Source organism: Kribbella polygonati, from assembly GCF_050320105.1.
Lineage (GTDB): Bacteria > Actinomycetota > Actinomycetes > Propionibacteriales > Kribbellaceae > Kribbella.
On record NZ_CP190129.1, the window covers coordinates 4,505,959 to 4,732,756 of the forward strand.

Annotated in this window: 211 protein-coding genes and 1 other RNA gene (2 of these 212 running past the window's edge); 80 read left to right on the forward strand and 132 right to left on the reverse strand. The window is 69.3% G+C overall.

The window, feature by feature from the left end:
- Positions 1-852, reverse strand: the 5' portion of a protein-coding gene (locus tag ACQHIV_RS21350; RefSeq protein WP_427884738.1) for a chitobiase/beta-hexosaminidase C-terminal domain-containing protein. Its footprint begins 1,380 nt before the window's first position; only the first 852 of its 2,232 coding nucleotides appear in the window; the start codon lies at positions 850-852; the stop codon falls past the left edge of the window.
- Between the two features lie 253 nt (positions 853-1,105).
- Between ACQHIV_RS21350 and ACQHIV_RS21355 the strand changes: the two genes are divergently transcribed.
- Positions 1,106-2,407: a hypothetical protein gene (locus tag ACQHIV_RS21355; protein ID WP_427884739.1), complete on the forward strand. Its 1,302-nt coding sequence runs from the start codon at positions 1,106-1,108 to the stop codon at positions 2,405-2,407.
- Here ACQHIV_RS21355 and ACQHIV_RS21360 read toward each other — a convergent pair.
- The gene (locus tag ACQHIV_RS21360; protein WP_427884740.1) at positions 2,404-2,895 is read right to left on the reverse strand and encodes a DUF1269 domain-containing protein; all 492 of its coding nucleotides are present in this window, start codon (positions 2,893-2,895) and stop codon (positions 2,404-2,406) included. The two genes, ACQHIV_RS21355 and ACQHIV_RS21360, sit on opposite strands and share 4 nt — an antisense overlap.
- A 144-nt stretch (positions 2,896-3,039) precedes the next feature.
- On the opposite strand from ACQHIV_RS21360, the gene ACQHIV_RS21365 reads away from it, so the two are divergent.
- A complete protein-coding gene (locus ACQHIV_RS21365; RefSeq protein ID WP_427884741.1) occupies positions 3,040-4,656 on the forward strand; it encodes a hypothetical protein in 1,617 nt (538 codons plus the stop codon).
- An 18-nt stretch (positions 4,657-4,674) separates the two neighbouring features.
- A complete protein-coding gene (locus ACQHIV_RS21370; protein ID WP_427884742.1) occupies positions 4,675-6,381 on the forward strand; it encodes a hypothetical protein in 1,707 nt (568 codons plus the stop codon).
- Positions 6,382-6,396: 15 nt separating this feature from the next.
- Here ACQHIV_RS21370 and ACQHIV_RS21375 read toward each other — a convergent pair whose 3' ends face one another.
- From ACQHIV_RS21375 to ACQHIV_RS21395, 5 genes are all read right to left on the reverse strand, one after another.
- Entirely contained in the window at positions 6,397-6,681 is a 285-nt protein-coding gene (locus ACQHIV_RS21375) for a hypothetical protein (RefSeq protein ID WP_427884743.1), read from the reverse strand.
- Between the two features lie 135 nt (positions 6,682-6,816).
- Positions 6,817-7,782, reverse strand: a complete 966-nt coding sequence (locus ACQHIV_RS21380) for a nucleotidyl transferase AbiEii/AbiGii toxin family protein (protein WP_427884744.1) — start codon at positions 7,780-7,782, stop codon at positions 6,817-6,819.
- Positions 7,775-8,431: a type IV toxin-antitoxin system AbiEi family antitoxin domain-containing protein gene (locus ACQHIV_RS21385; RefSeq protein WP_427884745.1), complete on the reverse strand. Its 657-nt coding sequence runs from the start codon at positions 8,429-8,431 to the stop codon at positions 7,775-7,777. The genes ACQHIV_RS21380 and ACQHIV_RS21385 overlap by 8 nt, the downstream gene beginning before the upstream one ends.
- 696 nt (positions 8,432-9,127) lie before the next feature.
- Positions 9,128-9,718 (reverse strand): dihydrofolate reductase family protein, encoded by a 591-nt coding sequence (locus ACQHIV_RS21390; RefSeq protein ID WP_427884746.1) that lies wholly within the window; start codon positions 9,716-9,718, stop codon positions 9,128-9,130.
- 1 nt (position 9,719) lies between these two features.
- The gene (locus ACQHIV_RS21395; RefSeq protein ID WP_427884747.1) at positions 9,720-10,013 is read right to left on the reverse strand and encodes a hypothetical protein; all 294 of its coding nucleotides are present in this window, start codon (positions 10,011-10,013) and stop codon (positions 9,720-9,722) included.
- A 139-nt stretch (positions 10,014-10,152) separates the two neighbouring features.
- Between ACQHIV_RS21395 and ACQHIV_RS21400 the strand changes: the two genes are divergently transcribed.
- From ACQHIV_RS21400 to ACQHIV_RS21430, 7 genes are all read left to right on the forward strand, one after another.
- Entirely contained in the window at positions 10,153-11,088 is a 936-nt protein-coding gene (locus ACQHIV_RS21400) for an RNA polymerase subunit sigma-70 (RefSeq protein ID WP_427884748.1), read from the forward strand.
- A gap of 92 nt (positions 11,089-11,180) precedes the next feature.
- Entirely contained in the window at positions 11,181-12,080 is a 900-nt protein-coding gene (locus tag ACQHIV_RS21405) for an ABC transporter ATP-binding protein (RefSeq protein ID WP_427884749.1), read from the forward strand.
- Positions 12,077-12,811, forward strand: coding sequence for an ABC transporter permease (locus tag ACQHIV_RS21410; protein WP_427884750.1), 735 nt, complete (start codon positions 12,077-12,079; stop codon positions 12,809-12,811). Before ACQHIV_RS21405 ends, ACQHIV_RS21410 begins: the two co-directional genes overlap by 4 nt.
- A 35-nt stretch (positions 12,812-12,846) precedes the next feature.
- Positions 12,847-13,977 carry a sensor histidine kinase gene (locus ACQHIV_RS21415; RefSeq protein WP_427884751.1) on the forward strand — a complete coding sequence of 377 codons (1,131 nt, stop codon included), beginning with the start codon at positions 12,847-12,849 and terminating at the stop codon, positions 13,975-13,977.
- 10 nt (positions 13,978-13,987) lie between these two features.
- Positions 13,988-14,596, forward strand: a complete 609-nt coding sequence (locus ACQHIV_RS21420) for a response regulator transcription factor (protein WP_325042149.1) — start codon at positions 13,988-13,990, stop codon at positions 14,594-14,596.
- Positions 14,597-14,641: 45 nt separating this feature from the next.
- Positions 14,642-15,739: a sulfite oxidase gene (locus tag ACQHIV_RS21425; protein WP_427884752.1), complete on the forward strand. Its 1,098-nt coding sequence runs from the start codon at positions 14,642-14,644 to the stop codon at positions 15,737-15,739.
- A gap of 85 nt (positions 15,740-15,824) precedes the next feature.
- A complete protein-coding gene (locus tag ACQHIV_RS21430) occupies positions 15,825-16,004 on the forward strand; it encodes a hypothetical protein (RefSeq protein WP_427884753.1) in 180 nt (59 codons plus the stop codon).
- Here ACQHIV_RS21430 and ACQHIV_RS21435 read toward each other — a convergent pair whose 3' ends face one another.
- From ACQHIV_RS21435 to ACQHIV_RS21475, 9 genes are all read right to left on the reverse strand, one after another.
- On the reverse strand, positions 16,005-17,465 hold the full coding sequence (locus ACQHIV_RS21435) for a multicopper oxidase family protein (protein WP_427884754.1): 1,461 nt from the start codon (positions 17,463-17,465) through the stop codon (positions 16,005-16,007). It abuts the gene before it with no gap.
- Positions 17,458-17,871 (reverse strand): hypothetical protein, encoded by a 414-nt coding sequence (locus tag ACQHIV_RS21440; RefSeq protein ID WP_427884755.1) that lies wholly within the window; start codon positions 17,869-17,871, stop codon positions 17,458-17,460. The genes ACQHIV_RS21435 and ACQHIV_RS21440 overlap by 8 nt, the downstream gene beginning before the upstream one ends.
- Complete coding sequence (locus ACQHIV_RS21445; RefSeq protein WP_427884756.1) at positions 17,868-18,479, reverse strand: DUF1707 SHOCT-like domain-containing protein; 612 nt, start codon at positions 18,477-18,479, stop codon at positions 17,868-17,870. Before ACQHIV_RS21445 ends, ACQHIV_RS21440 begins: the two co-directional genes overlap by 4 nt.
- 180 nt (positions 18,480-18,659) lie before the next feature.
- Complete coding sequence (locus ACQHIV_RS21450) at positions 18,660-20,015, reverse strand: ABC transporter substrate-binding protein (RefSeq protein ID WP_427884757.1); 1,356 nt, start codon at positions 20,013-20,015, stop codon at positions 18,660-18,662.
- The gene (locus tag ACQHIV_RS21455) at positions 20,012-20,890 is read right to left on the reverse strand and encodes a carbohydrate ABC transporter permease (RefSeq protein WP_427884758.1); all 879 of its coding nucleotides are present in this window, start codon (positions 20,888-20,890) and stop codon (positions 20,012-20,014) included. The genes ACQHIV_RS21450 and ACQHIV_RS21455 overlap by 4 nt, the downstream gene beginning before the upstream one ends.
- Positions 20,887-21,828, reverse strand: a complete 942-nt coding sequence (locus ACQHIV_RS21460; protein WP_427884759.1) for a carbohydrate ABC transporter permease — start codon at positions 21,826-21,828, stop codon at positions 20,887-20,889. The genes ACQHIV_RS21455 and ACQHIV_RS21460 overlap by 4 nt, the downstream gene beginning before the upstream one ends.
- A 37-nt stretch (positions 21,829-21,865) precedes the next feature.
- Positions 21,866-23,983 (reverse strand): alpha-galactosidase, encoded by a 2,118-nt coding sequence (locus tag ACQHIV_RS21465; RefSeq protein WP_427884760.1) that lies wholly within the window; start codon positions 23,981-23,983, stop codon positions 21,866-21,868.
- Positions 23,984-24,110: 127 nt separating this feature from the next.
- The gene (locus ACQHIV_RS21470) at positions 24,111-24,866 is read right to left on the reverse strand and encodes a nucleotidyltransferase domain-containing protein (protein ID WP_427884761.1); all 756 of its coding nucleotides are present in this window, start codon (positions 24,864-24,866) and stop codon (positions 24,111-24,113) included.
- Entirely contained in the window at positions 24,856-25,773 is a 918-nt protein-coding gene (locus ACQHIV_RS21475; protein ID WP_427884762.1) for a nucleotidyltransferase domain-containing protein, read from the reverse strand. The genes ACQHIV_RS21470 and ACQHIV_RS21475 overlap by 11 nt, the downstream gene beginning before the upstream one ends.
- 169 nt (positions 25,774-25,942) lie before the next feature.
- Between ACQHIV_RS21475 and ACQHIV_RS21480 the strand changes: the two genes are divergently transcribed.
- From ACQHIV_RS21480 to ACQHIV_RS21490, 3 genes are all read left to right on the forward strand, one after another.
- Positions 25,943-26,512 carry a helix-turn-helix domain-containing protein gene (locus ACQHIV_RS21480; protein WP_427884763.1) on the forward strand — a complete coding sequence of 190 codons (570 nt, stop codon included), beginning with the start codon at positions 25,943-25,945 and terminating at the stop codon, positions 26,510-26,512.
- Positions 26,509-27,120 (forward strand): SRPBCC family protein, encoded by a 612-nt coding sequence (locus ACQHIV_RS21485; protein ID WP_427884764.1) that lies wholly within the window; start codon positions 26,509-26,511, stop codon positions 27,118-27,120. Before ACQHIV_RS21480 ends, ACQHIV_RS21485 begins: the two co-directional genes overlap by 4 nt.
- A gap of 77 nt (positions 27,121-27,197) precedes the next feature.
- Positions 27,198-28,376 carry a hypothetical protein gene (locus ACQHIV_RS21490; protein WP_427884765.1) on the forward strand — a complete coding sequence of 393 codons (1,179 nt, stop codon included), beginning with the start codon at positions 27,198-27,200 and terminating at the stop codon, positions 28,374-28,376.
- 60 nt (positions 28,377-28,436) lie between these two features.
- On the opposite strand, the gene ACQHIV_RS21495 is transcribed toward ACQHIV_RS21490, so the two are convergent.
- A complete protein-coding gene (locus ACQHIV_RS21495; RefSeq protein ID WP_427884766.1) occupies positions 28,437-30,737 on the reverse strand; it encodes a M4 family metallopeptidase in 2,301 nt (766 codons plus the stop codon).
- A gap of 448 nt (positions 30,738-31,185) precedes the next feature.
- Between ACQHIV_RS21495 and ACQHIV_RS21500 the strand changes: the two genes are divergently transcribed.
- The 3 genes from ACQHIV_RS21500 to ACQHIV_RS21510 are packed head-to-tail and all read left to right on the forward strand — an operon-like array spanning position 31,186 to position 35,158.
- The gene (locus ACQHIV_RS21500) at positions 31,186-33,510 is read left to right on the forward strand and encodes an FHA domain-containing protein (RefSeq protein WP_427884767.1); all 2,325 of its coding nucleotides are present in this window, start codon (positions 31,186-31,188) and stop codon (positions 33,508-33,510) included.
- Between the two features lie 29 nt (positions 33,511-33,539).
- Positions 33,540-33,971, forward strand: coding sequence for a MarR family winged helix-turn-helix transcriptional regulator (locus ACQHIV_RS21505; protein WP_427884768.1), 432 nt, complete (start codon positions 33,540-33,542; stop codon positions 33,969-33,971).
- Positions 33,968-35,158: an epoxide hydrolase family protein gene (locus ACQHIV_RS21510; protein ID WP_427884769.1), complete on the forward strand. Its 1,191-nt coding sequence runs from the start codon at positions 33,968-33,970 to the stop codon at positions 35,156-35,158. Before ACQHIV_RS21505 ends, ACQHIV_RS21510 begins: the two co-directional genes overlap by 4 nt.
- Here ACQHIV_RS21510 and ACQHIV_RS21515 read toward each other — a convergent pair.
- From ACQHIV_RS21515 to ACQHIV_RS21525, 3 genes are read right to left on the reverse strand one after another with little or no spacing between them, the layout of a single operon-like run.
- Positions 35,129-35,908, reverse strand: a complete 780-nt coding sequence (locus ACQHIV_RS21515) for a helix-turn-helix domain-containing protein (RefSeq protein ID WP_427884770.1) — start codon at positions 35,906-35,908, stop codon at positions 35,129-35,131. The genes ACQHIV_RS21510 and ACQHIV_RS21515 overlap by 30 nt on opposite strands.
- A 9-nt stretch (positions 35,909-35,917) precedes the next feature.
- On the reverse strand, positions 35,918-36,712 hold the full coding sequence (locus tag ACQHIV_RS21520) for an alpha/beta fold hydrolase (RefSeq protein ID WP_427884771.1): 795 nt from the start codon (positions 36,710-36,712) through the stop codon (positions 35,918-35,920).
- A gap of 54 nt (positions 36,713-36,766) precedes the next feature.
- Positions 36,767-39,517, reverse strand: a complete 2,751-nt coding sequence (locus ACQHIV_RS21525; protein WP_427884772.1) for an AAA domain-containing protein — start codon at positions 39,515-39,517, stop codon at positions 36,767-36,769.
- Positions 39,518-39,704: 187 nt separating this feature from the next.
- Between ACQHIV_RS21525 and ACQHIV_RS21530 the strand changes: the two genes are divergently transcribed.
- Together ACQHIV_RS21530 and ACQHIV_RS21535 are read left to right on the forward strand one after the other, a co-directional pair.
- A complete protein-coding gene (locus ACQHIV_RS21530; RefSeq protein WP_427884773.1) occupies positions 39,705-40,370 on the forward strand; it encodes a response regulator transcription factor in 666 nt (221 codons plus the stop codon).
- Complete coding sequence (locus ACQHIV_RS21535; protein ID WP_427884774.1) at positions 40,363-41,391, forward strand: sensor histidine kinase; 1,029 nt, start codon at positions 40,363-40,365, stop codon at positions 41,389-41,391. Before ACQHIV_RS21530 ends, ACQHIV_RS21535 begins: the two co-directional genes overlap by 8 nt.
- Before the next feature lie 210 nt (positions 41,392-41,601).
- Here the strand turns inward: ACQHIV_RS21535 and ACQHIV_RS21540 are convergent, their stop codons facing one another.
- The 3 genes from ACQHIV_RS21540 to ACQHIV_RS21550 are packed head-to-tail and all read right to left on the reverse strand — an operon-like array spanning position 41,602 to position 43,475.
- Entirely contained in the window at positions 41,602-42,417 is an 816-nt protein-coding gene (locus ACQHIV_RS21540) for an alpha/beta fold hydrolase (RefSeq protein WP_427884775.1), read from the reverse strand.
- A gap of 52 nt (positions 42,418-42,469) precedes the next feature.
- The gene (locus tag ACQHIV_RS21545; protein WP_427884776.1) at positions 42,470-43,108 is read right to left on the reverse strand and encodes a VOC family protein; all 639 of its coding nucleotides are present in this window, start codon (positions 43,106-43,108) and stop codon (positions 42,470-42,472) included.
- 22 nt (positions 43,109-43,130) lie between these two features.
- A complete protein-coding gene (locus tag ACQHIV_RS21550; RefSeq protein WP_427884777.1) occupies positions 43,131-43,475 on the reverse strand; it encodes a helix-turn-helix domain-containing protein in 345 nt (114 codons plus the stop codon).
- A gap of 156 nt (positions 43,476-43,631) precedes the next feature.
- On the opposite strand from ACQHIV_RS21550, the gene ACQHIV_RS21555 reads away from it, so the two are divergent.
- Positions 43,632-44,210 (forward strand): Uma2 family endonuclease, encoded by a 579-nt coding sequence (locus ACQHIV_RS21555; RefSeq protein ID WP_427884778.1) that lies wholly within the window; start codon positions 43,632-43,634, stop codon positions 44,208-44,210.
- Positions 44,211-44,257: 47 nt separating this feature from the next.
- Here ACQHIV_RS21555 and ssrA read toward each other — a convergent pair.
- The 8 genes from ssrA to ACQHIV_RS21595 all read right to left on the reverse strand — a co-directional run bounded on the left by ssrA (position 44,258) and on the right by ACQHIV_RS21595 (position 50,908).
- Positions 44,258-44,635, reverse strand: a transfer-messenger RNA (tmRNA) gene (ssrA, locus tag ACQHIV_RS21560).
- A gap of 84 nt (positions 44,636-44,719) precedes the next feature.
- Positions 44,720-45,388, reverse strand: a complete 669-nt coding sequence (locus ACQHIV_RS21565; protein WP_427884779.1) for a DUF1275 family protein — start codon at positions 45,386-45,388, stop codon at positions 44,720-44,722.
- A 16-nt stretch (positions 45,389-45,404) separates the two neighbouring features.
- Entirely contained in the window at positions 45,405-45,965 is a 561-nt protein-coding gene (locus ACQHIV_RS21570) for a DUF1707 and DUF4870 domain-containing protein (RefSeq protein ID WP_380191568.1), read from the reverse strand.
- Positions 45,966-46,039: 74 nt separating this feature from the next.
- Entirely contained in the window at positions 46,040-46,513 is a 474-nt protein-coding gene (gene smpB, locus ACQHIV_RS21575; RefSeq protein WP_344198611.1) for an SsrA-binding protein SmpB, read from the reverse strand.
- A gap of 21 nt (positions 46,514-46,534) precedes the next feature.
- Positions 46,535-47,854 carry a peptidoglycan DD-metalloendopeptidase family protein gene (locus ACQHIV_RS21580; protein WP_427884780.1) on the reverse strand — a complete coding sequence of 440 codons (1,320 nt, stop codon included), beginning with the start codon at positions 47,852-47,854 and terminating at the stop codon, positions 46,535-46,537.
- 210 nt (positions 47,855-48,064) lie between these two features.
- Positions 48,065-48,976, reverse strand: a complete 912-nt coding sequence (gene ftsX / locus ACQHIV_RS21585) for a permease-like cell division protein FtsX (RefSeq protein ID WP_427884781.1) — start codon at positions 48,974-48,976, stop codon at positions 48,065-48,067.
- 19 nt (positions 48,977-48,995) lie between these two features.
- Positions 48,996-49,685: a cell division ATP-binding protein FtsE gene (ftsE, locus tag ACQHIV_RS21590; RefSeq protein ID WP_077013482.1), complete on the reverse strand. Its 690-nt coding sequence runs from the start codon at positions 49,683-49,685 to the stop codon at positions 48,996-48,998.
- Between the two features lie 173 nt (positions 49,686-49,858).
- A complete protein-coding gene (locus ACQHIV_RS21595) occupies positions 49,859-50,908 on the reverse strand; it encodes a carbohydrate kinase family protein (protein WP_427884782.1) in 1,050 nt (349 codons plus the stop codon).
- 116 nt (positions 50,909-51,024) lie between these two features.
- Between ACQHIV_RS21595 and ACQHIV_RS21600 the strand changes: the two genes are divergently transcribed.
- Positions 51,025-51,405 carry a hypothetical protein gene (locus tag ACQHIV_RS21600; RefSeq protein WP_325037698.1) on the forward strand — a complete coding sequence of 127 codons (381 nt, stop codon included), beginning with the start codon at positions 51,025-51,027 and terminating at the stop codon, positions 51,403-51,405.
- Positions 51,398-51,565: a hypothetical protein gene (locus ACQHIV_RS21605; protein WP_427884783.1), complete on the forward strand. Its 168-nt coding sequence runs from the start codon at positions 51,398-51,400 to the stop codon at positions 51,563-51,565. The genes ACQHIV_RS21600 and ACQHIV_RS21605 overlap by 8 nt, the downstream gene beginning before the upstream one ends.
- Here the strand turns inward: ACQHIV_RS21605 and ACQHIV_RS21610 are convergent.
- Positions 51,546-52,706 carry an MFS transporter gene (locus ACQHIV_RS21610; protein WP_427884784.1) on the reverse strand — a complete coding sequence of 387 codons (1,161 nt, stop codon included), beginning with the start codon at positions 52,704-52,706 and terminating at the stop codon, positions 51,546-51,548. The two genes, ACQHIV_RS21605 and ACQHIV_RS21610, sit on opposite strands and share 20 nt — an antisense overlap.
- A 179-nt stretch (positions 52,707-52,885) precedes the next feature.
- Between ACQHIV_RS21610 and ACQHIV_RS21615 the strand changes: the two genes are divergently transcribed.
- Entirely contained in the window at positions 52,886-54,151 is a 1,266-nt protein-coding gene (locus ACQHIV_RS21615; protein ID WP_427884785.1) for an ABC transporter substrate-binding protein, read from the forward strand.
- Positions 54,148-54,558, forward strand: a complete 411-nt coding sequence (locus ACQHIV_RS21620; protein ID WP_427884786.1) for a cytidine deaminase family protein — start codon at positions 54,148-54,150, stop codon at positions 54,556-54,558. Before ACQHIV_RS21615 ends, ACQHIV_RS21620 begins: the two co-directional genes overlap by 4 nt.
- On the opposite strand, the gene ACQHIV_RS21625 is transcribed toward ACQHIV_RS21620, so the two are convergent.
- The 6 genes from ACQHIV_RS21625 to ACQHIV_RS21650 form a co-directional block, all read right to left on the reverse strand.
- A complete protein-coding gene (locus ACQHIV_RS21625; protein ID WP_427884787.1) occupies positions 54,555-55,547 on the reverse strand; it encodes a TIGR03842 family LLM class F420-dependent oxidoreductase in 993 nt (330 codons plus the stop codon). The genes ACQHIV_RS21620 and ACQHIV_RS21625 overlap by 4 nt on opposite strands.
- 9 nt (positions 55,548-55,556) lie before the next feature.
- Complete coding sequence (gene hydA, locus ACQHIV_RS21630; RefSeq protein ID WP_427884788.1) at positions 55,557-56,963, reverse strand: dihydropyrimidinase; 1,407 nt, start codon at positions 56,961-56,963, stop codon at positions 55,557-55,559.
- 22 nt (positions 56,964-56,985) lie between these two features.
- Entirely contained in the window at positions 56,986-57,858 is an 873-nt protein-coding gene (locus tag ACQHIV_RS21635) for a nitrilase-related carbon-nitrogen hydrolase (protein WP_427884789.1), read from the reverse strand.
- A 24-nt stretch (positions 57,859-57,882) separates the two neighbouring features.
- Positions 57,883-58,203, reverse strand: coding sequence for an immunity protein TriTu family protein (locus tag ACQHIV_RS21640; RefSeq protein WP_427884790.1), 321 nt, complete (start codon positions 58,201-58,203; stop codon positions 57,883-57,885).
- Positions 58,204-58,527: 324 nt separating this feature from the next.
- On the reverse strand, positions 58,528-59,205 hold the full coding sequence (locus tag ACQHIV_RS21645) for a PhzF family phenazine biosynthesis protein (RefSeq protein WP_427884791.1): 678 nt from the start codon (positions 59,203-59,205) through the stop codon (positions 58,528-58,530).
- Between the two features lie 11 nt (positions 59,206-59,216).
- The gene (locus ACQHIV_RS21650; RefSeq protein ID WP_380191590.1) at positions 59,217-59,411 is read right to left on the reverse strand and encodes a hypothetical protein; all 195 of its coding nucleotides are present in this window, start codon (positions 59,409-59,411) and stop codon (positions 59,217-59,219) included.
- An 84-nt stretch (positions 59,412-59,495) separates the two neighbouring features.
- Here ACQHIV_RS21650 and ACQHIV_RS21655 point away from each other — a divergent pair, with 84 nt between their 5' ends.
- Both ACQHIV_RS21655 and ACQHIV_RS21660 read left to right on the forward strand, forming a co-directional pair.
- On the forward strand, positions 59,496-59,927 hold the full coding sequence (locus ACQHIV_RS21655) for an SRPBCC family protein (RefSeq protein WP_427884792.1): 432 nt from the start codon (positions 59,496-59,498) through the stop codon (positions 59,925-59,927).
- Positions 59,902-60,444 (forward strand): TetR/AcrR family transcriptional regulator, encoded by a 543-nt coding sequence (locus tag ACQHIV_RS21660; protein ID WP_427884793.1) that lies wholly within the window; start codon positions 59,902-59,904, stop codon positions 60,442-60,444. Before ACQHIV_RS21655 ends, ACQHIV_RS21660 begins: the two co-directional genes overlap by 26 nt.
- Here ACQHIV_RS21660 and ACQHIV_RS21665 read toward each other — a convergent pair.
- The 3 genes from ACQHIV_RS21665 to ACQHIV_RS21675 all read right to left on the reverse strand — a co-directional run bounded on the left by ACQHIV_RS21665 (position 60,425) and on the right by ACQHIV_RS21675 (position 63,690).
- Entirely contained in the window at positions 60,425-61,609 is a 1,185-nt protein-coding gene (locus ACQHIV_RS21665; protein WP_427884794.1) for a serpin family protein, read from the reverse strand. The genes ACQHIV_RS21660 and ACQHIV_RS21665 overlap by 20 nt on opposite strands.
- A 111-nt stretch (positions 61,610-61,720) precedes the next feature.
- Positions 61,721-62,770, reverse strand: coding sequence for a serpin family protein (locus ACQHIV_RS21670; protein WP_427884795.1), 1,050 nt, complete (start codon positions 62,768-62,770; stop codon positions 61,721-61,723).
- Between the two features lie 17 nt (positions 62,771-62,787).
- Positions 62,788-63,690, reverse strand: a complete 903-nt coding sequence (locus ACQHIV_RS21675) for an EamA family transporter (protein WP_427884796.1) — start codon at positions 63,688-63,690, stop codon at positions 62,788-62,790.
- Between the two features lie 73 nt (positions 63,691-63,763).
- On the opposite strand from ACQHIV_RS21675, the gene ACQHIV_RS21680 reads away from it, so the two are divergent.
- Positions 63,764-64,672, forward strand: a complete 909-nt coding sequence (locus tag ACQHIV_RS21680) for a LysR substrate-binding domain-containing protein (protein WP_427884797.1) — start codon at positions 63,764-63,766, stop codon at positions 64,670-64,672.
- 95 nt (positions 64,673-64,767) lie between these two features.
- A complete protein-coding gene (locus ACQHIV_RS21685; RefSeq protein ID WP_427884798.1) occupies positions 64,768-65,700 on the forward strand; it encodes a right-handed parallel beta-helix repeat-containing protein in 933 nt (310 codons plus the stop codon).
- Here the strand turns inward: ACQHIV_RS21685 and ACQHIV_RS21690 are convergent.
- Positions 65,693-66,643, reverse strand: coding sequence for a helix-turn-helix transcriptional regulator (locus ACQHIV_RS21690; RefSeq protein WP_427884799.1), 951 nt, complete (start codon positions 66,641-66,643; stop codon positions 65,693-65,695). The two genes, ACQHIV_RS21685 and ACQHIV_RS21690, sit on opposite strands and share 8 nt — an antisense overlap.
- Before the next feature lie 101 nt (positions 66,644-66,744).
- Here ACQHIV_RS21690 and ACQHIV_RS21695 point away from each other — a divergent pair, with 101 nt between their 5' ends.
- A complete protein-coding gene (locus ACQHIV_RS21695) occupies positions 66,745-68,190 on the forward strand; it encodes an MFS transporter (protein ID WP_427884800.1) in 1,446 nt (481 codons plus the stop codon).
- Here the strand turns inward: ACQHIV_RS21695 and ACQHIV_RS21700 are convergent.
- Genes ACQHIV_RS21700 through ACQHIV_RS21710 form a run of 3 tightly spaced genes read right to left on the reverse strand, consistent with a single transcriptional unit; the run spans position 68,153 to position 70,638 of the window.
- On the reverse strand, positions 68,153-68,905 hold the full coding sequence (locus ACQHIV_RS21700; protein WP_427884801.1) for a pentapeptide repeat-containing protein: 753 nt from the start codon (positions 68,903-68,905) through the stop codon (positions 68,153-68,155). The two genes, ACQHIV_RS21695 and ACQHIV_RS21700, sit on opposite strands and share 38 nt — an antisense overlap.
- A complete protein-coding gene (prfB, locus tag ACQHIV_RS21705; protein ID WP_427884802.1) occupies positions 68,889-70,010 on the reverse strand; it encodes a peptide chain release factor 2 in 1,122 nt (373 codons plus the stop codon). Before prfB ends, ACQHIV_RS21700 begins: the two co-directional genes overlap by 17 nt.
- 16 nt (positions 70,011-70,026) lie before the next feature.
- Positions 70,027-70,638, reverse strand: a complete 612-nt coding sequence (locus tag ACQHIV_RS21710; protein WP_427884803.1) for a TetR/AcrR family transcriptional regulator — start codon at positions 70,636-70,638, stop codon at positions 70,027-70,029.
- Positions 70,639-70,708: 70 nt separating this feature from the next.
- On the opposite strand from ACQHIV_RS21710, the gene ACQHIV_RS21715 reads away from it, so the two are divergent.
- Complete coding sequence (locus tag ACQHIV_RS21715; protein ID WP_427884804.1) at positions 70,709-71,512, forward strand: hypothetical protein; 804 nt, start codon at positions 70,709-70,711, stop codon at positions 71,510-71,512.
- On the opposite strand, the gene ACQHIV_RS21720 is transcribed toward ACQHIV_RS21715, so the two are convergent.
- From ACQHIV_RS21720 to ACQHIV_RS21750, 7 genes are read right to left on the reverse strand one after another with little or no spacing between them, the layout of a single operon-like run.
- Positions 71,502-71,933, reverse strand: a complete 432-nt coding sequence (locus ACQHIV_RS21720; RefSeq protein ID WP_427884805.1) for a pilus assembly protein TadG-related protein — start codon at positions 71,931-71,933, stop codon at positions 71,502-71,504. The two genes, ACQHIV_RS21715 and ACQHIV_RS21720, sit on opposite strands and share 11 nt — an antisense overlap.
- Complete coding sequence (locus ACQHIV_RS21725; protein WP_427884806.1) at positions 71,930-72,382, reverse strand: TadE/TadG family type IV pilus assembly protein; 453 nt, start codon at positions 72,380-72,382, stop codon at positions 71,930-71,932. Before ACQHIV_RS21725 ends, ACQHIV_RS21720 begins: the two co-directional genes overlap by 4 nt.
- Entirely contained in the window at positions 72,379-72,765 is a 387-nt protein-coding gene (locus ACQHIV_RS21730) for a TadE/TadG family type IV pilus assembly protein (protein ID WP_427884807.1), read from the reverse strand. The genes ACQHIV_RS21725 and ACQHIV_RS21730 overlap by 4 nt, the downstream gene beginning before the upstream one ends.
- 7 nt (positions 72,766-72,772) lie before the next feature.
- Positions 72,773-72,973, reverse strand: a complete 201-nt coding sequence (locus tag ACQHIV_RS21735; protein WP_427884808.1) for a hypothetical protein — start codon at positions 72,971-72,973, stop codon at positions 72,773-72,775.
- Positions 72,974-72,987: 14 nt separating this feature from the next.
- Positions 72,988-73,926 carry a type II secretion system F family protein gene (locus ACQHIV_RS21740; RefSeq protein ID WP_427884809.1) on the reverse strand — a complete coding sequence of 313 codons (939 nt, stop codon included), beginning with the start codon at positions 73,924-73,926 and terminating at the stop codon, positions 72,988-72,990.
- Positions 73,923-74,783, reverse strand: coding sequence for a type II secretion system F family protein (locus tag ACQHIV_RS21745; RefSeq protein WP_427884810.1), 861 nt, complete (start codon positions 74,781-74,783; stop codon positions 73,923-73,925). The genes ACQHIV_RS21740 and ACQHIV_RS21745 overlap by 4 nt, the downstream gene beginning before the upstream one ends.
- Positions 74,783-76,060: a CpaF family protein gene (locus tag ACQHIV_RS21750; protein WP_427884811.1), complete on the reverse strand. Its 1,278-nt coding sequence runs from the start codon at positions 76,058-76,060 to the stop codon at positions 74,783-74,785. Before ACQHIV_RS21750 ends, ACQHIV_RS21745 begins: the two co-directional genes overlap by 1 nt.
- Before the next feature lie 252 nt (positions 76,061-76,312).
- Here ACQHIV_RS21750 and ACQHIV_RS21755 point away from each other — a divergent pair, with 252 nt between their 5' ends.
- Together ACQHIV_RS21755 and ACQHIV_RS21760 are read left to right on the forward strand one after the other, a co-directional pair.
- Complete coding sequence (locus tag ACQHIV_RS21755; protein ID WP_427884812.1) at positions 76,313-76,822, forward strand: SigE family RNA polymerase sigma factor; 510 nt, start codon at positions 76,313-76,315, stop codon at positions 76,820-76,822.
- A complete protein-coding gene (locus tag ACQHIV_RS21760) occupies positions 76,819-77,556 on the forward strand; it encodes a hypothetical protein (RefSeq protein WP_427884813.1) in 738 nt (245 codons plus the stop codon). The genes ACQHIV_RS21755 and ACQHIV_RS21760 overlap by 4 nt, the downstream gene beginning before the upstream one ends.
- A gap of 1 nt (position 77,557) precedes the next feature.
- Here ACQHIV_RS21760 and ACQHIV_RS21765 read toward each other — a convergent pair whose 3' ends face one another.
- On the reverse strand, positions 77,558-78,301 hold the full coding sequence (locus ACQHIV_RS21765; protein WP_380191635.1) for a GntR family transcriptional regulator: 744 nt from the start codon (positions 78,299-78,301) through the stop codon (positions 77,558-77,560).
- 247 nt (positions 78,302-78,548) lie between these two features.
- Between ACQHIV_RS21765 and ACQHIV_RS21770 the strand changes: the two genes are divergently transcribed.
- Positions 78,549-79,550, forward strand: a complete 1,002-nt coding sequence (locus ACQHIV_RS21770; protein WP_427884814.1) for a Gfo/Idh/MocA family protein — start codon at positions 78,549-78,551, stop codon at positions 79,548-79,550.
- On the opposite strand, the gene ACQHIV_RS21775 is transcribed toward ACQHIV_RS21770, so the two are convergent.
- The gene (locus tag ACQHIV_RS21775) at positions 79,505-80,239 is read right to left on the reverse strand and encodes a CTP synthase C-terminal region-related (seleno)protein (protein ID WP_427884815.1); all 735 of its coding nucleotides are present in this window, start codon (positions 80,237-80,239) and stop codon (positions 79,505-79,507) included. The two genes, ACQHIV_RS21770 and ACQHIV_RS21775, sit on opposite strands and share 46 nt — an antisense overlap.
- Before the next feature lie 76 nt (positions 80,240-80,315).
- Here ACQHIV_RS21775 and ACQHIV_RS21780 point away from each other — a divergent pair, with 76 nt between their 5' ends.
- Positions 80,316-81,188, forward strand: a complete 873-nt coding sequence (locus ACQHIV_RS21780; protein WP_427884816.1) for a LysR family transcriptional regulator — start codon at positions 80,316-80,318, stop codon at positions 81,186-81,188.
- On the opposite strand, the gene ACQHIV_RS21785 is transcribed toward ACQHIV_RS21780, so the two are convergent.
- From ACQHIV_RS21785 to ACQHIV_RS21850, 14 genes are all read right to left on the reverse strand, one after another.
- Positions 81,177-82,322, reverse strand: coding sequence for a hypothetical protein (locus ACQHIV_RS21785; RefSeq protein ID WP_427884817.1), 1,146 nt, complete (start codon positions 82,320-82,322; stop codon positions 81,177-81,179). The two genes, ACQHIV_RS21780 and ACQHIV_RS21785, sit on opposite strands and share 12 nt — an antisense overlap.
- A 155-nt stretch (positions 82,323-82,477) precedes the next feature.
- On the reverse strand, positions 82,478-83,980 hold the full coding sequence (locus ACQHIV_RS21790; protein WP_427884818.1) for a CoA-acylating methylmalonate-semialdehyde dehydrogenase: 1,503 nt from the start codon (positions 83,978-83,980) through the stop codon (positions 82,478-82,480).
- Between the two features lie 23 nt (positions 83,981-84,003).
- The gene (locus ACQHIV_RS21795; protein WP_427884819.1) at positions 84,004-85,077 is read right to left on the reverse strand and encodes a Gfo/Idh/MocA family protein; all 1,074 of its coding nucleotides are present in this window, start codon (positions 85,075-85,077) and stop codon (positions 84,004-84,006) included.
- Positions 85,070-85,927: an ATP-binding cassette domain-containing protein gene (locus tag ACQHIV_RS21800; RefSeq protein ID WP_427884820.1), complete on the reverse strand. Its 858-nt coding sequence runs from the start codon at positions 85,925-85,927 to the stop codon at positions 85,070-85,072. The genes ACQHIV_RS21795 and ACQHIV_RS21800 overlap by 8 nt, the downstream gene beginning before the upstream one ends.
- Positions 85,924-86,970, reverse strand: a complete 1,047-nt coding sequence (locus ACQHIV_RS21805; protein ID WP_427884821.1) for an ABC transporter permease — start codon at positions 86,968-86,970, stop codon at positions 85,924-85,926. Before ACQHIV_RS21805 ends, ACQHIV_RS21800 begins: the two co-directional genes overlap by 4 nt.
- A gap of 9 nt (positions 86,971-86,979) precedes the next feature.
- The gene (locus tag ACQHIV_RS21810; RefSeq protein ID WP_427884822.1) at positions 86,980-87,975 is read right to left on the reverse strand and encodes a sugar ABC transporter substrate-binding protein; all 996 of its coding nucleotides are present in this window, start codon (positions 87,973-87,975) and stop codon (positions 86,980-86,982) included.
- A 70-nt stretch (positions 87,976-88,045) separates the two neighbouring features.
- Complete coding sequence (locus ACQHIV_RS21815) at positions 88,046-88,933, reverse strand: TIM barrel protein (RefSeq protein ID WP_427884823.1); 888 nt, start codon at positions 88,931-88,933, stop codon at positions 88,046-88,048.
- Complete coding sequence (gene iolD, locus ACQHIV_RS21820) at positions 88,933-90,840, reverse strand: 3D-(3,5/4)-trihydroxycyclohexane-1,2-dione acylhydrolase (decyclizing) (protein ID WP_427884824.1); 1,908 nt, start codon at positions 90,838-90,840, stop codon at positions 88,933-88,935. The genes ACQHIV_RS21815 and iolD overlap by 1 nt, the downstream gene beginning before the upstream one ends.
- On the reverse strand, positions 90,837-91,730 hold the full coding sequence (gene iolB, locus ACQHIV_RS21825) for a 5-deoxy-glucuronate isomerase (protein ID WP_427884825.1): 894 nt from the start codon (positions 91,728-91,730) through the stop codon (positions 90,837-90,839). The genes iolD and iolB overlap by 4 nt, the downstream gene beginning before the upstream one ends.
- A 43-nt stretch (positions 91,731-91,773) precedes the next feature.
- Entirely contained in the window at positions 91,774-92,652 is an 879-nt protein-coding gene (locus tag ACQHIV_RS21830) for a Cgl0159 family (beta/alpha)8-fold protein (protein WP_427884826.1), read from the reverse strand.
- A 680-nt stretch (positions 92,653-93,332) separates the two neighbouring features.
- Positions 93,333-93,497, reverse strand: a complete 165-nt coding sequence (locus ACQHIV_RS21835) for a hypothetical protein (protein ID WP_427884827.1) — start codon at positions 93,495-93,497, stop codon at positions 93,333-93,335.
- Positions 93,498-96,074: 2,577 nt separating this feature from the next.
- Positions 96,075-97,169 (reverse strand): 5-dehydro-2-deoxygluconokinase, encoded by a 1,095-nt coding sequence (locus ACQHIV_RS21840; RefSeq protein ID WP_427884828.1) that lies wholly within the window; start codon positions 97,167-97,169, stop codon positions 96,075-96,077.
- A 58-nt stretch (positions 97,170-97,227) separates the two neighbouring features.
- Positions 97,228-98,106: a sugar phosphate isomerase/epimerase family protein gene (locus ACQHIV_RS21845; RefSeq protein WP_427884829.1), complete on the reverse strand. Its 879-nt coding sequence runs from the start codon at positions 98,104-98,106 to the stop codon at positions 97,228-97,230.
- Between the two features lie 12 nt (positions 98,107-98,118).
- Positions 98,119-99,105 carry a Gfo/Idh/MocA family protein gene (locus tag ACQHIV_RS21850; protein WP_427884830.1) on the reverse strand — a complete coding sequence of 329 codons (987 nt, stop codon included), beginning with the start codon at positions 99,103-99,105 and terminating at the stop codon, positions 98,119-98,121.
- A gap of 132 nt (positions 99,106-99,237) precedes the next feature.
- On the opposite strand from ACQHIV_RS21850, the gene ACQHIV_RS21855 reads away from it, so the two are divergent.
- The gene (locus tag ACQHIV_RS21855; protein ID WP_427884831.1) at positions 99,238-99,975 is read left to right on the forward strand and encodes a GntR family transcriptional regulator; all 738 of its coding nucleotides are present in this window, start codon (positions 99,238-99,240) and stop codon (positions 99,973-99,975) included.
- On the opposite strand, the gene ACQHIV_RS21860 is transcribed toward ACQHIV_RS21855, so the two are convergent.
- From ACQHIV_RS21860 to ACQHIV_RS21880, 5 genes are all read right to left on the reverse strand, one after another.
- Positions 99,972-104,834, reverse strand: coding sequence for an NAD-glutamate dehydrogenase (locus tag ACQHIV_RS21860; protein ID WP_427884832.1), 4,863 nt, complete (start codon positions 104,832-104,834; stop codon positions 99,972-99,974). The two genes, ACQHIV_RS21855 and ACQHIV_RS21860, sit on opposite strands and share 4 nt — an antisense overlap.
- A 116-nt stretch (positions 104,835-104,950) precedes the next feature.
- Positions 104,951-105,148 (reverse strand): ferredoxin, encoded by a 198-nt coding sequence (locus tag ACQHIV_RS21865; RefSeq protein WP_427884833.1) that lies wholly within the window; start codon positions 105,146-105,148, stop codon positions 104,951-104,953.
- On the reverse strand, positions 105,145-106,440 hold the full coding sequence (locus ACQHIV_RS21870) for an NADH-ubiquinone oxidoreductase-F iron-sulfur binding region domain-containing protein (RefSeq protein ID WP_427884834.1): 1,296 nt from the start codon (positions 106,438-106,440) through the stop codon (positions 105,145-105,147). Before ACQHIV_RS21870 ends, ACQHIV_RS21865 begins: the two co-directional genes overlap by 4 nt.
- Positions 106,341-106,886, reverse strand: coding sequence for a hypothetical protein (locus ACQHIV_RS21875; protein WP_427884835.1), 546 nt, complete (start codon positions 106,884-106,886; stop codon positions 106,341-106,343). Before ACQHIV_RS21875 ends, ACQHIV_RS21870 begins: the two co-directional genes overlap by 100 nt.
- The gene (locus tag ACQHIV_RS21880; protein WP_427884836.1) at positions 106,886-107,794 is read right to left on the reverse strand and encodes an FAD:protein FMN transferase; all 909 of its coding nucleotides are present in this window, start codon (positions 107,792-107,794) and stop codon (positions 106,886-106,888) included. The genes ACQHIV_RS21875 and ACQHIV_RS21880 overlap by 1 nt, the downstream gene beginning before the upstream one ends.
- Before the next feature lie 30 nt (positions 107,795-107,824).
- On the opposite strand from ACQHIV_RS21880, the gene ACQHIV_RS21885 reads away from it, so the two are divergent.
- Positions 107,825-108,190, forward strand: coding sequence for a hypothetical protein (locus ACQHIV_RS21885; RefSeq protein ID WP_427884837.1), 366 nt, complete (start codon positions 107,825-107,827; stop codon positions 108,188-108,190).
- Between the two features lie 9 nt (positions 108,191-108,199).
- Here ACQHIV_RS21885 and ACQHIV_RS21890 read toward each other — a convergent pair whose 3' ends face one another.
- The 5 genes from ACQHIV_RS21890 to ACQHIV_RS21910 all read right to left on the reverse strand — a co-directional run bounded on the left by ACQHIV_RS21890 (position 108,200) and on the right by ACQHIV_RS21910 (position 112,113).
- Positions 108,200-108,679, reverse strand: coding sequence for a MarR family winged helix-turn-helix transcriptional regulator (locus ACQHIV_RS21890; protein ID WP_427884838.1), 480 nt, complete (start codon positions 108,677-108,679; stop codon positions 108,200-108,202).
- 74 nt (positions 108,680-108,753) lie between these two features.
- Entirely contained in the window at positions 108,754-110,346 is a 1,593-nt protein-coding gene (locus ACQHIV_RS21895) for an amidase (RefSeq protein WP_427884839.1), read from the reverse strand.
- Positions 110,343-110,606, reverse strand: coding sequence for a hypothetical protein (locus tag ACQHIV_RS21900; protein WP_427884840.1), 264 nt, complete (start codon positions 110,604-110,606; stop codon positions 110,343-110,345). Before ACQHIV_RS21900 ends, ACQHIV_RS21895 begins: the two co-directional genes overlap by 4 nt.
- 131 nt (positions 110,607-110,737) lie before the next feature.
- The gene (locus ACQHIV_RS21905) at positions 110,738-111,367 is read right to left on the reverse strand and encodes an NADPH-dependent F420 reductase (protein WP_427884841.1); all 630 of its coding nucleotides are present in this window, start codon (positions 111,365-111,367) and stop codon (positions 110,738-110,740) included.
- Between the two features lie 11 nt (positions 111,368-111,378).
- Positions 111,379-112,113 (reverse strand): SDR family NAD(P)-dependent oxidoreductase, encoded by a 735-nt coding sequence (locus tag ACQHIV_RS21910; RefSeq protein WP_427884842.1) that lies wholly within the window; start codon positions 112,111-112,113, stop codon positions 111,379-111,381.
- Positions 112,114-112,230: 117 nt separating this feature from the next.
- Here ACQHIV_RS21910 and ACQHIV_RS21915 point away from each other — a divergent pair, with 117 nt between their 5' ends.
- Both ACQHIV_RS21915 and ACQHIV_RS21920 read left to right on the forward strand, forming a co-directional pair.
- Complete coding sequence (locus tag ACQHIV_RS21915) at positions 112,231-112,830, forward strand: TetR/AcrR family transcriptional regulator (RefSeq protein ID WP_427884843.1); 600 nt, start codon at positions 112,231-112,233, stop codon at positions 112,828-112,830.
- Positions 112,831-112,976: 146 nt separating this feature from the next.
- Positions 112,977-113,504: a hypothetical protein gene (locus ACQHIV_RS21920; protein WP_427884844.1), complete on the forward strand. Its 528-nt coding sequence runs from the start codon at positions 112,977-112,979 to the stop codon at positions 113,502-113,504.
- Between the two features lie 6 nt (positions 113,505-113,510).
- On the opposite strand, the gene ACQHIV_RS21925 is transcribed toward ACQHIV_RS21920, so the two are convergent.
- Entirely contained in the window at positions 113,511-113,834 is a 324-nt protein-coding gene (locus tag ACQHIV_RS21925) for an NIPSNAP family protein (RefSeq protein ID WP_427884845.1), read from the reverse strand.
- Positions 113,835-113,859: 25 nt separating this feature from the next.
- Positions 113,860-114,390 (reverse strand): GNAT family N-acetyltransferase, encoded by a 531-nt coding sequence (locus ACQHIV_RS21930; RefSeq protein WP_427884846.1) that lies wholly within the window; start codon positions 114,388-114,390, stop codon positions 113,860-113,862.
- 50 nt (positions 114,391-114,440) lie between these two features.
- Here ACQHIV_RS21930 and ACQHIV_RS21935 point away from each other — a divergent pair, with 50 nt between their 5' ends.
- Positions 114,441-115,142 carry a class I SAM-dependent methyltransferase gene (locus tag ACQHIV_RS21935; protein WP_427884847.1) on the forward strand — a complete coding sequence of 234 codons (702 nt, stop codon included), beginning with the start codon at positions 114,441-114,443 and terminating at the stop codon, positions 115,140-115,142.
- On the opposite strand, the gene ACQHIV_RS21940 is transcribed toward ACQHIV_RS21935, so the two are convergent.
- Complete coding sequence (locus tag ACQHIV_RS21940; protein ID WP_427884848.1) at positions 115,127-115,684, reverse strand: dihydrofolate reductase family protein; 558 nt, start codon at positions 115,682-115,684, stop codon at positions 115,127-115,129. The two genes, ACQHIV_RS21935 and ACQHIV_RS21940, sit on opposite strands and share 16 nt — an antisense overlap.
- 107 nt (positions 115,685-115,791) lie before the next feature.
- On the opposite strand from ACQHIV_RS21940, the gene ACQHIV_RS21945 reads away from it, so the two are divergent.
- A complete protein-coding gene (locus tag ACQHIV_RS21945; protein WP_427884849.1) occupies positions 115,792-116,394 on the forward strand; it encodes a TetR/AcrR family transcriptional regulator in 603 nt (200 codons plus the stop codon).
- Between the two features lie 3 nt (positions 116,395-116,397).
- On the opposite strand, the gene ACQHIV_RS21950 is transcribed toward ACQHIV_RS21945, so the two are convergent.
- Positions 116,398-119,646, reverse strand: a complete 3,249-nt coding sequence (locus tag ACQHIV_RS21950; RefSeq protein WP_427884850.1) for a discoidin domain-containing protein — start codon at positions 119,644-119,646, stop codon at positions 116,398-116,400.
- Between the two features lie 125 nt (positions 119,647-119,771).
- Positions 119,772-121,910: an endo-beta-N-acetylglucosaminidase gene (locus ACQHIV_RS21955; protein WP_427884851.1), complete on the reverse strand. Its 2,139-nt coding sequence runs from the start codon at positions 121,908-121,910 to the stop codon at positions 119,772-119,774.
- 222 nt (positions 121,911-122,132) lie between these two features.
- On the opposite strand from ACQHIV_RS21955, the gene ACQHIV_RS21960 reads away from it, so the two are divergent.
- Positions 122,133-123,827 (forward strand): hypothetical protein, encoded by a 1,695-nt coding sequence (locus ACQHIV_RS21960; RefSeq protein WP_427884852.1) that lies wholly within the window; start codon positions 122,133-122,135, stop codon positions 123,825-123,827.
- Here the strand turns inward: ACQHIV_RS21960 and ACQHIV_RS21965 are convergent.
- From ACQHIV_RS21965 to ACQHIV_RS21975, 3 genes are all read right to left on the reverse strand, one after another.
- The gene (locus ACQHIV_RS21965) at positions 123,790-124,707 is read right to left on the reverse strand and encodes a family 43 glycosylhydrolase (RefSeq protein WP_427884853.1); all 918 of its coding nucleotides are present in this window, start codon (positions 124,705-124,707) and stop codon (positions 123,790-123,792) included. The genes ACQHIV_RS21960 and ACQHIV_RS21965 overlap by 38 nt on opposite strands.
- A 90-nt stretch (positions 124,708-124,797) precedes the next feature.
- Positions 124,798-126,216 (reverse strand): glycoside hydrolase, encoded by a 1,419-nt coding sequence (locus ACQHIV_RS21970; protein WP_427884854.1) that lies wholly within the window; start codon positions 126,214-126,216, stop codon positions 124,798-124,800.
- A complete protein-coding gene (locus tag ACQHIV_RS21975) occupies positions 126,216-127,265 on the reverse strand; it encodes a LacI family DNA-binding transcriptional regulator (protein WP_427884855.1) in 1,050 nt (349 codons plus the stop codon). Before ACQHIV_RS21975 ends, ACQHIV_RS21970 begins: the two co-directional genes overlap by 1 nt.
- 138 nt (positions 127,266-127,403) lie before the next feature.
- Here ACQHIV_RS21975 and ACQHIV_RS21980 point away from each other — a divergent pair, with 138 nt between their 5' ends.
- Genes ACQHIV_RS21980 through ACQHIV_RS22000 form a run of 5 tightly spaced genes read left to right on the forward strand, consistent with a single transcriptional unit; the run spans position 127,404 to position 134,296 of the window.
- On the forward strand, positions 127,404-128,807 hold the full coding sequence (locus ACQHIV_RS21980; protein ID WP_427884856.1) for an ABC transporter substrate-binding protein: 1,404 nt from the start codon (positions 127,404-127,406) through the stop codon (positions 128,805-128,807).
- Positions 128,807-129,739 carry a carbohydrate ABC transporter permease gene (locus ACQHIV_RS21985; protein WP_427884857.1) on the forward strand — a complete coding sequence of 311 codons (933 nt, stop codon included), beginning with the start codon at positions 128,807-128,809 and terminating at the stop codon, positions 129,737-129,739. Before ACQHIV_RS21980 ends, ACQHIV_RS21985 begins: the two co-directional genes overlap by 1 nt.
- Positions 129,736-130,560, forward strand: a complete 825-nt coding sequence (locus ACQHIV_RS21990; RefSeq protein WP_380191712.1) for a carbohydrate ABC transporter permease — start codon at positions 129,736-129,738, stop codon at positions 130,558-130,560. The genes ACQHIV_RS21985 and ACQHIV_RS21990 overlap by 4 nt, the downstream gene beginning before the upstream one ends.
- Positions 130,557-131,879, forward strand: a complete 1,323-nt coding sequence (locus ACQHIV_RS21995; RefSeq protein WP_427884858.1) for a glycoside hydrolase family 32 protein — start codon at positions 130,557-130,559, stop codon at positions 131,877-131,879. Before ACQHIV_RS21990 ends, ACQHIV_RS21995 begins: the two co-directional genes overlap by 4 nt.
- Before the next feature lie 11 nt (positions 131,880-131,890).
- On the forward strand, positions 131,891-134,296 hold the full coding sequence (locus tag ACQHIV_RS22000) for a GH32 C-terminal domain-containing protein (protein ID WP_427884859.1): 2,406 nt from the start codon (positions 131,891-131,893) through the stop codon (positions 134,294-134,296).
- Here ACQHIV_RS22000 and ACQHIV_RS22005 read toward each other — a convergent pair.
- Both ACQHIV_RS22005 and ACQHIV_RS22010 read right to left on the reverse strand, forming a co-directional pair.
- On the reverse strand, positions 134,293-135,312 hold the full coding sequence (locus ACQHIV_RS22005) for a hypothetical protein (RefSeq protein ID WP_427884860.1): 1,020 nt from the start codon (positions 135,310-135,312) through the stop codon (positions 134,293-134,295). The two genes, ACQHIV_RS22000 and ACQHIV_RS22005, sit on opposite strands and share 4 nt — an antisense overlap.
- On the reverse strand, positions 135,309-138,488 hold the full coding sequence (locus tag ACQHIV_RS22010) for a hypothetical protein (RefSeq protein WP_427884861.1): 3,180 nt from the start codon (positions 138,486-138,488) through the stop codon (positions 135,309-135,311). The genes ACQHIV_RS22005 and ACQHIV_RS22010 overlap by 4 nt, the downstream gene beginning before the upstream one ends.
- 194 nt (positions 138,489-138,682) lie before the next feature.
- Here ACQHIV_RS22010 and ACQHIV_RS22015 point away from each other — a divergent pair, with 194 nt between their 5' ends.
- From ACQHIV_RS22015 to ACQHIV_RS22040, 6 genes are all read left to right on the forward strand, one after another.
- Complete coding sequence (locus ACQHIV_RS22015; protein WP_427884862.1) at positions 138,683-139,723, forward strand: LacI family DNA-binding transcriptional regulator; 1,041 nt, start codon at positions 138,683-138,685, stop codon at positions 139,721-139,723.
- Between the two features lie 200 nt (positions 139,724-139,923).
- Complete coding sequence (locus tag ACQHIV_RS22020) at positions 139,924-140,910, forward strand: ABC transporter permease (protein WP_427884863.1); 987 nt, start codon at positions 139,924-139,926, stop codon at positions 140,908-140,910.
- Positions 140,907-141,782: a carbohydrate ABC transporter permease gene (locus tag ACQHIV_RS22025; protein WP_427884864.1), complete on the forward strand. Its 876-nt coding sequence runs from the start codon at positions 140,907-140,909 to the stop codon at positions 141,780-141,782. Before ACQHIV_RS22020 ends, ACQHIV_RS22025 begins: the two co-directional genes overlap by 4 nt.
- Before the next feature lie 25 nt (positions 141,783-141,807).
- The gene (locus ACQHIV_RS22030) at positions 141,808-143,427 is read left to right on the forward strand and encodes a substrate-binding domain-containing protein (protein ID WP_427884865.1); all 1,620 of its coding nucleotides are present in this window, start codon (positions 141,808-141,810) and stop codon (positions 143,425-143,427) included.
- 30 nt (positions 143,428-143,457) lie between these two features.
- Positions 143,458-145,221, forward strand: coding sequence for a hypothetical protein (locus tag ACQHIV_RS22035; protein ID WP_427884866.1), 1,764 nt, complete (start codon positions 143,458-143,460; stop codon positions 145,219-145,221).
- Positions 145,218-145,916 (forward strand): polysaccharide deacetylase family protein, encoded by a 699-nt coding sequence (locus tag ACQHIV_RS22040; RefSeq protein ID WP_427884867.1) that lies wholly within the window; start codon positions 145,218-145,220, stop codon positions 145,914-145,916. The genes ACQHIV_RS22035 and ACQHIV_RS22040 overlap by 4 nt, the downstream gene beginning before the upstream one ends.
- Here ACQHIV_RS22040 and ACQHIV_RS22045 read toward each other — a convergent pair.
- From ACQHIV_RS22045 to ACQHIV_RS22080, 8 genes are all read right to left on the reverse strand, one after another.
- Positions 145,892-146,839, reverse strand: a complete 948-nt coding sequence (locus ACQHIV_RS22045) for a hypothetical protein (protein WP_427884868.1) — start codon at positions 146,837-146,839, stop codon at positions 145,892-145,894. The two genes, ACQHIV_RS22040 and ACQHIV_RS22045, sit on opposite strands and share 25 nt — an antisense overlap.
- 725 nt (positions 146,840-147,564) lie before the next feature.
- Positions 147,565-153,273, reverse strand: a complete 5,709-nt coding sequence (locus ACQHIV_RS22050) for a DUF7507 domain-containing protein (RefSeq protein ID WP_427884869.1) — start codon at positions 153,271-153,273, stop codon at positions 147,565-147,567.
- A gap of 491 nt (positions 153,274-153,764) precedes the next feature.
- On the reverse strand, positions 153,765-154,403 hold the full coding sequence (locus ACQHIV_RS22055; protein ID WP_427884870.1) for a hypothetical protein: 639 nt from the start codon (positions 154,401-154,403) through the stop codon (positions 153,765-153,767).
- Positions 154,404-155,180: 777 nt separating this feature from the next.
- The gene (locus ACQHIV_RS22060; protein ID WP_427884871.1) at positions 155,181-156,482 is read right to left on the reverse strand and encodes a sensor histidine kinase; all 1,302 of its coding nucleotides are present in this window, start codon (positions 156,480-156,482) and stop codon (positions 155,181-155,183) included.
- 2 nt (positions 156,483-156,484) lie between these two features.
- Positions 156,485-157,168 carry a response regulator transcription factor gene (locus ACQHIV_RS22065; RefSeq protein ID WP_427884872.1) on the reverse strand — a complete coding sequence of 228 codons (684 nt, stop codon included), beginning with the start codon at positions 157,166-157,168 and terminating at the stop codon, positions 156,485-156,487.
- Positions 157,169-157,215: 47 nt separating this feature from the next.
- Complete coding sequence (locus ACQHIV_RS22070) at positions 157,216-157,872, reverse strand: hypothetical protein (RefSeq protein WP_427884873.1); 657 nt, start codon at positions 157,870-157,872, stop codon at positions 157,216-157,218.
- Positions 157,873-157,953: 81 nt separating this feature from the next.
- The gene (locus ACQHIV_RS22075) at positions 157,954-159,687 is read right to left on the reverse strand and encodes a hypothetical protein (protein WP_427884874.1); all 1,734 of its coding nucleotides are present in this window, start codon (positions 159,685-159,687) and stop codon (positions 157,954-157,956) included.
- Between the two features lie 78 nt (positions 159,688-159,765).
- Positions 159,766-160,587: a tryptophan 2,3-dioxygenase gene (locus ACQHIV_RS22080; RefSeq protein ID WP_427884875.1), complete on the reverse strand. Its 822-nt coding sequence runs from the start codon at positions 160,585-160,587 to the stop codon at positions 159,766-159,768.
- An 80-nt stretch (positions 160,588-160,667) separates the two neighbouring features.
- Between ACQHIV_RS22080 and ACQHIV_RS22085 the strand changes: the two genes are divergently transcribed.
- The 4 genes from ACQHIV_RS22085 (at position 160,668) to ACQHIV_RS22100 (ending at position 163,511) form a co-directional block, all read left to right on the forward strand.
- Complete coding sequence (locus ACQHIV_RS22085) at positions 160,668-161,183, forward strand: hypothetical protein (protein WP_427884876.1); 516 nt, start codon at positions 160,668-160,670, stop codon at positions 161,181-161,183.
- Positions 161,184-161,258: 75 nt separating this feature from the next.
- Complete coding sequence (locus ACQHIV_RS22090) at positions 161,259-162,716, forward strand: glycoside hydrolase family 76 protein (protein ID WP_427884877.1); 1,458 nt, start codon at positions 161,259-161,261, stop codon at positions 162,714-162,716.
- Between the two features lie 20 nt (positions 162,717-162,736).
- Positions 162,737-163,228, forward strand: a complete 492-nt coding sequence (locus tag ACQHIV_RS22095; RefSeq protein WP_427884878.1) for a DUF2505 domain-containing protein — start codon at positions 162,737-162,739, stop codon at positions 163,226-163,228.
- 79 nt (positions 163,229-163,307) lie between these two features.
- Positions 163,308-163,511: a hypothetical protein gene (locus tag ACQHIV_RS22100; protein WP_427884879.1), complete on the forward strand. Its 204-nt coding sequence runs from the start codon at positions 163,308-163,310 to the stop codon at positions 163,509-163,511.
- On the opposite strand, the gene ACQHIV_RS22105 is transcribed toward ACQHIV_RS22100, so the two are convergent.
- The 6 genes from ACQHIV_RS22105 to ACQHIV_RS22130 form a co-directional block, all read right to left on the reverse strand.
- A complete protein-coding gene (locus ACQHIV_RS22105) occupies positions 163,508-164,140 on the reverse strand; it encodes a hypothetical protein (protein WP_427884880.1) in 633 nt (210 codons plus the stop codon). The genes ACQHIV_RS22100 and ACQHIV_RS22105 overlap by 4 nt on opposite strands.
- A 13-nt stretch (positions 164,141-164,153) precedes the next feature.
- Positions 164,154-165,782: an L-glutamate gamma-semialdehyde dehydrogenase gene (gene pruA / locus ACQHIV_RS22110; RefSeq protein WP_427884881.1), complete on the reverse strand. Its 1,629-nt coding sequence runs from the start codon at positions 165,780-165,782 to the stop codon at positions 164,154-164,156.
- Between the two features lie 115 nt (positions 165,783-165,897).
- Positions 165,898-166,350, reverse strand: coding sequence for a VOC family protein (locus ACQHIV_RS22115; protein ID WP_427884882.1), 453 nt, complete (start codon positions 166,348-166,350; stop codon positions 165,898-165,900).
- A gap of 9 nt (positions 166,351-166,359) precedes the next feature.
- On the reverse strand, positions 166,360-167,274 hold the full coding sequence (locus ACQHIV_RS22120) for a Ku protein (RefSeq protein WP_427884883.1): 915 nt from the start codon (positions 167,272-167,274) through the stop codon (positions 166,360-166,362).
- Between the two features lie 21 nt (positions 167,275-167,295).
- Positions 167,296-167,817, reverse strand: coding sequence for a DUF6912 family protein (locus ACQHIV_RS22125; RefSeq protein WP_427884884.1), 522 nt, complete (start codon positions 167,815-167,817; stop codon positions 167,296-167,298).
- The gene (locus tag ACQHIV_RS22130) at positions 167,814-169,280 is read right to left on the reverse strand and encodes a WS/DGAT/MGAT family O-acyltransferase (RefSeq protein ID WP_427884885.1); all 1,467 of its coding nucleotides are present in this window, start codon (positions 169,278-169,280) and stop codon (positions 167,814-167,816) included. Before ACQHIV_RS22130 ends, ACQHIV_RS22125 begins: the two co-directional genes overlap by 4 nt.
- 167 nt (positions 169,281-169,447) lie before the next feature.
- Here ACQHIV_RS22130 and ACQHIV_RS22135 point away from each other — a divergent pair, with 167 nt between their 5' ends.
- Complete coding sequence (locus ACQHIV_RS22135; protein WP_427884886.1) at positions 169,448-169,930, forward strand: cupredoxin domain-containing protein; 483 nt, start codon at positions 169,448-169,450, stop codon at positions 169,928-169,930.
- On the forward strand, positions 169,927-171,246 hold the full coding sequence (locus tag ACQHIV_RS22140) for a hypothetical protein (protein ID WP_427884887.1): 1,320 nt from the start codon (positions 169,927-169,929) through the stop codon (positions 171,244-171,246). The genes ACQHIV_RS22135 and ACQHIV_RS22140 overlap by 4 nt, the downstream gene beginning before the upstream one ends.
- Here the strand turns inward: ACQHIV_RS22140 and ACQHIV_RS22145 are convergent.
- From ACQHIV_RS22145 to ACQHIV_RS22165, 5 genes are all read right to left on the reverse strand, one after another.
- Positions 171,229-172,452: a glycosyltransferase 87 family protein gene (locus tag ACQHIV_RS22145; protein ID WP_427884888.1), complete on the reverse strand. Its 1,224-nt coding sequence runs from the start codon at positions 172,450-172,452 to the stop codon at positions 171,229-171,231. The genes ACQHIV_RS22140 and ACQHIV_RS22145 overlap by 18 nt on opposite strands.
- Positions 172,449-173,093 carry an HAD family hydrolase gene (locus tag ACQHIV_RS22150; RefSeq protein WP_427884889.1) on the reverse strand — a complete coding sequence of 215 codons (645 nt, stop codon included), beginning with the start codon at positions 173,091-173,093 and terminating at the stop codon, positions 172,449-172,451. The genes ACQHIV_RS22145 and ACQHIV_RS22150 overlap by 4 nt, the downstream gene beginning before the upstream one ends.
- Before the next feature lie 65 nt (positions 173,094-173,158).
- Positions 173,159-173,947, reverse strand: coding sequence for a DUF4097 family beta strand repeat-containing protein (locus tag ACQHIV_RS22155; RefSeq protein ID WP_427884890.1), 789 nt, complete (start codon positions 173,945-173,947; stop codon positions 173,159-173,161).
- Positions 173,948-174,012: 65 nt separating this feature from the next.
- Positions 174,013-175,290 (reverse strand): AAA family ATPase, encoded by a 1,278-nt coding sequence (locus ACQHIV_RS22160; RefSeq protein WP_427884891.1) that lies wholly within the window; start codon positions 175,288-175,290, stop codon positions 174,013-174,015.
- Positions 175,290-175,988, reverse strand: a complete 699-nt coding sequence (locus ACQHIV_RS22165) for an SAF domain-containing protein (protein ID WP_427884892.1) — start codon at positions 175,986-175,988, stop codon at positions 175,290-175,292. The genes ACQHIV_RS22160 and ACQHIV_RS22165 overlap by 1 nt, the downstream gene beginning before the upstream one ends.
- Before the next feature lie 129 nt (positions 175,989-176,117).
- Between ACQHIV_RS22165 and ACQHIV_RS22170 the strand changes: the two genes are divergently transcribed.
- Positions 176,118-176,366 (forward strand): helix-turn-helix domain-containing protein, encoded by a 249-nt coding sequence (locus tag ACQHIV_RS22170; RefSeq protein ID WP_209698105.1) that lies wholly within the window; start codon positions 176,118-176,120, stop codon positions 176,364-176,366.
- A 120-nt stretch (positions 176,367-176,486) separates the two neighbouring features.
- Here ACQHIV_RS22170 and ACQHIV_RS22175 read toward each other — a convergent pair whose 3' ends face one another.
- Positions 176,487-177,035, reverse strand: a complete 549-nt coding sequence (locus ACQHIV_RS22175; protein ID WP_427884893.1) for a hypothetical protein — start codon at positions 177,033-177,035, stop codon at positions 176,487-176,489.
- A 156-nt stretch (positions 177,036-177,191) separates the two neighbouring features.
- On the opposite strand from ACQHIV_RS22175, the gene ACQHIV_RS22180 reads away from it, so the two are divergent.
- From ACQHIV_RS22180 to ACQHIV_RS22190, 3 genes are all read left to right on the forward strand, one after another.
- Positions 177,192-179,015 (forward strand): hypothetical protein, encoded by a 1,824-nt coding sequence (locus ACQHIV_RS22180; protein ID WP_427884894.1) that lies wholly within the window; start codon positions 177,192-177,194, stop codon positions 179,013-179,015.
- 430 nt (positions 179,016-179,445) lie between these two features.
- Entirely contained in the window at positions 179,446-180,777 is a 1,332-nt protein-coding gene (locus ACQHIV_RS22185; protein ID WP_427884895.1) for an Rv3235 family protein, read from the forward strand.
- Positions 180,778-181,256: 479 nt separating this feature from the next.
- Positions 181,257-182,186 carry a VanW family protein gene (locus ACQHIV_RS22190; protein WP_427884896.1) on the forward strand — a complete coding sequence of 310 codons (930 nt, stop codon included), beginning with the start codon at positions 181,257-181,259 and terminating at the stop codon, positions 182,184-182,186.
- Here ACQHIV_RS22190 and ACQHIV_RS22195 read toward each other — a convergent pair.
- Complete coding sequence (locus ACQHIV_RS22195; protein ID WP_427884897.1) at positions 182,183-182,587, reverse strand: cupin domain-containing protein; 405 nt, start codon at positions 182,585-182,587, stop codon at positions 182,183-182,185. The two genes, ACQHIV_RS22190 and ACQHIV_RS22195, sit on opposite strands and share 4 nt — an antisense overlap.
- A 63-nt stretch (positions 182,588-182,650) precedes the next feature.
- Here ACQHIV_RS22195 and ACQHIV_RS22200 point away from each other — a divergent pair, with 63 nt between their 5' ends.
- Together ACQHIV_RS22200 and ACQHIV_RS22205 are read left to right on the forward strand one after the other, a co-directional pair.
- The gene (locus tag ACQHIV_RS22200; RefSeq protein ID WP_427884898.1) at positions 182,651-183,379 is read left to right on the forward strand and encodes a helix-turn-helix domain-containing protein; all 729 of its coding nucleotides are present in this window, start codon (positions 182,651-182,653) and stop codon (positions 183,377-183,379) included.
- A 13-nt stretch (positions 183,380-183,392) separates the two neighbouring features.
- Complete coding sequence (locus ACQHIV_RS22205) at positions 183,393-184,415, forward strand: aminoglycoside phosphotransferase (protein WP_427884899.1); 1,023 nt, start codon at positions 183,393-183,395, stop codon at positions 184,413-184,415.
- Between the two features lie 9 nt (positions 184,416-184,424).
- Here the strand turns inward: ACQHIV_RS22205 and ACQHIV_RS22210 are convergent, their stop codons facing one another.
- From ACQHIV_RS22210 to ACQHIV_RS22230, 5 genes are read right to left on the reverse strand one after another with little or no spacing between them, the layout of a single operon-like run.
- Complete coding sequence (locus ACQHIV_RS22210) at positions 184,425-185,483, reverse strand: glycoside hydrolase family 130 protein (protein WP_427884900.1); 1,059 nt, start codon at positions 185,481-185,483, stop codon at positions 184,425-184,427.
- A 17-nt stretch (positions 185,484-185,500) separates the two neighbouring features.
- Positions 185,501-186,319, reverse strand: a complete 819-nt coding sequence (locus ACQHIV_RS22215) for a carbohydrate ABC transporter permease (protein WP_427884901.1) — start codon at positions 186,317-186,319, stop codon at positions 185,501-185,503.
- Positions 186,316-187,212, reverse strand: coding sequence for a carbohydrate ABC transporter permease (locus ACQHIV_RS22220; RefSeq protein ID WP_427884902.1), 897 nt, complete (start codon positions 187,210-187,212; stop codon positions 186,316-186,318). The genes ACQHIV_RS22215 and ACQHIV_RS22220 overlap by 4 nt, the downstream gene beginning before the upstream one ends.
- The gene (locus ACQHIV_RS22225) at positions 187,209-188,477 is read right to left on the reverse strand and encodes an extracellular solute-binding protein (protein WP_427884903.1); all 1,269 of its coding nucleotides are present in this window, start codon (positions 188,475-188,477) and stop codon (positions 187,209-187,211) included. The genes ACQHIV_RS22220 and ACQHIV_RS22225 overlap by 4 nt, the downstream gene beginning before the upstream one ends.
- A gap of 8 nt (positions 188,478-188,485) precedes the next feature.
- Positions 188,486-189,505 (reverse strand): LacI family DNA-binding transcriptional regulator, encoded by a 1,020-nt coding sequence (locus tag ACQHIV_RS22230; RefSeq protein ID WP_427884904.1) that lies wholly within the window; start codon positions 189,503-189,505, stop codon positions 188,486-188,488.
- A gap of 279 nt (positions 189,506-189,784) precedes the next feature.
- Between ACQHIV_RS22230 and ACQHIV_RS22235 the strand changes: the two genes are divergently transcribed.
- The 6 genes from ACQHIV_RS22235 to melA are packed head-to-tail and all read left to right on the forward strand — an operon-like array spanning position 189,785 to position 195,941.
- Positions 189,785-190,597 (forward strand): endo alpha-1,4 polygalactosaminidase, encoded by an 813-nt coding sequence (locus tag ACQHIV_RS22235; RefSeq protein WP_427884905.1) that lies wholly within the window; start codon positions 189,785-189,787, stop codon positions 190,595-190,597.
- A 34-nt stretch (positions 190,598-190,631) separates the two neighbouring features.
- Positions 190,632-191,927: an ABC transporter substrate-binding protein gene (locus tag ACQHIV_RS22240; RefSeq protein WP_427884906.1), complete on the forward strand. Its 1,296-nt coding sequence runs from the start codon at positions 190,632-190,634 to the stop codon at positions 191,925-191,927.
- Positions 191,927-192,850, forward strand: a complete 924-nt coding sequence (locus ACQHIV_RS22245; protein WP_427884907.1) for a carbohydrate ABC transporter permease — start codon at positions 191,927-191,929, stop codon at positions 192,848-192,850. The genes ACQHIV_RS22240 and ACQHIV_RS22245 overlap by 1 nt, the downstream gene beginning before the upstream one ends.
- Positions 192,847-193,674, forward strand: coding sequence for a carbohydrate ABC transporter permease (locus ACQHIV_RS22250; RefSeq protein WP_427884908.1), 828 nt, complete (start codon positions 192,847-192,849; stop codon positions 193,672-193,674). The genes ACQHIV_RS22245 and ACQHIV_RS22250 overlap by 4 nt, the downstream gene beginning before the upstream one ends.
- A 3-nt stretch (positions 193,675-193,677) precedes the next feature.
- Positions 193,678-194,601, forward strand: a complete 924-nt coding sequence (locus ACQHIV_RS22255; protein ID WP_427884909.1) for a carbohydrate kinase family protein — start codon at positions 193,678-193,680, stop codon at positions 194,599-194,601.
- Positions 194,598-195,941 carry an alpha-galactosidase gene (gene melA, locus ACQHIV_RS22260; RefSeq protein WP_427884910.1) on the forward strand — a complete coding sequence of 448 codons (1,344 nt, stop codon included), beginning with the start codon at positions 194,598-194,600 and terminating at the stop codon, positions 195,939-195,941. Before ACQHIV_RS22255 ends, melA begins: the two co-directional genes overlap by 4 nt.
- Here melA and ACQHIV_RS22265 read toward each other — a convergent pair.
- The 4 genes from ACQHIV_RS22265 to ACQHIV_RS22280 all read right to left on the reverse strand — a co-directional run bounded on the left by ACQHIV_RS22265 (position 195,905) and on the right by ACQHIV_RS22280 (position 201,989).
- Positions 195,905-196,861 carry an NAD(P)H-dependent flavin oxidoreductase gene (locus ACQHIV_RS22265; RefSeq protein ID WP_427884911.1) on the reverse strand — a complete coding sequence of 319 codons (957 nt, stop codon included), beginning with the start codon at positions 196,859-196,861 and terminating at the stop codon, positions 195,905-195,907. The genes melA and ACQHIV_RS22265 overlap by 37 nt on opposite strands.
- A 185-nt stretch (positions 196,862-197,046) precedes the next feature.
- Positions 197,047-200,040: a preprotein translocase subunit SecA gene (gene secA, locus ACQHIV_RS22270; RefSeq protein WP_427884912.1), complete on the reverse strand. Its 2,994-nt coding sequence runs from the start codon at positions 200,038-200,040 to the stop codon at positions 197,047-197,049.
- 187 nt (positions 200,041-200,227) lie between these two features.
- Positions 200,228-201,439 (reverse strand): winged helix-turn-helix domain-containing protein, encoded by a 1,212-nt coding sequence (locus ACQHIV_RS22275; protein WP_427884913.1) that lies wholly within the window; start codon positions 201,437-201,439, stop codon positions 200,228-200,230.
- 40 nt (positions 201,440-201,479) lie between these two features.
- The gene (locus ACQHIV_RS22280) at positions 201,480-201,989 is read right to left on the reverse strand and encodes a ComEA family DNA-binding protein (RefSeq protein WP_427884914.1); all 510 of its coding nucleotides are present in this window, start codon (positions 201,987-201,989) and stop codon (positions 201,480-201,482) included.
- A 133-nt stretch (positions 201,990-202,122) separates the two neighbouring features.
- On the opposite strand from ACQHIV_RS22280, the gene ACQHIV_RS22285 reads away from it, so the two are divergent.
- Positions 202,123-202,938 carry a S1 family peptidase gene (locus tag ACQHIV_RS22285; protein WP_427884915.1) on the forward strand — a complete coding sequence of 272 codons (816 nt, stop codon included), beginning with the start codon at positions 202,123-202,125 and terminating at the stop codon, positions 202,936-202,938.
- 67 nt (positions 202,939-203,005) lie between these two features.
- Here ACQHIV_RS22285 and hpf read toward each other — a convergent pair whose 3' ends face one another.
- From hpf to mtrA, 5 genes are all read right to left on the reverse strand, one after another.
- Positions 203,006-203,626: a ribosome hibernation-promoting factor, HPF/YfiA family gene (gene hpf / locus ACQHIV_RS22290; protein ID WP_344198878.1), complete on the reverse strand. Its 621-nt coding sequence runs from the start codon at positions 203,624-203,626 to the stop codon at positions 203,006-203,008.
- Between the two features lie 216 nt (positions 203,627-203,842).
- The gene (locus ACQHIV_RS22295; protein ID WP_427884916.1) at positions 203,843-204,424 is read right to left on the reverse strand and encodes a ComF family protein; all 582 of its coding nucleotides are present in this window, start codon (positions 204,422-204,424) and stop codon (positions 203,843-203,845) included.
- 180 nt (positions 204,425-204,604) lie between these two features.
- Complete coding sequence (locus ACQHIV_RS22300; protein ID WP_427884917.1) at positions 204,605-206,365, reverse strand: LpqB family beta-propeller domain-containing protein; 1,761 nt, start codon at positions 206,363-206,365, stop codon at positions 204,605-204,607.
- Positions 206,362-208,101 carry an MtrAB system histidine kinase MtrB gene (mtrB, locus tag ACQHIV_RS22305; RefSeq protein WP_427884918.1) on the reverse strand — a complete coding sequence of 580 codons (1,740 nt, stop codon included), beginning with the start codon at positions 208,099-208,101 and terminating at the stop codon, positions 206,362-206,364. The genes ACQHIV_RS22300 and mtrB overlap by 4 nt, the downstream gene beginning before the upstream one ends.
- A 59-nt stretch (positions 208,102-208,160) precedes the next feature.
- On the reverse strand, positions 208,161-208,838 hold the full coding sequence (mtrA, locus tag ACQHIV_RS22310) for an MtrAB system response regulator MtrA (RefSeq protein WP_380192308.1): 678 nt from the start codon (positions 208,836-208,838) through the stop codon (positions 208,161-208,163).
- A 228-nt stretch (positions 208,839-209,066) separates the two neighbouring features.
- On the opposite strand from mtrA, the gene ACQHIV_RS22315 reads away from it, so the two are divergent.
- From ACQHIV_RS22315 to ACQHIV_RS22335, 5 genes are read left to right on the forward strand one after another with little or no spacing between them, the layout of a single operon-like run.
- Entirely contained in the window at positions 209,067-210,086 is a 1,020-nt protein-coding gene (locus tag ACQHIV_RS22315) for a hypothetical protein (RefSeq protein ID WP_427884919.1), read from the forward strand.
- Entirely contained in the window at positions 210,083-210,712 is a 630-nt protein-coding gene (locus tag ACQHIV_RS22320) for a DUF4129 domain-containing protein (RefSeq protein ID WP_427884920.1), read from the forward strand. The genes ACQHIV_RS22315 and ACQHIV_RS22320 overlap by 4 nt, the downstream gene beginning before the upstream one ends.
- The gene (locus tag ACQHIV_RS22325; protein ID WP_427884921.1) at positions 210,709-211,848 is read left to right on the forward strand and encodes a DUF4350 domain-containing protein; all 1,140 of its coding nucleotides are present in this window, start codon (positions 210,709-210,711) and stop codon (positions 211,846-211,848) included. The genes ACQHIV_RS22320 and ACQHIV_RS22325 overlap by 4 nt, the downstream gene beginning before the upstream one ends.
- Entirely contained in the window at positions 211,845-212,816 is a 972-nt protein-coding gene (locus tag ACQHIV_RS22330) for an AAA family ATPase (protein ID WP_427884922.1), read from the forward strand. Before ACQHIV_RS22325 ends, ACQHIV_RS22330 begins: the two co-directional genes overlap by 4 nt.
- Before the next feature lie 41 nt (positions 212,817-212,857).
- Positions 212,858-214,108 carry a DUF58 domain-containing protein gene (locus ACQHIV_RS22335; RefSeq protein ID WP_427884923.1) on the forward strand — a complete coding sequence of 417 codons (1,251 nt, stop codon included), beginning with the start codon at positions 212,858-212,860 and terminating at the stop codon, positions 214,106-214,108.
- Here ACQHIV_RS22335 and ACQHIV_RS22340 read toward each other — a convergent pair.
- The 8 genes from ACQHIV_RS22340 to ACQHIV_RS22375 all read right to left on the reverse strand — a co-directional run bounded on the left by ACQHIV_RS22340 (position 214,086) and on the right by ACQHIV_RS22375 (position 221,559).
- Positions 214,086-214,784 (reverse strand): phosphotransferase, encoded by a 699-nt coding sequence (locus tag ACQHIV_RS22340; RefSeq protein ID WP_427884924.1) that lies wholly within the window; start codon positions 214,782-214,784, stop codon positions 214,086-214,088. The two genes, ACQHIV_RS22335 and ACQHIV_RS22340, sit on opposite strands and share 23 nt — an antisense overlap.
- Positions 214,781-215,584 (reverse strand): VOC family protein, encoded by an 804-nt coding sequence (locus ACQHIV_RS22345; protein WP_427884925.1) that lies wholly within the window; start codon positions 215,582-215,584, stop codon positions 214,781-214,783. Before ACQHIV_RS22345 ends, ACQHIV_RS22340 begins: the two co-directional genes overlap by 4 nt.
- Positions 215,577-215,918 (reverse strand): ArsR/SmtB family transcription factor, encoded by a 342-nt coding sequence (locus ACQHIV_RS22350; protein WP_427884926.1) that lies wholly within the window; start codon positions 215,916-215,918, stop codon positions 215,577-215,579. Before ACQHIV_RS22350 ends, ACQHIV_RS22345 begins: the two co-directional genes overlap by 8 nt.
- A gap of 22 nt (positions 215,919-215,940) precedes the next feature.
- Positions 215,941-216,888 carry an ABC transporter ATP-binding protein gene (locus ACQHIV_RS22355; protein ID WP_427884927.1) on the reverse strand — a complete coding sequence of 316 codons (948 nt, stop codon included), beginning with the start codon at positions 216,886-216,888 and terminating at the stop codon, positions 215,941-215,943.
- Between the two features lie 3 nt (positions 216,889-216,891).
- Positions 216,892-217,773 carry an ABC transporter ATP-binding protein gene (locus ACQHIV_RS22360; protein ID WP_427884928.1) on the reverse strand — a complete coding sequence of 294 codons (882 nt, stop codon included), beginning with the start codon at positions 217,771-217,773 and terminating at the stop codon, positions 216,892-216,894.
- 95 nt (positions 217,774-217,868) lie between these two features.
- Entirely contained in the window at positions 217,869-218,753 is an 885-nt protein-coding gene (locus ACQHIV_RS22365; RefSeq protein ID WP_427884929.1) for an ABC transporter permease, read from the reverse strand.
- Complete coding sequence (locus ACQHIV_RS22370; RefSeq protein ID WP_427884930.1) at positions 218,750-219,772, reverse strand: ABC transporter permease; 1,023 nt, start codon at positions 219,770-219,772, stop codon at positions 218,750-218,752. The genes ACQHIV_RS22365 and ACQHIV_RS22370 overlap by 4 nt, the downstream gene beginning before the upstream one ends.
- Positions 219,769-221,559 carry an ABC transporter substrate-binding protein gene (locus ACQHIV_RS22375; protein WP_427884931.1) on the reverse strand — a complete coding sequence of 597 codons (1,791 nt, stop codon included), beginning with the start codon at positions 221,557-221,559 and terminating at the stop codon, positions 219,769-219,771. The genes ACQHIV_RS22370 and ACQHIV_RS22375 overlap by 4 nt, the downstream gene beginning before the upstream one ends.
- Positions 221,560-221,730: 171 nt before the next feature.
- Here ACQHIV_RS22375 and ACQHIV_RS22380 point away from each other — a divergent pair, with 171 nt between their 5' ends.
- The 4 genes from ACQHIV_RS22380 to ACQHIV_RS22395 are packed head-to-tail and all read left to right on the forward strand — an operon-like array spanning position 221,731 to position 225,598.
- On the forward strand, positions 221,731-222,333 hold the full coding sequence (locus ACQHIV_RS22380; protein WP_427884932.1) for a TetR/AcrR family transcriptional regulator: 603 nt from the start codon (positions 221,731-221,733) through the stop codon (positions 222,331-222,333).
- A gap of 2 nt (positions 222,334-222,335) precedes the next feature.
- Positions 222,336-223,232, forward strand: a complete 897-nt coding sequence (locus tag ACQHIV_RS22385; protein WP_427884933.1) for an ATP-binding cassette domain-containing protein — start codon at positions 222,336-222,338, stop codon at positions 223,230-223,232.
- Positions 223,229-224,815, forward strand: coding sequence for an ABC transporter permease (locus ACQHIV_RS22390; RefSeq protein WP_427884934.1), 1,587 nt, complete (start codon positions 223,229-223,231; stop codon positions 224,813-224,815). The genes ACQHIV_RS22385 and ACQHIV_RS22390 overlap by 4 nt, the downstream gene beginning before the upstream one ends.
- Positions 224,816-224,854: 39 nt before the next feature.
- Positions 224,855-225,598: a DUF899 family protein gene (locus ACQHIV_RS22395; RefSeq protein WP_427884935.1), complete on the forward strand. Its 744-nt coding sequence runs from the start codon at positions 224,855-224,857 to the stop codon at positions 225,596-225,598.
- A gap of 1 nt (position 225,599) precedes the next feature.
- On the opposite strand, the gene ACQHIV_RS22400 is transcribed toward ACQHIV_RS22395, so the two are convergent.
- Entirely contained in the window at positions 225,600-226,595 is a 996-nt protein-coding gene (locus ACQHIV_RS22400) for a stage II sporulation protein M (protein ID WP_427884936.1), read from the reverse strand.
- Between the two features lie 71 nt (positions 226,596-226,666).
- Here ACQHIV_RS22400 and ACQHIV_RS22405 point away from each other — a divergent pair, with 71 nt between their 5' ends.
- Positions 226,667-226,798, forward strand: the beginning of a protein-coding gene (locus tag ACQHIV_RS22405) for an RDD family protein (protein ID WP_427884937.1). 807 nt of this gene lie beyond the right edge of the window; 132 of the gene's 939 nt are visible here — the first part of the coding sequence; the start codon lies at positions 226,667-226,669; its stop codon lies off the right edge, out of view.

The following is a 226,798-nucleotide window of genomic DNA, read 5'->3' on the forward strand; positions in this document are numbered from 1 at the left end:
GAACGCGCGGAACGGCTCGTTGAGGACGAACGGGAGGTCGGCGACCACGCTCGGTGCGTCGCCGGTCGCCCCGGCGACGGCCTTGACGTCGGTGTCGGCGGTGATCGCGATCGGAGCGGCGTACGGCTTGGCCGTCGTCGACGTGGCCGGGTCGCTGCCGTCGGTCGTGTAGGTGATGCAGGCGTTCGGGGTGGGGCTCGCGAGCTGGACGGTGGTACCGGAGGTGACGGCGCCGGGGCCCGGCGTCGCGGTGACGGGGGCCGTCTCCGGGGCGAGCTCGGTGGTGATCGCGGCCTTCAGCTTCCCGGGCACCCACCAGGTGCTGACCTGGTCGCTGACGAACAGGATGTCGTCGCCCTTCGCCGCGACCAGATTCAGGTCGAACGAGGCGGCCTTGCCTGAATACGTATACAACTCGGTGAACGGGCCGGCGACCGTGCTGGAGTCACCGTCGTGCGCGAGCAGCACGCGGAACCGGCCGCCCGGCGAGCTGAACGAGCCGCGGACGTGCACGGTCTTGCCATCGGCCTGATCGGCGACGGTGTAGGTCTCCGAGATCGACCGGTAGTCGGTACCGATCGAGCCGTCGGCCTTGACGAACCAGGCGTGCTCCGGCTTCTTCACGTCGGCGGCCCACTCGTCGGTCGCGAACGCGCCGGAACCGCCCTTGTTCAGCAGGCTGGTGGTGTCGCCGGCGATCGACTGGTACGACCAGCGGCCGGGCGCGACCACGTTCGTGTCCAGCCGGTAGTCGGTGACGTTGTCGGTGGCCGGGTTGGACGGTGCCGGCGTGCAGTCCACCGGCGGCGCGGCCTCCGCCGGGGCTGCGGGTGCGAGCGAAAACGCTTGCACGGTTGGTGGGGTAGCGATTGCGCAGAGGACGACAAGGGCGAGCCCTGCCGAGAGCGGACGAATCTTCACGAGGACTCCGTCGTTCGAGGATGATTCACGCGTGAATGGGTGATGATCGGGGACGGTAGGGCCGCCGGGACAACCTTGTCAACGGGGTAGCTCCGAGCTCTTGACGCCGCCGTACCGGCAGCGCAACCTGGTTGCGCACACGCTTGCGCAATCTCACCTCGTCCGCACCCCGAGGAGTTCTCGCATGCCCGAACCCACACCGTTGTCCCGCCGGCTCCTGCTCGGCGCCGCCGGCGCCACGTCGATCGCACTGACCACCGCCCTGACCACCGCCCTGCCGGCCGCGGCCGCCGACTCGCCCAACGCCTCCCCGAACGGCACCTCGATCTCGTCCGCGACGTCGTTCACCGACAACGCCGGCAACGTCTGGACGCTGTCCGGCGGTGTCATCTACCGCAACGGCGGCACCGTCGGGAACACGTACAACGTCACGGTCCTGCTCTGGTACGGCGGGATGGTCTACCACTGCGGCACCGGCGGCCAGTGGTACGTCGTACTCAACGACACCTGGCGCCCGTGCAACGACCCCCGCCTGTCGCTCTACGCCCCACCAGGCCTGATGTACGGCGTGAACGGGCACCACGACACGTCCCTGTCCCCCGCCACCATCGCGGACCGGATGTCCGGGCTCGGGGCGACCGTCTTCCGGGTGAACACCGGCAACAGCGCGGCCACGATCGGCGCGGTGGCGACCATCGCGAGCTACCTGAACGGCGCCGGCAAGAAGACGTTCCCGGTGATCGACGCCGGCCTCCGCGACGGCGCCGGCAACCTTGCCTACGGCAACGAGTCCGACGCGTACACCGCGGCGCACGCGATCGGCGCGCAGGTGGCTCAGGCCTGCGCGCCGCACGGCGTCACGATATACGAGTGCGGCAACGAGCTCACTCGCGACCCGTACATCATCCTGCCCGAGCACCAGGCCGACGCCGGCACCAAGGCGATCGACTTCAACAACACCAACTGGCCGATCATGCGCGGCTTCATGCGCGGTTTGATCGACGGCGTGAAAAGCGGCCAGCCCGGTGCACTGTGCGGGATCAACTTCTGCAACTCCGACGTCGCGGCGGCGGACGCGCTGTGGGACGGGCTGCAGCCGGACGGGAGTGGCGGACATCCCCAGGTTCGCTGGGACCTGACGACGTGGCACAACTACGAGGGCGACGGCGACATCTTCCACATCGGCACCGACGGCGCGGGACCGTCGTTCAACCTGCCGGTGTACGTGAAGGCCCGCTTCGGCAAGCCGTTCCTACTGACCGAATGGAACTCAGACCCCAATCAGGGCACGACGCACCGGGCGTCGTACATCCAGACCCAGCTGGCCGAGTTCCAGGCAGCACGCACCACCGAAGGCTTCCTGTCCTCGATGTTCTACGAACTCGACGGCGGTACCCAGTGGGGCCTCACCGAGGCGGACGGCACCCCACTGAACCCGCCGTACACCGCGTTCCAGGCCTTCGTGTCCTCGCATCCGGACGTCTAGTCCGCGAACAGTTCGTGGATCGCTTCTTCCTGCTCGTCCGACAGATTCGAACGAATGAGCCGAGCCCGCAGGCCCGTGGCCCGGAACGTGGCCCGTATCTTCTCCGTCGCCTCATCACTGGACAGGAGGAACAACGCCGAAGTCCCGGGCGTCACCTCGTCCCGCGCGCTCTTGATGAAGTCGTCGTCGATCCCCACCTCCCCCAACGACCCCGCCAACGCCCCCGTGGCCGCACCGATCGCGACCCCCGCCACCGGTCCCAGAAAGATCGTCCCGAACAACAAGCCCCAGAACATGCCACCCACCGCCCCGGGCCCGCTCATGCTCCGCAACTGCCGGGTCCGGGGCCGGCGCTTCTCCGGCTGCCACGACACCGACGCTGCGTCGTGCATCCGGATCACGCCGTCCTTCGCCAGTCCCTCCAACGTTCCGATCGCTTGATTGGCCCCGTCCCAACTACCGAACTTCCACACCGTCAACGTCCCCATAGCCCACTCCTCTCCCACACCAGCCCGGGCGGGGGCCACGAATGTCCGACTATCGCTCAACCTGAGGCTTATCCGGTCGCCGCCGCCCGTGGCTAGGGTCCGTACCAGTTTCACCGAGGCTCACGGGGTTTCTGGAGGTCACTGATGTCTGTTGAGAAGCCGGATCCAGCCGTGCCCAGCCGGCGGGACGTGCTCAAGGTGGCGGCCGCCGTGACAGGTGGGGCCGCGCTCGGACTGACGGGCGCCACCACCGCCACCGCCGCCACGGCCGCCACGCGGCCAGGTCCGCGGTCCCCGCGAACGCTGGTCGGCGCGATCCGCTGGGATGCGTACACGGGCGGCACCACGCGCTTCGGGATGGGCGCGAACCGCATGCTGTCTCCCGAGGAGTACCGGTTCCGGATGCCGTTCTACTCCGACATCACCGTCCCCGATCCCGTGCTCCTGCACGACGCTTCCACTGAGGGTGGTTCGGCGACGCTGAGCCACCGGTTCGCCGGCCAGAACCGGGCCATCACCGTCAAGTGGGACTGGAAGGAGTCCACCGCCGGAGGTTGGCCCCGGGTACTGGTGACCGGCGGATCGACCGTTGTCCTCGACATCGCCACCCGTGAGGTTGCCGATGGCAAGCAGTTGGTCTGCCGTACGCCGACCGGAGACGTGCAGGTCGTTCAGACCGTCGCGGACAACACCTGGTACTCGATGAAGGTCGTCATCGATCCGGCTCCGCCCGAGGCGGCGACTCCGTGGGCGGACATCTTCGTCGACGGCGTCCGCGGCGCGTACCACGTGCCGTTGCTGGGCGCTCCCGCCGTACTCGACACACTCCACTTCCAGACCGACCCGGCTCTGGCGACCGACGTCTCCGTCGACAACGTCAGCGTCGAGGTGACCGAGTCGGTGAACGCCGACGGGACCAGCCAGGCGATCATGGACCAGGAGATCCAGTTCGCCAGCGACGCGGGAATCGACTACTGGGCCTTCGACTACTACCCGCAGCAGCCCCTCGGCCGCGCCCGGGAACTGTATCTGTCCAGCACCAAGAAACACCTGATCAACTGGTGCGCGATCCTGGACGGAAACTTCGGGTACGGCGCCGACTTCGACGCCAACCTGGCCGTCCTGGTCGCACGGATGGCCGAATCCAACTACCAGAAGGTCCTCGGCACTCGCCCGCTGGTCTACATCATCGCCGGCGCCACGGCGGGCCGGGTGACGGCGATCCGGACGAAGGCGGCGCAAGCGGGGTTGGGCGATCCGTACGTCGTGGTCACCGGCTGGACCGCACAGAGCGCATCCGGCCTGAAGACCACGGTCGGCGCCGACGCGGTGAGCCGTTACGCGACAGGTCCGGCGACACCGGGGGCGCCGTACTCCTCGATCACCGAGGCGGAGAGTGCGTTGTGGTCCGAGTACGCCGCGGCGGGCGGGCAGGTCGTCCCGACCGTGTCCACCGGGTGGGATCCGCGGCCGCGGCACGACTACCCGGCGCCCTGGGGAGCGCAGCCGGACACGTCGTACCTGACCGACGACGACTTCTGGTCCGAGCAGGGCACACCGGAGCAGATCGCCGTACACCTGAAGAACGCCGTGCACTGGACCAAGACGCACTCGCCGGTCACCGCGGCGAACAGCGTGCTCATCTATGCCTGGAACGAGAACCTCGAGGGCGGCTGGATCTGCCCGACGCTGTACGAGCTGCGCTACTCCGGCCGGCCCCTGCGCCTCGACGCGATCGCCAACGCACTCCGCACCGCCTGACAACGACGGAGGTCAGTCATGCCAACTTCAGCTTCGGCCGGTGGGCCGAGTCGTAGGGACATCCTCAAGGTCGCGGCGGCGGTGGCCGGTGGGGTCGCGTTGGGCCCCGCCTCACCGGCGGCGGCCGTGCAGTCCGCCCGTACGCTCGTCGGGGCGATCCGTTGGGATGCCTACACGGGCAAGGACTGGCGGATCGGTATGGGCGCGAACCGCATGTTGTCGCCCGCGGAGTACCGCTTCCGGCTGCCGTTCTACTCCACGATCACCGTGGCCGCACCGGTTCTCCTGGACCAGAACTTCGACACCGGTACGACCGGTTCCGCCCCGGCGGGCTGGACCGTGTCGGCTGGAACCGGAAGTTCGGTGTCGGTCGTGGACGGACCGGACCGGCCGGGTAAGACGGTGCTTCTGCACGACGCTTCGACAGCAGGCGGCATGGCGACGATGAGCCGTACGTTCGCCGCCCAGACGCGGGCCGTCACCGTCGAGTGGGACTGGAAGGAAACGACCGCGGGCGGCTGGGCCCGGATGCTGGTGACCGGCGGATCCACCACCATCGTGGACATCGCCACCCAGCAGGTTGCCGGAGGCAAGCAACTGGCGTACCGGACGACGTCCGGGGCGTGGCAGCCGATCCAGACCGTCGCCGACAACACGTGGTACTCGATCAAGGTCATCGTCGATCCGGCGCCGCCCGAAGGAGCCACTCCGTGGGTGGACATCTTCGTCGACGGGGTCCGCGGCGCGTACCACGTGCCGTTCCTCGCCGCGGCGACGGTGCTCGACCAGGTCACATTCCAGACCAACCCGACGCTGACCACCGACGTGTACGTCGACAACGTCAACGTCGAGGTGACCGAGTCGGTCGACGTCGACGCCACCAGCCAGGCGATCATGGACCAGGAGATCCAGTACGCCAAGGCGGCCGGGATCGACTACTGGGCGTTCGACTACTACCCGACCCAACCCATGACGCAGAGCCGGGACCTGTACCTGTCGAGCACGTACAAGAGCCTCGTCAACTGGTGCGCGATCCTGGACGGAAACTTCGGGTACGGCGCCGACTTCGACGCCAACCTGACCGTCCTGGTCGCACGCATGGCCGAATCCAACTACCAGAAGGTCCTCGGCACTCGCCCACTCGTCTACATCATCGCCGGCGCCACGGCCGACCGCGTCACCGCCATCCGGACCAAGGCCGCGCAAGCAGGCCTGGGCGATCCGTACGTCGTGGTCACCGGCTGGACCGCACAGACCGCCACCGACCTGATGACCTCCGTCGGCGCCGACGCCGTCAGCCGCTACGCGGCGGTGCCGTCGTCCACCGCGGTCCCGTACTCCACGCTCACCGCCGGCGAAAGCGCCTTGTGGCCCGCGTACGCGACCGCCGCCGGCCAGGTCGTCCCGACAGTCACAACAGGCTGGGACCCCCGCGACCGCCACGACTACCCGGCCCCCTGGGGCCCGCAGCCCGACACCACCTACCTCCAGGACGACGACTACTGGGCCCAGCAGGCAACACCCACCCAAATCGCCACACACCTCGCCGACGCCATCACCTGGACCAAAACCAACCTCCCGAACGCCCCGGCGAACACCGTCCTCATCTACGCCTGGAACGAAAACCTCGAAGGCGGCTGGATCTGCCCAACCCTCGACGAAACCAACAACCCCGACACCGTCTGGCGCCTCGACGCAATCGCCACCGTAAACCGCACCGCCTGACCGCGCGCGCCCGAATCAGTCGATCAGCCCGCTGACCCGCGCCCGCCACAACTCCTCCCGCGCCGGCTTACTGTCAAGCAACTCCAGCCCACGAACCGCCCACCCCCGCAACACTTCGTCATCGCTCCGAAGCTCCTCAACGAACAACGGCAACGCCTCCGCCGACCGCGCCTCCCCGATCAACTCAAGCAACCAACCCCGCAAACCCTGGTCCGCCTGCTCCACCCGGAACGCCGCCATCAGCTCATCCACATGTTCAGTAGCATGCGGCAGCAACAGCTGAAACCCGCTCTCCCGCACTTGCGGATCCCGCCGACGCATAAGCCCCAAACCCCGCCCAAACCGCCCCGTCACACCGCGACCCTAACCACCAACCCCAAGTCCTGCGAGGTGGGTGTCGAGGAGTCGGGTTCTCGCCTGGTTGCGAATCGCGCGTCAATTGGTCTTGGAGTCGGTGCGGGTGGTCACCCAGGTCTGGTTCCGTGGATCCCATGTCCCGGTGTCCGCGTGCTCGTCGAGTGCCGGGTCGATGAACGTAGCAACGAGTTGTGCTGCGGTCATGGCGGTGAAGGATTCGGCTGCTGGTACACCTTTCGCGGTCTTGGGGTAGGTCCTGGTCCAGTCGGCGGGGATGTCGAAGTGCTTGAACGGGTCGATGTTGCCGAGGTGCTGTTTGGCCGTGATCGCGGTTCGCAGCTCATGCAGGTCCACTGTCTGGGTGTGCGCCAGCACAACGAGGTCGACCAGGTCCTTGACGCGGCTGCTGGGCTTGCCGCCCGGATAGTTGGTGTCCATGGTCGCGCAGACCTTGTCGGCGATCTGGTCGGCGACCGGGTAGAGCCGATACGGGTGCGTGACAAGAGGTCGGCGCAGATGGAGCCGGTTGGCGGGCTCGACCACCTCGGGTCGTCCGATCGGCGGTGGCCCGACAACGATGTCGACCACGACTGCGTCGATCTGGGTGTCGTGGTCGACATCGAGGCAGGCGAAGACGTGCCGCCGGGTCGCTACGCCGGGCTGGTTCTCGCCGAGGCCGGTGGGGGTGGAGCGGATCAGCCGGAACGTGAGATGGTCGCCGAGGTCGACGTCGACCAGTTCGGTCAGTGCTTTCTCAGCCTCGGCGAGACTGGTCGCGTGCTGTGCTGCGAGGTCCATGTCCTTGGTGGTGCGTGAGCGGGGCACGCGCGCGAGCATGCTCATCCCGCCCTTGAGCAGCCACTCGGACTGCTCACCCTGGGCGAAGACGCGGGTGAGGAACCGGTCGAAGCGTGCCTGCCGGATCTGGGCATCGACACTGGCGGCACTGACACCAGGCCCCGCTTGCTGGGCTGCCCTTTTCGCGGCGTCCTTGATCGCCAACTCCAGGGATCGCCAGTCGGCGTAGCCGCCATGCTCAGTCATGGTCCCATCCTTCCGGGCTCACGCCCGCCAGGTCGAACAGGTCGTTCACCATCGACCTGCCGTCGCTCCTGCGTCGTGCTGCGACGGAGTCGAGGTAGGACGCGAGCCGGTCGGGGGCCACGAGCTTGTCGGCGCGTACGGCGTCACGCACGGCGCCGGCGACCAGGGACAGGTCGGTTCCGAGCTCGACCAGATCCGCGATCGTGCGTTCGACGGTCAGGGTAGGGAGTCCGTCGACGGGCATCACCTCGTCACGGGTCAGTTGCCGGATGCGCAGACGCACACCGGGAAGCCTGGTGCCCTTGCGTGCTGGCAGCACGAAATCGAGGCCGTCGAGGAAGAAGTCACCGACGTCATGAACGATCGCCGCCGTGATGCCGGCCGCCACGACCGACGCGACACCAGTGCTGGTGCGAGGTGCGGTCGCTCCACCAAGAGCCAGCCAGGTGGCGTAGATCGCCTCGTGATTCTGTCGTGGCGCTCCTGCCATGCGATAGACGCCCTGCGCCACACGCTCGACCGCACCGACTGACGCCATCCGCGACAGCTGCTTACGCGAGACGCCGACGTCCTCGGCCTGCGCAGTAGTGACCAGGCCCCACCGACGTTCCGCGATGGCGCCGAGCCGTACCAGCGTTGAATCAGCCACAGCAACGATTGTACCCATTTCTGGTCACAAATGTTGTAACAGGAGATAGCTTCCGTATCCAAGGCGTGCCGTGGCGCCGGTTGCTCGGCTAGCGCGGCTCCGTCGCGGGAGCCGCACCCCTGCCCCGCGCCAGAACCCCGCGCGGCACCACCCCACGCGCCCCCGCCGAAGGCGGCTAAAGACAGTCAGCGCGCAGCGCTGTCCTCTCATGCACCCCGCACGGCCACCGCCGGGAGGCGGCGGTTGGCCGGTTGGAACGGCGGCACCCTCGCGGGAGTAGCACCCCTGCCCGCGCCGGGTCCCGCCGCGGGCACCACCCCACGCGCCCCGCCGAAGGCCTTAGGAGACAGCCGGCGCGCAGCGCTGTCCTCTCATGCACGCCGCACGCCGACTTCACGCCCCGCCAGGCGGTGGCGGTTGGCCGGCTGGCGGGGCGGGACCCTCGCGGGAGTAGCACCCCTGCCCGCGCCAGGACCTTACGCGGGTGCCACTCCACGCGCCCCGCCGTAGGCGGCACAAGGCAGCCGGCGCGCAGCGCTGTCCATTCATGTAGGCGGCGTCGTGGGGGTAGCACCCCTGCCCGCGCCAGTACCTTGCGCGGCACCACCTTCACGCGCCCCCGCCGAAGGCGGTCAGAGACAGTCAGCGCGCAGCGCTGTCCTTTCCGGCACAAGGCAGCCGGCGCTTTCTTGGGTGTTAGTTGTGGGTGAGTTTGTAGGTGGTGAAGACCAGGTTGGTGCCGAGCTTTTGGGTGGTGAGTAGGTGTGGGGTGGTGGGGGTGGTGAAGAGGCGGTGGCCGGTTCCGGCGACGGCTGGGAAGACGACCAGGCGGAGTTCGTCGAGGAGGTTGTGGGTGAGGAGGGTTTGGATCAGGTGGTAGCTGCCGTAGATGAGGATTTCGCCGTCCACCGTCTGCTTGAGGGTTGCGATCTGCTGGGCAGCGTCGCCGGTGAGGAGGGTGGCGTTGGGCCAGTGGGGGTCGGCGAGGGTCGAGGTGACGACGTACTTCGGGATCGTGGTCATTCGGGTCGCCCATTCGGGGCTTACTCGGGTCTCGGCGCCGTCGTTCGGGCGCATGCGGGCGGCGAACCATTCGCTGGTGCGGCGGCCGAGGAGTACGGCGTCGGCGGCGAGGAGTTCGGCTGTTTCGCGGGTGGACCAGGCGTCCAGGTCCTCGGGGTCCACGGAGCGGTGGAACCAGCCTCCGAAGTCGGAGCCCTCCTCGCCGTCCGGGTCTTGGACTACTCCGTCGAGGGTGGCGCTCGAGCTGATGACGAGCTTTCCCATGTCAGGCGGCGTCCATGACGGGGCCGACCTCGACGCCGCCGCCGACCCGGAGCGCGGGGCACTCTTTGGCGAGGGCGACCGCGGAGTCCAGGTCGGCGGCGGACACGACCGAGTAGCCGACCATGCGGGAGCCGCTGCCGCCGACCTCGCCGAGTGCGGCGTAGTCGGTCACCGCGTGGCCGATGTCGACCAGCGCCGTACCGAGGCCGCCGAGCCAGGCCTGCCATTCGGTGCCGGTGTCGGCGTCGGGGGTGTAGTCGGAGGGCACGCGGTAGGAGAAGACGTAGTTGGCCATGATCGTCCTTGTCTGTACGGGGCGCCCAAGGGTTGGGATCGCCTCCAATCAGGTAGACGGCGGCCTGCCGGTGAATTGGGCGAGCTGACACCGCCCAATTCGCGGCCCCGCCGGCGTCAGTACCGGTATGCACACCGACATGACGGACCTGAGGTTCCGGGATCTGGTCCAGGAGCATTCGTACGAGTTGCAGGTGCACTGCTACCGGATCCTCGGATCGCTGCAGGACGCCGAGGACGCCGTACAGGAGACGCTCGTGTCCGCCTGGCGGAACCTCGGCGAGTTCCGCGAACGGTCGTCGCTGCGGACCTGGCTCTACAAGATCGCGACCAATCGCTGCCTGAGCATGTTGCGCGCCGAGAGCCGGCGCCCGCGGATCGCCCCGGCGCTCCCTGACCTGCCCGAGCCCTCCGGAGCCGGCGATCCGCCGTGGTTGGAGCCGTACCCGGACGTCCTGCTCGACCAACGCCCCGGACCACACGCCCGGTACGAGACCAGCGAGGCCGTCTCGCTGGCGTTCATCACGGCCCTGCAGCTGCTGCCGCCGCGCCAACGCGCCGTACTCGTGCTGCGCGACGTCCTCGGCTACCACGCGACCGAGGTTGCCGGGATGCTCGACACCACCCAGGAGTCGGTGCAAAGCGCCCTCAAACGCGCCCGGGCCACGGTCGACAACCACATACCCGCGCGCAAACCCGACACCGACGCCGAACGCCGGCTCGTCGCCAAGCTGACCGACGCCCTGGAACGCGCCGACCTGGACGCGCTCATCGACCTGCTCGTCGCCGACGTACGGCTCAGCATGCCGCCGGTGATGCTGGAGTACCGCGGTGTCGATGCGGCCCGCCACGTCCTGGCCGCCGTCACCTTCCGCCCCAGACTCACGTACCGCGTCACGGCCACCCGCGCCAACGGCCAGCCCGCCTTCGCCATGTACCTGGCAGACCCCCACGCCGACGTCTACCGCGCGTACAGCCTCCTGGTCGTCACCACGGACGGCGACCGGGTCACCGCGATCACCTGTTTCAGCACCGAGGTCATGGCCCGCTTCGGCCTACCCCGAACGCACCCCTGAGGAAGGACCCTGGGATCGGGCTGACGGATGTCATGGATGGGTTGTGACGACTGGTCCAGGAACTGCCGCGGAGGTTTCGGGATGCTCTTGGTATGACGACAACGACTGCGGTCAGCCTGCGGGGTGTGACCAAGAAGTACGCGGACGTGCAGGCCGTCGCCGGGGTGGATCTGGACATCCGGGCCGGTGAGGTGGTGGCGCTGCTGGGACCGAACGGGGCCGGGAAGTCGACCACGATCGAGATGCTGCTCGGACTGGTGCGGCCCGATCAGGGCACGGTGCAGGTGTACGGCGGTACGCCGACCGACGCGATCGCGCAGGGGCAGGTCGGGGTGATGCTGCAGAGCGGCGGCATCATCGAGGACGCCAAGGTGGGCGAACTGCTGAACCTCGTGGCCGGCCTGCACCGCAACCCGATGCCGGTCGAACAAGCCCTGGAACGCGCCGGGATCGCGGACCTCACCAAGCGGACGATGAAGGGGCTGTCCGGCGGGCAGAAGCAGCGGGTGCGGTTCGCGATGGCGATCATCCCGCAGCCGGACCTGATCGTGCTGGACGAGCCGACGACCGGGATGGACGTCGAGGCCCGCCGGGACTTCTGGGCGTCGATGCACGCGGAGACCGCCCGCGGGCGGACCGTGCTGTTCGCCACCCACTACCTGGAGGAGGCGGACTCGTACGCCGACCGCGTCGTGCTGATGCGGAACGGCAAGATCGTTGCCGACGGCACCTCCGCGCAGATCAAGGCGAGCGTCTCCGGCCGTACCATCCGCGCCACCGTCCCGGGCGCCGACCTGGCCGCCCTCGCGGCGCTGCCCGGCGTACGGAACGTCGAGACCCGCGGCGAGGTGGTCCTGCTGCAGTGCGCGGACTCCGACCAGACACTGCGGTACCTGCTCGACAACACGAGCGCCCACGACATCGAAGTGACGTCCGCCGACCTCGAGGACGCCGTCCTCGCGATCAGCGCAGAGCAGGAGAGCCTCGCATGAACAAGGACTATCTGATCTTCGACATCCGCCGCACGCTGCGGAACCGGCGGGTGATGATCTTCTCGATCCTGATGCCGGTGGTGCTGTTCCTGATCTTCGGGCTGACGATCCCGAAGGAGGCCACCGAGGGCGGGATCTCCGCGATCGCGTACGTGATGGTGAGTATGGCGATGTTCGGCTCGATGTCGGCCGCGATGAGCAGCGGCGGCGTGATCGCGGCCGAGCGCGACGGCGGCTGGAACCGGACGCTCCGGCTGACCCCGCTGAAGCCGCAGGCGTACGTCGTGAACAAGGTGATCCTGAGCCTGCTGCTGGCCGTCCCGCCGCTGCTCGTGGTGTTCCTGTTCGGGATGACGATGGGCCACGTGCACCTGAGCGCGACGCAATGGGTGACGGTCGCGCTGGTGTCCTGGCTCGGCGCGCTGCCGTTCGCGGCGATCGGCCTGGTCATCGGGTACATCGCGAAGCCGGACAGCGTCCAGCCGATCACCGGCCTGAGCACGATGCTGATCGCGGCGTTCGGCGGCCTCTGGCTGCCGGTCGACCAGATGCCGAAGGCGATGAAGTACGTCGCTGAACTGACGCCGGCGTACTGGACCGGGCAGACGTCCCGCAGCGCGCTCGCGCAGACCGGCCTGGACACCCACGCGCTGCTCGTGGTGATCGGCTGGACCGTGGTGCTCGGCTTCATCGGCCTCCGCCGGTTCCGGGCCGACACCGCCCGCGCCTGAGCCGGAGTACGTCCCGAAGGATTACCGTGACCACCGTGAAGACGAATCCGACGATCATGGACGGCCTGGCCGACCGGGTCGGCAAAGGTCCGGGCCGCTGGGCGTGGGTGGCGGGCGGCATCTGGCTGTTCTACCTGTCGCAGCCGCTGCAGAGTGTCGCCGACCGCCAGCACGGCATCGTCCGGATCCTCGGATTCCTCACGGTGGTCCTGTTCGCGGCGAGCTACCTGGCGTTCTTCGGGCTGATCCGCGTGAGCGCCCGCCGCGGGCAACTGGCGCCTTGGCAGCGGCTCGGCTACCTGGGTCTGATGCTCGCGCTGTGTCTGCTGATGATCCCGACCGCCGGGCAGACCGCGCTGACCGGCCTGGTCTACATCGCCGCTTGTGGCGTGATGCTGCTGGAGCTGCCGGTCGGGATCGCGTTCGTGCTGATCCTGCTCGGCGGGGCCGAGATCTCGATGCGGGTGGTGCCCGGCTGGACGGACGACGGCAGCTACGGGTTCGCGATCTTCCTCGGCGCGCTCGCGGTGTACGGGATGCGGCGGGCGATCCAGCGCACCATCGAGCTGGACGCGACCCGCCGGGACATGGCCGAGCTGGCCGTCCAGGAGGAGCGGAACCGGTTCGCCCGCGACCTGCACGACATCCTCGGCCACTCGCTCACCGTGATCACGGTGAAGGCCGAGCTGGCCGGCAAGTTGATCGCGGCGAACCCGGACCGCGCGGCCTCCGAGGTCGCCGACGTCGAGAGCCTGGCCCGCGCGGCGCTGGCCGACGTACGGGCGGCGGTCGCCGGGTACCGGGAGCTCAGCCTGGCCGGTGAGCTGGTGTCCGCGCGGGCCGCGCTGCAGGCCGCCGAGATCAAGGCGGACCTGCCGACCACGGTGGACGAGGTGCCGGAGGACAACCGGGAGCTGTTCGCCTGGGTGGTCCGGGAGGGTGTCACGAACGTCGTACGGCACTCGGGCGCGAAGCGTTGCACGATCAAGATCAGCGCCGCGGAGATCGAAGTACTCGACGACGGCAAGGGTCCGACGCCGGACGGCGGGGCATCGGGGCACGGGCTGGTCGGGTTGCGGGAGCGGGCCGACCAGGTGGCGGCCGCCGTACAGGTCGGTCAGGCGTCCGGTGGCGGCTTCCGGCTGGCCGTCAAAGTGGGAGTGTGAGGATAGGGCCGTGAGCATCCGACTGCTGATCGCCGACGACCAGGCGCTGGTCCGCGGCGCCCTCGCCGCCCTCCTCGACCTCGAGCCCGACCTGGATGTGGTCGCCGAGGTCGGCCGCGGCGACGAGGTGCTCGACGCCGCGAAGAACTCGCAGCCCGACGTCGCGCTGCTCGACGTGGAGATGCCCGGCCTGGACGGGATCGAGGCGGCCGCCGCGCTGCGGACCGCCGTACCGGGGGTCCGGGTGCTGATGGTGACCACGTTCGGCCGGCCCGGGTACCTGCGCCGGGCGATGGAGGCGGGCGCCGCCGGGTTCGTCGTGAAGGACACCCCCGCGACCCAGCTGGCGGACGCCGTACGGCGGGTGCACCAGGGGCTGCGCGTGGTCGACCCGTCACTCGCGGCCGAGACGCTGGTGGCCGGGACGAGTCCGCTGACCGGCCGCGAGTCCGACGTACTGCGGGCCGCCCGGGACGGTGGGACCGTCGCCGACATCGCGAAGGAGCTTCATCTTTCCGAAGGAACCGTCCGCAACCACCTGTCCGCGGCGATCGGGAAGACCGGCGCCCGGACCCGCGCCGAGGCCGCGCGGATCGCGCTCGACAACGGGTGGTTGTAGCCGGGTCCCTGCCTCTACGCTTGGCCTCGGGGAGGGGGGATCTGTATGTCCATTGGCGACTTCAGTGTCCGCGGGAGGCTCGCGGACACCGGTGAAGGGATCACGCCGGACGAGCTCCAGCTCGCCGCGCGGAACCACGCGATGCCGCTGGAGAGCCTGCGGTACGACGTGACGCCACCGGGGCTGCACTACGTCCTGGTGCACTACGACATCCCCGCGACGGACGCGGGCGACTGGCGGCTCAGCTTGGACGGGTGCGTCGAGGAGCCGTTGTCGTTCGGGCTGACCGAGCTGCGGGCGATGGGGCGCCGCACGATCCGGGTCACGCTCGAGTGCGCCGGGAACGGGCGGGCGACGCTGCAGCCGCGGCCGATCAGCCAGCCGTGGCTGTCGGAGGCGGTCGGTACGGCGGAGTGGACCGGCGTGCTGCTGGCGGATCTGCTGCGGACGGCCGGGCTGCGCGAGGACGCGGTCGACGTGGTGTTCACCGGGGCGGACCACGGGGTGGAGCGTGGCGTCGAGCAGGACTACCAGCGGGCGCTGACGGTGGCGGAGGCGGTCGAGTCCGGGGCGATCGTCGCGTGGGAGATGAACGGTACGCCGTTGCCGCCGCAGCACGGGTATCCGCTGCGGCTCGTCGTACCGGGGTGGTACGGGATGGCGAGTGTGAAGTGGCTGCGGTCGATCGAGGTGATCGACCATCCGTTCGACGGGTTCCAGCACGCGGTCGCGTACCGGTTCCGGACCGGGGCGGACGAGCCCGGGCTGCCGGTGACGCGGATCGAGCCGCGGGCGCTGCTGGTGCCGCCGGGGTTCCCGGACTTCATGAGCCGCCACCGGTTCGTTGCCGCGGGCCCCGTTCCGCTGTTCGGCCGGGCGTGGTCGGGCTGGGCGCCGATCGAACGGGTCGAGGTCAGCACGGACGCCGGCGTCAACTGGCACGAAGCGCGGTTGGATGCCCCCGGCAACGACGAGTACGCCTGGCGGGCGTTCGCGTACGACTGGGAGGCGACACCGGGCGAGCACGTGCTGACGGTCCGCGCGTACGACACCAGCGGCCGCGAACAACCGATCGAGGCCGAATGGAACCGCGGCGGCTTCGCGAACAACACCGCGCAGCGCATCACCGTCCTGGTCACGTGACACACCGCGTGTCGCTGGCGGGTTCCGCCGTACCGCCGTCACATCCTGGAGTTGGGTACACGGTCCTCACTCCAGGAGTGTGACGGTGAACGACAACCAGCTGCACGCCCGCATCTTCCGCACCACGGACGAGTGGTACGCCGACGTCGACAACGAACTCGACCCCCAACCCGACAACCCCCTCTGGCACGGCACCTACACCACCCAACCAGCCGCCCTAGAAGCCGCCTGCGCCCATCTGGCCGCCGCCGACCAGGCGTCCTGATCACTCGGGTTCGTTGTGGGAGGTTCCGCCTACTCGGTAGGGGGTGGTGATGCCTTCGTACATGAGGTGGGTCATGAGGCCTTGGGAGGCGTGGGGGAGGTTGTGGCAGTGGTCCATCCAGAGGCCTGGGTTGTTGGCTACGAAGGCTATTTCGTAGGTTTCCTTGTTGCCTACCTCCAGCGTGTCGGTCCACCAGGGTGAGCCGGTGGCGGTGACGCCGTTGCGGGAGAGGACTACGGCGTGGTGGCCGTGGAGGTGCATGGGGTGGGCTTGGCCGCTGGTGTTGGAGATCTTCATCCGTACGACGTCCCCCTCGGCCACCGTGAACATCGGTACGTCGGGGAACTTGTGGCCGTTGATCGTCCACCACAGACCCGGTTTGCCGTCCAGGAAGCCCGCCGTGCGGCCGATCTTGTACTCGAAGTTGCGGTTCGCCTTCGACGGGTCGAACCCCAGCGGCGCGGGCGTTCCGTACTTCAGCAGGTCGACCGTGTCACCAGGCAGGTCGCCGCTCGGCGGATCGGTGCCCGCGGGGGCGATCCCGAGCGACAACGACGACGCGCCGGCCACCAACCGCAGGCCGCCCGCGGGAACAGCAGCCTCAAGATCCACCCGACCGCCCGCGGGTAGTGCATAGGCGGCGGTCGTCGGGGTCGGCCCATGGACATCCTGACCGTCGACTGCGACCACCTTGTACGGCGTGCCGAGCAGCCCGACGCGGAGGATGGCGTTGTCGGTGTTGATCACCCGTACGCGTGCCGTCGTACCCGCCGGAAGATCCACCCGTGCCGTCCCGGTCCGCCCGTTGATCGTGCGTTTCCCGTCGTACGTGTGGATGGTCGCAACGACCTCACCCGGTGTGGCCGGCGCGATCACGATCGGGCCGAACAGCCCGCCCTTCACCTCGTCGCTGGACACCTGGTGCGAGTGGTACCAGTACGTCCCGGCCTGCTCCGCCTTGAAGCGGTACACGAACTTCCCGCCCACCGGCACCGCGTCCTGGGTCACCCCGGCGACGCCGTCCTCGGCGTTCGGTACGTCGATCCCGTGCCAGTGCAGCGTGGCGCCGTCCTTCACGGACTCGTTCACGAACGTGACCTGCACCAGGTCGCCGACCTTCGCCCGGATCAGCGGACCCGGCGACGTGCCGTTCACCGTGTACCCGTCGACGGTTTCCCCGGACGCGAGCTTGTACTTCTGCTTCCGCGCGACCAGCGTCACGTTCACGTCCGGCGTACCCGTCTTCGGCCCGGTCAGGTCCGCGACGCTCATCCCGCCCATATGGTCCATGTGCCCCATCGAGGCGGGGCCGCCGCCGTAGTCGGCGTACCCCATCTCGGCGGGGTTGTACTCCCCCGGGACCAGGCTGGTCGCCCAGAGGTAGCCCAGCGGTACGAGTACCGCCAGGACCACCCCGAGTGCGACCAGCCGGCCCCATTTCCGTTTCCTGACCTCAGGCACTGGTCACGGATTCCTTCGGTACGACGGCCCGCCGGGCGCCGGCGCTCGCGATGCCCGCGATCACCAGGCCGTTGATCCCGTGCAGCACGCCCAGCGCCGGGACGCCGAACGACACCACCGCGAGCAGGAACTGCACGACCACGAGGCCGACGACGATCCCGGCCAGTACCCGGCCGCGCGGTACGTCGGTCAGGAACGACACGATCAGGAACACCAGCGCCAGCAGGCCGATCACCGACCCGGCGATACTGTGGTACGCCTCGCCGAAGTTGCTGTAGTCGGCGCCGATCGAGGCGCCGTCGTTCGCGTCCTTGGCGATCGTGAAGCCGGACAGGGCGATCGACGCGACCTGCAGGACGACCGCGATCGCGATCGTCATGCCGACGATCCGGTACACGTTTCTCATGCCCGGCGCTCCATCCGGCGCTTCCGGATGACGAACACCGCGGCGACGATCAGCGCGATCGGCAGGATCGGCGGGTGGCCGCCGCCGAACACGCAGCCAATGGAGGCGAGTACGCCGAGCACGCCCAGCACGATCAGCAACGGAAGCGGCACCCGGCTGATGAACCCACGCGCGGCCCACGGCGGACGGCCACCGAATCCACCGCTGCCGGAGCCGGGCCCCGCAGGCCCAGAACTGCTGGTGGGGTTGTCCGGTGCTGTCCATGGTGGCTTGCGCCAGCCCCAGGGGCCGGACCAGCCGTCGCCGCCCTCAGCCCCAGGGCCGCCGTGCGGGCCGGGTGCGCCGTGCGGGCCGGGTGCGCCGTGGGGACTGCCGGGGCCTGCGGTGCTGTACGCGCTCGCGCTGCCTGTCTGGTGCGGTCCGGGCAGGTCGGCGAACTGTGCCTGCAGGTCGGCCTCGGTCTTGGCTTTGAGGGCCTGCTCGACGCGGTCGGAGTGTTCCTCCGCGGTCAGCCGGCCGGCTTCGTAATGTTCGCCGAGGCGCCGGACGGCGTCCTCGCGTTCACGGTCGCCGATGCGGATCGGTCCGCCCGGCCTCTCCTCGTTCATGACTCTCCCTGGTGTTCGAAGGGTTTCGAAGGTTCTCCGATGCCACCAAGGTTGTCGTTCCGGACCCCTGTCCCGCGTCGCCTCAGCGGCGGCACCTCCGCTACCCCCGGAGGAGCACGCTGCACCGCTGGACGCAGTACGGCGTACTCCCCCGGGCGTAGTACGACCCAGGGTTTACCCTCAGCTGTTCACCGAGAGGATCTGGTTCACGTCGTTGTTCGCCTTCGCCAGCGACGCCGGTTCGGCCTCGAACGACATCACCGCGTCCATCGCCGGGGTCATCACCGCGGTGACGTCCGCGGCGTTCGGGTTGGCCGGGTACGGGAACACGTCACCGGCCTCGACCGGCTCCAGGAACGGTGTGACGTCCCACCCGTTCTTGGCGAACGCCGCCTTCGCCGCCGGCATGCTCGCCGCGACCGCCGGGAACACCACGCCCGCCTTGGCGACGATGTCCTGCGCGGTCTGCGAGCCGAGGAACTTCACCCAGGCCCAGGACGCGTCCCGCCGGGTCGTCCCGGCCCAGATGGTGTCGGCCAGCCCGTTCATCATCGACATCCGCTTGCCGATCGGCCCGATCGGCAGCCGCGCGAGCTTCGTCTTCACCTGTTTCAGGGTGCCGTACGTCCCGAGCATCCACGACCCGTTCGGCGTGATGGCGTACTTCCCCGCGCCGAAGCTCGTGGTCACATCCACCCCGGACTTCGCCTGCGCGTACGTCGGCATCAGGCCCTTGGTGATCAGCCCACGCCACCACCCGATCGTGTCGGTGAACTTCGGGTCGCCGTAGAAGAACTTCGTCCCCCACGGTTCCCCCTCGGAGTACTTCCAGCCGTTGCTGGCGGCGTACCAGCTCCAACTGGTCTGCCCGTCGCCACCGCCGGCATCGGAATACCCGAGCCCGTAGACCTTGACGTGGTCCTTGTCGAACCCGGGCTGATCACCGCGCCGCCCCTTGGAGTCGACGGTCAGCCGGCGGACGATCTGCTCGAACGTGCCGCCGTCCTGCGGGTTCCAGGTCATCGAGTTGAGCTGCTCGGTACTGATTCCCGCGGCCTCGGTGAACGCGCTGTTGTAGAAGTAGACCTCGGTGTCCCAGTCCTTCGGCAACCCGTACCGCTTGCCGTCGGCACCGATCCACCGATCCGCGAGGCCCTTCTGGTAGATGCCGAGATCAACGTTGTCGCGGGCGACGTAAGAGTCGATCGGCAGCACCTGCCCCTTGGCCGCGAACAGCGGATACTTCGACGAGTGCCCGGTGAACACGTCCGGCGCGGTGTCGGAGATGAACCCGGTGACGAGCTTCGACCAGTAGTCGTTCCACCCGTACTGCTCGATCTTCACCGAGTACTGGGGATTCTGCTCGTGGAACACCTTCGCGCACTCGGTGTACATCGGCAGCTGCGCCGAGTCCCACAGCCAGTAGATGATCTCGCCGTCCCCGCGCGCGGTCGCACCGTTGTTGCAGGCGGCAACGGCCGGTACGGCGAGCGAGGCGAGTCCTGCCTTCAGCAGGGTCCTGCGTGTGAGATTCATTTGATCCCCGAGAAGCCGATGGAGTTCGTGATCCGCTTGGCGAACGCCAGGAACAGGATGATCATCGGCAGCGCCGCGACCAGCGTCGCCGCCATCAGCCCGGCCCAGTCCGGGCCACCCTGCGGCGTCTGCGACCGGAACACGCCGAGCGCGACCGTCAGCACCCGGACGTTCTCCTGCTGCCCGACCAGCAGCGGCCAGAAGTAGTCGTTCCAGGAGTTGATGTAGGTCAGGATCGCCAGCGTCGCGATCGGCGCACCGCTCATCGGGATGATCAGCCCGAAGAAGATCCGCCGGTGCCCGGCGCCGTCGATCATCGCCGCCTCCTCCAGTTCCCGGTTGATACCGAGGAAGAACTGCCGGAGGAAGAAGATCGCGAACGGCGTCATGAACGCACCCGGCAGGATGATGCCGGCGAAGCTGTTCAGCAGCCCGAGGTTCTTGATCAGGACGAAGTTCGGCAGCGTGGTGAAGATCGGCGGCACCATCAGCGCGGCCAGGAACAACGCGAACACCTTGTCCCGGCCGGGCCAGCGCAGCCGGGCGAACGCGTACGCCGCCATCGCACTGAAGAACACCTGGCACACGGTCGTGACCGTTGCCACCACCAACGAGTTCCGCAGGTACAGCCAGAAGTTCACGGCCGCACCGGAACCACCCTGCGCCTGCGCCTCCTCGATCGACGCCAGCCCGAGCACCCGCTTGAACGCGCCGAGCGTGGTCTCCACCGGGAGCAGCGAGTTCGGGTGGCCCGGGAGCTGCGTGTTGTCGGAGAACGCCGTCCGCAGCATCCAGTAGAAGGGAAACAGCGTCACGATCAGGAGGATGAACAGCATCACCCAGGCAACGGTTCTGCCTACGCCGAGCCTTCTCATGCGAGATCACTCTCCTTCGCCCGCAGCAGCCGGAGCTGCACCAGCGACACCACGGCGAGGATCGCGAACAGCACCAGGGCCATCGCCGACGCGTACCCGAAGTCGAAGCGGGTGAACGCCCGCTCGTAGATGTAGTAGTAGATGACCCGGGTCGCGTTGATCGGACCGCCCTGCGTGGTCACGGCGACCGTGTCGAAGATCTGGAACGACCCGATCATGGTGACCACCAGGACCATCACCAGAACGGGCCGCAGCAGCGGCAGCGTGATCCGCCAGAACGTCTTCCACTCGGTCGATCCGTCCACCTCGGCGGCCTCGTAGACGTACGCCGGGATCGTCTGCAGCCCGGCGAACACCAGCAGCGCCGTGTACCCCATGTGCCGCCAGACGTTGATCCCGGCAACGGTCGGGATCGCCCAGTGCGAGTCGCCGAAGAACGCCACCGGGTCGACCCCGAACCAGCCGAGGAACGTGTTCACGACCCCGACCTGGACGTCGAGCATCCAGTACCAGACCAGCGCGACGACGACGTTCGCGACCAGGTACGGCGCCAGGATGATCGCGCGCACCGTGATCGACTTGGTCAGCCGGTACATCAGCATCGCGATCCCGACCGCCAGGACCGTCTGCAGGCCGATGTTGATCACGACGTACTCGACCGTGACGCCGAGCGCGTTCCAGAAGAAGCTGTCGTGGATCATCCGGTCGTAGTTGGCCAGACCGTTGAACTTCGGCGCGGTCAGCAGGCTGTACTCGGTGAAGCTCAGGTACGCGCCGCGCAGCGTCGGCCAGATGTAGAACACCACGAAGCCGAGCGTGGCCGGGGCGAGGAAGATCAGCGCGACCTTGAGGTCTCCCAGGCTGCGCCGCTTCCCCGGCGGCGCGGCCTGTCCCCCGTGACTTCGTTCGGTTTCCGGTGGTGCGTTGGTGGTGGTCACGGGGGATCTCCTTCTGTTGTCCGGCGATCGAGCGGGCTTACCCGATCGCTGTCACGTCCAGCAAGATCGCGCTCTCGGGCCATTGCGCGGGCATGAGCACTCCGACCGAGGCGAGGGCGGCGCCGTTCAGCTCCACGCTTCCACCGTCGGCCGACCACCCCGCGGACCGCGACTCGGCACCGGGTGTCGTGACCTTGCTGATGCGGTACGTCGTCCGCGGGTCAAGGCCGGGCAGCCGTACCCGTCCGACGGCCGACGTCACCGACTGAGCAACCTGTACGACGCCGAACACACCGCGGGAGCCGTCCTGCGCCACGACGCCGTGGACGAGTACGTCCTCGGGGCCGCGGTCCGCGCGGACCACCCGGCCGGTGTGCAGCAGCGGCCGCAGTTCCTTGTGCAGCGCGACCCAGCCCTTGAGTTCCGCACGTTCCTCAGGGGTGGCCGATGCGATGTCCCACTCGATGCCGAAGTGCCCGAACAGCGCGGTGATCGCGCGGAACGACAGCGTCTGTGTCCGGCCGGTGGTGTGCGCGCGGGGCGGGCCGACATGGCAGCCGATCAGCTCCGGCGGCAGCAGCAACTGCGTGTACCGCTGGATCGTCTGCCGCTCGAGTGCGTCGTTGCTGTCGCTGCCCCAGACCCGGTCCGTACGCTCCAGGATGCCGAGGTCGACGCGGGCGCCGCCGGACGAGCAGGACTCGATCTCCAGGCCCGGGTGCCGGCGCTTCAGCTCGTCGATCAGCCGGTACACGGCAGCCGTCTGCGCATGGATGCCCGCCGTACCGGTGTGCTGGTCGCCGCCGTCGACGAAGTCGCGGTTGTGGTCCCACTTGAGGTACGCGATGTCGTACTCGCCGAGGATGCTGTCGAGACGCTCGAGGATGTAGTCGTACGCCTCCGGGATGCCGAGGTTCAGCCCTTGCTGGTTGCGCGCGGTCGGCGGCGTGCGGTCGCCGGCGGCGAGGATCCAGTCCGGATGCTTGCGGGCCAGATCCGAGTCCGGGTTCACCATCTCGGGCTCCACCCACAGCCCGAACTGCAGGCCGAGAGTCTTCACATGGTCGACCAGCGGGTGCAGGCCGTTCGGCCAGATGCCCTCGTCGACGTACCAGTCGCCGAGCCCGGCGCGGTCGTCGCGGCGGCCGCGGAACCAGCCGTCGTCCAGCACGAACCGCTCGGCCCCGACCTCGGCGGCCGCGTCCGCGAGCGCCTTCAGCTTCGCCAGGTCGAGGTCGAAGTACACGGCCTCCCAGGTGTTCAGTACGACGGGACGCTCGGTCTTCGGGTGCTGCGGACGGGCGCGCAGGTAGTCGTGGAAGCGGTGCGAGAGCTGGTCGAGGCCGACGCCGTACGAGCCGTAGATCCACGGGGTGCTGTACGTCGCGCCGGACTGCAGCCGACCCTCGCCCGGGAGGAGCAGCTCGCCGCCGCCGAGCACGCCGTACCCGGTCATGCCGCGCTCGGCGTACGAACGGTGGTTGCCGCTCCAGGCGGTGTGCACGCCCCAGACCTCGCCGGTGCGGAAGCCGAAGCTCTCGGTGCCGGCCAGCAGCAGGAGCGTGGCGTCGGCGCCGGTGCGGCCGCGGCGGTTGTCGCGGATGTGCGCGCCCTGCGTGAACGCGTGCCGCTGCGGGTGCCGCTCGCCGATGTGCCGGCCGGTCATGTCGAGCAGCTCGGTCGCCTCGGTCGGCACCGGCAGCGCGAGGAACAACCCGTCGACGGTGTACGGCGTCGTACCAGTGTTGGTCAGATCGGCCTTGGCCTTCACCAGACCGGAGTCGGTGAGCTCGATCGTGAGGTCGAGCTCGAGCCCGGCGTCGGCGGCCTTCACCCGCACGGAGTTGCCGGTCTGCGCGACGCTCGTCAGGCGGAAGCTCGCGGAGAAGTCCTGGCCGTCGCGGTGCCCGTTCAGACCGGGCAGGCCGAACCAGCCGGCCGAGTACTCCGGCACGATCGCGACCGGGAGGTCCTCGTTCAGGCCGCTTCCGGTCTGCACCGCGCCGGCACCGCGCCGCAGTTCCAGCAGAGCGTTCCCGGTCAGCTCGCCCAGGTCCGCACCCCAGTGCAGGACGGACGGCAGCGCCGGACCGGAGCAGTCGAGCACCAGGCTGACGCCCGCGGCCCGGAGCTGCAGAATCTCGATGTTCGCCACTGTTGATTCACTCTGCTTTCTGATTGATTTCAGGACGGAACTATTTACCCCGCCGAGCCCGTTGTCAATGCTTCACGAAGTTAAGTAAATAGCCTAAGGGTGTCTACAACGAAGGAAAAGCCCCTGCTCAGCCGCGAAGGCGGACCTTGATCAACAGGTCGTTCAACCCCGCCTCGGCCGAGGGCCGATCCGGCAGGCCGGTCACTGCCTCCGCCTCGTCGAGCACGTTCTGCAGTCGCACGACGTCCGCGGCTAGCAACTCGTCCGGCGGTCCGTCCAGCGGCGCATGCTCCGCCTCGGCCTTCGCGGCCATCAACTCGGGTAGGTACGACGGTCCGCCGGTGAGTTCGCGCAGGTCCGCCTGGATGACGCCCGTACGCATCAGGTTGATGCCCGTGAGCAGCACCCGGAACGTGTAGAGCAGTGGCTTCAGTTCGCGCTTCTTCTGGAAGAACTCCCACTGCGTCTTCGCGAAACCGCGGTAGTGGTGCGCGTGCCACTTCGTGATGCATCCATGGGCGAGCTCGACCAGCTCGGCGTGTTCCGGCGTACTGAGAACGACCAGCGGCGAGAGGACCTGTTCGAGGACGTAGCCGTTGCGGCGGAACATCAGGCGGGCGAACTTCGCCAGGTCGTGGGTGACCAGGTCGACCTCGGCCCCGTTCTCGAACCAGGTGCGGTCGCGGGTCTCGGGGCCGTGCCGGAGGCCGACGACCTCGGCGGCCGGCAGGACGTGGACGCCGCGCAGGTCGACATCGGAGTCGCGGGACGGGAAGCCGTACAGGTGCGCGCCGGAGACCGTTGCGAAGAGCAACGGGCAGGGCTGTTCGCCGATGATGCCGCGCAGCTCGGTGTAGTCGAGGTGCCGCAGGTCACGCGTCATCGATGCTCCTCCGCCGAACCGAACGCAGCCAGCTGTCAACAGTCGCCACGTCCGGCGTCGCCGGCAGCACCGTCCGCCGCAAGGCCTCGTCGAGCTCCTGGTGCAGGGCCAGCCGCCAGCGCTCCACCTCGTTCCAGGGCAACTCACCACGTTTGACCATAAGTAGACGTTCGCGATCCCGGCCGACGTCGACCTTCAGCGTTGCTTCGAGCAACAGTTCGCGAGCGGACAGCAGCAGCCGGATCAGGTGCATGACGTGTTTCCACTTCGGCGTACCGTCGCGGCGGAAGTCGGTCTCGAGCTTCTTGAACTGGCTGAGCACGTAGCCGGAATACGTCTGATAGGCGAGCTGGGAGAGAAAGGATCTCCGCAGCTCCAGCAGTTCCTCACCCAGCGGCGTCTGGCGGACGACGAGGGGTGAGTGCAGGACCTCGAGAAGGTTCGGGTTCGACTTGAGGGCGAGTTCGCAGAAGCGTTCGACCTCCCACGAGAACCACTCCGGCTCCGGGCCGTCCACGTGCGTCGGCGGCTTCGCGAGCGACCAGAACGCCTCGGTCGGCGCGACGTACACCCCGCGGGTGTCGGTGTCGGACTCCTCGGTGTCCAGCCCGAACGCCCGCGACCCGACCACGGCCGCGTAGATCGTGTGCTCCCGCACCAGCCGGTCCCCGTCCGGCTGCTCGAGCCCGAGCGCCTCGTCCTGGTACGCCGTCCGCAGGCTGAGCTGATCCCGCCGCGCCACGGTCTCCCGCCCGTCGACCAGCCGCACCGCATACCGCCCGTCCGCGGTGATCCCCGCCACCCGCCCGGTCGCCCCGCGCTGCGCCGTACCACCCCGGTCGTCCGGCGCAGCCACCCGCACCACCACCTGCGTGCCGACCGGCAACTGCGGACCAAGCGTGGACATGAGCCCCATCCTGCCCGACCGCCGGACCTCCACCACTCAGTAAGCGACCCGCTCCACCCCCGCGGCCGTCCCGACGAGCGCGCCCAGGCGGCCACAGCCTCGCTTGATGAGTGTCTGGCGTCCGCCCGATGCTATTGACAAATTTTCCTGTCAATTGGACGCTGATCCCATGCTGAGGTACGTCGAGGAGCCGGAGAAGGTGCGGTTGGCGTTGTCGCCGATCCGGCGGCGGCTGCTCGAGCTGCTCCGGGAGCCGGCGTCGGCGACCGGGCTCGCGGCCGCGCTGGACCTGCCGCGGCAGCGGGTGAACTACCACCTCCGCGAACTGGAGAAGGCCGGCCTGGTCGAGCTCGTCGAGGAGCGGCAGCGGCGCGGGTTCACCGAGCGGATCCTGCGCGCGTCCGGGGGCCTGGTGGTCGACCCGGCCGTGATGGGACCCGCATTCACGCAGCTCCAGGACCAGTACGCCGCGGAGCACCTGGTCGAGGTCGCCGCCGGGACCGTCCGAGACGTGGCGCGGATGCAGAGCGCCGCCGACGCGGACGGGACGCGGCTGCTGACGTTCACGGTGGAGGCCGAGGTGCGGTTCGCGGAGCCGGGTGACGTACACCGGTTCACGGACGCGCTGACCGCGGCGATGCAGCGGGTGATCGAGGAGTTCGACAGCGCCGGCGGACGGCCGTACCGCGTGGTCGCGGGCGGCCACCCGGCGCCCCGACGTACCGAAGGAGACTCATGAAGATCGAGGTGACCGTCGCCGCCCCGGTGGAGACGGTGTGGAGCGCGCTGCGGGACCGGGACACGATCCGGCACTGGCACGGCTGGGAGTACGAGGGCGGCCTGGACGAGGAGATCGAGCAGATCTACTTCACCCGCGCCGTCGAGGACGGTACGACGCTGCGCCTCGGCAACGGTGACGTGTTCGCGGTCGAGCCGGCCGCGGGCGGCTCCCGGGTCACGCTGACCCGCGCGCCGCTCGGCGCGGACCCCGACTGGGACGCGTATTACGACGACGTCACCGAGGGCTGGATCACCTTCCTCCACCAGCTCCGCTTCGCCGTCGAACGGCACCCCGGCGAGCCCCGCCACACACTGTTCTACACGGGCACCGGCGGCCGCTCCCCCATCGACGAGCTCGACGGCCTGGTCCCCGCCGACAGTGAGGTCTGGTACCGCTCGGACCACCAGCTCGGCCTGGTGGTCGATGCCTGGGGCAACGGCCTGCTGGTCCTCAGCCACCGGCCGAACGGCGCGTCGACGGCGATCCTGTCGGCGTACGGCGACACCGACCGCGACCAGCTCGACGCCGAGTCGTCGAAGTGGTGGGCCAACCTCGCGGAGCGATGACAGAGAGCGTACGCACCAGTACGCTCGGTCTATCGAACTCCCGGCGTGAGAGGCCTTCCATGAGAAGTCGTCGACGAGTGTCCGCAGCAGTCCTCCTACTGTCCCTGACCGGCTTCGGCCTGGTCGCTCCCCCGGCACACGCCGACGGCCCCGGATCCGGGACGCCGTACGTCGTGACCGTCGGGGACTCCTACATCTCGGGCGAGGCCGGCCGCTGGGCCGGCAGCTCGAACGACTCCGAGACACCGGCCGACGCGCTCGGTGGCACCGCGTACTACGACAACGCCGGCCACACCGCCGAGGTGATCCCGCGCTGTCATCGCAGCCAGTCCGACGAGGCGTACATCGGCGGCGGTGTCGGCGGGCTGAACCTGGCCTGTTCCGGAGCCCGCACCACGACCGGAACCGGCGAGTACTTCAAGCCGGGCCTGGACTTCTACGACGACGGCGCCGGGCATCTCGGGCAGGCGAAGATGCTGCAGCAGTTCGCGGCCGGCCACAACGTCAAGCAGGTCGTCGTCTCGATCGGCGGCAACGACTTCAACTTCGCGTCGATCGTGTCCCAGTGCGTGCAGGACTTCCTGCTGTCGCCGTCGTGGAACCCGGACTACTGCAAGGACGACTCGTCGGTCGTCACGAACTTCACGTCGACGAACATCGCCGCGGTCCGGGCGAAGATCGTCACCGGGTTCCAGAACCTGCGCACCGCGATGCGGAACGCCGGGTACGGCGACACCTCGTGGAACCTCGTCGTACAGACGTATCCGTCGCCGATCCCGGCCGCCACCGGGTTCCGGTACAGCCAGAGCGGCTACACCCGGCAGAGCACCGGCGGCTGCGGGTTCTGGAACGCTGACGCCGACTGGGCGAACAGCACCGCGCTGGTCACGATCAACAACACCGTCCGGGACGCGATCGGCCAGTCCGGGCTGAGCAACACCAGGCTGCTCGAACTGCAGTCCGCGTTCAACGGCCGCCGGCTGTGCGAGAAGGGCGTCGGCCTGTACGAGGAGGTCGGCCTCAGCTCCTGGAAGCAGCCGACCGCCGTCGACAAGACCGAGTGGATCAACCAGATCCGCACCGTCACGACCGTCGGCTCGGACTACTACATCCAGGAGTCCCTGCACCCGAACTACTGGGCCCAGCTGGCGCTCCGCAACTGCGTCCGCCAGACCTACACCCAGAACCGCGGCGGCACCTGCACGATCGCCGGCACCGGCCTCGTCAACGGTGAGCCCCGGATGACGCTCGGCTGAGCAACGAGTCGGCCGCCGTACCCCGATCGCAGGGGTACGGCGGCCGATTCATGGATTACGTCAGCTCAGGTTGAGGCCCGTGTCGTCGACCACGAACGAGGTCTGCAGCGAGCTGTCCTCGGTGCCACTGAAGCTGATGGTCACCGTCTGACCGGCCAGCGACGAGACGTTGAACGACTTGAGCGAGTAGCCGCTCGCGGCGTTCAGGTTCGAGTACGTCGCCAGCGTCGTCGAGCCCGCCTTCACCGTCAGCTTGTCGTACGCGGTCGAAGTGGTGGTCTCCGCCGTGTCGACGTGCAGGTAGAAGGAGAACGTCGCCGAGCACCCGGCCGGGATCGTCACCGACTGGCTGAGCGTGTCGGTGTGGGTCGATCCGTAGCCGTCCATCCACGCCTTCCAGGTGCCGCTGTGCGCGGGCTGGGAGGTGCTGTTGTCGACCACGCCGGACGACGCCGTCCACGGGGCCGCCGTACCGGTCTCGAAGCCCGGGTTGCCGAGCTTCTGGCCGGAGCAGCTGCCGGTGCCGCCGCCCACGGTGATCGTGAACTGCGCCGAACCCGAACCGCCCGCGCTCGCGGTCGCCGTCGCGGTGACGTTGAACGTGCCGCTCGCGGTCGGCGTACCGGACACGGTGCCGGTCGACGAGCCGATCGTGACACCGGCCGGCAGGCCGGTCGCGGACCAGGTGTACGGCGAGGTGCCACCGGACGCGGTCAGCGTGAACGGCGTCAGCGCCACGTTGACCGTACCGGTCTGGTTGCCCGGGTTGCTGACCGTGACGCCACCGGAAGCGGAGCACGTCGGGTCACCGGACTGCGCCGGTACGCTCACCGCGTCCCACGCCGCCTTGACCGAGTTGAACTCGGCGCAGCTGCCCGGGTACAGGTTCTTCGCGGCGGTCAGCGTCCAGGTGCGGTACTTCAGGTACGAGGCGCTGCTGGTCTTCATCAGCATCGCGTTGTACATGATCTTGATGGCCTTCTGGATGCCCAGACCGGTCACCGTCGAGCTGTTGCAGGTCGGTACGTTCGGGTTGCCGCCGCTGCCCTGCGAGAGCAGCACGAACCAGTGGTTGCCCGGACCGGCGGCAGCATGCACCTCGGTGGTCGGGATCGAGCTCGAGTAGCAGTTCGGGTCGCCGAGCGCCGACGGGTCGTACATGTTGCGGATCGGGCCGCTGCCGACCAGGTTGATCTGCTCGCCGACCAGGAAGTCCGGCGTGTCGTACGGCGAGGGCTCGTTGGCGTACCACTCGGTGGCCGCGCCGAACGTGTCCGCGACGAACTCCTGGGTGCCGTTGCCGGAGATGCCGCCCGGCGTGTGGTCGTCGATGCCGTGACCCATCTCGTGCGCCACGACGTCGATCGAGCCGATCCACTGGTTCTGCGAGTTGTGGCCGATCTGGACCTGCGAGCCGTCGTAGTACGCGTTCTCGTCGGCCAGGCCGACGCGGATCGGCCAGGCGCCGCCGTTGCCGTCCATGCCGTTGCGGCCGAGCCAGCTGCTCAGCATCTTCTTCTCGGTCTGCGCGGCGAACAGCGCGTCGACGCAGCCCGTCTCCTTGACCGTGGCGGTGCCGTTGCCCCAGTTGTCGTCCGGACCGGTGAACGTCGTGTTGTTCGCCGCGTCCTGGCAGGACAGGTTGGTGATGCTCGGGTCCGTCATCGAGTACGTGCTGCCGGAGAGCGTGGTGTCCAGGTGCACCGGGTTCGGCCCGTTCCAGGCCGACGTACCGTTGCCGAACATCACGTGCTCCTTGGTACCGAGCACCTTGCCGCTCTGCGCGTCGACGTACACCGACAGGCTCGACGGCTCCTTGCCGTTGCTGCCGCTCACCCGCGACTGCCAGGCGAGCTTCGGGGTGCCGTTCAGCGCGTAGACCGCGAGCGTCGGCGTGGTCGAGGACTTGACCACCTTCAGCTGCTTGTTCGCGGCCTTCTGCGCGGCCGCGGCGGTCACCTTCGCCGCCGTCGACAGGTCCGGTACGGCGGTGGTCTGCGCGACCGAGGTGGACTTCACGGCTCCCCTGCTGTCGGTCACGACGACGAAGTCGCCGCCGACCACGGGAAGACCCTTGTACGAGCGCTCGTATGGGACGTACTGCAGACCGGACTGGTCCGAGATCACCGGCTTCGCGGTGAACTCGTCGTCCTTCGAGGCGTGCAGGGCGCTCGGCCGGCCGGCCACCAGCGAGGACGCGGAGCCGGCGGCGAACGCCTTCGACTGCGCAGCTGACGGACGGGGCGGCGGGGCCGCACTCGGGGCGGCGCCTGCGGCCGACGTACCGAGTCCGGCGAGTGCTGCCGCGGCGAGGCTGGTGACCCCGAGCACGACGGCAGGCTTGCGGGAACGCTGGAACATGGTGGTCCCTTCGCGAAAGGTGCTGGGCGGGTTGCGCATTGAGCCGGTCTGCAGGCGGTGCACCACGCCGCCTGGAACCTCCGGCCGCTTCAGTTCGGGACGCTGCCTCGGAAAGCCCCTTTCCATTCCATCCCGATGAATCGCGCGGCGTGACACTATGTCCGGCGCCCGGGGTGGGCAAGGCGCTTTCGTGCCGTTGGCACGCCGATGACAACTGACCGCGTTGTCAGCGCTACTTAGCGCTGACATGAGGTCGGGGAAGCTGAGAATCATCACGGCGCGCGGGGGTGCCGACGCGGACAGTCGTCAACTTGCGCGGTCAGCGAACTGCTGGTGGTCTGGGGCAGGTGTGAATGGCAGAATCGCGCAGACGGGTCGGCTGCCGCGGGGTGCGACGCCTCGCGCGGCGCGACGGATCGCGATCAGGACGACGCCGGCTGGGGTGTGAGTGGAAACCGAATTCGTGCTGTCGCTGGACGACCAGCGCTGGCCGCTACCCTCCGGCGCCACCACGATCACCATCGGGCGTGCCTCGAACGCCGACATCCGGCTCCAGGCCGACGACCAGATCTCCCGCATCCACGCCCGCCTGACCCGCGACGCCACCACCTGGACCGTCCACGACGAGTCCCGCAACGGCACCGGCCTCAACGGCCACCGCCTCACCACCCCCACCCCCCTCACCAACGGCGACCGCATCCACATCGGCCGCTCCATCCTCACCTTCCACGCCGACACCCCCGAACACCCCCACCCGGCGGCCACCCCCACCCACCCACCCGCAACACCCGCCACCCCTCCAGCAGCAGGTCCACACCCCGACCCCACGTACCCCAACCCCCCAGCCGCGGCGCCATACCCCGAACCCGTCGACGCCGCCTCGCACGCCAACCCCGCCGACGCACCGCCATACCCCGCACCCGCGGACCCCGCGTACGCCGACCCTCCAGCCGCGGCGTACGCCGAACCCGCCGGCGCGCCCTCGCACCCCGAACCCGCCGACGCACCGCCATACCCCGCACCCACGGACCCCGCGTACACCGACCCGCCAGCCGCGGCGTACGCCGAACCCGCCGGCGCACCCTCGCACCCCGAACCCGCCGACGCACCGCCATACCCCGCACCCACGGACCCCGCGTACGCCGACCCTCCAGCGGCCGCATACGCCGAACCCGCCGGCGCACCCTCGCACGCCGAGCCCGCCGACGCACCGCCATATCCCGAACCTGCGAACCCGGCGTACCCGGACCCCCGAGCCGCGGCGGCATACGCCGAGCCCGCCGCCGACCCCTCGCACCCGGACCCCGCGGACGCACCGCCATACCCCGCACCCGTGGACCCTGCCTACACCGACCCTCCAGCCGACCCGGCGTACGCCGACCCGCCAGGCGCGGGATACGCCGACCCCGCCAGCGCACCCTCACACCCCGACCCCGCCGACGCACCGCCATACCCCCAGCCCGCCGACCCGGCGTACCCCGACCCTGCAGCCGCGGCATACGCCGAACCCGGCGACGCGCGGGGTTCGGTGGGTGGGTTCGGTGAGGACGGGTATGCCGTGCCTGGGATCCACCCGTCCGCGGACGCCGCACCGGCGGGTGATCGGGAGCGGGAGGCGGGGCCTGTTGGGTTGGTGCCTGGGTTCGACGGGCGGGACGGGGGGATGTGGGCGGCCTATCCGTCGGCGGACAACCCGGAGCCGGTGCGGTCGCCGTGGGAGGTTTCCGGGCAGATCGACCAGTCCCAGCCGAACTGGAACGAGTCCGACAGTTGGCCCGCCCCCACGGACCGCCGCGCCGACGGCCGACCGGACCAGCAACCCGGAGCCGCCCGGCCCACCGACCGCCGATCCGCTCAGCACCCGGGCGACACCCGAGGCGGCGACCAGCCCGGCGACGCGCGCCCCGGACAACAGCCGGGCGACGGACACCCCGGACAGGCGGGCGACGGACACCCCGGACAGCAGGCGGGTGAAGGGCAGCAGCCCGGTCGGCTTCCTGGGCGACAGGCGGGCGATCGATCCGGGCGACAGGCGGGCGATCGATCTGGGCGACAGACAGGCGATCGTTCAGCTGAGTACGGCGACCCCCAGGCGGTCGGCACCGTGCGCCTTCCGCGGGTGCTGATCGTTTCCGGCGGTACCGTCGTACTCGGGCTGCTCGTGAACCTGATCGCCAGCTTCTTCAGCACCGGCCCGGGCGGCATGCTCCGCTGGCTGATCGCGCCGAGCATCGCGCTCGTCGCCGGCATGGTCCTCGCCCTGATCGATGCGGCCGCCCCCAAGCCGCACCGCCCGGGCAGGTTCGACGTCTCGGTCCTGATCGCGATCGCGATCGTCCTCGTCGGCATCGGCGTCGGCGGGTTCGCCCTGACCGCCGGCACGGAGTACGTCGCCGGCTACCTGACCGGCAACGAATCCGGCGCCGACCGCCTGGTGAAACCGGTCGCGAAGGCCGGCTCCGGCATCACCGTCACGGTCGAGAACGTCACGTACACGAGCCACTTCACCCGCATCGAGGTCCAGGTCGCGAACAGCGGCAAGCAGGCGTTCACGATCCCGATCGACGGTACGACGTTCACGGCCGCCGACGGCACCGCGCTGCACGCGGACCCGGGCAAGAGCTCCTGGCCGAGCCGGATCGACGCGGGTGCCGCCGAGCACGGGACGATCACGTTCAACGGCCACCTGCCGGACAGCGCGACCCAAGCGGTGCTCGCGTTCAAGTCGGGCAGCACCACGTTCACGGTCCCGAAGGTGATCCTCAGCAAGTAAACATCGAAAATCGATGTATAGTCGCGTCCGTGAGCGCTCTGGACGTCGACCGGCTGACCACGGTCATCGAGGACTTCAACACGATCTTCATCCGGCTGCCGTCCGTCCGCCGGCTGAACTTCTCGGCGCTGTCCGTCCTGCACACCCTGGACCGCAACGGCCCGCTGCGACTCACCGCCCTGCTGGCGACCGAGCAGCTCAAGCAACCCGCACTCACCAGCCTCGTCGCGAAGCTCGAGCAGGACGGCCTGCTGCAACGCGACCCGGACCCGACCGACGGCCGCGCCAGCCTGCTCTCGCTGACCGCCGACGGCCGGCAACTCGTGCACTCCCGGCACGCGAACCGCGTCGCCGAACTGACCGCGCTGGTGGACCGCCTGACGCCGGCCGAACGCGCCGTACTCGCCGGCTCGATCGACGTGCTCCACCGCCTGACCGAACTCGCGGAGGACCCCCGATGATCCCGACCCCGATCGCTGTGCCGGACGACGTCCTGGACGACCTCCGCCGCCGGCTGCGCGCGACCAAGTGGCCGCGCGACGCGGGCAACGACGACGGCTTCTACGGTGTACGCCGTACCCGCCTGCAGCCGCTCGTCGAGTACTGGGCCGACGGCTACGACTGGCGTGCGGCCGAGAAGGCGATCAACCGGTACGACCACTTCCGCGTCGAGGTGGGCGACGTACCCGTGCACTTCCTCCGCCGGCCGGGCGTCGGCCCGGACCCGGTGCCGCTGATCCTCAGTCACGGCTGGCCGTGGACGTTCTGGCACTGGTCGAAGGTGATCGACCGGCTCGCGGACCCGGCGGCGTACGGCGGGGACCCGGCCGACGCGTTCGAGGTGATCGTGCCGTCACTGCCGGGGTTCGGGTACTCGACGCCGACGCCACCGGACATGAACTACTGGAAGATCGCCGACGTCTGGCACGAGCTGATGACCGGGGTCCTCGGGTTCCCGAAGTACGCCGCCGCCGGCTGCGACGTCGGCGCGCTGATCAGCGGGCAGCTCGGGCACAAGTACGCCGGCGAGCTGTACGGGATCCACATCGGGTCGGCGCTCAAGCTGACGCTGTTCAACGGCGACCGCGGCTGGGACCTGAGCGGCGGCAACCCGATCCCGGCGGGCCTGCCTCCGGAGATCCACCAGCGGATCGTGGACCTCGAGCGCCGGTTCGCGGCCCATCTCGCGGCGCACGTGCTGCATCCGAGCAGCCTCGGCTTCGGGCTCGCGGACTCGCCCGCCGGGATGCTCGCGTGGATCATGGAGCGCTGGCTGAGCTGGGCGGCGAGCGAGGACGCGTTCACCGACGACGAGTTGCTCACGCACGCGACGATCTTCTGGACCGGGAACGCCATCGACACCTCGATCCGGACGTACGCGAACAACAACCGGTACCCGTGGACGCCGTCGCACGACCGCACGCCGGTCGTCGAGGCGCCGACCGGGATCACGTTCGTCGGCCACGAGGACCCGCCCGGCGTACACACGCCCGAGGAGCGCGTCCAGCACTTCCTCGCCAGTGATCGCGCGGCCTGGTACAACCACACCGACATCACCGCGCATCCGTCCGGCGGGCACTTCATTCCGTGGGAGCTGCCAACGGAATGGACCGACGACCTACGACGCACGTTCCGCCCACTGCGTTAGGTACGCCGCCGTGACCGCGTCCGCCGGGAGGTAGGTCTCGACCGCGATCTCCTCGAGCGTGATGTCGAACGCCGTACCGAACGTGGTGACCGCGGTCAGGAAGGTCAGCTCGACGCCGCGGTGCCGGAGATGGATCGGGAGCGCGATCTCGGCCGGGTCCGGCAGCGCGGGTACGACGGGGCCGTGGGCAACGAGTTCGTCGTACAGCTGGTGCAGCACGGGATCGCCGGTGGCCGCGGCCTGGCGGGCGAGGCGGGGCAGGAGGTACCCGCGGACCTGTTCGAGGTTGGCGATCCGCGGCGCCAGTCCGTCCGGGTGCAGGCCGAGCCGCATCAGGTTGACCGGTGCCTCGAGCAACTTTTTGTCGACGGTGGCGAGGAACGCGTTGAACGAGTCGTTGGCCAGCAGCAGGTTCCACCGTCGGTCGACGGCCACGGCCGGGTACGGCGCGTGCGCCTGGAGGAACGGCTCGAGCGCCGCGCGGACCCGGGTCAGGTCTGGGTCGTCGAGCGCCGTCTGCCGGTACACCGGCGCATGCCCGGCCGCGACGAGTAGCCGATTACGCTCCCGCAGCGGCACGCCGAGCTGCTCGGCGAGACGCACCACCATCGCACTGCTCGGGACCGTCCGCCCGGTCTCCACGAAGCTCACGTGCCGCGCCGACACGTCCGCCTGGTTCGCCAGCTCCAGCTGGCTCAGCTTGCGCCGCCGACGCCATTCCCGCAACAACTCCCCAACCGGCCTGTCCACCTGCCGAGGCTAGCGGCTCTGGCGGACCAGGTACTGGCGGAGTTGGCGGGCGACCTCGTCCGGGGCGGTTTCGTCGGGGGCGTTGTGGTCGAGCCCGGGGAGGATCGAGTATTCGGCGTTCGGGAGGATCTTCGCGAGCTGCGGGAGTACGCCGGTCAGGTACGCCGGGGTCTTCGTACCACCGAGCAGCAGTGTCGGGGCGGCGATCCGGGCGTACCGGCTGCCGTCGGAGTCGAGCCGCGCGATCTCGCCGAGCTCGGCCGGCGTCAGCGGCATCAGGTCCCGTTCCTCGCGCCCGTACAGCAGCAGCACGGAGATTGCCCACAGCAACGGAGTCGCCCGGAACGGCAACAGCCGCGCGCCTTTCAGGAACGTCGTCATCGCGGACACGAACCGCCCGTCGGCGACCTTCCGGTTGAACGCGTCCATCCAGCTCAGGTCGAACGACCCGTCCAGGCTGACCCCCGGCTCGTACACGACCAACGCGTCCAGCGCCTGCCGCAACCCCACGTGCAACGCGATCAGCCCACCGTAACTGTGCCCGAACACCACCCGCGCCCCGGTCCGCTCCAGCACCCCGAGCACGTCGTCGACCTCAGCCTCGACGCTGTACGACGTACCCCGCGCCGCGCTCTCCCCCCGCCCACGCCGCTCGACCACATGCACCGTGTGCGCCCCAGCCAACTCCCGCGCCAGTGCCGCGTAGTGATGCGCCCGCCGATTGGTCCCCGGCACCACAACCACCCCCGGCCCGGCCCCAAAACTCTCGACCGCGACCCCACCCACCACCTCGATCTCACCCACACCACCAGCATGCCAAACCCCACTGACACAGCACTGACACGCGCCTGGCACGCCTCAGGTCTGCAGCCGGTCCAGCTCCGCCCGGATCCGCGCCGCCTCACCACTCCCCGTGGTCGGCAGCCGCAGCAACGGCATCCCGTACGCCGCGAAGATCGCGTTCTTGTGCCCGTCCCGGACCAGCTGCTCCGGGTTGTTCTCGTGATACTTGAACCCGTCGACCTCGATCCCGAGCTCCGGCCGGTTGCTGATCCGGTTGTAGACGACGAAGTCGACCGAGGACATGTGCTCCAGGAACGACGCCTGTTCCTCGGTGAGCTCGGCATGCCGCGGCATGCCGCTCATCAGGTTGCTCAGCATCAGCTGCGCGACCACGGTCAGATGCCGGTACGGCGGCTCGGCCACGATCTCGTGCAGCAGCGTCCAGATGATGTTCTCGGACTTCCATCGCAGGTCGTCCCGCAGCCGGTCCGCGAAGGGACGCAGGCGCTCGCTGTACTCGCGGTACAGCAGGTCGAACACCGAGACGATCTCGCTGTCGACCACGCCGTCGTCCAGCGCCTGGTAGTCGATGTAGCCGATCAGGTCCCGGATGTTCCGGGTCCTCGGCAACTCGGACTGGTTGGTCACCAGCACGAACTTGCGGACCGCCCGCGACACCGCGACGTTGACCAGGTTCCGGCCGTCGACGAACTTGACGCCGACGTGGCCGTACTTCGTCTCGTCCAGCACCGTACTCATGATCATCGCGTCCCGCTGCCGGCCCTGGTACTTGTGCACGGTGTCGGCGTCGATCGGGTCGCGGAGCTGGGTGGTGAGCTTGTCCACCTGCAGGCGGTACGGCGACGTGATCCCGATCTGCTCCGGCGCCAGCCCGGCGCACTCCCCGGCCTTCACCTGATCGAGAACGACGTCGATCTCGCGCTGGTTGAAGTTGCCCCGGCCGGTGAGCGTTCGCATGTGGTTGCCCGCGGCCGTCCGTACGACGAGCATCGGCCGCTCCCCGTGGCTCCGGGTGAACGGCACGAGTCGGCCGTCGTAGAACGCCTTGTTGCAGAAGCCGATGATCGCCGGATCGCAGCGGTAGTGCTCGCGGAGCAGGGTCCGCGGTACGTCGGCGTACACCTTCCGGATCGAGGCGAGGATGCTCTGCTCGTACGCGTAGTTCGGGTACGGCGCCGCGACTCCGAGCGCGCGCTCGTTGAAGACGGGCTCCAGCTGGTTCAGGTCGCCGACCACGATCAGGTTGCGGCAGGACGCCAGTACGGCACCCGCGGCCAGCAGATCCACCATCGACGCCTCGTCGATGATCAGGTAGTCCAGCAGGTACCCCTCCGGAAGGTTCCGGCGCAGGGAGTGGCAGGTGCTCAGCACCACCGGGTAGTCGGCCGCGAAGTCCTCGAACCCGGTCCGGTACTTGCTCGCCTCGTAGGTCTTCCGCTGCCCGGCGTACCGCTCGCCCAGCGCCGCGTGCAGCGCCTGGACCGACAGTTGCCGGTGCTCCTCCACCAGACCGTCGAAGTTGGCCTTGCTGAGCTCGGCGTCCGCGCGGGCCAGTTGTGCGGCGAGTTCCGCGAGGCGGCGTTCGTAGAAGGTCCGCTGCAGCCGCAGTACGACGTCGGCGTCGTCCGGGTCGAGCCCGCGCAGCGATCCGTACCGCAGGTACTGCCGCACCCGGCCGACGAGGCCGACCCGTCGCCCCTGCTGGACTGTGGACTCGGCCAGGTAGTCGAGGATGCGGTCGGACGAACGGCGCAGCAGCGGAAGCCGGTCGAGCTGCGCGAGGTCGCCGGGTTCGACATGCTTCTCGAAGTGCTGGAGTTCCAGCCGGTACGCATCGATCTCCTGGCGGAGGCGCGCCCGTTCGCGCTCGGCCCGCTGGAGCCGACGCAGGCGGGTGTCGACGTCCTTCAGCCGGTCTTGCGGCGGAGGCTGGGGCACCCGATCCTGGAGGTCGGCGACCCGGGCGTTGCGCTGTTGCTGTTCGGCAAAGAACGTGTCCATCAACTCCTTGCGGCCCAGCCGCGCGACGACGTGCCCGAAGCCGAGCTCGTCGAGCTTCTCGCGGACGTTGTCGACCGCCGAGTTCCCGAACGAGACGACCCCGACGGTGCCCGCACCGGTTGCGACGATGTTCGCGATGATGTTCAGGATCGTCTCGGTCTTGCCCGTCCCCGGCGGGCCTTCGATCACCGAGATCGAGCTGGTCAGCGCGTGCTCGACCGCCTCGCGCTGGCTCAGGTTGCTCCGGAACGGGTAGATCACCGGCACCGGAAGCTCCCGCGTCAGGATCGGTGCAGCGACCAGGTACCGCGTCAGCACGCTCTCGTCATGCACGAAGCTCAACGACTGGTACACCCGGCGGAGCGGATCGTCCTGCGCGAGCCGGCCGACCAGCCCTTGCCAGTACGCGAGAACGCTGCCGACCCGTGGATCGGACGTCGAGCTGCCGATAACGCGGACCTCCTGCACGGGCCGGGTGGTCCAGCGCTCGCCGCCGCTGTGGCGATACAGGATGTGCGCGACGAGGCCTTCCGCGGTGGCGAACGTGCTGGCCTCGAGGCCGTTCGCCCAGACCTCACCGTCGACCTCGAGCAGGTCCCCGACGCTCGGCACGAACCGTTCGGAGGCCGTCAGCAGCCGCACATTGTCCGGCTTGTACGGATACGTCCTCGAACCGCGGTAGGTGACCTCGACCTGCCCGTCCGCCGGCCGCAGCGCGCTGATCTCCAGCGTCTTGTCGACGAACTCGGCGCCCCTCCGCACCAGCACCGCCTCGTTGCGTGGATCGACCACGGCACCCCCCATCGGCGCCAAGCCTAGGGAGGTTGGCTACGGAGCGCGACCGGACGAGTGTCGACCGTCGGTGCCGGTCAGGCGGCCGAGGTAATCGCCAGGGAGTGGGACGAAAGTGTGGTGGGGGCTTCCGTGGGTGGGTGGGAGATTCGAGAATGGCGGCAGCGGTGCGGGTGGTCATCATCCTGAGGGGGGCCGGGTGACCAAGATTCTGGTGATTGACGACGAGCCGGACCTGATCCGGTTCGTGCGGCGGGCGCTCGAGGCGGAGGGGTATCAGGTGCTGGGGGCGACCGACGGGTTGGGGGGTCTGCGGCTGGCGCTGGAGCAGCGGCCGGCGTTGATCGTGCTGGACCTGGTGATGCCGGGGATGCACGGGGAGGCGGTGCTGTCGGCGTTGCTGGCGCAGGATCCGGGGTTCCGGGTGCTGATCCTGTCCGCGACCGCCGACGTCCATCTGCGGATCGGGTGCCTGGAGCAGGGGGCGGTGGACTTCCTGGCGAAGCCGTTCGCGATCCGGGAGCTGATCGCCCGGGTTCGCGGCCGGCTCGGCGAGGACGCGTCGCACCGGCGGAAGAACCAGTTGCGGGTCGGCGACCTGATCCTCGACCTGGAGGCCCGGCAGCTGCTTGTCGACGGGCGGCCGACGGCGCTGCCGAAGCGGGAGTTCCTGCTGCTGCGGTACCTGATGCGCAACCCGGACGTCGTCTGCTCGCGGCAGGAGCTGCTGTCCGAGGTGTGGGGCTACGACTTCGACCCTTCGACGAACGTCGTCGACGTCTGCGTCGGCCGGTTGCGGTCGAAGATCCGGCCGGAGCTGATCGTGACGGTGCGCAATGTCGGTTACCAGCTCCAGAGTGCGTGAGGCGGCGCCGCCGGTCAGCGCGCTGATCGACGTGGCGGTCGCGGCGGTCGTGGTCGGCATGCTCGGGCTGATGATCGCGCTGCCCGGTCACGAGGCCGGGCCGTTCCACCTGATGTTCCTGGCGGTCGCGATCGCGTACGCGTACCGGAGCTGGCCGGTCGTCCCGACTCTCGCGGCGACCGCGGTGATCACGCTGCTGAGCGGCTGGCTGATGGCGTCGCACGCGTCGGAGGGCCGGCTGGCGAGCGCGGAACTCGCCGAGATCCCGCTGATGCCGCTGGTCCTGCTGGTGATGATCTGGCACGTACGCCGACGCGCCGCCGCGGTCGCGGAACTGGCCGGGATGGCGGACCGGCAACTGCGGGCGGTCGAGCGGGAACGCGAGTTCTTCCGGGACGCCTCGCACGCGATCCGTACGCCGGTGACGATCGCCCGCGGGCACCTCGAACTGGCGGCCGCGGCCGACCTGGACGCCGAGGTCCGCTCGGACCTGTCGGTCGCGATGCTGCAGCTCGAACGGATGTCCGCGCTGTCCAACCGCTTGCTCGCGGTCGCCCGCCTGGACGCGGGCGACGGGCTGTCCACCCAGCCGCTCGACCTGTGCCACCTGGTCCGCGAGCTGACGGCCAACTGGTCCGCGAACCAGGACCACGTCTGGCAGGTCGACTGTGCGTTCACCGGCACGATCACCGCCGACCCGGAGTGGATCGAGATGGCCCTCGACGCGGTGGTCGAGAACGCGGTCAACTTCACCCCCGCCGGCGGCCGGATCAGCCTGCGCTGCACCCGCGAAGGCCCGTGGTGCGTCGTGGAGGTCGCCGACTCCGGACCCGGAATCGACCCGCTCGATCTGCCGCACGTGTTCGACCGGTTCTGGCACCGGATCGCACCGAACGGCCGGATGGGCACCGGTCTCGGCCTCGCGATGGCGCGGTCCGCCGCGATCGCCCACGGCGGCACCCTGACCGCGCGCAACGACCCGGCCGGCGGCGCCGTCTTCGCTCTCAGGTTGCCTGCCTAGGTGGTGTCCACTCGATGACGGCCCGGTCATCTTCCTTGCCCCGGGGCGAGGTCCGCCGTCACGCTGTCACCAGGGGAACATGCTGCGTACGTCACCGTTGCGCCGGACGCACCCCACAAGATCCGGACGCCGTACCGGTCCGGTCCACGACACCCCCTCGTCGCGGCCGGTCCCCGGGCGGCCGGTCCGACGTACGCAGCCCGCGACCCGCTACGCCGTGTGGCTGAGCAGCGCCGGTACGACGGTCGGCCAGGTGGCGCGTGGGAGACCTTGGCCGATGCCGGCGAGGGTGAGGAGCCTGGCGTTCGGGATCTCGGCGGCCAGGACCTCGCCGTTCTGGTGCGGGAAGAACGGGTCCTCGTCGCCGTGGATCACCAGGGTCTTGGCCGTGATGCCAGGCAGCCGTTCGCGCCAGCGCGGTCCGCAGTCGATGGCGGCGAACGTCGTGCCGAGATGGCTCGCGCGCTGTGCCGCCGCGGATTTGCCGGACCGGTCGAACACGCGGCCCGCCCACGTCCTCACGTCCTGCTCGTCGAAACCTTCCGAACCGGCGAGCAGCCGCGCCGAGCCGGTCATGTAGTCCACCACGCTGTCCCGGTCGGTCCAGTCCGGCGCGGCCCGACCGAACAGCTGCCCCATCACCGTCGCATCGTGGTCCTCCAGGTCGGCGTTGATCGGCCCGGGCGCGACGGCGCGGGTGGAGACCAGCGTCAGCGAGGCCACCTCATGATCGAGGGCGAGCAACTGCGCGACGAACCCTCCGACGCCCAGTCCGACGACGTGCGCCGGGCCGTCGAGCAGCCCCGCCGCGTCGGCGACCAGGTCCCGCAGGTCGTACGTCGGCGCGTCCGGGTCGACGTACGTCGAACGGCCCGTGTCGCGCAGGTCGTACCGCACGACGTACCGCCCGGTGAGCCGGGCACAAAACTCGTCGGGCCAGCTCAGCCCGATCAGCAGCACCGGCGGATCCGACGGCTCCCCGAACGTGTCCACCCACAACGCGACCCCGTTGACCTCATGCAGCATGTCCGAATCCTTTCGTCGATCCACCGACGAACGGGTCAGGCCGAAACAGACGTCAACGCAGGAGATAAGTCCCCGCGGGCCCGGCAACGGTGGCTTCCAGCCCCGACGGTCCTGTTGTAACGATCAAGCTGATCCCCAGCGCGTCCATCACGGTCGCGACGTCGGCCGGCTTCGGATGGGTCGCCTGGAAGCTCAGCAGCTCCACGGTCGGCGCCCCGGTCGTCGCCGGATGCCGGGTCGTCCCCCAGTCGATCAGGAACGGCACGATCCCGTCGTACGGCGGTGGATCGACCGCCGCGACCTGCCAGCTCAACGCCGTACCCGCCGGAGTGACCCGCCCGACGGTCCGCACCGCCCCGAAGTCCACCCCCGCCGGCCGTGCCGCCCACACCGCCTCCTCGATCGCCGCCGGCCGCACACACCACGTCACCAGCCGCGGCCGGACCAGCCGATCCACCCCGAACGGCGCCGACCCCAACGGCCGCGGATTCTCGACGTCCGGCCCCACGATCTCCAGGTACGACGCCGGCCCCAGCGCGACCAGCTGGTTCCGCGTGCCCAGCTCCACATGCCGCCCACCGTCCACCGGCCGGATCCCGGTCGCCGCCGCGAACTCCTCGACCGTCTCCCGCAGATCCGGAGTCCCGAACACCAGATGATCCAACCTCGGCTCCACCGCGGGATTCAGCACCCTTCGACCCTACCAACGGACGTCACCCGCGTGGTCCGGTCCGGTAGCCGGTCGGCGACACCCCGTACCGGCCGCGGAACCGCCGGGACAGGTGGAACTCGTCGGCGAACCCGATCCGCCGGGCGATCTCCCGGCAGGTCAGATTGGTGGCCCGTAGCAACGTCGCCGCGACCTCGAGCCGCCGATCGTTGCGGTAGGCAAGCGGTGACCTGCCGAACCGCTCCCGGAACACCCGCCGGAACCGGTCGTAGTCGAGCTCGAGCTCCGCCGCCACGGCACGCATCTCCAGCCGGCGCGCCAGGTCGTCACCGAGCAGCCGCGCCGCCCGGTCCCAGCGCGCCGTCTCGTCGTCGACAGGTGACGCCAACGCGGCCGACAGCCAAGCAGCCAGCGCAGATCTGCTGCTCGGCCCCCGCGGGCGGCGGCGGGTTGCGGAGCAACAGCGCGAGCTCGCCCGGAGTTCGGATACGCAGCCGATCCGCGGACGCATGGAACAATGGTCGCTGGAGATGAGGAGGAGACCATGACAGCAGTTCCGCTGCCGCCCGCCCATCTGCTCACCGTTGCCGAGTATGCGTCGCTCGGCGAGGACGACATCGGCCGGTCTGAGCTCATGGAGGGCAATCTTGTGATGTCGCCGGGCCCCAGCCCGGACCACAACATGGCCGCGCTGCGGATCGCACTGCAGCTGATGCCGCAACTGCCGCAGGATCTAGAGGTCATCACCGATGTGGACGTCGATCTCGAACTCGTCCCGGCCGATCAGCCAGGATTCTCCCGGCGGCCCGATGTCATCGTCGTACGGCGCTCCGCGCGCCCACGGGTCCGCGCCGAAGGCGGGCTGATCCGGGCGTCGGAGATCCTCGTCGTGATGGAGATCGTCTCCCCCGGCTCGCGCCGTACGGACAATGTGGTCAAGCGAGCCGAGTACGCCGACGCCGGCATCCCCCACTACTGGATCGTCGACCTCCAGGACCCCGTCTCCCTGCTCGCCTGCCATCTCACCGACAAGTTCGGCTACCTCGACGCCGAAGTCAGCGGCGGCACCTTCGCGGCCAGTGACCCGTTCTCCGTCAGGCTCGACCTCGAAGACCTTCGCTAGACAGCAGAACGCGCAGGTCAGCCGGAGCTGACCTGCGCGTTCTCAAGGGGTGGAGGTGGCGGGAATCGAACCCGCGTCCTTCGGCGTTGCTCCAAGACTTCTCCGGGCGCAGTCTGAATGGCGCTTTTCTCGGCCCCAGCGTTTGTACAGACATCTCGCTGACAGGCTCAGTCACTGTAAATGTCCCGTGTTAGCCCCGTGACCGGGCTAACAAAGCAAGCTCTCTAAATGAGGCCAGTGACCGGGGCGAGAGCATCCCCGGGCTGACCACCTCTTTAGGTGCTCAGGCCGTCAGGCGGCGAGAGCGAGGTCAGTGCGCTTAACGTTGGCACTTATTGGTTTCCAGAGATCGTTAACGAGATAACCCTGGATCCTCGGCCCGCTTCGCTTCGAACATACGTCCAAAGTCGAAACCGTTCACCCCCTGTTGAGTTGTCAAACTCCCACCCGTACCGCGGTGGAAGGACCACACTACCAAGTCCAACCAGCCGCCCGCACCTGACATTCCCTCAGTCGGCGGGTGCCAGGAGGAAGATCGTTGCCGCGCTCGCGACCACCACGCCGGCGAGCACGATCACCCAGGCCATGGTCACCTGGAGTAACAACGCTCCGGCGGCGGCGCCGGCGAGCATTGCGAAGATCGAGCCGAGGCGGCGGTACGGCGGGGCCGCGCGGCCGTTGCCGAGGACGCTGTCCGCGGCGAGGCCCGTGAGGGTCAGTGTGAGGACGGTCGTGGTCATGTCCTTCGGGGCCACGTGCCGTACGGTCGCGTTCTGCAGGCCGAAGCAGCCCGCCAGCGCGAGGATCAGCAGGTACGACGTCCCGCCGGAATCCCGCAGTACGCCGACCCCGACCAGCAGCCCGCACAACAGCAGTACCCCGGCCTGCGCGCCGAACGCGATCCCGAGCCAGCGCCGGGGCCGTGCCTCCAGGAACCGCGCCGCCCGGCCGCCGAGCAGCGAGCCGAGGACGAACCCCAGTACGGCGACCACCGGCGGCCCGAGCCGGAAGCCCGACCCGGGCGCCACCGCGAAGCCGAGGAACACCACGTTCCCGGTCATGTTCGCGACGAAGGTATGTCCGAGCTTCAGGTAGCTGACGGCGTCGATCAGCCCGGTCGCCGCGGTCAGGCCGAGGAACGCGCCGACCTCCCACCGCACCCCGACCGGAACGCCCATTCCAGCAGGGTAGGGCCTACTTGATCAGCCGCAGCGTGAACGGGTACCGGAACTTGCCGCCGGCCGCGGTCGCGAGGCCGCCGATGCCGGTGAGCAGGAACCAGAGGATCCCGAGGATCGGGAACAGGAACCCGAGGAACCCGTGCGTGAACCCGGTCATCACCCCGAGCAGCGCGAACGCCCCGGCCGCGGTCAGCTGGAAGTTCAGCGCCTCGACGGCGTGCCGGCGTACGGCGGGGTTCTTCTGGCCGGCCGTCGCGACGACGAGCGCCGGGCCGACGAAGAACGTCGGGTACCCGAGCCAGTGCGCGATCGTGCCCATCCCGCGGCCGTCGCCCTGGTACGTCTGCAGCGGCGCGGGCCGGGTGAAGGCGGCCGGGGCGAACGTCGGCACCGGGCGGGACACGAGGCCGTCGAACGTGCTGTTCAGCTCGGCCCGGGTCCGCGCCTTCAGGGCCTTGTCCAGCCGGAGATCGAACTCCATGTGGTCGAGGCGGCCGTCGGCGTACATCTCTTTGAGGATCTCGACGGCCCGATCCCGCTGCGCCGACGTCACCAGCAACTCTGAAGTGGACATGCCTCCACTGTGCGCGCCCGGACACCCCCACCCCATCGGGTTCAGCCCGGACCAACCCCTGACCGGACCCCAGGTCAGCCGCGGCGGCGGTCCGAGAGAGCGCGCTGGGCCTCTCGGTTGGCCTGGCGTTCGGCGAGGGCGTGGCGCTTGTCGTAGTCCTTCTTGCCGCGCCCGGTGGCCAGCTCGACCTTGGCGTAGCCGTCCTTGAAGTAGAGCGACAGCGGGATCAGCGACACCCCTTGCTGCTCGACGGCGCGGATCAGTTTCTGGACCTCGTCCTTGTGCAGCAGCAGCTTGCGCGTACGGCGGGGTTCGTGGTTCGTCCAGGTGCCGTGTTTGTACTCCGGGATGTGCATCCCCTGCAGCCACAGCTCGTTCCCGCGGACGGCGGCGAACGCGTCGACGAGGGAGGCCCGGCCCTGCCGGAGGGACTTGACCTCGGTCCCGGTCAGCACCAGCCCGGCCTCCACCACGTCATCGATGTGGTAGTCGTGTCGCGCCTTGCGGTTCTGCGCGATCGGCTTCTCCCGGCCGGACTGTTTCACCATCCGGCCAGTATCCCAGATACCTCAGAGCCACCCCATCGGATTAACCACGGTGCCGTCCTTGTAGACCATGAAGTGCAGGTGGCACCCGGTGGAGTACCCGGTGGTCCCGGACCAGGCGATGATCTCGCCACGCTTGACCCGTTCGCCGACGTGCGCCTTGTACTTCGACAGGTGGTTGTAGACCGTCGTGATCGAGTGCCCGCCGATCACCCCGTGGGAGATGAACAGCCGGTTCCCGTACCCGCCGTTGAAGTACTTGTCGGTCACCACCCCGTCGGCCGCGGCGCGGACCGGCGTACCGCAGGGTGCGCGGAAGTCGGTGCCGTCGTGCAGCTTCCAGATGTGCAGCACCGGGTGGAACCGCATGCCGTACGGCGACGTGATGTAGCTGCTGACCGGATACCCGAGACGCCCGTCGCCGGTCGGCACCGGGTCCGGCACGTTCCGCGGCTTCCGGTGCTCCTTGCGCGCCTTGGCCCGCTCGGCCGCCTCGGCGGCCGCCTTCCGGCGGGCGGCGGCGGCCTTCTCGGCCTTCGCCTGCGCGATCAGCATCTGCTGGACGCGGTTCCGCTCCTTCAGCAGCGAGTTGTACTGCGCGAGCTCGGAGTTCTTCTCCTTCTCCGCGGCCTTGAACGCGGTCAGCTTGACCGCCGCGACCGTTGCCGCCTCCGCCCGGTCGGCCGCGACCTGCTTGGTCAGGTCCGTGACCTTCTTGACCGTCGCGGCTGCCGCAATGCGAGCGGACTCGGCGTCCTTCTCCGCGGCCGCGAGCTTGACCTGCTTGCTGGCCAGCTGCGCCTGCGCGGTGTTCAGGTCGGAGATCGCGTTGCTCTGGATGCCGAACACGTTCCGCTGGACCTGCATGCCGGTCGCGATGTCGGCCGGCGCCGCGCCGCGGAGCACGATCGACAGCCCGACCAGGCCGTTCTGCTGCTGGTACGCCGACCGTACGGCGCGCCCGGCGATCGACCGCTTCTCCGCGATCTGCCGCTGACCGGCCGCCACGTCGGAGGTCGCCGTACTGAGTGCCGCCTCGGCCGCGGCGAGCTTGCCCGCGGCGACCGCGTCGGCGGCCTTCGCGGCGGCGAGCTGCCCCTGCGCGACGGCGTACCGGGCCTGCACGGCCTGGTACTTCATGACGGCTTGGTTGTACGCGGCAACGGACTTGCCGAGCTGGTCGGAGGCGTCGTCGAGATCAGCCTTGGACTGGTTGATCTGCGAGTCGAGTTGTTTCTTCTTGGCGGCTGGATCCGGCGGTCGCGCCTCCGCGGACGGAGCGTACGGGACCGCGGCCAGGACGCCGGCGGACAGGGACAGGACAAGGCAGCAAGCGGTAACCACAGTCTGCCGCCCCCGCGGTCTGGTACGTGATCGCGGGTACGGCGGGGCGGGGGTACCGGTGCTGTCGTCTCGCTTGATGCTCCCCCGCGCTGGCGGGTTCGCACCGGGGAAGTGCGGGACCACAGGTCGACCCCTTGCTCTGGATGAAGTTTTCGTGCGGTACAGGAGTTACTCGTGTGACTCCTGATACTGCACGATAGGTCACCGGGGTCAGACTTTGAGGTATTTCCGCGTTGTCAGGAATGTCGGGATGACCGCCAGCACCAGGCCGACCAGCACCATGATCAGCGTGACCTGGAAGGTCTCGGACGCGCCGACCCACTGCCAGACCCGGAACGTCGACTGCGCCTGGCGCATGACCATGAAGTACACGATCATCCACAGCGTGCCGCAGGCCAGCGCGGCGCCGATGATCGCGGCCAGCACCGCCTCGAGCAGGAACGGCAGCTGGATGTAGAAGTTGGACGCACCCACGAGCCGCATGATCCCGATCTCGCGTCTGCGCGCGTACGCCGCCAGCCGGATCGTGTTCGCGATCTGCATCAGCGCGGCGACCAGCAGTAGCGCCGCACCGGCGTACGAGCCGACCTGGAGCCAGTTCAGTGCCTTGAACAGGGGGTCGAGGTACTGCCTGAGGTCCTGGACCGTGTCCACGCCCGGGAGGCCGGAGACCGCGCTCACCAGGTTCTGGTAGCTCTGCGGGTTCTTCAGCCGGATCCGGAACGACTCCTGCATCTGGTCCTGGGTGACCGTGCTGACGATCGGCGAGTCCTTGTACAGCTTCTTGAACGACTCGAACGCCTGCGCCTTCGACTCGGTGAACACGCCGTCCGGCGCGGTGTCCGGGTTCTGCTCGATGACCTGCTGGATCCGGTTCTTCTGCTCCTGGGTCACCTCGGCGCCGGAGCAGCCGCGGCCGCCGGAGTCCTTGGTGCAGAGGAACACCGAGATCTGGATCTTGTCGTACCAGTTCCCCTTCATCAGGTTCACCTGCTCGTGGGCGAGCAGCGCGCTGCCGAACAGCGACAGCGAGACCCAGATGGTGACGACGACCGCGATCGTCATCGACATGTTCCGCCGCAGGCCGATACCCAGGTCGGAGAGGATGTAGTTCAAGCGCATCAGTCAGTCAGTCCCCTGGTCAGTGCTGGTAGCCGTAGACGCCGCGCGACTCGTCGCGGACGACATGGCCGTTCTCCAGCTCGATCACGCGCTTGCGCATCTGGTCCACGATCGACACGTCGTGGGTGGCCATCACGACCGTCGTACCGGTCCGGTTGATCCGGTCCAGCAGCTTCATGATGCCCACCGACGTACCGGGGTCGAGGTTTCCGGTCGGCTCGTCGGCGATCAGGATCATCGGCCGGTTCACGAACGCGCGGGCGATCGCCACCCGCTGCTGCTCACCGCCGGACAGCTCGTCCGGGAGCCGGTCCTCCTTGCCGTCCAGACCGACCAGCTCGAGCACCTCGGGGACCGTCTTGCGGATGTGCGACCGCGGCTTGCCGATCACCTGCAGCGCGAACGCGACGTTCTCCGCGACGGTCTTGTTCGGCAGCAGCCGGAAGTCCTGGAACACGGTTCCGATCTGCCGGCGCATCTGCGGGATCCGCCAGCTGGCGAGCCGGTTCAGGTCCTTGCCGGCCACCATGATGTGGCCCTTGGAGGTCCGGTGCTCACGGAGCACGAGGCGCAGGAACGTCGACTTGCCGGACCCGGAGGTGCCGACCAGGAAGACGAACTCGCCTTTCTCGATCTCGACGTTGACGTTCAGCAGAGCGGCCTTGGACTGGCCCTCGTACGTCTTGGAAACATTCTCGAAGCGGATCACGGGTTCATCCGGCCGTGGTCGGGAACAGGGAGCGACGCGACGGTAACCACGAAGTGCACCGTACGCCACCGGAGCGGCCGGCGATCAGTCTAGGCGTTCCACGGCGTGCCGCCGACCAGACCTGCCGCTGCGCGCACCCCCGTCCGATACCCGGTGTGTTTGAAACGGACGTTCTACGCGTCCGACTGGCGGGCGATCGTCGCGGACGCCCGGCGGACGATCGGCACCGGGCCGGCCGGCAGTACGTCGCCGATGAACGCGTAGTGCCGCAGTACGTCGGGATCGACGTCGCCCGGGCGGTGCCGGCTGTGGTCGCGGACCCAGTCGATGATGTCGCCCCAGCCCGGCGCGGCCAGCGATCCGCCGAAGTGCTGCACGGACAGCCCGGCGCACAGGTTGCCGAACGCCAGCCGGTGCGCGAGCGGCCAGCCGCGGAGCGTGCCGAGCACGAGTGAGGCGAGGAACACGTCGCCGGCGCCGGTCGGGTCGTAGGAGTGCACCGGCAGCGCCGGGACCTGCTCCTCCTCGCCGGTGGCCGAGTCGATCGCCAGTACGCCGTCCGAGCCGTTCGTCACGACCGCCAGCGGGACCCGCTCGGCGAGCTTGTGCAGCGCGGCCTTCGGGGTGTCGGTCCGGGTGTACGCCATCGCCTCGTCGGCGTTCGGCGTGAAGGCGTGGAAACCGTCCAGTACGTCGAGCACCGCCGGTGACCACTCGTCCGTCGGGTCCCAGCCGACGTCCCCGAACAGCAGCGCGCCGGACTCCCGGGCCTCGACGGTCCAGCCGGGCAGTTCCTCCGCGACCGGGACGATCGCGGAACGGGTCTTCAGCCCCGGGCCGACCAGCTTGCTCGGGTCGCCGGGCGCCTCGTGCGCGTGCGTGACCATCGCGCGGTCCCGGTTGATCGACATCGACACCGTCACCGGCGAGTGCCAGTGCCCGATCCGGCGCGAGTGCGACAGGTCGACGCCCTCCTGGTCGGCGAGCGTGCGCCAGCAGAAGTCGGCGTACACGTCGTCACCGAAGACCGCGGCCAGGCCGCTGCGCAGGCCGAGCCGGGCGGCCGCGATCGCGAAGTTCGCGACGCCGCCGGGGCAGGAGCCCATGCCTTCGGCGAAGATCTCGGTACCGGTGGTCGGGGCGGACGCCAGGCCGGTCATGACGATGTCGTAGAACACGGTGCCCTGTACGAAGACGTCGTACCCGTCCTGCTCGTCCGTCACGGTGACACTGCTCCTTGTCATCCTGGTCCGTCGATACTGGAATGCTCCTTCGTAGCATCATCGACCGTTCAAGACCATGGAATTCGGAGGACGCTGGTGACTGCTGGGGTGTGTCTGTGATTCCCACCTGGATCTCGGTCGTCGGGGTCGTGATGACCGTGCTGTCGCCGCTGCTCGCGCTCGGCGGCGTGGTGCTCGGCGCGTACCTGACCCGGAAGTCCGACCGCGAGCTCGACACCTGGCGGCACCGCGAGGAGACGATGCGGATGGTGCGCTGGGCGGTCGAGCAGATCCTCGAGGGCGAGGACGCCGGGACGGACGCCGGCGTGGTCACGCTCCGCTCACTGATGCGGTCGGAGCTGTTACAGCCGGAGGACTACGACCTGGTCGCCGCGCTGACCGCGGCCGTCGCGATCGACCGGGTCGGTGCGGACGCGTACGCTGATATTGCGGAAGCTGACATCGAGGTCGTCGAGGGAGACAGTGACCATGGCTGACAAGCGGACCGTGAAGGTCTCCCGCCAGGTGATCGAGTTGGCCCGCCTGCACGTCGAAGCGGCCCGCCGCGCCGGCCGCAAACCCGACGAGGCGGTCGCCCGAATCGCCAACGCCCACCCCGACAACGGCAACGAATCCCCTACCCCCGCGCCTGCCTGAGCGCTACCAAGGCCAGGAGCACCCCTCCGGCGAGGAAGCCCCAGGTTGGGGTGGTGTGTTGGACCAGGACGCCGGCGGTGGCTGAGCCGGCTGCGGAGCCCAGGTTGTTGGCTGTGTTGATCCAGGTGCTGGCTTCGGTGTGCTGGTGCGGTGGGGTGACCGTGTCCGCCGCCAGGTAGGCGACTACGAAGAGTGGTGCTACAGCGGCGCCTGCTACGCCCAGTACTGCTGCGAGTGGGATCAGGCCTGGCGCCACGGAGGCTGTGAGTAGACCAGCGGCCAGTACGGCGATGAGAGCGGCCAGGTGGGTCGACGGGGAGCGCGTGTGGGAGCGCCGGGCCCAGAGGATGCCTCCTACGACGCTGCCGGCTGCTATGGCTGCTTCGACGTACCCAGCGGCGCCAGGGTGGCCGGCCTGCTGCGCTACGGCGGCTACGCAGAGGTAGGCCGTGCTGATGCCGGCTGCGGTGAGCAGGATGACCAGCAGGATCCGGCGGAGCCCCGGAAGGGCCAGCGGGCCTAGTAGGTGCCTGCCAGGCGCGGGTGGCGCGGTGTAGGTGGTGACCGGGCTTGTGACCATCGCCAGGGTGCCCACGAGCATGAGAGCCGCCGAGCAGGCCAGGGCGACCGGTGCGGCGAACACCCCGATCAGGGTGCCGGCGATCAGCGGTCCGCCGAGGAACAGGCACTCCTCCGCGACCGCGTCCAGCGCGTACGCGCGTTCCTTGAGCGGCAGGCCGTCCGTCAGGAGGCGCCAGTTCGACCGCATGGACGGCCCCAGCGGCGGCGCCAGCAGCCCGGTCACACCGACCAGAACGAGCAGTACGGCGACGTGCGGCGTACCGGAGATCAGGAACAACCCGGCTGACGAGCCGGCGGCCAGGAACGGGAGGACCCGGCGCTGGCTGTAGCGGTCGACCAGGCGGGCCTTGTACGGCATCGACAACGAACTGATGCCGAAGACGGCCACCGCGGCGCCGGCCGTGGCGAACGAGCCGGTGGAGTGGCGGACGGTCATGAGCAGGGACAACGGGAGCAGGCCGTACGACAGCCGGCCGAGCAGCGCGGGCACGAACGTGCGCAGCGCCGACGGCAACAGCAGGACGTCACGGTAGCTCCCGGCACGAAGAGTGCCGGACACGAGAACGCTCCTAGGGATTCACGACGGAACGGGGGCTCAGGACGGGAGCCGCTCTCTAGTCACGAAGTGAATGCATGCCGCACAGCATACGCGAGAAATACCCCCGGAATCAGCCGTTCCGGTCGTAAGGTCGGTGTTCTGTGCGCGGGCTGTGGGACCGCGCTGAACGGAGGCGGGACATGAGCGGGATGACGCGGCGGCGGTTGCTGGGGATCGGCGCCGGGCTGTCGGCGATGGCGGTGGCGGGCTGCGGTTCGAACAGCGGACGGCCCTCCACCAGCGGCGGGTCGAAGCCGGCCCTGCAGCAGTGGTACCACCAGTACGGCGAAGCGGGCACGCAGCAGGCGGTGGAGAAGTACGCGAAGGCGTACCCGGACGCGACCGTGACGGTCCAGTGGTCGCCGGGCGACTACGACAAGAAGGCCTCGACCGCGCTCCTGACCGATCAGGGACCGGACGTCTTCGAGTACGGGAACGGCCCGACGATCGACATGATCAAGGGCAAGCAGGTCGCCGAACTCACCGACCTGCTCGGCGACGCGAAGTCCGACTTCAACCCGGCCCTGATCGAGCGCATGACGTACCAGGGCAAGCTGTACGGCATCCCGCAGGTCATCGACATGCAGCTGCTCGTGTACCGCAAGAGCATGCTCAGCGCGGCCGGCGTCCAGCCGCCGCAGACCGTCGACGAACTGCTGGCCGCGGCGAAGAAGCTCACCACCGCCAAGGTCAAGGGCCTGTTCGTCGGGAACGACGGCGGTGTCGGCGTGCTCGGCGGACCCGCGTTGTGGTCGGCCGGCCTCGACTACCTGACCGCGGACAACCAGTTCGGCTTCGACGACCCGGCCGCGTTCGAGTCGCTGCGCAAGCTGCGGGAGTTCTGGACCGCCAAGGTGCTGTTGCTGGGGGCACCGACCGACTGGTCCGACCCGGCCGCGTTCACGCAGGGCCTGACCGCGATGCAGTTCACCGGCCTGTGGACGCTGCCCGCCATCGAGAAGGCGTTGCCCGGCGACTACGGCGTGCTGCCCTGGCCGAAGCTGAACGCCACCACAGGCAAGCCGAGCGTCCCGATCGGCGCGTACGGCTCCTGTGTGAACGCGAAGTCGAAGAACGTCGACGCGGCGAAGAAGTACGTGAAGTGGCTGTGGGTCGACCAGACCGACGACCAGCTCGACTTCGCGCAGTCGTACGGCTTCCACATCCCGGCCCGGAAGAGCCTGGTCGAGAAGGCGGACAAGCTGAAATCGGGCCCGGCCGCCGACGCGGCCAAGCTGGCGACCGAGAACGGGCACGCCCAGTCCCCGATCCTGTGGTCGCCGAAGGCCGGCTCGGCCTACACCGACGCGCTGAACAAGATCATCCGCAGCGGCGCCGACCCGGCCGCCGAGATCAAGACCGTGCGGACCGTGACCGAGGCCGAGCTGAAGCGGATCGCCGGATGACGCTCGCCCTCCAGCCGCTGACCGACGACGACCGCGAGCTGATCGAGCTGGCCCGCCGTACGGTCGACGCGAACACCGACGGACCCGACGGCGTCCACACGATGGGCGCCGCGGTCCGCGGTGTCGACGGCCGGATGTACGCCGGGATCAACCTGTACCACTTCACCGGCGGCCCCTGTGCCGAGCTGGTCGCGCTCGGCCGGGCCCGCGCCGACGGCGCCCGCGAACTCACCACGATCGTGGCCGTCGGCAACGAAGGCCGCGGCGTGGTCGGCCCCTGCGGCCGCGACCGCCAGGTCTTCGTCGACTACCACCCGGCGATCCGCGTCATCCTGCCCTCCCCCGACGGCCCCGGCACGGTCCTCGCCACAGACCTCCTCCCGGGCGCCTATCGCTGGACGCCTTAGACGTTCGGAATGACGTCCTTCCCGTACGACGCCAGGGTTTGTTCCTTGGCGTCGTGCTGGAGGTACAGGGCGAACTGGTCGACGCCGAGGTCCTTCAGCTCGGACAGCCGGGACAGGTGGTTCTCGACCGGGCCGAGGATGCAGAACCGGTCCACGACCTCGTCCGGGACGAACGCGGTGTGCGTGTTCCCGGGGCGGCCGTGCTCGGCGTAGTCGTACCCCTTCCGCCCCTCGATGTAGTCGGTGAGTGCCTTGGGTACGGCGCCCGACGTACCGTAGCGGGCGACGATGTCGGCGACGTGGTTCCCGACCATGCCGCCGAACCAGCGGGTCTGTTCGCGCTGATGCTCGAGGTCGTCCCCGACGTACGCCGGCGCGGCGACGCAGAACTTGATCGCCCGCGGATCGCGGCCCGCGTGCTCCGCGGCCCGGCGTACCGCCGTGATCATCCACTCCGCGATGTCCGGATCGGCCAGCTGCAGGATGTACCCGTCACCGACCTGCCCGGTCGCCTCCAGCGCCTTCGGGCCGTACGCCGCCACCCAGACGTCGAGCGCGCCGTTGTCGACCCACGCGAACTTCAGCTGCTGCCCGCGGTACTCGACCGTTTCGCCGCGGGCCAGCGCCCGGACGACCTCCACGCACTCCTTCAGCTCGGCGATCGTGCCGGGCTTGGCGCCGAGCGTACGGAGCGCCGAGTCGCCGCGGCCGATCCCGCAGATCGTCCGGTTGCCGAACATCTCGTTCAGCGTGGCGAACTGGGACGCGATCACGGTCCAGTCCCGCGTGCCCGGGTTCGTCACCATCGGCCCGACGATCACCCGTCGCGTACTCGCCAGGATCTGGCTGTAGATCACGAACGGCTCCTGCCAGAGCAGGTGCGAGTCGAACGTCCACACGTACCCGAACCCCGCGTCCTCCGCGTGCCGGGCCAGCTGCACGACCGTGGACGCGGGCGGATCACACTGGAACACCACACCGAAGTCCACGCTCTCCCCCTACATCAGATAGGACGACAGGCCGCGCTTGAGGAACTTCCCACGTCCCTTCCGGCCCTGGTAGTTGCCGTCGGCCACGATCACCTCGCCGCGCGAGATCACCGTACCCACCCGGCCCTGGATCTCGACCCCTTCGTACGCCGAGTAGTCCATGTTCATGTGGTGCGTCGCGACCCCGATCCGCGTCGTACCGTTCGGGTCGTAGACCACCAGGTCCGCGTCGGAGCCGGGCTGGACGACACCCTTCTGCGGGTACAGCCCGAACATCCGGGCGGGCGTGGTCGCGATTGTCTCCACCCAGCGCTCCAGCGACAGCTTGCCGTCCACGACGCCCTGGAAGACCAGGTCCACGCGGTGCTCGACGCCACCGATCCCGTTCGGGATCTTGGAGAAGTCGCCGAGGCCGAGCTCCTTCTGGTCCTTCATGCAGAACGGGCAGTGGTCGGTGGACACCACCGCGAGCTCGTTGTTCCGCAGGCCCTTCCACAGGTCCCGCTGATGCGACTCGTGCTTGCTGCGCAGCGGTGTCGAACAGACCCACTTCGCGCCCTCGAACCCGGGCGCGCCGAGCTGGTCCTCGAGGGTCAGGTACAGGTACTGCGGGCAGGTCTCCGCGAACACGTTGCGGCCCTCGTGCCGCGCGGCCGCGACCTTCTCCAGCGCCTCGCTCGCGGACAGGTGCACGATGTACAGCGGGCAGTCCCGGGCGACCTCGGCGAGCGCGATCGCCCGGTTCGTCGCCTCCGCCTCGAGTGCCGCCGGACGGGTGATGCCGTGGTGGATCGGGTCGGTCTCGCCGCGCTCGATCGCCTGCTGGACCAGGACGTCGATCGCGATCCCGTTCTCCGCGTGCATCATGATCATCGCGCCGTTCTCCCGCGCGGTCTGCATCGCGCGCAGGATCTGCCCGTCGTCGGAGTAGAAGACGCCCGGGTAGGCCATGAACAGCTTGAAGCTCGTGATGCCCTCGTCCGCGACCAACTGGTCCATCGCCTTCAGGGCGTCCGCGTCGACGCCGCCGAGGATCATGTGGAACGCGTAGTCGATGTGACAGTTGCCGTCGGCCTTCGCGTGCCAGGCCGCGAGTCCGTCCTGCACCACCTCACCGGTTCGCTGTACGGCGAAGTCGATGATCGTCGTGGTTCCGCCGTACGCCGCCGCGCGGGTGCCGGTGTCGAACGTGTCGCTCGCCGCGGTACCGCCGAACGGCAGCTCCATGTGCGTGTGCGCGTCGATCCCGCCCGGGATCACGTACTTGCCGGTGGCATCGATCACCTGGTCGGCGGTGACCTGTGGGGTGAACGACGGGTCGAGGACCGCGACGATCTTCTCGCCGTCGACCAGCACGTCCGCCGTTCGGGTCCCGGTCGGGCCGACGACGGTGCCACCTTTGACGAGCAACGACATACCCTGTCTCCTTCTGTCCCCTCTACGGTTCGGTCAGGTCTCCGTACGCGTCGGGCCGGCGGTCGCGGTAGAACTGCCAGCGGTCCCGGACGGTGTCCAGCAGTCCGAGGTCCAGGTCGCGGACGATCAGTTCCGGATCGTGGTCGTGCCCGACCTCGCCGACGAACTTCCCCTCCGGGTCGACGAAGTACGACGTACCGTAGAAGTCGTTGTCGCCGAACTCGGATTCGATCCCGACCCGGTTGATCGCGCCGATGAAGTACTCGTTCGCGACCGCACTCGCGGGTTGTTCCAGCTTCCACAGGTACGCCGAGAGGCCGCGACTGGTCGCCGACGGGTTGAACACGATCTTCGCCCCGGCCAGCCCGAGCGCCCGCCACCCCTCCGGGAAGTGCCGGTCGTAGCAGATGTACACGCCGATCCGCCCGACCGCGGTGTCGAAGATCGGGTACCCGAGGTTTCCCGGGCGGAAGTAGAACTTCTCCCAGAACCCCTTCACCTGCGGAATATGGTTCTTCCGGTACTTCCCGAGGTAGGTGCCGTCGGCATCGATCACGGCGGCGGTGTTGTACAGCACGCCCGGCTGCTCCTGCTCGTACACCGGCAGCACCATCACCATGCCCAGCTCCCGCGCCAACTGGGCGAACCGCTCGGTTGTCGGGCCCGGGACGGACTCGGCGTACTCGTAGTACTCCGCGTCCTGTTTCTGACAGAAGTACGGCCCGTAGAACAGCTCCTGGAAACAGATCACCCGCGCGCCTTGGGACGCGGCCTGCCGCGCGTAGTCCTCGTGCGCCTTGATCATCGACTCCTTGTCACCTGTCCAAGAAGTCTGAACCAACGCCGCCCTGACAACCTCCGCCACAAGAACCTCCCCAAGTAGCCGAGCACTCATCCTCCATCCGCCGCCGCCCACCCGTCAACGGATGCCCGCCACCGCCGCCACCGCGCGACCGAACACGACCTCGAGCGCGCCCGCGTCAGCAACCTCCAACTGCACCTCAGGCAAGACCGAGCCGCTCGACACCTCCACGGCGGCAAGCACAGCCTCACCACTGGCCCACAACGTCAGCCGAGCCAGCCGATCCTTCCCCGCGAAGTCGATCCACAGTGAGGGATTGTCACGCCCATCAGGCGCCCGCTCCACACCAAGCTCCACCCCACGCGCCGCACACGAGTCCCGATGCCTCTCGACCCACTCGGTCGCAGACGCCAACAGATCATCCGCTGTCTCGCTCATCGGCGGACCGGGTCCCCCGGAAGCAGCGCCCGCCACCAGGGCGTGTCTATCCACCGGTCGTAGGGCCAGTCAGCACGGCCGTCCATCGTTACCCCGGGCTTCTCGATCGCGAGGTCCCACAGTCCCACATTCACCGGAGTTGATGGCTAGGCAGCGCGTCGTGGGTGAGGTGTGGGGGCGGGCGGGGGTGGTGGAGGTTCGGGGTGTGCCGCGGTACTGCTCGCGCCGCATCGTCGGGCTCCTGCGGACGGGTTGCCGAGTGGGGGTTCGACGGTGGGGAGCGGTATCGGGTGGACGGGACCGACTGGTGGGTGCGGTTGGGGGCTAGAGGCTGAGGGTGCGCGGGGGCTCGGGGAGGACTCGGCCGCCTACGGTTGCATGCGTTGGTGGGTGCCAGGTGGTGTGGAGGTGGGAGCCTGCGCCTTGGATGATGTGGAGGTCGCGGCTCAGGTGGGCGGTTAGTTGGGTTACTGCGGAGCCGGTGGCTTCGTCTTCTTCTACGTTCATGGCGGGGGCGAAGGCTCGGGCTCGGATGATGCCGTTCGGCTTGTCCTGCCAGGACCACAGGAACGAGTGGCCGGCGGTGTAGGAGGACGGGGTGGCTGACAGGACGTCCTCGGGGGTGGGGAGTTCCTGCCAGTCCCAGGTGCTGCCCCAGGTGGTGTCGGCTCGTACGGCGAAGAGGTCGCCGGAGCGGGTGACCGGGATGAGGCCGGCGGGGACGTGGAGGGTTTCGACCGGGTGGCCGTGGGTGTGGAGGTAGGCGGCGGCGCCGACGGTGGGGTGGCCCGCGAAGGGCATTTCCCCGGTAGCGGAGTAGATACGGAGCGTGCCGGTGGCGGCCTCGTCGACGTACACGGTCTCGCTGTAGCCGAGGGCCGCGGCGACCGCCTGGCGGTCGGGCTCGGGGACGTGCGAGCCGTCGACGATGCCCAGGGGGTTGCCGAATCGGCCGTCGGGGTCGGTGAAGACCCGGACGACCTCGACGTGCAGGTTCGTCAACCGAAGATCGGCTACAGAACGGCGATCGCGGCAACGACGGCGATCAGGATCACCGCGGCACCGACGATGGCCAGCACGCGGCCGTTGATCTTGGGTTCGGTCTTGGCCTCGGTCTGGCCCTCGTTGACGAAGGCGCGGAACATCTGGGTGCTCGCGCCCGGGTCCTGCTCGTTCTCCACGTTCTGCGGGACGTTCTGGTCAGCCATGGCCCAAGACCCTACCTGCCGCGGGTGTGCGGTCAGCAGCCCGCCCACCCAGACCTCACACAGACCTGATGTACCATTTGGTACATGCGCTTCGATCACTCCACCACGATCCAGGCCGCGCCCGAGCGGGTCTGGGAGGTCTTCAGCGACGTCGAGCGGTGGCCCGACTGGACCCCGACCGTCGAGTCCGTCGAGCGGCTGGACGCGGGCCGGATCCACCTCGGCGCCCGGACCCGGATCCGCCAGCCCAAACTGGCGGTGGCGGTCTGGGAGGTCACCGAGTTCAAGGACGGCGAGTACTTCGAGTGGGTCGCGAAGGCTCCCGGGATGCGGACCACCGGCGGCCATCGGGTGATCAGTACGCCCGATGGCACGGTTGCGACCGCGACGATCGTCCAGGAGGGTCCGCTCGCCTGGCTGTTCGGCCGGCTGTACGCCCGGCTCACCCAGAGCTACATCGAGACCGAGACTGCGAAGCTCAAGGAGATCAGTGAGTCGGCAGACGCTGCTGGCTGAGGCCGTCGAGCACTTCGCGAAGAACGGGATCGGGGACGCGAGCCTGCGGACGATCGCGTCCTCGATCGGTACCAGTCACCGGATGCTGATCTACCACTTCGGCTCCCGCGAGGGTCTGCTGGCCGAGGTGGTCCGCACCGTGGAGCAGCAGCAACGCGATCTGCTCGCCGACCTGTCGGACCTGCCGATTGAGGAGCAGGCGGAGCAGTTCTGGCGCCGGGTGACCGAGGCGGCGCTGATCTACGGCCCGCTGTTCTTCGAGTTGAGCGCGCACGCGATGCAGGACCTCCCGCACACCGAGCCGCTCAAGGCGGACCTGATCAACGTCTGGCTGCCACCGTTGACGGAGCTGTGCGTCCGCGCCGGCCTCCCCGCCGCCGAGGCCCCGACGTACGCGCGGCTCGGTCTGGCGGCGTCCCGCGGGCTGCTGTTCGACCTGCTGCTGACGGGTGACCGTGCGAGCGTCGACGAGGCGTCCGCACTGCTCAACCGGCTGTTCACGCTCCAGGTTCGGTAGGTACCTCGACCCGGCCCGCGACGATCGGCAGCCGCGAGTCCCGCAGTACGGCGACGAACGCGAACGGCCGGTCGAACGCGACCTCGAGCCGCCGCTGCCGGCCGGTCACCATCGCGGCCCGCGTCATCGCCATCGCGGTCACCGCCGCCGCTTCGAAGCCGGTCGCGAAGAACCGCGCGAGTACCCGCTGCTGCGCCTGGTCGATGCGCAGCGGCGTCGGGCTGAGCGCGCTGAAATGACCGTGAGCGCCCGGATCCGACGACACGGTCGTCAGCCCGAAGATCTCCCGCGACTCCATCAGATCGTGCCGTACGTCGATGCCGAACGCCGGCAACGAGACCTGCACCTGCTGCCGCGCCGCCGTCGTCTCCCCGATCCGTACCCCCGGCGCAGCCTCCCAGCCGACATCACCCTGGTCGATCAGCTCGGCGCCGGACAGCCCGCCGTCGGGGTCGGCGGCGGCGTCCAGCAGACCGGCGAGTACGTCGGATTGTGCCGTCTCCGGCTGGCCGATCCCCAGGAGTACGTCGACGTCCGCGTCACCCGCGACCGTGACGACCGTGAGCCACGCGGCCGACGGATGCTCGTACCGGCGGACGGTGTCGAGATCCGTCGTGGAGCGTTCCAACCACTTCCACGAGCCCGCCCACGGGCCGTCCGGCACGCGCCGGACCTGCTCGGTGAACGGGCGGACCCACTTGGTCCGCAGCAGGATCGCCGATGCCAGCAGGAGTTCGACCCCGCCGTTCAGATCGACCGGCATCTCGCGGATCAGGTCGTCGGTGTGGTCGGCCGCCCAGGCGTCCACCTTCGGCTTGTCGACGGCGGGTTTGCCGGTCAGCAGGCCGACCAGCGGCGCCGGCACCACGCTGTCGAACGTCTCCGCCAGCTTCAGCTGCTCGTCCACCCACACACCGAGCGCGGCGTGCAGGTCGGACGACCGCTCGATCGCCTCGATCAGCCGGATCGCGTCCGTCGGACCGGACGACGGATCCACCCCGGCGGCCGCCGCGAGCTCCGTACGCCCCGGCTCGTCCGCCCCGGTCGCCAGCATCGCGATCAGCGGCCACACCCCGAGCCCGGCGATCACCGTGTTCTCGGCGGGCAACGCCCGCGCCCAGCGGCCGGTGAGCTCGTTGACTGCACGCACCACGTCGGCATCCATACCGTCCACCCTGCCACGCCCGGACGCCCAGGCCATCACAATCGCGCCTCGAACCATCCCCTGAGCGTCCCGCGGTCCGTGCGCGGCCGATTGTGATGGCCTGGCGGTCCCCTACGAGTGATTCACCCAGCCGGCGACGACGGGTACGCCGGTCGGCCGGTGCACGGCCACGAAGCCGAACGGCCGTTCCAGGTTCACGTAGAGCGCCTTCGCGTCGAACGTCGGTGCCGCCCCGGCCGCCATCGCCATCGCCGACACGGCCGCCGCCTCGAACCCGGTCGCGGAGAACCGCGCCATCACCACCTGTCGCGCCTGGTCGATGGCCAGCGGCCGCGGACTCAACCCGGGAAAGTGCCCGCGCGTCTTGTCGGACGCCGCGGTCAACCCGAACACGGCCGGATGCTCCAGCAGGTCGTGCTCCGCGTCGATCTCGAAGTACGGCATCGAAAGGATCACCGTCGACCGCACCGCGTCGATCACCTCCACCCCGGGCGCGGACCGCTCCGCCGCAAGCACCTCGGCACCAGGCATGCCCTCGTCGTCCAGCGTCAGCGCCGCACCCAGCACCGCCGCGCGCCCACCGTCCCCGACCACCAGCCGTACGTCGAACTCCCCGGCGCCGCGCACCGTGACCACGGTCAGCGGACCCGCCGCGCTGTCGTGCACACGCAAGCTGTCGAGGTCGTCGTCGGCCCGGCTCAACCAGCGCCGATCGTCGCGCGGGTACTCGTTGAACGGCAGCTCCCAGTCGGTCTTCAACGCCAACGCCGACGCCAGCACCAGCAGTACGTCGGGTGTCACCTGGACCGGCATGTGCTGCAACAGCCCGTCCGTCCGCTCGACCACCCACGCGTCGAGCGCGGCCTGATCGGTCAGCGTCCCACGGACGTCGGGCGGCAGGAATCGGTCGACACCCGCCTGCAGTTCGACGTCCGACCGCGTCCACAGCCCGAGCGCCATCCGCAGCCCGGCCGCCTCGAGCAGACCGCCGTACCGCTCGCCGGCTGCCTCCGCCAGCTCGGTGTGGGCCGGTTCGTCCGCGACCTCGGCGAGGATCGCGAGCAGCGGCTGTACGCCGAGCCCGGAGATCACAGTGCTGCCCTCGCCGGGCAGTTCGGCGATCCAGCGCGCGGTCAGTCGGCCGATCTGCTGAGCATCCACTCACCCATCCTCGCGCATCAACCCACAGGCACCGAGCGGTCCGGCTCGGCCTCCGCCTTCCGCGGCGCGCGCCGGCGGACGATCGTGCATGCCATCCCGCCGATCACCAGCACCGCCGCGATCGCCTGCTGCGGCCCGACCGCCTCGCCGCGCAGTACCCAGGCCGCGGACATCCCGACGACCGGCACGAGCAGCGAGAACGGCGCGACCGTGCTCGCGTCGTACTGCCGCAACAGGTAGCCCCAGACGCCGAACCCGAACAGCGTCGCCGCGAACGCGAGGTACGCGATCGCCCCGATCCCGCTCAGCCGGATCCCCCGCAGCGCGGCCACGTCGGCGTGCGCACCTTCGGTGAGCAGCGAGAGCAGCAGCAGCGGTACGACGGCCACCGCGCTGACCCACACCATGAAGCGCAGCGTGTCCGGCGGCTTCGCGTACCGGGTGATCGTGTTCGACACGCCCCAGAAGCCGGCGGCGACGATCACCAGCGCGATCGCTCCGACCGGCGCCGACAGCTTCTTGTCCAGCACGATCAGCGCGATCCCGGCGCACGCGATCACAATGCCGGCGAGCTGCGCCGGCCGCGGGCGTTCGCGCAGTACGGCGATCGCGAACAGCACCGTGAAGATCACCTGGCTCTGCAGGACCAGCGACGACAGCCCGGCCGGTACGCCGTGATCCATCGCGATGAACAGCAACCCGAACTTCGCGACGCCGAGCGCCAGCCCGACGCCGACGACGTACCGCCACGGGACCTGCGGCTTGCCGAGCAGGAAGATCGCCGGTACGGCGGCGAAGAAGAACCGCAGCGCGGACAGCAGCAGCGGCGGAATGCCCTCCAGGCCGACGTCGATGACGACGAAGTTGACGCCCCAGACAACGACGACGGCGAGTGCGAGGAGCAGGTCACGAGGCTTCATACGGTCAAGTGTCGGCGGGAGTACACTTAAGGACCAGCACCGATTGCTACCGCCATCAATGTAGGAGTGCTACATGATCGATCTCGGCCGGTTGCGCGCGCTGCACGCCGTCGCGCAGTACGGATCGGTCAACCGCGCGGCCGAGGTGCTCGGGTACACGCCGTCCGCGGTGTCGCAGCAGCTCGCGAAACTGGAGCGGGAGACGCGGACCACGCTGGTCGAGCGGCAGGGGCGCGGGATCGTGCTGACCGACGCGGCGCGGCAGCTGGCGGCGACGGCATCGCGGATCCTCGAGCTGGTCGAGGACGCGGAGCTGACGCTGGAGGAGCAGCGCGGGCAGGCGATCGGGACGCTCGGCATCGCCGCCTTCCCGACCGCGGCACGCGGGCTGCTGCCGCCGGCGCTGGCGCGGCTGATCCACGATCATCCCGGGCTGGACGTCCGGGTCCTGGAGACCGATCCGTTCGAGGGCGTCGCGGCCGTCAATCGCGGCGAGCTCGACATCGCGATCGTCCACGACTGGCACAACACCCCGCTCGGGCTGCCCGACGGCCTGTCGCGGGTGAAGCTCGGTGCGGACCCGGCCGACGTACTCGTGCCGGCCTCGCATCGGCTGGCCGGCAAGGAGTTCGTCCGGGCCGAGGACCTGGTCGGCGAGAGGTGGATCTGCCAGCCGGCCGGGTCGATCTGCCACGAGTGGCTGATCCGGACGATGCGCCGCGCGGGCGTCGAGCCGCAGGTCGCGTTCTCGGTCGCGGAGTACCAGACCCAGCTCGCGATGCTCGCCCGCGGGCTCGGCATCGGCCTGCTCCCCCGGCTCGGCCGCGGCCCGGTCCCGGACGGCGTGGTCGTCGTACCGCTGCACCCCGCGCCGAGCCGCCGGCTGTACGCCGTCTGGAGGACCACCACGTCCCGGCGCCCCGCGATCACGGTCACGCTGGCGACCTTGAAAGCCGCCTGGCCGGACCGCGACACGGCGTGAACCGTTGACAACGCTCCGCGATAGCCCGTAGGTTCGCGTGAACTGTTAGGAAACCTTCCTAATGATCCTCCCCGACGCCCCCTCGGAGGAAGTTCATGATCCACGGGTTACTCGCCGGCGTACTGCTGGCCGCTTCCACTGTCCTGCCCACCCACGCCGCCGCCGTCGGCACCTCGGCCGAGCTCAAGGCCGCGCTCGCGAACGCCAAGCCCGGCGACACCATCGAGCTTGCCGACGGCACCTACACCGGAAACTTCAAGACAACGGTCTCCGGGAACTCCGGAAACCCGATCACGCTCACCGGATCCGCCAAGGCGGTGCTGAAGGCGGGCGGCGGCTACGGCCTGCACCTGAACGGCGCGTCGTACTGGAACGTCCGCGGTATCACGGTCACCGGCGGCCAGAAAGGGATCATGGTCGACAGCGCCACCCACGTCACCATCGACGGCGTGACCGTGCACGGCCTCGACATGGAGGGCGTGCACTTCCGGAACAGCTCGACGTACGGCGTGATCAAGAACTCGCGCATCTACGACACCGGCAACGACGGCCGCGGGATGGGCGAGGGCGTGTACGTCGGCAGCGCCGGCGGTACGTCGGACCGGTCCGACCACGTGCAGATCGTCGGCAATACGATCGGCCCGGACGTCGGCGGCGAGGCGGTCGACCTGAAGGAGGGCACGACCGGCGGGCTCGTGTCCGGGAACAGCTTCGACGGCAAGGGCCTGACCGGCGCGAACTTCGACGACAGCTGGGTCGATGTCAAGGGTAACGACTACGTGATCGAGAACAACACCGGCAAGAACACCACGAACAACGGGTACGAGACGCACACCCAGCAGTCCGGCTGGGGTTGCGGGACGGTGTTCCGCGGCAACAGGTCCGACCTCACCGGCGCGACCGGCAGCGGCCGGTACGCGTTCAACATCACCAACTACAACGCCTCCAGCTGCAAAGTGACGGTGGCCCGCAGCAACACGATGACGGGCGGGAAGGCGCTGACCAACCCGGGCATCCCGGTCAGCTGACGAAGACTCCCCGGCCGTCCTGCCCGGCGGCCGGGGACCGGTCCGGCTGACCCGCCCCGGCAGCCGGGCCGTTCGCCTTCCGGCAGGCCGGCTGCGCGACCGGTGCGTCGACGATCCGGCGGAGCTTGCTCTCGGTCTCGTCGTCGAACGCCGTGTACACGGTCGCCCGCAGCGGCCCGAGCTGGGACAGCCAGAGGTTCACCGGGTCGATCCGGAGCAGCCCGAACCCGTCGACCTCCAGCGTCTTCATCCGGGTGCTCGGCGCGGCCACGTCGTACCGCTCCCAGAGCTCGGCGAAGTACGGCGAACTGGTCAGCAGGCCCTCGATCAGGTCCTGCCAGAGCGCCTCGCCGACGTGTTCGGCCGACGCCGAGCGGAACGACGCGACCATGTGGTGCTTGGTCGTCTCGGCGTCGACGAAGTTGCACTTCCAGGCGTCCGACACGAAGTTCAGCCAGAGCATGTTCCGCTCCTCGACCGGCACCTGCTCGAGGTCGATGACGACCCGGCAGTACGCCTCGTTGAAGGCGAGGATGTCGTACCGCTCGTTCAGCACCAGCGCCGGGTACGGCGAGACCGCGTCGAGCGTCTTGCGTACCGACGGGGGCAGCGCCGAGCACGCGCCCTGTGTCGGCCCGAACTGCAGGCCGGCCAGCCGGTACAGGTGATTGCGCTCCTGGCGGTCGAACCGGAGCGCGGTCGCGATCGCGTCCAGCACCTGCGCGGAGACGTTGATGTCGCGGCCCTGCTCCAGCCAGGTGTACCAGGTGACGCCGACACCGGCGAGCAGCGCGACCTCCTCGCGCCGGAGTCCCGGCGTACGGCGGCGGCCGCCCGGCGCGAAGCCGACCTCGTCCGGCCGGATGCGCTCCCGGCGGCTGCGCAGGAACACCCCGAGCTCGCGACGCTGGGCTGTTGCCGTTGTGTCGGTGGCGGCTGTCATGCTTCCATCATGGACACACGCACAGCCGGGTGCCAGGTGCTGCGAGTAATAGGATAACCAGGCTCTCACCACCAGGCTCGGTGTGCGCTCAGGCTGGACGCATGACAGACCAGCTCCAAGCCACCACTGTCCCGGTCGGCGCCCGGTCACGGGCCGCCACGGGGCTTGGGCCGATGGCCCTCAGCAGCCTGCTCTTCGGCGCCCTGTTGCCGGCGCTCTCCTTCTTCATGATCAACGTCTCGCTCCCGGCCATCGCGAAGGACCTCCGCGCGGACGCCGGGCAACTCCAGCTCGTGGTCGGCGGCTACGGCATCGCGGTGGCGACGCTGCTGGTCGTCGGCGGCCGGCTCGGCGACAGCTTCGGCCGCCGCCGGCTGTTCCTGATCGGGCTCGCGGGCTTCACCGTGACGGCCCTGATCTGCGCGATCGCCCCGACGATCGGCGTCCTGCTCGCGGCCCGGATCGTCCAGGGCATCTCCGGCGCCGCCGTCACGCCGCAGGTGCTCGCGTCGATCACCAGCCTGCTGTCCGGCGAACACCGGGCTCGCGCGATGGCCTGGTTCGGTGTCGCCAACGGCATCGCGGCCGCGCTCGGACAGATCCTCGGCGGCGTCTTGATCGAGGCGAACCTGTTCGGGCTCGGCTGGCGCGCGGTGTTCCTGATCTTCGTACCGGTCGGCATCATCGCCATCATCGCGGCTTCACGCGTAGTACCAGAGAGCAAAGCGGACCAGGTGCATCGCGTTGACCTCGTGGGCGCCGTACTGCTGGCCATCACGCTCGTGCTGTTGCTGCTGCCGCTCACGGAAGGCAGGCCGCTCGGCTGGCCGCTGTGGACGTGGCTGAGCCTGGCTGCCGTCGTACCGGCGACAGCGGGCCTTGCGTTGCACCAGCGTCGGGCAGAGCGGTCAGGGCACTCGCCGTTGATCCCGCCGACCGTACTGCGGTTGCGTGCGATGCGGACGGGTCTGCTGCTGGCGGTCGGGTTCTTCACGACGTTCGGCGGCTTCATGTTCTGTTTCGCACTTGCCACGCAGGGCGAGGCGCACATGACTCCGCTGGAAGGCGGCCTGAGCCTGCTGCCGCTGGCAGTCGGCTTCCTGATCACGTCGGTCTACGGCCCGCAGTTGCAGCAGCGGTACGGCGCGGGCCTCATTCTTCGCGGCTGGATCATCCAGGCCGTCGGCTACGCCCTGCTGGCGGTCGTAGCCCTGACTCTGTGGCCCCACGTCAACCCGCTCACCATCGGTGCACCGCTACTGGTCGCCGGTGTCGGCTCAGGACTCGTCATGGTGCCGCTGATCGGCGTAGTGGTCGGCCAGGTCCCGCCGACGCAGGCAGGCATGGGCAGCGGCATCCTGCTCACCACCCAGCAGACCTGCCTCGCGCTAGGAGCAGCCACGGTCGGTACGGCGTACCTGTCGATGGCCGGCACCAGCTGGGGCCAAGGCGGTGCACTGGCCGCCGTAGGACTCGCGATCATGGTCATCTCGTTGCTGATGACGCCGGTCACGCACCAGCTGCGGTCCAGTGGGAAGGGCGCGTAACAGCGCTCGGGAGCTTGGTGGTGTGGTCGCCGAGCGCGGCGTTGACCTGGGACTGGGTGAGGAAGAGTGCACCCGTCAGGTCGGCGCCGCGCAGGTCTGTGTCGCGGAGGTCCGCGCCGATCAGGTCTGCCTGGCGGAGGTCGGCCTGGCGGAGGTCGGCGCCGATCAGGTAGGCGCCGCGGAGGTTCGCCTTCGAGAGGTCGGCACCGCGCAGCCGCGCACCGATCAGGTCGGCGCCGCGGCGCTCCTTCTTCTTCGGCTGCTTGCCGCGGACGGCCCGGCTGGTCGCCAGCAGGATCTCGTTGACGGCGGCCCGCTCGGCGACCACGTCGACATCGGCGAGGTTCGGCGTACGGCTGACGCGTTCTACCCGGTCGATCGCGGGTTGCGCGGCGGCGTTGTGTTCAAGGGCTTCCGTCAGGTACCAGAGCAGCTCGTGCAACTGGCGCAGGATCGGGAGCGCAGCGAACATCTCCGGCCCGCGCCTCGACAACTCCTGGCCGGCGCCGAAGCAGTCGTACACCGTGCAGCCTGGGAAACCTTCGTCCCGGAGCCGGCTGTGGATCGTGCAGCGGTGGTCGTCGCTCAGGTTCGGGCAGGGCTCACCCGCGGGTTTGTCGATCGCGAAGTCCGCCGATTTCGCGAACGTCAGTACGACGCAGCAGAGGCCGACGCACCTGCTGCAGTCGGCCTGCAGGTCAGTTCTGGTCGGCAACCGTCTGGCCGGTCCGGCGCCAGCGGATGCCGGCCTCGATGAACTCGTCGATCTCACCGTCGAAGACCCCGGAGGTGTTCCCGGACTCGTACTGCGTCCGCAGGTCCTTCACCATCTGGTACGGGTGCAGGACGTACGACCGCATCTGGTCGCCCCACGAACCGGCCACGTCACCGCGCAGCGCGTCCAGCTGGGCCCGCTCCTCGGCCTTCTTCAGCGCGAGCAGCTTCGCCTTCAGGATGACCATCGCACTGGCCTTGTTCTGCAGCTGGGACTTCTCGTTCTGGCAGGAGACCACCGTGCCGGTCGGGAGGTGCGTGATCCGGACCGCGGAGTCGGTGGTGTTGACGCTCTGCCCACCCGGACCGGACGACCGGTAGACGTCGATCCGCAGCTCCTCTTCCGGTACGTCGATCTCGTCGGTCTGCTCGAGCACCGGCACCACCTCGACGGCGGCGAACGACGTCTGCCGGCGGCCCTGGTTGTCGAACGGCGAGATCCGCACCAGCCGGTGGGTGCCCGACTCGACGGACAGCGTGCCGTACGCGTACGGCGCCTTGACCGCGAACGTCGTCGACTTGAGCCCGGCCTCTTCGGCGTACGACGTGTCGTAGACCTCGGTCGGGTACCCGTGCCGCTCGGCGTAGCGCAGGTACATCCGCTGCAGCATCTCGGCGAAGTCGGCCGCGTCCACACCGCCCGCGCCGGAGCGGATCGTCACCAGCGCCTCGCGCTCGTCGTACTCGCCGGACAGCAGCGTGCGGACCTCGAGCGACTGGATCGCCTTGGCGACCGAGCCCAGCTCCTTCTCCGCCTCGGCCAGGCTGTCGGCGTCGTTCTCCTCGCGGCCCAGCTCGACCAGCACGCCGAGGTCGTCCAGCCGGCCGCGCAACCCGCTGACCCGCTCGACGTCGGCCTGCAGGCTGGACAGCCGCGACGTCACCTTCTGCGCGTTCGCCTGGTCGTCCCAGAGGTCGGGCGCAGCGACCTGCTCGCCGAGGTCGGCGATCTCCTTGCGCAGCGCAGGGAGATCGAGCACTTTCTCGATCGAGGTCATCGTCGCGTCGAGCTGCTTCAGCTCCGCGTCAAAATCCAGTCCAGCCACAACCAAGCAGCTTAGCTCAGCCGAGACCGCGACGAAGAACGGCGAAGACCTCGGCGACCGCCCGCTCCAGTTCGCGCTGTGCCCGCGCGAGTTCCGTCGGTGACGCGGCGTCGGGGAGGACAGCCATCAGCTTCTCCTCCAGCACCTTCTGCGCGGCGGCGTACAGAGCCGCGGTCAGCCGGTTCTTCAGGTGATCCGGCGACCGTTCGTCGAGCGCCTCGGCGAGCGACCTCTCCAGCTCCTCGGCGGTGAGCCGCCGCCGCGCGAGCAGCGCCGGACTGCCCTCGATCGTGTGCACGAACTGCTTCCAGGTGGCCAGATGCCCGACCTCCAGCCGCGCCCGCGTCTCCTGCACGTACTGCGTTTCCAGCACGTCGACCGGATCCGCGCCCGCCGGCGCCTCGCGGACCGCCTTCGCCGGACCACGCCACCATCCGGCCTCATCGAAGAACAGATCCTCCTTGGCCGGGAAGTGGTTGAACACCGTCTGTACGGCGACGTCCGCGGCCCGCGCCACCTCCGCCACCGTGACCGCGTCGAAGCCGCGCTCGAGGAAGAGACCGGTGGCCACGTCCGAGATGGCCTGCCGTGTCTGCTGCTTCTTGCGTTCCCGCCGCCCGAGCTCCATTGCGCCCACTGTAGTGGATCTGTTTTACTGAATCCATTGTTGTAGTCACTACACCTTTGGAGCACATCCAATGACGATTCTCGTCACCGGCGGCCGCGGCGCCATCGCCCGCGCCGTCACCGCCTCGCTGACCGAGGCCGGCCAGGACGTCCGCGTCGCCAGCCGTGAACCTGCCGCCGTGCCGTCCGCCGTCGCGTACGACGCCGCCGACCCGGCGCCCGCCCTCGACGGCATCAGCCAGGTCTTCCTGTACTCCGACCCGTCGACGGCGCCCGCCTTCGTGGCCGCGGCCGAGGCTGCCGGCGTGAAGCAGGTCGTCCTGCTCTCGTCGCTGTCGTCGCTCGGCGGCCCCGAGGATCCGCACGCGAAGACCGAGCAGGTGATCGCCTCCGGTTCGTACGCGACCACCCGCCTGCAGCCCGGCGCGTTCATGAGCAACGCGAAGTACTGGGCGTACCAGGTCCGCGCGACCGGCCAGATCCGGCTGCCGTACCTGGACGCCGAGGAAGCTCCGATCCACGAGCGCGACATCGCCGACGCCGCGGTCCGGGTGCTGCTCGACGGTCCGGGCACCGCGCACGACGGCCGTGGGTACCCGATGACCGGCCCGGAGTCGATGACGCGCCGGCACCAGATCGGGCTCGTCACGACGGTGACCGGCGTACCGATCGAGGCCGTCGACCTCACCCCGGACGAGGCCCGCGCCGAGATGGGCATGCGCGACGAGGGCCAACGCGAAACGCTGCTGGCCTACTGGGCCTCGCGCGTCGGCACGCCGGCCACCATCGAGCCCGGCGTCGAACTCCTCACCGGCCACACCGCCCGGTCCTTCACCACCTGGCTCGACGACAACCCTGGCCTGTTCAACGGATAGGGACGATCGCGGCCGACTCCGAGGCGACGTCGGCCGAGCCCGGGAAGCCCGGCGGGCGGAACGGGAGCTTCGTGGTGGACGTGAGCCGGACCGTCACCGTCGTACCCTCGACGTCCACCGACCAGTCGAGGTTGCCGAACCTGTTGCTCGCGGCAACATCGTCGAGATAGGCCGCGGTCAGCCGGCGGGCCTGGTCCGGGTCGATCGCGGCGTTCCCACCCGCACCCGGCTGCGCGTAGACCGCGGCCAGCCCGTTCGCGGCGGCGAGTACGGCGCCGTCGGCGGTGGCGTCCAGGTCGCGGCGGACCAGGAACGCCTTGGAGATGTCGGTGACCACGACGACCATCAGCAGGATCACCACGGCGAACCCGACGATCAGCATCGTCATCTGCCCGTCCTCGCCGCGCTTGCGGCGGGTCATCCGTCGCCCTTGGCTTCGCGGTAGTCGCCGAACGCCTCGGTGTGCGAGGCACTGATCCGGATCGCCGGCGGCTCACCGCCGAGCGCGTCCGGGATCAGCGGCAGCCGGACCTTGGTCTGCAGCGTGACGGTCACGGTCGACCCCGGCTGCAGACAGGCCGGGTCGCAGCTGATCCGGAGCTCGTCCGCGGACAGTTCCATGCCCTGATCCCGCATCGCCAGCTGCGCGGCCGCGAACGCGCGCGCCCGCGCCTGGTCCTCGGACATCCCGTCCGGCACGATCACGAACGCCCGCCCGGCCGCCCGGGTCGCCGCGGTCGCGCCGTACGACGCCCGCTGGACGTCGAACACGCCGAGCATCATGTAGACCAGCGGCACCATCAGCAGGATCGCCAGCCAGGAGAACTCGACCACGGCGCTGCCCCGCTCGTCGCGCCTGCGGCGGTTCACTCGCCGGTCTCCTTCACCGCATGTCCCTGGACGGTGAACGAGATCCCGGGTCCCCACAGCCCGAGCGGCGGCATGTGGGCCCGCACCGACACCACGACGCCGGGCTGCCCGTCGATGTCGGTCGCGTCGCCCGACACCGAGTCGATCAGGTTGTCCGTCACGACGCCGTTGATCAGCTCCCGGGTACGCGTCGCGCCGTCGGCCGGTGCCCGGTTCAGCACGGCCGCGTAGTGCGCGCCCTCGGAGGCGGCAGCGGTCACGGTGTTGCGGACGTACAGGAACAGGCCGACCTGGAGGATGCCGAGGAACAACGGCACCAGGATCGTCGACACCAGCACGAAGTCGACGACGGCCGATCCCCGCTGGCCGCGGGTTCGCGGCATCACCTCGCTAGTTGTTGTTGGCAACCGACGACAGCGCCGCCTGGAGCATCTCGGCGAGTTGCTTGCCGGCCAGCTTCCAGATCGCGACGACCAGGCCGGCCGTCATCACGGTGATCAGCACCCAGCCGGGGACGTCGCCGCGTTCGGTCCGTGCCGGACGCGGCCTCAGGGCCAGCGTCAGGAACAGCCTCGTCAGGTACAGGGACATGACCTCTCCTCAGTTCATCCGGCGATCAGCCGGATTCCGACAGCGCCCGGGTAGAAGGCGAATGCGATGGTCACCGGCAGGACCAGGAAGATCACCGGGACCATCATGGCGACCTCGCGCCGCGCGCCGGACTCGATCAGCTCGCGGCGCCCGGCTTCCCGGATGTCACCGGCCTGCGCCCGCAGTACGTCGGCCAGCGGGGTGCCGCGCTCGAGCGCCACCGCCAGCCCGTCCGCGAAGCGCGACAGCGCCAGCAACCCGGTCCGGTCCGCGAGCGCGTCGAGCGCGCGGACCAGGGACTCTCCCGCCCTGGTCTCCGCCAGGACGCGTTTCAGTTCGTTCGCCAGCTCGCCGCGGGACGCCCGCGCGACCCGGTCGAGGGCGGCGGCAGGCCCTTCACCGGCGGCGACCGACAACGCCAGCAGCTCGGCCACCGTCGGCAGCTCCGCCAGCAGCCGCCGCTCCCGCCGCCGTACCTGGGTCGTCAGGTACGTGTCGCGCCCGAGCACCGCGGTGATCCCGAGCACCAGGCAGAACACCAGCAGCGCGACCGGATCGCCGAGACCGATCGCGACCGCGACGATCGAGATCACCAGCCCGGCCCCGAACGCGATCGCGCCCCAGAGCAGCTGCTCGATCCGGAACTCCTCGACCGTCCGCTCCAGACCGGCCCGCTCCAGCCGCCGGCGGATCGTGTTCGCGCCGCCGAGGATCCGCTCCAGCCGAAGTGCGGCGGACCGCAGCGACGGACCGAACAGCCGCAGGATCGCGTAGAACGGCGACCGCGAGTCGACCACGCCGACGAACACGTCGGGCGCCCCGAGGTCCCGCAGGTACGGCGAGATCCGCTCGTCCACGGTGGGTTTCCGCAGGAACGGCAACCGCAGTACGACGATCAGCAGCCCGGCGCCGAGCACCGCGCCGAGGAAGCCGCCGAGCAGGAACGGGTTCATCGCAGCACCCGCTCGGGCTCGGGCAGCCGACCGATCCGCAGCATCACCCGGTACGCGATCACGCAGACGGCGGCGCCGACCGCGATGATCGCGGCGCCGACGGGCGAGTTGTACCGCTGGATGACGTCGCCCTGGAAGGACAGCAACAGCAGCACCAGCCACGGCGCGGCGACCGCGACGCGGGCACCGTTGACCGACCAGGACTGCCGCGACTCGAGCTCGGACCGGGTGCGGGCGTCCTCGCGCAGGAACGACGACAGCGAACGCAGCAGCCGGCCGAGGTCGCCGCCGCCGACCTCCCGCGCGATCCGCAACGCCTCCACCACCCGATCACCGACCGGGTCGGCGAGCCGCGCCTTCAACCGGTCCAGCGACTCGGCGAACCGGCCGGTCGAGGCATAGTCCGCGCCGAACCGCCGGAACGGCTCGCGCAACGGCAGCGGCCCGCGCTCGCCGACCTGGGCCAAGGCCTCCGACAACGACAGCCCGGCCCGCACCGCGGACGCGATGTTGTCCACGACGTCCGGCCACAGCTCGCGGAACTCGGCCAGCCGCTTCCGGGCCCGCGACCGGACCAAGGCGATCGGCAGCCAGCCGGCCATCACCGCGAACACCAGCGCGACCGGCAGCGTCTTGGACACCACGAACATCAGCAGGAACGCGACCAGCGCGAGGACCGCGCAGGCGCCGATGAAAGCGCCCGGCGTCAGGCCTTCGATACCGGCACTCGCCAGCAGATCGCGACTCCGGCCGCGGAGCCGCCCGTCCGCACCGGGCACGGCCTCGACCGGCGCCACGAACGCCGCGATGATCAGCAGCAGCCCGACCCCGAAGAACAGCCCGATGAGCAGCCCCATCAGCCCCCACCTCGCGGCAGCTCGGTGAGCAGGCCGGCGACGTTGTACCCCGCCTGCTGGAAGCGTTCCTGGTGCGGCAACTGGCCCTCGGCGCGCCGCAAGTACCCGTCGTACGTGCTGAAGAGGGTCTCGGTCTCGATCGCCTGCTCCTCGACCCGCCCCGTCACCGCGACGATCTCGCGCACCCGCCGCCGCCCGTCGGCCGCGATACCGAGGTGCACGACGAGGTCGACGCAGCCGGCCACGGTCGGCAGCACGAACCGGGAGCCGATGTTCTCCCCGGCCAGCAACGGCAGCGTGCACATCTTGGTCAGCGCCTCACGTGCCGAGTTCGCATGGATGGTGCACATCCCGGGGAGGCCGCTGTTCAGCGCGAGCAGCAGGTCGAGGCACTCCTCGCCGCGCACCTCGCCGACGATCACCCGGGACGGCCGCATCCGCAGCGACTCCTTCACCAGGTCGCGCAGCCGCACCTCGCCGGTACCCTCGAGCCCGGCCTGCCGGGTCTGCATCGACACCCAGTCGGGGATCGGCAGCTTGATCTCGAAGACCTCCTCGCAGCTGATCACCCGCTCGCTGCCGGGGATCGAACCGGCCAGCGCGTTCAGCATCGTGGTCTTGCCGGCCTGGGTGCCGCCGGAGACCAGCACATTGAGGCCGACGGCAACGGAGGCCTCGAGCACGGCGGCCGCGTGCGGCGTCAGCGACCCGAGCTGCACCAGGTCGGTCAGCCGGGTGGCCCGGACGGTGAACTTGCGGATGTTGACCGCGGCGTACCGCTGGGTGATGCCGCCGAGCACGATGTGCACCCGGCTGCCGTCCGGGAGCCGGGCGTCGGTGAACGGCTGCGAGACGTCGATCCGGCGGCCGGTGGTCTTCAGCATCCGTTCGACCAGGTCGGCGACCTCCTCCTCGGTCAGCACGGTCGTGGTCAGCTCGTGCCGGCCCTCGCGGGCGATGAACACCCGGCTCGGCTCGTTGATCCAGATCTCCTCGACGGCCGGGTCGTCCAGGTAGCGCTGCAGCGGCCCGAAGCCCGCGACCCGGTCGTGCACCTCCCGGCTGACCGCCTGCAGGTCGCCGATCGGCGGCACCACGCCGGTCAGGCTGCGCTCGTCGTACTCCCGGACGACGGTCGCGACGATGTGGTTCACCGCGCCCGGGTCGCGGAGCGGGTCGATGCCCTCGCGGCGGACCAGGTCGCGCACCTGGGCGTCGATCAGCTCAACCGCGCCGGTCCAGCTGGAGCGGTGCGCGTCGAGCCTGTCCGCTGTCATCGATCCCCCCGTGTCGGTCCCGTCCGGCGACCACGCTCGGTCACCATTCGCGACCATCCTTTCAACCGTGGGGCACCCGGCGCCACTCGCGTTCGACCGTCCTGTGGATAACCGTGACATGCCGGTGGCTCACCCACCGTATCGATCGGCTTACGGTCAGGTCCAGAATTTTGCAGCTTGTTGCAATCGGGGAGGTAACAGAATCGCGTGTCGCGGCGTCGAACCGGGTGACAGGGACCTCGGGAGGGTGCTTTGACACGGTCGGCAGAGGATTTCGAGGAGTTCGCCAGAGCGCGGACCCCGCAGCTGTACCGGTCGGCGTGGCTGCTGGCCGGTGAGCACCATCTGGCCGAGGACCTGGTCCAGGAGACGCTCGCCAAGCTGTACCGGGCCTGGCGGCGGGTGGAGCAGACCGACAACCCGGCGGCGTACGCGCAGACCGTGCTGGCACGCACGTACATCTCCCAACGCCGTCGCAAGAGCTCGACCGAGCGACCTGTTGAACGCACACCGGACCGCGCAGACCGCGTTGGGGACCACGAGCTTCGCCTTTCGTTGCTCCAGGCACTGGCCGAGTTGTCGCCGATGGACAGAGCAGTGCTGGTACTGCGGTACTTCGAGGACCGCAGCGCGGAGCAGGTCGCGTACGACCTCGGTAAGAACACCGGTGCGATCAGAACGCGCACCTCTCGCGCACTAGGCCGGCTGCGGACGGTCCTGGGCGACGAAGCTGTCTACCTGGCCTGGGAGCCCTGCCAATGAACGAGTACCTCCCCGACCTGATGCGCCGGGCCACCGAAGACCTCCAACCGGACACAGGGGACCTTGTTGCCCGCGGCATCCGTCGCGGCAAGGTGCTCCGACTACGCCGTACGGCACTGGCTGCTCTGTCCGGTGCGGCCGCGGTGCTGGTTACGGTCGGTGTTGTTTTCGGGGTCGCCAACACCCGTGCGGCCGAGGTTCCGCCGGCCACGACGCCAACGGTTCCTAAGGCTGTGCGGCCGTCACAGCCCGTGACACCTGCGCAGACGCTGGCGACGTTGACCGGTCTGCTGCCGACAGGGCTCACACCGATGAACTCGACGACCTCCGGCGGCTACGGGCTCGGGACGAACGAGGCCACGGTTCTGCTGGACGACGGTGCCGGGCCTTCACTGCTGACGTTGAGCATCACCACCGCGGACGCGATCACCGACTGCAATCCGTTCCCGCCTGGCTCCTGCACCATCCACCCGGACCACAGCGTGCATGTGCTGTACGACAACGAGCCTGTGTACCGGGATGGTCCCAACCCGGGCGGTGTCAGGGAGACGACAGTCGAGCTGTTCCGTCCGGACGGGACACAGATCAGTCTGACCAACTACAACGCACGGAGCGAGAAGAGCGAGCACAGCCGCCGGGCTCCACTCCTGACAGCCAGTCAGCTCGCCCGGATTGCAGCCAGCACCCAGTGGGTGTTCCCACCGCGTCAGGCGGCCAACTTCCGGGCCAGATGAGTCAGCGGTGGACGAGCGTGTGCTCGAACGAGTAGCGGCTCGCGCGGTACAGGTGAGACCCGTACTCGACCGGCTGCCCGTGGTCGTCGTACGTGATCCTCGTCGTCGCCAGCAACGGTGCGCCCGGTTCCTCCGACAGCAGTCGCGCCTGCTCGATCGTTGCGGGGATGGCCGAGATGGTCTGGTGCGCGACCTTCAGCCGGACGCCCTCCGCGCGCAGCAGTTCGTAGAGCCCGCGCTCGGCCAGCGTGGCCGGGTCCGTCTCCAGGATCTCGGGCGGCAGCCAGTTGCGCATCAGCGCGAGCGGTTCGCCGTCGGCACGCCGGAGCCGCTCCAGCCGGAGCACACGGTCGTCCTGCTCGCACTGCAGCGCCGCGGCGACCTCTGGTGTCGCCGGCGAGATCCCGAAGCGCAGTACGTCGGTCTGCGGCTTGCGGTGCGCCGCCGCCAGGTCGTCGTACAGGCTGGTCAGTTCGAGCGAACGGCGTACCTGTCCGGAGCTGCCCACCACCTGGGTGCCGACGCCGCGCTTGCGGACCAGCAGGCCCTGGTCGACCAGCCGGGCGATCGCCTGCCGCACGGTCGGGCGGCTCAGCCCGTACGCCTCCGCCAGGTCGACCTCGTTGCTCAGCCGGGAGCCGACGGGGAGTTCACCATCCTGGATGGCCGCCTCGAGCTGCTGCGCCAACTGCACGTGCAACGGCGTACGGCTGTTCCGATCGACCTGGACCTGGACGGTGCTCATGGGCTCATCCTGAGGGCTGGACCGGATTCCGTCGAGCCGCCGAGAGGATTTGATCAGACATGCTCAGCGGTGAACGTTCGGTGAACCGAGTCCGGATCCCGGGCAGCCGGTGTCCCGGGACCGTGCCCGTCAGGCAGGATGGCGCGTTCGCTGCCGGGGCAGGGGACTACCCTTACCGGCGGAACACGCCCCTTGGACGAACCGCCGTACCGGGTCTCCGGTGCGGCCGACCCTCGAAGGAGAAGGCATGGAACCGCTGCGGATCGGCATCCTCGGTGCTGCCCGGATCGCCGGCCGGGCCATCGTCGAGCCGGCCAAGCTGACCGGAGCCCGGCTGGTCGCGGTCGCTGCGCGCGACGCCGGACGGGCCGCGGCGTTCGCGGCCGAACACGGGGTCGAACGGGTCCATGCGTCGTACCAGGAACTGCTCGACGATCCCGAGATCGAAGCGATCTACAACCCGTTGGCCAACGGCCTGCACGGCCCGTGGAACCTGCGGGCCTTGGCAGCCGGCAAGCACGTACTGACCGAGAAGCCGTCGGCCAGCAACGCCGCCGAGGCGCGACAGGTGCAAGAAGCCGTCCACTCGTCCGGCCTGGTGTTCATGGAGGCCTTCCACTACGCCTACCACCCGGTGATGCGGCGGCTGCAGGAGCTGGTCGCCAAGGGTGAGCTGGGCGAGCTGCAGCACGTTGAAGCGACCATGGTGATGCCTCCGCCGCCTGACGACGACCCGCGCTGGTCGCTGCCGCTCGCGGGCGGTGCCGTGATGGACGTCGGCTGCTACGCACTGCACGCGCAGCGCATGTTCGCTTCTTGTGCGGGTGGCGCGCCGAAGCTGCTCAATGCCCGCGCGGGCGAGCGGAAGCGGATGCCAGGGGTGGACGAGTGGCTCAACGCGGACCTGGAGTTCCCAAGCGGTGCCACCGGTACGGTCCGGACCAGCATGGCGGCCGAGTCGCTCGAGTTCAGCCTCAAGGTCGTCGGCACCCGCGGCGAAGCGTTCGCCCCGTTCTACGTCCTGCCGCAGAACGACGACCGCGTGATCGTCACGACCAAGGAAGACACCTGGGTCGAACACCTCGGCACCCGTACGTCGTACACGTACCAACTGGAGGCCTTCGCCGGGGCGATCCGCAACGGCGCCCCGCTGCTCACGGACGCCGACGACGCCCTGGCCACGATGCAGCTGATCGACGAGTGCTACGTCGCGGCCGGGATGACGCCGCGGCCTTCCTCGACGATCTGATCGTTGCGGCCGGCAACGGCATGCGCGAACGCCTGGACGAACGGGTGTGGGCGGGTGCCGTCGCCGGCCAGCTCCGGCTGGAACAGCGTGGCCAGGTAGAACGGGTGCCCGGGCAGCTCCGCGATCCGCGGTTCGCCGGCTTCGTCGTACCCGCTGAACACCATGCCGCTGTCTTGCAAGAGGTCGAGCCTGCTGCTGTCGAGCCCGTAAGAACAGTGGTAGCGCTCCGTGGACCGCTCTACTCCTAGTAGCTCGGCCGCACGCGTGCCAGGCGTCACCTGTACGGCGCCCTCGTGGCCATCGAGCGAACACTCCAGCGGAACGATCAGCAGGTCGTCCGCGTCCGGCGCACTCTCCCCGTGCTGTACGCCGGTCGCACCGCACACGTTGCGCGCATACTCGAGCATGGCGTGCTGGAAACCGCCACAGGTCCCCAGGAACGGGATGCCCTGCTCGCGGGCCGTCCGTACCGCCTGGATCGCGCCCGTCTCGCTCTTGTACGGGCTTCCCGGCAGCAGCCAGACCCCGTCGAACCCGTCGACCGGCTGGTCGGTGGGGACCCAGTAGACGTCGAGATCCAGGTGGTCGCGTTCCTCGAGCTGCCGGAGCAGCCCGGGGACGCGAGCGTGCGAGCGAACGTGCGGCGAGCGGTCACCGACCAGTGCGAGGCGTCCGGAGTAAGGGCTCATGACTTCATCCTGGGCGCTCGACGCGGATCAGCGCCAACGATGATCTCTACACGGTCGATCAGAGATACTGATACTTGTGGATCCTCATCTGCTGCGGACGTTCGTCACGGTCGCCTCCTGCGGCTCGTTCTCCGCGGCGGCATCGCAGCTCGGCTACACCCAGTCCGCCGTCTCGCAGCACATCGCCGCCTTGGAGAACGACCTCGGTACGCCGCTCCTCCGCCGGCGTCCCGTCCTACCGACCCCGGCCGGCGAACGGCTGCTCGAACACGCCGGCCCGCTGCTGCTACGCCTGGAGGCGGCGCGGGCCGACGTACGCAGGACGATCGGGGTCCCGCCGGGCACGCTCACGCTGGCCGCGTCGCCGTTGGCCGCCGTGTCGCTCCCAGCCGCGCTCCGGGAGGTACGCCGTACGCATCCAGGCACTGAGATCACGCTGACCGTCTGCGGCCGGGCTCAGGTCGTGGAGGGCGTAGCTGCCGGTAGCTTCACGCTTGGCCTCACCGACGGCGTAGCCGCTCCCACGGACCCGCTTCACCTCTCAAGCGCCGTACAGCTCCACACGACGCCGATAGCTCACACCGAGCTGGTCGTGGCACTTCCCCACGACCATCCCTTGGCAGGTGGCGGTCTGACGCTCGCTGGGCTCGTCGACGCGCGCTGGATCGACGCCCCCGACCTGGCCGCGCCGTTGCCCGCCCTCCGTGCCGCTGCAGGCTCGGACGCGCTCCGACCCGCCTTCACCTACAACGGCACCGACCTTCACACCCTCCTGACTTTGATCGCAGCGGGCCACGGCCTAGCGGTACTCCCTCTGAGGGCAACCACTCAGGCCGTGGCAACGGCTCCACTCACCAGCCCCCGCCTGGTACATCGCACCGAACTCCTGCACGGCCACCTCCCCCACGCAGCCGCCGAAGCCCTCGCCGCTGTGCTCTCAGAGCAGTAGTTGCTCAAGGCCTTTACACGTCATCGGCCGATCCAGCACCCCGACCGCCTCCCGCTCGGCAAACACGGCGTGATCGGCATCCTTCGGATCGATCGCCTCGCAGAACGCGTTGTACGCCCAGTTGAGCCACCCCGAGATCGCCACCGCGAACGAACCCATCTCGAGCCGCGGCCACTCCCGCACGCCGCCGTAGCCGTCCCGGAACGCCCGCAGTCCCTGGACGTTGAGGTCCGGCCGCAGCACCCATTGCGTCAACGCGGCACCAAGCTCCAACTCCGGCGTCAACGACCCGGCGAAGTCCCATTCCATCGCCACGAACTCGCCGTCACGTCCCTGCCGGACATGCGTCGGAATCAGATTCCGGTTGCAGAGCATCAGCTGGTCCGGGGCTTCCAACTCGATCTCCTGCAGTTCCCAGACCGTCGGCAGCAACGCATCGAGCCGCCCAGCCCAGGGCTTGTCCGCAGCACGCGCACGCCCGAGCAGCTCTTGCCACTCGTCAGGCGAGCGCCGGTGCGTCAAGTACCACTGGATGGGCTCTTCACTGGGAATCGCGAGCCCGTGCAGCGTGCCGAACACCGCCCCGGCACGACGGGCCAGGTCCGCCGACACCGGCAGCACTGGCGACGGCCCGACCTCCAGCCACTCATGTACTCGCCAGCTCTCGCCCCGCACGCTCTCGATCAACCGCCCCTGCGGGCTCCTCACAGGCACCGGCGCCGTGAGGCCGGCTGCGGTGGCCGCATCCCGCAACCGAGCACCGACCTCTGCCTGCTCGTTCGTGATCCAGTGGTAGACCGTGACCGCAAGCCACCGCCCGCGGTCGGTCGTGATGTCCCAGCAGCGCCCCATCGCCGTGAACGTCACCGGTCGCGCCGGTGCGGTCACCTTCCCCAGCCCGAACGCCTCGGCCAGCTCGTCCGCCAGCCCGGCCGGCGCGGCGGGCGTGTCAGCCACCCGCCGCTCCACCTCGGTCTTCAACGCGGGCCAGTCGCGTTCGCCGTACTCCCCGGCCAGCACTCGCTGCGCTTCCGCGAGCGACGTACCCGGCTCGGACTCCCGCAGCACAGCCAGCAGATCCTTGGCTTCCTTGCGCAGGAACTCGATACTCGGTCGATCCGGCAGCAGTCTCACAACGCGTCCTCTCGCGCCCGGACTCGCACGGGCCTCAAGAGCACGTCGGCAATCCGCATCAATGATCGGATTGAGGTGGCTTCCAGCCTTCCGGCGAGTCTCGACGCGCCCTCACGCGCCCTTCGAAGCTACCCAACGATCCCGCTGCCGGTCAATCAGTCGTGGGTCGGGAAGCCCAGGTTGATGCCGCCGTGCGACGGATCCAGCCACCGGGACGTGACCACCTTGCCGCGGGTGAAGAAGTGCACGCCCTCGGTACCGTGCGCGTGCGTGTCGCCGAACAGCGAGTTCTTCCAGCCGCCGAACGAGTAGTACGCCATCGGCACCGGGATCGGGACGTTGATCCCGACCATCCCGACCTCGACCTCGTTCTGGAACCGTCGCGCCGCGCCGCCGTCGTTGGTGAAGATCGCCGTACCGTTCCCGTACGGGTTCGAGTTCACCAGCTCCAGCGCCGCGTCGTACGACGTCGTCCGCACGACCGACAGCACCGGCCCGAAGATCTCGTCGGTGTAGATCGACATCTCCGGCGTGACCTTGTCGAACAGCGTCGGCCCCAGCCAGAACCCGTCGTCGCCGCCGTCGAAGTCGCCCTCGCGGCCGTCGACGACCAGCTCCGCACCGGACTCGACCCCGGCCGCGACGTACCCGGCGACCTTGTCCCGGTGCTCGCCGGTGACCAGCGGACCCATGTCACACCCGCGGGTCCCGTCGCCGGTCCTGAGCTTGCCCATCCGCTCCTCGATCTTGCCGATCAGCTCGTCCGCGATCGGCTCCACCGCGACCAGCGCGGAGATCGCCATGCAGCGCTCACCGGCCGAGCCGAACCCGGCGTTCACGGCCGCGTCCGCCGCGAGATCGAGATCCGCGTCCGGCAGCACGATCATGTGGTTCTTCGCGCCGCCGAGCGCCTGGACACGCTTGCCGTTCCGGGTCGCGTTCTCGTAGACGTACTTCGCGATCGGCGTCGAGCCGACGAACGACACCGACTTCACGTCCGGGTGCTCGAGCAGCCGGTCGACCGACTCCTTGTCGCCGTGCACGACGTTCACCACGCCGTCCGGCAGCCCGGCCTCCTTCCACAGCTCGGCCATCGCGTTCGCCGCCGACGGGTCCTTCTCGGACGGCTTGATCACCACGCTGTTGCCGCAGGCAACCGCGATCGGGACGAACCACATCGGCACCATCGCCGGGAAGTTGAACGGCGAGATCACCGCGCAGACGCCGAGCGGCTGGCGGATCGAGTACACGTCGACCTTGGTCGAGACGCCTTCGCTGTAGCCACCCTTGAGCAGGTGCGGGATGCCGCACGCGAACTCGATCACCTCGAGCCCGCGGGTCACCTCGCCGAGCGCGTCGGACAGCACCTTGCCGTGCTCGGCGGTGATCAGCGCGGCGATGCGTTCCTTGTTCCGGCTGACGAGCTCGCGGTACGCGAACAGGACCTGGGCGCGCTTCGTGAGCGAGGTCTGCGCCCACGCCTTCGAGGCGTCGTGGGCGACCTTGACGACCTCGTCGACGGTCGCGGCCGAGGCCAGGTCCAGCTCGCCGGTGACCTCGCCGGTCGCCGGGTTGTAGACCTTGCTGGTCCGCTCGGCCACACCGGTCCACGGGGTGCCTCCGACGAGGTGGGTGATGCGCTTGCTCTCAGTACTCACGATGCTTCCTCATCTTTCCTGTGTCATCCGAGGACCTTGCCGCGGTCGGCCAGCGCGACGTCGACCGGTGTGCCGGTGCGCAGCGACTCGAGCCCGGCCTCGCAGACGGCCGCCGCGGCGTACCCGTCCCAGGCGCCCGGCCCGTCGATCTCGCCGCGCCGGGTGGCGTCGGCCCAGCGCTGTACTTCGATGTCGTACGCCTGCTCGAACCGGATCCGGAAGTCGGCCGGCATCGCGCCGCCCCAGTGCTCGCCCGCGCGGGTGAACACGCCGGCGCCGAGCCCGATCGTCGCGCTGCCGCGCTCGGCGACCGCCTCGCACCGGACCTCGTAGCCGACCTGGAAGTTCACGAACACCTCGACGTCGGCGATCGCGCCGTTCGCCAACTCGAAGACGGCCAGCTGCGGATCGCGGACGCCGTCGGCGACCAGGCTCGTCGGCTTCGGCGTGTGCACGGTGATCCGGGTGATCTCCGCGCCGAACAGCCAGCGGGCCACGTCCACCTCGTGCACCATCGAGTCGCGGACGATCATCTCGCTCCGGAACGACGGCGCGGCGGTCTTGTTCCGGTGCACGTTGTGCAGCAGCAACGTCCGCCCGAGGTCGCCGGAGTCGAGCAGCTGCTTCAGGGCGGCGTACTCCGGATCGAACCGGCGCATGAACCCGACCTGGATCAGCGGCCGGCCGAGCTTGTGTTCGGCCTCGACCACCCGCAACGACGAGGCAGCGTCCATCGTCAGCGGCTTCTCGCAGAGCACCGGCTTCCCGTGGTCCAGGCAGGCGAACAGCTGCTCGGCGTGGACCGACCCGGGCGAGGCGAGGATGACCGCGTCGATGTCGTCGGCGGCGATCAGCTCCAGCGGATCCTCCACCACCCGGACGTTGTCGCCGTACGCCGTGCCGCCCGAGTGCCGCGCCGTACTGCCGGGCTCGCCGCCCAGGCCCTCCGTCAACCGGGCGGCCAGCGCCTCGGCCCGGCCCTGATCGGCGTCGGACACCGCGACCAGCCGGGCGCCGGACGTCTTCCGCGCGACGCGCTCGGCATGGTCGGCGCCCATCACGCCGACGCCGACGACGCCGACCCGCAGGTCACTCATCGTCCCTCCCCGGTTGTTCGTCCACGACCACTCCAGGATCGATCTGCCGCAGCTCGTGGCTCAAGGCCTCCAGCTCGGAACCGCCGGCCATCTCGGTGGTCAGCTGCTCCAGCGTGATCTCCGACCGGTGCGTGTCCAGCGCCACCCGGCCGAGCTTCAGGATGACGAAGTGGTTGCCGACCAGGTACGCGTGGTGCGGGTTGTGGGTGATGAAGATGACCCCGATCCCGGCGTCGCGGGCCTTCACGACGTACTTCAGCACCACGCCGGACTGGTTCACGCCGAGCGCCGCCGTCGGCTCGTCCAGGATCAGCACCTTGGCGCCGAAGTGGATCGCCCGGGCGATCGCGACACACTGCCGCTGACCGCCGGACAGCTTCCCGACCGGCTGCTCCAGGTTCGGGATCGAGATCCCCATCTTGGTCAGCTCGTCCTGGGCGATCCGCTTCATATTCGCCGCGTCGAGCTGCCGGAACGGGCCCTTGGTGAGCTCGTTGCCGAGGAAGAAGTTCCGCCAGACCGACATCAGCGGCGCCAGCGCGAGATCCTGGTAGACGGTCGCGATGCCGCTGTCCAGCGACTCCCGCGGCGAGGAGAAGTGCCGCTCCTGGCCGTGCACCGACATCCGCCCGGAGGTGTAGTCGTGCAGGCCGGCGATGATCTTGATCAGCGTCGACTTGCCCGCGCCGTTGTCGCCGAGCACGCAGGTGATCTCGCCCTGCCGGACCGCCAGTGACACGCCGCGCAGCGCGTTGATGTTGCCGTAGCTCTTGCCGACGTCCTCGAGCAGCACGATCGGCGTGTTCGGACTGGTCGCCGCGTCGTTCGCGAACGGTTCCGTGGTGGTCATCGCGCCTCCGCCCGGTTCTTCACGACCAGGTTCACGATCGTTGCCAGCAACAACATCACGCCGAGGAACGCCTTGAACCAGTCCGGGTTCCAGCCGGCGTACACGACGCCGAGCTGGACCATGCTGAAGATCAGTGCACCGACGGCGGCCCCCAGGACCGAGCCGTAGCCGCCGGTCAGCAGGCACCCGCCGACGACGGCAGCGATGATGTAGAGGAACTCCTTGCCGACGCCTTCGCCGGACTGCACGACACCGTTGGAGTTGAACAACAACTGCATGCCGGTGAACCAGGCGAAGAACCCGACCGCCATGAACAACCCGATCTTCACCTTCTTCACCGGCACACCGACCGCCCGCGCGGCCGCCGCGTCACCGCCGACCGCGAAGATCCAGTTCCCGATCTGTGTCTTCAGCAACACCCAGGCGGCGATCGCGACGAACACGATCCACCAGACCACGATGATCTTCACCGTGATGCCGCCGAGCTTGAACTCCGACGCGAAGATCGCCTTCGCCGCGCCGAACCCGTCCATGTCACCGATCGAGTTCGACGCCACGGCGCCGGACGTGACCCGGGTGACCGCGATGTTCAGGCCCTGCAGGATGAAGAACGTACTCAGCGACACCAGGAAGCTGGGTAGTCCGGTCCGCATCAGCAGCCAGCCGTTGAAGGCGCCGATCGCCAGCGAGAACACCAGCGCGACGACCACGCCGACCCACACGTTCAGGCTGAACTGGTACGAGAGGATGCCCGCGGTCAGGCCGGACGTCGTCACCGCGACACCGGCCGAGAGGTCGAACTCGCCGCCGATCATCAGCAGCGAGACCGGCACCGCCATCACCCCGATCAGCGCGGCCTGATAGAGGATCGTCCCGGTGTTGTCGACGTTGCGGAACGGCGGCGCCGCGATCAGGAAGAACACCAGGATCACGGCCGCGCCGACGAGCGACCCGATCTCCGGCCGGCTGAGCAGCCGGGCGCCCAGGGAGCGGGCCGAGACGCGGTCGTCGGCCGAGCTGGGTGAGGTGATGGTCGATGCCATGGCGCTGCCTCAGCGGGTCCCGGCTTCGGCGTACTTCTGCACCGCCGCGATGTTCGACTTGTCGATGAACGCCGGACCGGTCAGGGTCGCCTGGCCGCCACCGATGGTGTCGCCGTTGTTCTTGTACAGCCAGATCGCGTCGATCGCGAGATAGCCCTGCAGATACGGCTGCTGGTCGACGGCGAACTGCACGGTGCCGTCCTGGACCGCCTTGGCCATCTCCTTGCTCATGTCGAAGCTGCCGACCTTCGCCGACGAGCCGGCGTCCTTGACCGCCTGGACCGCGGTCAGCGCGATACCGGCGTTCAGCGCGACCACGTAGTCGACGGACTTGTCGGCCTGCAGCTTCGAGGTCAGCGTCGCCTGCGTACCGGGCTGGTCGGTGCCGTTGACGTTCACGTTCTCGACGTTGCCGAACTTGTCCTTGATGCCCTGGCAGCGCGCCTCCAGGCTGACGTTGCCCTGCTCGTGGATGACGCAGAGCACCTTCTTCGCGCCGAGCTCCTTGAGCTTCTCACCGGTCGCCTGGCCGGCGATCCGCTCGTCCTGGCCGAAGTAGCCGAGCGCGCCGGTGGTCTTCCACTGGTCGAGGCCGCCGTTCAGGATCGTCACCGGGATACCGGCCGCGATCGCCTTCTTGACGTTCGGGATCACCGCGTCGGGCTTGTTCAGCGTGACCGCGATGCCGTCGACCTTCGAGTCGATCGCGGTCTGCACCAGGTTCGCCTGGGCCGCGCCGTCCGGGTCGGCGGAGTACTGCAGCTCGATGTTGTCCTTCTTCGCGGCCGCCTCGGCGCCGCGCCGGACGATGTCCCAGAAGGTGTCGCCGGGTCCCGAATGGGTGATCAGGGCAACCTTCATCCGCGGCGTGTTCGCGACGCTGCCGCCGCTGCCGCCGGAGCTCTGCTCCTTCTGCTTGCCACCGGAGGAGCTGCACGCGGCCAGCGCCGCGGCGAGCGCGACGGCCGCGACCGTGGCCACCGCCTTCTTCTGCCACCGAACCATGAGTTGGTACCAGCCTTTCGGGTGTTCCTGGACTTTCTTGGGACCCGAGAGTGTCACACTCCCGCGGCCGTCAGTTCGATTCGCCACCCCCGTGGGACCTCAGATACGTCAACGTCCGCCGCGCGATCGGCAGCGGTACGTCGGGTGCGCAGGGATACATGTCCTGCTCGACGATCGCGAACACGTCGGCGTCCAGCCCGGCAAGCGCTTCCAGCACCGGCGGCAGCTCCGGTACGCCGTCCGGCGGCTCGCGGAACACGCCCCGCCGTACCGCCTCGTCGACGCTCAGGCCCTCCGCCGTCACCTCGGCGAGAACCTGCGGATCCACCTGCTTGAGATGGACGTAGCCGATCCGGTCCGGGTACTTCCGGATCAGCTCGAGGTTGTCGCCGCCGCAGTAGCTGATGTGCCCGGTGTCGAGGCACAGGTTCACGTAGGCGCTGTCGGTCTCCTCGAGGAAGCGCTCGACCGTGTCCTGCGTGTCGATGTGGCCGTCGGCGTGCGGGTGGTACTGCGTCTGCACGCCGAACTCCTCCTTGAGGCGCCGGCCGAGCTCTGTCACCGCTTGCCCGTGCCTGGCCTGCCCCTCGTGGTCCAGCCGCTCCTCGACGATCTCGCCGTTGTCGCCGCGCCACATCGACGGCATCACGACCAGGTGCCGCGCGCCCATCGCCGCGGTCAGCTCAGCCGTCCTCGCGACGTCGCGCCAGGTCGCGTCCCACCCGTCCGGGCGGTGCAGCTGCTCGAACGTCGTCCCCGCGGTCATCGTCAGGCCGCGCCGGTCGAGCTCGTCCTTCAGCCGGACCGGATCGGTCGGGAGGTACCCGTACGGGCCGAGCTCGATCCGGGTGTACCCGGCCGCGACCACCTCGTCGAGGAACCGCGTCCACGTCGTCTGCCGCGGGTCGTCGGCGAACCAGACTCCCCACGAGTCCGGCGCCGTGCCGATGCCGATCATCAGCTGCCCTCCTCGACCGGGGCGAGGTACGGACGTTGCGCCTTCTTGCTCTCCTCGTACGACGCCGCGGCGGCCTGCGTGCTCCGCAGTTCCGAGACCTCGCTGACCGGGACGTCCCACCACGAGTCGCTGTCCGGCCCGCCGATCAGCGGATCGGTGGTGACGTGGATCGCGATCGGCCCGGTGGCCGCCTTCGCGGTCCGAATCGCCTGCTCCAGGTCGGTACGGGTGTGCACGTCGATCACGTCGACGCCGAAGCTGCGCACGTTCGCCGCCAGGTCGATCGGCAGGTAGTCACCGTCCAGCCGGCCGTCGCCGGTGCGCTTCCGGTACGCCGTACCGAACCGCTGCGATCCCAGCGACTCCGACAGCGCGCCGATCGACGCGAACCCGTGGTTCTGCACCAGGACCACGATGATCTTGATGTTCTCCTGGACCGCGGTGGCCAGTTCGCTGGACATCATCAGGTAGGACCCGTCGCCGACCAGCACGAACACGTCGCGGTCCGGGGCGCCGAGCCGGACGCCGAGTCCGCCGGCGATCTCGTATCCCATGCAGGAGTAGCCATATTCGACGTGGTATCCCTTCGGATCGCGCGTCCGCCACAGTTTGTGGAGGTCGCCGGGCATCGACCCGGCCGCGCAGACAACCACATCAGACGCCGCCGACAATTCGTTGACGGTGCCGATCACCTCGCCCTGGGTGAGCAGCCCTTCGGCCGCCCTTCGCTCGGCGGAGGGCCGGAAAACTGCGTCAACAGTTCCGTTCCAGGTCCTGGCGAGTTCCTGGGCCGCCGCGGTGTACTTGGCGTCAACAGACCACTCGCCGAGCGCGGATCCCAGCGAAACAAGGGCTTCCCACGCATCGGCCACCACCGGGAGGCCGGCATGCTTAGTGCTGTCGAAACGCGCCACGTTGATGTTGAGGAACTTGACCCGCGGATCCTGGAACGCCGTCCGCGACGCCGACGTGAAGTCGCTGTAGCGGGTGCCGATCCCGATCACCAGGTCGGCGTCCCGGGCCAGCGCGTTCGCCGCCGTGGTTCCGGTCGAACCGACCGCGCCCACCGACTGCGGGTGATCGTAGCTCAGCGATCCCTTACCTGCTTGGGTTTCCGACACCGGGATCCCGGTCCGTTCGGCGAACTCACGCAGTGCGTCCTCGGCACCCGAGTAGTGCACGCCGCCGCCGGCCACGATCAGAGGACGCCGCGCAGACCGAAGGAGATCTACCGCCTTGTCGACAATTGATGCCTCCGGCAAGGGCCGTGCGACGTACCAGGTGCGCTCTGCGAACAGCTCGTCCGGCCAGTCGTAGGCCTCCGCCTGGACGTCCTGCGGCAGCGCCAGCGTCACCGCTCCGGTCTCGACCGGATCGGTCAGCACGCGCATCGCGTTCATCAATGCCGACGGCAACTGCTCCGGCCGCCAGACCCGGTCGAAGTACTTCGACACCGGGCGGAACGCGTCGTTGACCGACACGTCACCGGCGCCGAAGCTCTCGAGCTCCTGCAGCACGGGTGTCGCCACCCGCGTCGCGAACACGTCCGAAGGGAGGATCAGCACCGGCAGCCGGTTGATCGTCGCCAGGGCCGCGCCGGTCACCATGTTGGTCGACCCCGGACCGACGCTTGCCGTGCAGGCGTAGGTCTGGAGCCGGTCACGGGTCCGGGCGAAGGCCGCTGCCGTATGCACCATCGCCTGCTCGTTGCGGGCGAGGATGTACGGCAACGCCTTCGGGTCCGCGAGTTCGGACTGCAGCAACGCCTGGCCGACGCCGGCCACGTTGCCGTGGCCGAAGATGCCCAGGCTCCCGGCGATCAGCCGCTGCCGTAGCCCGTCCCGCTCCGAGTACTGGACGCTCAGGAATCGCACCAGGGCCTGCGCGACCGTGAGACGCACCGTCATGAGTCTTCCCCTCCAAAAGGCAACCGAGGATCGATATGTTGCGAACTCCACAACTCACGGACCCACGCATGCTGCGGATCGTCGGTGATCAGCCACTGGCGTTCCGAGCCGGGGCCTGCCATCACGTTCAGGTAGTACATGTCGTAGCCGGGCGGCGCCATCGCCGGACCGTGCCACCCGTGCGGGACCAGGACGACGTCGCCGCTACGTACCTCGGCGAGCACGTCGATCGGGCGTTCCTCGGTGCCGTACACCCGCTGGTACCCGATCGGATCGTTGCCCTTGACACCTTCCGGTACGTCGTCGGAGAGCTGCAGCTCGAAGTAGTAGATCTCCTCGAGCTCGCTCTCCTTCCCGGGCCGGTGCTCGTCGTGCTTGTGCGGCGGGTAGGACGACCAGTTGCCGGCGGGCGTGATCACCTCGCAGGCGATGATCGAGTCCGCGTCGAGCACCCCCGGCGTACCGAAGTTCCGGACCTGCCGGGAGGCGACACCGGCACCGCGCAGTTCGGTCTCCACCTCGTCGGCGGGGACCCGGCGGAACGGGTGGTCCGCGGCCGCCTTCGCGTGCGGGAATGCGATCCGCGCACCACCGGCGCTGACCACCGCGAACGTCGAGTTGCGCGGTACGTACGCGAGATCCGTCGTACCGGCGAAGACGTCCGCCCGCCCGCCGAGCGGTACCGACTCGCCGCCCACGATCACCTCGGCCGAGCCGCTCAGCGGAAGGACGATGTACTCGCAGTCCCCGGTGTCGATCTCCACCGACTGGCCGGGCCGCAACGTGCGCACCAACAGGCCGCTGTGATGCCAGTCCGGCTCACCGGGCCGCACCGCCACCTCGTACCCGTCGCCCGCCGCCGAGCCGGCGGGCCGAACCCATTCAGTCATCCCAATCGCCCTTCGTCAGAAACCCCGAGCGCCCGGGGGCCGGTCATGTGTTGCTGCCGTGCACCAGCGTCGCCGCATGGTCGACCGCCGCGGCCACATCGCCGTCCGGCGGGAACAGCAAGGCCCGCCCCACCACGAGTCCACGGACCGACGGCAACTCGAGCGCCTTGCCCCACGACGCGTACGTCGCCTCCGGGGCCGCGGTCGGATCGCCGCCAAGCAGCAACGTCGGCAAGGTCGTTGCCTCCATCACCCGCTCGAGTTCGTCGACGACCGGCAGCTTGAGCCAGGTGTAGGCACTCGTCGCGCCGAGACCGGACGCGATCTGGATCGACTTGATCACCGAGTCCGGGTCGAGCAGGTTCGTCACCCGCCCGTCCTCGCCCCGCGTTGACCAGAACGGCTCGACCATGGCCATCAACTTGTGCTCAGCCAGCCCCGTCACCGCCGCGGCACTGCTCTCCAACGTCGCCACGGTCCCGGCGTCCGCGAGATCGATCCGGGTCAGCATCTTCCCACCGTCGAGCCGCCGCGCCGCGATCTCGTCAGCGCTCCGGTACGCCGTGAACCGGTCGTCCAACTCGAACGCCGACCCTTGCAGCCCGCCGCGATTCATCGAACCGATGACGACCTTGCCCTCCAACGCCCCGAGCAGCAACAGATCCTCGAGCACATCCGGCGTGGCCAGCACCCCGTCCACCCCCGGCCGCTGCAACGCCACCACCAGCCGAGCCACCAACTCCACCCGGCTCCCCATCGCCATCCGCTCGCCCCGAACCCCCAACGCCCCCCGCGCCGGATGATCCGCAGCCACAATGAGCAGCCGCCCGTCCTCCCCCACCAACGCCCGAGTCCGCCGCCGCAGCCATCCCTCAGCCACCCGCCCCGGCTCCCGAACCCGAACCTCCGTCAGCTCCCCCACCCGCCCAGCAACCTCAGCCCAGGCGTCTCCCCGCCCCGCACGCCCAGCCCCCGGAGCACCCACACGACCTGCCTCCGCGCGCGCCTCATCCGCACCCACAAGCTCTGCCCCGGCACGCCCTGCCCCAACAGGCTCCGCACTCCCACTCCGCGGACCCTCGCCACCCGCGAGCGCCCCCTCAGCCGCCTGGCCTCCAACCGCCCCGGCAACACCCGGCTCAACATTCAACGAGCCCGCACCCACTGCCTCACCCCCGGCCGCCCCCGCAGCAACCGACACCGCACCCGCAGGCTCCACCCTCACAGCCTCCCGACCCACGGCCTCCGCACCCACAGCCTCCGCACCCACAGCCTCCGCACCCACAGCCTCCGCACCCACGGCCTCCCCACCCACGGCCTCCGCACTCACAGCCTCCGCACCCACGGCCTCCCCACCCACGGCCTCCGCACTCACAGCCTCCGCACTCAGCCGCTCCGCACCCACGGATTCGCCGTCCGCAGCCTCCGGGCCCATAGCCTTCGCGCCCACGGACTCACCATCCGCGGCACCTACCCCCTGACCATCCGCAGACTCACCACTCGGTAAATCACCAGCGGGAGTCCCATCCCCTCCAACCACACCAGCTCCCGCGACCGCCGCACCAGCAGCCACCACGCCCGCGGCCACAGCACCCGCAACACCTACAGCGGCTGCAGCAGCAGCCCCAACACCAGCCGCAGCACCCCCAACACCAGCCGCAGCTCCCCCGACAGCACCAGCAGCACCCGCGGACGTGCCGGCCGCCGCCGCTCCCGACATACCCACAGCAGCCGTGCCCTCAACCCCGCCGGACTCTCGCGCACCACCGCGCGCATTCACAGCACCCGCAGTACCTGCACCGTCCCTCACACCTTCGCGGCCCCCGCCCGTCTGCGCCTCCATCTCGTCACCCGAACGCTCGTCAACTGCCCGCACGTCTGCACGGTCACTCGCCACTCCGACGCTCTCTACACTCGCCGCATCCACGCGTTCATCGCGAGCAGTCTCACCCTGTCGCGACGAGTCCTGAACCACCCCAGCAGAAGGCGTCCCAGCGTCAACCTGCGCGACTCGATCCAGCTCGGCCTGAGCCTGCTCGCCGGGGACCCGATCGTCCTGCAATTGTTGGGCTTGGGACTGCTCGGCCAAGGGTGTGCCGGCAGCAGGTTGGGGTTCTCCAGAGGGCTGTTGTGCCTGGGGTTGCCTCGCTTGGGTCGGTCGGCGCGTGGACAGGGTCGCCTGCTGAGGCCCACGCACGGTCTGCCCGCTCAGCTGATGCCCGAGCGGAGCACCCGACGTACCCGACCCGCCACCACTCGCGGACGACTCCTCCGCCGCCGACCGAACACCACCCACCGGCTGCTCACCGCGTACTGCCCCGTCATCCGCCGAGTGCTCACCGTCATCCACCTGCCCGCGGCTCTGCTGCGGACGGGCCGGGCTCGCAGCAGGCGAGTTGACAGGCAGGTTCAGGTTTCCGATGACAGTTGTTTGACCATCGGGGGTCGCGCTCATCAGGACGGTCGCGTCGTCCGGTCCCGGGACGTCGGTACGGCGTACTCCGACGGTCGGATCATTCGCACCGACTCTCGCGGAGGTCGGGTTGTTCGCGCGGAGATTCGGGTCGGTCGGGTCTGAGATCACGGTGGGGTCATCGGGTCCCGGTACGACCGGGGTCTCGGAGCGGGGCACGATAATGGTCGGCTCGTTCGCCCCGGCGTACGCCGACGCACTCAGATCATGCGGCCGCCGCGTCACCACCGTCGGATCGTTAGCCCCGACACCACGCACACCCTGCTCATCCGCCCCAGCACCCCAACCGGCATCAGCACGAGCATCTCCGCCCACACCGGGATCTCCCGGCCGGTCACCACGGGGGGCATCCTCCCGCGCCACACCACGAACACCCGGACCGCCCTGCCCGGTGCCACGAGCTACATCAACCGACACCGCGCCACGCACACGCGGATCACTGAGCCCGGCAGCACGGACCTCATCGCTCAGCTCCGCACCACGCACCGCCGCATCGCTCTCCCCAGTACTAGGAGCGACGCGCCGTCCCGCACCGCGCACACCCGAGACAGCCTGCCCCGTGCCAGGAGCGTCATCAGCCTGCTCCGCGCCCCGCGCACCCGCATCACCCTGACCGGCGCCATGAGCTCCATCAGCCCGCACCGCGCCACGAGCACCCGCATCGCCCTGCCCGGTGCGGGGGCCTTCATCAGCCCGCTCCGCGCCCCGCGGACCCGCAACACCCTGCGCGGCGCCGCGGGCTCCATCAGCTCGCACCGCGCCACGCGGAGCCGCATCGCTCTGGTGTGTGCCGGGGGCGACCTCGTCCTGGGACGGGCCTCGTGTACCGGCCATGCTCTGTGCGGTTTCGGGGGCGGCGTCGTCCTGGGTCGCGGGAGGTGTAGCTGCGTTGCCCTGGGTGTTGCTGGCGGGTCGTGCGTGGGTGGGGGGTGGCTGGGTGGGGTTGGGGTATTGGGGGTAGTCGGTTGGGCCTACCCACCAAGTTCCCTGGGAAGTGGGTGGGGTGATGACGGTTGGGTCGTCGGGGGCTGGCGTGCGGGGGGTCAGGACGGTGGGGTCGTTGGTGGTGGGGGTGAGGATGGTCGCGTCTTGGTCTTCGGTGGGGGTTGGGATGGTGGCGTCCGAGGGTTCGGTGGGGCGGCGGATGGGGATCGGGCGGGCGTCTTCGGAGTACTGGTCCTCGGAGCGTGGGTCCTCGGCGCGGCTGTTCGCCGGAGCCGGACCGGTGGGGCGTTGGTTCCCGGACCACTGGTTGCCGGAACGGCGGCCGTCGGAACGCTCGCCCGCAGGGCGTCGGTCTCCAGACCACTGGTTGCCGGAACGGCGGGCATCGGAACGCTCGCCCTCAAGGCCTTGGTCTCCGGACCACTGGTCGCCGGAACGGCCGCCGCCGGAACGCTCGCCCTCAAGGCCTTGGTCTCCGGACCACTGGTCGCCGGAACGGCCGCCGCCGGAACGCTCGCCCTCAAGGCCTTGGTCTCCGGACCACTGGTCGCCGGAACGGCCGCCGCCGGAACGCTCGCCCTCAAGGCCTTGGTCTCCGGACCACTGGTCGCCGGAACGGCCGCCGCCGGAACGCTCGGCCTCAAGGCCTTGGTCTCCGGACCACTGGTCGCCGGAACGGCCGCCGCCGGAACGCTCGGCCTCAAGGCCTTGGTCTCCGGACCACTGGTCGCCGGAACGGCCGCCGCCGGAACGCTCGGCCTCATGGTCTTGGTTTGCGGACCAGTGGTTGCCGGTGCGGTGGGCGTCGGAACGTTCGTCTTCTGGGGGTTGGGGGCCGGAGTGTTGGTCTTCGGCGTACGGCGGTGCCGAGCGCTGGTCCCCTGGGTGCTGTTCGGGGTTGGTGGGGGTGTTTTCGTTGGTGGGGGTCATGCTTCGGGTCCCAGGTGGGAGAGGACTTCGGTGGTTGTGGGCATGGCGGTGGAGCATTCGAGGCGGGAGGCTACGAGGGCGCCGGCGGTGTTGGCGAAGCGGATGATCTTCTCCAGGGGCCAGCCGGCGAGGAGGCCGTGGCAGAGTGCGCCGCCGAAGCCGTCGCCGGCGCCCAGGCCGTTGACGACCTCGACCGGGTACGGCGGGACCTCGACGCGTTCGTCGCGGGTACGGGCGAGGGTGCCGCGGGGGCCCTGTTTGACGACGGCGAGTTCGAGGCCGCGGTCGAGGAGGGCCTGGGCGGCCTTGTCGGGGTCGGTCTCGCCGACGGCGACCTCGCACTCCTCACGGTTGCCGACAGCAACCGTGCAGTACTCCAGCGCCCGCGACACCTGCTCATGCGCCTCCGAAGGATCCGCCCAGAACATCGGCCGGTAGTCCAGGTCGAGCACCGTGAACCGAGGCCCGCGGTCGCGCGACCCGTCTGTGGACGCCCGGTCGAGACCGGCTGCGGACGCTGCTCCGGCAGTTGGCGGGTTGGTGGCGTGCGTCGGTTCCGTCGCTCCGGGATAGGACGGGGTGGGGTCGGCGGTCGCGGAGGTGGTGCGGCCGCGGGCGTCCCAGGCGGTGAAGTGGGCGGAGCGGGAGGGTTCGGCGGAGAGGCCGGTGACGGTGGACCAGTAGATGCGGGCGTTGCGGATGGCGTCCAGGTCCAGTTCGGCGGGGTTGATGACGAGGTCGGGGGCCTTGGGGAAGCGGTAGAAGTAGAGCGGGAAGTTGTCCGGCGGGAAGATCTCGCAGAACGTGATCGGGGTCGGCAGGCCGTCGACGGGGGTGACGAAGCGGTCGTCGACGCCGAGTTCGCCGAGGGTGCGGTGGATGAAGGTGCCGAACGGGTCGTTGCCGGTGCGGCTGATCACCGCCGACCGCCGGCCGTGCCGCGCCGCGGCGACCGCCACGTTGGTGGCGCTCCCGCCGAGGAACTTCCCGAACGAGGTGACATCCTCCAGGTGCGTCCCGAGCTGCAGCGGGTAGAGGTCGACCCCGATCCGCCCGATCGTCAGTACGTCCAGCTGTACGTCGTCCACCATCAGACCTTCCCATCCCGCCGGTCCGTCGGTACCCCGCGTACCGAAGAACCACGCAGCGTCATCGGACCGTTGCGGCGATCTCGTGCAGGTGGGCGATGCTCGCCCGTACGTCGGTCAGCGGGCCCTCGCCGGTCGGCCGGTCCGGCAGGATCGTGTCCTGTTCGAGGACGTACCAGCCGTCGTACCCGGACTTCTCGAGCGTGGACACGATCGTGGTGATGTCGATGTCGCCCGAGCCCAACGGCCGGTACATGCCGGCCCGTACGGCGTCCGTGTACGTGACCTCGCGCGACTGCACCCGCGCGGCCCACGACGCGTCGACGTCCTTCAGATGCGTGTGCCGTACCCGGGCAGCGTTCTCGACCGCCAGCGCCACCGGATCGACCCCGCCGATCAGCAGGTGGCCGGTGTCCAGCGTCAGTCCGATCGACGACCCGTCGAGCACCCGGGCGACGTCGTCCGCGGTCTCGACCATCGTCCCCACGTGCGGGTGGATCGTCGCCAGCACACCGCGCGAGGCGGCGAGCTCGGACAGCCGGTCCAGGTTCGACAGCAAGGTGCTCCAGCCGGCAGTGTCCAGCACCGGACGGTCGTCGTACCCCTCCTGGCCGGTCGCCGCGGCGAGCACCAGCGTCCCGGCACCGGCGGCCACGAACCCGTCCAGCGCGCGCCGTACCTCGGCCGACGGATCGCCTTCGTGCAGTACGACGGGAACGAACCCGCCGACCGCCCGCAGGCCGACGTCCGCGAGCGTCTTCGCCTTGTCGGACGGGTCGTCCGGCAGGAACCCGTCCGGGCCGAACTCGGTCGCGGCGAGCCCGGCCTCGCGCATCTCGGCGAGGACGGTCGCGGCGTCGTACTGCCAACCCCACCCCGGCACCTCGCACACGCCCCAGGAGATCGGGGCACCGGCGATCCGGGCAGCAATTTCGGTCATATCAGGAGCTCCTCAGAGCGTGACGATGCGGTTCTCGTGGCGGGACAGTTCGCAGGCGTCGGCGATCCGGAACGCGGCGAGCGCGTCGCGGACCGTGCACGGTACCTCGCGGGTACCGGCGACGACCTCGGTGAACGCGGTCAGCTCGGCGACGTACGCGGGCTGGAACCGGTCCATGAAGGTCATGTGCGGCGGGCCCTCGGGGAACGTGACGCCGGGTTCGGCCGAACGCAGCGCGGTCTGCGAGTCGAGGCCGACCGCGAGCGAGCCGAGGCTGCCGTGCAGTTCCATCCGTACGTCGTGCCCGGCGCCGTTGTACCGGGTCCCGCTGACCGCGACGAACGTGCTGTCGTCGAGGGTGAGCAGCGCCGCGGCCGAGTCGACGTCGCCGTACTCGCCGAAGAAGGTCTCGCCGCGGTTCGCGCCGGTCGCGTAGACGCTGACCACCTCGCGGCCGGTGACGTACCGGATGATGTCGAAGTCGTGCACCGTGCAGTCGCGGAAGAAGCCGCCGCTCTGCGGGATGTAGTCCTGGTGCGGCGGGAAGGCGTCGTTCGTGTTCGCCCGGATGTGGTGCACGAACCCGAGCTCGCCGGTCGCGACGGCCGCCCGCGCCGCCTGGTACCCGGCGTCGAAGCGGCGCTGGAAACCGATGTGTACCGGCACCGTCGACGCCTCCACCAACTCCACCACCCGCGACGTCTCGGCCAGGTCCAGCGCGACCGGCTTCTCGCAGAACGTCGGTACGCCGGCCGCCAGCGCCGCCTCGATCAGCGACGCGTGCGCGGACGTTGCCGCGGCGATCACGAACCCGTCCAGGTCCGACGCGAGCAACGCGGGTACGTCGGGAGCCGACGACACGCCGAGCTCCTTCGCGACCGCCTCGGCCCGGGCCGGGTCCGCGTCGGCGACGACCACCTGATCCACCGCCGGCAAGCCCTGCAGCGTCGCGGCGTGGAACGCCCCGATCCGCCCGACCCCGACCAACCCGATCCGCATCGGCACAGCCTCTCTCACAGACGAGCGCACCCCGGCGGCGCGCTGACTGTCAGCCTTCCGGGACCGTGGCAGAGGTGTCAATACTTTGTTAACACATTCTCACGTACAGACATGACCAGGTAGCATCCGCCCATGAACGCCGTCCCGATCCAGCTCGATCGGAGCAGCCCGGTGCCGTTGTACCACCAGCTGGCCGAGCAGCTCACCGCTGCCATCACGGACGGCCGGCTGCGCCCGGGCGATCCGTTCGAGAACGAGATCGGCATGTCGGACCGGCTGAGCCTGTCCCGCCCGACGGTGCGCCGCGCGATCTCCGAGCTGGTCAACCAGGGCCTGCTGGTCCGCCGCCGCGGCATCGGCACCACGGTCGCGAACCAGATGGTGCACCGCAAGGCCGAGCTGACCAGCCTGTACGACGACCTCGCCCGCGAGGGCCGGACGCCGCACACCGAGGTGCTCGCGCTGGACACCAAGGCCCAGGACGACCGCGCCGCCGCCGTCCTCGAGCTCCCGCCCGGCACCCCGCTGGTGTCGATCGTCCGGCTCCGGTACGCCGACGACCTGCCGCTGGCGATCCTCCGCAACTGGTTGCCCCCGGCCCTCAGCAACCTCACCCTCGAGGACCTCACCAACGACGGCCTGTACGCCGTCCTCCGCGCCCGCGGCATCCGCCCGACGGTCGCCCGGCAACGCATCGGCGCCCGCAACGCCACCGCCGAGGAACGCCGTACCCTGCACATGTCCAAGGCCGAGCCCCTGGTCACGATGACCCGCGCCGCCTACGCCGCCGACGGAACCCCGGTCGAGTACGGCAGCCACTGCTACCGAGCCGACCAGTATTCCGTCGACGTCGTCGTCTCCGAACGCTAGGCCTGGTTGGCCAGGAGGGTTCGGACCAGGCGGAGGCCTACTGAGAGGTGGGCCAGTTCGGGGCCTTCGATTTCTACGATTTCCTCGAGCATGGTGGCGGCTCGGGACAGGGCGGCGGCGTTGCGGTCCTGCCAGGTGATGACGCGGTCCTCCGGTTCGGCGGTGGCGTCGGTGGTGGCGAGGACCTGGCGGGTGAGGCGGGCGTGGACGGCGTGCAGGTCGTCGCGGAGGGCGGCGCGCGCCATCGTCTGCCAGCGGTCGGTGCGGGGCAGGCCGATGATGCGTTCGAGGAAGCGGCCCAGTTGCAGGCGTTCGCCGAGCGCGAAGTGGACCTTGGCGACCTCGAGGATGTCGAGGTCGTCGGTGGACGCGGTCTCCACGATGCCGAGACCGGCGTACGCCGGCGGCAGCACCGCGATCCGGGTGGCGAAGTCCTCCGAGACCCCCTTCTGCACAAGAGCTTCCCGGCGCTGCTCGAACAGGGCCAGCTCACGGCCGCGCAGTACCTCGGGCAACGCCGCGGTCAGCTTCGCGATGCCGGGCCCGAAGAACTCGATCAGTTCCTCGATGTCCACCGGTGGCCGCCGGTTCGACACCAGCCAGCGGGTGGCGCGCTCGACCAGCGTGCGGGTCTCCAGCCGCATCCCGGTCTGCGTCTCCGCGTCGACCACGTTGTCCAGCTCGGCGTTCGCCGCCAGCAGTTCCGGCTGCGCGAAGATCCGGGAGGCCGCCAGGTTCGCACGGACCACGTCCTCCTCGTTACCGCCGGTCTCCAGCGAGAGCCGGTGGTACGCCGTGATGCCGGACGTGTTCACGAACTCGTTGACGACCTGCGTGGTGATGATCTCGCGGCGCAGCTGGTGGCTCTGGATCTGCTCCGCGAACCGTTCCTGGATCGCCTTCGGGAAGTAGCTGGCGAGCTTGTGCTTCAGGAACGGGTCGTCCGGCAGCGACGTCTTGAGCAGCTCGGCTTCCATCACGATCTTGGTGTACGCGATCAGCACCGACAGCTCCGGCGAGGTCAGCCCGCGGCCCTCGGCCTTGCGGCGCTTGAACTCCGGGATGCTCGGCAGGAACTCCAGCTGCCGGTCGAGCAGCCCCTGACGCTCCAGCCGCCGGACCCAGTCCTGGTGGACGTGCATCAGCGCCGGCGCCTGCGCGGTCGCGTTGGCGAGCGCGATGTTCTGCCGGTAGTTGCTCTTCAGCACCAGCGCGCCGACCTCGTCGGTCATCGACGCGATGATGTCGTTGCGCTGCTTCTCGGTCAGGTCGCCGTCCGCGACGACCGTGTCCAGCAGGATCTTGATGTTCACCTCGTGGTCCGAGGTGTCCACGCCGGCCACGTTGTCGATGAAGTCGGTGTTGATCCGGCCGCCGTGCGCGGCGTACTCGATCCGGCCGAGCTGGGTGCAGCCGAGGTTGCCGCCCTCGCCGACGGCCCGGGCGCGCAGCTCGGAACCGTTGACCCGGATCGCGTCGTTGGCCTTGTCGCCGACGTCGGCGTTCGACTCGTTCGACGACTTCACGTAGGTGCCGATGCCGCCGTTCCAGAACAGGTCGACCGGCGCCTTCAGGATCGCGTTCATCAGCTCGGCCGGCGTGAGCGTCGGCGAGCCGCTCTCGATCCCGAGCACGGAACGAACCTCGGCCGAGATCGGGATCGCCTTCTCGGTCCGCGGGTACACCCCGCCGCCGGCCGAGATCAGCGACGCGTCGTAGTCCATCCAGGACGAGCGCGGCAGGTCGAACAGCCGCCGACGCTCAGCAAAAGAAATCGCAGCATCGGGCGCCGGGTCCAGGAAGATGTGCCGGTGGTCGAACGCCGCGACCAGCCGGATGTGTTCGGACAGCAGCATCCCGTTGCCGAACACGTCACCGGACATGTCGCCGACGCCGACGACGGTGAAGTCCTCGTGCTGGCAGTCGTGGCCCATCTCGCGGAAGTGCCGCTTGACCGACTCCCACGCGCCGCGGGCGGTGATGCCCATCGCCTTGTGGTCGTAGCCGACCGAGCCGCCGGATGCGAACGCGTCGCCCAGCCAGAACCCGTACTCCTTCGCGACCCCGTTCGCGATGTCGGAGAACGTCGCCGTGCCCTTGTCCGCGGCGACCACCAGGTACGCGTCGTCCCCGTCGTACCGCACCACGGAAGCAGGCGGAACGATGTCACCGGCAACGATGTTGTCGGTGATGTCCAGCAGCCCGGAGATGAACGTCTTGTACGACGCGATCCCCTCGGCCAGCCAGGCGTCCCGGTCGACCGACGGGTCGGGCAGCTGCTTGGCGTAGAACCCGCCCTTCGCGCCGACCGGCACGATGACGGAGTTCTTCACCATCTGCGCCTTGACCAGGCCGAGCACCTCGGTACGGAAGTCCTCGCGCCGGTCCGACCAGCGCAGCCCGCCGCGCGCGACCGCGCCGAACCGCAGGTGCACACCTTCGACCTGCGGCGAGTAGACGAAGATCTCGTACGCCGGCCGCGGCTGCGGCAGGTCCGGGATCGCCTTCGGCTCGAGCTTCAGCGAGATGTACGACCGTGGCTGCCCGTCCGGACCCGGCTGGAAGTAGTTCGTCCGCAGGGTCGCCTTCATCACGGTCAGGTACGACCGCAGGATCCGGTCTTCGTCCAGGCTCTGCACGGTGTCCAGCGCGGCCAGGATCTCCTTCTCCAGCTGGTCCGTCCGCATCGTCCGGTCCGGGTCGTCGGCTTCACCGCGCGCCGGGTCGAAGCTGGTCTCGAACAGCTGCACCAGCAGGCCTGCCACGTCCACGTGGTTCAGGAAGGTGTTCTCGATGTAGTCCTGGCTGAACGGCGTACCGCCCTGGCGCATGTAGCGCTGGTACGCGCGCAGGATCGACACCTGCCGCCAGCTGAGGCTGCCACGCAGGACGAGCGCGTTCAGCCGGTCGGACTCGGCCCGGCCCTCCCAGACCGCCTGGAACGTGTCGGAGAACAGCTGGCGCAGTTCTTCGCGCTCCTCGCTGTCCTCCGGCGCCCGCAGCCCGAAGTCGTAGATGTAGGCCATGCTGCCGTCGGCACGGCGGATCTCGTACGGGCGTTCGTCGACAACCTCCACGCCCATGGCGGACAGGTGCGGCAGTACGTGCGACAGCGACAGCGCCGTCCCGGTGCGGAACACCTTGAAGCGGCGCTCGCCCTCCCATTCCTCGTCGATCGGGTTGTACAGCGACATGGCCAGCCCGTCCTCCGCGGGCAGCCCGTCCAGCACGTGTACGTCGTTGACCGCGACGCGCGCGTCGAAGTCCTCCTTGTACGCCTCCGGGAACCCGTCGGCGTACCGCCGGTACAGCTTGGTGACCGCGCTGTCGCCACCCTGCGCGTGCAGCGCCGCGGTGAAGTCGTCCTCCCAGGCGCGGGTCGCCTCGACGACCTGCTGCTCCAGGGTGTCCGCGTCGTACTCGCCGACGGTCTCGCCCTGCTTCATGCGGACGACGAAGTGCACCCGGGCCAGCACGGACTCGGTGACGTACGCCGCGTACGTGACCGACTCGGCGCCGATGGCGTCCTTGAGGATCTGCTGCATGCGCAGCCGGACCGCCGTGGTGTACCGGTCGCGCGGCAGGTACACCAGGCAGGACAGGTACCGGTTGTAGACGTCACGCCGTACGAACAGCTTGACCGCGCGGCGCTCCTGCAGGTGCAGCACGGACTGCACGATCGGGAGCAGGTCCTCCACCGGCGCCTGCAGCAGCTCGTCGCGCGGGTAGGTCTCCAGGACGTCCAGCAGGCCCTTGCCGCTGTGGCTGTTCGGGTCGAAGCCGGTCAGCCGGAACAGCTCCAGCGCCTTCCGCCGCAGCACCGGCACCTGCATGACGCTCTCGGTGTACGCCGTCGACGACAGCAGCCCGATGAACCGGCACTCGCGGACCGGGTCGCCGTTCGCGTCGAACTGCTTGATGCCGACGTAGTCCAGGTACGTCGAGCGGTGCACCGTGGAGCGGGAGTTCGCCTTGGTGAGGATCATCAGCTTGCGCTCGCGCGCCTTCGCGCTCACCTCGGGCGGCAGCTTCCCGGAGCCCGGCTTCGGGTCCGGCCGGAGGATGCCCAGCCCGGTCCCGGGGGTGCCGCGCAGGATGCCCTGGTCGCCCTCCATGGTGAAGTCGTACTCGCGGTAGCCGAGGAAGGTGAAGTGCTCGTCGGCCAGCCACTCCAGCAGCTCGCGCGCCTCCTCCACCTCGCTCTCCGGCACCGGCAGGTCCTCGGCCCGCAGCGCGGCCGCGATGCTGACGGCCTTCTCGTGCATCTTCGGCCAGTCCTCGACGGCCTCGCGGACGTCGTTCAGCACCTTGAGCAGCTCCCGCTCGAGCGCGCGGTGCTCCGCGACGTCGGCGATCCGCTCGATCTCCAGGTGCATCCAGCTCTCCCGGACGAGGTCGTGCTCGTCCGAGGCGGTGGTGTCGTCCAGGACCTCCTGCAGCGTGCCGGCGACGTCCCGGCGGACCACGAACTGCGGGTGGATCAGCAGCTGCAACTCGAGGTTCCGGTCGGTGATCACCATCGACGCGGTGTCGACCAGGAACGGCATGTCGTCCACCACGATCTCGACCACGGTCCGGCCGGCCGCGGACCAGCCGTACTCCTCCGGGGTCGGGGTGAACACGTGCACCTTCGCGGTGCCCTGCGGCCGGGACATGGCCGACTTGTAATGGTGCCGCGCGGCCCCCAGGCAGTCGTTCGGCTGGCGCTCGGCGACGTCCTCGGCGGCGACGTGCCGGTAGTACTGCTCGAGAAAGGTCTTCAGCTTGACCGGGTCGACCACTTTGTCGTGCCCATGGGTTCCTGTGGCCACCGCCTTCGCGATCACATCGGCCTTCAGGACGTCCAGCTTGCTCTGCATTCCCCACCGTCTCCACACGTGACGTCGGCGTCGGCTAGCGCCGGACCGCACGACATTGTGCGGTCACTCAGAGATTAGTCCACCTTTGTCACTGGTGTGGTGTCGGGACGGAGCTGTCATCGTTTGGTGAGACGCAGTGCGAGAGCCGGGCAGGCGAGGACTGCGCGGCGCGCGTCCGGGAGCTCACCGGCGGTGATCTCGCGGCCGCTCAGGACCGGGAATCCCCACTCGTCGAGGGCGACGTCGTCAGGCAGCAGCCCGGCGCACAAACCGTGTCCGTCGCAGCGTGTCCAGTCGATCTCGAGCTTGCTCATCGGGCCACCCCGAGCACCCCGAGCACCGGCCGGCCGCACCCCTGATGGTTGAGATGCCGGCGTACGTCGTCCGCGAAGACCTCGAGCGCCGATGTGAGGAACCTCGCAGTCCCGTCAGGATGCGCGCAGGCCCCCCGGCCCGGAACCAGCCCGAGATGCCGCTGGGCGTCGTACCAGCCGTCCGGGTCGCCGACGGTGATCCTGGCGAAGTCGTCGACCAGGGCGCCGAGGCCGAACACGCACGGGCCGCACTGACCGGCCGACTGACCTCTCAACCACTCGGCGACCCGGGTGACCTCTCCCAGCGGGCACGTGTCACTGCCGAGCGCCAGGATGATGCCCGCGGACACCTCCGGCCGCTGGAGCATCACACCGTCGGTGTGCGGCAGCCACCGCCCGTGGTACCCGCCCAGCAGGACAGGGCCTGGTTCTGCCCCGGCGTACTGCAGGACTGTGTCCAACGGAACACCGACCGGTGTCTCTAGTACGCCGGGGTGCTGGACGGCCCCGCCGATCGTCAGGAGCTGCGTACCGGGCTCTGTGCTCACCCCGGTCCGGCTGTACTCACGGGACCCGAGCCGCGCCAGTACGGCGAGCTGGGCGAACGTCTCCACGTTGGACAGGAACGTCGGCCTCCGGTGGTAGCCCTTGCGCGTCGGCAGCACCCGACGGCCCGGTGGTACCGCCGTACCGCCCTCCAGCACGCTCAACACCGCACGGGCCTCCCCTGCGACGAACCGGCCCGGTGTCTCGCGTACCTCGATCGCCAGCCGGTCGTCGCGCTCCATTAGCGCCTCCCGGAGCGATGTGGCCGCATCACGGTCGTGTACGGCGACCAACACGTGCGGCGCGCGCAGTGCATGCGCCAGACCGACCGCGCCGTCAAGGACGAGGTGGGGCGCACGGATGAGCAGCAAGCGGTCCTTGCGACTCGCCGGCTCGCTCTCGGAACCGTTCACGACAACGGCTTCCACACCACGCTTCGGGAGGTCCTGGAGCTTCAGGGCGACCGGAAACGCGGCACCACCGCGCCCTCGGAGCCCTACTGCTTCACAGAGCCGCACGTACTCGTCACGCGTCAGCTCGGGCTGCTGTCCGTGCGTCAACAGGTGCCGCTGGAAGTCCAGTCGTCCCTGGTCGAGTCCAGCGAGGACTCTGGCCTCGCCAATCACTCTGACGTCGTCAACGGTGATCACTGGGTCCTCCAAACTCTGGTAGGTAATGCGTTGAGCCGGTAGGCGCCTGCAGTCGCCACAGCGGCAAGGCAGCCGAGCGTGATGCCGAGCATCCACGGCGTACTGCGGTCCGTACCGGCCAGCAGTGCGTGTCCGATCGACAGGAGCCAGCCGACCGACGCGGCGATGTGCAGCTTGCGCCAGACCTTCGTGAACTTCTCCGACACCGCCAGCCGACCGCGGGCCGCTCCGACGAGTGACGCCAGTACCAGGCTGTAAAGCGCGAGCGCACCGACGGCCATGGCGAACGGCCGGTAGCTGGAGCCGAACGGCCACACCAGAACGGTCAGCCCGATGCTCACGTAGCTGTCGGCGATCACCGCGACCACATGGGTGGCCAGGAGCACCAGACCGGTCACAGCCGCCGAACGATGCACATACTGCAACCAGAACCGCCACCCCGCCGAGCGCACACGCGGCATCACCATGCCCAGCACAGCGGACAGCGTGAACATGACCATCGCCACGACACCGGCCGCACGCGCCAGGTACCAGATCGTCATCAGGCGGCCCTGCTCGCCGTCGGCCAGCCGGACAACTCGGTGACCTCACCGTCCGCGTCGATCAACCGCGCCGGGTGCCCGGCCAGCTTCAGCCGACCGAGCGCGGCATCGCCTGTCGCGACCAGCGCAGTGCTGAAGGTGTTCGCCCGTACGGCGGTCGGTGCCCACACCGAGGCGGTGCGGTACTGCCCTTCCGACGGCCGGCCGGTGCGTGGGTCGATCACGTGGTGCCCGTAGCCGGTCGGTGTCTGCCACCGACGTACCGTCCGGGTCGAGGTGGTCAGACCGCCGTGCGCCAGCGTCACGAGGACACCGGTCTCGCCGGCGCGCTCGGCGACCGTGATCACCCACGGCTTCTTCGGTACGCCGGCCGCGCGCAGGTCCCCGCCGATCTCGACGAGCACCGCGCATCCGTAGCGCTTGCTGAGCACGTTCGCCGCGCGATCCGCGGTCCACGCTTTCGCGGTGGCGCCGAGGTCGAGCGCACAGCCCTTCGGTACGCCGAGCATCGCCAGCTTGCGGTTCAGCTGGACGTGCTGCCAACCGGTCACCGGCTGCGGCTCGCCCGGCTCATGCGGGAAACGCCGCCGTACTGTCTCGATGTCCGCGTCGTACCCGGCCGCGATCACCGCCTGGCCGACGGTCGGGTCGACCGCGCCGCCGCTCACCTGCGCCGCGACCAGGCTGACGTCGACGAGGTCCACCAGCAGCCGCGACACCGGTACGAGCGCACCCGCTCGGCCGTTGACGATCGACAGCTCGGAGTCCGGGCGGAACCGGCTCGCGGCCTTGCCGACCCGGTCCATCAGGGTCTCGAGCTCAGCGCAGGCAGCACCCAGTACGGCGGGGTCGTCGACGGTCAGGCGCACCGTGCAACTCCACGCGGACCAGGTACGCGACGCGGTCATGATCCGTTGCTCCCACCCTGCGAGGTCGAGTTGGAGTTCGTCGACCCGAGGCCGCTGCCGGAGCTGCTGCTGTTGTCGGAGCCCGAGCTGGAACTGGAACCTGAGCTCGTGCTGGAACCGCTGGACGAGCTGCTGTCGTCCGAGCTGCTCGACGACGTCGTACCCGAGGTGCTGGTGCTCGAGTGCTTCGCCGAGACGACCGCGACCGAGACCCCGGTCGCGCCGACGCCGAGCACGGCGGTGGCGATCGCGGCGGCCGACGCGCGCCGCAACCAGCGCGGACGGTTGGGCTGGGATTCATCTGTTCTGACCATGCCCCAAGCCTCGGCCGGGGCGTTTCAGCCGCACTCCAAGAGAAGCTCAAGCCACCGTCAAGTTCTCCTGAAAGGTCTCTGAGAACTCTTCTCAGGAGCCCAGCGCGCAGTCCGTCTCACAGTGCTTGCCGACCGCCGCGACGACCTCATCCGCGGCCTCGCCGAGCATCGCGAACCGGTCCGGACCGAACACGTCGACGAAGAACTCCCGCACCCGCGCCGCATGCGCCGGTGCACACGCCTTGATCGCCGCCAGCCCGTCCGCGGTGATGACGATCTCCGGGTACCGCGACTCGCAGGCCTCCTTGCGGATCAGGCCGCGCTTCTCCATCCGGGACAGGTGGTGCGACAGCCGGCTCTTCTCCCACTGCGTCGACCGGCCGAGCTCGAACGCGCGCATCCGGCCGTGCTCGGACTCGGACAGGTTGACCAGGATTTCGAAGTCCGACTTGGACAGCCCGAAGTCCCGCTGCAGGTGCCGCTCCAGATGCGTCTCCAGCGTCCGCTGCATCAGCAGATAGCTGCGCCACGCCCTCTGCTCGTCGTCGTCGAGCCACGGTCCCTTGCTCATGCGGTCCATCCTACCCAGATAGGTTGACACATCAACCCGAGGCGGCCGCGCGGACCCGGGCCGAGATGGACCTGTCACTGCATCAGGTCGGGCACCTCCTCGGCGCGGATGCGGCCGCGGTCGCCGGGCTTCGTGGCTCGGGCGGCCGCCGGAGCGAGGACAGGGTCGGCCGGGCGGCGGTGGTGCCACTCGGTGACGGCTTGGTAGGCGGCGGCGACCGCGAGCAGGCGGTCCTCTCCGTACGGCTTCCCGCCGAGGATGGTGCCGATCGGTAGGCCGCCCGCGGAGAAGCCGATCGGCAGCGCCAGCTCGGGCAGACCGAGCGCGTCGAACGGTGTCGGCGACGTCTGGACGACGACATCGCACTGCGCGAACAGGTCGTCGAGAACCCGCTCGAGCAGCCGGAGCTTGGCGCGCTGCCCGATCAGGTACTCGTTCGCCCCGAGCAGCGCGCCCTGCAGCCACCCGGTCACGGAAACGCCGAAGCCGCGCAGGTCCGAGCGCAGCATCGGCAGGAAAGGTTCGCTCCGCTCCGGCAGCCGGACGTTGTTGAAGGCCGCGTTGGTGAGCAGGTCCCACTCGTCCGGCATGGTCACGTCGACGACCGACAGGCCCTCGATCCCCGCGAGTACGCCGAGTGCGGCAGCCCGCGCGGCCGCGGTCTCCGACGTACCGCCGGTGAACCCGGGGATGACGCCGATCCGGGTCCGCCACCGCGCCCGGACCCGGCCCGCCCGGACGACCGGCGTGGCCGCGGCGACCAGGTCGGGTACCGGCGGAAGCCCTTGGGTTCGTGGATCCGCCGGGTCCTCGCCGGCCATCGCGGTGAGCATGATCGCGGCGTCCAGGGCGTCCCGCGCCAGCGTTCCCGGGTGATCACGGGTGTAGCTCAGCGGCACGATCCCGTGCAGCGAGACCCGGCCCATCGTCGGCTTCAGGCCGGTCAGGTTCTGCGCGTTCGACGGCGCGGTGATCGATCCGCCCGTCTGCGTCCCGACACTCGACGTCGCCAGCCGCGCCGCCACCGCGGTCGCCGATCCGGACGACGAGCCGCCCGGATCCGTACCCGGGTCCGCCGGCGTCCACGCGTTCACCGTGGTGATCCGGCCGTCGGGCGTGGTCGCCCGAGTCGTTGCCAACGGCCCCATCTGCGTCTTGCCGAGGACGATGCCGCCGGCCGCGGTGAGCCGGCGTACGGCGGTCGCGTCGTACGGCGGCACGAAGTTCTCGAAGAGGTACGAGTTCGCGGTCGTGGTGACGCCGGCGGTGTAGTAGTTGTCCTTGATCGCCAGCGGTATGCCGTGCAGCGCGCCGCCGCGGCTCCCCGCGAGTACCCGTGCCCGGGCCAGCGCCTCGTCCGCCAGCACCCGGTTGAACGCCAGGTACGTCGCGTCATACGCCGTGATCCGGTCCAGATACGTCTGCACGAGCTCCTCGGGTTTCAGCCGCCCTTTGCGGATCAGCGTCGCCGCCTCGGCGATGGTCAGTTCGCTGACGTCGACAGATCGAGCAGGTACGTCGACGAGTGCCGCGGGAGCCGTTGCCGCGGGCGCCGCATGGGCGATCGACGGCAGCGCGACCGCGCCTACCGTCGTCGCCGCGGCCAGGGCGCCGGCGCGGTGCAGGAACGACCGCCGGTCGACCTGGTCGTCCTGCGGCGCGCTCATCGTGCTTCCCGGACGACGTCGATGGACGGGTACAACGCCGGCGGCGCGACCTGCTGCCCGAGCGCGGCGTCCGCGGCGAACGCGTACGAGCTCAGCGGCAGCACGGTCGTCCGCAGGAACCCCCGCAGACTCGCGAGGACCGTGTCCTGTCCCGGGCTCCCGGTCTGCGGGTCCGGCGTACTCCCCGTCGGCAACTGGTCGAGATCGATGCCGATCGACGCGAGCCGCGCCCTGATCATCGTGTCCAGCTCGGCATCCATCGGTTGACTGAGACCCATCCGAGTCCCCTCCCGGTCGTGGCGGCAACCTGTCGGGTCCAGTTATGTCATCCCTGTTCGCACCTGACATTTCCCCGAGGTCACGACGACGTTGCGGCCGTCGGGTGGCCTGATCAGAACTCCCTGACGCCGAGAGCGAACTCCCAGTGCCGTACGCCGTTGCGGGCAAGGCCCATCGTGAGCAGGCCCGCCCCCTCCAGCCAGTGCGCCATGTCCAGACCGCCGACGTCCAGCGGACGCAGTCCGGTGCTCTCGACGAACGCCGACACGGCCGCCTTGGCCGATGCGTCGTCGCCGGCGAGGAAGACGTCCGGCCTGTTGCCCTTCTCCAGAACGTGGCCGAAGACGGTGTTGAACGCCTTCACGACGCTCGCGCCGGCCGGCGCCACCTTGGCGGCCTCCTGCGCGACCGAGGTCTCGCCGGCGTAGGACAGTCCGTCTGCCGCCGGATTGAAGGGATTGCTGATGTCGACGATGACCTTGCCCGCGAGGGCGTCGCCGTACTGGGCGACGACGGGGACGACGTCCCCGGACAACAAGGCCACGATGACAATGTCCCCGGCCGGTACGGCGCCCCAGTCGCCCGCCGTGGCTCCGTCACCGAGGACCTTCGCGAGGTCGTCGGCCTTGGACCGGCTGCGGCCGAGGATCTCCACCGTATTGCCCGTATTGCCGCCGGCCAGGGCCAGGGTGCCGAGGATGCGGGCCATGGTGCCGGTGCCGATCAAGCTGATGCTGGTCATGAAGTTCGTCCTCAGATCGCCGTGGTGCCGCCGTCGGCGGCCAGTTCCATACCGTTCACGTAGCTCGAGTCGTCCGAGGCGAGGAACAACGCGACCGTCGCGATCTCCTCCGGGCGGCCCATCTGTCCCCGCGGGATCAGCGACTCGAACTGCCGCTTCGTCGCCTCGTCGAACAGTTCCTCCTGCTTCGCGGTGGCCACCTGGCCCGGGGTCAGCACGTTCACCCGGATCCGCCGCTCCCGTAACTCGTTCAGCCACACGCGGGCGAAGGCCTGCTGCACCGCCTTGCTCCCGGCGTACACGCTCCAGCCGGGGTAGCCCCGGAGCGAGGCGCTCGACCCGGTCATGAAGATCGAGCCGCCGTCGTTGAACAGCGGCAGCGCCTTCTGCACGGTGAACAGCGTTCCGCGTGCGTTCAGCGCGAAGGTCGCGTCGAACTGTGCCTCGGTGATCTCGCCAAGACTGCTCTCCACGCCCGTCCCGGCGCTCGCCCAGAGCACGTCGATCGCGCCCTTCTCGCGCTCGACCGTGTCGTACAGGCGGTCCAGATCGCCGAGGTCGGCCGCGTCGCCCCGCACCGCGGTCACGTTCCGGCCGATCACCTCGACGGCCTCGTCGAGCGCCTCCTGCCGCCGACCCAGGAGGAAGACGTGGGCGCCCTCTTCCACGAACAGTTTGGCGCCGGCCAGCGCCAGGCCGGTCGAGCCGCCGGTGACTACGGCGACCTTGCCGTCGAGCTTTCCCATGATCGCTCCAATGCGAGCAGTTATGTACACCAGTCAGTGTGCTTAACCTAAGCGACGTTTCGCTGGTCCGCAAGTTATGTACACCGATCAGTACCCAGTCGGGCTATGCTGGGCGCCATGACCGAGGTGGAGAAGGGCCCCCAGGGCCGGCGCCGCGGCCGGGGTGCACGCGAACGCATCCTCGGCGCGTCCCAGCAGCTGTTCCGCGAGCAGGGCATCAACCGCACCGGGATGGACCAGCTCTGCGCGGTCGCCCAGGTCTCGAAGCGCACGGCATACCAGCACTTCAACGGCAAGGACGAGCTGGTCACGGAGTACCTGCGCCGCTTCGATCCCGAGGTGATGGCCGGGGTGTTCGACCGCACCGACCTCACGCCGCGCGAACAGCTGCTCGCCGTCTTCGAACTCCCCGCCCGCGGCAGGCAGGAGCCCACCCCGCTCTGCCCCTACATCGAGGCGGCCGTCGAGATCCACGATCCGGAGCACCCGGCGTCCCAGGTCGCCCGCGACTACAAGCTGGCCCTCGCCGCACGTCTCACCGACACCGCCCGCGAAGCCGGCGCCACCAACCCCGAAGAACTCGGCGAACAACTGGCCCTGCTCCTCGACGGCGCCTCGGCCCGCACCCGGGTACTCAACAGCGAGTGCTTCCCCACCGCCGGAGCCATCGCCGCCGTGCTCATCGACAACGCGATCCCGGCTCCCACCGGCGCGTAATCGCCTGCTGTACAAGGGATTGTCAGCTGACTCTCAGCTTGCTGATTCAGCGCGAGAACGCTGGACAGGCCGCCTCCTCGGGTCTCATTCTCGGAGTTGTCCACCCGGCACTCTCGGGTGCCGGCAATCGCGCGGGGAGGGAACCAATGCGCGCATTCAAGAGGTTCGTCACGGCCGTGGCCGTGGCAGCGCTCACGGCTGGGGGGCTGGTGAGCGCGACGTCCGTCGCACAGGCGTACGGCGGCGACGGCAGCATGGACGTGTACCAGATCGGTCTCTCGTTCAACTGCGACAACAAGAGCGTCTGCGGCGCCGACAACCTGGGCGGGTTCTGGGGCTGGGCCGAACTCGACCACGACCCGGCGACGGGCAAGAACACCGGCGACGCACAGTTCACCGGCTGCTCGCACGGGACCTTCAACGGGGCCGAGCACACCAGTGTCGACGTACATAACTGGTGGGTCGCACCCGGCAGCGCCGGGCCGAACACCCTGTTCACGGACGAGGTGGACACCACCACGTTCCGCGGTCAAACCACCGTGCAGACGTTCAACGGTATGGACACCGGGCTCAACCTCGTACCGGGACACCAATCCGGCACGGACATCTTCGGCATCAAGCCACCGCCCGGAGTCTCGATGCAGATCCAGATCTCCTTCAAACCAGCACACTAAGAGGGGTCAGGGCAGGAGAGGGCGGGTCGTCGAGTCCAGCACGATGGTGTGCATCGACTCGATGCGCGAGACGATCGCCTCCCGCGGGCCGCTGCGCCAGGCGTCGCTGCTGTAGAACGCCGTCTCCTGCTCCTCGCGTTGGGCGAGCGAGTCGAACGTGCGGATCAAGTAGGCCTCTTCCGCTCCGTCCTCGTCCACGAGCGAGGCCCCGCAACCCGCCACCTGGATCCCCGCCGCCGCGAGCAGGGGCAGGCTTTCGTCACGCATGACGCGGACGAACTCGTGCCGGGTGCCGGGCTTCAGCCTGTAGGTGCGTACTTCGACGATCACCCGGGGAAGCTATCGCCGAACAGTGTCAGATCCTGTCAGCTTTCAGCGCCTGCCAGCTTGCGGCGCTGAGCACGAACTGCCGGTAGTAGCTCGGCGCCCCGAGGAAGACCTCGTCGTGTCCTCTCCCGGTCTCGACCATGCCGATCGACCGCAGGATCCGCACCGAAGCCTGATTCGCGTCCACGGCCTCGGCCTCGATCTCGCGGAGTCCCAGCTCCCCGAAGCCGTACGCGAGCCCGAGCCGCGCCGCAGCCGCTCCGAACCCCTGGCCCCAGCGCGCAGAGGGACCGATCGCATAGCCGAGTTCACGGCGGTCAGGTTCCTCCCCGGCGAGGTCGACGTACCCGACCACCTGGTCGTCGGCCACGGCAGCGAGACGCACGAGACCGGTCCCGGTCTGTCCGATCAGCCTGCGCCAGTGGGCTTCACGAGCCGACGCCGCCAGGTCCACGGTCCAGCCGGCGTGCTCGCAGAAGCGTCGGTCCTCTCCCCACGACACAAACGTCGGCAGGTCGGTGAGCTCGAGCGGGCGGAGGAACATCGATCCGGAGCGCATACCAGCAGACTAGGGAGCTGGTGGTACTGACGCGCGGCAGAATGCCCGGCATGGTGTTGCGACGATGGGCAAAGACGTTCGCGAACGGGACCGTGGCCGCGCAGCTGGAGAAGCTGAACGCCCGGCATCCGTGGAGTCACAACGATCACTTCCACGGCTGGATCCTCGCGAACCTTCCCGAGCAGCGGCGTTCGGCGCTCGACGTCGGGTGCGGCCGTGGGGAGTTGCTGGTCGCTCTGGCACCGCAGTTCAGCGACGTCAACGGCGTCGACGCCGACGCCGCCATGCGCGAGCAGGCCACGCAGCGGAGCGCCGGCTTCGGCAACGTCACCGTCCGCGGCGGCGCCTGGAACGACGACCCAGGCCCGTACGACCTGATCACGATGATCGCCGTACTGCATCATCTCGACGTGACCGCGGCCCTGCACGACGTACGTCGGCTGCTCGCGCCCGGAGGACGTTTCCTCGCGGTCGGGCTCGCCGTACCACGGAGCATTCGCGACCATGCCTGGGACCTCGCGTCCGTCGTGACCAATCCGGTGATCGGTTACGTCAAGCACCCGTGGCCGAACCCGAACGGCAAGCAGCCCGCCCCGTTCCCGGTGCAGGACCCCACCCAGACCTTCGACGAACTGCGCGACGTCGTCGTCGACGCCATGCCGGGCGCGGAGATGCGTCATCAGCTCGGCTTCCGGCACACCATCGCCTGGACGAAGCCGGTGGTACCTGCTGGTTCTCAGCGGGTTCGGTAACGGGCGTAGGTCACGCCCGAGGCGAACGAGCGGTGGTCGAGCAGGTCGAGCTCGAGGCGGATGCCGGGCGGGAAGAACGGCGTACCGCCACCGACGACGGTCGAGGTGGTGAACAAGTGATACTCGTCGACCAGGCCGGCCTCGATCGCCTGGGCCGCGAGGTTCGGGCCGTCGATGCTGAGGTCGTGGTCCGACTCCTTCTTGAGTCTGCGTACCGCGTCCGGGTCGAAGGTCCGCTCGATCCGCGTCTTCGCGCTCGACACCGACTCCAGGGTCGTGGAGTACACGATCTTCTCCGCGGCCCGCCAGTCGTCGGCGTACTGCCGGATGTACGGCGGCAGGCCGGGCTGGGTGTGCGCGGTCTCCCAGAACACCATCGTCTCGTACATCCGGCGGCCGTAGAGGAACGTGCCGACGGGCCGGAACAGGTCGCCGACGAAGCTGTGCACCTCCTCGTCCTCCGGTCCCCACCCGAGGTCGCCGTCGGTCGCCTCGGTGCGGCCGTCCAGCGAGGTGATCATCGAATAGATCAGCTTGGCCATGTCCGCCCCCATCGCTTGAGGTGAGCCGGTCGACTCACCATTGCCAGGACGGTAGTCGCGACCCCTGTCGTGAGTCAAGCGACTCACCTCTCTGACATACTGGCCGCATGCCCCGCGAGCTCTCCGCATACCACCGCCAGGTCGCCGCGACCAACCGCGCGGCGATCCTCGACGCCGCCGCGGACCTGTTCCTCGAGACCGGGTACGACGGCACCTCGCTGGCGCGCGTCGCCGAGCGTGCCGGGGTGTCCAAGGCGACGTTGTTCAAGCAGTTCCCGACCAAGGCGGAGCTCTTCGAGGCGACGCTGCTAGCGGCCGGCGGCGCGCCCGCCGATGAACTCGCCGACCCGCCGGCCGGCGACTTCTCCGCGGGCCTGATGAGCCTCGGCCTCGCGTACGTCGAGCTGCTGAACCGGCCCCGGATGGAGGACCTGATCCGCACCCTGATCGGCGAGGCCCACCGATTCCCGGAGCTGCGGGCCCGGACCTTCGACCTCGGCACGCTCCCGGTGATGACCACGCTCGGCCGCTACCTGCGCGCCGCGGCAGTCGACGACCCGGACACCGCCGCCGCTCAGTTCCTCGGCATGATCTCGACCATCGTCTTCTGGCCCCGCCTCATCCACGGCGGCTACGAACTCACCGAAGCCGAGACACGCGACGTGGTACGGGAAGCGACCCGCACCATCGTCGCGCGCTACGGCAACTGACAGCTACGAGTTCCAGACCTGGAACTCCGAGAGCTGACCGGCGGGCCAGGTGTCGTTCGCGGTGAGATTGAGGCGGTAGTAGCGCTTGCTGGTGGGAGTGAAGGTGATGGTGACCGTGTTGTTGTTGCCGGGGGCAAAGGAGTAGCCGGCCGGGCCGGCGAGGGTGGTGAAGGTGGTGCCGTCGGTACTGCCGAGCACCGAAAGGGTTTCGGTACGGGCGCCCCAGCCGGCGGGGAGCTGCAGGACGATCCGGCCGGCGGTTGTCGCCGTACCGAGATCGACCTGGACCCATTGCGGGAAAGCATTGTTCGCACTTTCCCAGTACGACGACTGGTTGCCGTCGGTGACGTTGCTCGACGGGTAGACGTCGTTGTGGCTGGACTCGCTGGTGGACTTACCCGCTGCGAGGTTGGTGCTCGTACTGCCGCCACCCTGACCGTCAGGGCTGTAGACCTCGAACTCCGATGCCTGGCCGGCGGGCCAGCCGGTGTTGGCGGTGACGTTGATCCGCACGTAGCGGGCGGTTGTCGTCGGTACGGCGATGTTCACGACGTTGGCGGGGGACGTGAACGTGTACGCCGCGGACGCGACCGCTGTCGTGAAGGTGGAGCCGTCGGCGCTCGTCTGGACCGACAGCGTCTGCGTGCGGGTGCCCCAGGCCGAGCTGGGCGGCAGCTTCAGGGTGACCTTGCCGATGCTGCGCGCGGCACCCAGGTCGACCTGCAGCCATTGCGGGAAGGCGTTGTTCGCACTTTCCCAGTACGTGTTCGCGTCGCCGTCGGTCGCCGTCGTGGCGGTCTGGGTCCCGTTGACCTGGCTACTGGCCGTTGCGGGCTTGTTGAGGGCGAGGTTGGTGTCGGAGCCGATTCCGTTGCCGGTCAGCGCGATCGAGGCCGGGCTGTTGTTGGCGTTGCTCGTCACCGTGACGTTGCCGGTCCGTGCTCCCGACGCGGTCGGCCGGAAGGTGACCGTCACCGTGCAGGACGCGCCGATCGCGACGGTTCCGCAGTTGTTCGTCTGGCTGAAGTCACCGGTCGCCGCGATACCCGAGACGGTCGCGGACGCCGTACCGGAGTTGGTGAGCGTGAAGGTCTGCGTCGCGGACGTGCTGCCCACCGGTGTGTCCGGGAAGGACAGGCTGCTCGGGTCGGTAGTCAGAATCGGCCCGGGCGCGACGCCCGTACCCGAGAGCGGGACGGTGTTCGTCACCCCGGAGGCGTTGACTGTCAGGTCTCCGGTACGGCTGCCGGCCGCCGTGGGGTGGAACGTGACGTTCACCGTGCACGAGCCGCCGGCCGCGATGCTGCTGCCACAGTTGTTGCTCTGGGCAAAGTCTCCCGTGACCGCGACGGAGCTGACCGGCGCCGCGGCGGTACCGCCGTTCGTGACGGTGACGGCCCGCGCCGTACTCGTCGTACCGGTCGCGACCGACCCGAAGCCCACGGCGGTCGGGCTGATCGAGAGCTGCGAACCGTTGTCGGGCAGGTACGGTGGGAACGCCGGCGCGGTGATGTTCTGGCACTGCGGAGCCCCGAAGATGCCCGAGTTCCCGCGGCCGTCGGTGAGCGTGAAGCCGACGCCACAGCTGTAGATCGGACCCGGCGCCTGGGTCCCGGTCGCGGTGCTGTTGGTGATCGTCGCGGACCCGCCGACCTGCTCCTGGACCACCCAGGTCCCGGTGTTCTGGATGGTCGCGTTGTTGATGTGCACGTTGCTGATGTTCGACCCCGAGACGAACTGGATCGCCTCGTACGGACTCTGCTGGATCAGCAGGTTGTCGACGTTCGTCAGCCCGGACATCGCCCCGTCGCGCGCGTCGAACCACAGCGCGCCGACCCCGAACTGCCAGTTCGGGTCGAGGCTGCCGGACCGGACGATCGTGTTCCGCAGTACGTCGGTCCGCCCGAGCGCGGTCGAGTTGAACCGTTGCGCGACGTGGATGCCGCCGCCTTGCGTGAGGCCTGCGTCGAGCACGCGGTTGTCGGTGACGAAGTTGTCGTGGCCGCCGTAGATCGCGATGCCGTTGGCCAGGATCGGGTACTGCACGGTGTTGTGGTCGAACGAGTCGTTCGCGTCCGCGTTCTGGTCCGACCACGTCGCCAGGCCGTCGTCACCCAGGTTGCGCAGATCGCTGTTCGTCACCTTGGAGTTCGTGACGCCGTCGTGGAAGTTGATGCCGTCGGCGGTCACGTCGCGGATCCGCATGCCGTTGAAGACCAGGTTGTCGAACGGCCCGTCCATCCAGGCGCCGACCTTCTCGTGCTCGATCCACAGCCGGTCGACGGTCGAGTTGTTCAGCGCGCCGCCGACGCCGTTCACCTGCGCGCCGTCGTTGCGTTCCTGCACGTCGCCGAAGATCGCGAAGTCCGCGAGATGTACGCCGGTACTCGCGTTCGGCGCGTAGTTCCCGTAGAAACCGGGGGCCGCGCCAACGATCGTGGAGCGCCACATCCCGGCGCCCTTGATCGTGATGTTGTTCAGGATCAGGTGGCCCGGGATCTTGAACGTCCCCTCCGGGATCCACACGGTGCCGCCGGACCCGGCCGCGGCCATCGCCGCGTTGAACGCGTTCGTGGAGTCCGCGGCCCCGGTCGGGTCCGCGCCCTGGCTGGTCACCGACACCGACCCGGCCGGCTGGGTCAGCGCACCCGCGACGTTCTCGAAGTCGGCGAAGTCGATCGTGTACGACGCCGCCGTGTCCTCGGCGTCGACCTGCAACCGGAACTTCGTCCCGGCCGGGTACGTCGCCGGGAACAGCCGGTGCACCTCGTCGTAGAAGTGGTGCGGGTTGCTGCCGGGCGTGTTCGTGAACGGGTAGCCGCCGTAGTACCAGCTGTACGCGTTGGTCAGCGTGAAGTTCGACTGCTTCGAACCGTTCACGTAGAACGACAGTTGCGGCGTGTAGACAGCTCCGGATCCGGTGTCCGGGATGCTGTAGCGGAACACGATCGAGTTCGTCGCCACCGGCGTGGTGAACTCGACGTACTTGCCGGTGCCCTGCAACGTCACGGCCTTCCGGTACGACGCTTCGGCGGCCAGTGTGTTGTAGTCGGCGCTCGGGCCGATCACGGTCCCGTTGGTGGCGGAGCTCTCCGCCTGGACTTCGGCGTACGGCAAGGTCGCGCCTGCGCCGCCGGACGCGGCGGCGAAGGCGACGGTGGGGGCGAGGACGGACAGGGTCGCGGCGACCAGGGCGCCGCAGGCGGCGAGCACGGCGGCGCGTGCCCTCCGGGGACTCGGTGAACGGAACATGCGCAGCTCACTCTCGACGGGGCGGTTAGCGACAGACCGTAACGCCCCGGATACAACTACGCAATATCTCGATCGATCTTTGCAAGAACTCGACGGGGCGCCGCAGGGTGCGGCGCCCCGGGGAGCTACAGCGTGCTGCGCAGGGCAGGCCCGCGATTGCCGTTCGCGCCGATCGGGACGAGCTCGAAGGTCCGGCCGTTGGTGAGGTCGACGGATTCGGCGAAGAACACGTCGCGGTGGACCCGGCCCAGCCAGCGGCCGTTCTGGAGTACGTCGTACGCCGCGGCGTCGGGCTGGAGGCGCCAGGCGAAGGTGAGGTGGCGGGTGGAGCCGGCGCCGGGGCCGGGGCCGGCGTCGGCGACCGTGAAGGATCGCGGTCGGCCCGGGGCGACGTCGGCGGTCCGGGTGTCGGCGAGGAAGACCTTGCCGAGGTGGCCGGATCCGCTGGTACGCAAGGAGATCCGGGCGATCCGGTCGTCGGCACGCGGGATGCGGCCCCGGTACTCGGTCCAGCCCGCGGAGCGTCTCGCCGCGGTCAGCCGGGTCCACTCGACGCTGCCCGGTGTCGTACGACGGGTCACGCCGAGTTCAAGTGTGGACAAGCCTTGCGCGACGACCCGGACCTCGGTGGCGGCCGCTTGGGTGAGGTCGGTCTTGAACAGGTGCAGCACGCCGGTGCCCGACACGGCGAGGCTGTGCGCGCCTTCGTACGCCGTGCTCTCGTCGAGCGTCACCGTGACGCCATCGGTCCAGTACTGCCAGGTCAGTGACCGATCCGCGCAGCCCTGGTTGTCCCAGCCGCCGTCGCGGACCTGCGTGCCGTCGAGGGAGAACCTGCTGCCGACACCGACGTTGAACGTCGTCACGATCGGCAGCTCGCCGTACGGCGACCGCTCGACGATGCCGTGCGCGATCCCGTCCCACTTCTTGTAGTTCAGGACATCCGTGCGATACGGCGGTTTACGTGGCTCGAGGCGGCCCGACGTCGCCGGGTTGCCGGTCGGGCCGGACCAGAACCGCTGCTCGAGATCGCGGTACTTCGCCCGCCCGGCCACCGTCGAGGTCTCGCCGGACCACGCGGCGTTCGCCCAGTACTGGTCCTCGACGAACAGGCCGACCGAGACCGGACCGGGGTGGCCCGGGTACGCGTAGTCGGTGAAGCACTCCTCCGGGTTGAAGCCGCCCTGCTGGTGCTCGACGCCGGCGAACGCGACCGCGCGCGGGTCGAACCCGGCGCCGGCCGCGGTCTTCGCGCTGCCGCTCAGGTCCGGGTCGACGTACGGCCAGCCGTAGTTGACGAAGATCGAGTCCACGGTTTGGTCGCCGGGTGCGCCGAGCCACGGGACGTTCTTGACGTTCAGCGTGTTCTGGTAGTCGAGGTCGCCGTTCGGCAGGTCGGCGTCGTAGTACTGCAGGTAGAAACCCGGGTCGTGCGCCTTGATGTACCGGAACAGGTCGCGCAGCTTGCCGGCCTGGGCGGCGGTGATCGTGGCTTCCTGGTTGATGAACAGGCCGTCGAACCCGAAGTACCGGCGGATCTCGATCAGCTTGTCGCCGACCGGGAACGAGCCGTCCGCGGCCTGCACCAGGAACTCGCCGAAGTCGACCCCGGACCGTGGCCAGAACCAGCCGCCGATGGTCTTCACGCCGTTCTTGTGCGCGGCCTCGGTCCAGCCCGGGTTCGGGATGTCGATGACGCCGTACGTCCGGCCGGGTGCGCTCGGATTCGCGACCACGTCGCTCGGCACCGACGGGAGCACCTGCCCGTGCCAGGTCCCCCAGACGTCGATGTACGGCCAGAAGCGTTGTGTATACGTATGCCCTTCGAGTCCGATGGGCTGGTTGCGGCCTTCGTAGACGGTACCCGCGTCGTCCAGGCTGAGCGTCGACAGCCGTACGCCGGGGTCGAGGTCCGGGTGCGCCTGGGTCGGCGCGAACGGCGCGATCCGCGGCGCCAGCGGAACCAGGCAGCGCAGGTGCCGCCCCCACGGATGCGTGGCCGGATCGAACGCGAGCAGGTCCGCCGGATCCCACCCGAACGTCGACGGCCCCGGCGGAATCCCACCCGACCCCGGCTTCGGCACAGCAGCCCCGGCGGCCCCGGCGGCTTCCGCCGTACCACCGGCCCCAGCCGCTTCCGCCGTATCACCGACCCCAGCCGCGTCCGCTTGCGCCGTACCGCCGACCCCGGCCAGCGCCGCCGCCAGCCCGGCGCCGCCGACCGTGATCAGAGTCCTCCGGGAGACCTTCACCGGATCTGACATCGCCTCACTCCTTCAGATATACCGGTTTAGCTGAGCCAGCATCATAGGAGCGGAATCCCTGCGGGTGAAGGGCTGAACTGGTTTTGTCTCAGGTCGGCCGAGCCTGAGCCTGCATACCAACTTCCAAGGATGCCGAGCATGTGACATTTCCCCTTGTGGATAAGGAGATCCGCCATCCATTCGGCTTGGCAGCCTGGCGCCCCGTGGCCTAGAATCGAACGCATGTTCGAGGACCCGGATGTGCTGTCGACGCGTGACCTGCTGGAGCGGGCCGCGAGTTGTCGCGCGATGGCGAACCGGTCCGATGCTCAGCTGCTCGAATGTGCCCAGATCTATGCCGATCGTTATCACCCGTCGTGCTGTCCGGTTCGGCCTGCCCGCCGTCGGTGCGACGGCCGTGAGCGGGCGGTGGTTCTGGGCGGTGACGGCTGTCCGGAGATCGCTGAGTTCGCTGTCGCCGAGTTCGCGGTCGTGATCGGGGCGTCTCCGGGTGTCGGCCGTGAGCTGATCGCCGACGCGCTGGCTCTGCGGTATCGGTTCCCGTTGACCTGGGCGCGGATCCAGGCGGGTGAGGCGACCCCGTGGAAGGCACGCCAGATCGTGCGGGCCTGCACCAAACTCGACCACGCGGCCGCGGAGTACGTCGACGGTCGGGTGGCCGCGATCATCGACACGATCTCGCCGTACCGTCTCGACAAGATCGCCGACGCGGCCAGGAAGTACGCCGACTCCCAACGCGCAGCCGACGACGCTGCCGAGGCGGCCGACGAGCGCGGGGTGTACGTAGGCCGCGGTGACAAGCACGGGAACAAAACCATCTACATCAAGGCCCCCGCCGCGGCCGTCAACCGCCACGACACGGCCATCGCCGACATCGCCGAAGCTCTCAAAACCTTGGGCGACACCCGCCCACTCCAGCACCGCCGAGCCGAAGCCGTAGGCATCCTCCCTGACCCCCGCTTCACCCAAGAACTCCTAACCCAAGCAGCCCAAACCCCCACCCACCCCGCTCCCACCCAGCCCACTCCGGCCGAGTCTGCTTCGAATGGGTCCGCTCCTGCCGGGTCCGCCCCTGCCGTGTCTGCTGCCGGCCGGCCCGGGTTCGGCGGTGGCGCGGTGGGCGTACTGGGTGTGCCGGGCGCACCTGACCTGCCGGAGCGACTGGAGCCTCCGGATGACGCATGGTTGGAGGCTGCGGGACCCGAGGACCCCGACCCGGTCTCGGACCCGTTCGACGCCGACAGGCAACCAGCAGGCGCGGATCCAGACGGCCAATCCAGCGAGGGTTCGTCGATGGACCCTGCCGCGCTCCGAGCCCTCCACGCCCGGCTCGCGCAGATCAAGTACGGCGCCTACGCGAGCCCGAGTGGCCCCACCGTGCGCCCGGGCAAGACCGAGATCGTCGTACACCTCACCGACCACACCCTCGCCACCCACACCGGCGTACTACGCGCCGAAGGCATCGGCCCCCTCCTCGCGACCCAACTCGCCGAACTCGTCGGCCACGGACCGTACATCGTCAAACCCGTCATCGACCTCAACGACGCCGTCAGCGTCAACGCCTACGAAATCCCCACCCGCATCCGCGAACGCGTCAAGCTCATCCACCCCGTCGAACTCTTCCCCTACGGAACCCGCGAAACCACCAACACCATCGACCTGGACCACATCGAACCCTACGACCCCCACGGCCCCACCGGACAAACCAGCACCACCAACCTCGCACCACTCGGCCGCTTCGGCCACCGGGTAAAGACCCACGCCCCCGGCTGGACCGTCCACCGCATCAACCACAAGACCCTCGAATGGACCACACCCCACGGCTTCAGCTTCCACGTCGACCCCACCGGTACGTGGCGGTGCACACCCTCCCTTGACGTCAAGCCAGGTACGGGCGGCCGGTGCCGTCCCACTTGAGGACGCCGGTGTAGGCCTGGCGGGTGTTGGAGTCCTTGACGCCGTTGTGGTTCGCGTCGACGTACGCGTGGAAGGCGATCCGGGTGGTGCTGCCGACGTTGATGACGGTGGCGCCGCCGGGGCCGCAGAGTTTGGTGGAGGCGGTGGTCATCAGGGTCTTGACGCGGGTGAAGCGGCCGCCCCAGAACGTACTCGCGGACCAGACGTCGGTGTTGTACGAGCAGTTGATGTAGTCGCCGCGGGAGGTGAACAGCCACACCCTGCCGCCGTGCGCGATCACCGACGGGCCCTCGATCTTGGTGGAGCTGACGATCTTCGCGATGCTGCTGCCGACGACGCGGGTACCGGTCTGGGTGTCCATCTGGACGGCGCGGATCTGGAAGCCGGAGGCGTTCTGGTAGTCGCTCTTGTAGATCAGGTAGCGCTTGCCGTCCTTCGCGCGGTACGCCGCCGGGTCGATCGCCTCGTACCCGCGGGAGACCCACGGGGAGCAGACGACCGGCTTGGAGCCTGGGGTGTAGGTGCCGGCGGGGTTCCGGGAGGTGGCGACGCCGATGCAGTGCACGTGGCGGGAGGCGGACTCGCCGGTGAAGTACATGACGTAGAGCGCGCCGTGGCTGTCGGAGCTCTGGAACACCTCGGGTGCCCAGAGCAGCGGCTTGGCGTGGTCGACCCAGGCCGGGATCGCGGTCATGGACTTGTGGATCGCGGACCAGCCGGTCGAGGTGGTCCAGCGGGTGCCGTAACCGGCGCCGGTGCGGAACAGGTAGTACGTCGAGCCGAAGTGCGCGAAGCCGGGATCGGCGAAGTCTTCGGTGCCGACGCGGCGCACGCTGCTCGCGGCGGTGACCGCGGCATCTGCCGGTGGATGAACCGCCACCAGACCGGCAGCAGCCAGAACTGTCGAGAGAACAACACTGAGACGACGCACAGCAGACCTCCAGAAGAGTGGGCGACGAGGCGCTGCAATCTAACTCCCGACCCGGGCCACCCGAAGCTCCACAACCTCCACATCACCGTCGGTCACAAACACCCCAACCCGTCCGGAAGACTCGGGGCGGAAGCTGAGCGACACGCGGTGGTCGACTACCGCCTGCGCGGTAGGGCCGTCGAGCAGGACCTGGAGGGTGTGGCGGCCTGGTGGGAGGGGGCAGGGGCGTTCCAGGTCTACGGCGTGGGGGACGTCGCCGTGGATCTGCCATTGGGCGGGGCCGGTGCGGCCGCGGGGCCAGTGGTCGAGGACGAGGCGGTTGTGGTGGGGTTCGAGGCGGAGGATGGTGGCTTGCTCGCCGTCCTCGGATGCGTGCAGCAGCAGTCCGAACGAGTGGGTGCCGGGCGCGACGTCGACCGTCAGCGTGATCAGGCAGTGCGGTGGCAGTACCTCGCCGATCCAGGCGGCGTACCTGTCGGTGGCTCCGCGGCCGGGGTCCGGGGACGCGCCGTCCAGCGACGCCAGCTTCACGTCTTCGGGTTCGCCGTACGCCGCGACGACCTCCGACGGGAGTCCGAAAGCGAGCGTTCCGTCGGACTCCTGGTGGGCTTCGAGTACGGCGAGATCGCCGGCCCACTGCCACGCATCCCCCTGTTTCGTGGGGATCCAGCCGACGAAGAACCGGCGCCCTTCGAAGAGGACGGTCTTCGCGGCGTAGAACGCGCGTCCGTCGACCGTGTCCCGCGACGGCGCGAGCCACGGGCCGTCGGGGCCGCGGGCGATCCGGTACCGCGTCTGGAACCCGTCGCTGAACTCGGAGTACACGAGATACCACCAGTCGCCCCACTGGAACACGTCCGGGCACTCCTGGGTGATGTACCGATGCGGCTCCCACAGCGGCGCCGCCAACTCCCAGCGCTCGAGGTCCGTCGACGTCAACCGCGCGACCACACCGGCCCGCCGGTCGGGTACGTCGGCGTACCGGGCCGCGAGGATCATCTGCCAGGGCTCGCCAGGCGCGGTGCGGTACACGAACGGGTCCCGCCAGTCCTGCGGCACGAAACCGTTGGGTGCGCCAAAGGTGTCGGCGGGCAGCTTGGTCCACTTGGTCGGATCACCGTCACTGACCGCATGACACACGACCTGGTACGAGCCGTCCGCCGAACCGCGGCGCGGGTTGTGCCCGGTGTAGAACAGATGCAACCGCGCCCCGTCCGCGACCACACTCCCCGTGTAGCAGTCGAAGTCCACCGCCTCACGATCCCCACCCGGCAACACCACTCCGTGGTCCGTGTAATGCACGAAATCCGTCGTGGACACCAACGCCCACGGCATCCCACTCACCCCCGCCGCCGGGTCCCCCGGCCGCTCATCCAGCAGATAGAACAACCACACCCGCCCGCCATGAGCAAACGGAATCACATCCCCCACAAACCCGACCTTCGGCCGCCAGTGCATCACTTGGCACGCCCAGACGGTCGGGGGTTGCCGACGGAGTCGCGGTTGATGAGGGTGCAGGGGATGATTTCGCGGGACGGGGCTTCTTCGGGGGTGGTGAGGACCAGTTCGCCGGCTCGGCGGCCGAGCATGAGGTGCGGGAGGGCGGCGGTGGTGAGGCCGGGGCGGACCTGGTCGGCGACGTCGGGCTGGTCGTCGAAACCAACGATGCTGACGTCGTCCGGGCAGTTCAGGCCGAGGGCGTGCAGGGCGAGCAGGGCACCGATCGCCATCCGGTCGTTGCCGCAGACCAGCGCGGTCGACCCGTGCTCGGTGACCACCTCGGTCGCGAGGTCGTACCCGTTCCCGATCTGGTAGTTCCCGTACCGGTGCACCAGGTCCGCCGGCCGCAGCCCCGCCTCCCGCGCGGCGTCGTCGAACCCGCGCCGCCGTTCCTTGCAGGCGAAGTCATCCCGCATCCCGCCGAGGAACGCGACCTCCCGATGCCCGCGCTCGAAGACGGACGCCGCCGCCGCGCGCCCACCGGCGTACTCGTCGGCCAGCAGCACCGTGTCGGCGTGCCCCTCCTCCGGCCAGCAGTTCACGAAGATCGTCCGGATCCCGTCGAGTCGCGGGCTGCGGTGCAGCGGCTTCGGCGAGAGCGAGGCGTACACGATCGCGGCGACGCCCTGCGCGACCAGGCTGGCCACCGCGTCGTCGCCCTGCCCCGGGTCGCCGGTGGTGTCGACGACCATGCATACGTATCCAGCCGGCTGGACGACCTGCTGCAGCCCGAGCACGATCAGACCGGCGTACGGCTGGGAGACGATCCCGCTGGTCACGACGCCGATGGTGAAGGACCGGTTCGACCGGAGCAGTTGGGCCGCGCGGTTCGGCACGAAGTCGAGCTCGGCCGCGGCCTGCAGCACCCGCCGCCGGGTCTCCTCGGCGACCGCGACGTCCCGGCGGTCGTTCAGGACGAACGACACCGTCGGCTGCGAGACCCCCGCACGCCGCGCGACATCGGTCATCGTCACGCGCTTAGGCCCTCCGGCTGCCTTCTTGGCCATCGGTTCCCCCTTAACGATCCGCGGCCTCGTCGCCGCCGCTAACTAACTATCACAGATCGGCCCAATACGTATTGACCCCACTCTAAGCCGCTGCTACGGTCCCGAGTCAATACGTATTGGGTGCAAGGAGGACAACCCATGACAGGCATCTATCCGCCCGCTGGAACGCTCGGCCGCCGGACTCTGCTGAAGGCCGGCGCCGGCGGACTCAGCCTGGCGGCGCTGGCCGATCTGGCCGCCTGCAGCAAGGACGGCGGCAGCTCGTCGAAGTCGTTGAAGATGCTGTACTTCGGCGAGCAGGCGGCAGCCACCCAGCTACAGAACCGGCTGCAGCCGCAGATCGCCAAGCTCGACGCGAGCATCAAGTTCGAGATCTCGGCGATCAACGGCACCGACTGGAACGACTTCCTGGCCAAGGTGCTGACCCAGATCGCGGCCGGCACCCCGCCGGACATCATCAGCGTCGCGACCGAGGGCCTGCAGCTGATGGCGTCCAAGGAACTCGCGATCCCGCTCGACGACTACGTCACCAAGGACCTGTCGGCGCTGAAGGAGTACTTCGCCGACATCCACCCGGCGCTGATCGAGTCGATGATGTACCAGGGCCACCTGTGGGAACTCCCGGACAGCTTCAACGCCGGGAACATGTTCTACAGCACCGAGCTCTTCCAGCGCGCCGGCGTGGTCCCGCCGAGCGAGACCTGGACGCTCGACGACTTCGAGTCCGCGGCCACGAAGATCGCCAAGTTCAAGGGCATCAACGCGTTCGGCTGGGTGGTGCGGCTCTGGGGCAGCTGGACGTCGTTCATGTACGCGAACAACGCCAACCTGCTCGAGGAGGGCAAGTACGACGGCGGCGACTGGCTGTGGAGCAAGGCGTACGCCGGTGACGCTGCCGCCGCGGGACGCAAGGGCGGCTGGAAGTGGGGCGCGCCGACGGCGAACTCCGACGCCACGGTCGAGGCGCTGAACTACATGATCGAGCTGACCAAGAAGGGCCTCTCGCCGTCGCCTGACGTCGGCGGTGGCGGCACCCTGCAGGGCCTGTTCGCGTCGAACCGGATCGGGATGTCGATCGGCGGCGGGTTCTGGGCCGGCGGGCTGGCGAACGCCGGGATGAAGAACGGCAGCTTCGACGTCACGATGTTCCCGAAGTGGAAGAGCCAGCGGCACCTGTTCGGCGCGGGCGGGTACGCGATCTTCAAGTCGTCGAAGAAGAAGGACCTGGCCTGGGAGGTCCTGAAGCTGCTGGTGCAGCCGGAGACGTTCGACCTGGTCTTCCCCGGCAACGTGACCACCCCCGGCCGGAAGTCCCTGGTGACGGCCGCGCGCTACGCGAAGACCGGGCCGAAGCACTGGTCGGTGTTCTACGACACGCTGACCAAGCACCCGGACACCGCGCCGATCCCGGCTCCGCCGTACTACAACGCGCTCGCGACCGCGCTGAACCAGCGGACCACCCAGGCGATCTCGTCGGGTGACGCGAAGGCGGCGCTGGACGGGCTGCAGGCGGATCTCGAGAAGGCCGCGGGGGCGAGCTGATGTCCGCCGTCACCGCCGACGTGCCGAAGACGGCCGTGAAACGGCGGAGCCACCCGACCGCGCACGGGGAGGCGCGGTTCGGGTTCGTGATGATCGCGTTGTCGGTGCTGTTCGTCGCGGTCTTCACCGCGATCCCGATCCTCGCCTCGCTCGGCCTGTCGTTCTTCTCCTGGGACGTGATCTCGACCCCGGAGTACGTCGGCCTGAAGAACTACCAGCAGCTGTTCCACGACGGGCCGGTGCTGAAGTCGTTCGCCGTGACGCTCGGGATGGCGCTCGCGATCGTCGTACTGCAGCTCACCATCGGGCTGGCGCTCGCGGTGCTGGTCAACCAGCGCAAGCTCGTCTGGGTACGGACGTTGTTCCGCACGGTGTTCTACCTGCCGCTGCTGGCGTCGACCGCGGCCGTGTCGATCTTCATGGGGTACCTGTTCGACTACAAGTTCGGGGTCGTGAACTACTACCTCGGGCTGCTCGGCGTACCGAACGTCCCGTGGCTGACCAGCGGGTTCGCGGCGGCGTCGACGATCGTGCTGATCGCGGTGTGGCAGCAGGTCGGGTTCACGTTCGTACTGTTCGTCGCCTCGTTGATGTCGGTACCGACCGACGTCCTGGAGGCGGCGCAGATCGACGGCGCCGGGCCGTTGCGGACGCTGTTCCGGATCAAGATCCCGTTGATCAGCCCAACGATCCTGTTCGCCGCGGTGGTTGCCCTGATCAACGCGATGCAGCTGTTCGACCAGCCGTACATCATGACCAAGGGCGGCCCGGGGTCGGCGACCACGACGGTGACGATCTCGATGTACCAGAAGGGTTTCCAGAACCTGCAGTTCGGGTACGGCTCGGCGATCGCGATCGTGCTGCTGGCGGCGATCCTGGTGATCACCGGGCTGCAGTTCCTCGCGGCACGAAAGCTGGTGTTCTACCAATGAGCCTCGCACGGATCGGCCGGATCACCGGCATCGCGGTACTGGTCGTCGCGGCGATGGTTGCCCTCGGCCCGTTGTTGTGGACGGTCACCACGTCGTTGCGGACGCCCGCCGAGGCGTTCAGCAACCCGCCGCAGTGGCTGCCGCTGCACCCGGACTTCTCCAACTACAGCGCGGTCTTCGACCGGATCCCGATCGGCCGGTTCTTCGTGAACAGCGTGCTGGTCACCGGGCTGATCGTGGCCGGCCAGACCGTCACCTGCACGCTGTCCGGGTACGCGTTCGCGATGGTCAGCTTCCCGGGGCGCTCGGTGATCTTCGGGATCTTCCTGGCCACGATGATGGTGCCGCTGCAGACGATCATCATCCCGGTGTTCGTGATCATCCGGTACCTCGGACTCTCGGACAGCCCGTTGTCGCTGGTCGTTTCCGCGCTGGGCAGCGCTTTCGGAACGTTCCTGATGCGGCAGTACTTCATGCAGATGCCTCGCGAACTGGGCGAAGCGGCAAGGATCGACGGCGCCGGGCACTTCCAGACGTTCCTGATGATCTACGCCAAGATGGCCGGCCCCGCGATCGCGACGCTCGCCATCCTGAACTTCTCCGGCTTCTGGGCGGAGTTCTACCGGCCGCTGATCTTCCTGCAGTCGCAGGACAACTTCACCCTGCCGCTCGGCCTGGTCGGTCTGCAGGGGAACCTCGGCACGGGTTCGATCTCGGTGGTGCTCGCCGGCGTCGTGCTCGCGATCCTGCCGAGCGTAGTGCTGTTCGTCTTCGCCCAGAGGTACTTCATCGCAGGCATCACGGCAGGAGCATCCCGTTGACCCAGGTCCAGGCCGCCGCCCGTACGGCCGGCTACCTCCGCCCCGCGTTCCACGTCCGCCCGCCGCGCGGGTACCTGAACGACCCGAACGGCCCGATCGAGGTGGGTGACGACGTACACCTGTACTTCCAGTCGCGGTCGACGCTCGACATGCACGTCCCGGTCGAGTGGGGGCATGCGACGTCGACCGACTACGTGCGGTGGACGGTGCACCGCCCGGCGATGGCGCCGCAGCCGGGCGGGCCGGACACGGACGGCTGCTGGTCCGGCAACACGGTCCTAGACGACGGACGGATCCGGGCGTTCTACTCGGGCCGGATCGACGAACGCCCGTACCAGTCCGTACTGACCGCGGTGTCGGACGACGGCGGCGCGTCGTTCGGACCGGCGCGGCAGGTCGTCCCCGACCCGGTGGACGGCGCGCTGATGTTCCGCGATCCCTTTGTCTGGAAGGAGAACGGCAGCTGGTGGCTCGCGGTCGGCGCGGGGTATGCCGACCGCGGCGCCAACATCACGCTCTACCGGTCGAGCGACCTGCAGGACTGGACGTACGCCGGCCCGCTGGCGGAACTACCGCGTGGCGTCGCGGACGGCGAGGACACCGGTGCCGCGTGGGAGTGCCCGCAGTTGTTGACGCTCGACGGCCGCCGGATCGCGGTGGTCGCGTCCTGGTCGCCGGAGGCCGGCCCCGCGGAGGTGCTGTCGTTCGACGTCGACGTACCGGTCGCGCCGCGGCGGGTCGATCACGGGACGAACTTCTACGCCGCGTCGGCGCTGCGGGACAGCCGGTTCGGGCCGTTGTTGTTCGGGTGGCTGACCGAAGGGCGTGACCGCGGCGGGTGGGACGACTGGGCCGGTGTCATCTCGCTCCCGCGGGTCGTCCGGCTCGGCGCCGACGGGTCGCTCCGGAGCGAGCCTGTTCCGACGGTCGACACGCTCCGCACCGGTCCCGGCGTACCGGCCGACGGCTGTACGACGGGCCCGCAGTGCGAGATCGCCGTACCGGAAGGGTCCGGGCAGGTGGTGATCCGCTTCGGGGAGCTCGAGCGAGTGGTGATCGAACTGGACGCCGACACCGTGACGATCGACCGTACCGAAGCCAGCCGTTCGCCGTACGCGCATCGCGACCGGATGCAGGTGTCCGACGCGTTCGACCCGTCGTCGGGCCGGCCCGCGGTCCGGATCTTCCTCGACGGCTCGGTGCTCGAGGTCTTCACCAGCGCCGGCCGCGTCCTCAGCACCCGCGTCTACCCGACCACCCCGCCGACCTGGCACGTCGAAGCACCGCCCAACGCCCACTTCTGGACCCTCGACCGCTGACAGGAGTTCCCATGTTCCGTACGGCGCTGTCCCTTGTCCTGGCCACGAGCCTGGCCACCGGTGCCTACACCGAGCCCTACCGTCCGCAGTTCCACTTCAGCCTTCCGCACAGCTGGATGGGCGATCCGAACGGGCTGGTCTACGAGAACGGCGAGTACCACCTCTACAGCTACGGCACCTGGGAAGGTGCCACGAGCAAGGATCTCGTGCACTGGGAGAACGTCCCGGTCAGCGGACCGCAGCGCGATGCCGGCAGCAACGCGTTCTTCTCCGGCAGCGCGGTCCTCGACACGTACAACACCAGTGGGTTCGGGACGGCGCAGAACCCGCCGATGGTCGCCATGTACACGAGCGTGCAGGAAGGGTCCGGGGTGCAGGCGCAGTCCCTTGCCTACAGCACCGATCACGGCCGGAGCTGGACCCGGTACGACGGCAACCCGGTGCTCGACCTCGGGTCGAAGGACTTCCGCGATCCGAAGGTGTTCTGGTACGAGGGCAGCTGGCGGATGGTGATCACGCTGTCCGATCAGCACAAGGTCTCGATCTACAGTTCGCCGGATCTCAAGCAGTGGACGCATCTCAGCGACGTCGGCCCGTTCGGGTCGGTGAGCGGGGTGTGGGAGATGCCGGATCTCTTCCCGCTGCGGGTCGACGGGAAGACCACCAAGTGGGTGCTGTCGGTCAGCGTCGGGTCGACCGGCGTGCAGTACTTCGTCGGAGACTTCGACGGTACGACGTACACGCCGGACGGGCCCGCGACGTACACGCCGCCGGCCGGCGTACCGCTGGAGAACTTCGAGTCCGGGAGCTACGGGGACTGGACGACGTCGGGCGATGCCTTCGGCGCCGCGCCCGCGGCCGGGACGTTGCCCGATCAGCAGCCGGTGTCCGGGTACGTCGGGTCGCGGCTCGTGAACAGCTACAACGGTGGCGACCGGTCGACCGGGACGCTGAGCTCGCCGCCGTTCACGATCACGAAGCCGCACCTGAACTTCGCGATCGGGGGCGGAGCGCATCCGTACGTCGAGGGCGCGGCACCGTTCGGGACGTTGCCGACCGGTGAGGTGTTCGCGGACTTCTCCGGGTCGACGTACGGCGACGGGTGGACCGCTACCGGGTCGTTCGCGGGGTCCGGGCCGTCACCGTCGAGCTTGCCGAATCAGCTCGGTCCGAAGGTGCTCGACACGTTCACGCCGGACGGGGACGCGGGAACCGGGACGATCACGTCGCCGGTCTTCACGATCAATCGCCCGTACATCGATCTGCAGGTGGCCGGCGGCGATCACCGGTGGGGCCAGCCGAACCCGACCGCGGTCAACCTACTGGTCGACGGCAAGGTGGTCGCCTCCGCGAGCGGGCCGGGTGCGCCAGATCTGACGTGGAACAACTGGGATGTCAGGCAGTACCAGGGCAAGCAGGCACAGGTGCAGGTCGTGGACGACAACACCGGGAACTCGGGCTGGGGTCACTTGATGGTGGGCGACATCCTGTTCGCGGACAGCCCGGCGCAGCCGTGGGATGTGGAGACCGGGGTCAATCTGGTTGTCGACGGGAAGGTCGTGCGGTCGGCGACCGGGGCGAACAGCGAAGCGCTGGACTGGACGTCGTGGGATCTTCAGGACCTGATCGGGAAGCAGGCGCGGATCGAGGTCGTCGACCACAACAGCGGCGGCTGGGGGCATGTGCTCGCCGACGACTTCCGGTTGAGTGATTCGCCGGCCTTGAGTACCAACGAGCGCGCGCGGTGGATGGACTACGGGAGCGACTTCTACGCCGCCAACACGTGGAACGGGACCAGCGGGAAGCGGATCGGGATCGCCTGGATGAGCAACTGGGCGTACGCCGCTCAGGTCCCGACGACGCCGTGGCAGGGTGCGACGACGTTCCCGCGCGAGCTCGCCCTCCGCACCGTCGACGGCAAGGTCCAACTGACCCAGCAACCCGTCGCCGCGCTCGGCAGCCTCCGGGGACAAGCTGTCCAACTCACCACCTCGACCAACGCGACCAAGCCGCTCGCGATAAACGGCGACACCCTTGAGATCCAGGCAACCCTCCGCGCCGGCACCGCCTCGCGCTTCGGGCTGAACGTCCGCACCGGCGGTTCGCAGTACACCCAGATCGGCTACGACACCCGAACCAAGAAGCTGTACGTCGACCGGACGCACTCCGGGAAGGTCGACTTCAGCTCGTCGTTCGCCGAGGTGAAGAGCGCCCCGCTGAACCTGGTGAGCGGCGAACTGAAGCTCCGCATCCTCGTCGACCGCTCCTCGGTCGAAGTCTTCGCCGACCAGGGCCAAGTGACGCTCACGGACCAGATCTTCCCGGACCCCACCAGCCGAGGCGTCACCCTCTTCGCCGAAAACGGCACCACGACCGCCAACGTCAAAGCCTGGCCACTCAAGTCCAGTTGGCGCTAGCCGGGTAGCTCAACGACGGCTGCTCCTCGGGCGGTCGGTCCGATGTGGTTGAAGACCACGGACCGGCCGTCCGGGGTGACGGACGGGTGCGGGTGGTAGGGGTGGTTCTCGTGGGTGGTGGTGGCCAGGACGGTGCGTTCTCCGGTTCTGGTGTCGATGGCAACGATCGAGCTTTGGTGATCGGCGTTCTGCCAGCCGCGGCCCGGGGTGTCGGCAGGTCCGCTGGTGTCGACGACTGCCCAGCGGCCGTCGCGGCTGATGCCGCAGTGCCAGTCGCGGTCGCCCGCGCTGACCAGCCGGGTGGTCCCGTCGGGCAGGACCTCCCACAGACCACGTGGACCGACCGGGCTCTCGCCGTACGCGACCACCAACGCACCGGGCCGGTGGAACATCCAGCGTTCGTGCCCGACTGCCACCGGTCGGCCGGGCTCGGTGGACATCGCGAACTGGTCGGCGACAGCGACGCCCTTCGGCGCGTACACCGGGTGGTACGCCCAGACCCGATCGGGGACGGTCGATGCGGAACCCTCGTGCGAGAACGCGATCCACTGCTCGTCGGCGGGGCAGTAGTGGGCATGGTTCGCCCACCAGTCGACCCGCACGAGCGACTTCGCCGTACCGGCCGCCAAGTCGATCTCGACCAGGGTCCGCTCCTCCCCCGCGGTCAGCACGGTGACCGCACGCCGCCCGTCCGCGGACACGCCCACCAGCCCGTCCATCGTCGCCCCGTCCGGCGGTGCGTACGCGACCCGCGCCGCCTGCGCCTCCCGCAGCTCCTTCACCACCAGCCGGTTCTGCCACGGCACGATCAGCGTCTCGGACTCCACCGCGATGTCGATCCACGGCGGCGCGCCGTCCCCCTCGAGCTCCAGCAACACCACCTGGTCCGCCCCGTCGAGCCCCACCCCGACGACCTCGTACCCGCGCCCGCTCTCCCGCACCAACGCGACCCCACCGTGCCAATACCCGTTGTAATGCGGGTACGTCGCATACGCCCCTTCGGCCAGTACGTTCATCCGACGACCTGCGCAGTCCTGAAGAGGGCCGGGTTCTTCGGGGCGCTGCCGACGCCGGCGCCCCACTCGAGCCAGCCCTTGCGGGCGTCGCCGTTGACGCCGGAGTCGTCGTCGTTGGCGAGGAAGGACAGCCCGAACACCCCCGCCGGCGGACCGCTGAAACCGAGCGACGTCCACGGGACGGTCAGGTGGTACGTCGTGACGCCGGGGGCGCGGGTGATGTCCGCCGCCGCACCCGGCGTCGGGCCGGCCTGCTGCCCGGCCGGCGCCGTGAACGTGTAGACGGCCGGGCCGCTGTCGAGCAGGGCCGCGCCGATCTCGACCCGCTGACCACCGAGCACGGTCGGCAGCCGGTCGTACGTGTCGAACTGGATCGAGTCGGTCTGCCAGAGCAGGTCGTTGCTCCGGGCACCGTGGTGGACGTCGTCGGTGATCCGGGCGTCGACCACCAGCGCGTCCGCGGTGTGGGTGAATCGTACGGTGCCGCCGAGATCGGCCGGGCCGGTCCGGGTCCCGCCGCGGATCGGGACGAACTTGCTCTGGGTGTCGAGGTTGATCGGCGCGAGCGTCTGCGCCGCGTTCGGCTCGATCGGCGAGTACGAGACCGTGCCGCTGAGCGTCTTCGCGTCCACGATCACACGGTACGCGAGGTTGTCGTACAGGCTCACCGAGCCGACCGGCAGTGTCACGGTCGCGGTGCCGGACGCCGGGACCTCGGGCGCGGCGGCGGAACCGCTGACAACACCCACCGCATACCGGATCGCCGAAGGGATGACGGGCCGGGCGCGGTTGTTGGTGAGCGTGACCTTCAGCCCGAACGAGTCGCCGATCACCGGCTCGGCGCTCAGCAGCAGCGGTTCGACGACGGTCGTCGACGAGCGCAGGTCCGCGACCAGCTGCCGATCCTTGGTGCCTACGGCAACAGCTACAGGTCGGTCACCGAGGATGGTCGTGGCCGGCAGGTGTACCGTCACCGAGGTCTTCTGGCCCGGCGCGGTCACCAGTTCCGCGCCACCGGCCACGAGCTTGGCGGGCAACCCCGTCCCCGGCTTGGTTCGGTCCGCCGTGACCGTGACCGGTACGTCGTCACCCGCGACCGTCTTCGCACCGACTGAGACGCTCAGCGGCGACTGCGCCACCGCGACGTGCTGCACCGCGCCGGTCACGAACACCGGACTGGCGTCGAGCGTCAGCGCCACCTTGCCGTCGTTCGGTGCGATCGTCCGGGCCGTCCCGAACTCGTCGGTCAGCCGCAGCGGACGGTCCGCGGTCAGCTGCACCTGCTCGGACCCGGTCGACCAGAGCACACGGGTCGTCTCGCCGCCACCGACGTACGGGTAGCTGTAGGCGGTCGTCGAGCCGAGGTCCTCGCGGGGCTGCTGCGTCTTGCCGGACACCATCCGGATCAGCGCGGCGTTCGAGATCGCGCCGGGTTTCGGTGCCACCCCGAGGACGCCGTCGTTCGGCCGGCGGAACAGCCCGAAGCGGTGTTCGCGTTCGCCCGGATCGTCGCCGTCGTCCATCGCGTCGTACCACAGGTACTTGGTCACACCCGCGGCCTTCGCCAGTACCTGGGCGCGGATCAGGTCGTCGGCCTGCTGTGGTTCGGTCGAGCCGGCGGTGTGCGTGGGCCAGCCGTTCTCGGTGATCCAGACCGGGAGGTTCCGCCCGCCGTCGAGGCTGTGGAGCTGCTGCACCAGCGCGGGAAGTTCCTTGGTCAGCACGGTCTTCTCGGGGATCGTGTTCGGTCCGAGGCTCGAGTAGCCGTACATGTTGGCCGCGAACGAGTCGACGTACTTCAGCCCGCCGAGCGCGAAGAACTGGTCGAGCCAGGTCTTGTCGATGCCCGCGGTCACCGGGCCGATCACGTTCGCGTTCGAGTTGCCTTCGTGGATCGGGGCGTACACCGCCTTCAGCATGTCCAGGTAGCAGGCCGGCGTGATCCCGCAGGCGCCGTTGTTGAACCCGGTCCCGTTGAACTCGTTGTAGATGCCGAAGTCGTTCGTCAGCGGCGCGTAGAACTGCGCCGCCGCCTTGGCGTACCGGCCGAAGGCGGCCAGCCCCTCCGGCGTACTGGGCGTCCGGCCACCGTCGTAGAACTTGTTGTTGTAGGCAAGGTTCCCCATCGGCGCGATGCCCAGCGCCTTGGCCTGGCGGGCACGCGCATCGAACGGGTACGACGCGAAGTTGTAGGTCCCGGGCGCGGTCTCGACCGCCGACCAACTGATGTCCGACCGCGTCTGCGCCCAGCCGACGTCGGCCATCGCCTGCGCCAGCCCGTCCTCGAAACCGGTGTAGTGCCCGAAGTGCGTATCGACACCGAAGAACGGGTCTCGGACCGCCGGCGCAGGCGTGACGACACCGAACGAGGTCGACCGGCTCAGCGTCTCACCGCCGACCGCGCCGGAGAACGTCAGCGTGTAGTACCCCGGCTCCAGGTCGTTCGCCGCCACCGCCGCATGACCGGTCGCGTCGGGCGTCACCCGCCCGGACCGCAGCGGTACGCCGTTCTCGTCACGGATCGTGTAGTCCACCGTGGACGCGAGCGTCGCGAACCGCAGGTCGGCCGCGCCCTGGCGGAACACGAGATCCGGGTTGGTGATCGCCAACTGCGGAAGGTCCGTGAACGTCACGGCGATCCGGCTGATGCAGACGTCGGGCATCGAGCCCGCGGCGGACTTCACGTCCAGCCGGAAGTCCGCGCCGTTCGATCGGTTCGCGAACTTGATCTTGGACAGCTCGAACGTGTGCGACGTCCAGGTCCGGGATCCAGTCAGCGGCTGGTTGGCCGAGCCGGTCCACGGGTTGCTGACGCCGTCGTACTGGACGTCCATGTTCGTCGCGCCCGCGTCGTAGTAGTCGACTGTCACCAGCGCGCGGTCCGCGCCGGCCGGGATCGCGGCGTCCGCGACGTCGACGTACAGGTAGCGGACGTACGGGTCGTCGGACAACTGCCAGCACTGCCGGCCGTCCTTCTCCGTGCTGGCGTGGGCCGGGTCCTTGTCGGCGTCACCCGGCCAGGCCCGGACGACTCCGGAGTACGACGGGGTGCTGCCGAGGACGGCGACCGCGTCGGGGTCGACGGCAGTCGCGGTGAGTGGGTGGAGGGAGGCCGCGAGCAGTCCGGCGGCGAGGATCGTGCCGGCCGAGCGGCGGCGGAGCGGGCGTGGATTCATCGAAACTCCTGACCGAGCGTGGGAGCGAGGGTTCCGGAAATCTGAGGCTCCGGACGCTAGCCGATCCGGCGATTCTGGGCAAGCGCTTGCCCGCCGTAATTTCCCAGATCCTTGATTAGCGCTGGGATTGGGTACCTGGAAGAGCACCGGAGCATGGGACAGCGCTGTCCCGCACGTGTGGATATCATGTCCGCGTGCCGAACGAACCGAAGGTGACCACCCGACTGGCCGATGTCGCCCGGGAAGCCGGCGTGTCGCCGTCGACCGCGTCCAGGGTGCTGAACGGCAGCGCTCGGCAGGTCGCCGACGAGTACCGCGAGCGAGTGCTGGCCGCGGCCGAGCGGGTCGGCTACACCACGAACCTCGCCGCCCAGGCGACCGCCCGCGGCCGCTACCCGGCGATCGCGCTGGTGGTCGGGGACATCCGCGACCAGTTCTTCGCCCGGATCGCGTTCGGCGCGATCCGCGAGGCGGCCCGCCGCGGCTACGTGCTGAACCTGCTCTCCACCGAGGGCGACACCGACCGCGAGCGCAGCCTCGTGCACGACCTGCGCCGGCAGCGCCCGGAGGCGCTGATCCTGGTCCGGAAGCGCGACACCACACCGACTGCGGGTTCGAAGCTGCTGCAGGAGCTGATGGAGTTCGAGCGCGAGAGCGGCCGGGTGGTGATCGTCGGCGAGCCGTCCGAACCGGTGCTGGCGATCCGCCCGCCGGACTTCGACGGCGCGAAGGACCTCGCCACCGCGATGCTGGGCCTGGGCTACCGCGACTTCGCGGTGTTCAAGGCCGATCCGCAGGTGCCGTCCGCGCAGGACCGGCTGGACGGTTTCCGCGCCGGGTTGTCCGCCGGCGGGGTGGCGCTGCCGGACAGCCGCGTCTATCCCGCCGAGCGGAGCTTTCCCGGCGGCGCCGCGGCGGCGGCCGCCTACCTCGCCGACGGCCGCGACACCGAGCTGATCTTCTGCACCGAGGACGAGGTCGCACTGGGCGCGATCCAGCACCTCCGCTCCCAGGGGTACGCCGTCCCCGAGCAGCTCGCGTTCGCCGGGTACGGGCGGCGGCGGGTGAACCCGTTCGGCGACGAGGACTGGCTGACCACGGTGCGCTCGCCGTTCGAGGAGATGGGGGCGGCCGCGGTCGACGCAGCCCTCGGCCCGGCGATCAGCGGCGTCCCCCGCTCGGCCCCCGAGGTACACCTCGGCGCCAGCACTCCCGGACGTACCACCTCCGCCTGAGCCTGCCGGAGAAGCCGGGAATGCGTCCGGGAAAGAGTCCGGCACGCGCCCGGCACGGAGTTGTCCGCACGCTCAATTCTTAGCGCTACAACCCGATTCCCGGTCTTGACACGGCCGAATGTCGGACCGTAGCTTTCGGGAAAGCGCGTTCCCAGTGCCGTTTCCCGGGGCGCACGATCTTCCAGCCACGGAGCACCTCGATGACGATGACCGTTCAGCGGGCGGACCAGGGATCTTCGCCGGCCGCGCCCGCCGGTCCCCCGGCCCGTCCGCGCCGGCTGAGTTTGGCCGCGCGGATCCGGCGGGACCGGATGCTGCTGTTGTTCGCCGCGCCCGGGATGCTGCTGCTGGTGGTGTTCCACTACCTGCCGCTGCTCGGGAACGTGATCGCCTTCCAGGACTACCTGCCGTTCCTCGGGTTCCGCGGCAGCGAGTGGGCAGGGCTGCACAACTTCTCGGTGCTGGTCACCGGCGACAGCGACTTCCTGACCGCCCTGCGGAACACGCTGGTGCTGTCGTTGATCCAGACCGTATTCGTGTTCCCGATCCCGATCCTGCTCGCGCTGGCGTTGAACAGCCTGCTCTCGGAGCGGGTGAAGAAGCTGGTCCAGTCGATCCTGTACCTGCCGCACTTCCTGTCCTGGGTGATCGTGGTCTCGCTGTTCCAGCAGATCCTCGGCGGCAGCGGGATGATCAACCAGTTCCTCCGGCAGCAGGGCTGGGGTGTGCTCAACGTGATCGGCAACCCGGACGCGTTCTTCACGTTGCTGACCAGCCAGGTGGTCTGGAAGGACAGCGGCTGGGCGACGATCCTGTTCCTCGCCGCACTGTCCCGGATCGACGTCGAGCAGTACGAGGCGGCGGCCGTCGACGGCGCGTCCCGGCTGCGGCAACTCTGGCACGTCACGCTGCCGGGGCTGCGCGGAATCATCGTGCTGCTGCTGATCCTGAAGCTCGGCGACTCGCTCACGGTCGGGTTCGAGCAGATCATCCTGCAGCAGCCGGCGGTCGGACAGCAGGCCGGCGAGGTCCTCGACACGTACGTCTACAACAACGGAATCGTCAACGGGGACTGGGGTACGGCGGCCGCAGTCGGCCTGGTCAAGGGCCTCGTCGGCGCCGCGCTGGTGTTCGGCGCGAACAAGCTCGCGCACCTGTTCGGCGAGGCGGGGGTGTACCAGCGATGAGAAACGGACAACCCCTGCCCGGGCTCATGTCCCGCACCTTCCGCGGGGTCGCCCTGGCCGTCTGCTGCTTCCTCGTGCTGTTCCCGTTCGTCGGCGTGGTCACGACGAGCTTCGCCGGTCAGGACGACGTGAACCGGACCGGCGGGCTGGTGATGCTGCCGCGCGAGTGGACGTTCGAGGCGTACCACGCGATCTTCTCCGGCGGCGTGGTGACACGTGCGTTGCTGGTCAGCGTGTTCGTCACCGCGGTCGGGACGTTGTGCTCGATGGCGGTCAGCACCCTGCTCGGCTATGCGTTGGCCTCGCAGCAGATGGTCGGCCGGAGCTGGATGCTGTTGCTGGTACTGCTCAGTCTGCTCTTCTCGCCCGGCCTGATCCCGAGCTACCTGATGGTCAAGCAGCTCGGGCTGATCGACAGTCTCTGGGCGCTGATCGTGCCGACGATGCTCAGCGGGTTCAACGTGATCGTGGTCCGCGCGTTCTTCATGGGCATCCCGGACGAGCTGCTGCAGAGCGCCCGGATCGACGGCGCCGGCGAGTGGGCGATCTTCCGGCTGATCGTGCTGCCGCTGTCGAAGGCGGTGCTCGCGGTCGTCGGCCTGTTCTACGCGGTCGGCTACTGGAACGCGTTCTTCAACGTGATGCTCTACATCAACGACCAGTCCAAGTGGACCTTGCAGTACGTGCTCCGGACGTACGTCGTGAACAACACCCGGATCGGCAGCGACCAGGTCAACGTCGACGCCCTGCCGCCGCAACCCGCACTGCAGATGGCCGTCCTGGTGGTGTCCGTCGTGCCGGTGCTCCTCGTCTACCCGTTCCTCCAGCGGCACTTCGCCAAGGGTGCCCTGACCGGCGCCGTCAAGGGCTGAACCGCCTTCATCACAAGGAGAAATCATGACTTCAGGCCTGTCCCGACGGGACCTGCTGAGGCTCGGTGCCGGCTTCGGCGCGATGGCGGCGCTCGGCGGCTGCGGCGGTGGTACGTCGCCGCAGGCGAACTCGCCGCGGAGCAAGGCCGGCGCGCTGCCGAAGTACATCCGGTTCCCCGGTTTGCCGGCGCCGGATCTGCCCGGCAACGACCAGGGTCTGCTCGACGCGTTCACGAAGTACCCGACGACGCTCGTGGACGCCTGGAAGGGGCGGTCGCCGGGTGACGGGAAGCTGGTCACCGGGCTCGCGCAGCTGAACGGCGCGGCGCCGCCCGGGCTGCCGGGCAACGTGTTCTGGAAGACCGTGAACGATCGGCTCGGGTCGCCGGTGCAGATGCAGCTGGTGAACGCGGGCGACGACTTCAACACGAAGATCGCCACGATGAGCGCCGGCAACGACTTCCCGGACATCATGCAGATCAACAACTCGATCCCGTCGCTGGACCGGTTCCTGGCCGCGAAGATGCTGGACCTGACGCCGTACCTGTCCGGCGAGAACGTGCAGAAGTACCCGGCGCTGGCGAACATCCCGACGCGGTACTGGGAAGCCTGTGTCTTCGACGGCCAGCTGTACGGCCTGCCGATCGCTCGCGGCCTGCTGTCCGCGTGGGGTCTGTACTACCGGTCCGACCTGATCGAGGAGGCCGGCGGGCAGCCGAAGGTGGCGAACTTCGACGACCTGTACCAGTTGGCCAAGGCAACGACCAACCCGAAGGCCGGCATCTGGGCGTTCGCGAACAGCCCGCTGGACTACGTCCGGATGATGCTGGCGATCCCGGCCGGCTGGCAGCAGTCCGGCGGCTCGATGGTGCACTCGATCGAGCACGAACATCAGCAGCAGGCGCTGGAGTCGACCCGGAAGATCGTCGCCGACGGCCTGGTGAACCCCGACATGGCGGCTGCTCCGCCGTCGCAGTGGCAGCAGTGGTTCGGCAGCAAGAAGGCGGCACTGATGGGCGGAACGTACAGCGCCTGGGTCAGCCTCACCCAGCAGGGCGTTCCGACGGACAAGATCGGCATGTTCCCGGTCGCCGGGTACGACGGCGGCAGCGCGCCGGGCTGGAAGGGCGGCCTGAACAACAACATCGCGGTGATCCCGGCCAAGAACAAGGACCGCGCCGAGACCCTGCTGAAGATCGCCGACTTCCTCGCGTCCCCGTTCGGTACGTCGGAGAACCGGCTGCTGACCACCGGTGTCGAGGGGCACAACTACACGCTCGACGGCACCAGGATCGTGCTGAACCAGGACCTCACGAACGAGCGCAGCCTCGGCCTGAACTACCTGGCCGCGCCGCCGCCGGTGGTGGCGTCCTCGACCGACCCGCGGTACGTCCAGCTCGAGTACGCCGCGCAGAAGAAGCTCGCCGCGGACGGAACCATGGACCTCGCGCAGACGCTGTTCTCGGACACCAACTCGCGCAAGGGCCCGCAGCTGGACAAGGAGCGGCAGAACATGGAGTTCGACATCATCCTCGGCCGCAAGCCGGTGTCGGCCTGGAAGGAGTACGTCGAGCAGTGGAAGAGCTCGGCGGGCGACAAGATCCGGGCAGAACTGCAGAAGGCGTCCGAGGTCGCCGGCGGCTGACCGTCCATTCCCAGCAGGAGGAACAAGACAGTGCACTTCTCCACCGAGGAGTTCGACACCGAGCTGATCCGGCTGGCCCGGGCCGCCGGTGACCAGGCGTACGACCCGGCGGCCGGGCTGATCGCGCAGGAAGCGAAGTACAACCCGATCCACACCCGGATCTGGACCGGTGTCCGGCACCCGCACCGGGAGAGCGTGGTGTACGCGCTGGTGCTGCTCGAGTCCGGTGCGGCCGCGGACGTGCCGCTCGCCGAGGAGATCCTGCTGCGCGTGCTGGCGGAGCAGGACGTCGACGACGCGTCCCCGACGTACGGGATCTGGAGCTACTTCCACGAGGAGCCGCTGGAGCAGATGGTTCCGCCCGACTGGAACTGGGCGGACTTCATCGGGCGGGAGCTCGCGTTCGTGCTGTTCCGGCACGAGGCGCGGCTCTCCGACGCGATCCGGACCGCAGTGCGGGCCGGCCTCGGCCACGCGGCGCGGTCGATCGTTCGGCGCAACGTCGCGATGAGCTACACGAACATCGCGGCGAAGGGCACGTTCGTGACGCTGGCCGCGGGTCAGTTGCTGAAGGACGCCGAGCTGACCGAGTACGCCGTACGCCGCGTCGGTCGCCTGCGGGAGCAGATCGAGGCGGCCGGGAGCTTCGCGGAGTACAACAGTGCCGGGTACTGGACGATCACGATGGAGGCGATCGCGGCGATCGTCCAGTACGTCGACGAGCCGGAGGCGGTGGCCGGGGCGCGGTGGATCGTCGAGCGGCTCTGGGACCACCTGGCCGGGCGATGGCATTCGCGGACGGGGCAGCTGAGCGGTCCGATGGCCCGCGTGTACACGGACGAGCCGGCGCGAACGCCGGATCTGCTCGCGCTGCTGGCGAAGGCGACCGGGTTCCGCGGCAGCTTCGCGGACCTGCCGGAGCTGACGCCGACGCTCGGGCTGGCCGGTCCGGCGCTGGTCGACGTCGAGGCGCCCGCCGCGGTCGCCGAGCGGTTGCTGGACACACCAACGGGTGTGGTCCGGGAGCGGTTCAGCTACCTCGACGGCGAGGTGCCGGTCGTCGGGACCACCTGGCACGGCACGGACGCGACGTTGGGCAGCGTGAGCGTCGGCGAGTACTGGCTGCAGCGCCGCCCGTTGATGGGGTACTGGCGTGAGCCGGACGACCCGACGTGGGGACCGTCGCGGTTCGTCAAGCTGCATCTGATGAAGGACGACCACGACTTCTCGTCGGCGGTGTTCGCGTCGGTACAGTCCGGCAGCCAGGTGCTGTGGTCGGTGAGCTTCGTGTCGCCCGGCGGTGACGAACACATCGGACTGCATCAGATCGAGGCCGGGCAGGCGTTCCCGGTCTCGTCACTGCGGCTCGTGCTGGAGATCGCGGGCGCCGACGGGGCGACGGTTTCGGAGGTCGGCCCTCAACTGCGGGTGAGTACGCCGGGCGTCGATCTCGTCGGCAGTGTGGACTCGATCAGCTTCGGCGATCACCGGCCGACAGTGCGAGTGGAGCGTGCGGACGATCGGATCCTGCTGGTCGTGGAGCTGCTGGAGGGTCCGACGTCGTTGACGATGCAGGACATCGCCCCGGTCGAGCTGACCGGTACGTTCTCGCTGTTCGAGGGCGCCGATCGGCCGGACGTGGCCGCGCCGTCGATCACCGTGTACGACGGGGACGTGCAGGCGCACTGGGTCACCGCCGACGGCACGCAACTGCGGCTGGTGGCCCCGGCCCGGGTGACCACCAAAACGGGGCATCCGCAGGTTGTCCGTACGTCGATCGACGGCCGTGCATGACCGGGACGCTGCTGCTGACGTTCGACGATCGGCACATCGCCGGGTGGGAGGAGGCGCTGCCGCTGTTCGAGGCGGCCGGAGCGCGGGTGACGTTCTTCGTCGTGGAGGCGGATCTGCTCGACGAGACGGAGCAGGCGGGTGTCCGGCGGCTGCTGGCCGCGGGGCATTCCGTCGGGTCGCACGGCGCCCGGCATCGCAACGCCGACGAGGCGATCGCGGAGTTGGGCGCCGCGGAGTACCTGCGGACCGAGATCACCGGCAGCGTCGCGGCGCTGCGTTCGCTGGGTGCGTCGGCAAGCAGCTTCGCGTACCCGAACAGCAGGCGGGACGAAACGACGGACGCGGTACTGCTCGAGGTGTTCGATCACCTACGGGGCGGGAGCCCGCACACAACTGATCTCGCGACGGCCCGGGCGTCGATCGTGCCCCGGGACGCGCGGGTGTTCCCCGGGCGCGGCATCGACACCGGACGAGGCGGCGTACCGCGCCCGAACGACGCCGTCCTCCTCAGCAAGCTCTTGCGGGAGCTCGCTGAGGAGGACGGGACGCTGGCGCTGTACGCACACGAGATCGCCCCGGTTGCCCAGGGCAACCACATCCACCCGGACCGCCTCCACGCCGTACTGACCGAGGCGCGGAGGCTGGGCCTGAGGATGCTCAGCTTCGACGACTACTCGCCGACCAGCTGCTCGTAGTGCGAGGTCATCGAGACATCGCTGACACCGTTGAAGGTGCCCGGGATCCGGCCGTAGTTGAGGAAGGCGGTCTTGGAACCGTTCGCCTTGCTCATGCCGTACAGGTCGGCCGTCTTGGTGTTGTGGTCCACGCCGACGACCAGCGAACCGCCACGGGTGCCGCAGGTGTAGACGACCAGCGACTCGTACTGCGACCAGCCGGACGACCGGATCAGCTTCATGACCGGCTTGGCCCCGGCAGCGACCGGGATGTGCGCGGTCCAGAGCGCACCGGCGTTGGTGGTCATCAGCAGCGTGTCGTACGTCGCGGTCTCGCTCAGGACCGTCATCGTCTTGAAGCCCTTGAACCCAGGGATCGGGCCGAGCGACTTGAACCCGGTGCCGACCATCGAGTACCGGTAGAGGCTGCCGTTGGTGTTCAGGCCGTACAGGTAGGCGTGCCGCGGCGTACCGACGCTGTAGTTCGAGGTCGCGATGGTCTTGAAGCTGGTCCAGCCCGAGCCGATCCGCTTGTACGTCGCCACCGGCGGCTTCGTGTTCGACAGGTACGTCGTGTGCCGGTACAGGTTGCCGCCCTGCAGGAACAGGCCGTAGAAGTAGAACTGGCTGCCCGTGGCGTTCGCGGCCGCGTACCAGGTCGCGCTGGTGCGTACCCCGACGAACTTGATCTGCTCGTACGGGTCGGACGTCACCGGCCGGCTGGCCGTCACGTCCACGGCGTCGACGCCGCCCGCCGCCGTCGGCGACACAACCGTCGTGACGCAAGCCTCCGCCGCGGCCGCCATGGTCTTCGGCTTGGCCACCTGCGCGGCCTTGTCCGCCCAGGAGTGCGGGCGGCTCGGCGTGGCAGCCGTCGCCGGAACAGCCGCGGCCGAGATCAGGCCGACCGCGGCGGCTGCCAGCGCAAAACGCTGCAATTTCATAGGTGTTCCCCTCAAAAACGTCTCGACCCCCGAGAACGAGCCGAACTATAGCGGAGTACACCGGTATTCGCCGAAGGAGTTGCTGCTAGTTGCAGATCGGCCTCGGGGGCGGGAATCGCGGGGCGGCGGCGGGGCGGGATCGCATCGTCGATTCGGCGAGGAGCTTGCCGCGGTGAGTGGGTGGGCGGACTCTCACCAGCTAGCGCGGGCGGGGGCAATTGTCGTCTCCCCATGGTCATCGCTCCTCGGGGGCGCTTGTACGGAAAGCATCGTTCGCTCGCATGACCACGCGCGCTCCCCACAGCGTCCTGTGGGTGCGGAGGGAAACCGCCCCACCCCACAACCACATCCGCACTCCACAACCTCTTGGGTAGGTGGGAAACCACCTCGTCCGCGACCGCACCGCCGACTCGCCCACCTCCCCCGGGGGCGGGTCGGCGGGAAAACCACCCCCGCTCCCGCTCCCACTTCCACACCCGCACTCCACAACTTCCTGGGTGGGTGGGCGGGAAGACCACCGTCCGCTCGCATAACCACACCCGCACTCCACCGCCTCCTGGGAGGGTGGGCGGGGAGACCACCTCCGTCCCGCGACCGCACACCCAGTCCTCATCGCCTCCCCGGGGTGGGTGGGCGGGAAGACCACCCTCGGCTCGCATAGCCACACCCACACCCCACAACCTCCGGAACGGGTGGGCGGGAAGACCGTCTTTGGTTATCGGGTGTCAGTTGCGGCGGCGGGTGAGGGCGATCGCGCCGATGCCGGCGACGAGCAGGGTGAGGGCTGCTAGTAGTACGGCGGGGCTTACGTCGGCGCCGGTGTTGGGGAGTTCGGGTTTCGGGCGGGCCGGTTGGGGTGGGGTGACGCGGACCGTGACGGTGCTGGTGTTGTTGTTCGGGTCCGGGTCCGCCGTGGTCGACTGGGCGGAGGCTGTGTTGGTCACCGAGGTGCCCGTGGTGTCCACCAGGACGTTCAGGGCGACCTGAGCCGTCATGCCAGGGTCTACGCGTCCCACCGCGCACGTAACCTTCTGGCCGGAGGTCGTGCAGTGTTCGGGCGTGCTGGTGAGGCGCAGGCCGTTCGGCAGTACGTCGGTGACCGTGACAGCGGCTGCTGACGACGGGCCGGCGTTGTGGACGGCGATCGTGTAGACGAGCGAGTGCCCGGCGATCACGGTGGTCGCCGAAGCGGTCTTGTGGACGCTGAGGTCCGCGGACTGCGTCGTACGGCCGCCAACCTTAGCTTCGTTGTTGGCGATCACCGGGTCCGGCGTGGTCGAGCCGACGCGGGCCAGGTTCTCCAGCGTGCCGGTGAAACCGGGTACGACGGTTGCGGTGATTGTCACCACGACCGTGCCCCCAACGGCGAGCTCCGGCGTACTGCAGCGCACCGTGCCCGCTTCGGGCGTGTCCGGCGCACTAGGCGCTTCCGGCGGAAGCAGGATGCAACTGTTGCCGGTTGTGGTGACGTTCTTGAGCCCACGCGGCAGCTCGTCGGTGACAGTGACCGTACGGGCGTGAGACGGACCGTTGTTCTTGACCGTCAGCACGTACTTCACGGTCTGACCTGCGACCGGTGCGGCCGGCGACATGGTCTTCGTGATCGCCAGGTCCGCCAACGCGGTGACTGGGGACTCTGCAGTGCCGGTGTTGTTCGAAGGGTCCGGGTCAGTGGTCCGTGAGGTCGCCGTTGCGGTGTTGGTGATGCCCGTGCCCTCGTAGCCGGCCACCAGCCGCACCTGGAGTACGACGACCACCTGGCCAATCGTCAGGTCGCCCAGCTGACAAGTGACCGCACGGCCCTTAACAGTGCACCCATTCGATGCAGAGGTGACCGTGAGGCCGGTAGGCACCGTGTCGGACAGCACTACCGCACGTGCTGTCGACGGACCGGCGTTGTTGACGACAATCGTGTAGTTGAACGCACTGCCCGGCGTCACACCGGCAGGGTCGGACGTCTTCGTTACGCTCAGGTCCGCCCGTGTCTCGACCGGTGTGGTGATGGTGGAACTGTTGTTGCTCTCGTCCGGATCGGTGACCGGCGACGTGGCCGTAGCCGTGTTCGCCAGCGACGTCCCTTGGTACGCCGGGTCGAGGGTCGCTGCGATGACCACGGTCACCGCTTTGCCCGCTGCGATGGTGCCGAGCGCACACCGGACCGTCTGCCCCGCTGTTGTGCACTTGGGGTCGACCGTGAGGATCTTGAGCGAGGTCGGGAGGCTGTCGGTCGCGGTGACTGCAGTGGCGTCGGACGGGCCGTGGTTGACCACGGTTAGCCGGTAGGTCACTCCCCCGCCGGCTACTACGGTCGCGTCGTCGCTGGTCTTGATGACCTCGACGTCGGCGACCTGCTCAACGTCGGTCGTGACCTCGGTCTTGTTGTTCGACGGGTCAGGGTCGGTCGTCTTACTGCTCGCCGAGGCCCCATTGGTGACGGCGCCGGTCTGCGAGGCGGCGACGGCGACCCGGATGATGACGACGGCGGTCCCGTTGGCAGCGACAGCACCCAACGCGCACGTCACCGTCGCGTTGGCCGTCGTACAGGTCCCGTCAGCACTCGTTGCCTCAAGCACCGACAGGCCCGCCGGCACTGCGTCGGTTACGGAGACCTGCTGAGCCGTTGAGGGTCCGGCGTTGTGCACGGTGAGTGTGTAGACGGCCTCTCCACCGGCCACGAGCGGCGACGGCTGCACGGTCTTGGTGATCGCCAGGTCCGCGGCAGTGGTCAGCTTGGTCTCTGCGGTGCTGCTGTTGTTGCTGTCGTTGGGGTCCGGCGTCTGCGAGCTGACGGTCGCCTTGTTGGTCAAGGTCCCGGCCGGCTGGTCAGGTGAGACCTTGACGACCACGGTGATCGTCGTACCGGCGCCAGGGGCTAGGCGGCCGACCGTGCAGCTGACTACGGAGTCTTCGTGCGTACAGCCGGCTGCGCTGACGAACGTCGTCCCTGCTGGGAGTGGGTCGGTGACTACGGTTCCGACAGCGTCCGAGAGGCCCGCGTTGCGCACGCCCAGCGTGTAGGTGAGCTCGTCACCCGCAACGGCCGTCGCAGGCGCGGTCTTGACGACGGACAGGTCTGCCTCGGTCCGTACGTTCGGTGTGGTCGTTGAGGTGTTGTCCGAGGTCGTGGGGTCCGTGGGAGTCTCAGAGGTGGCTGTCGCGGTGTTGGCGAGCTCCCCTGGCGGGGTCTTCGCGGCAACGGTTCCTGTCACGGTGACGACGAAGCTGTCGCCGGCCGCGAGTGTTGCGGCCAGACAACGCACTTGCCCATTGACCGCAGTACAGGTCGCTCCACCGTCGGCTGACGCTTCTACCCCGGTAACAGCGTCCGGTACGTCGTCCACGACCCGTACGACCTGTGCGTCCGACGGGCCGGTGTTGCGGACTGTCAGCTTGTAGGTGATCGCCTTACCCGCGACCACGGGGTCCGGTGAGGCGGTCTTGGTGATGGTGATGTTCGCCTGCGTGCCTGTGGTGATCGTGTACGTCGCAGTGTTGTTGCTGTCGACCGGGTCCGGCGTTGGGGACGCTACGGTCGCCGTGTTCTTCAGGTCGTTCGGCGGAGTGCCTGCTGGGACGTTGGCGACCACGGTCACCGTGACGGTGTCTCCGGGCGCCACCGTGCCGACAGCACACGTCACGGTGCCGCTGGCCTCGGTGCAACTGCCTGTTGTGCTCTTCGCGGACACGTACCGCAGTGGAGCCGGTACGGGGTCGGTTACCTTCACGGACTGGGCCGCAGACGGGCCGTTGTTCGTAACGGTCAGCGTGTACGTAACCGGCTGGCCCGCGTGTACAGGAACCGGCTGTGCGGTCTTGGTGATCGCCAGGTCGGCGGTTGTCGTCACGGTGTCCGTCGTACGTCCGGTGTTGTTGCTGGTGTCCGGGTCGGGCGTCGTACTCTCGGCGGTTGCGGCGTTGGTGAGCTCACCGATCGCCTTGGGCGAGACAAGTCCGGTCACGGTGACGATCGCGGTCTCGCCGACCGGAAGATCGCCCAACGGACAGGCGATCTGCCCGCTGTTGACGGTGCAGGAGCCAGCAGAGGTGTCTGCGGTGACATCGGTGACTGCTGCCGGTACGGCGTCACTCAGGTGGACGGCCTTCGCGTCGGACGGCCCGGTGTTGTGCACCTTGATCTGGTACGTGATCGGCCCGCCCGCGACGACCGGCTTGGTCACGGTCGTCTTCGTGACGACCACGTCCGCCGTCGGGGCGGCCGGGGTGATCGTGACGCTGTCGGTGTTGTTCGAGTCGTCCGGGTCCGGAGTGTCGCTGACGACCTTGGCCGAGTTCGTGAGCGCGCCACCCTGGTAGCCGGAGTCGAGCGTCGCCGCGATCCGTACCGCGACACTCGCGCCGGAGGCCAGCTTCGGAACGGTGCAGTTCACGTCGCGGCCGGCCGACGTACAGGTCGCCGTGGACTGTACGCCGGTGATCGTGAAGCCGGCCGGGACCGCGTCGGCGATGCGGACCTGCTCCGCGTCGGACGGGCCGTTGTTCTTGACGGCGAGCGTGAAGACGACGGGCTCACCCGGCGCGGGTTTCGCCGGGTCGACGGATTTCGTCAGCGCGAGGTCCGCCGTACGGGTCACGTCGGTGGTGACGGAGGACGTGTTGTTGTCCGGGTTCGGGTCGGAGGTGGAACTGGTGACCGTTGCGACGTTGGTGAGGCTCGTCGCAGTACTGGCGGCCGAGACGCGTACCACCACCGTGATCGTTGCCGCCGACCCGGAACTGATCGTTCCCAGCAGGCAGGTCGTCGAGGTGCAGGTGCCTTGGGTGGGCTTGGCGGAGATCAGCTCGACACCGTCCGGGAGAGTGTCGGTGACCTTCACGTCCTCCGCGGGACTCGGACCGTTGTTCCTGGCAACCAACGTGTAGGTGACCTCGCCTCCCGCGGCGACCGGGTCCGGAGCGGCGGTCTTGGTGATCGCCACATCCGCCTCGGCCGCGACAGGCGTGTGTACCTCGTCGGTCCGGTAGGTGTACTGCTTGTTGAGCGTCTCGGCCGTGTAGTCGAGCAGGCCGACGTTGTCGAGCGTCGTACCGGCGGCGGCCTTGTCGACGGTCACCCGGAAGCGGACCGTCGTACTCTGATCCTTCGCGAGCCGGCCGCCGGTCGTCGCGTTCGCGCCGGTGCCGATCCGGAACCGGACCGTGCGACCGCCGTAGTCGGCCTGGTCGTCGCCGGACGCGTCGGTCTTCGCGCCGGCGCCCGCACCAGAGACGATCGACAACGAGCCCGAGACGTACGTCGTGTTCGCGGGCAGCTCGTCGCGGACCGCGGACCGGAGCGCGTCGTCGTCCCCGGTATTGCTGAAGCTCATCGTGTATTCGAGGGTGTCACCAACCTTCGCGGGGGTGTTGCCCTCGAGGTCGCGGACCGTCTTGGTGCCGAGGATGGTCGGCGCGTACAGGTCGATCTGCGTGGTCAGCGCGGCCGGGTAGTAGACGTCGCCCGTACTCGCGAAGGTCAGCTCGGCGCTGGTCGCGTTGTTCGGCAAGATGCCGGCGGCATCGACCACCTTCGCGTCCACGCCCAGGTTGTTCACGCTCGCCGGGGTGCGGTCGGCCAGATTCTCGCCGCCGTCGGTGATCCGGCTGCCGTAGAAGTTCGCCGACGGGTTCTGCGCGTCCGCGAGCCGGGTGCCGTTGACCGCGAAGTAGTCGCCGGTGATGCCGGCGTCACCTTCGTACGTGACGCTGCCGAACCGCGCATTGACCGCACCGCTCGGCGGCGCGAGGAAGCCGGAGATGCTGGTGCGAACGGGCTCGCCGCTGGACACCTTGGCGTACCCGTTGAACACACTCAGGTCGCGGAGCGGCTCGTCGGCCTGCTGGTACGCGATCACCAGACTCCACCCGGCGTACCGGTCCGCGCCGGTGCCGGTGGGGACGTCGGCACCCCAGTACTCACCGTTGCCTCCGGCCCGTACCAGGTCGGTGACGTCGAGGTAGGACGAGTAGTCGTTCTTCGAGCCGGTGTTCAGGTAGTCGGTCCGGTCCGCGGTGACATTCTGGTACGCCGACCTGCCCGGGAGGCGCAGGCGCATCGTCGTACCGTCCTCCTTGCTGGCGGTACCACCACTGCCCGCGCCACGGGCGGCGCCCCAGAACAGGCCGGCGTACAGGACCTGCGCGCCGTTCGGGAGCGCTACCGTCGCGCCGGAGGAGGAGTAGGTCGACGGGTCGTTGTCCAGGTCGAGGAGCTGCATGGGCCAGTCGTTGTTGTTGGCCTTGGTACGGCCACCGTCGAGCGTGGCCCGACAGGCAGCGTTCGAGCGGTCGCAGGTGAGCAGGCTGTTCCCGGTGATCCGGACGGCGCCGTTGGTCTGGGCACCGAACACCTTCCCGAAGTCCCGGACCGTGTCCGCCCGGGCGGTTGCCGGTAGCACCAATCCGGTCGTGACCACGAGCACAAACCCAACCAACATGCGCAACCCACGGCCACGAACGGCCATCCGAACTCCCCGATCTGTTCAGCAGTCGCCAGCGAGACATACCACACGACGGACTCAATGTAGCCGATTGACTACACAGTGTGTGGGAACGCGGGATCACAGCTGAACTGCTTGAGGTGCGGACGGTGCTCGTTGGAGGGGACGGGATGCTCGCCCACGCTCCCGGTCAGGCGATGAGTACGAAGGTGGTCGCGCGGACAGGAGGTGGTTTCCCCGCCCACCCACCCGGTGGGTTGTGGGGCGCGGGGGTGATGGTCGGGGCGGAAGGTTGGTGGCCCGCCCACCCGCCCCGGTGAGGTGGTGGAGTGGGAGGTGGTTGCGCGGGCCGAAGGTGGTTTGTGTGGCACGGACGTGGTCGCGAGCCGCGAAGGTGGTACGGCCGCCGACCTACCCCGGTCAGGTGATGAGCTGGAAGGTGGTCGCAGGGATCGGAGGTAGTTTCCCCGCCCAGTCGCAGGTTCGGATCAGGGTTCGATGTCGGTCCAGCCTTTGGTGAGCGCGAGCTCTCCGGTTCGGCAGGCGTTGCGCTGTCGCATGACCCAGCGCATCAGGTCGTCGACGCATTGCGTGGTTGGCCGTCCTGTGGTGTCGAGCAGGTGCGTGTTCCACCGCGGGTCGTCCTTGGTCCAGTCTGACCATCGATCCCAAGCCATCTCCGGCCAGCTGCCGTCGATGATCACTTCGGGCCGGTAGCGAGGGTCTTCCGCGTGCCCGCGGTGCCAGGCACCCCACCTGACGAAGGAATCCAGGACTGCGGGTGACCACAGGCCATTGTCACGTCGATCGAGTCGTCGGCGCCGCTCCTCGTCGTCGACATCCACCAGGCACACCGCGATGCCGTCGAGTTGCGGCGCCGAAGGTGAGGCCAAGATTTCCCCGAGCGGCGACTGCCCGGTCAGGAGAACATCGATCCCACGGTCTTGGTACTTCAAGGCTCGGCCGATCCACTGCTCAGTTGTCCGGTTTCGCCACTGCACGTCGGCATCCTCCGGAACGCCGATCTCGTCGTGGTCATGAATGGCGATATCTGGCACCCGGTCACCCAACGCGCGGGCCAGCGTCGTCTTACCCGCGCAACTCGAACCAGTCAGGATCAGCAACATCTGACGAACCTCGCAGGCGAAGTTGGTCCTAGCCAATGGTTTTCCCAGTCGACTACACGGCCACCGGCTACCTATTGGGCCACCTCTACCAGCGCGTCTCGGGTGCGCAGGAGAACCAACGCCTACCCGCGGCATCACCTCGGCCAGGAGGGTGGGCAACCACCCTCCACACACACCCGCAGCCCACAACTCCTGGAAGGCGGCCCCGGGACCCCTGGCTCGCGCAACCACGTGTCACCCCGCCACCTCACCGAGGAAGGCGGGCCACCAACCTTCCCCACCCACCACCATCTCCGCGCCGACAACCCACTGGGAGGGCGGGCGAGGAAACCACCTCCGGCCCCCAACCACCTCCCACACAACTGCCTCGCCGGGGAGGGTGGGCGGGCCACCAACCGAGCCCTCCCGCGACGACGCCCGCGCCACGCAACCTCCTGGGTGGGTGGGCGGGGAATCCACCTCCCGCCCGCGCAACCACCTCCCACTCCACCACCTCACCGGGGCGGGTGGGCGGGCGACCAACCTTCCGCTCCGACCATCACCCCCGCCCCCCCACAACCCCCTGGGTGGGTGGGCGGGGAATCCACCTCCCGCCTGCACAACCACCTCCCACACCACCACCTCACCCGGGCGGGCCACCAACCGAGCCCTCCCACCACCCCCGCGCCCCACAACCCACTGGGTGGATGGGCGGGCAAACCACCTCCCGCTCGCGTGCCTGCCCTCCGACGGAGATGGGCGACACACCAACCTCCCCGTGTGCCGGACCCGGCTCGCTCAGCCCTCCGGGGCGGATTTGAGCGTGAGTTCGACCTCGTTCCGGTGCAGTGTCAGCGCGCCGCCGGCGGCTTCGGCGCAGCGGCGGGCTATGTCGAGGCCGAGGCCGGTGGAGCCTCGGTCGCTGCGGCCGCGTTCGCCGGCGCCGAGGGGGATGCCGGGGCCTTTGTCGGCGACGACGATGTGGATGGTGCCGGCGGTGCGGGTGAGGGTGATGCGGGCGGGGGTTCCGTCGGGGGTGTGGGCGACGACGTTTTCGACGAGGGCGTCGAGGGCGGCGCCTAGGTCTTCGGCGGACGAGCGTACGGCGGCCGGCGTGTCCGGCAGGTCGAGCGCCAGCTCGCGGCCTTGGTCTTCGAAGAGGGGTTCCCAGAAGGCGGCGCGCTGCCGGGTGACTTCGACGGCGTCGGAGTGCGGTACGCGGCCTTCGCGTTGCGGGCGGCGGGCGGCGCTGATGACCGCGGTGAGGGTGCGTTCGAGGCTGGTGACCTGGGTGTTGAGTTCTTCGGCGCTGTCGCGGTCGGGCATGGCTTCGACTTGGAGGCGGAGCGCGGTGAGTGGGGTGCGGAGGCGGTGGGAGAGGTCGGCTACGGCTTCGCGTTCGACGGCGATGACTTCGTCGATGCGGTCGGCGAGGCCGTTGAGGGCGGAGCCGACCTTGGCGACTTCGGCGGGGCCGGTGGTGGGGGCGCGGGCGTCCATGTCGCCGCGGGCGAGGCGTTCGGCCGTACTCGCGGTTTCTTCGAGGGGACGGGCGAGCCGGCGGGACACGAGTTCGGCGCCGGCGATGCTGAGCAGCAGGACGACGAGGCTGCCGCCGACGAGGATCAGGAGCCGTGGCGTGAGGCCGGCGTACAGCTCGTCGTCGGTCAGGTAGAGGCAGACGGAGGCGGTGCCGTTCGGCGTACCGACGCCGACGTCGACGGCGACGCCGCCGGGCACGTCGCGATAGTCGGCGTTTCCGACCTTGGGCGGGCCTTTCCGGTCATCGCCGTCGCCGGCCGGCACGTACTGCGGCGTCGGTACTCCCCCCGGCGGCGGATCGCCCAGCGTCGTACCGTCGGCCGTCCGTACGGAGATCTTCCCGGGGCCGGCGGGCAGCCCGTTGATGTACGCCGTGATGTCGGCGGCGGTGTGGTCCTTGTCGCCGACGTAGTACGCGACGGTCTCGGCGCGGTTGCGGGCCTTGTCCTTGGCTTCGCTGGCGGTGGTACTGCGCAGCAGCAGGACGAGCGGGACGGCGAACGCGAGCACGACCAGGGTGGTCATGCCGACGGAGAGGAGGAGGATCCGGCGGCGCATGGTCAGCTGTCCGCCGCGAGTTTGACGCCGACGCCGCGGACGCTGTGCAGGAACCGCGGTTGGGCGGCGGTTTCGCCGAGTTTCCGCCGCAGCCAGGACAGATGTACGTCGACGGTTCGGTCGCCGCCGCCCCACGGCAGCCCCCAGACCTCGGCGAGCAACTCCCGTTTGCTGACCACCGCACCGGGCCGCCGCGACAACGCGAGCAGCAGGTCGAACTCCTTGCGGGTCAGGTCGACCGGTGCGCCGTCGACGGTCACTTCGCGGCTACGCGGGTCGATCCGCAGCCCGCCGATCTCGACGGTCGTCTCGCCCTGCTGGTCGGTCCCGAGCCGCCGCAGCACGGCGCGGATCCGGGCGTCCATCTGCGCGGCGCTGAACGGCTTGATCACGTAGTCGTCCGCGCCGGCGTCGAGCAGCCGTACGACGCTCGCGTCGTCGTCTCGCGCGGTCGCCACGATCACCGGTACGTCGCTGACCGCGCGGACCATCGCGAGTACGTCGCGACCGTCCAGGTCCGGGAGTCCGAGGTCGAGCAGCAGCACCTCGGGCTTCTCGCGGGCGACGGCGGCGACCCCGTCGGCGCCGGCCGCGACCGCGGACACGACGTGCCCGGCCGCCGTCAGAGACTTCCCCAACGACGCCCGAATCGCATCGTCGTCCTCGATCAGCAGCACCCGCGCCATGTACCCGAGGGTAGCCGCCGTCCCGTTATCGGACCCTCAAGCGCCCGTTAAGTGCCGTTCTCCGGAACCTTTTCGGCACGGAGCGACGATTTGTTTCCGGAGTGCGGCGGCTTCAGCCCGGTACTGCGGAGTTCGAGGGTGGCGAGTGCCGTGACCACGTCGGCGTCCCGGTCGCGCCAGGCGGTGACCGGGTCGTCGGAGATCTTCGCGAGCTTGTGCATCGGCTGGTTCGCCATCGCCCGGAGCGCGAACAGATCGAGGTCGGCGACGTTGTCGATGAACCTCCGCGCGGCGGTCGCCCGCCGGGAGAACCGGATCCGTCGCGGCACCCAGATCAGTACGGCGAACAGCACCGGCAGGCCGATCGTGAGACCCGCGAGCACCCATGCCAGCTGGTCGACGGCGTGGACCTGGTCCCGCCCGGCCTGCGCGAGCTTGCCCGCGGCACCGGCGGCGCTGTCGATCGGTGCCCGCAGTTCGTCGCCGACCGCCGGGACCTTCCCGATCGGCGTGGACAGCTTCCGCAGGTCGCCGGCCAGCCCGTCGCCGGCCTCGGCGGCTTTGCGTCCCGGCGTACCGAGTGCTTCGACCATCCGGTGGACGAGCAGGCCGAGCTCCACGCACAACCAGATCCAGGCGACCAGCAGCAGGTCGCCCAGGACCTGCCCGAACCGCTGCGCGCCGACGTCGGAGTACAGCTTCACGAAGCCTCCTCGGGGGTCCCGGCGCAGCCTAGCGAACGAGGCCGCCCACCGTGGACGGCCTCGCGCGCCTCCCCCGAGGTGTCAGCCCTTCCGCGGCCGGATCGCCCGCGAGTCGATCGAGCTGACCGGATGCCCGGCCGTGTGCGTCACCGTGACCTCGAGCGGGTGGTCGGCGACGATGTCCAGTACGCCGAACAGCAACTGCGACCCCTTCGGCCCGATCGCCTCTTCCAGGCTGCAGCAGTCGTCCATGGTCGCCGTACCGGGCGCGAGCTCGAGCTTCGCGAACGGCCGCGCCGGGACCGTCCGCGGCTCCCGGCCGACCGCGCGGCCGTCGAGCACGAGCGGTGCGAAGTACTTGACGATCGTGACTGTGCAGGTCGTCGGGTTGTAGATCGTGACCGCGGTCGCGTACCGCCCGTCCACCACGGTCTCGCACTTGTCGTCGCCCTTCGACGTACCGCAGATCATCTCGACCGAGTGATGCCAACGGCAGGCGGGCACCGTGACCGTGACGGGCTTCGTGGCGACCACGACCCCGTCCGCGACCACGTCGAGCGTGCCGGTGAACGTCTGCTCGTCCTCTTCGCAGTCGACGACCCCGGTCCACGTGACGTCGAACGGCAGCGTGTGCGCGGTGTTCCCGGGCAGCGGTCCGTAGCTCGGCGGCGTGATCGAGGTGACGAACTGCGCGATCGACCCGGTCGGCTGCAGATGTACGTCGGCGATCGAGTGGACGGCGGCGTTGATCAGCGAGACCAGCGTGCCGACGATCTGGCTTGCGTTCACGCCGACGGTGTGCGTACCACCGGGCGTGGCCGCCGTCATCCGGGTCGCCTGACCGGCGCTCCCGCCGACCGGGCACGGCGCATAGTCGGTGGACCCGAGCGTCGGGTCCCCGTCCAGCGCTCCCGCCGTACCGGTATCGGTGCTCACCGCAACGAGCGTGATCCCGGCCGCGACGAGTGCCGCGGTCGCGGTCGCCTCGGTCACATCCGGTACGCCGGACAACGCCGAGCAGATCGGATCGTGTCCGGGCGCGTCCCCGAACCAGACCACGATCCGCTTGCTGCCGGTGCGCCACCCGATGGCGGGATCGGTGGCGACCTGTTGCAGCGCGAACAGCTGTCCCTCGGGTGTGTCGGACCCGTCCGCCGCGGTCCAGGTGCCGACGGCGGCGGTGACCGCGGCGACCCCCGGCGTCGGCGCGAGCTGGTGCTGGAACGCGTACGGGTTCAGGCCCGTGCCGACCGGGAAGTCCTTGTAGTTCCCGGCGCCCCAGGCGAGGTCGAACCCGGCGAACGCCGGATCGTTGACGATCGCGCCGATCCCGGCCTGGACCGCGCCGATGATCGAGACCATGCTCCCGGTCGTGTCCGCGAGCAGGTAGACGTCCGCCTTGGGTGGGATCCGCGACTCCGGGATCGTCACGGTGACGGTCTCGTCCTCGGTCACGCACTCCGGCAGCACCCACGTGTTCGTCGGCGGGTCCACCGTGACCGGGTCCGCGCCGAGCCCGGCGATCACGGTCGCCGGCGCGGCTAACGCCGGTACGAACAGCTCCCGCCCGGCCAAGGCCTCGAGCCGCCGTCGAGGCTGGACCCCGCCGGACTCGTCGACCGCGACCGAAGCGGTCCGGTTCGGCTCCCCCGGTACGGCGCCGTGGAACAGTCGCACGCGTGTGCCGTCCGGCATCCGCCCGGACTCACCGGGCCGTACGTCGATCTCGGCCGTACCGAGCACCTCGGCCAGCGCGGCGCGGACAGCCGCTGCCGGCTCCATCCCCTCACCGGGACGGCCCTCGTCTGAACTCATCTGAATCTCCCCCTCCGAAGATGTGCCCCTACCAGGGCGGACACCGCAGAGTGGGTTTTGATACCGGCCGGTCTGAAATCAGAGGTTCGAGCGGAGGTCCCAGAGCAGCGGGTAGTAGCGCAGGTCGAGGCGGCTGCGGAGGTAGTTCGCGCCGGACGAGCCGCCGGTACCGGGCTTGGTGCCGATCATCCGCTCGACCATCACGACGTGCCGGGCGCGCCAGGCGGCGGCGAGTTCGTCGTGCTGCAGGAGCGCCTCGGCGAGCTCCCAGATCGCGGCGTAGTGCGAGCGGTCGCCGGCGACCTTGCGGAGCGCGTCCCGGATCGAGTCCTCGGAGTCGGTGTCGAACCCGGCCTTCCGCAGTACTTCGAGGAACGCGTCCCAGAGCGTCGGCTCCTCCAGCCGGCGGCTCAGCCGGTCCTTCTCGACCTCGGTCAGCCCGCGGAAGCGGCGGACGAACGACGGGTCCTTGGCGCCGGAGAGGAACTCGATCTCGCGGAACTGCACCGACTGGAACCCCGACGCCGGCGACAACCGGTGCCGGAACTCGCCGAAGTCCTGCGGGGTCATCGTCTCCAGGATGTCGACCTGCTGGGTGAGCACCCGCTCGATCGTGTGTACCCGGCGGAGCAGGTGCTCGGCCAGCCACAGCTCACCGGCCAGCATCGCGTCCCGGGAGGCGGTCAGCTCGTGCAGGTTCTGCTTGAACCAGAGCTCGTAGACCTGGTGGATCGTGATGAACAGCAGCTCGTCGTGGGCCGGCGGTTCGGACTCGAGCCGCTGCTGGTCCAGCAGCTCGGCCAGGCGCAGATAGCTGCCGTACGTGAGCCGGCCGCCCTCCTCGCCGAAGTGCACGTCGACCCCGCCCCACTGCCCCGTCACCCCGTCACCAGCGCTCATGGGACGGAGACTAGCCGACAGTCCGTGACGGGTCAGTGATTCGTTCGTTGGTACTTCGGAACGCCGAGTCGAGGAGTTGCATGTCCGCCACGGTCGAGACGCCGATCGTCCCAGGTCCGGTTCAGGGGCCTACGCGTGAGGAACCGCTGGTCGAGGCGTTGCTGCTCGACGACTACCGGTCGCTCGTCCACCTTGCCTATCTGATCCTCCCGCCTGCGATCAGCCGGGCGAGGCGGGTGGCGGCCGCGCACGCGGTGGTCCAGCGGGCGCTCCCGCCGGGGCTGCCGCTACCGACCGGCCTGACGCTGCCGTCAAGCCTGATCGGGTCGACCGACCTGCGGGTGCCGACGACCCGGCACCGGGAGTTCATGCGCCGCCGGGTCGTCGACGAGGCCACCCGGCAGGCCGAGCAACGGCCGGTGCTGGCCCGCCTCGGCAGCGTGCTCGCGCCGGCCGACGCGCTCGGCTTCGACCCCTGCAGCACCCGCCCCGACCGCACCGCCCTCACCCGCCGCCGCGCCCGCGGCCGCAACTTCGCGATCGCCACCACCCTCGTCGTGGCCACCGCGGTCCTCGCCGCACTACTCACCTTCTGACGCCTTGACGCACTGAGGTCCGCCACCTACCGTCGGTGACACCGCTCTCTTCCTACCGCCCCAGGGAGATCTGTGATGTCCGTTGGAATCGTTTCCAGTCTTGCCCTCCTGATCGCTCCCCTCGGCGCACCGCTGCCCGCGCCGGCCGAGACCCCACCGGTGAACATGTCCACCCAGGCAACGATCTGCAACAAGTACTGCGACGCCCGCGACCCCGCCCTCGCCCCGAAGGACCGCACTCCGGTCTCCAGCACGCTCTTCGGCCGCACGATCACCCTGCACCTCGACGACGACGACGCGATGGGCTGGGCCTCGATCGACAACGGCAACCCCGGCGACGAGGTCTGGCTGGACCGCTCGATGGACGGCGGCCGCACCTGGTCCGGCGGCAGCCGGCTCGGCAACACCGCGATCCCGTCCGGGCAGCGCGGCTGGCGGACGCAGATGTACAACGTCGACGACTGGAACAACCTCGGCGTCGGCGCGCTCCGCGCCTGCGGCAAGGCCGGCGACCGCGCGGACATCGCCTGTACGCCGTGGGCGCGGGTGACGTGGAACGCCTGGGACCGGCGGACGGCGGCCGCGACCGCGTTGATGCAGGACTACAACCTGTCCAGCGGGCTGTTCGACACCACCGGCTGGTGGAACTCGGCGAACGCGCTGAACGCGCTGATCGACAACATCCGGGTCAGCGGGATGCCGAGCTACAAGTACGCGATCGGCAAGACGTACGACCTGAACCTGAACAAGTTCGAGGGCCAGTTCCGCAACGACTACATCGACGACACCGGGTGGTGGGGGCTGGCGTGGGTCGCGGCGTACGACCTGACCGGCGACGCGCGGTACCTGCAGACGGCGCGCGCCGACGCGGACCACATGGCGGCGTACTGGGACAGCACCTGCGGCGGCGGGGTGTGGTGGAGCGAGGCGAAGACGTACAAGAACGCGATCTCGAACTCGTTGTACATCCAGCTCAACGCGCAACTGCACACCCGGGTCGCCGGTGACACGACGTACCTGCAACGCGCACAGGCCGGGTGGACGTGGTTCCAGCAGACCGGGATGATCAACGGCTCGCACCTGGTGAACGACGGGATCGACCTGTCCACGTGCAAGAACAACGGGCAGACCGCGTGGACGTACAACCAGGGCGTGCTGATCGGCGCGCTGACGGAGTTGTCGAAGGCAACGAACAACTCGGCGTACCTGACCAGCGCGCGACAGCTCGCGGACGCGTCGACGACGGCCTCGTCGCTGCACACCACGGACGGCATCCTCCGCGAACCGTGCGAGGACGGCGACTGCGGCGGCGACGGCCCGTCGTTCAAGGGCGCACACGTCCGCGGCCTCGGCAAGCTCAACGCGGCGCTGTCCGACCACCCGTACACGGCGTACCTGCAGAAGCAGGCCGACCGCGCGTACGCCGCCGACCGAACGCCGATGGACCAGTACGGCCTGCGCTGGTACGGCCCTGTCGACAAACTTGACGCGGCACGGCAACAGTCGGTGGTCGACCTGCTGAACACGGTCTGAAGTGATGCCATGATGACGGCATGGAGCTGAAGATGTCGGCGTCGTACGACGCCACCCCCGAGGAAGTGTTCGCGATCGTGACGGACACGGCCTTCCGCGAGCAGGCCTGCGAGAAGACCAAGGCGCTGTCGTACGACGTCAAGGTCAGCACGTCCGGCGGCGACACGGTGGTCCGGGTGAGCCGGAAGATGGAGGCCACGGACATCCCGGACATGGCCCGCAAGTTCGTCGGCGAGACGCTGACCGTGGTGCAGACCGAGACCTGGCACCCGGCCGCCGCGGACGGTTCGCGGACCGCGGACGTGTCCGGTGAGATCAGCAACACGCCGGTGACGCTGAAGGGTACGGCGCGGATCGCGGCGAACGGCGGGCAGACCGTCCAGGCGATCGACCTCGACATCAAGGTCGCCGTACCGCTGATCGGCAAGAAGATGGAGCCGTTCGTGGTGGACGCGATCCAGAAGGGCCTGCAGAAGGAGCACGACCTCGGGCACGAGTGGAGCGGCAAGTAAAACCTCGTGTCGTTGCGGTGACCTCGGCACCTCCGGTGGCAACCTGAGAAGAAGCTTGCACCGGAGGTGACCCGTACTGATGCGAAGTTCCCTGCGCAAGAGGCGTGACCGTACGCCGCCCGACGCGACCCAGTACTGCGCTTTCTGCGCGACCGTGATGCCGTTCGAGCGGATCGAGCCGTCGGACTACCGGGTCGACGAGCCCGACGAGTGGATCTGCACCAAGTGCGGTTCGGCGCTCCTGGTCGACCCGCCGGCGCAGGAGCTGCACCACACCGCCTAACGACGGGCGTCGGCCGCGGCGAGCGCGCTCCGCATCGCGGTGAGGGTTTCGGCGGGCCAGGCGCCGGTGTTCGTCATCGGTAGCTCGGTCATGAACCGGCGCTCGTTCTCCGGGATCGTCGCGGCCACGAGGTCCGGGTCGTCGAGGATGGCGGCGTAGAGCTTCGGGCCGTCCGCGCTGAACAGGTCCGCCGCGACCAGCCGGCCGTCCGCGCTGCGCATGATGTTGTCGGGGTTGTCGTCGATCTTCGGCCCGAACCACGGCAGTTCCCGCAGCCCGCGCTCGTGCACCCGCCGTACGACGTCCGCCAGCTCCGCCACGTGGTCCTCCCGCGCGGCGAGCGCCCGGTGGAACCCGGCCGCCGCATCCTCGGCGACCGGTTCCAACCATTCGAGCAACTGCAGATCGCGACCGCCCGCCAGCCGACGGTGCTCGTACAACCGCGGCACCTGGCCGGTGTGGGCGGCCTCCCGGTACAGCGCCGCCGTGTACGGCCCGGCCGGGTCGAACGGGCTGATCCGCGCCGCCGTCAGCCCATCAGGCGACCGCAGCGCGACAGCCCAGTCGCCCGCGCCGCAGGACGTCCACCCCGCGGCACGCAGTACCTGCTCAGCCCCCCGATGGTCCACCCACCGAGCCTAGTCAGCCCTGGTGCGGGTAGCGGTAGTCGGTCGGCGGGGTGAAGGTCTCCTTCATCGAGCGCGGCGAGGCCCAACGGATCAGGTTCCACATCGAGCCGGCCTTATCGTTGGTGCCGGACGCCCGGGCACCGCCGAACGGCTGCTGCCCGACCACCGCGCCGGTCGGCTTGTCGTTCACGTAGAAGTTCCCGGCCGCGAACCGCAGGTACTCCGCCGCCTCCGCGATCGCGTGCCGGTCCTGCGCGATCACCGCGCCGGTCAGGCCGTACGGCGCCGAGTGCTCCATGCCCTTCATCACGGCGGCGTAGTCGGCGTCGTCGTACACGTGCACGCCGAGGATCGGGCCGAAGTACTCGGTGGTGAAGATCTCGTCGGTCGGGTCGCCGGAGACCAGCAGCGTCGGGCGGACGAAGTACCCCTCGCTGTCGTCGTAGGTGCCACCGGCAACGACGTCGATCGAGTCGGTCGCCGCGGCCCGGTCCAGCGCCGCCTTGTGCTTGGCGAACGCGCGGTCGTCGATCACCGCGCCGATGAAGTTCGACAGGTCGGTCACGTCACCCATGGTGAGCGACTCGGTCTCCGCGACGATGTCGTCCTTGATCAGGTTCCACACCGAGCGCGGCACGTACGACCGGGACGCCGCCGAGCACTTCTGGCCCTGGTACTCGAACGCGCCGCGCACCATCGCGGTCTTCAGCACCGCCGGGTCCGCCGACGGGTGCGCGAGGATGAAGTCCTTGCCGCCGGTCTCGCCGACCAGCCGCGGGTACGTCTTGTACGACGCGATGTTCGTGCCGACCGTCCCCCACAGCGACTGGAACGTCTTCGTCGAGCCGGTGAAGTGGATCCCGGCCAGATCCGGGTGCGTCAGCGCCGCCTTCGACACCTCGATCCCGTCGCCGGTGACCAAGTTGATCACACCGGCCGGCAGGCCCGCGGCCTCGAACAGCCGCATCGTCCAGTGCGCCGCGAACTGCTGCGTCGGCGACGGTTTCCAGACCACGGTGTTGCCCATCAGCGCGGGCGCGGTCGGCAGGTTGCCGGCGATCGCGGTGAAGTTGAACGGGGTGATCGCGTACACGAAGCCCTCGAGCGGCCGGTAGTCCACCCGGTTCCAGACACCCGGCGACGAGATCGGCTGGTCGCTGACGATCTGCCGCGCGAACGCCACGTTGAACCGGAGGAAGTCGATCAGCTCGCAGGCGGCGTCGATCTCGGCCTGCTGGACCGTCTTGGACTGGCCGAGCATGGTGGCCGCGTTCAGCGTGTCGCGCCACGGGCCGGCCAGCAGGTCGGCGGCCTTCAGGAAGATCGCCGCGCGGTCGTCGAAGGACAGCGAGCGCCACGCCGGAGCCGCCGCCAGCGCCGCGTCCACGGCCGCCCGCCCGTCCGCCTCGGTCGCGTTACCGAGCGTGCCCAGCACGTGCGCGTGCTTGTGCGGCTGTACGACGTCGATCCGCGCGCCGCCGCCGAGCTTCTGCTCGCCGCCGATCGTGCAGGTCAGGTCGATCGCGCCGGCCGCATTGAAGTCCTTGAGCTTCGCCTCCAGGCTCGCGCGCTCGGCCGATCCGGGCGCATAGCCCTTCACGGGCTCGTTGGCGGGCGTCGGTACGGCGGTCACGGCATCCATGCTGCGGCACTCCTCGATCAGGTGGTGGATCGTACTGGGGACGCCGGGTACGGGTGGTCCGGCGTGACACAAGCATCGTGCCACGCCAGCACCGTCGAGCACGAACGCAGCTGAATTACTTTCGCCACGGCATATGTTGGAGGGCCCACGTGTTGCCGTCCGGGTCCGCGAACCAGGCGTAGAAGACACCGCCGAGGTCCTCGGTCTCGCTGACCTCGACGCCGCGGCCGATCAGCTCCGCGCGGGCCGCCTCGAGGTCCTTCACGACCAGGTGCAGCCCCCGCTGCGCGCCGGGCTCCATCCGCATCTGCGGCAGCCCGGTCGTGAGCGAGATCGAGCAGTACGAACCGGGCGGCGTGAGCTGCACGATCCGGACGCCCTCGGCGGGGCTGATGTCCACGTCGCAGACGAACCCGGCCTGGTCGACGTAGAACGCCTTCGCCCGGTCCACGTCGGCGACCGGCATCGGGATCAGCTCCAGCAGGTACGCCCCCGGCTGCACCACCGGGTGCGCCGGGTCCACCGGGATGTCGTCGATGCCGGCCGGAATCTCAGTACGTTCGCTCATGCCCCCACCTCACGCGGACTTCTTCTTCGCGGCCTTCTTCGCCGGTGCCTTCTTGGCAACAGCCTTCTTCGCCGGGGCCTTCTTCGCCGCGGCGGCCTTCTTGGCCGGAGCCTTCTTCGCGGGAGCAGCCTCGCCCCCGCCGGCCCGCCGGGCCTTGGCGGCCTCGACCGAGGCGCGCAGCGCGGCCACCAGGTCGACGACCTCGGCGCCCTCGGTCTCTTCTTCCTCGGACTCCGGCAGCGGCACGCCCTCGGCCTTCGCCTCGACGACCTTCTCCAGCGCCACCCGGTACTCGTCGTGGTACTGGTCCGGGTCGAACTCGCCGCGCAGGGTGTCGATGTACGACGACGCCATCGCCTTCTCCTGGGACCGGATCTCGACGTCCTCCGGCGGCGCCGCGAACGTCTTGTCGCGGATCTCGTCCGGCCACAGCATCACCTGCAGCACCAGCACGTCGTCCACGGTCCGGAGCAGCCCGAGGCTCTCCCGGGACCGCAGCGCGACCTTGACCAGCGCGTACAGCTCGGAGCCCTCGAGAGCGTCCCGGAGCAGCACGTACGGCTTGGCGCCCGGCCCGCCGTCGGCGGCCAGGTAGTACGACTTGCCGAGGTACAGCGGGTCGACCTGGTCGGCCGGCACGAACTCCAGCACGTCGATGACCTTCTTGCTGGACAGCGGCAGGTCGGCGAAGTCGTCCGAGTCCAGCACCACCATCCGGCCGTCGGGCATCTCGTACCCCTTGCCGATGTCGGAGTACGGCACCTCCTCGCCGTCGATCGAGCAGATCCGCTTGTACTTGATCCGCCCCCCGTCGGCGACGTGCACCTGGCGGAACGAGATGTCCTTCTCCTCGGTCGCGGAGAACACCTTGATCGGGATCGTCACCATCCCGAACGAGATGGCCCCCTTCCAGATCGCCTGCATCGCCATCAGCTCCCTATTGCCCTAGCGCTGTCCGCCGCGCGGCCCCTCCGCCGCGAGCAGATCCGGGATCTCCTGTGTCGCGTACCACATCAGGTCTTCACCCTCGCACGAATCAAGGGCGAACACCGCGTCGTCGTCACCGTCCTGAGCCGCCTCCCACAGGTCCGCGGCCTTGCCGATCACCGTGGTCGCCTGCGCGGCGTCCAGGTGCACGGACGCCACCGAGCGCCACGGGATCACCACGTGCAGCTCCAGCCGGGCGTCGCCGAGCTCCACGGAGCCGTCCGCCGGCGGTACGGCGCTGACCTCGGCCGCGATCACCACCCGTCGCCGGCTGGTCCCCGGGTCGGCCGCCAGCAGGCCCACCGAGGCGCGGGCGGCCTGCGCCATCGCGGCGTACTCCAGCTCCTCGTCGTCGCCCTCGGCGTACCACTCCCGCAGCGCGGGCGTCACGGCGTACACCGTGAGCGGCGCCGGGCCGACCTCGCCGGCGTTGCACGCCGCGCTCAGCAGCCGGAGTGTCGACGGTACGTAGACCCTCATGAACCCGCCTTCTTGTTGGTACTGCGGGGCTTCTTCCGGCCCCGGGAGGCCCGGTTCCGGCTGCCCCTGGTGGTGTCCAGCAACTCGTCCAGCGCATCGGTCACACATTGCGCGAAGACAGCGAGGTCCGGCATGGCGGTGCGGTCCGCGTTCAGACCGTAGTACACCTTCCCGTCGTACGACGTGACGCCGACGGACAGGCCCTGCCCGGGCATCAGCGGGACGACCGGGTACGACGCCAGCATCGGCGCACCCTGCGCGTACAGCGGGAACTGTGGCCCGGGGACGTTGGTGATCACCACGTCGTCGATCGGCCGCACCGTGGTGGTCGCGACCCGGGCCGCGAGCGCGTGCAGCGTGGTCGGCGCGAACCCGGCGATGCCGACCAGCGAGCGGGCGCTGACCGCGCGGCCGGTGTCCTTGTGCACCTTGGTCTGGTACGAGATCTGGTGCAGCCGCATGACCGGCGAGTTCTCACCGACCGGCAGGTTCACCGCGGAGGCGATCACCCGGGAGCCGAGCGAGGTCGGCTCCTCGTCCTCGTCGTCGCGGATGCTGACCGGGACCACCGCCCGCACGCTCCGGGTCGGGCCGACGCCCTCACCGCGGGTCATCATCCAGGAGCGGAACGCGCCCGCGACCACCGCCAGGACCACGTCGTTGACCGTGCCGCCGTGCGCCGCGCGGATGGTCCGGTAGTCCTCCAGGTCGGTCTGCACGGTGGTGAACCGGCGCTGACCGGACGTCTTCACGTGCAGCGAGCTCTCCTGGGCGTGCCGCTGCGCGACCAGCGAGCCGACCACGCCGCCGAGCACCTCGCGGACCGACGTGGCGCCGGTCAGGCCGGCCAGCTCGGCGCGGGCCAGCTCCAGCACGGCGGTCGGGTTCCGGGTGGCGTCCGCGAAGACGCCGGCGAGCAGCTCCAGCGCGGACGGCGGGTGCTCCGGCTGCCAGGTGTCGGTCGGCGTGTCCTTCGGGTGCGCGGTGGCGTCCAGCACCACCTGGCCGATGTCGACCGTGCTGTTGCCGTCGACAAGCGCTTGATGGGACTTCGCGATGATCGCGAACCGGTCCCCCTGCAGGCCCTCGACCAGGTACATCTCCCACAGCGGCCGGGCCCGGTCCAGGCGCCGGGACATGATCCGGGCGACCAGCTCCAGCAGTTGCGCGTGCGTCCCCGGCCGGGGCAGCGCGGACCGGCGTACGTGAAACGTGATGTCGAACTCTTCGTCATCCACCCAGACCGGCCCGGCGAACCGGCCGGGGATCTGCTGGACGCGCTGCCGGTACCGCGGCACGAACGCGATCCGGTCCCGGATCAGCGCCACCAGGCTCTCGTAGTCGAACCCCTCGTCCCCGTGCACCGGCGGCTCGAAGATGTCGACCGTCCCGACGTGCATCGGGGTGGCCGGCGACTCGGCCTTGAGAAAGGTGAGATCGAGCGACGTCAGCCGGTCCGGCATACCGGTCACCTTCCTCTCTTCGACAGGTTTCTCACCCTAGTGGGTGGGTCCGACAGTGTGCTGCAACACTTCCTGTACGGGAACACTGAGCTATCCGTGTTCGTCAGGCAAGAGGGTGTGTCCCACACCCGGCCATGCCCCATGACCCTCGAAAGGCTTCTGGACCGATGCGTTCGACGCTGACCCGCGGTGCTGCCACCGCCCTTCTCCCCACCCTCGGCATGCTGGTCCTGGCCGGCTGCGGCGGAGGCAACAGCAGCGGCAGCAGCACCCCGTCGCCGAGCGACTCCGGTACGCCGACGTCCACGCTGCCGACCAACACCCCGACCCCGGGCGCGCCGAACACCGGCTCACCCTCGAACACCGCGGACCCGTCCGGCGAGACCGCCGACGTGACGATCACCGTCACCGTTGCCAACGGCAAGGTGAACCCGAGCGGCGCGACGATCAAGGTGCAGGCCGGCCAGACGGTCCTGGTCACCGCGACCAGCGACGCCGCCGAGGAACTGCACATCCACGGGTACGACAAGGAGCTCGAGCTCACCCCGGGCAAGACCGCGTCGGTGAAGTTCACCGCGAACATGAAGGGCACCTTCGAGGTCGAGACCCACAAGAGCGGCAAGCTGGTCGCCAAGCTCGTCGTCTCATGATGTTGCCCCTGCACGGGATCGGGGGGCGTCAGGACCTGCCGGTTCCGTTCGGGCTGGCGGTCGCGGGCGCGGCGGTCGCGGTCGGGGTGTCGTTCGTCGTCCTCGGCCTGGCCTGGCGGAGTCCGAAGTACCGCGGGAACGCGTCCGGGAAGCCGTTGCCCGCCGCAATCACCCGGACCGTCGACGCCGGCTGGTTCCGCTGGATCGTCCGGGCCGTCGGCCTGGCGACCTTCCTGTACGCGCTGGTGTCGCTGATGTTCGGCGTGGACCGGTTGACGAACCCGATCTTCGGCTTCATCTACATCCTGGTCTGGGTCGGCCTGGTACCGATCTCGATCGTGCTCGGCCCGGTCTGGCGGACGCTGAACCCGCTCCGCACCATCCACCTGCTGCTCTCCAAGCTGCTCCGCCAGCCGCCGTCCAAGGGCCTGCTGGAGCTGCCGCGCTGGGCGGGACTCTGGCCGGCCACGCTCGGCATCTTCGCGTTCACCTGGCTCGAACTGGTCGCCCCGGACCGCGCGACGATCCCGGTCCTGCAGGCGTGGATCGCGTTGTACGTCGTGATCACGATGTTCGGCGCGATCCTGTTCGGGGACCGGTGGTTCGCGCAGGGCGACCCGTTCGAGGTCTACGCCTCGTTGATGGCACGCCTGTCGCCGTGGGGCCGCCGTACCGACGGCGCCCTGGTGGTCCGGCGCCCGCTGGAGAACCTCGACGGCCTCAAGCCGCAGCCCGGGCTGGTCGGAATGGTCGCCGCGCTGCTCGGCTCCACGGCGTACGACGGGTTCTCGAACTCGTCGGCCTGGATCGGCTGGGCGCAGAACCAGGACATCTCGATGACCTGGCTCGGCACCGGCGCGCTGATCGTCTTCATCCTGTTCGTGCTGGGCACGTACTCGGGCGCGACGGTGCTCGCGGGCCGGCTGTCGGACAGCTCCCGTACGGCGCTCCCGGGCCTGTTCGCGCACTCCGTCGTACCGATCGCCTTCGGGTACGTCGTGGCGCACTACCTGACGCTGTTCATCCTCGAGGGCCAGCGGACACTGATCTACCTGAGCGACCCGCTGAGCAACGGCGCGAACGTCTTCGGCACCGGCCTGCTCGCGGTGAACACCGGCATCACCAACCACAGCACGATGATCGCCGTCATCCAGGTCCTCGCGGTCGTCTGCGGCCACCTCCTGGGCGTCGTCTCGGCCCACGACCGCGCCGTCGCCCTCTTCCCCCGCGCAAAGGCCCTGGCCGGCCAACTCCCACTCCTGGTCGTCATGGTCGGCTACACCTGCGGCGGGTTGTTCCTACTGTTCTCGTCCTGAACTCTTCGTGAGACCGCGGCTGGTGACGACCAGCAGGATGAACGCGATCATGCCGACGATCAGGTGTGAGTTGCCGGGGATCGACTGCCAGAACGTCCAGCTCAGCTCGCGGTCGTCGCGGTACGGGACCCACCAGATCGAGCGCAGTACGAACAGGCCGTAGAAGAGCACGCCGGTGACGACCGCGGGGTTCAGGCCCCAGACGCGGTTCACGCCGCGGATCAGGCTGACGCCGAGCGGGATGATCCACACCCAGTGGTGGCTCCACGAGATCGGCGACGCGTACAGGACCGCGAGCGCCAGCACAGAGATCGCGGTCACCCGCTCGTCGGCGAGCCAGTACTTGCGGGCCAGCCACAGCACGGCCAGCCCGAACACCGCCGACAGCACGAACCAGGTCGGCTGCACCCAGCTCGCCTGGTTGCCGATCCGGTGCAGGAAGCCGTTGAACGACTGGTTGCCGGTGTACGCGATCCCACCGACCCGGTTGGCGTCCAGGATCACCTTGGTCCAGTAGTGCCAGGACTGGTGCGGCACGATCGCGAACCCGATCGCCATCGTCGCGAGCAGCCCGAACACCGCGTTCCGCAGCGCCCGCCACTGCTTCGTGACCACGAGCAGTGCGAGGAACGGCAGCGGGGTGAGCTTGACGCCGATCGTGACGCCGACCCAGAAGCCGCGCAGCCTGGTGTCGTTCGGGCGTACCAGGTCCAGCAGGATCATTGCGGTCAGCAACAGGTTGATCTGGCCGAACTGGATCGTCTGCCAGACCGGCTCGAGCAGCAGCGACAGCACCGTCAGCGCGACCAGCACCGCGGTCCGCTTCCGCTGCGTCACGAACGACCAGAACGTCTTCGTCAGGCTGGTCCGCCACAACGCGGTGATGCACAGCACCGAGAGCGTCGTCCAGGCGATCACCGCCAGCGCCCACGGTACGGCGGCCAGTGGGACCATCGCGATCGCCGCGAACGGCGGGTACGTGAACGGGAGGTTCGATCCGCCGGGCAGCTTCGCGTCGTACAGCGAATCGCCGTGCAGCAGCACCGACCCGCCCATCCGGTAGACGCGCAGGTCGATCATGCCGCCGTACAGATGCATGATCCAGGCGCCGGCGGCGACGAGGCCTGCGCAGACGAGCACGGCGACGACGGCGCCACGGCGCCCGGCGGGACGGGTCGGGGAGGAGGCGGGGGTGGTCACGGTCACGTCAGGTCGGCTCCGAACAGGTCTTCCAGCGCTCGCCGGGTCTCGTCGTACTCGGTGTGGAGAATCGCGGTCATCCCGACCGCGCGGGCGCCGTCGACGTTCAGCTGCAGGTCGTCGACGAAGACACATTCGGCCGGTGCCAGCCCGAGCCGGCCGGCCGCCAGCCGGAAGATCTCCGGTTCGGGCTTGCGCAGCCCGACCTCGCCGGAGATCACCACGTCGTCGAACATCCCGTCCCAGGTGTCCCGCGGGTACGTGTTGCCCCAGGAGTTCGACAGCAGCGCGGTCCGGATCCCGCGCTGGTTGACCCGGCGGACCAGCGCGGCCATCGCGGGCTGGTGCTCGAAGTGCGCGAACATCCGCTCGATCAGCCCCTCGGCGGGCACCGGCGTGCCGTCGCGACGGACCAGCAGCGAGGCGAGCTTGCGCTCGAAGTCCGGGACCGCGAGCTGGCCGCGCTCCAGCGCGTGCACCGGGTTCAGCTCGGCGGTGACGTTCTCGGACGGCAGCCATTTCATGACTGCCTCAAGGTACGAGTCGAAGTCGAAGTCGTCCAGCTCGGCCCAGCGGCGCAGCGCGGGCTCCAGTCCGGAAGTGAGTACGCCGCCCCAGTCCACCAAGAGACCACGCACCTCGACCATGGCGGCCAGCCTACTCAGGCGGTGGGTGCGCTCACCCTCCCGACCCTGGATCTCACGCAGCGTCGTCAGCGGGTGTAATCGATGCTGACATCGCCCGACGAGGTTCGCGCGGTGATCGTCCGGGTCGCGTTCGGGTCGCTCTTCACGTTCGCCGACCGGTCGCCGGAGGACGTGTCGGTGTCGAGCTTGTACGTCGTGTCGCCGGGCGGCAGCTCGATCGACACGTTGCCCGAGCTCGCCTTCGCCTCGACCGACTGCGGTACGGCGGTGAAGTCCAGCGTCATGTTTCCCGAACTGCTGTGCGCCGACACCGCCGTCGAGGTCAGGCCGTCGGCGTCCAGGTTGCCCGAACTGGACCGCAGGTCGAGCGGCCCGCTGACGTCGTGCACCTCGATGTTGCCCGAGCTGGTCTTCAGGTCCGCGCCCGCCTCGAGCCCGGACACCGTGATGTGGCCGCTGCTGCCCTCCAGCGTGAGCTTCACGTTCCTCGGGACGGTCAGCACGTAGCTGGTCTTGCAGCCGAACGACAGGAGCCCGCAGCCGCCGGTGTCCAGCTCGAGGCGGCCGTTGTCGTAGGTGTCCTTCGGGTCGGAGCCGAACACGCTCCGCTCGAACTGCCGCTCCACCTTCACCTCGGTGCCGTCGCCGGGCCGCACCTCGATCCTGTCGGACGCGGCCTTCACCGTCAGCTCGGTGCCCTGCACGGCGTAGCTGCTCTGGCCGGTCTTCGTACCCTCGGTCAGTCCGGTAAGTGCCCAGTAGGCGCCGCCGAGGATCAGGGCGACCGAGATCGCGATCCCGTACCGCCGCTGGTTGCTCATCGTGCCCTGCGGGCGGCTCTGGACGTCAGACATGATTCAACTTTCTCAGCTCGACGCCCCGCTGTCGGTCGGGATCTCCCCCGGATTGACCCTGAGCTTCACGCAGGCACTGTGTGGAATGCCTCCGCGACGTCGGCGGCCAGTTGCTGGAAGGACTTGCGGAGCTTGCTCGACTTCGCCGCCTCCGCCAGGCTGCGCCCGTGCGCCATCGCGGTGTCGGTGGCACTCAGGTCGTACGGCAGGAGCGTCACGCGGTCGATCCCGGCGTACTGCCGCAGGGCGTCGGTCGCCGCCTCGCCCGGTGAGCCGCCGAGGGCGCCGGAGCGGAGCCGGTTCACGACCACCCGGAGGCCGACCGACGGTACGACGGCGCGCACCTCGTGGACCGCCCGGATCAGCCGGGTCAGGCCGACCGGGTCCGCCGTACCGACGACGAGCACCTCGTCGGCCTCCTCGAGCGTCGACACCGTCGCGCCGTTGCGGCGCGGGGCCAGCGAGTCGAACGAGATCTCCTCGTCGGTCTCGATACAGAAGCCCGCGTCGACGACGGTCAACGGCGCCAGGGTCCGGGCCGTCGCCCAGATCGACTCGACCGCGGCGGGCCGCAGCTCGGTCCAGCGGTCGGCGCGGCTGAGGCCGGACAGCACCAGGAGGTGCGGGTTCACCTCGCGGGTGTGCCGGGCGAGCATCACGGTGTCGAGCGACCCGTTCGACGCGGAGCGGGCCGCGGCGGCCAGGCCGGAGGTCTCGTCGAGCAGGCCGAGCATCTGCGCGACGGTCCCGCCGTACACGTCCGCGTCGGCGAGCAGGGTCGGGACCTTGCGCAGCGACAGCTCGGTCGCCAGGTTGACGGCCACCGTCGTACGGCCAGGGGCGCCGGTCGGGCCCCAGACCGCGATCACCCGGCCGGTGCCCTGCGGGAAAGCGGGCGGCCGCGGGTTGGCCGCCTCTTCCGGGGTCAACGGCACGAACCCGCCCGCGAAGTGCGAGCTGGCGACCGGCGGGCCGGACTCGACCGCGTCGGCGACCGCCCGGCCGAGGTCCGCCGGGCTGACGTCGGCGGGCAGGATCCGCTCGATCCCCATCCGGGCCAGCCGGTCCTCGGCACCGAACGGCGCACCGGTCTCCAGCGGGTCGACCAGGGCGAGTACGACGATGCCGCGCGAGTGCAGGGCGGCGACCGCGTCCGAGGACAGCCGGGCCATCGCGTCGGCGACCAGCACCGCGCGGGCCTGCCCGCTGGCGGCCGCGGCCATCACGTCGGCGAAGTCCACGCAGCGCCGGACGACCCGGATCCCCGGGGCGTGCTCGGTCCGCCGTACGACATCGGCCTCCCACGGGGCGCCCGTGACGGCCAGCAGCACCGGGATCGACATCAGCCGGCCTTCCGGACCAGGGTCGGCTCGCCGGCGTTGATCGCTGCCAGCGAGGAGCCCATCCGGCTCTGGTCGGCGGACGAGAGGTCGATCGTCACCTGCCGGCGCGCGGAACCGCCGGCGACACCCTTCACCGAATCGACCTGCAGCACCCGGACGCCGGTCCACAGCTGGGACGCGGGGTGACCTTCTTCCTTGGGCACGACCCAGACGTCGACGACGTCGCCGACCGCGATGTCCGGTGGCAGGTGACCGGTCGCGACCGACAGCGGCATCTCGGTCCGGTCCTTGTCGGACTTGGGCACCGCGGCGTCCTTCGGGACGAACTCGCCCTGCCCGACCGCACGGCCGACGACCAGGCCCTTCAGGTCCGCGTCGGCGGACAGGTACCTCCCGGAGTCGTTGCTGCTGGTGAAACGCACCCGGACCGTGGTCAGGTCGTCGTTGGTCAGCGGGCTGCCGACCCGCAGCTCGTGCTTGGCCGCCCAGACCGTCGTCGTGTCGTCCGCCGACGAGAGCAGCTTCGCGCCGGCCAACGCGGTCACCGCGACCAGCAGGACGCCGAGCACCAGCCGGCCGTCCTTCCAGCGCGCCTTGCGGTTGCGTTGCGCCGGGGCCGCCGCAGCCCCGAACCCGCTTCGCACCTGTGTGTCGACCACGTCGTCTCCCCAGTCGATCGATCGCCTGTCGGCGGACATTCTGCCTGGTCCCCGAGCTGGCCGTGAACGGTCATCCACAGGCTGTCATGACCTGGGGACAAACTCGGTCATCCACTCGCCAACCGTGGCAAACTGAAGGAACCAGCCACTATGTGAAGGAGTACGACGATGCCGGGTCCCCGTTTCCTCCAGCTCGCCGACGTCGCCGAGGTCCTGAACATCTCCGCGAACCAGGTCTACGCGCTGGTCCGCCGCGGCGACATCCCCGCCGTGAAGATCGGCGGCCGCGGCCAGTGGCGGGTCGAGTCCGCCGAGCTGGAGAAGTACATCGAACGGCTCTACACCGAGACCAAGCAGTTCATCGACACCCACCCGTTCGGCGAAGAGGTCGACGCCTCGGAGGATGCACACCTGTAGCTCCCCCTCGCCGCGGCGAGCTGGCGCCTGCGGCGGGGGCCGTGAACAGAAAACGGGGCCTGGACACAGGCAATAACCTGTCGCCAGACCCCGGCGCGCGGGTCCTGCCCCGGCAACTGGTCAGCGGCGACGGAGGGCGCGGAGTGCGTGCGTGGGTACGAGGCGGACGTTGTACACCTCGGTACGGCGGCGCGGCGCGTCCAACGGGTGCTCCGCGATCTCCAGGAAGTCCGCTCCGACCCGGTCGATCGTCCCGGTGACCGGACCCCCACCGCTACAGAACAGCGTCACCGGCGAACGGTCGCGAGCGATCCCACGCAGCAGATGCGCCAGGCCCAGCTTCCCCTCCACCGCACCGACAGCCGACTCCGCCCATGGGCCCAGCCGGTGTACGGCGACCAGCGCCGCCACCGGGATCAGCCACTCCTCGTAGCGCTCGGTCTCGATCAGCAGGCAGTCCTTCCCGACCCGGCTGAGCAGCCCGCGGACGGGGTCCGCGTCGCTGACCTCCACGCGGACGACCGTGTTCACCGCGCCGCGGAGCCGGTCCAGCACGGTGATCTTCCCGACCTCGGCGCGGATCCGGTCCGCGACCTCGCCGTACAGATCTCCCTCCTGGAGCGCCTCGAACTGCGACTCCAGGTCCGCGAACAACGCATCCCACCGCATGACCGTGAACCTACCGGTCCCGGGTGCCGCGTTCACCCTCCGCAGCGGAAACCGACGCAGCGTGCGTTAAGGACTTGCAAAGGCGGCCTAGTACCGGTCTATAGTGATCAAGCCAAAGCAAACTAACGCAAACTCAAAGGTCGGGAGCGAAGCGGGATGAATGCGATGATCCGGGCGATCAAAGGCATCCTCGCGATGCTCGCACTGGCCGGGCTGGGCTGGCTGCTGCGCTGGATGACCGCCGGTTCGATCAGCGGCCTGCGCACGTACGACCTCGACTCGCTGACCGTGCTCGCGGTCGGCACGATCGCCTGGATCGCGTACATCTGGCTGGCACTGGCCGTCGTACTGACGGTCCTGGAGCAGGTCCCCGGCGTCGTCGGCGCCCTCGCGGGCGCGGTCGCGGGCCGGATCACCACCAAAACCGCCCGAGCCCTCCTCCGCTCCGGCCTGGGCGTCGCCGCCGTGACCCCTCTGACCGTAGGCGTAGCGCACGCCGCCCCCACGGACTCCGGCCACGTCCGCCACGTCACCACCACCGAAGCCACAACCCTCGACATCACCGGCAACTACCGCACCACCGAGGCCGCCTCCACCCTCGACATCACCACCAACCGCACCACGGAACAGGCCTCCCACCTCGAACTCAGCGGCACCCAAGAAGCCGACTACCGCGCCACCGAGCAAGCCTCACACCTGCAGATCGGCGCCACCCAACAAGCCGACAACCGCACCACGGAACAGGCCTCCCACCTCGAGATCAGCAGCACCCACCAGGACGACTACCGCACCACCGAAGCCGCCTCCACCCTCGACATCACCACCGACAACACCACCGAGCAGCCCAGCACCACCCGCCCCAACCCCTACCGCGCCACCGAACCCGCCTCCACCCTCAACATCGCCCCCACCCCTGACCAGCGCACGAGCACCACCTCCAACCAACACACCAACCCGACCACCGGCCAGCACGCCAGCTCGACCACCGGCCACCCCACAGGCCCCACCCCCAGCCAGCACACCGGCTCGACAACCGGCCACCCCACGGGCTCCACCCCCAGCCAGCACACCGGGTCTACGACCAGCCAGCACACGGGCTCCACCACGGGCCAGCCCGCCGGCCGTTCCACCGGCCAACCGACCGGCACAAGCACCCCCACCCCCGGCCACCACCCAGGCACCCCGCCGCACCCCAACCATCCGGGCACCCCCGCCCAGCGCACCGGCTCCGGGACACCCACCCCGAGCGGGCCCACAGGCTCCAGCACCCCTGGACAGCCCACAGGCTCGGGCACCACCACGCCCCACCAGCCCACCGGCTCGGGCCACCCCACTCCCAACAAGCCCACCACCGGCCGGCACCCGGGCTCCGAAACCACCACGCCCGCACAGGGCACCGGCAACCCGACCACCTCCGGGCACGCCACCGGCTCGACCCAGGGAACGGGCCGGACGGGTGACTCCACACGTACGTCGCCCGGCCAGCCGGGCGGCACCGACCAACGGCCTGGCACCGGTCAACCGGGCGGCACCGGCCAACGTTCTGACACCGGCCAACGTTCTGACACCGGCCAACGGCCTGGCACCGGCCAGCCGACTGGCACCGGCCAACGGCCTGGCACCGGCCAACCGACTGGTACCGGCCGGCCGGGTGGTGCCGACCAGAAGCCCGGTGGGCGTGGACGGGTGGGGGTGCCGGATCGGCCGACCGACGGGGCACCCACCCGCTACACCGACCTGCGACCGGCCGTCCCCGTGAGCATCGTCGTACGCGCCGGCGACTCCCTCTGGACCATCGCCGCCCACGAACTCGGCCCCTCCGCCACCACCGAAGCAATCGCAGCCCGCTGCCACGACTGGTACTCCGCGAACCGTCACGTGATCGGGAACGACCCCGACCTCATCCTCCCCGGCCAGGTACTCCGTACCCCGCCCGCACCCCACGGCGACCGCCTCCCGCCTCATCAACAGGAGCAGTGACATGAGCCAGCACAGCCTCCAGCCGGACGACCTCCAGCCCACAGCTCCCCTCACCGCCGTACCCACAGGCACCGAGGACCCCGCTGGTACGACGCACACCCCCGCCGCTCCCGTCCTTCACCCCGCTCCCACCCCCGCCCCAGCCCCGGAGGCCCCCATGCCCACCCACCCTCTCCCCAAGCCCCCCGAACAAACCCCCACCACCCCCGACCTGACGCTGGTCCCCACACCACCCGACGCCGCAACAACCGGTCCCCCGCCAGCGACGTACACCCCAGCAGGTCCGGCACCCGAGCCGGAGACACGTACTACGGCCCCCTCAACGACTCCCACCACCGACAACTCGACCCCCGAGAACTCGGGCTCGGGCGCTGGTGACTCGACTGTTGCCGGTGCGGGTGATGGGTCGGGGTCGGAGATGTTCGCGGCGGTGACTCGGCCTCGGTTGCGGTCGGTCGGGCGGGACGACGAGCACTCGGTGCCGGCGACCACGCGGTACGCCGGACAGCTGACCGAAGGTGCTCTCGCACTCCGTCTGCAGGCGATCACCCGCCTCGGCGTCTCCGCCCTCCCACCCACACCAGCAACCGCGGCGCCTGGACGCCCCGACGGAGCCCAGGCCCCACTCAAGTCCGTCCCCACCCCCGACACCACCACCTCCACGACCGAGGCGGCCGACGACGGCACCACGGACACGGCGGAAGCCGACGCAACTACCAGCACAGCACGCACTACGGCGGTCAGCACCATCGCCCCAGCAGCCGGAGAAGCATCCAACCCCGCAGCAGCCACGAACGCAGCTGACACCACCGGTCCGGCGGCTGTCGCCGCGCCGGCCGATGCAGACGCCCGGCTGGGTGTCCCCGCCGAGGTAACGGCTGTGGCGGTCGGCACAACCACAGAAGCCGGCGGCCGTACGGCGCCCGCTCGAGCTGCAGCAGGCAAGACCGCAGGCACAGCACCCGCACCAGCCACAGGCACAACCGGCACCGCGGCTGCCACCGCCGGTGCAGCAGGTATCGCTGCCGCCGACGGCACGACCGGTGCGGCAAGCACGGCCGGCGCGGCAGGCGCAGAAGGTGCGGCCGGCGCAGAAGGTCCGACTGGCGCGGCCGGTGCAGCATGCACGATCGGCGCCGCTGGCATGAAAGGTGCCGTTGGTGCGGACGGCGCGACCGGTGCCGACGTGGCGACCGGTGCGCGCAGTGCGGGCGGTGCGACCGCTGCGGCAGGCACGATCGGCGCCGCTGGCGCGGAAGGTGCCGTTGGTGCGGACGGCGCGACCGGTGCCGACGCGGCAACCGGTGCGGGCGGTGCGGCTGCGGGCGCGGCTGCTGCGGGTACGGCGCCTGCACGAGCGGGTGGTGCGGTGGTCGTTAGTGGGGGTGTTGGGCGGCGAGGGGTGGTGCGGGAGGACGCGCCTGGGTTGCCTGATGCTCGGTTGTGGGGTGGGAGGTTGGCTCAGGCGGTCAGTGAGGTGCTCGTGGGGGATCGGCCGATCTCGCAACTGGTGCGGTTCACCAACGATCGGGTGTTCACCGATCTGAACCGGCGAGTGCGGTTGCTGGGGATCAATACGACGGCTGTCGTTCGTGGCGCGAAGGAGAAGAGCACCGTGCGGTCTGTGCGGGTGTTCATGCCGGCACCGGACATCGCCGAGGTCGCGGCGCACGTACGGCACGGTGGGCGGTCGCGGGCCGTCGCGCTCCGGCTCGAGGTACGCCGAAACCGCTGGGTCTGCACCGCACTTGAACTCGGCTGACCCCACCGCAACGGCGAGCTCGGCTCACGCGACGCTAGGCGCTCTCCACCGCACCCAAGCTCGGCCAAGCTCGGCCAAGCTCGGCCAAGCTCGGCCAAGCCAGCACACCGCGAGCTCGGCTCAGCCGAGGCTCTGGGGTCTGTACCGGTGGCTCGGCTGGCGCCGGTGCAGTGGGCTCGACGGGTGCCGCTGGCTCGGCTGGTCGCCGCGATGGTGGGCTCGGCTTAGCCCGAGGGTTTGGGGTCTGTGGCGCGAGGTTGGCTCGGGCCTGTGTGATGGGGGGCGCGGTTGTTGGGTTGGGTGGTGGTGGGGGTTGGTTGGTGACGGGCTTCGGTGTGGGGGTGGGAGATGGGTGCCAACTCTTTTCCGGTGTGGGGCGTCTCAGATTGCGCAATTTGATTGTGCTGCTGTTGTCACGTGGTCGGGGGCGCGGCGGCGTACGGTGACCGGATCGGACTGTCGGGGAAACGGGTGGGTCTGTGAGCACAACTGTCACACCGCTGGATGAAGGTACGCCGAAGTCGTGGCGGGTCGCGGTGGATGAGCTGAGTGAGGCCGAGCGGGCGCGGGTGATGCCGGCGGTACGGCGGAAGCGGTGGAGTGAGCGGATCCGGCTGCTGTACCCGCTGGCTGTGCGCTACCACCGGGCCGTGAAGCGGGTCGAGTGGATGCGGTCGAGCACGCCGTACGCCGGGACGCACGAAGGCGCCGAGTTGCCGGTGCGGATCAAGCGCCACAAGTCGTTGCTGCTGCGCCAGCTCGGGGAGACCGAGATGTGGATGCAGCACAACAAGGTGACGAACCTGAAGCTCGCGTGTGCGCAGGTGGACGGGTTGCTGATCCGGCCGGGTGAGACGTTCTCGTTCAACAAGGTGGTCGGTAACGCGACCCGCCGCAAGGGGTACCAGAAGGGTATGCGGCTCTCGAACGGGCAGGCGAAACCGGGGATCGGCGGCGGCATCTGCCAGCTCGCGAACCTGCTGCACTGGATGGTGCTGCACTCGCCGTTGACCGTGACGCAGCGGTCCACGCACAGCTTCGACCCGTTCCCGGACAACGGTCGCGTGCTGCCGTGGGGTGTCGGGTGCAGCATCGTCTACAACTACGTGGACCTGCAGTTCCGCAACGACACCGACCAGACGTTCCAGCTGCGCGTCGGCGTCGGCGACCGGTACCTGGAGGGCGAGATCCTCGCCGACGTGCCGGCCGAGTCGTCGTACCGGGTGTTCTCGAAGGACGAGCGTTTCCTCCGGGCCGGCGGCGATTACTTCCGGCGGAACGAGATCTGGCGCACCGTGATCGACCGCCGCACCGGCGCCGCGCTCCGCGACGAGCTGATCCGCGAGAACGTTGCCCTGGTCAAGTACCTCCCGGTCGACGTCCCGGTCGTGGACGTGGTCCTGCCTTAGAGCAACGAGCACCCGTACTTCTCGAACAGCGCGGCCACATCGCCCGAGAACCCGCCGTGCAACTCGGCGAGCATCGCGCGGGTGGTCGCCGACATGACGAGCACGTACCGGGCCGGTTCCTCCGACGGGTTGCCGAACGTGTGCGGCACGCCCCGCGGGCCGACGATTCCGGAGCCGGCCGGTACGTCGTACTCCTCGCCGTCGATGTTCAGCCGCAGCGTCCCGGACAGCACGTACCACGCCTCGTCGTCGGAGTGGTGGACGTGCAGCGGCGCCTGCCACGCGACCTGATCCGTCGTACGCCCCGCGGCCTCCCACTCGGCGAGCACCAGCCCGGACCCCTCCGGCGCGATCGTCCGCCCGAGCAGTGGTATTCCTGACAGATCATCGCGACGTGGCATGCCTCGCCCTTGCCCAGAACGGGTGGACCCGAAACTGTCGGTACGGCGTTGCAGACTGGAGCTGTGACTGTAGCCGTCGAGCCGTACCGGGAGCGCCCCGCGCGCGTCGCCGGGGCCGAGCTGTGGACGCGGACGGCCGAGGGTGGGGAGTTCCGGATCCTGCCGGACGGCTGCATGGACCTGTTGCTGATGGACGACGACCTGTACGTCGCCGGCCCGGACACCCGGGCGTGGACCGGGAGCGCGCCGCGGGGGACGCGGTACGCCGGGGTCCGGTTCGCGCCGGGTGCCGCGCCGGGGTTCCTCGGCGTACCGGCCCGTGAGCTGCGCAACGAGCGGGTCCTGCTCGCCGACCTCTGGTCGCCGGCCAAGGCGCGCCGGCTGCTCGACCGGATCCGCGCGGAAGGGCCCGACCGCGGCGATGCGCCCGACCGTGCGGAAGCACTCGACCTGGAAGTAGCCCGGCTCGCCGAAGGACCCGCGGACGGGCTGACGATGTACGTCCTCAACAGTGTCCGCAGCGGACTGCTCCGCGGCAGCGCCGGTGTCTCCCGCCTCGCCGGCACGATCGGCCTGAGCGAACGACAACTGCATCGCCGTTGCTTGGACGCGTTCGGCTACGGCCCGAAGCTCCTCGATCGCGTGCTGTGGATGAACGTCGCCCTCGACCACGCCCGTACCGGCCTCCCGCTCGCCGACGTCGCGATGATCACCGGGTACGCCGACCAGGCGCACCTGACTCGCGATGTGAAAGCCCTGACCGGACTGCCCCCGAAGATCCTGATCGGCTGACAAACTGCTCGGCATGACCGAGGTCGGTACGACGGCGTTGCGGCACAACCCGCTGAACGCGGTGACGGCGAACGTCGAGCGGGTGACGTACGCCGACGGGCGCACCGCCGTACGGAAGGAACTCAGGCGGCCGACCGCCGAGACCGGGCCATGGGCGGCGTCGACCGATCCGCGGCACTGGAACTACTGGCGCCGCGAAGTAGAGGTGTACCGCGACGAGCTCCGTACCCGGCTCGCCGACGCCGGCCTGGTCCTCCCGTACGCCGAGGTCGACGAGCGACCGGACGGCGCGGAGCTGTTGATGGAGGACATCGCCGGTACGCCGGGCACCCACTTCAGCCTCGCCGAACACGCCGTACTCGCCCGAGCCTGCGGCCGTTGGCAGGCCCTGCCCGCGGCCGACCGGCCGTGGACGTCGACCGGCTTCCTCCGCGACTACTCGACGACCCGCGTCGTCCCGTGGCATCTCGTGACCGACGACGACGCCTGGCAGCAGCCGCTCGTCCGCGACCACTGGCCGCCCGAACTCCGGCAGGCCTGGACGGCTCTGCTGGTGCACCGCGACAGCTTGCTGAAGCTCGTCGAGTCGCTCCCCCGCGCCCGCTGTCATCTGGACTTCTGGGTGTCGAACGTGATCCAGCGACCGACCGGCGAGCTCGCGCTGTTCGACTGGTCGTTCGTCGGCGACGGCGCGCTCGGCGAGGACATCGGCAACTACATCCCGGACGCGGTGTTCGACCTGTTCTGGCCGGCCGAGCGGATGCCCGAACTCGCCGAGACCTGCATCACCAACTACCTCGACGGCCTGCACGAAGCCGGCTGGCGAGGCGACCCGGACCACGTCCGGCTCGCGGTAATGGCGTCCGGCGTCAAGTACGCCTGGCTGCTCCCCGGCCTGCTCGGCCGCGCCTCCGACGCGACCCACAGCGCCTACCACCGGCAGGCCGACAGCCAACACCTCTTCCACCAACGCGGCCAGGCCCTGCTGTTCGTCGCGAACTGGTGCGCCGAGGCGCTCAGCCGATCACAACCGTGAGAGTCGGTTTCAGGGCGTCCGGTCCAGTCTGGCGACGCCGATGGCGGCATCGGCCATGCCGTAGAAGACGTAATGCTGCCCGTCGATCTCCTCGATCGCGGTCGGGAAGACGACATTGCCCACCGTTCCGACCTTTTCCGCCTCGGTTTCCGGGACCATCAGCGGCTCGGTGGTCCGGGCCACGACGCGGGTGACGTCGGCGGCGTCGAGGATCAGCGCGCCGGCGGCGTACCGGACCTTCTGGGTGGTCGGGTCGAAGCCCTCCGGCTGCTCGCCGGTCACGCCGTGGTGGATCACGAGCCAACCCTCGGGGATCCGCAGCGGCGCCGGACCGGCGCCGATCTTCAGCTCCTCGAACGGGTACTCCGACATCGCCACCAGCCGGTGGTTCCGCAGATGGACGAGGTTCCGTACGTCGGCCTCGACGTCCGCGACCGGTACGAACGACACCCAGATGCCGGGCCGGTCGTCGGTGATCCCGGCGGGCAGGTGCACGCCCTCACCCTCGCGGAACCAGCCGAGGTCCCACATCGGCCGATGCAGCATCGCGTACGACGGAACGCCGTCCGGACCGGGCACCGGCTCCGGGAAGAAGACCGTGTCCTTGTTCGGGAAGAGGTTCAGGTCCGTGTCCAGCTCGGGCTGGTACTCGAAGTGCAACGGGCCCAGCCGCCGCCACTCCCGCAGGTCGGAGGACACCGCGAGCGCGGGCTTCGGCCCGAGCGGACCGTAGGCGACGTACGTCATCACGTGCAGGCCCAGCGACGGTACGTACGTCACGCGGGGATCCTCGACGCCGGCGTTGTTCTTGCCGCGCTCCCACCCTTCGTCCGGTGCGAGTACGACCCCTTCCCGCCGTACGCCGGTCGGCACCCCGTCGTCGAGGACCACGGCGGCCAGCCCGACCCGAGACACGTTGCCGGGAGCAACGAGCCGGGGCAGCAGGTACAGCTGTCCGTCGGGCGTGTGCCCGGTGGCCGGGTTCAGCACGCCCTCCGCCTCGAGTTCGTTGCCCGGCGCGGCCGTCATCAGTACGCCGACGCGGGTGAGGGTGTAGGGAACAGTCACAGGAAGCCCTTCTGGAATTAGCCTTTGACGCCGGAGGACAGGTTCGTGGAGATGAACCGGCGCTGGAACACGACGAACAGCGCGACCGCGGGCGCGGCCAGTACGCACGCACCGGCGAGGACGGCGCCGAACGGGTTGGCCGCCCGCGCCGAGACGGTGGTCAGATAGTTGGACAACGAGACCGCGAGTGGTTGCAGGTCCTGCTGCTTGGTGATCAGGAACGGCCAGAGGAACTCGTTCCACGGCCCGATGAAGGTCAGCAGCACCGCGGTGAGCAGCGCCGGCCGGACGAGCGGTACGGCGACCCGCCAGAGGATGCTCAGCTCCGAGGCCCCGTCGATCCGGGCCGCGTCGAACAGCTCGGCGGGCAACTGCAGGAAGTACTGGCGGAAGACGAAGACCGCCGTCGAGTTGATCAGGAACGGCAGGATCATGCCGAGGTACGAGTCGGCCAGGCCGTAGCTGCGCACGATCAGCACGTAGAGCGGGATCGTCAGCAACTGGAACGGCACGACCTGGATCAGCAGCATCAGGTTGAACACCAGACCGCGCCCACGGAACTGCAGCCGGGCCAGCGCGTAGCCGGCCAGGACGCCGAACACGAGCGTCCCGAGGATCACGCCGCCGGTGAAGATCCCGGAGTTGATCAAGGACCGGCCGAGGTGGATCGAGCTGTTGATCTCGGCATAGTTGTGCCCGGTCAGGTTGGCCGGGTTCGGGAACGCACCGCCCACGGACGGGTCGGGTTCGGCCTGCAGGCTGCCGATCAGCATGTAGTAGAACGGAAACAGGAAGACGAAGGCGCCGACGAGCAGCGCGACGAACTTCAGCCTCACGACTCCTCCCTCCCGACGAACCGCCGTTCGAGCAGCGCCAGCAACAACACACCGATCACCAGCAGCACCCCGATCGCCGCACCGACATCCGGATGCCCTTGCTCGATACCCCGCTGATACATGATCAGGACCGGGGAGGCGGATGCTCCGTCCGGCCCACCACCTCCGGTCAACAGGTAGGGCTCGGTGAACAAGTTGGCGCCGGTCACCGTCGCCACCAGTACGACCAACGTGGTCGCGGGCCGAACACCCGGAACCGTCACGTTGAGAAACGATTTCCACCGCCCGGCGCCGTCCATCGACGCCGCTTCGTACAGGTCTTTGGACACGTTCTGCAGCGCGGCCAGGTAGAGCAGGATGAAGAAGCCGAGCTGTTTCCAGGTGACGTAGACAGCGACTGTTGGCATCGCCAGGGACGAATTCACCAACCAGGACGGATCGGGGGCGAGAGGGCCGAGAACTGAGTTGACGAGCCCGTTCGAGTTGAACAGGAAGAGCCACACCCCGACCACCGCGACCGATGCGGTGACGTACGGGACGTAGTACGCGACACGGAAGAACGTGCGCCAGCGGATCGCGGCGTTCAGGGCGTTGGCGAGGCCGAGCGAGAGGACGACGGTCAGCGGGACGTTGATCACCAGGAAGATCAGCACGTTCCCGAACGCCCGGCGTACGGCGGGGTCCGAGAGCACCGTCACATAGTTGGCGAACCCCACGAACGGCCGCTCCACCACCGCGCCGGGCGCCGCGAAGAAGTAGTCGTGGAACGACATGTACACGGCGAACCCGAGCGGATAGGCGAACACCGCGGCCAGGAATACGACGTACGGCGCGACGAACACCGTCCCGACCGGGTGCGCGCCGAGGATCCGGCCGATCAGCCCACGTCTCATGACTGCTTGACGAGCTGATCGACCTTCTGGGCGGCGTCGTCGAGGGCCGCGCCGGGATCCTGCTGGCCGAAGATCACGGACTTGGAGTAGGCGTCCCGGAAGGTCTGCCAGATCGTGATCGAGTTCGGCACGTTCGGTACCTCGACGGTCCGGGAGGCCTGGTCGGCGAACAGCTTGTAGTCGGGATTCTTGGCGAAGTAGTCGGCGTACGTCGACGCGACGTCCTTGCGCAGCGGCATCTGCCCGGTCGCGGCCAGGAACTTGCCGTCCTGGTCCTTGCTGGTCGCGAACTTCAGCACGTCCGCGGCGGTCCCGCGGTTCTGGCACGCGGAGTACATCGCGACGTTCTTCGCGTCGGAGAACGTGTGAATCTCGGCCGCGGGCTTGCCGGACGAGGTCGGCACCGGGACAACGCCCCAGTCGACCTTGCCCTTGTACGTCGCGATCGCCCACGGGCCGACCACCGCCATCGCCGCGGTGCCGTCGACGAACGCGTCGCCGGTGTACTTCTCCTGCGAGGCGAGCTTGTCCTTGTACATCGTCTGCCAGAAGCCGGCGACCTTCTTGCCCTCGTCCGACGCGAACGTCGCCTTGCCGTCGGCAACCAGTTGCTTGCCGCCGGTCTCGGCGGCGTACAGCGGGTAGAAGTCGAACCAGGACTGGAAGAACTCGTTGCTCGGCGCCGGGTAGATCGCGAACTTCGCGGCCTTCGACGCGACGATCTTGCGCGACGCCGCGAGGAACTCGTCGTACGTCCGCAGCTTCGGATCCGGGATCCCGGCCTTCGCGAAGATCTTCTTGTTGTAGAAGATCATCACCGGGTTGGACTTCCACGGCAGCTGGTAGTACTTGCCGTCCGGCGACTTGTACTGCTGCGCGACGTCCCCGGAGCGCTCCTCGATGTAGGAGGCGTCCAGCGGGACCAGGCCGCCCTGCTTCTGGAACTGCGAGACCGACGCCGGCGAGGTGTTGAAGATCAGGCACGGCGCGTTGCCGGCCGTGATCGCGGCGCCGATCACCTCTTCGGACGACTTCCCGGTCGGGATCTCCTGGGCGGTGATCTTCTGGTCGGCGTGCCCGGCGTTCCAGGCCGCGACCATCTGCTTGCCCCAGGCCACTTCCTCGGCGTTGTTCGAGTACCAGATCTTGATCGGCCCGCGGGCCTTCGCCGCGGCGCCGGCGTCACCAGCGCCGGCGCCGCCGCTCCCGCACGCGGCGAGCGAGCCGGCCAGGGCGATGGCCAGCAGTCCAGCTTGCAACTTCATGGGTCCTCCTAGGCGGGGGGTGCGGAAGTGGAGCGTCGTACGACGAGCTCCGCGGGCGGCAGTTCGACGTCGGGTACGCCGGACTCGCCGTCGACGACCTGGTTCAGCGTCCGGGCCGCGGCGACGCCGAACTGGAACGGGTCCGCGCGGACCGTGGTCAGGCCCGGGTGCACGTACTCGGCGAGCTCGCTGTCGTCGAAGCCCGCGATGCTGAGGTCGTCCGGCACGGTCAGGCCGGCCGCCTGGGCCGCGCCCAGACCCGCGATCGCCATCCGGTCGTTGGCGTAGACGATCGCGGTCGGCGGCTCCGGCAGCGCGAGCAACCGCCGGGTGGCGGCGATCCCGCCGGCCGCGGTGAAGTCGCCGGCCTCGACCGCGACCGGCTGCAGTCCCGCCGCGACCAGGGTCTCGACGAGCGCCGTGGACCGGGCGGTCGCGTGCACGAACGAGGGCGGCCCGGCGACGTGCGCGATCCGGGTGTGCCCGAGTCCGAGCAGGTGCTCGACGACCGCGACGGTGCCGGGCCGGTCGTCGAGGACGACGGCCGGGAACGGCGACTCGCCGTCCGGACGGTTCAGCGTCACCGCCGGGAGGCCGAGCTCGACCAGCAGGTCGATCCGCGGGTCGTCGTGCCGGAGGTCGGACAGGAACACCCCGTCGACCCGGGCGTCCCGCGCGAGCCTCCGGTACCCGTCCGCCTCCGCGCCATCGGCGACCACCTGCAGGACCAGGGCCTGCCCACGGGTCGACAGGACGCTCTCGACACCGGCGATGAAGGCCGGGAAGAAGGGATCCGAGGACAGCACCGCCGGGTCCCGGGTGATCACCAGACCGAGCGCGAACGCCTTCGAGACCGACAGTGAACGCGCCCGGTTGCTCGGCCGCCAGCCGAGCTCGTCGGCGGCCGCGAGGATCTTGTCCACGGTCGCCTGGGCCAGCCCGGGCCGCCCGTTGAGAGCGAACGAGACCGACCCCTTGGACACTCCCGCCCGGCGGGCCACGTCCGCGATCGTCGGTCGCTTCGTCACGCTGATGCTCCTTTAAACCGGTTTAAACAGCATTCAAACCGGTTTAAAACCACGATGTCAAGAGTTCGGCCCACTGCGCAGTAGCGCAATCTGCGGGCGGTTGCGCGCACTCGTTTGCAACCGATCGCTTGACGGGCCCCCGCGCGACTGGCTTAACTGGGCGGCAGTGACGCACCCAGCCGGTAGCAGGCCGACGGCCTGAAGTCCGGTTTTCCGGCGCCAGGGTCTGGTGAGACAGCCCGAGGCGGGGTCGCGTCCCCGGGACCGATGGAGCAAATCGTGTCCAGACTCACCCGCCGCCTGCTCGCAGCAGCCGCGGCCCTGTTGACGCCGGCCCTCGCAGTCACCGTCCCTCTCCTCAACCGGAACTCCGCCGACGCGGCCGTCACGCTGCCGCCGGCACACGCGAAGTTCGACTACCAGATCGGCGGCGCGTACACCCCGCCCACCGGCGTCCAGGTGGTCACCCGCGACCGGACCGCCGCCCCGGCGGCCGGCCTCTACAACATCTGCTACGTCAACGCGTTTCAGGTGCAGCCCGGCGAACAAGGCCAGTGGGCCGCCGACCTGCTGCTCCGGGACGCCAACGGGAACCTGGTCATCGACCAGGACTGGGGCGAGCCCCTGCTCGACCTCCGGACCGCGGACAAGCGGAACCGGATCGCCGCCAAGGTGAACGGCTGGATCGACGGCTGCGCCGCCAAGGGCTACCAGGCGATCGAGCCGGACAACTACGACAGCTACACCCGTTCGAAGAAGTTGCTCACCGCACCCCAGGCCGAGGCGTACCTGAAACTCCTGGCCACCCACGCACATGGCAAGAACCTCGCCATCGGCCAGAAGAACACGGTCGAGCTGGCCGGTGACCGGCAGGTCGTCGGCCTGGACTTCGCGGTCGCCGAGGAATGCGGCCAGTACGACGAGTGCGCCGACTACGTCGATGCCTTCGGCAACAACGTGATCGTGATCGAGTACACCGACAGCGGCCGCCGGACAGCGTGTTCGGGCTTCGGCGGAACGTTGTCGATCGTGCAGCGCGATGTGGACGTGTCGGTCCCGGGCGACTCCGGGTACGTCCGCAAGACCTGCTGAAACTCCTTTTCCTGCTCCCTTTCTGGAGACCGACATGTCTCAGCATGCTCGAAACCTGTCCCGTCGCGACCTTCTCCGGGCCGCGGCCGCAACCGTCGCCGCCGGAAGTCTTGCCGCCTGTGGCAAGCAGGACGACGGCGCCGACGCCAACGGTGTGGTCACGCTCGATCTGTGGCACGGCCAGGTGGACCTGGGGAAGGCGGCGATCGACTCGCTGATCGCCGCGTTCAACCAGAGCCACCCGAAGATCAAGGTGGTCGGCGGCGGTGGCGGGGTGACCGCCGACAGCATGCTGCAGAAGGTCACCGCGGGACTGGCGGCGGGGTCCTACCCGGACATCGCGTACATCTTCGGGTCGGACCTCGCCAGCCTGACCAAGAGCCCGAAGGTCGCCGACCTCACCGGGAAGCTGAAGATCGACGACTACTGGCCGGCCGCGAAGGACGCGGTCAGCGTGAAGGGCAAGGTCCGGGCCGCGCCCGCGCTGCTCGACTCGCTCTGCGTGGTCTACAACAAGAAGTTGTTCAAGGCGGCCGGCGTCGCGCCGCCGAAGGACGGCTGGACCTGGGACGATTTCGTTGCCACCGCCAAGCAGCTGACCAACCCGGCGAAGGGCGTGTTCGGCGCCGGCTGGCCGGGGGTCGGCGACGAGGACACGGTCTGGCGGATCTGGCCGATGATCTGGGACCTCGGCGGCGACGTGGTCAGCGGCGACGGGAAGAAGGTCGGCTTCGACACCGTCGGTGCGCAGGCGCTCGGCACACTCGACAAGCTGCGCACCGACAAGTCGCTGTACGTCGACCCGAAGCCGGGCAGCGAGCAGCTGTACCAGGTGTTCCTCGGCGGACGGATGGGAATGGTTGCCACCGGCCCCTGGCAGCTCCCGGAGCTGAAGGACGCCGGCGTCGACTACGGCGTCGTCCCACTGCCGACGTACTCCGGGAAGCCGGTCACGATCTCCGGGCCGGACACCTGGACGGTCTTCGACAACGGCAAGGCGAAGGTGCAGGCGGCGACCGAGTTCGTCAGCTGGCTGGCCGAGCCGGCGCAGGACATCCAGTGGGACGTCAAGGGCGGCAGCCTGCCGATCACGAAGGCGACCGCGGACCTGCCCGCCTGGAAGAAGCACTCCGCCGAGACGAACGGGCTGGAGGTGTTCGTGAAGGCGCTCGACACCGCGAAGGTGCGGCCGACGATCACGACGTACCCGAAGATCTCGGAGCAGGTCGGGCAGGCGATCGCGGCCGTACTGCTGGGGAAGCAGAGCCCGGAGGACGCGCTCAAGCAGGCCGTTGACCAGTGCAACCAGTTGCTGGCGGTGCCGAGCTGATGGCCAGTGTCGTCGGGACGTTCACGGTCGATCCGCGGAGCCGGGCGGCGAAGCGGCGCCGGCGGGGTGAGGGCGCGACCGGCTGGGCGTTCGTGAGTCCGTCGGTGGTGATCATCCTCGGGCTCAGCGTCGTACCCGTGCTGTGGTCGTTGCTGTTGTCGTTCCAGGCGAACGACCTCGTCTCCCCGAGCGAATGGGTCGGGCTGGCGAACTACAAGGCACTGCTGAAGGACCCGTCGTTCGGGTCGGCGGTCTCGCACACACTGGTCTACACGGCGCTGTACGTGCCGCTGAGCGTGGTCGCGGGGCTGGCGATCGCGATCGCGCTGGACCGGAAGATCGCGTTGATCGGGCTGTACCGGACGCTGGTGTTCGTACCGTTCGTGGTGTCGGCCGCGGCGCAGGGCGTGCTGTTCTCGTTTGTACTGGATCCCGAGTTCGGTGTCGCGAACTCGTTGCTGCACAAGTTCGGGCTGCCCGCGCAAGGGTTCTTCAGCGATCCGGGGCAGGCGCTGTACCTGCTCGTCGCGATCTCGTTGTGGAGCGGGACCGGGTTCTGCGTGATCGTCTACCTTGCCGGTCTGCAAGGGGTTTCGGGCGAGCTCGTCGAGGCCGCCCGGATCGACGGTGCGGGTCGGTGGGGTGTACTGCGGCACGTGACGCTGCCGGCGTTGACGCCGGTGTCGATCTTCCTGCTGCTGTTCCAGACGATCAACGCGTTGCAGGTGTTCGATCTGGTGTTCGTCACCACGAAGGGCGGCCCGCTCGGGTCGACCACGGTGATCGTCTACTTCATCTGGGAGAAGGCGTTCAAGACGTTCACCGCCGGGTACAGCGCGGCGGCGGCGTACACCTTGGCGGTCGCGTTGCTCGTGGTCGGGGTCGCGCTGCAGGTCTACCGGCGGCGGGTGGCGGCCCGATGAAGCGCATCAGCGGATGGCCCTTCAGTCGATGGCACCTCGTGCTCGCGCCGTTGGCGTTGCTGTTCGCGTTGCCGTTGATCTGGCTGCTGGTCAGCTCGGTGATGAGCAACGCGGAGATCAACCGGTTTCCGCCGGCGTTGTGGCCGCACGGCATCAAGTTCGACGGGTACCGGTACGTGCTCGGAAACGCCCTGTTTCCGCGCTGGTTCCTGAATTCCTTCATCGTCTCCGCGATCGCCGTGACCGCGAACCTGGTGCTCGGGTCGCTCGGCGGGTACGCGTTCGCGCGGATCCGGTTCGCCGGGTCGAAGATCGTGCTCGGGCTGATGCTGGCCACCATGGTGATCCCGTTCCAGCTGACGATGATCCCGACGTTCCTCGTGATGAAGCAGCTCGGGCTGATCGACACGCTCGGGGCGCTGATCGTTCCGTCGCTGGTGACACCGCTTTCGGTGTTCCTCTTCCGGCAGTTCTTCGTCTCGCTGCCCCGCGAACTCGAGGAGGCCGCCTGGATCGACGGCTGCGGGCGGCTGCGGATCCTCGTGTCGATCGTGCTGCCGCTGGCCCGGCCGGCGTTGAGCACGGTCGCCGTACTGACGTTCCTCGCCACCTGGAACGACCTGACCTGGCCGTTGATCGCGATCAACAGCGACTCCACGTACACCCTCCAGCTGGGACTGACGACGTTCCAGGGGCAGCACCACACCCAGTGGTCGGCCGTGATGGCCGGCAACGTGATCACGGTGCTGCCGGTCCTGCTGGGGTTCCTCCTGGCCCAGAAGGCGTTCATCCGCTCGCTGGCCTCCACCGGACTCAAAGGCTGACCTATGTTCGATCTGCTCGTGATCGGTGACGCGAACCCCGACGTGGTCGTCGGGCCTGTCGACCAGCCGATCCTCTTCGGCCAGCGGGAACGACTCGTCCCGCACGGCTCCCTCGTCCTCGGCGGCTCCGCCTCGATCATGGCCTGCGGCGCGGCCCGGCTCGGCCTGCGGGTCGCGTTCGCCGGCCGGGTCGGCGACGATCCGGCCGGCGACTTCGTCCGTACGTCGTTGTCCGACCGCGGGGTGAACGTCGACGCTCTGGTGGTCGACCCGGCGCTGCCGACTCCGCTGACCACCATCCTCACCTCGGGGGACGATCGCGCGATCCTGACGTCCCCGGGGTGCTTGCCCAGTACTGCTGCTGAGGATGTGCCGCAGAGTCTGATCAGGTCGGTGCGGCATGTGCATGCGGGGTCGTTCTATCTGATGCCGCGGTTGGCGGCCGGGTTGGCGGGGGTGTTCAAGGAGGCGAAAGCGGCGAAGGCGACCACCTCGCTGGATCCGAACGACGATCCGGCCGGCAAGTGGGACCGGATGGTGCTCGACCCGGTGTTGCGGGTGACCGACTACTTCCTGCCCAACGCGAGCGAGGCGCTGGCGCTCACCGGGCACTCCTCGGTGGAGGACGCCGCCGGCATCCTCGCGCGCCGGATGGCCCGTCGCGGAACCCTGGTCGTGGTCAAGAACGGCCCAGACGAAGCACTGGCCCACAACGGCTCCAGGGCCATCACCGCACCGGCGTTGAAGGTCGACACGATCGACGCCGTCGGCGCCGGCGACAGCTTCGACGCCGGCTGGGTGGCCGCCGTACTCAACGGCATGAAACCCGACCGCGCACTGACAGTCGCGGCAGCCTGCGGTTCGCTCTCCACCCGCGCGGCCGGCGGAACAGCCGCTCAACCGACCTGGGAAGAGGTAACAGCATGACGACGATCGTCTTCGTCGGAGCAGGAAGCGTGGTGTTCACCCAGGGGCTGTTGGCGGATCTGTTCGGTCTCGAACTGGGGGCGCTGGAGATCCGGCTGCACGACATCGATCCGGAGCGACTCGAGACGGCGGCGGCCGCAGCGACGTACATCGCTCGCGAGCTTGGTGTGACGCCGCGGATCAGCACGCACCTCGAACGGCGGGCGGCACTCGACGGCGCGGACTTCGTGATCAACATCGTGCAGGTCGGGATGAACGCGGCCACGCAGGTCGACTTCGAGCTCCCGGCGCGGTACGGGCTGCGGCAGACGATCGGCGACACACTCGGCGTCGGCGGTGTCTTCCGCGCGCTCCGGACCTTCCCGGTGCTGCGCGGCCTCGCGTACGACATCAACGAGGTGTGCCCGGACGCGTGGCTGCTCAACTACACCAACCCGATGGTGATGAACGTCTGGTACCTGAAGGCGCTCGGCGTCCGGAACGTCGCCGGCCTCTGCCACTCGGTGTACTGGACGATGCAGGGCCTGTCCGAGCTGGTCGGCGTACCGTACGACGACGTCACCTACCTGGCCGCGGGCGTCAACCACCAATCGTGGGTACTGCGTTTCGAACGCGGCCGGGAGAACCTGTACGACCGGCTGGACGAGGCGATCGCGGCCGACCCGGAACTGCTCCGGCGGGTCCGCGTCGACATGTACCGGCGCCTCGGGTTCTACCCGACCGAGACCAGCGAGCACTCGTCGGAGTACGTGCCCTGGTACCTCGGCCACCGCAGCGAGGTCGAGCGGCTCCGGCTGCCGGTCGGGGCGTACCTCGGCATCGTCGCGGAGAACCTGGCGACGTACGAACAGACCCGGAACGCGCTGAAGTCCGGCGACCCCGTCGAGGTCGAACCCACGATGGAGTACGCCCCGCAGATCATCCACAGCATCGTGACAGGCACCCCCCGCACCATCTACGCCAACGTCCCCAACACCGCACCGCCACCGACCGGCACCCCCACCCCCGGAACAACCCCACCCGGGACCCTCATCCCCAACTTGCAGTCCAGGGCCATCGTCGAGGTCCCGTCCCTGGTAGACGCTTCGGGCATCCAACCAACAGCAGTCGGCGAGCTACCCGCACAGTGCGCCGCCCTGAACCGCGCGTACCTGAACGTCGCCGAGCTCACCGTCCAAGCAGCCCTCACCGAGGACCCCCGAGCGATCCGCCAGGCTGTCATGGTCGACCCCGCGACCGCCGGAACTCTTACCGTGGAACAGATCTGGGAACTCTGCAACGACCTGGTCCTTGCCCACCACAACTACCTGGACCCGTCGTTGAGGGCTGCTCTCAAGTAGTCGCCGTACGTCGCGAAACCGGTCAGTACCTCGGCCGCCGTCGGCTGACCGGTGAGGGCGCCGACGCCCTGGCCCGCGTAGATCGAGGCGCGGGCCGGGTCGGCGGCGCGCGTGCCGTCGAGGTACTCCTGGTGCGCCACGTCCTTGGTTTTCAGTTCGTCCTCGTGTCCTTCCCAGGTGTCGAAGAACGTGTTGCGGAGGGCGCGGCCGCCGTACTCGTCCGGCCAGCCGGCGCGGGAGGCCGCGTCGAAGACGGTGCCGTAGACGGTGTCGGTCTCGTCGGCCTCGATGATGCGTCGGCGGGCGGGCTCTTTGGTCTGGGCCTCGATGCAGGTGAGGAACGCCGTACCGATCCAGCCGCCGGCGGCACCGGCCGCGAGTACGGCGGCGAGGCCGCGCGGGCCGGAGATGCCGCCGCCGGCCAGCACCGGGAGGTCGGTGAGGTCAAGGATCGCCTGCAGGAGTGGCAACGTCGCGACCGCGTTCCGTCCGTGACCACCGGCTTCGGCGCCACGGGCAACGATCACGTCGACCCCGGCGGCGATCGCCTCGCGGGCGTCGGCGACCGTACCGGCCTGGGTCGCGACGACGATGCCCGCCTGCTGGAGAGTGCCGACGTACGGCGCATAGTCACCGAAACTGAGCGAGACGAGCGCCGGTCGCAGCTCGAGCACCGCGTCCAGGTGCTCCGGGTGGTCAGCCACCGACCAGGCCATCAGCCCGACCCCGTACGGCTTCCCGCCCGCCGCGGCGATCGCCCCCTCGTCCCGGATCCACTCCGCCGAGACCGCCGACCCCGCACCAAGCATCCCCAGCCCACCCGCACCCGAGATCGCCGCCGTCAGCCGCCCACCACTCACATTGGCCATCGGCGCCCCCACCACCGGCACACCCAGCCCGAACTTCTCCGTCAGCCACATGCCCCCAGCGCACCACAGCGCCGTGCCGCAGCGCCATGGCAGGGACCACAAGCCGGGTCTGCGCACCCCTACTCGGGGGCTTGAACAAGCTATTGCCTGTCCGCAGCCCCCGGATGGTGTTCACGGCCCCGAAAGCAGAACAGCCGGCCCCGGGAGATCCAAGGCCGGCTGTCAGCTGCTGCGGGTCAGAACTTGTAGACGTCTGACTGGGGGTCGCCGTGGCAGCGCTTGTACTTCTTGCCGGAGCCGCAGGGGCAGGCGGCGTTGCGGGGGGTGCCGGCGTACTCGAGGGTGCCGTCCTCGACCGCGTCCTGGTGCATCGCGACCTCGTCGTCGCCGTCGATGGTCGGCGCCGAGTACGTCAGCCGCTGCTGCCGGGGCTCGTTCGTCAGGCCCTTCGCGCGCAGCCGCGGCGCCTGCCGGGGGGTGTCCTGCGGGCGGGTGTCCTGCGGCCGGTCCTCGCCGTCGGCGTCCTCACCCTTGCGGGCGAACTCCGCGACCGGCGCGTTCGGCTTCAGGATGTCCTCGATCCGGCGGCCCTCGAGGCTGTCCTCGTCGGCGATCGCGGCCTCGTTCGCCAGCTCCATCTCGGCGCGCATCGCCTCGACGTCCACCTCGACGTTGAAGACGAAGCCGACCGACTCCTCCTTGATCGACTCCATCATCGAGGCGAACATGTCGTAGCCCTCGCGCTGGTACTCGACCAGCGGGTCACGCTGCGCCATCGCGCGCAGGCCGATGCCCTCGCGCAGGTAGTCCATCTCGTACAGGTGCTCGCGCCACTTGCGGTCGAGCACGCTCAGCACGACGCGCCGCTCCAGCTCGCGCATCGCCTCCTCGCCGAGCAGCTCCTCGCGCTGCTCGTACGCCGCGTGCGCCTCCTCGAGGAACCGCTCGACCAGGAAGTCCTGGGTCAGGCCGGCCTTCTCGCCGCCGGCCTCCTCGATCAGGTCCTCCTCGGTGAGCTCGGACTTGTACAGCGTCCTCATCGCGGTGAACAGCGCGTCCAGGTCCCAGTCCTCGGCGAACCCGTCCGCGGTCGCGCCCTGCACGTACCCGGTGACGGTCTCGTCGAGCATGTCCTGCACCTGGTCGCGCAGGTCGGCGCCCTCCAGCACCCGGCGACGCTCGTCGTACACGACGTGCCGCTGCCGGTTCATCACGTCGTCGTACTTGAGGATGTTCTTCCGGGTCTCGAAGTTCTGCGCCTCGACCTGGCCCTGCGCGGAGGCGATCGCCTTGGTGACGACCTTGTTCTCCAGCGGCTGGCTGTCGTCGTTGTTCCGCGACATCGCCCAGTCGACCATCTCGCGCTTGAACAGCCGCATCAGGTCGTCCTCGAGCGACAGGTAGAACCGGGACTTGCCCGGGTCGCCCTGCCGGCCGGCGCGACCACGCAGCTGGTTGTCGATCCGGCGCGACTCGTGCCGCTCGGTGCCGAGCACGTACAGGCCGCCGAGCTCGCGGACCTCGCTCTGCTCCTCCTTGACCTGCTTCTCGAACTGCTCGAGGAGCGCCGGGTACTCCGACTCGTACTGCTCGATGTCCTCGGCCGGGTCGACGCCGCGGGCCCGCAGCTCCTTGTCGGCGAGGAACTCCGGGTTGCCGCCGAGGATGATGTCGGTACCACGGCCGGCCATGTTGGTGGCCACCGTGACCGCGCCCTTGCGGCCGGCCTCGGCGACGATCGCGGCCTCCCGCGCGTGCTGCTTCGCGTTCAGCACCTCGTGCTTGATGTTCTCCTTGAGCAGCTGCCGGGACAGCCGCTCGGACTTCTCCACCGACGTCGTACCGACCAGGATCGGCTGCCCGGTCTTGTGCACCTCGACGATGTCCTTGACCACCGCGGCGAACTTGGCGTCCTCGGTGCGGTAGATCAGGTCCCGCTCCTCGACCCGGATCATCGGCTTGTTGGTCGGGATCGGCACCACGCCGAGCTTGTAGACCTTGGAGAACTCGTTCGCCTCGGTCATCGCCGTACCGGTCATGCCGGCCAGCTTGTCGTAGAGGCGGAAGTAGTTCTGCAGCGTGATCGTCGCGAGGGTCTGGTACTCCTCCTTGATCTCGACGCCTTCCTTGGCCTCGATCGCCTGGTGCAGGCCCTCGTTGTAGCGGCGGCCGTGCAGCGTCCGGCCGGTGTGCTCGTCGACGATCAGCACCTCGCCGTCGTCGACCACCACGTAGTCCTTGTCCCGGTGGAACAGGTCCTTGGCCTTCAGCGCGTTGTTCAGGTAGCTGATCAGCGGGGTGTTGGCCGACTCGTACAGGTTGTCGATGCCGAGCCGGTCCTCGACCTTCTCGATGCCGCGCTCGAGGATCGCGACCGTACGCTTCTTCTCGTCCACGTCGTAGTCGGCGACCCGGCGCTTGGTCTCGTCGATCTCCAGGTCGGTGACCCGCGGGTTCTTCTTCTTCAGCTCGGCCTCGTCGGCCAGCGTCCAGGCCTTCAGCGTGTTCGCGATCCGGGCCATCTCGACGTACCAGCGCTGCGAGTCCTCGGCCGGGCCGGAGATGATCAGCGGGGTCCGGGCCTCGTCGACCAGGATCGAGTCCACCTCGTCCACGATCGCGTAGTTGTGCTCGCGCTGGACGCAGTCCTCGATGCTGCCCGCCATGTTGTCGCGCAGGTAGTCGAAGCCGAACTCGTTGTTGGTGCCGTAGGTGATGTCCTTGCTGTACGCGATCCGGCGCTCGGCCGGGGACATCTCCGGCAGGATCACGCCGTAGTCGAGGCCGAGGAAGTGGTACACCCGGCCCATCCACTCGGCCTGGTACTTGGCCAGGTAGTCGTTCACCGTGACCACGTGCACGCCCTTGCCGGACAGCGCGTTCAGGTACGTCGGCAGCGTCCCGACCAGGGTCTTGCCCTCACCGGTCTTCATCTCGGCGATGTTGCCGAGGTGCAGCGCCGCGCCACCCATGATCTGGACGTCGTAGTGCCGCTGGTGCAGGGTCCGCTTGGCCGCCTCGCGGACCACCGCGAAGGCCTCCGGGAGCAGCTGGTCGAGGGACTCCCCGTTCTTGTGCCGCTCCTTGAACTCCGCGGTCTGATCGCGCAGCTCTTCGTCGGTCATGGTGACGAAGTCGTCCTCGATGGAGTTGACCATCTTCGCGATGCCCTGCAGCTGGCGGAGGATCTTGCCCTCGCCGATCCGCAGGACCTTGTCGACAACCTTCATGGTGGGGAGTTCACTCCTTGCTGCTGAAGCCTGGGTACGGCCGAACGCCGACAGGGCACGACCGACCCCCGCGGGAGGGCGTGCGTCCCCCATCGTACGGGGCCCGGTGTGCCAAGCCACGCCCGCAGCGTGCCTTCAGCCCCACCCGACCCACGTCCGAGCGGGGCGGAAAGTTCCCAGGATGGTCTCAGAAACCGCGGAGAGCGTCACTCAGCGCGGGCGACAGGTCACCGCCGCCGGCCACCCGGACCTGTTCCAGCCCCAGCCAGCCGGCCAGCTGGACGAGCTCCGCGGCCAGTTCGCCGGCCGTCTCCACTGGTGCCTTCGGCTCCGCGTGCGCCGACTGGACCAGCAGTACGCCGGCCGCGCGGTCCGCCTTCAGGTCGACCCGCCCGACCAGCCGGTCACCGAGCAGGAACGGGAGCACGTAGTACCCGTGCACGCGCTTGTCCGCCGGGACGTAGATCTCGATCCGGTACCGGAAGTCGAACAGGACCTCGGTCCGGGTGCGCTCGAACACCAGCGAGTCGAACGGGCTGACCAGGGCGCGGGTGTTCACCCGGCGCGGCAGCCGGGCGTCCTTGTGCAGGTACGCCGGGCGCTTCCAGCCCTCGATCCGCACCGGCAGCAACTCCCCGGCCGAGACCAGGTCGTCGATCGCCCGCAACGTCGGCTCGACGCCGGTCCGGAAGTAGTCCCGCAGGCACTGCGCGGTCGCGACCCCGTGCGCCCGGGCCGCGATCGACACCAGCCCGCGGTGCGCCTCGTCGAGCGACGGCGTCGGCGTGTCGACCACCGCGCGGGGCAGCACCCGTTCGGGTACGTCGTACAGCCGCTCGAACTGCTGGTTGCGCCGGGCGACGGTGATCTCGCCCGCGAAGAACAGGAACTCCAGGGCCTGCTTCACGTCCGACCAGTTCCAGCCCCAGTTGTTCCGCTCGCGCTCGACGTCGTCGTCGATCTCCCGGGCGGTCAGCGGGCCGTGCGCCCTGACGTCGGCCAGGACCTGCTTGACCAGGTCAGGACGCTTGCGCGCGATCGACCGCGGGCCGCCCCACGCCTCCTGCGTGGCGCGGGCCATCCGCCAGCGCATCAGCGGGTGCGTCTCGACCGGGATCAGTGAGGCCTCATGCGCCCAGTACTCGACCAGGCGGCGCGGGGACTTGCCGGCGGCGCGGTCCAGCAGGTCGCGCGGGTACGGCCCGAGGCGGGAGTAGAGCGGCAGGTACTGCGTCCGGGACAGGACGTTGACCGAGTCGATCTGGATCAGCCCGATCCGCCCGAGCACCCGGGCCAGCGCCCGCGCGTCCGCCACGCCCTTCGGCCGCGGGTCCATGAACCCCTGCGCCGCGAGCGCGATCCGCCGGGCCTGAGCCGTGGACAGCACCTGACTAGTCATGGCCGCGATTCTTCCGGCCGCCACCGACAGAATTCGTTCATCAGCTGTCCTGGACCGCTGCGACGACCAGCCGGTCGCGCAGGTCCTTGCTCGGCGGGCCGGACAGGACGCCTCGGGACCACAGCTCGTCGACCGTCCGGAAGCGACCCTGCTCCGTGCGGCTCGACACGATGGCCGCGCCGAGCTGCTGATTCAGCCCGGGCAGCGCCGCCAGCACCTCGGCCGGTGCGTCGTTGAGATCCACCGAACCGCCGTACGCGCGGTCGCCGATCACCACGGCGGCGTGGACGCTCGCCGCGGCCATGCTGATCAGCAGGACGACGACGACCGCGGCAGACATCGGATAGTCCGGATCGCCCCACCCGGGCACCCAGAAGGCGACGGCCGCACCCAGGTAGACCAGTGCGGACACCGCAAGCACCAGGCTCCGGCGCCGGACGGCCAGGACGCCGAACAGGATCACGCTGCCCACACCGAAGGTCACCAGGGGGACCGCCGCTCCGGCCAGCTTCGTCCAGACGGTCTTCCAGTTGGTTCGGGGAACACGCACCGCCGAACTCTAGCGGCGACCCAGGGCATAACTCTGGCGTTACCCAAAGTGGGAGGTGCGCTACGGATGGTGTTCGGGAGAACCTGCCAGCAGGCCGTCCGCCCGTGCGGCCCCTATCACCCTGGAGTGAGGCATGACAGGAAAGAAGTCTGTGGTCCGCGCTGCCCTCGCGGCCGGTGTCCTGACCGCGGCGTCCCTCGGAGCGGTGGCCGTGGCCGGCACCGCGTCGGCCGCGCAGGCACCCGGTGGACCCGTCAACCGGATCGTCGGCGGCACCATCGCCCACACCGCCGACGCCCCCTGGGCCATCCAGCTGTCGAACAGCGGCTCGCCCGCCGCCAGCGGTGAGTGGTGCGGCTCGACCCTGGTCAAGGCGAACAAGATCGTCACCGCGGCGCACTGCGCGCAGGAGGCGGTGTCGACGTACACCGCGATCCAGGGCCGGGACGACCTGAACGACAAGTCCACCGGCAAGGAGTCGAAGATCGCGAGCATCTGGGTGGACCCGGAGTACGGCAAGTCGCCCGCCCACGACGTCGCGGTGATGACGCTGGCCACCCCGTTCGACGGGGTCGACACGCTCGCGCTGGAGACCGACAAGGCCGCGGACAAGGCCGGCGCGGCGTCGGTCGTGTACGGCTGGGGCTCGACGGAGGGCACCGGGCCGGAGGACACCTTCCAGAAGGTCGACGTACCCGTCCTCGGTGACGACTACTGCGCCAAGGCGTACGCGAGCCAGGGCTACACCCCTGACGGCGAGATCTGCGCCGGCTACGAGCAGGGCGGCAAGGACTCCTGCCAGGGTGACTCCGGCGGCCCGCTGGTCCTCAACGGCCGCCTGTTCGGCGTCGTCTCCTGGGGCGTCGGCTGCGCGGACGCGGGCAACCCGGGCGTCTACGCCCAGGTCGCGACGTACGCCGCGGAGCTCCAGCAGCAGATTGACAGCTGACCGTCCCGACACGAAAGGGCCCGGGCGAGAGCGCCCGGGCCCGTTCTGTTGTGCTCCTCCCGAAGGCTCAGACGGACAGCCGGATGACGCCGTAGTCGTAACCGCGACGGCGGTAGACCACGCTCGGCTGGTTCTCGTCGGCGTCGACGAACAGGTAGAAGTCGTGCCCGACCAGTTCGAGCTCGTAGAGCGCCTGGTCCAGGGTCATCGGCTTGGCGGAGTGGGTCTTCTCGCGCATCACCAGCGGACCGTCGCCGGTGACCGTGAGGGATCCGTACTTGTGCGTCGCCACCTCGTCCTCGGCGACTGGTTCCTCCACTACAGGTGTGCCGTTGAGCGGCTGCTTCGCGTTCACGTGCCGGAGGCCTTCCGGCGTCCTGCCACCGTGCACCCGGCGCCGGTCGGCCGCCTTGCGGACCTGGGTCCGCAGCCGGTCCAGACAGACGTCAAAGGCCGCCGACTTGGTCTCGCCGCACGCCTCTGCGCGGACCACCGGCCCCTTGGTGTACATGGTGAGCTCGACACGCATCGCCCGATCGTGCTGTCGCGGGTTCTTCTCCTGACTGACTTCCACCTCGCAACGCAGTACCCGATGATCGACTTTCTCGATCCGCTCGAGTTTTTCCTCGACGTACTGCCGGAAGCGGTCACTGACCTCGCAGTGATGACCCTTGACAACGACGTCCACGGAAACCTCCATCGATCGGCGACTTCTTTTACGTTTCCGGACCCCCGTACTCGTGGTGACGGGTTCCGAAACGAGAACACCCGCTGTCGAACCCGTCGGACCCCGCGGCGAGGAATCCGGCTGATCCGGTCCTCCACCACTCCACTGCCCGACAAGCCCTAGCGGGTGTCATAGGCCAACGCTAGTCGGCTTCGGCGAAAACCGGTAGAGAAGTTCTCATGAACCAGACGTCCGATGCCGTGCGGTGGCGGCCAGTACGGCGCAGCCGAGCACCCGCACACCCACCGTTTCCAAGGCCCGGGCCGCCTCGGTGAGCGTGGAACCGGTGGTGATCACGTCGTCGACCAGCAGGACCGGCTGACCGATCAGCGTTTCAGCCCACGGCGAACGCGCCGCGAAAGCCCCGGCCAGGTTGGCGGTACGGCGTTCCGCGGACAGTCCGGCCTGATCGTCGGGGCGCCTGACGATCCGCAGCGCCGGCGCCGCGCGGGCGTCGATCCCCTGCCTGCACAGGGATCTGACGGCAGCCTTCGTAATCCGCCCGAGCGGGTCGTGGCCGCGCTGCCGGACCGTTGCCCGGGGCGACGGTACCGGGCACAGCCACACCGCCGTACGCTCCCCCAGCGCGGTCCGGACGGCGTCCGCGAGCAGCCGTCCGAGCGGCCGGGCGAGCGCGTACCGGGCGTGTTCCTTGTGCGCGACGATCAGTTTCCGGTGCTGATCGGCGTACGGCGCGGCCGCGGTCGGCGGCGGCAGTCCGGCGGGTCGTGGGTCCGGCCAAGCACGGAACGGAGTCACACCCGTCAGTAGCCTCCGGCAACTATCACAGAGAGTGACACCGGGCCGGTCGCAGCCCGCGCAGCGACCGCCCAGCAGCAGATCGGCGAACGCGTCCCGCACCGGCACCCCACCACGGTCCGGGACCGACCCCGGCGCCCGCAACCGCGCCGTACGGCGCCTGTGGACAACCGCGCGGGATCAGCCCGGGTACGTCGGGACGAAGGCGGGGTGGTCGCCGTTCACGTCGAAGTCGACCCAGAGCAGGTCCTTGGTCAGCCAGTGGATCCGGTCGTTGTCGTCCTGGATCACCGGCAGGGTGTCCTTGCTGACGTTCGAGACGACGTGTTCGGGCGCGAAGTTCGGCGACGAGCCGGGCAGCGGCTGCATCCCGGAGCCGTCGACGTTGACCGACCAGATCTGGCGGCGCGCCGTACCGCTGGCGCCGATGACGATGAAGCCGGCCTTGCTCCAGGCGGCGTCGGAGATGCTGGTGAGGTCGAGCTGCAGCGGCCGGAACGCCCCGAGCACGAGGTCCTTGCCGCCGTTCGTGGTCTGCACGGTCGCGGTCTCGACGTAGTTCTGCTTGGTGGCGGCGCTCTGCATCACCAGCAGCACCCGGACGCCGTCCGGCGCGATCCGCAGGGTGACCGGGGTGTCGCCCTTGAAGTCGGTCTGCACCGGGCTGAAGGTGCCGTCCTGGTTCCGGACGCGGAGCCGCGGGTGGCCCGAGTCGGCGCGGTCCAGCACCCAGAGGTTGCCCTCCTTGTCGAAGCTCGGCGGCAGCGTCTTGCCGTCGACCTTGAAGCTGGACTTCTTCTTGTCGTCCTTGCCCGGCGGGTCGAGCGAGCCGTACACGACGTCGTGCCCGTCGGAGGTGACGATCGCTCCGGCGTCGCCGAGCAGCGTGACTGCGAAGGACTGGGCCTTCGACAGCGACAACGGGCTGTTGTTCAGCGGCTGGGCGGACACGTCCGTGGAGCCGTCCTGGCCAGTGATCCGCTGCGGGACCTCCTTGAGCAGGCCGTACAGCTTGGTCATCGACGCGCCCGGCACCTGCGGGTCGAACGTGTTGAAGGTGGGGAACGGCAGCACCTCGGGATAGTCCGGGAGCAGGGGTGCGCCGCCGACGGTGATCTTGGCCCGCAGGTTGAGCTGGTTGAGCGTCCAGACGATCTGCGCCGCCAGCAGCTGCCGGTCCTGGTCACGCAGCGAGCCGGCCGTGTCGTTCAGCGCCACGTTGGCGACGCCGAGGTCGACCGGGACCGACACCTGGACCTCGGTACCGGGCGGCGCGGCCGAGACCACGCCGTTGCCGAGCCGGCTCGTCGGGCCCTTCAGCAGCTCCTGGATGATCTGGGTCGCGGCCTGTCCGGACGGCAGGTTCTGCGGCAGGTAGACCGGATCCGGGACCAGCACGTCCTTGGTCTGGTTGAAGAAGTACAGGTCGCGGGCGGCCAGCTTCAGGTCCACCTGGTTGCTGCCCAGGTAGGCGCCCTGCGGGACCGAGTCGACGCGCAGCTGGTCGTTGACCTTCTTCAGCTTGAAGAAGAAGTCTGCCTTGGCACCCGCCGGCGCCGGGATCCACTCGCCGCGGTCGTTGATCGTGGCGATCTTCTTCGCGGTCAGCTGGATGCCGTCGGCCTTGCGGGTGAGCGAGTCGGGCTGCTGGTCGTACACCACGGTCTGCGACTCGGGCTTCCAGCTGCCGGCCGCGGCCGGGGTCATGTACTGGCGGGCCACGTCGTACGCCTGGGAGTCCGACATCGCCTCCAGGAAGCCGCTGACGATCGACATGTCGCCGACGTTCGCGCGCGGGGGCTTCGCCTCGACGCCGACGCCGCCCAGGTCGGGGGCGGATCCGGCGCGCTCGCCCTGCCGGATCGTGCCCTTGGTCGGCACGGTCGCGCAGCCACCGAGCAGCGTGACCGCCAGCAGCGCCGCGAGCAGCCTGCGCTTCACCGGTCGTCACCGCCGTTCAGTTTCTGGTACGGCGCGCCCACGTCGACCAGCTCCGCGATCACCCGGCTCGCGTCCGGCGGGCGCGGTGGCAGCGGCGATCCGGTCAGCGGAACGTCGGGCCGGCGCGGTAGCGTCAGCCGGAAGTACGCGCCTTCGCCCGGCGAGCCCCACGCGTCCAGCCGGCCGCCGTGCAGGCGGGCGTCCTCGAGCGCGATCGACAGGCCGAGGCCGGTACCGCCGGTGGTCCGGGCGCGCGCCGGGTCCGCCCGCCAGAACCGGCTGAACACCATCTCCGCCTCCTCGGCCCGGAACCCGACCCCGTGGTCGCGGACGGCCACCGCCGCGGCGTCGTCGTCGTACGCCGTGCTGATCCTGATCGGCAGGCCCTCGCTGTGCTCGATGGCGTTGCCGATCAGGTTCCGCAGGATCCGCTCGATCCGGCGCGAATCGACCTTCGCCCGGCACGGCGCCTTCATGTCCAGCTCGACCGGGCAGCCCTTGCGTTCGAGCAGGGTCTCGTGGTTCTCCAGGACCCGGTTGACGATGTCGCGCAGGTCCACGTCCTCCAGGTCCAGGGCGGCCGCGCCGGCGTCGAACCTGCTGATCTCCAGCAGGTCGGCCAGCAGCTCCTCGAACCGATTGAGCTCGTTCTGCAGCAGCTCGACCGAGCGGCGGCTGATCGGGTCGAACTGGTCGCGGGTCTCGTGCAACAGGTCGGCGGCCATCCGGACCGTGGTCAGCGGGGTCCGCAGCTCGTGCGACACGTCCGAGACGAACCGGCGCTGCAGCCGGGACAGCTCCTCCAGGCGGCGGATCTGCCGCTGCAGGTTCGACGCCATCTTGTTGAACGAGACCGCCAGCCGGGCCAGGTCGTCCGTACCGCGGACCTGCATCCGCTCCTCGAGCTTGCCGGCCGCCAGCCGCTCGGCGATCCGCCGGGCCATCCGGACCGGCGTAACGACCTGCCGGGTGACCAGCCAGGCGATAGCACCGAGCAGGACGATCAGCAGCAAGCCCGCGGTCACAAGAGCGCGCTGTACGACGTCCAGGGTCTCCTGCTGCGCCGTGAGCGGGAACAGGAAGTAGATGGAGTACTTGTCACCGGTGGAGTCGATCCGGATCTGGGAGCCGATCACCAGGCCCGGGACGCTCGGGCTGTCCCGGTAGTTGATCTGCGTGTACGTGTCCCACAACTTGTCGCCGTCGCTGACCACGGACGACGCCAACGCCGGCGGAATCGAGTCACTGTCGACCAGGCCGGTGTAGCGGATCGCGTTGGATGCGGCCTGGTCGGTCGGGACCAGGAGTACGTCGTACAGCCCCGGGCGGTTCGAGCCGAGGACCAGCTCGGACAGCTGCTGGTTGACCGTGTTCCGGTTGGCGGCGTCGATCGACGCGGACAGCTGCTGCAGCTGCGCGCGTACCTCTGCCTGGGCGCTGTCCCGGCGGGACTCCAGGACACCGTCGGTGACCTGGCTCATCATCACCCAGCCGACCAGGATCAGCACCAGTGTCGACATCAGCAGGGTGCCGGTGACGATCCGTGCCTGGATCGAACGGCGCCAGATGTCCGGCCAGTGCTTCGGGTGGGTACGCCAGAGCGGCTGCGGCTGGGCAGACCAGTCCGCCGCGGCGGCCGTGAGCTCCAGCTCCGTCCCGCGGGACGCGGCCACCTCCGGCTCGGCCGGGGCCTGCTGCCCGGTACCGGGTCCGGTGCTCTGGCCGGACTCGGTCACCGCGCCGACCACCGGCTCGTCGGGGGCCGTCTGCGACTCTTGGCCGCGACCGTACTCGATCAGTCCGCACCAGCCTTGTATCCGACACCGCGGACCGTGACCACGATCTCCGGGTGCTCAGGGTCCTTCTCGATCTTGGAGCGCAGCCGCTGGACGTGCACGTTCACCAGCCGGGTGTCGGCGGCGTGCCGGTACCCCCAGACCTGCTCCAGCAGCACCTCGCGGGTGAACACCTGCCAGGGCTTCGACGCCAGGCAGACCAGCAGGTCGAACTCCAGCGGCGTCAGCTGGATCGTCTCGCCGGCCCGCTTCACCGAGTGGCCGGCCACGTCGATGGTCAGGTCGCCGATCGCCAGCGACTCCGGACCGGGCTCGTCCATCCGGCGCAGCCGGGCCCGGATCCGGGCCACCAGCTCCTTCGGCTTGAACGGCTTCACCACGTAGTCGTCGGCACCCGACTCCAGCCCGAGCACCACGTCCACGGTGTCGCTCTTGGCGGTCAGCATCACGATCGGTACGCCGGACTCGGCCCGGATCGCCCGGCAGACGTCGATCCCGTCCATCCCGGGCAGCATCAGGTCGAGCAGCAGCAGGTCCGGCTTGAACTCGCGGAACGCCGGTACCGCTTTGTCACCGGTCGCGCACAGATAGGTGTCGTAGCCCTCGTTGCGCAGCACGATGCTGAGCATCTCCGACAACGCGGTGTCGTCGTCGACGATGAGGACCCGGCCCCGCATCGTCCGGTTACCGTCTGCCACGCCCATAGCTCCTTGCCGTCCGCTTGCCGACCGATCGGAATGCGCGCGGCGGGTGCCAGGCCGTACGCACTACGGATAGTGTCCCATTCCCGCGGTAGTGCACACGCCGGATCGCCGTGTGACCCCGAGTTGGGCTGTGATCATCCGGGATCATGGTGCACGTTCGGGGTCCACCACAACTCGTCAGGCAGGGAGGAGGGTCCGCCGATGGCCGATCAGAACATGACTCTGCACGACGACGTGGCCTCGGAACCGCTGCGGCCCTGGCTGCCCGCAGACCTGCTGGACAACGCCGCGCGGACCATCTCCGACAACAAGACGATCATGCTGGGCCTGCCGGTGCTGGCCGGGATCGCGTTGGTCGCGTTACAGGCCGTGCTGACCCAGGTCGCCGTACCAGGAGGCCTGGCCGGGTTCTTCCGGGCTAACGACCCGTTCGGACAGGCAGGTGCGGCGTTGCTGCTGACGTACGGCGTACAGGTGGTCCTCTTCTCGGTGGTGTCGAGCATGCTGGCCGGGATCATCGCCCTGGCCGCCGTCCGGAGCCAGCTGGCGCATACGGCCGGGCCTCGGGAGCTGTTGCGGCTGGTGCGGCCGGCGTTGCCCGCTCTTGCTGCTGTCGGCCTGATGCAGTCGCTGTCGTTCGTACTGCTCATCGGCGGCTGGGGCGTCGCGGTGCTCGGCATCGGCTCCGGTGCGGACGCGGCGGTCTCGTCCGACGTCGCGGGCGCCGTGGCGTTGGTGATGATGCTGGTGGGCGGGGTGCTGGTGCTGGTCTTCGGCATCCGCCTGGTGCTGGCCGGGACCGTCGTACTGATGGAGGGGCGGCATTCGCCGGACATCGGGCTGTACATCCCCGAACGGGTGGGGGTCTGGGGTGCGCTGCGGCGGTCGTGGCGGCTGGTGCGCGGGAAGTTCTGGCGGGTGTTCGGGATCCTGCTGTTCGGCGGGCTGGTGGTGAACATCATCAGTTACGCCCTGCAGTTCGGGGTCACGTCGTTGACGCTCACGATCGGCAACTGGGCCGGGCCGGACGGCAGCACCGGCGCCACCGTGGTGACCGTCGTGCTCGGCGTCGCGGTCGTCACCGCGTCGCTGATGGCGGTGATCGCGAGCCTGGCGTTCATGTCCGCCGTCCAGGCACTCATCTACCTGGACCTGCGGGTCCGGCGGGAGGGCCTCGACCTGTGGATGCGTCCGGCGCTGCGATCCGGGGAGGGCGTGTGATCGTCTTCCCGCTGGAGCCGCCGGTCGACGTCGACCGGGACCAGGCCGCCCGCGAGGCGGCCGAGGAGCTGTCGAAGTCGACGTACCGGGACTCGGGCTCGCTGATCCGCAAGGCGTTGGGCAAGGTCGTCGACTGGCTCAAGGACCTGCTGGACAGCCTCAACGGCACCTCTCCGAACGGCCACGCCGGTCTGGCTGTACTGATCTGTCTGCTGCTGCTTGTGGTGGTTGTGGTGCTCTGGCGGGCCGGGTTGCTGCGCACCAGCAAGAAGGTGAAGTCGCAGGCCGTCTTCGACACGGCCAGGCCGCAGAGCGCTGCGGAGTACCGCGCGCAGGCCGAGCGGGAGGCTGCGTCCGGTGACCTCGCGCTGGCGATCCGCAGCCGTTTCCGCGCGTGTGTGGCCGAGCTGACCGAACGGACCATCCTGGACGAGCGGGCCGGACGTACGGCGTACGAAGTGGTCACCGACGCGGCCAAGGCAGCACCAGTACTGCGGGACGTCCTGCAGCCGGCCGCACAGGTGTTCACGGAGGTTGTCTACGGCAACCGTCCCGGCACACCGGAGCGGTACGCCGCCGTAGTGACCGCTGACAACGCCGCACGGACCGCCCGGGTGACGGTATGAGTACGTCGGAGGCGCGCGGCGTCGTTGAGAGCTGGCGCGCGCTGCGGACGCCCTTGCTGGTCACGGGTCTCATCGTGCTGGCCGCGATCGTCGTACTGATCGCTACGTCGTCGCAGACCACAGGAACGTTCAGCCCGGACTCCACGAAGACTGACGGAGCACGTGCGCTGTCAGCGTTGCTGAAGAAGCACAACGTCGACGTCCACGGCACCGAGTCGTTGGACGATGCCACGGCGCCAGGCGACGGTAAGACGCTGCTGGTGGGGCCGTCCGGGTTCCTGGATCGTGCTGACTGGCAGCGGATCGCTCAGGCGGAGTGGAGCCATGTCGTGCTGATCCGGCCCAGCAGCCAGGCGTTGCAGGAGCTCGCACCGGGTGTCCGGCTCAGCGGCGATTCCATCTCGTCCGGTAGCCGTCAGCCCGGTTGCAGTCTCCCGGCAGCGGTCAAGGCCGGTACGGCGACTGTCAGCGGGCCGACGTACAGCGCGCCCGACGCCGCGACCGGTTGCTACGGCGACGGCATCTACAACACGGTGGTGCGGTTGCAGCTCGGCGACCGGATCATCGACGTGGTCGGTACCGCGCAGTCGTTCACCAACGACCAGCTGGCCGACGACGGCAACGCTGCGCTGGCGCTCAACCTGATCGGCACGCACGAGGACCTGACGTGGTACCTGCCGCAGTACCAGTCCCACGGCGTCACCCCGGGTCAGGGCGGTCCGCCGTTGATCCCGCCGTACGTCCGCTACATCGGCTGGGCGTTGGCGCTCACGGTGCTCGTTGTTGCGATCTGGCGCGGGCGGCGGCTTGGCCCTGTCGTGGCTGAGCGGCTGCCGGTGATCGTGCACGCTGCTGAGACCACGGAGGGCCGGGCGCGGCTCTACCGGCGCTCAAGAGCCCGTGAGCGTGCTGCGGCCGCTCTCCGGGAGTCAGCGCTCGGCCAGCTGCACAAGGCGCACGGCATCCCCCGGCGGGCCGATCCGTCGGCTGTTGTCGCCACGGTCTCAGCACGGACCAACCGGGACCCGGCGATGCTGTACGAACTGCTCTACGGCCTCCCGCCGCTCACCGACGCCGCTCTGATGTCCTTGTCCCAGGAACTCGACGTACTCACGCAGGAGGTACGACACCCGTGACGACTACCGAGGTCACCGCTGACCAGGCCCGGCAGGCGCTGGTCGCGCTCCGGACCGAGATCGGCAAGGCGGTGGTCGGACAGGACACCGCAGTGACCGCACTGGTGCTCGCCCTGCTCTGCCGCGGTCACGTGCTGCTGGAAGGCGTTCCTGGTACAGCGAAGACGCTGATGGTACGCGCGCTGTCGACAGCGATGCGCCTGGACACCAAGCGCGTCCAGTTCACGCCGGACCTGATGCCAGGCGATGTCACCGGCTCGCTGGTGTACGACGCGAAGACCTCGGAGTTCGAGTTCCGCCCGGGGCCGGTGTTCACGAACATCCTGCTGGCGGACGAGATCAACCGGACGCCACCGAAGACCCAGGCCGCGCTGCTGGAGGCCATGGAGGAGCGGCAGGTCACCGTGGACGGCGAACCGCGCAAGCTGCCTGCCCCGTTCGTGGTGGCCGCCACCCAGAACCCCGTGGAGTACGAGGGCACCTATCCGCTGCCGGAGGCGCAGCTGGACCGGTTCCTGCTCAAGGTGACGCTGGACATCCCGCCCCGCGACGCCGAGATCGCCGTACTCGCCCGGCACGCGCAAGGCTTCGATCCACGCGACCTTGAAGCCGCAGGCCTCCGTCCGGTCGCAGGACCGGAGGACCTGGAGGCCGGGCAGAACGCCGTACGCCGGGTTGCGGTCAGGCAGGACGTCCTGGCGTACGTCGTGGACCTGTGTCGCGCGACGCGTCAGTCGCCGTCGTTGCAGCTCGGGGTGTCGCCGCGTGGTGCCACTGCGCTGCTTGCGGTCTCCCGTGCGTGGGCTTGGCTGTCGGGCCGGGACTACGTGATTCCTGACGACGTGAAGGCGATGGCGCGTCCTTGTCTTCGTCACCGGGTGCAGGTGCGCCCGGAGGCTGAGCTGGAGGGTGTCAGCGCCGACGCTGTCCTCGAGAGCGTCCTGGCAACCGTCCCGGTCCCACGCTGATGGTTCTTACCGGCCGGGCCGGCCTCTTGGCAGCAGCCGGGGTGGTGTTCGTTGCCCTGGTGATGCCGTCGTGGGCCGGGATCGGTGTGGTCGTCGGAGCGGTGCTGGTGGTGTGTCTGGTGGACATCCTGCTGGCCGGGTCGCCCCGGCGGCTGCAGTTCAGCCGGGAGGGCGACAACGCCGTACGGCTGGGTGAGCAGGCTGTCGTGACCATGCTGGTCACCAACCCGGGCCGCCGGGTGCGGGGGCTGCTGCGGGACGCCTGGCCGCCGTCTGCCGGCGTACTGGATCCCCCGCACAAGCTGGACCTGCCGTCGGGCGAGCGTCGTCGAGTGACGACCCACCTGGTGCCGACACGGCGTGGCGACCGGCAGGCGAGCCGGGTGACGGTGCGGGCCATCGGACCGTTGGGGTTCGCGGGCCGGCAGGGTTCACACCAGGTGCCGTGGACGGTGCGGGCGTTGCCGCCGTTCAAGAGTCGTAAACACCTGCCGTCGCGGCTGGCGCGGTTGCGGGAGCTGGACGGGCGTACGGCGCTGCTGGTGCGCGGGCAGGGCACGGAGTTCGACTCGCTGCGGGACTACGTACCGGGTGACGACGTACGCAGCATCGACTGGCGGGCCACGGCCCGGCGCGGGAACGTCGTATTGCGGACCTGGCGACCGGAACGGGACCGGCAGGTCGCGATCGTGATCGACTCCGGGCGGCTGTCGGCCGGCCGGGTCGGCGACGCGCCGCGGCTGGACCACGCGATGGACGCCGCGCTCCTGCTGGCCGCGCTCGCCACCCGCGCGGGCGACCGGGTCTCCTTGCTGGCCTGCGATTCCGCCGTCCGGGCGGACGTCCGCCGGCCCGCGCCGGAGGACGTGCTGCCGTCGTTCGTGAATGCGCTGGCGAACGTCGAGGCCGAACTCGTCCAGACCGACTTCCGGATCGTCGTCTCGCAGGTCCTGGAACGTCTCGGGCAGCGCTCGCTGGTGGTCCTGCTGACCGGGCTGGACCCGGCCGCGATCGAGGAGTCGCTGCTGCCGGTCATCGGCCCGCTGCTGCGGCGGCACGTCGTACTGCTCGCGTCCGTCGCCGACCCGCGGCTGACCGAACTGGAGTCGGCCCGCGGGGACCTGGTCGAGGTGTACGGCGCCGCGTCGGCGGCTCGCACCCGCCTGGACCGGGAGCGACTGACCGCCACGCTGACCCGCGCCGGGGTCACCGTGCTGGACGAACCGCCGGAGAAGATCGCTCCGGCGCTGGCCGACACCTACCTGGCACTCAAGAAGGCCGGCCGGCTGTGAGGGCTGCTTCGAAAACGGGGCGGTTGGCTGTGACGAAAGCGTGTTCGCGGTAGGACCAGGCGATGCGTTCCGGTGCGGCGTCGCACGGTCGGTCGAGCCAGAACCGCACGTTGTCCAGCTGGCTTTGCAGGGCCGCGTCGATGAGCTGGGCGGTGTCGTCCAGGCCGTAGGCGTTCGCCAGGACGGCGACTTGGTGGGCTTGGCGTGCCGGGTCGGCGTGTTTGGAGGCGATGCACCAGGTCCAGGCGGCGTACCCCAGGTCCTCGAGCGGGTCGCCAGGTGCGGCCAGGTCGAAGTCGAACAGGGCCGTGGGCAGGCCGGCGGTGAAGACGAAGTTGGTGGGCGCCGGGTCGTGGTGGCAGACGACCGGTTGGTCGCCGGCCAGAGGCGAGTTGCGGGTCCCGTCGTGGAAGGCGCGCAGGATCGCGGCCGCCGCGGCGATTTGTTGGTCCTCCCATCGTTGATACCTGGTTGGTACGTCGCCCTCCAAGTACGTGAGGATGTCGCGGCCGCGCTCGTCCTGGCCGAGGTAGTCGGGCGTGAAGTCCTTGTCCGCAAGGAGTTCCAGGAGTTCGGCGATGAAGGACGAGCGGTCCGACGCGGGCCGGCGTACCGTGTCGCCGACCCGCACCACGCCGGGCGTCATCCGGCCGCCCGTGAGAGGTTGCTCGATCACTGCATCGTCGGACGGGCCTGGAGGAAGGTCCAGCGGTGCCCTTCGAGATCCTCGGCCTCGTAGCAGCGATACCCGTGCTGGTGGATCTCCGAGACGATCTTCGCGCCACTGTCCTGACTGTGCGCGAAGTGCGCGTCCAGGTCGTCGACGTACACCCAGATCCCGTGGTCCAGCTGCGCCGTGCGCTTCTCCGTCAGCTTGAACAGCAGGATCCCGCGGCTGCCGACCTGCAGCTCGATCCAGGCCGGATCCGTCCCCTCGGCCGGGATCCGGTCCCACGAGTCGAGGTCGAACACGCTGTGCAGCCAGCGCGCCGCGGCGGCCGGATCCTCGTAGTACAAGGCGATCGCGAGCCGGTCCAGCTCCCGCGGAACGCTCGGCGCGGTGTCCCGCCGGGCAACCCACGCGGGCAGCCAGGAGATGACGTTCGGCCAGAAGTAGAACGCCTTCTCGCCACCCTGGACCAGTGACTGTACGACGGTGACACGGCAGCCCTCGGCGCTCTCCGCGAAGTCGATCCGGGTCTCGGTGTCGTCGACCGAGCTGCGGTACGCGAACAGCGTGCCCGGCTCCCAGTCGGTGATCCGGCCCAGCTCGAGAACGTCGTCCGGCGGCGTGTAGACCTCGAGGATGCGGCCGCCGACGCCGGGCTCGATCCGCATCGCGGTGGCGCGGGCGGCGTCGAAGAAGTTGATCGGGCCGCGCAGCCACCACAGGTCGATCTCTTCGGTGAACACCTGGAACGCGGTCGCGGGGTCGACGGGGACCTCGACGGAGGCGGTCGCGGACGGTTCAGTCATCGGACTTCTCCTTCTGCTCGACGTGTCGTTTGAAGGCGCCCAACTGGTCGCGCCAGTGCGCCTGGACCTGGTCGAGCCAGGCCTGTACGGCGACGACGGGCTCAGGGTTGAGCCGGAACACGCGGACCCGCGCATCGTCCGGGACGCGCTCGTCGGCGACCAGGCCGGCGGCCAGCAGGAGCTTCAGATGCCGACTCATGGCCGGCGACGAGGTGCCGGTCGCGGCGGCCAACTGGCCGGCGCGCTGCGGCCCGTCGCCGAGCAGTTGCACCACATGCCGTCGCGTCGGATCAGCCAGTACCTCGAAGAACCGATCCACCTGATCTTGCGCCATACGGCAATAGTTCTACCATCTGTTAACTATTGTCAACTGCTGGAACCAAATGGCAGGCGACCTGGGTGTCGGTGGTGGTTGGCAGGATCGGCAGCGGGATCGTGGTGCAGGCGTCGACGCCGGTGCCGGCGGCGACCAGTTGGCAGCGTGGGTGGAAGCGGCAGCCGGTGGGGATGCGGGTGGGGTCGGGCGGTTCGCCGGTGAGGACGATGCGGGCCGGGGACTCCGGGAGGACCGACAGCAGGGCCTGGGTGTATGGGTGCTGCGGGTCGGTGAGGACGTCCTCGGTCGGGCCGGACTCGACGATCCGGCCGAGGTACATGACGGCGACCCGGTCGGCGATGTTCCAGGCCAGCCCGAGGTCGTGCGTGACGACCAGCGCGGACAGCCCGAGCTCGTCGCGCAGCTTCAGCAGCAGCGCCAGAATCTCACCCCGCACCGACGCGTCCAGCGACGCGACGGGCTCGTCCGCGATCAGCACCTTGGGCTCCAGCGCCAACGCCCCCGCAATCACCACCCGCTGCCGTTGCCCACCCGACAACTCATGCGGATACCGCTGAAAGAACCGCTCGGGAGGCCGCAACCCCGCCCGGGCGAGCGCCGAGGCCACGATGGATTCCTCGTCAGGCAAACCGTGGATGCGGGGGCCTTCGGCTACTGCTTCGTAGACGGTGTGGCGGGGGTTCAACGAGCCCATCGGATCCTGGAGGACGAGTTGGACCTGACGGCGGAAGGCTCTGAGGGCTCGGGTGGAGTAGTTCAGCGGCGTGCCGTCGTACGTGATGTGACCCTTGGCGGGGCGTTCGAGGCCGAGGAGGGTGCGGGCGAGGGTGGTCTTGCCGCAGCCGGACTCGCCGACCAGCGCGACGATCTCGCCCTCCCCGACGGACAGGTTCACGCCGTCGACGGCCCGCGCCCGGCGCCCGCCACGACCGGCGAACTCGACCTGCAGATCAGTTGCCTCGAGCAAGAGTCACTCCCCCACCAGGACACAGGCGGCCGCCCGGTCACCCGACACCAGCAGTTGTACGTCGGCAGTCGCGCACTCCTCGACCGCGACCGGGCAGCGCGGATGGAACGCACACCCGCCCGGCAACCGCTGCGGATCCGGCGGATCGCCGGCCAGCCCGCGTGGAGCCAGCCGCGACGCCGGGTCCCCGACCGTCGGGAAGGCGGCCGCCAGCGCCTGGCTGTACGGATGCCTGAACTCGCCGTCCGACGGACCGAGCTCGACCAGCCGCCCGGCGTACATCACCGCCAGCCTGTCGCAGACGTCCGCCAGCACCGACAGGTCGTGCGAGATCATCAGCAGCGAGATCCCGTGCTCGGCGATCAGCTGCCGGATCAGCGTCAGGACCTGCGCCTGCACCATCAGGTCGAGCGCGGTCGTCGGCTCGTCGGCGATGATCAGCTGCGGCGCACACGCCAGCGCCATCGCGATCATCACGCGCTGCCGTTGGCCGCCGCTCAGCTCGTGCGGATAACTGCGCGCCCGCCAGGCGGGCAGCCCGACCTGACCGAGCAGTTCCTTCACCCGCGCGTCGGCCGCGGCGCCGGAGGCCAGCTTGTGGACGAGCAGCGGCTCCGCGATCTGCTCGCCGATCCGGCGTACGGGGTTGAGGCCGTGCTGTGCGCCCTGGAACACGATCGACGCCGACGACCAGCGGACCGCGCGCAACCGGCCCCAGTTCATCGTCAGCACGTCCTCGCCGTCGAGCAGCACCCGCCCGCCGACGACGGCCGACCGCGGCAGCAGCCGGAGCAGCGCGAGCGCCACGGACGACTTGCCCGAGCCCGACTCCCCTGCCAGACCGACTGCCTCTCCGGCGGCGAGCTCCAGAGACACCCCACGCACCGCGGGGACCTCGCCGAATGCACCGCCAGATTCGGCACGCCCCGATCGCCCAGAACTGATCCGGTAGGTGACGGTGAGGTCTTCGAGGGTGAGCATCAGGCGGCTCCGGTGCGTAGGCGTGGGTTGAGCACTGTCTCCAGAGCTCTTCCACACAAGGTGAAAGCCATCACGACCGTGACGATGCACAGACCCGGCACGAGGATGTACCACCATGCGCCGGCGGTCGCCGCGCCCCAGTCGTACGAACCGCGCAGCATCGTCCCCCACGACGTCTTGTTCGCGCTGACGCCGAGGAACGCGAGCGTCGACTCGGTGACGATCGCGCTCGCGACCTCCAGCGTGGTGCTTGCCAGCAGCAACGGTGCGACGTTCGGCAGCACGTGCCGGGTCGCGATGTGCCAGTGCCCGGCGCCGAGCGCGAGTGACCTCTCGATGTACGGGCGGGCCTCGACGGCGAGCGTCTGCGCCCGGATCAGCCGGGCCGTCGACGGCCAGGAGGTGACGCCGATCGCCACGATGATCGTCGCGGTCGAACCACCGAGGATGGCCGCGAGCACCAGCGCCGTCACCAGCGACGGCAGCACCAGGAACCAGTCCGTCACGCGCAGGATCACCGCGCCGGCCCAGCCGCGGAAATGCCCGGCCGCGATCCCGAGCACGGTCCCGATCACCATGCTCAGCAGCGCCGCGAGGAACCCGATCAGCAGCGACGTCCGCGAACCCCACCAGATCATCAGCAGCACCGATCGCCCGGACTCGTCGGTGCCGAGCGGATGGTCCAGGCTCGGCGGCGCCAGCTTCGCGCCGGTCCCGCTGACCACGTTCGTCACGCCGGCGTCGATGAACAGCGGCGCGATCAGCGCCAGCACGACCGCGGCCCCGAGGACCACCAGCCCGGCAACCCCGGCACGGCGTTTCCGGAAGTCGTTCCAGAAGTGCCCGAAAGCCCGTTTCCGCCGTACCCACGCGACGCTGCTCATGCGGACCGCACCCTTGGGTCGAGGACGTGGTAGACCACGTCGGCCAGCGTGTTCATCACGATCACGGAGACGGTGATCAGCAGGAAAGTGCCCTGCATCAAGGTGAAGTCCGGCACCCGGATCGCCTCGTAGAACAGCTGCCCGAGCCCCGGCCAGCTGAAGATCGCCTCCACCGTCACCGCGCCGCCGACCACGAACCCGATCCGCAGGAACACCAGCGTCACGGTCGGCAACAGCGCGTTCGGAACGGCGTGTTTCCGGCGTACGTCGTCATCGCGCAACCCCTTGGCCCGCGCGGTGGTGATGTAGTCCTGGCCGACCTCGTCGATCACCGAGGACCGCATCACCAGCAGGTACTGCGCGTACACGACCGCGACGAGCGTGAGGCACGGCAACACCATGTGCTGGCCGACGTCCAGCACCCCGGCGAACCCGTCCGGCTTGTCCACGCTCGAACTGCCGCGGGTCGGGAAGATCCCCGGGATCGGGCCGATGCCGGCCGCGAACACCATCAGCAGCAACAGCCCGAGCCAGAACGTCGGCACCGACCACAGCACCAGGGATATCGCGGTCGAGATCTTGTCGAAACGGCTTCCCGGCTTCCAGCCGGCGCGGGCGCCCTGCCACAGGCCGAGGCTGACCGCGATGACGAGCGCCGTACCGGTGAGCAGCAGCGTCGACCCGATCCGCTCGCCGATCAGGTCGAGGACCGGGCGCTTGTACTCGTACGAAACGCCCAGGTCCAGCCGCAGTGTCTGCCCGATGAAGTGCAGGAACTGCTCCGGTACCGGCTTGTCCAGGCCGAGCCGTGCGCGTTCCAGGTCCAGCTGCTCGGGCGTCATGTTCCGGCCCTGCGCCAGCGCGCGCACCGGGTCGCCCGGCAGCAGCCGGAACAGGAAGAACGTCGCGACGATCACCATCGCGATACTGAGCAGCGCCCCGCCCGCCTTGGTCGCCGCGTACCGCAGCAGACCATGGCGGGCCGGGGACTGCTCCAGCTCCTCGACGGTCGCCGTCATTCGCGCTCGTCGGCCGCACCGCGGCGGCGGCGCGTCAGGAAGAAGCCGGCGGCGGCCAGTACGACGATCCCGCCCGCGATGCCCGCGATCAGCCCCGCGTTCGATCCGCCGTCGGACTTGGCGTCCGTCGACACCGCCTCCAGCGTGTAGAACGGCCAGTACCCGGAGCCGCCGTACAGCAGGCCCTTGTCCTCGGGGATCGGCGTGATGCTGGCGATCCGGTCCTTGCGGTAGCCCTCGAGGTCGTTCGGGTAGTACAGCGCGATCACCGGCGCGTCGACGTACAGCCGCTCCTCCATCTTCTTGATGATGCCGGCGCGTTTCGTCCGGTCGAGCTCCTTCTGCTGCTGGAGGTACAGGCTCTCGTACGTCGGGTCGCAGTAGAACGACTCGGTCCCGCCGCCCTCACCGGTCGCGGTCGGCCGCCGGCTGCAGAGGTGCGTGGCGAGCACCTCCTCCGGGTCCGGGTTCACCGACCAGCCGCTGATCGCGATGTCGAACAGCGCGGTCGTCCCGGTCTCCTCGGTGAACTTGCTGGAGTCCAGCCGCTTCGTGGTCAGCGTGATGCCGATGTCCTTGAACCAGCCGGTCAGGTACTCGGCGAGCTTGTCCTCGATCGGGGTGTCGGTGTGGATGCTGAACCGGAACTGCAGTTTCCGCGACCCGTCCGGCATCGTCCGGACCCCGTCCGGGCCCTTCTTGTAGCCGGCGTCGTCGAGGATCTTGTTCGCCTTCGCGGGGTCGAACGTGACCTTCTCGGCGCCGCTCGCTTCCCAGAAGAAGTCCTTGTACAGCGGCGGGATGATCGACCCGTCGGCCGGTTTCGCCAGCCCGCCCTGTACCTCGTCGACCAGCTTCTGCTTGTCGATCGCGTAGTGCAGCGCGGTCCGGACGCGCAGGTCCTTCAGCGCCGGATGCCCGTCGCCGATCGGCTTGTTGTCGCTGGTGGTCGCGCCGTGGTTGATCTGCAGGTACGCCGCCCGCCGGCCCTGGGTGTTCCACTGGACGATGTTGTCGTCGCCCTTCAGCGACTCGAAGTCCGGCGGGTTCAGCCGGCCGATCAGGTCGATGTCGCCCTTCTTCAGCCCGACGATCGACGCGGCCGGGTTGTCGTAGAAGATCACCTGCAGCTCGTCGATCTTCGGCCGGCCGCGCCAGTACGCCGGGTTCGCCTCGAGCCGGACGAACTGGTCCTTCTTGTGCTCGACCGCGACGTACGGCCCGCTGCCGACGGTCGGGTACACCTCGGCGTCGTACTTCGCGATGTCCTTGACCTTCTCCCACACGTGTTTCGGCATGATCGGCACCGGGTTGTCGAGCATCGACGCCTGCGGGGTCTTGAGCTTGATGGTCAGCTCCTGGCCGTTCGCGGTGACGCTGCGGAAGTTCTCCACGGCCGGCCCGTTCCCGGTCTTCGCGCCGTCGTCGGTCATCATCTTGTTGAACGTCCAGGCCGCGTCGTCCGCGGTGATCGGCTGCCCGTCCGACCACTTCGCCTGCCGGATCTTGAACGTCCAGGTGAGCCCGTCCGGCGACGTCGTCCAGGACTCCGCGAGGTCCGGGCTCGGCTGCAGCGTCTTCGAGTCCGGCACCGTCAGGAAGCCGTAGATCAGCCGCTGGATCGACCCGGTCACCAGCCGCACGGCCAGGAACGGGTTCATCGAGTCGACCGACTGAGTCACGCCGATCTTGATCACTTTCTTCTGCCCGGGCTCGGCCGCAACCGCCGTACCCGGTCCTACCGCCAGCAGACACAACGCCGCCAGCACCGCCAGCCACTTCCGCATTCGGGCCGCCCACCTTCCCCAGCCGGTGTTGGTGTTTGGGGAAGAACTCTCACCAGCAAGCGCTGTCCTGTCAACGAGATACCAATCTTTGTCACACGTAAGTAATCTTCTTTCCAGTTGACTACACGATCGTGTAGTAGTTTGCTGTTATGTGTAGGGAGAGGAGCTGGGATGGATCGGCGGGCTGAGGACCTGACCGCGCGGGCGCGGATCCGGGACGCGGCAATCAGGCTGTTCGGGGAACGCGGGATCGAGGGCGCGTCGATCCGGGACATCGCGACCGCGGCCGGGGTCTCGTCCGGACTGGTGCGGCACCACTTCGGCTCGAAGGAGTCGCTGCGCGAGGCGTGCGACGACTACGCGAAGGAGCGGATGCTCGAGGTCAGCGAGGAGCTGGCGACCAGCGCGGGTGTCGCTGCGCTCGATCCGGTGGCGATGCACCCGCGGATCTTCCCGCTGCAGCTGTACCTGGTTCGTTCGATGATGGACGGCTCCGAGACCGCGACCGCGTTGTTCCTCGGCGCGGTCGAAACGATCGAGGAGTGGTCCACGGCGTACGGGATCGAGCCGCACGACCGTCGGGCGTACTCGGCGGCGCTGGCCGCGATCAAGTTGAGCGTCTTCGTGTTCCGGGACCAGGTCTCGAAGGCGCTCGGGGAAGACATCACCACGCCGGCCGGGTACGCGCGGATCGGCCAGGGGCTGCTGGACGTGTTCAGCATCCCGATCATCACACCCGAACAAGTGGACAACATGCGGAAACAGGAGAAGTGATCATGCCGGCTGCGATCAGCACGGAAGGTCTGGTCAAGCGGTTCGGGCGGACCCACGCCCTGGACGGTCTCGATCTCACGGTGCGAACCGGTGAGGTGCACGGATTCCTCGGCCCGAACGGCGCGGGGAAGACCACCACCATTCGCATCCTGCTCGGAATGACCCGGGCCGACGGCGGTACGGCGACGGTCCTGGACGGCGATCCGTGGTCGGACGCGACCGCCCTGCACCGGCGGCTGGCGTACGTGCCGGGCGACGTGACGCTGTGGCCGAACCTGTCCGGCGGCGAGGCGATCGACCTGCTCGGCCGGATGCGCGGCGGGGTGGACAAGGCGCACAAGGCGGAGCTGCTCGAGCGGTTCGACCTGGATCCGCGGAAGAAGGCGCGCGCGTACTCGAAGGGCAACCGGCAGAAGGTCGCGCTGGTCGCCGCGTTCGCCTCGGACGTCGAGCTGCTGCTGCTCGACGAGCCGACCTCGGGCCTGGATCCGCTGATGGAGGAGGTGTTCCGCGAGGTCGTGCAGGAGCTGAGCGACCGCGAGGGCCGCACCGTCCTGCTGTCCAGCCACATCCTGTCCGAGGTCGAGGCGCTGTGCGACCGGGTGACGATCATCCGCGCCGGGCGCGCCGTCGAGAGCGGCACGCTCAACGAGCTGCGGCATCTCACCCGGACGTCGATCCAGGCGGAGCTGGTCGGGCCGATGGACGGTCTCGCGCAGCTCGACGGCGTCCACGATCTGCAGGTGGACGACGGGCGTGTCCGGTTCGACGTCGACACCGACGAGATCAACCCGGTACTGCGCCGGCTAACCGAGATCGGCGTACGGAGCCTGGTCAGTCAGCCGCCGTCGCTCGAGGAACTGTTCCTGCGGCTGTACGAACCCGAGGCCGTGAAATGACGTCGCTCGCGGGTACGGGCGGCCTGATCCGGCTGATCCTGCGGCGCGACCGGATCGTGCTGCCGCTGTGGATCGTGCTGCTGGTCGCGATCTCGGTCAGCTACGTGAAGCAGTACGGCGACCTGTTCCCGACGCCGGACGCACGGATCAAGTACGCGAGCAACGCGGGCTTCATCACCTTGTACGGCGAGCTTTCCGGGCCGTCGCTCGGCGAGTTCGTCACCTGGCGGCTCGGGTTCGTGCCGGTGATGGTCGGGCTGATCAGTCTGCTCACGATCATCCGGCACACCCGCGTCGAGGAGGAGACCGGGCGTCGCGAGTTGCTCGGGGCAACCGTTGTCGGGCGGCACGCGCAGCTCGCCGCCGCGCTGGCCGTGGTCCTCGGCGCGAACGTGGTCCTCGCCGTACTGCTCGCCCTCGGAATGCACAGCCAGAACCTGCCGCTCGCCGGATCGATTGCCATCGGCATCGAGTACGCCGCGACCGGGTGGCTGTTCGCGGGCGTCGGCGCGGTCGCGGCACAGCTGACCGCGAGCGCGGGAACGGCCCGTGGTATTGCGATCGGTGTGCTCGGGGCGGCTTATGTACTGCGGGCTGCGGGTGATACCAGTGCGCATACCGACGGTCCGCTCGCCTGGTTGTCGTACATCTCTCCGATCGGCTGGGCACAGCAGATTCATCCGTACGCCCAGAACCGTTGGTGGTTGGCGGTGGTGATCCTGGCCGTGACAGTTCTGCTGGTGATCGTTGCGGTCGGTCTCGCCGTACGGCGGGATGTCGGCGCGGGGCTGCTTCCGGATCGGCTCGGGCCGGCGGATGGGACGATCGGGTCGCCGCTTGGGCTGGCCTGGCGGTTGCATCGCGGGCTGCTCGTCGCGTGGACGACCGGATTCGCCTTGCTGGGCTTGCTGTTCGGCGGGGTCGCGAAGGGTGTCGGCGACATGATGCGCGACGATCCGACCATCCAGGAGATGTTCCGGCGGATGGGCGGCGCGGCCGGGCTGATCGACTCGTTCCTGGCCGGCGTGATGGTGCTCGTCGGCCTGATCGCGTCGGCGTACGCCGTCCAGGCGACGCTCCGGATGCGGGTCGAGGAGAGCAGCGGGCGGGTCGAGCCGCTGCTGGCGACCGCGACCAGCCGCTGGCAGTGGGCCGCCAGCCACCTCGTCTTCAGCCTGCTCGGCCCGGCGGTCGCGCTGCTCGCGGCGGGCGTCATGCAGGGACTGGCGTACGGGCTCGCGATCGGCGACGTCGGCGGGCAACTGCCGCGGATGATCGGTGCCGCACTGGTCCAGTTGCCGGCGGTGTGGGTGCTGGCCGCGATCACGATCGCGATCTTCGGGTTCTTCCCGCAGGCGTCGATGGCGTCCTGGGCCGGCCCGGCGGTGTGCATCCTGATCGGGCTGGTCAGCGCCGGTGTCGCCACGTCGCAGTGGATCCGCGACATCTCGCCGTTCAGCCACCTCCCGTCGCTCCCGGGCGGATCGGTCTCGGCGGGCCCACTCGTCGTACTGCTGGCAATCGCGCTGGTGGTCGGCCTCGCGGGCCTGGTCGGTCTGCGCCGACGCGACCTACCTGCCTGACCTTGTCGAGAACGCCCGGCCGACTCCGACGTACCGGACATGAAGCGAGCTATCCACGACAGCACAGCCCTCCCGCCGGTCGTCGACCGTACGACGTTCACCGCCCAACTCGACGAGCTACGCGTTCGCGAGAAGGCGCACACGCGGGAGGCCGACGCGATCGCCGCGCAGCGCCGGCGGCTGCCGATGGTCGAGGTCGACGCGAACGTGACGGTCACCGGTCCGGACGGGCCGGTGACCCTCCTCGACGCGTTCGACGGCCGCAAGCAACTGCTGGCGTATTACTACATGTGGCACACCGGCCACCCGGCCGCCGAACAGTGCCAGGGCTGCACCTGGTGCGCCGGCCAGGTCCAGGAGATCTCGTACCTGCAGTCCCGCGACATCACGTTCGCCGTCTTCTGCCAAGGCCCGTACGCCGAGAGCCGCACGTACTACGACTTCATGGGCTGGAACATGCCCTGGTACTCCGCCCTCGGCTCCCTGGAGCAACTACTCGCCGGCCGCACCATCGGACAGATGTACCTGATCGCCTACGTCCGCCAGGGCGATCGCGTCTACGAGACGTACTGGACGACGATGCGCGGCGTCGAGGTGATGGACAACAACTACCATCTGATGGACCTCACCGTGTACGGCCGCCAGGAACCGTACGAAGACTCGCCGGCCGGCTGGCCGCAGCACTGGGCCGCTGAAGAGCCCAAACTCCCCAAGGTGATCGACGGCCGCCCGATCGCGCAATGGTCCCGGATCGCCGCCGGCCGGTCGGACGACCTGACCTGATTCAGGCGGAGACCGGGGCGGTGGCTTCGCGGTCGGACTCGTCGATATCGCCGTACTCGCCCTGCCGGTAGGCGTGGCGGCCGAACGTCCAGACGTACACGAAGAACGCCAACTCGACGACGATGCCGATCGTGACGCGGACCGCGGCGGGGAGGAACGGCGTGACGAAGGCCTCGATCAGGCCGGTTACCAGGAGGACGGCGGCGAGGCCGATCGCCATGCCCACAGTGGCGCGGCCGGTCTGGGCGACGGACTGCATGCGGGTGCGGGGACCAGGGACGATCCAGGACCAGCCGAGGCGTAGGCCGGCTGCTGTCGCGATGAAGACCGCGGTCAGCTCCAGCAGGCCGTGCGGCGTGATCAGGCTGAAGAACAGACCGCCCTTGTCGTTGGCGATCATCAGCCCGGCGCTCAGGCCGAGGTTCATCGCGTTGTCCCAGAGGATGAACACAGACGGCACCAGCAGGATGCCTAGGGCCAGTACGGCGGCGCTGATGGTCGCGTTGTTGATCCACACGCGTAAGGCGAAGTCCTGCGCCGGGTTGTCCGAGTAGTACGACTCGAAGTCGTGGTTGACGAGCTGTTTGACCTCTTCCGGCGTGGCGATCGAGCTGACCACTTCCGGATGCGCCAGCACCCGCCAGGCCGTCCAGGCCGCTACGAGGTAGAAGAGCAGGCCGATGGTGATCCACCAGCGTCTGGACGCGTACAGCGCTGCCGGGAAGCTCACGAGGAAGTACTTCGAGATGTCCCGCCAGACGGGAGCCTGTGCTCCGGTCACCGCGCCACGGGCGTCTGCGATGAGCCCGGACAGCCGACCGATCGACACAGGGTCCGCACCGGCTGCTCTGAGCGCGGCCAGGTGCGTGCCCACGCGTTGGTAGAGCACTACGAGCTCCTCGGCCTCAGCACCGGTCAGACGGCGCTGGCGACGGGTCAGGCGCGCGAGTCGGTCCCACTGCGGCTGGTGCACCGACACAAACGCTTCTACGTCCACAGCCACCTCCTCCACCCGTCTGATGGCAGACTAACCGGACCGAGTGTCTATGCAGGAGGGGGGCGACGTACGTGTCTCAGCTGGTCACCGGTGAAGCAGTCGTCCTCCAGGTGCGGATCGCCCGGATGCCGACGCGGGCGCTGGCGTGCGCGATCGACGTGCTGCTGCAGGTCATCGTGCTCGTCGTACTGGTCGGGCTGCTG

What these genes read in the sequence shown, in the direction of transcription:
- ACQHIV_RS21355 (WP_427884739.1), top strand. Translation starts at nt 1,106, where the DNA reads ATGCCCGAACCCACACCGTTGTCCCGCCGGCTCCTGCTCGGCGCCGCC.
- ACQHIV_RS21360 (WP_427884740.1), bottom strand. Translation starts at nt 2,895, where the DNA reads ATGGGGACGTTGACGGTGTGGAAGTTCGGTAGTTGGGACGGGGCCAAT.
- ACQHIV_RS21365 (WP_427884741.1), top strand. Translation starts at nt 3,040, where the DNA reads ATGTCTGTTGAGAAGCCGGATCCAGCCGTGCCCAGCCGGCGGGACGTG.
- ACQHIV_RS21370 (WP_427884742.1), top strand. Translation starts at nt 4,675, where the DNA reads ATGCCAACTTCAGCTTCGGCCGGTGGGCCGAGTCGTAGGGACATCCTC.
- ACQHIV_RS21380 (WP_427884744.1), bottom strand. Translation starts at nt 7,782, where the DNA reads ATGACTGAGCATGGCGGCTACGCCGACTGGCGATCCCTGGAGTTGGCG.
- ACQHIV_RS21390 (WP_427884746.1), bottom strand. Translation starts at nt 9,718, where the DNA reads ATGGGAAAGCTCGTCATCAGCTCGAGCGCCACCCTCGACGGAGTAGTC.
- ACQHIV_RS21395 (WP_427884747.1), bottom strand. Translation starts at nt 10,013, where the DNA reads ATGGCCAACTACGTCTTCTCCTACCGCGTGCCCTCCGACTACACCCCC.
- ACQHIV_RS21400 (WP_427884748.1), top strand. Translation starts at nt 10,153, where the DNA reads ATGACGGACCTGAGGTTCCGGGATCTGGTCCAGGAGCATTCGTACGAG.
- ACQHIV_RS21405 (WP_427884749.1), top strand. Translation starts at nt 11,181, where the DNA reads ATGACGACAACGACTGCGGTCAGCCTGCGGGGTGTGACCAAGAAGTAC.
- ACQHIV_RS21410 (WP_427884750.1), top strand. Translation starts at nt 12,077, where the DNA reads ATGAACAAGGACTATCTGATCTTCGACATCCGCCGCACGCTGCGGAAC.
- ACQHIV_RS21425 (WP_427884752.1), top strand. Translation starts at nt 14,642, where the DNA reads ATGTCCATTGGCGACTTCAGTGTCCGCGGGAGGCTCGCGGACACCGGT.
- ACQHIV_RS21440 (WP_427884755.1), bottom strand. Translation starts at nt 17,871, where the DNA reads ATGAGAAACGTGTACCGGATCGTCGGCATGACGATCGCGATCGCGGTC.
- ACQHIV_RS21445 (WP_427884756.1), bottom strand. Translation starts at nt 18,479, where the DNA reads ATGAACGAGGAGAGGCCGGGCGGACCGATCCGCATCGGCGACCGTGAA.
- ACQHIV_RS21450 (WP_427884757.1), bottom strand. Translation starts at nt 20,015, where the DNA reads ATGAATCTCACACGCAGGACCCTGCTGAAGGCAGGACTCGCCTCGCTC.
- ACQHIV_RS21455 (WP_427884758.1), bottom strand. Translation starts at nt 20,890, where the DNA reads ATGAGAAGGCTCGGCGTAGGCAGAACCGTTGCCTGGGTGATGCTGTTC.
- ACQHIV_RS21470 (WP_427884761.1), bottom strand. Translation starts at nt 24,866, where the DNA reads ATGACGCGTGACCTGCGGCACCTCGACTACACCGAGCTGCGCGGCATC.
- ACQHIV_RS21475 (WP_427884762.1), bottom strand. Translation starts at nt 25,773, where the DNA reads ATGTCCACGCTTGGTCCGCAGTTGCCGGTCGGCACGCAGGTGGTGGTG.
- ACQHIV_RS21480 (WP_427884763.1), top strand. Translation starts at nt 25,943, where the DNA reads ATGCTGAGGTACGTCGAGGAGCCGGAGAAGGTGCGGTTGGCGTTGTCG.
- ACQHIV_RS21485 (WP_427884764.1), top strand. Translation starts at nt 26,509, where the DNA reads ATGAAGATCGAGGTGACCGTCGCCGCCCCGGTGGAGACGGTGTGGAGC.
- ACQHIV_RS21495 (WP_427884766.1), bottom strand. Translation starts at nt 30,737, where the DNA reads ATGTTCCAGCGTTCCCGCAAGCCTGCCGTCGTGCTCGGGGTCACCAGC.
- ACQHIV_RS21510 (WP_427884769.1), top strand. Translation starts at nt 33,968, where the DNA reads ATGATCCCGACCCCGATCGCTGTGCCGGACGACGTCCTGGACGACCTC.
- ACQHIV_RS21525 (WP_427884772.1), bottom strand. Translation starts at nt 39,517, where the DNA reads ATGGGGGGTGCCGTGGTCGATCCACGCAACGAGGCGGTGCTGGTGCGG.
- ACQHIV_RS21540 (WP_427884775.1), bottom strand. Translation starts at nt 42,417, where the DNA reads ATGCTGCATGAGGTCAACGGGGTCGCGTTGTGGGTGGACACGTTCGGG.
- ACQHIV_RS21555 (WP_427884778.1), top strand. Translation starts at nt 43,632, where the DNA reads ATGACAGCAGTTCCGCTGCCGCCCGCCCATCTGCTCACCGTTGCCGAG.
- ACQHIV_RS21565 (WP_427884779.1), bottom strand. Translation starts at nt 45,388, where the DNA reads ATGGGCGTTCCGGTCGGGGTGCGGTGGGAGGTCGGCGCGTTCCTCGGC.
- ACQHIV_RS21570 (WP_380191568.1), bottom strand. Translation starts at nt 45,965, where the DNA reads ATGTCCACTTCAGAGTTGCTGGTGACGTCGGCGCAGCGGGATCGGGCC.
- smpB (WP_344198611.1), bottom strand. Translation starts at nt 46,513, where the DNA reads ATGGTGAAACAGTCCGGCCGGGAGAAGCCGATCGCGCAGAACCGCAAG.
- ftsX (WP_427884781.1), bottom strand. Translation starts at nt 48,976, where the DNA reads ATGCGCTTGAACTACATCCTCTCCGACCTGGGTATCGGCCTGCGGCGG.
- ACQHIV_RS21605 (WP_427884783.1), top strand. Translation starts at nt 51,398, where the DNA reads ATGGCTGACAAGCGGACCGTGAAGGTCTCCCGCCAGGTGATCGAGTTG.
- ACQHIV_RS21615 (WP_427884785.1), top strand. Translation starts at nt 52,886, where the DNA reads ATGAGCGGGATGACGCGGCGGCGGTTGCTGGGGATCGGCGCCGGGCTG.
- ACQHIV_RS21620 (WP_427884786.1), top strand. Translation starts at nt 54,148, where the DNA reads ATGACGCTCGCCCTCCAGCCGCTGACCGACGACGACCGCGAGCTGATC.
- hydA (WP_427884788.1), bottom strand. Translation starts at nt 56,963, where the DNA reads ATGTCGTTGCTCGTCAAAGGTGGCACCGTCGTCGGCCCGACCGGGACC.
- ACQHIV_RS21635 (WP_427884789.1), bottom strand. Translation starts at nt 57,858, where the DNA reads ATGAGTGCTCGGCTACTTGGGGAGGTTCTTGTGGCGGAGGTTGTCAGG.
- ACQHIV_RS21640 (WP_427884790.1), bottom strand. Translation starts at nt 58,203, where the DNA reads ATGAGCGAGACAGCGGATGATCTGTTGGCGTCTGCGACCGAGTGGGTC.
- ACQHIV_RS21650 (WP_380191590.1), bottom strand. Translation starts at nt 59,411, where the DNA reads ATGGCTGACCAGAACGTCCCGCAGAACGTGGAGAACGAGCAGGACCCG.
- ACQHIV_RS21655 (WP_427884792.1), top strand. Translation starts at nt 59,496, where the DNA reads ATGCGCTTCGATCACTCCACCACGATCCAGGCCGCGCCCGAGCGGGTC.
- ACQHIV_RS21665 (WP_427884794.1), bottom strand. Translation starts at nt 61,609, where the DNA reads ATGGATGCCGACGTGGTGCGTGCAGTCAACGAGCTCACCGGCCGCTGG.
- ACQHIV_RS21675 (WP_427884796.1), bottom strand. Translation starts at nt 63,690, where the DNA reads ATGAAGCCTCGTGACCTGCTCCTCGCACTCGCCGTCGTCGTTGTCTGG.
- ACQHIV_RS21680 (WP_427884797.1), top strand. Translation starts at nt 63,764, where the DNA reads ATGATCGATCTCGGCCGGTTGCGCGCGCTGCACGCCGTCGCGCAGTAC.
- ACQHIV_RS21685 (WP_427884798.1), top strand. Translation starts at nt 64,768, where the DNA reads ATGATCCACGGGTTACTCGCCGGCGTACTGCTGGCCGCTTCCACTGTC.
- ACQHIV_RS21690 (WP_427884799.1), bottom strand. Translation starts at nt 66,643, where the DNA reads ATGACAGCCGCCACCGACACAACGGCAACAGCCCAGCGTCGCGAGCTC.
- ACQHIV_RS21695 (WP_427884800.1), top strand. Translation starts at nt 66,745, where the DNA reads ATGACAGACCAGCTCCAAGCCACCACTGTCCCGGTCGGCGCCCGGTCA.
- ACQHIV_RS21710 (WP_427884803.1), bottom strand. Translation starts at nt 70,638, where the DNA reads ATGGAGCTCGGGCGGCGGGAACGCAAGAAGCAGCAGACACGGCAGGCC.
- ACQHIV_RS21715 (WP_427884804.1), top strand. Translation starts at nt 70,709, where the DNA reads ATGACGATTCTCGTCACCGGCGGCCGCGGCGCCATCGCCCGCGCCGTC.
- ACQHIV_RS21720 (WP_427884805.1), bottom strand. Translation starts at nt 71,933, where the DNA reads ATGACCCGCCGCAAGCGCGGCGAGGACGGGCAGATGACGATGCTGATC.
- ACQHIV_RS21730 (WP_427884807.1), bottom strand. Translation starts at nt 72,765, where the DNA reads ATGCCGCGAACCCGCGGCCAGCGGGGATCGGCCGTCGTCGACTTCGTG.
- ACQHIV_RS21735 (WP_427884808.1), bottom strand. Translation starts at nt 72,973, where the DNA reads ATGTCCCTGTACCTGACGAGGCTGTTCCTGACGCTGGCCCTGAGGCCG.
- ACQHIV_RS21740 (WP_427884809.1), bottom strand. Translation starts at nt 73,926, where the DNA reads ATGAACCCGTTCCTGCTCGGCGGCTTCCTCGGCGCGGTGCTCGGCGCC.
- ACQHIV_RS21745 (WP_427884810.1), bottom strand. Translation starts at nt 74,783, where the DNA reads ATGGGGCTGCTCATCGGGCTGTTCTTCGGGGTCGGGCTGCTGCTGATC.
- ACQHIV_RS21750 (WP_427884811.1), bottom strand. Translation starts at nt 76,060, where the DNA reads ATGACAGCGGACAGGCTCGACGCGCACCGCTCCAGCTGGACCGGCGCG.
- ACQHIV_RS21760 (WP_427884813.1), top strand. Translation starts at nt 76,819, where the DNA reads ATGAACGAGTACCTCCCCGACCTGATGCGCCGGGCCACCGAAGACCTC.
- ACQHIV_RS21765 (WP_380191635.1), bottom strand. Translation starts at nt 78,301, where the DNA reads ATGAGCACCGTCCAGGTCCAGGTCGATCGGAACAGCCGTACGCCGTTG.
- ACQHIV_RS21770 (WP_427884814.1), top strand. Translation starts at nt 78,549, where the DNA reads ATGGAACCGCTGCGGATCGGCATCCTCGGTGCTGCCCGGATCGCCGGC.
- ACQHIV_RS21775 (WP_427884815.1), bottom strand. Translation starts at nt 80,239, where the DNA reads ATGAGCCCTTACTCCGGACGCCTCGCACTGGTCGGTGACCGCTCGCCG.
- ACQHIV_RS21795 (WP_427884819.1), bottom strand. Translation starts at nt 85,077, where the DNA reads ATGAGTGACCTGCGGGTCGGCGTCGTCGGCGTCGGCGTGATGGGCGCC.
- ACQHIV_RS21800 (WP_427884820.1), bottom strand. Translation starts at nt 85,927, where the DNA reads ATGACCACCACGGAACCGTTCGCGAACGACGCGGCGACCAGTCCGAAC.
- ACQHIV_RS21805 (WP_427884821.1), bottom strand. Translation starts at nt 86,970, where the DNA reads ATGGCATCGACCATCACCTCACCCAGCTCGGCCGACGACCGCGTCTCG.
- ACQHIV_RS21810 (WP_427884822.1), bottom strand. Translation starts at nt 87,975, where the DNA reads ATGGTTCGGTGGCAGAAGAAGGCGGTGGCCACGGTCGCGGCCGTCGCG.
- ACQHIV_RS21815 (WP_427884823.1), bottom strand. Translation starts at nt 88,933, where the DNA reads ATGATCGGCATCGGCACGGCGCCGGACTCGTGGGGAGTCTGGTTCGCC.
- iolD (WP_427884824.1), bottom strand. Translation starts at nt 90,840, where the DNA reads ATGACGGTGCGTCTCACGGTCGCGCAGGCCCTGGTGCGATTCCTGAGC.
- iolB (WP_427884825.1), bottom strand. Translation starts at nt 91,730, where the DNA reads ATGACTGAATGGGTTCGGCCCGCCGGCTCGGCGGCGGGCGACGGGTAC.
- ACQHIV_RS21840 (WP_427884828.1), bottom strand. Translation starts at nt 97,169, where the DNA reads ATGGTGGACGACGTACAGCTGGACGTACTGACGATCGGGCGGATCGGG.
- ACQHIV_RS21845 (WP_427884829.1), bottom strand. Translation starts at nt 98,106, where the DNA reads ATGACCGAAATTGCTGCCCGGATCGCCGGTGCCCCGATCTCCTGGGGC.
- ACQHIV_RS21850 (WP_427884830.1), bottom strand. Translation starts at nt 99,105, where the DNA reads ATGCGGATCGGGTTGGTCGGGGTCGGGCGGATCGGGGCGTTCCACGCC.
- ACQHIV_RS21855 (WP_427884831.1), top strand. Translation starts at nt 99,238, where the DNA reads ATGAACGCCGTCCCGATCCAGCTCGATCGGAGCAGCCCGGTGCCGTTG.
- ACQHIV_RS21860 (WP_427884832.1), bottom strand. Translation starts at nt 104,834, where the DNA reads ATGCAGAGCAAGCTGGACGTCCTGAAGGCCGATGTGATCGCGAAGGCG.
- ACQHIV_RS21865 (WP_427884833.1), bottom strand. Translation starts at nt 105,148, where the DNA reads ATGAGCAAGCTCGAGATCGACTGGACACGCTGCGACGGACACGGTTTG.
- ACQHIV_RS21875 (WP_427884835.1), bottom strand. Translation starts at nt 106,886, where the DNA reads ATGACGATCTGGTACCTGGCGCGTGCGGCCGGTGTCGTGGCGATGGTC.
- ACQHIV_RS21880 (WP_427884836.1), bottom strand. Translation starts at nt 107,794, where the DNA reads ATGACCGCGTCGCGTACCTGGTCCGCGTGGAGTTGCACGGTGCGCCTG.
- ACQHIV_RS21890 (WP_427884838.1), bottom strand. Translation starts at nt 108,679, where the DNA reads ATGAGCAAGGGACCGTGGCTCGACGACGACGAGCAGAGGGCGTGGCGC.
- ACQHIV_RS21895 (WP_427884839.1), bottom strand. Translation starts at nt 110,346, where the DNA reads ATGAGCGCGCCGCAGGACGACCAGGTCGACCGGCGGTCGTTCCTGCAC.
- ACQHIV_RS21900 (WP_427884840.1), bottom strand. Translation starts at nt 110,606, where the DNA reads ATGGATGCCGAGCTGGACACGATGATCAGGGCGCGGCTCGCGTCGATC.
- ACQHIV_RS21905 (WP_427884841.1), bottom strand. Translation starts at nt 111,367, where the DNA reads ATGACCAGCATCAGCTTGATCGGCACCGGCACCATGGCCCGCATCCTC.
- ACQHIV_RS21910 (WP_427884842.1), bottom strand. Translation starts at nt 112,113, where the DNA reads ATGGGAAAGCTCGACGGCAAGGTCGCCGTAGTCACCGGCGGCTCGACC.
- ACQHIV_RS21915 (WP_427884843.1), top strand. Translation starts at nt 112,231, where the DNA reads ATGACCGAGGTGGAGAAGGGCCCCCAGGGCCGGCGCCGCGGCCGGGGT.
- ACQHIV_RS21920 (WP_427884844.1), top strand. Translation starts at nt 112,977, where the DNA reads ATGCGCGCATTCAAGAGGTTCGTCACGGCCGTGGCCGTGGCAGCGCTC.
- ACQHIV_RS21930 (WP_427884846.1), bottom strand. Translation starts at nt 114,390, where the DNA reads ATGCGCTCCGGATCGATGTTCCTCCGCCCGCTCGAGCTCACCGACCTG.
- ACQHIV_RS21935 (WP_427884847.1), top strand. Translation starts at nt 114,441, where the DNA reads ATGGTGTTGCGACGATGGGCAAAGACGTTCGCGAACGGGACCGTGGCC.
- ACQHIV_RS21940 (WP_427884848.1), bottom strand. Translation starts at nt 115,684, where the DNA reads ATGGCCAAGCTGATCTATTCGATGATCACCTCGCTGGACGGCCGCACC.
- ACQHIV_RS21945 (WP_427884849.1), top strand. Translation starts at nt 115,792, where the DNA reads ATGCCCCGCGAGCTCTCCGCATACCACCGCCAGGTCGCCGCGACCAAC.
- ACQHIV_RS21950 (WP_427884850.1), bottom strand. Translation starts at nt 119,646, where the DNA reads ATGTTCCGTTCACCGAGTCCCCGGAGGGCACGCGCCGCCGTGCTCGCC.
- ACQHIV_RS21955 (WP_427884851.1), bottom strand. Translation starts at nt 121,910, where the DNA reads ATGTCAGATCCGGTGAAGGTCTCCCGGAGGACTCTGATCACGGTCGGC.
- ACQHIV_RS21960 (WP_427884852.1), top strand. Translation starts at nt 122,133, where the DNA reads ATGTTCGAGGACCCGGATGTGCTGTCGACGCGTGACCTGCTGGAGCGG.
- ACQHIV_RS21970 (WP_427884854.1), bottom strand. Translation starts at nt 126,216, where the DNA reads ATGCACTGGCGGCCGAAGGTCGGGTTTGTGGGGGATGTGATTCCGTTT.
- ACQHIV_RS21975 (WP_427884855.1), bottom strand. Translation starts at nt 127,265, where the DNA reads ATGGCCAAGAAGGCAGCCGGAGGGCCTAAGCGCGTGACGATGACCGAT.
- ACQHIV_RS21980 (WP_427884856.1), top strand. Translation starts at nt 127,404, where the DNA reads ATGACAGGCATCTATCCGCCCGCTGGAACGCTCGGCCGCCGGACTCTG.
- ACQHIV_RS21985 (WP_427884857.1), top strand. Translation starts at nt 128,807, where the DNA reads ATGTCCGCCGTCACCGCCGACGTGCCGAAGACGGCCGTGAAACGGCGG.
- ACQHIV_RS21990 (WP_380191712.1), top strand. Translation starts at nt 129,736, where the DNA reads ATGAGCCTCGCACGGATCGGCCGGATCACCGGCATCGCGGTACTGGTC.
- ACQHIV_RS22000 (WP_427884859.1), top strand. Translation starts at nt 131,891, where the DNA reads ATGTTCCGTACGGCGCTGTCCCTTGTCCTGGCCACGAGCCTGGCCACC.
- ACQHIV_RS22005 (WP_427884860.1), bottom strand. Translation starts at nt 135,312, where the DNA reads ATGAACGTACTGGCCGAAGGGGCGTATGCGACGTACCCGCATTACAAC.
- ACQHIV_RS22010 (WP_427884861.1), bottom strand. Translation starts at nt 138,488, where the DNA reads ATGAATCCACGCCCGCTCCGCCGCCGCTCGGCCGGCACGATCCTCGCC.
- ACQHIV_RS22020 (WP_427884863.1), top strand. Translation starts at nt 139,924, where the DNA reads ATGACGATGACCGTTCAGCGGGCGGACCAGGGATCTTCGCCGGCCGCG.
- ACQHIV_RS22025 (WP_427884864.1), top strand. Translation starts at nt 140,907, where the DNA reads ATGAGAAACGGACAACCCCTGCCCGGGCTCATGTCCCGCACCTTCCGC.
- ACQHIV_RS22030 (WP_427884865.1), top strand. Translation starts at nt 141,808, where the DNA reads ATGACTTCAGGCCTGTCCCGACGGGACCTGCTGAGGCTCGGTGCCGGC.
- ACQHIV_RS22040 (WP_427884867.1), top strand. Translation starts at nt 145,218, where the DNA reads ATGACCGGGACGCTGCTGCTGACGTTCGACGATCGGCACATCGCCGGG.
- ACQHIV_RS22045 (WP_427884868.1), bottom strand. Translation starts at nt 146,839, where the DNA reads ATGAAATTGCAGCGTTTTGCGCTGGCAGCCGCCGCGGTCGGCCTGATC.
- ACQHIV_RS22050 (WP_427884869.1), bottom strand. Translation starts at nt 153,273, where the DNA reads ATGTTGGTTGGGTTTGTGCTCGTGGTCACGACCGGATTGGTGCTACCG.
- ACQHIV_RS22055 (WP_427884870.1), bottom strand. Translation starts at nt 154,403, where the DNA reads ATGTTGCTGATCCTGACTGGTTCGAGTTGCGCGGGTAAGACGACGCTG.
- ACQHIV_RS22060 (WP_427884871.1), bottom strand. Translation starts at nt 156,482, where the DNA reads ATGCGCCGCCGGATCCTCCTCCTCTCCGTCGGCATGACCACCCTGGTC.
- ACQHIV_RS22065 (WP_427884872.1), bottom strand. Translation starts at nt 157,168, where the DNA reads ATGGCGCGGGTGCTGCTGATCGAGGACGACGATGCGATTCGGGCGTCG.
- ACQHIV_RS22075 (WP_427884874.1), bottom strand. Translation starts at nt 159,687, where the DNA reads ATGAGTTCAGACGAGGGCCGTCCCGGTGAGGGGATGGAGCCGGCAGCG.
- ACQHIV_RS22080 (WP_427884875.1), bottom strand. Translation starts at nt 160,587, where the DNA reads ATGAGCGCTGGTGACGGGGTGACGGGGCAGTGGGGCGGGGTCGACGTG.
- ACQHIV_RS22085 (WP_427884876.1), top strand. Translation starts at nt 160,668, where the DNA reads ATGTCCGCCACGGTCGAGACGCCGATCGTCCCAGGTCCGGTTCAGGGG.
- ACQHIV_RS22090 (WP_427884877.1), top strand. Translation starts at nt 161,259, where the DNA reads ATGTCCGTTGGAATCGTTTCCAGTCTTGCCCTCCTGATCGCTCCCCTC.
- ACQHIV_RS22095 (WP_427884878.1), top strand. Translation starts at nt 162,737, where the DNA reads ATGGAGCTGAAGATGTCGGCGTCGTACGACGCCACCCCCGAGGAAGTG.
- ACQHIV_RS22100 (WP_427884879.1), top strand. Translation starts at nt 163,308, where the DNA reads ATGCGAAGTTCCCTGCGCAAGAGGCGTGACCGTACGCCGCCCGACGCG.
- pruA (WP_427884881.1), bottom strand. Translation starts at nt 165,782, where the DNA reads ATGGATGCCGTGACCGCCGTACCGACGCCCGCCAACGAGCCCGTGAAG.
- ACQHIV_RS22115 (WP_427884882.1), bottom strand. Translation starts at nt 166,350, where the DNA reads ATGAGCGAACGTACTGAGATTCCGGCCGGCATCGACGACATCCCGGTG.
- ACQHIV_RS22120 (WP_427884883.1), bottom strand. Translation starts at nt 167,274, where the DNA reads ATGCAGGCGATCTGGAAGGGGGCCATCTCGTTCGGGATGGTGACGATC.
- ACQHIV_RS22125 (WP_427884884.1), bottom strand. Translation starts at nt 167,817, where the DNA reads ATGAGGGTCTACGTACCGTCGACACTCCGGCTGCTGAGCGCGGCGTGC.
- ACQHIV_RS22130 (WP_427884885.1), bottom strand. Translation starts at nt 169,280, where the DNA reads ATGCCGGACCGGCTGACGTCGCTCGATCTCACCTTTCTCAAGGCCGAG.
- ACQHIV_RS22135 (WP_427884886.1), top strand. Translation starts at nt 169,448, where the DNA reads ATGCGTTCGACGCTGACCCGCGGTGCTGCCACCGCCCTTCTCCCCACC.
- ACQHIV_RS22140 (WP_427884887.1), top strand. Translation starts at nt 169,927, where the DNA reads ATGATGTTGCCCCTGCACGGGATCGGGGGGCGTCAGGACCTGCCGGTT.
- ACQHIV_RS22150 (WP_427884889.1), bottom strand. Translation starts at nt 173,093, where the DNA reads ATGGTCGAGGTGCGTGGTCTCTTGGTGGACTGGGGCGGCGTACTCACT.
- ACQHIV_RS22155 (WP_427884890.1), bottom strand. Translation starts at nt 173,947, where the DNA reads ATGTCTGACGTCCAGAGCCGCCCGCAGGGCACGATGAGCAACCAGCGG.
- ACQHIV_RS22160 (WP_427884891.1), bottom strand. Translation starts at nt 175,290, where the DNA reads ATGTCGATCCCGGTGCTGCTGGCCGTCACGGGCGCCCCGTGGGAGGCC.
- ACQHIV_RS22165 (WP_427884892.1), bottom strand. Translation starts at nt 175,988, where the DNA reads ATGTCCGCCGACAGGCGATCGATCGACTGGGGAGACGACGTGGTCGAC.
- ACQHIV_RS22170 (WP_209698105.1), top strand. Translation starts at nt 176,118, where the DNA reads ATGCCGGGTCCCCGTTTCCTCCAGCTCGCCGACGTCGCCGAGGTCCTG.
- ACQHIV_RS22175 (WP_427884893.1), bottom strand. Translation starts at nt 177,035, where the DNA reads ATGCGGTGGGATGCGTTGTTCGCGGACCTGGAGTCGCAGTTCGAGGCG.
- ACQHIV_RS22180 (WP_427884894.1), top strand. Translation starts at nt 177,192, where the DNA reads ATGAATGCGATGATCCGGGCGATCAAAGGCATCCTCGCGATGCTCGCA.
- ACQHIV_RS22195 (WP_427884897.1), bottom strand. Translation starts at nt 182,587, where the DNA reads ATGCCACGTCGCGATGATCTGTCAGGAATACCACTGCTCGGGCGGACG.
- ACQHIV_RS22205 (WP_427884899.1), top strand. Translation starts at nt 183,393, where the DNA reads ATGACCGAGGTCGGTACGACGGCGTTGCGGCACAACCCGCTGAACGCG.
- ACQHIV_RS22220 (WP_427884902.1), bottom strand. Translation starts at nt 187,212, where the DNA reads ATGAGACGTGGGCTGATCGGCCGGATCCTCGGCGCGCACCCGGTCGGG.
- ACQHIV_RS22225 (WP_427884903.1), bottom strand. Translation starts at nt 188,477, where the DNA reads ATGAAGTTGCAAGCTGGACTGCTGGCCATCGCCCTGGCCGGCTCGCTC.
- ACQHIV_RS22240 (WP_427884906.1), top strand. Translation starts at nt 190,632, where the DNA reads ATGTCTCAGCATGCTCGAAACCTGTCCCGTCGCGACCTTCTCCGGGCC.
- ACQHIV_RS22245 (WP_427884907.1), top strand. Translation starts at nt 191,927, where the DNA reads ATGGCCAGTGTCGTCGGGACGTTCACGGTCGATCCGCGGAGCCGGGCG.
- ACQHIV_RS22250 (WP_427884908.1), top strand. Translation starts at nt 192,847, where the DNA reads ATGAAGCGCATCAGCGGATGGCCCTTCAGTCGATGGCACCTCGTGCTC.
- ACQHIV_RS22255 (WP_427884909.1), top strand. Translation starts at nt 193,678, where the DNA reads ATGTTCGATCTGCTCGTGATCGGTGACGCGAACCCCGACGTGGTCGTC.
- melA (WP_427884910.1), top strand. Translation starts at nt 194,598, where the DNA reads ATGACGACGATCGTCTTCGTCGGAGCAGGAAGCGTGGTGTTCACCCAG.
- ACQHIV_RS22265 (WP_427884911.1), bottom strand. Translation starts at nt 196,861, where the DNA reads ATGTGGCTGACGGAGAAGTTCGGGCTGGGTGTGCCGGTGGTGGGGGCG.
- secA (WP_427884912.1), bottom strand. Translation starts at nt 200,040, where the DNA reads ATGAAGGTTGTCGACAAGGTCCTGCGGATCGGCGAGGGCAAGATCCTC.
- ACQHIV_RS22275 (WP_427884913.1), bottom strand. Translation starts at nt 201,439, where the DNA reads ATGACTAGTCAGGTGCTGTCCACGGCTCAGGCCCGGCGGATCGCGCTC.
- ACQHIV_RS22285 (WP_427884915.1), top strand. Translation starts at nt 202,123, where the DNA reads ATGACAGGAAAGAAGTCTGTGGTCCGCGCTGCCCTCGCGGCCGGTGTC.
- mtrA (WP_380192308.1), bottom strand. Translation starts at nt 208,838, where the DNA reads ATGCGGGGCCGGGTCCTCATCGTCGACGACGACACCGCGTTGTCGGAG.
- ACQHIV_RS22315 (WP_427884919.1), top strand. Translation starts at nt 209,067, where the DNA reads ATGGCCGATCAGAACATGACTCTGCACGACGACGTGGCCTCGGAACCG.
- ACQHIV_RS22325 (WP_427884921.1), top strand. Translation starts at nt 210,709, where the DNA reads ATGAGTACGTCGGAGGCGCGCGGCGTCGTTGAGAGCTGGCGCGCGCTG.
- ACQHIV_RS22345 (WP_427884925.1), bottom strand. Translation starts at nt 215,584, where the DNA reads ATGACTGAACCGTCCGCGACCGCCTCCGTCGAGGTCCCCGTCGACCCC.
- ACQHIV_RS22350 (WP_427884926.1), bottom strand. Translation starts at nt 215,918, where the DNA reads ATGGCGCAAGATCAGGTGGATCGGTTCTTCGAGGTACTGGCTGATCCG.
- ACQHIV_RS22365 (WP_427884929.1), bottom strand. Translation starts at nt 218,753, where the DNA reads ATGAGCAGCGTCGCGTGGGTACGGCGGAAACGGGCTTTCGGGCACTTC.
- ACQHIV_RS22370 (WP_427884930.1), bottom strand. Translation starts at nt 219,772, where the DNA reads ATGACGGCGACCGTCGAGGAGCTGGAGCAGTCCCCGGCCCGCCATGGT.
- ACQHIV_RS22375 (WP_427884931.1), bottom strand. Translation starts at nt 221,559, where the DNA reads ATGCGGAAGTGGCTGGCGGTGCTGGCGGCGTTGTGTCTGCTGGCGGTA.
- ACQHIV_RS22380 (WP_427884932.1), top strand. Translation starts at nt 221,731, where the DNA reads ATGGATCGGCGGGCTGAGGACCTGACCGCGCGGGCGCGGATCCGGGAC.
- ACQHIV_RS22385 (WP_427884933.1), top strand. Translation starts at nt 222,336, where the DNA reads ATGCCGGCTGCGATCAGCACGGAAGGTCTGGTCAAGCGGTTCGGGCGG.
- ACQHIV_RS22390 (WP_427884934.1), top strand. Translation starts at nt 223,229, where the DNA reads ATGACGTCGCTCGCGGGTACGGGCGGCCTGATCCGGCTGATCCTGCGG.
- ACQHIV_RS22395 (WP_427884935.1), top strand. Translation starts at nt 224,855, where the DNA reads ATGAAGCGAGCTATCCACGACAGCACAGCCCTCCCGCCGGTCGTCGAC.